Source organism: Bradyrhizobium sp. Bra78 (assembly GCF_024519855.1).
Classification (GTDB): domain Bacteria; phylum Pseudomonadota; class Alphaproteobacteria; order Rhizobiales; family Xanthobacteraceae; genus Bradyrhizobium; species Bradyrhizobium japonicum_G.
In genome coordinates this window covers 110990-336262 of record NZ_JALJRE010000004.1, presented here as the reverse complement: position 1 = coordinate 336262, position 225273 = coordinate 110990, and the positions used below count along the sequence as shown (strand labels likewise).

Annotated in this window: 230 protein-coding genes, 1 tRNA gene, 1 pseudogene and 1 riboswitch (2 of these 233 only partly in view); of the genes and pseudogenes, 123 read left to right on the top strand and 109 right to left on the bottom strand. The window is 64.5% G+C overall.

The features are described from left to right. Positions 1-113, bottom strand: partial view of an Lrp/AsnC family transcriptional regulator gene (locus OC450_RS12280; RefSeq protein ID WP_027547667.1) — the beginning only. The gene continues 367 nt to the left of window position 1, outside the view; the window shows 113 of its 480 coding nt (coding positions 1-113); its start codon is at positions 111-113; the stop codon falls past the left edge of the window. A gap of 266 nt (positions 114-379) precedes the next feature. Between OC450_RS12280 and trxB the strand changes: the two genes are divergently transcribed. From trxB to OC450_RS12255, 5 genes are all read left to right on the top strand, one after another. Continuing rightward, on the top strand, positions 380-1345 hold the full coding sequence (trxB, locus tag OC450_RS12275; RefSeq protein WP_211381572.1) for a thioredoxin-disulfide reductase: 966 nt from the start codon (positions 380-382) through the stop codon (positions 1343-1345). 5 nt (positions 1346-1350) lie between these two features. Continuing rightward, on the top strand, positions 1351-2274 hold the full coding sequence (locus OC450_RS12270) for a LysR family transcriptional regulator (protein ID WP_027534296.1): 924 nt from the start codon (positions 1351-1353) through the stop codon (positions 2272-2274). A 448-nt stretch (positions 2275-2722) separates the two neighbouring features. Further along, complete coding sequence (locus OC450_RS12265; RefSeq protein WP_211381571.1) at positions 2723-3631, top strand: 4-hydroxy-tetrahydrodipicolinate synthase family protein; 909 nt, start codon at positions 2723-2725, stop codon at positions 3629-3631. Between the two features lie 164 nt (positions 3632-3795). Beyond that, positions 3796-3942: a hypothetical protein gene (locus OC450_RS12260; RefSeq protein ID WP_211381570.1), complete on the top strand. Its 147-nt coding sequence runs from the start codon at positions 3796-3798 to the stop codon at positions 3940-3942. A 130-nt stretch (positions 3943-4072) separates the two neighbouring features. Further along, the gene (locus tag OC450_RS12255) at positions 4073-4219 is read left to right on the top strand and encodes a hypothetical protein (RefSeq protein WP_211381569.1); all 147 of its coding nucleotides are present in this window, start codon (positions 4073-4075) and stop codon (positions 4217-4219) included. Between the two features lie 76 nt (positions 4220-4295). Here OC450_RS12255 and OC450_RS12250 read toward each other — a convergent pair whose 3' ends face one another. Together OC450_RS12250 and OC450_RS12245 are read right to left on the bottom strand one after the other, a co-directional pair. Beyond that, the gene (locus OC450_RS12250; protein WP_211381568.1) at positions 4296-4973 is read right to left on the bottom strand and encodes a ParA family protein; all 678 of its coding nucleotides are present in this window, start codon (positions 4971-4973) and stop codon (positions 4296-4298) included. A 441-nt stretch (positions 4974-5414) separates the two neighbouring features. Then, positions 5415-5759 (bottom strand): hypothetical protein, encoded by a 345-nt coding sequence (locus OC450_RS12245; protein WP_211381567.1) that lies wholly within the window; start codon positions 5757-5759, stop codon positions 5415-5417. A gap of 334 nt (positions 5760-6093) precedes the next feature. Between OC450_RS12245 and OC450_RS12240 the strand changes: the two genes are divergently transcribed. The 5 genes from OC450_RS12240 to OC450_RS12220 all read left to right on the top strand — a co-directional run bounded on the left by OC450_RS12240 (position 6094) and on the right by OC450_RS12220 (position 9122). Further along, on the top strand, positions 6094-7038 hold the full coding sequence (locus OC450_RS12240) for an AEC family transporter (protein ID WP_262047955.1): 945 nt from the start codon (positions 6094-6096) through the stop codon (positions 7036-7038). A gap of 591 nt (positions 7039-7629) precedes the next feature. Beyond that, positions 7630-7803 carry a hypothetical protein gene (locus OC450_RS12235; RefSeq protein WP_262047954.1) on the top strand — a complete coding sequence of 58 codons (174 nt, stop codon included), beginning with the start codon at positions 7630-7632 and terminating at the stop codon, positions 7801-7803. A gap of 117 nt (positions 7804-7920) precedes the next feature. Beyond that, positions 7921-8307 carry a nuclear transport factor 2 family protein gene (locus OC450_RS12230; protein WP_262047953.1) on the top strand — a complete coding sequence of 129 codons (387 nt, stop codon included), beginning with the start codon at positions 7921-7923 and terminating at the stop codon, positions 8305-8307. A 57-nt stretch (positions 8308-8364) separates the two neighbouring features. Next, complete coding sequence (locus tag OC450_RS12225; RefSeq protein ID WP_262047952.1) at positions 8365-8661, top strand: hypothetical protein; 297 nt, start codon at positions 8365-8367, stop codon at positions 8659-8661. A 113-nt stretch (positions 8662-8774) separates the two neighbouring features. Continuing rightward, positions 8775-9122, top strand: a complete 348-nt coding sequence (locus tag OC450_RS12220; protein WP_262047951.1) for a hypothetical protein — start codon at positions 8775-8777, stop codon at positions 9120-9122. 21 nt (positions 9123-9143) lie between these two features. Here the strand turns inward: OC450_RS12220 and tenA are convergent, their stop codons facing one another. Beyond that, the gene (tenA, locus tag OC450_RS12215) at positions 9144-9818 is read right to left on the bottom strand and encodes a thiaminase II (RefSeq protein WP_262047950.1); all 675 of its coding nucleotides are present in this window, start codon (positions 9816-9818) and stop codon (positions 9144-9146) included. 639 nt (positions 9819-10457) lie between these two features. Here tenA and OC450_RS12210 point away from each other — a divergent pair. Further along, on the top strand, positions 10458-11312 hold the full coding sequence (locus OC450_RS12210; protein ID WP_262047949.1) for a hypothetical protein: 855 nt from the start codon (positions 10458-10460) through the stop codon (positions 11310-11312). 115 nt (positions 11313-11427) lie between these two features. Further along, positions 11428-11925 carry a DUF6998 domain-containing protein gene (locus tag OC450_RS12205; RefSeq protein WP_262047948.1) on the top strand — a complete coding sequence of 166 codons (498 nt, stop codon included), beginning with the start codon at positions 11428-11430 and terminating at the stop codon, positions 11923-11925. A 210-nt stretch (positions 11926-12135) separates the two neighbouring features. On the opposite strand, the gene OC450_RS12200 is transcribed toward OC450_RS12205, so the two are convergent. Together OC450_RS12200 and OC450_RS12195 are read right to left on the bottom strand one after the other, a co-directional pair. Beyond that, positions 12136-12212: transfer RNA gene (locus OC450_RS12200), tRNA-His, on the bottom strand. A gap of 194 nt (positions 12213-12406) precedes the next feature. Next, entirely contained in the window at positions 12407-12841 is a 435-nt protein-coding gene (locus OC450_RS12195) for a phasin (protein ID WP_211381542.1), read from the bottom strand. A 683-nt stretch (positions 12842-13524) separates the two neighbouring features. On the opposite strand from OC450_RS12195, the gene OC450_RS12190 reads away from it, so the two are divergent. Further along, positions 13525-17019, top strand: a complete 3495-nt coding sequence (locus OC450_RS12190) for a PAS domain-containing sensor histidine kinase (RefSeq protein ID WP_262047947.1) — start codon at positions 13525-13527, stop codon at positions 17017-17019. Between the two features lie 103 nt (positions 17020-17122). Here the strand turns inward: OC450_RS12190 and OC450_RS12185 are convergent, their stop codons facing one another. The 11 genes from OC450_RS12185 to OC450_RS12135 form a co-directional block, all read right to left on the bottom strand. Then, positions 17123-18295 (bottom strand): thiolase family protein, encoded by a 1173-nt coding sequence (locus tag OC450_RS12185; protein ID WP_211381540.1) that lies wholly within the window; start codon positions 18293-18295, stop codon positions 17123-17125. A 153-nt stretch (positions 18296-18448) separates the two neighbouring features. Then, the gene (gene serA / locus OC450_RS12180; protein ID WP_262047946.1) at positions 18449-20038 is read right to left on the bottom strand and encodes a phosphoglycerate dehydrogenase; all 1590 of its coding nucleotides are present in this window, start codon (positions 20036-20038) and stop codon (positions 18449-18451) included. Between the two features lie 168 nt (positions 20039-20206). Continuing rightward, the gene (locus OC450_RS12175; protein WP_262047945.1) at positions 20207-21379 is read right to left on the bottom strand and encodes a phosphoserine transaminase; all 1173 of its coding nucleotides are present in this window, start codon (positions 21377-21379) and stop codon (positions 20207-20209) included. 79 nt (positions 21380-21458) lie between these two features. After that, complete coding sequence (locus tag OC450_RS12170) at positions 21459-21650, bottom strand: hypothetical protein (protein ID WP_249128802.1); 192 nt, start codon at positions 21648-21650, stop codon at positions 21459-21461. A 173-nt stretch (positions 21651-21823) separates the two neighbouring features. Next, positions 21824-22288, bottom strand: a complete 465-nt coding sequence (locus OC450_RS12165) for a GNAT family N-acetyltransferase (protein ID WP_262047944.1) — start codon at positions 22286-22288, stop codon at positions 21824-21826. A 16-nt stretch (positions 22289-22304) separates the two neighbouring features. Beyond that, positions 22305-22895 carry a glutathione S-transferase family protein gene (locus OC450_RS12160; protein WP_256807008.1) on the bottom strand — a complete coding sequence of 197 codons (591 nt, stop codon included), beginning with the start codon at positions 22893-22895 and terminating at the stop codon, positions 22305-22307. A 72-nt stretch (positions 22896-22967) separates the two neighbouring features. Beyond that, entirely contained in the window at positions 22968-23792 is an 825-nt protein-coding gene (locus OC450_RS12155; protein ID WP_211381534.1) for an outer membrane protein, read from the bottom strand. Between the two features lie 167 nt (positions 23793-23959). Beyond that, the gene (locus tag OC450_RS12150; RefSeq protein WP_211381533.1) at positions 23960-24790 is read right to left on the bottom strand and encodes an outer membrane protein; all 831 of its coding nucleotides are present in this window, start codon (positions 24788-24790) and stop codon (positions 23960-23962) included. A 228-nt stretch (positions 24791-25018) separates the two neighbouring features. Then, entirely contained in the window at positions 25019-26266 is a 1248-nt protein-coding gene (locus OC450_RS12145; protein WP_211381532.1) for an MFS transporter, read from the bottom strand. 282 nt (positions 26267-26548) lie between these two features. Next, positions 26549-27892, bottom strand: coding sequence for a phosphoglucosamine mutase (glmM, locus tag OC450_RS12140; RefSeq protein WP_211381531.1), 1344 nt, complete (start codon positions 27890-27892; stop codon positions 26549-26551). A gap of 218 nt (positions 27893-28110) precedes the next feature. Beyond that, positions 28111-28278 (bottom strand): hypothetical protein, encoded by a 168-nt coding sequence (locus OC450_RS12135; RefSeq protein ID WP_199580841.1) that lies wholly within the window; start codon positions 28276-28278, stop codon positions 28111-28113. A 123-nt stretch (positions 28279-28401) separates the two neighbouring features. Between OC450_RS12135 and OC450_RS12130 the strand changes: the two genes are divergently transcribed. Next, complete coding sequence (locus OC450_RS12130; RefSeq protein ID WP_211381530.1) at positions 28402-29538, top strand: alpha-hydroxy acid oxidase; 1137 nt, start codon at positions 28402-28404, stop codon at positions 29536-29538. A 245-nt stretch (positions 29539-29783) separates the two neighbouring features. Here the strand turns inward: OC450_RS12130 and OC450_RS12125 are convergent, their stop codons facing one another. The 3 genes from OC450_RS12125 to OC450_RS12115 form a co-directional block, all read right to left on the bottom strand. Further along, positions 29784-30617, bottom strand: a complete 834-nt coding sequence (locus OC450_RS12125; RefSeq protein WP_211381529.1) for a shikimate dehydrogenase — start codon at positions 30615-30617, stop codon at positions 29784-29786. A 95-nt stretch (positions 30618-30712) separates the two neighbouring features. Continuing rightward, on the bottom strand, positions 30713-32467 hold the full coding sequence (locus tag OC450_RS12120) for a SulP family inorganic anion transporter (protein ID WP_211381528.1): 1755 nt from the start codon (positions 32465-32467) through the stop codon (positions 30713-30715). A gap of 76 nt (positions 32468-32543) precedes the next feature. Further along, complete coding sequence (locus tag OC450_RS12115) at positions 32544-32816, bottom strand: helix-turn-helix domain-containing protein (RefSeq protein ID WP_211381527.1); 273 nt, start codon at positions 32814-32816, stop codon at positions 32544-32546. A 334-nt stretch (positions 32817-33150) separates the two neighbouring features. Between OC450_RS12115 and OC450_RS12110 the strand changes: the two genes are divergently transcribed. After that, complete coding sequence (locus tag OC450_RS12110) at positions 33151-33372, top strand: hypothetical protein (RefSeq protein WP_372703115.1); 222 nt, start codon at positions 33151-33153, stop codon at positions 33370-33372. Between the two features lie 86 nt (positions 33373-33458). Here OC450_RS12110 and OC450_RS12105 read toward each other — a convergent pair whose 3' ends face one another. After that, positions 33459-35387: a diguanylate cyclase gene (locus tag OC450_RS12105; RefSeq protein WP_211381526.1), complete on the bottom strand. Its 1929-nt coding sequence runs from the start codon at positions 35385-35387 to the stop codon at positions 33459-33461. A gap of 712 nt (positions 35388-36099) precedes the next feature. On the opposite strand from OC450_RS12105, the gene OC450_RS12100 reads away from it, so the two are divergent. Next, complete coding sequence (locus tag OC450_RS12100) at positions 36100-37023, top strand: AraC family transcriptional regulator (RefSeq protein ID WP_262047943.1); 924 nt, start codon at positions 36100-36102, stop codon at positions 37021-37023. 79 nt (positions 37024-37102) lie between these two features. Here OC450_RS12100 and OC450_RS12095 read toward each other — a convergent pair whose 3' ends face one another. The 3 genes from OC450_RS12095 to OC450_RS12085 form a co-directional block, all read right to left on the bottom strand. Beyond that, positions 37103-39151 (bottom strand): elongation factor G, encoded by a 2049-nt coding sequence (locus OC450_RS12095; RefSeq protein ID WP_262047942.1) that lies wholly within the window; start codon positions 39149-39151, stop codon positions 37103-37105. Between the two features lie 152 nt (positions 39152-39303). Then, positions 39304-39783 carry a DUF992 domain-containing protein gene (locus OC450_RS12090; RefSeq protein ID WP_211381523.1) on the bottom strand — a complete coding sequence of 160 codons (480 nt, stop codon included), beginning with the start codon at positions 39781-39783 and terminating at the stop codon, positions 39304-39306. A gap of 157 nt (positions 39784-39940) precedes the next feature. Further along, positions 39941-41143 carry a pyridoxal phosphate-dependent aminotransferase gene (locus OC450_RS12085; protein ID WP_211381522.1) on the bottom strand — a complete coding sequence of 401 codons (1203 nt, stop codon included), beginning with the start codon at positions 41141-41143 and terminating at the stop codon, positions 39941-39943. Between the two features lie 559 nt (positions 41144-41702). On the opposite strand from OC450_RS12085, the gene OC450_RS12080 reads away from it, so the two are divergent. The 6 genes from OC450_RS12080 (at position 41703) to OC450_RS12055 (ending at position 45600) form a co-directional block, all read left to right on the top strand. Continuing rightward, entirely contained in the window at positions 41703-42353 is a 651-nt protein-coding gene (locus tag OC450_RS12080) for a glutathione S-transferase family protein (RefSeq protein WP_211381521.1), read from the top strand. A gap of 152 nt (positions 42354-42505) precedes the next feature. After that, positions 42506-42682 (top strand): hypothetical protein, encoded by a 177-nt coding sequence (locus tag OC450_RS12075; protein WP_211381520.1) that lies wholly within the window; start codon positions 42506-42508, stop codon positions 42680-42682. A 37-nt stretch (positions 42683-42719) separates the two neighbouring features. Continuing rightward, on the top strand, positions 42720-42914 hold the full coding sequence (locus OC450_RS12070) for a hypothetical protein (protein ID WP_211382440.1): 195 nt from the start codon (positions 42720-42722) through the stop codon (positions 42912-42914). Positions 42915-43043: 129 nt separating this feature from the next. Further along, complete coding sequence (locus tag OC450_RS12065; protein ID WP_262047941.1) at positions 43044-43856, top strand: PAS-domain containing protein; 813 nt, start codon at positions 43044-43046, stop codon at positions 43854-43856. Between the two features lie 90 nt (positions 43857-43946). Next, the gene (locus tag OC450_RS12060; protein WP_262047940.1) at positions 43947-44402 is read left to right on the top strand and encodes a GNAT family N-acetyltransferase; all 456 of its coding nucleotides are present in this window, start codon (positions 43947-43949) and stop codon (positions 44400-44402) included. 256 nt (positions 44403-44658) lie between these two features. After that, positions 44659-45600 carry an aldo/keto reductase gene (locus tag OC450_RS12055; RefSeq protein ID WP_211381517.1) on the top strand — a complete coding sequence of 314 codons (942 nt, stop codon included), beginning with the start codon at positions 44659-44661 and terminating at the stop codon, positions 45598-45600. A gap of 18 nt (positions 45601-45618) precedes the next feature. Here OC450_RS12055 and OC450_RS12050 read toward each other — a convergent pair whose 3' ends face one another. From OC450_RS12050 to OC450_RS12035, 4 genes are all read right to left on the bottom strand, one after another. Continuing rightward, positions 45619-45942 carry an antibiotic biosynthesis monooxygenase family protein gene (locus OC450_RS12050; RefSeq protein WP_262047939.1) on the bottom strand — a complete coding sequence of 108 codons (324 nt, stop codon included), beginning with the start codon at positions 45940-45942 and terminating at the stop codon, positions 45619-45621. Between the two features lie 12 nt (positions 45943-45954). Continuing rightward, entirely contained in the window at positions 45955-46383 is a 429-nt protein-coding gene (locus OC450_RS12045) for an endonuclease domain-containing protein (RefSeq protein WP_262047938.1), read from the bottom strand. A 63-nt stretch (positions 46384-46446) separates the two neighbouring features. Next, positions 46447-47664 carry a DUF1501 domain-containing protein gene (locus OC450_RS12040; RefSeq protein ID WP_262048008.1) on the bottom strand — a complete coding sequence of 406 codons (1218 nt, stop codon included), beginning with the start codon at positions 47662-47664 and terminating at the stop codon, positions 46447-46449. A gap of 2 nt (positions 47665-47666) precedes the next feature. Further along, positions 47667-49235, bottom strand: coding sequence for a DUF1800 domain-containing protein (locus OC450_RS12035; RefSeq protein ID WP_256807015.1), 1569 nt, complete (start codon positions 49233-49235; stop codon positions 47667-47669). 115 nt (positions 49236-49350) lie between these two features. Here OC450_RS12035 and OC450_RS12030 point away from each other — a divergent pair, with 115 nt between their 5' ends. After that, complete coding sequence (locus OC450_RS12030; protein ID WP_262047937.1) at positions 49351-49557, top strand: cysteine-rich CWC family protein; 207 nt, start codon at positions 49351-49353, stop codon at positions 49555-49557. Between the two features lie 32 nt (positions 49558-49589). Here OC450_RS12030 and OC450_RS12025 read toward each other — a convergent pair whose 3' ends face one another. From OC450_RS12025 to OC450_RS12015, 3 genes are all read right to left on the bottom strand, one after another. Further along, positions 49590-50288: a glutathione S-transferase family protein gene (locus tag OC450_RS12025; RefSeq protein ID WP_262047936.1), complete on the bottom strand. Its 699-nt coding sequence runs from the start codon at positions 50286-50288 to the stop codon at positions 49590-49592. Between the two features lie 175 nt (positions 50289-50463). Continuing rightward, entirely contained in the window at positions 50464-50694 is a 231-nt protein-coding gene (locus OC450_RS12020; RefSeq protein ID WP_211381512.1) for a hypothetical protein, read from the bottom strand. Then, on the bottom strand, positions 50691-51470 hold the full coding sequence (locus OC450_RS12015; protein WP_211381511.1) for a sulfite exporter TauE/SafE family protein: 780 nt from the start codon (positions 51468-51470) through the stop codon (positions 50691-50693). Before OC450_RS12015 ends, OC450_RS12020 begins: the two co-directional genes overlap by 4 nt. A 166-nt stretch (positions 51471-51636) precedes the next feature. Here OC450_RS12015 and OC450_RS12010 point away from each other — a divergent pair, with 166 nt between their 5' ends. The 3 genes from OC450_RS12010 (at position 51637) to OC450_RS12000 (ending at position 53172) form a co-directional block, all read left to right on the top strand. Then, the gene (locus tag OC450_RS12010) at positions 51637-52554 is read left to right on the top strand and encodes a LysR substrate-binding domain-containing protein (RefSeq protein WP_256807017.1); all 918 of its coding nucleotides are present in this window, start codon (positions 51637-51639) and stop codon (positions 52552-52554) included. Positions 52555-52676: 122 nt separating this feature from the next. Continuing rightward, positions 52677-52895 carry a hypothetical protein gene (locus OC450_RS12005; protein WP_211381509.1) on the top strand — a complete coding sequence of 73 codons (219 nt, stop codon included), beginning with the start codon at positions 52677-52679 and terminating at the stop codon, positions 52893-52895. Positions 52896-52941: 46 nt separating this feature from the next. Beyond that, positions 52942-53172, top strand: a complete 231-nt coding sequence (locus OC450_RS12000; protein ID WP_211381508.1) for a hypothetical protein — start codon at positions 52942-52944, stop codon at positions 53170-53172. 33 nt (positions 53173-53205) lie between these two features. Here the strand turns inward: OC450_RS12000 and OC450_RS11995 are convergent, their stop codons facing one another. Beyond that, a complete protein-coding gene (locus tag OC450_RS11995; protein ID WP_262047935.1) occupies positions 53206-54447 on the bottom strand; it encodes an FRG domain-containing protein in 1242 nt (413 codons plus the stop codon). Between the two features lie 343 nt (positions 54448-54790). Here OC450_RS11995 and uvrB point away from each other — a divergent pair, with 343 nt between their 5' ends. Further along, complete coding sequence (gene uvrB / locus OC450_RS11990; protein ID WP_315986387.1) at positions 54791-57757, top strand: excinuclease ABC subunit UvrB; 2967 nt, start codon at positions 54791-54793, stop codon at positions 57755-57757. Here the strand turns inward: uvrB and OC450_RS11985 are convergent. From OC450_RS11985 to OC450_RS11970, 4 genes are all read right to left on the bottom strand, one after another. After that, entirely contained in the window at positions 57671-58141 is a 471-nt protein-coding gene (locus OC450_RS11985; RefSeq protein WP_249128800.1) for a hypothetical protein, read from the bottom strand. The two genes, uvrB and OC450_RS11985, sit on opposite strands and share 87 nt — an antisense overlap. 7 nt (positions 58142-58148) lie before the next feature. Further along, complete coding sequence (locus tag OC450_RS11980; RefSeq protein ID WP_262047934.1) at positions 58149-58535, bottom strand: hypothetical protein; 387 nt, start codon at positions 58533-58535, stop codon at positions 58149-58151. Positions 58536-58741: 206 nt separating this feature from the next. Continuing rightward, the gene (locus OC450_RS11975) at positions 58742-58831 is read right to left on the bottom strand and encodes an SEC-C metal-binding domain-containing protein (RefSeq protein WP_249128872.1); all 90 of its coding nucleotides are present in this window, start codon (positions 58829-58831) and stop codon (positions 58742-58744) included. Between the two features lie 210 nt (positions 58832-59041). Further along, on the bottom strand, positions 59042-59284 hold the full coding sequence (locus OC450_RS11970; protein WP_211381504.1) for a hypothetical protein: 243 nt from the start codon (positions 59282-59284) through the stop codon (positions 59042-59044). A 297-nt stretch (positions 59285-59581) separates the two neighbouring features. Between OC450_RS11970 and OC450_RS11965 the strand changes: the two genes are divergently transcribed. The 5 genes from OC450_RS11965 (at position 59582) to OC450_RS11945 (ending at position 62898) form a co-directional block, all read left to right on the top strand. Next, positions 59582-60034 carry a nuclear transport factor 2 family protein gene (locus tag OC450_RS11965; RefSeq protein ID WP_262047933.1) on the top strand — a complete coding sequence of 151 codons (453 nt, stop codon included), beginning with the start codon at positions 59582-59584 and terminating at the stop codon, positions 60032-60034. A 203-nt stretch (positions 60035-60237) separates the two neighbouring features. Continuing rightward, the gene (locus OC450_RS11960) at positions 60238-60678 is read left to right on the top strand and encodes a nuclear transport factor 2 family protein (RefSeq protein WP_211381502.1); all 441 of its coding nucleotides are present in this window, start codon (positions 60238-60240) and stop codon (positions 60676-60678) included. A 270-nt stretch (positions 60679-60948) separates the two neighbouring features. Then, positions 60949-61863 (top strand): hypothetical protein, encoded by a 915-nt coding sequence (locus OC450_RS11955; protein ID WP_211381501.1) that lies wholly within the window; start codon positions 60949-60951, stop codon positions 61861-61863. 315 nt (positions 61864-62178) lie between these two features. Further along, complete coding sequence (locus tag OC450_RS11950) at positions 62179-62601, top strand: hypothetical protein (protein WP_211381500.1); 423 nt, start codon at positions 62179-62181, stop codon at positions 62599-62601. A 159-nt stretch (positions 62602-62760) separates the two neighbouring features. Beyond that, the gene (locus OC450_RS11945) at positions 62761-62898 is read left to right on the top strand and encodes a hypothetical protein (RefSeq protein ID WP_262047932.1); all 138 of its coding nucleotides are present in this window, start codon (positions 62761-62763) and stop codon (positions 62896-62898) included. Positions 62899-62937: 39 nt separating this feature from the next. Here the strand turns inward: OC450_RS11945 and OC450_RS11940 are convergent, their stop codons facing one another. The 3 genes from OC450_RS11940 to OC450_RS11930 all read right to left on the bottom strand — a co-directional run bounded on the left by OC450_RS11940 (position 62938) and on the right by OC450_RS11930 (position 64219). Then, complete coding sequence (locus OC450_RS11940) at positions 62938-63084, bottom strand: hypothetical protein (protein ID WP_211381498.1); 147 nt, start codon at positions 63082-63084, stop codon at positions 62938-62940. A 200-nt stretch (positions 63085-63284) separates the two neighbouring features. After that, positions 63285-63767, bottom strand: a complete 483-nt coding sequence (locus OC450_RS11935; RefSeq protein WP_211381497.1) for a MaoC family dehydratase — start codon at positions 63765-63767, stop codon at positions 63285-63287. Further along, positions 63767-64219, bottom strand: a complete 453-nt coding sequence (locus OC450_RS11930; RefSeq protein WP_262047931.1) for a MaoC family dehydratase — start codon at positions 64217-64219, stop codon at positions 63767-63769. The genes OC450_RS11935 and OC450_RS11930 overlap by 1 nt, the downstream gene beginning before the upstream one ends. A gap of 181 nt (positions 64220-64400) precedes the next feature. On the opposite strand from OC450_RS11930, the gene OC450_RS11925 reads away from it, so the two are divergent. Next, positions 64401-64697, top strand: coding sequence for a DUF4282 domain-containing protein (locus tag OC450_RS11925; protein ID WP_211381495.1), 297 nt, complete (start codon positions 64401-64403; stop codon positions 64695-64697). A 119-nt stretch (positions 64698-64816) separates the two neighbouring features. Here the strand turns inward: OC450_RS11925 and ychF are convergent, their stop codons facing one another. The 4 genes from ychF to OC450_RS11905 form a co-directional block, all read right to left on the bottom strand. Next, complete coding sequence (ychF, locus tag OC450_RS11920) at positions 64817-65914, bottom strand: redox-regulated ATPase YchF (protein WP_262047930.1); 1098 nt, start codon at positions 65912-65914, stop codon at positions 64817-64819. A gap of 5 nt (positions 65915-65919) precedes the next feature. Next, positions 65920-66525, bottom strand: coding sequence for an aminoacyl-tRNA hydrolase (gene pth, locus OC450_RS11915; RefSeq protein WP_211381493.1), 606 nt, complete (start codon positions 66523-66525; stop codon positions 65920-65922). Between the two features lie 58 nt (positions 66526-66583). Next, positions 66584-67300 (bottom strand): 50S ribosomal protein L25/general stress protein Ctc, encoded by a 717-nt coding sequence (locus tag OC450_RS11910; protein WP_211381492.1) that lies wholly within the window; start codon positions 67298-67300, stop codon positions 66584-66586. A 162-nt stretch (positions 67301-67462) separates the two neighbouring features. Next, a complete protein-coding gene (locus tag OC450_RS11905) occupies positions 67463-68188 on the bottom strand; it encodes a hypothetical protein (protein ID WP_262047929.1) in 726 nt (241 codons plus the stop codon). Positions 68189-68355: 167 nt separating this feature from the next. On the opposite strand from OC450_RS11905, the gene OC450_RS11900 reads away from it, so the two are divergent. After that, entirely contained in the window at positions 68356-68706 is a 351-nt protein-coding gene (locus OC450_RS11900) for a hypothetical protein (RefSeq protein WP_211381490.1), read from the top strand. Positions 68707-68763: 57 nt separating this feature from the next. Here OC450_RS11900 and OC450_RS11895 read toward each other — a convergent pair whose 3' ends face one another. After that, the gene (locus tag OC450_RS11895; protein WP_211381489.1) at positions 68764-69027 is read right to left on the bottom strand and encodes an accessory factor UbiK family protein; all 264 of its coding nucleotides are present in this window, start codon (positions 69025-69027) and stop codon (positions 68764-68766) included. A 157-nt stretch (positions 69028-69184) separates the two neighbouring features. Here OC450_RS11895 and OC450_RS11890 point away from each other — a divergent pair, with 157 nt between their 5' ends. The 8 genes from OC450_RS11890 to OC450_RS11855 all read left to right on the top strand — a co-directional run bounded on the left by OC450_RS11890 (position 69185) and on the right by OC450_RS11855 (position 77045). Continuing rightward, positions 69185-69916 (top strand): dienelactone hydrolase family protein, encoded by a 732-nt coding sequence (locus OC450_RS11890; protein ID WP_211381488.1) that lies wholly within the window; start codon positions 69185-69187, stop codon positions 69914-69916. Between the two features lie 206 nt (positions 69917-70122). Next, positions 70123-70968, top strand: coding sequence for a prolipoprotein diacylglyceryl transferase (lgt, locus tag OC450_RS11885; RefSeq protein ID WP_211381487.1), 846 nt, complete (start codon positions 70123-70125; stop codon positions 70966-70968). Positions 70969-70989: 21 nt separating this feature from the next. Then, positions 70990-72108: a class I SAM-dependent methyltransferase gene (locus OC450_RS11880; RefSeq protein WP_211381486.1), complete on the top strand. Its 1119-nt coding sequence runs from the start codon at positions 70990-70992 to the stop codon at positions 72106-72108. Beyond that, positions 72105-72872 (top strand): peptidoglycan editing factor PgeF, encoded by a 768-nt coding sequence (gene pgeF, locus OC450_RS11875; RefSeq protein WP_211381485.1) that lies wholly within the window; start codon positions 72105-72107, stop codon positions 72870-72872. Before OC450_RS11880 ends, pgeF begins: the two co-directional genes overlap by 4 nt. Positions 72873-72994: 122 nt before the next feature. Then, positions 72995-73609: a hypothetical protein gene (locus OC450_RS11870; RefSeq protein WP_211381484.1), complete on the top strand. Its 615-nt coding sequence runs from the start codon at positions 72995-72997 to the stop codon at positions 73607-73609. Positions 73610-73811: 202 nt separating this feature from the next. Beyond that, positions 73812-74765, top strand: a complete 954-nt coding sequence (locus tag OC450_RS11865) for a ribose-phosphate pyrophosphokinase (RefSeq protein ID WP_211381483.1) — start codon at positions 73812-73814, stop codon at positions 74763-74765. A gap of 220 nt (positions 74766-74985) precedes the next feature. Next, on the top strand, positions 74986-76014 hold the full coding sequence (locus OC450_RS11860) for a putative zinc-binding metallopeptidase (protein WP_211381482.1): 1029 nt from the start codon (positions 74986-74988) through the stop codon (positions 76012-76014). Beyond that, on the top strand, positions 76011-77045 hold the full coding sequence (locus OC450_RS11855) for an ATP-grasp domain-containing protein (RefSeq protein ID WP_211381481.1): 1035 nt from the start codon (positions 76011-76013) through the stop codon (positions 77043-77045). Before OC450_RS11860 ends, OC450_RS11855 begins: the two co-directional genes overlap by 4 nt. 91 nt (positions 77046-77136) lie before the next feature. Here OC450_RS11855 and OC450_RS11850 read toward each other — a convergent pair whose 3' ends face one another. Beyond that, positions 77137-77697 (bottom strand): 6,7-dimethyl-8-ribityllumazine synthase, encoded by a 561-nt coding sequence (locus OC450_RS11850; protein ID WP_262047928.1) that lies wholly within the window; start codon positions 77695-77697, stop codon positions 77137-77139. A 76-nt stretch (positions 77698-77773) separates the two neighbouring features. Next, a riboswitch (FMN riboswitch) is annotated at positions 77774-77932 on the bottom strand. Between the two features lie 411 nt (positions 77933-78343). On the opposite strand from OC450_RS11850, the gene OC450_RS11845 reads away from it, so the two are divergent. After that, complete coding sequence (locus tag OC450_RS11845; RefSeq protein ID WP_211381479.1) at positions 78344-78844, top strand: YbjN domain-containing protein; 501 nt, start codon at positions 78344-78346, stop codon at positions 78842-78844. Positions 78845-79037: 193 nt separating this feature from the next. Next, positions 79038-79862: a pyrroline-5-carboxylate reductase gene (proC, locus tag OC450_RS11840; RefSeq protein ID WP_211381478.1), complete on the top strand. Its 825-nt coding sequence runs from the start codon at positions 79038-79040 to the stop codon at positions 79860-79862. Positions 79863-79992: 130 nt separating this feature from the next. Here the strand turns inward: proC and OC450_RS11835 are convergent, their stop codons facing one another. The 5 genes from OC450_RS11835 to OC450_RS11815 all read right to left on the bottom strand — a co-directional run bounded on the left by OC450_RS11835 (position 79993) and on the right by OC450_RS11815 (position 84077). Beyond that, complete coding sequence (locus OC450_RS11835) at positions 79993-80388, bottom strand: thioesterase family protein (RefSeq protein WP_262047927.1); 396 nt, start codon at positions 80386-80388, stop codon at positions 79993-79995. A gap of 88 nt (positions 80389-80476) precedes the next feature. Continuing rightward, the gene (locus tag OC450_RS11830) at positions 80477-80680 is read right to left on the bottom strand and encodes a tautomerase family protein (protein WP_007596840.1); all 204 of its coding nucleotides are present in this window, start codon (positions 80678-80680) and stop codon (positions 80477-80479) included. 100 nt (positions 80681-80780) lie between these two features. Next, complete coding sequence (gene hisS / locus OC450_RS11825) at positions 80781-82301, bottom strand: histidine--tRNA ligase (RefSeq protein ID WP_262047926.1); 1521 nt, start codon at positions 82299-82301, stop codon at positions 80781-80783. Positions 82302-82351: 50 nt separating this feature from the next. Beyond that, positions 82352-82891: a YegJ family protein gene (locus OC450_RS11820; protein ID WP_262047925.1), complete on the bottom strand. Its 540-nt coding sequence runs from the start codon at positions 82889-82891 to the stop codon at positions 82352-82354. Between the two features lie 103 nt (positions 82892-82994). Continuing rightward, positions 82995-84077, bottom strand: a complete 1083-nt coding sequence (locus tag OC450_RS11815; RefSeq protein ID WP_262047924.1) for a branched-chain amino acid aminotransferase — start codon at positions 84075-84077, stop codon at positions 82995-82997. A gap of 337 nt (positions 84078-84414) precedes the next feature. On the opposite strand from OC450_RS11815, the gene OC450_RS11810 reads away from it, so the two are divergent. Genes OC450_RS11810 through OC450_RS11800 form a run of 3 tightly spaced genes read left to right on the top strand, consistent with a single transcriptional unit; the run spans position 84415 to position 87098 of the window. Beyond that, on the top strand, positions 84415-84957 hold the full coding sequence (locus OC450_RS11810; protein ID WP_211381473.1) for a MarR family winged helix-turn-helix transcriptional regulator: 543 nt from the start codon (positions 84415-84417) through the stop codon (positions 84955-84957). Beyond that, positions 84954-85685: a response regulator gene (locus tag OC450_RS11805; protein ID WP_211381472.1), complete on the top strand. Its 732-nt coding sequence runs from the start codon at positions 84954-84956 to the stop codon at positions 85683-85685. The genes OC450_RS11810 and OC450_RS11805 overlap by 4 nt, the downstream gene beginning before the upstream one ends. Positions 85686-85709: 24 nt before the next feature. Next, positions 85710-87098, top strand: coding sequence for an ATP-binding protein (locus OC450_RS11800; protein WP_211381471.1), 1389 nt, complete (start codon positions 85710-85712; stop codon positions 87096-87098). A gap of 64 nt (positions 87099-87162) precedes the next feature. On the opposite strand, the gene OC450_RS11795 is transcribed toward OC450_RS11800, so the two are convergent. Next, positions 87163-87693: a DUF3617 domain-containing protein gene (locus OC450_RS11795; protein WP_211381470.1), complete on the bottom strand. Its 531-nt coding sequence runs from the start codon at positions 87691-87693 to the stop codon at positions 87163-87165. Between the two features lie 43 nt (positions 87694-87736). Continuing rightward, complete coding sequence (locus OC450_RS11790) at positions 87737-88030, bottom strand: hypothetical protein (RefSeq protein ID WP_211381469.1); 294 nt, start codon at positions 88028-88030, stop codon at positions 87737-87739. Positions 88031-88212: 182 nt separating this feature from the next. Between OC450_RS11790 and OC450_RS11785 the strand changes: the two genes are divergently transcribed. The 4 genes from OC450_RS11785 to OC450_RS11770 all read left to right on the top strand — a co-directional run bounded on the left by OC450_RS11785 (position 88213) and on the right by OC450_RS11770 (position 91000). Continuing rightward, on the top strand, positions 88213-88677 hold the full coding sequence (locus OC450_RS11785; RefSeq protein ID WP_211381468.1) for a hypothetical protein: 465 nt from the start codon (positions 88213-88215) through the stop codon (positions 88675-88677). 133 nt (positions 88678-88810) lie between these two features. Then, on the top strand, positions 88811-89503 hold the full coding sequence (locus tag OC450_RS11780; RefSeq protein ID WP_262047923.1) for a ribonuclease T2: 693 nt from the start codon (positions 88811-88813) through the stop codon (positions 89501-89503). Between the two features lie 171 nt (positions 89504-89674). After that, positions 89675-90535: a 23S rRNA (adenine(2030)-N(6))-methyltransferase RlmJ gene (locus OC450_RS11775; RefSeq protein WP_211381466.1), complete on the top strand. Its 861-nt coding sequence runs from the start codon at positions 89675-89677 to the stop codon at positions 90533-90535. A 249-nt stretch (positions 90536-90784) separates the two neighbouring features. After that, a complete protein-coding gene (locus OC450_RS11770) occupies positions 90785-91000 on the top strand; it encodes a cold-shock protein (RefSeq protein WP_008544396.1) in 216 nt (71 codons plus the stop codon). Positions 91001-91085: 85 nt separating this feature from the next. Here OC450_RS11770 and OC450_RS11765 read toward each other — a convergent pair whose 3' ends face one another. Beyond that, the gene (locus OC450_RS11765) at positions 91086-91709 is read right to left on the bottom strand and encodes an outer membrane protein (RefSeq protein ID WP_211381465.1); all 624 of its coding nucleotides are present in this window, start codon (positions 91707-91709) and stop codon (positions 91086-91088) included. Between the two features lie 249 nt (positions 91710-91958). Between OC450_RS11765 and uvrC the strand changes: the two genes are divergently transcribed. The 7 genes from uvrC (at position 91959) to OC450_RS11730 (ending at position 98274) form a co-directional block, all read left to right on the top strand. After that, the gene (gene uvrC / locus OC450_RS11760; protein WP_262047922.1) at positions 91959-94025 is read left to right on the top strand and encodes an excinuclease ABC subunit UvrC; all 2067 of its coding nucleotides are present in this window, start codon (positions 91959-91961) and stop codon (positions 94023-94025) included. Between the two features lie 96 nt (positions 94026-94121). Further along, a complete protein-coding gene (pgsA, locus tag OC450_RS11755; protein WP_211381463.1) occupies positions 94122-94739 on the top strand; it encodes a CDP-diacylglycerol--glycerol-3-phosphate 3-phosphatidyltransferase in 618 nt (205 codons plus the stop codon). Beyond that, positions 94736-94987 carry a molybdopterin converting factor subunit 1 gene (gene moaD / locus OC450_RS11750; protein WP_211381462.1) on the top strand — a complete coding sequence of 84 codons (252 nt, stop codon included), beginning with the start codon at positions 94736-94738 and terminating at the stop codon, positions 94985-94987. Before pgsA ends, moaD begins: the two co-directional genes overlap by 4 nt. Before the next feature lie 3 nt (positions 94988-94990). Beyond that, positions 94991-95503, top strand: coding sequence for a molybdenum cofactor biosynthesis protein MoaE (locus tag OC450_RS11745; protein WP_211381461.1), 513 nt, complete (start codon positions 94991-94993; stop codon positions 95501-95503). Beyond that, complete coding sequence (prmB, locus tag OC450_RS11740; protein WP_211381460.1) at positions 95503-96462, top strand: 50S ribosomal protein L3 N(5)-glutamine methyltransferase; 960 nt, start codon at positions 95503-95505, stop codon at positions 96460-96462. Before OC450_RS11745 ends, prmB begins: the two co-directional genes overlap by 1 nt. Before the next feature lie 92 nt (positions 96463-96554). After that, entirely contained in the window at positions 96555-97142 is a 588-nt protein-coding gene (locus tag OC450_RS11735) for a phage holin family protein (protein ID WP_211381459.1), read from the top strand. Position 97143: 1 nt separating this feature from the next. After that, positions 97144-98274, top strand: coding sequence for a YihY/virulence factor BrkB family protein (locus tag OC450_RS11730; RefSeq protein ID WP_211381458.1), 1131 nt, complete (start codon positions 97144-97146; stop codon positions 98272-98274). A 45-nt stretch (positions 98275-98319) separates the two neighbouring features. Here OC450_RS11730 and OC450_RS11725 read toward each other — a convergent pair whose 3' ends face one another. Continuing rightward, entirely contained in the window at positions 98320-99159 is an 840-nt protein-coding gene (locus tag OC450_RS11725) for a class I SAM-dependent methyltransferase (protein ID WP_211381457.1), read from the bottom strand. Positions 99160-99279: 120 nt separating this feature from the next. On the opposite strand from OC450_RS11725, the gene OC450_RS11720 reads away from it, so the two are divergent. From OC450_RS11720 to OC450_RS11710, 3 genes are all read left to right on the top strand, one after another. After that, positions 99280-100842 carry a winged helix-turn-helix domain-containing tetratricopeptide repeat protein gene (locus OC450_RS11720; RefSeq protein WP_262047921.1) on the top strand — a complete coding sequence of 521 codons (1563 nt, stop codon included), beginning with the start codon at positions 99280-99282 and terminating at the stop codon, positions 100840-100842. 143 nt (positions 100843-100985) lie between these two features. After that, on the top strand, positions 100986-102461 hold the full coding sequence (locus tag OC450_RS11715; RefSeq protein WP_262047920.1) for an EAL domain-containing protein: 1476 nt from the start codon (positions 100986-100988) through the stop codon (positions 102459-102461). 15 nt (positions 102462-102476) lie between these two features. Further along, a complete protein-coding gene (locus OC450_RS11710; RefSeq protein WP_211381454.1) occupies positions 102477-103331 on the top strand; it encodes a TIGR01459 family HAD-type hydrolase in 855 nt (284 codons plus the stop codon). Positions 103332-103450: 119 nt separating this feature from the next. On the opposite strand, the gene OC450_RS11705 is transcribed toward OC450_RS11710, so the two are convergent. Then, entirely contained in the window at positions 103451-103846 is a 396-nt protein-coding gene (locus OC450_RS11705) for a response regulator (RefSeq protein WP_007596883.1), read from the bottom strand. Between the two features lie 229 nt (positions 103847-104075). Here OC450_RS11705 and OC450_RS11700 point away from each other — a divergent pair, with 229 nt between their 5' ends. The 11 genes from OC450_RS11700 to OC450_RS11650 all read left to right on the top strand — a co-directional run bounded on the left by OC450_RS11700 (position 104076) and on the right by OC450_RS11650 (position 116410). Beyond that, a complete protein-coding gene (locus OC450_RS11700; RefSeq protein WP_262047919.1) occupies positions 104076-105047 on the top strand; it encodes a bifunctional riboflavin kinase/FAD synthetase in 972 nt (323 codons plus the stop codon). A gap of 202 nt (positions 105048-105249) precedes the next feature. Further along, positions 105250-108357, top strand: coding sequence for an isoleucine--tRNA ligase (gene ileS, locus OC450_RS11695; protein ID WP_262047918.1), 3108 nt, complete (start codon positions 105250-105252; stop codon positions 108355-108357). A 7-nt stretch (positions 108358-108364) separates the two neighbouring features. Beyond that, complete coding sequence (gene lspA, locus OC450_RS11690) at positions 108365-108859, top strand: signal peptidase II (RefSeq protein ID WP_211381451.1); 495 nt, start codon at positions 108365-108367, stop codon at positions 108857-108859. 96 nt (positions 108860-108955) lie between these two features. After that, on the top strand, positions 108956-109681 hold the full coding sequence (locus OC450_RS11685) for a hypothetical protein (RefSeq protein ID WP_211381450.1): 726 nt from the start codon (positions 108956-108958) through the stop codon (positions 109679-109681). 173 nt (positions 109682-109854) lie between these two features. Continuing rightward, the gene (locus OC450_RS11680; RefSeq protein WP_372703122.1) at positions 109855-111249 is read left to right on the top strand and encodes a M16 family metallopeptidase; all 1395 of its coding nucleotides are present in this window, start codon (positions 109855-109857) and stop codon (positions 111247-111249) included. Next, positions 111246-112637, top strand: coding sequence for a M16 family metallopeptidase (locus OC450_RS11675; protein WP_372703123.1), 1392 nt, complete (start codon positions 111246-111248; stop codon positions 112635-112637). The genes OC450_RS11680 and OC450_RS11675 overlap by 4 nt, the downstream gene beginning before the upstream one ends. A 114-nt stretch (positions 112638-112751) precedes the next feature. Then, positions 112752-113174: an alternative ribosome rescue aminoacyl-tRNA hydrolase ArfB gene (gene arfB / locus OC450_RS11670; protein ID WP_211381448.1), complete on the top strand. Its 423-nt coding sequence runs from the start codon at positions 112752-112754 to the stop codon at positions 113172-113174. Between the two features lie 262 nt (positions 113175-113436). After that, positions 113437-113823 (top strand): c-type cytochrome, encoded by a 387-nt coding sequence (locus OC450_RS11665; RefSeq protein ID WP_211382394.1) that lies wholly within the window; start codon positions 113437-113439, stop codon positions 113821-113823. Continuing rightward, the gene (locus tag OC450_RS11660) at positions 113824-114219 is read left to right on the top strand and encodes a VOC family protein (RefSeq protein ID WP_211381447.1); all 396 of its coding nucleotides are present in this window, start codon (positions 113824-113826) and stop codon (positions 114217-114219) included. Positions 114220-114262: 43 nt separating this feature from the next. Further along, positions 114263-114811 (top strand): gluconate 2-dehydrogenase subunit 3 family protein, encoded by a 549-nt coding sequence (locus OC450_RS11655; RefSeq protein WP_262047917.1) that lies wholly within the window; start codon positions 114263-114265, stop codon positions 114809-114811. A gap of 30 nt (positions 114812-114841) precedes the next feature. After that, entirely contained in the window at positions 114842-116410 is a 1569-nt protein-coding gene (locus OC450_RS11650) for a GMC family oxidoreductase (RefSeq protein WP_262047916.1), read from the top strand. A gap of 223 nt (positions 116411-116633) precedes the next feature. Here OC450_RS11650 and OC450_RS11645 read toward each other — a convergent pair whose 3' ends face one another. Next, a complete protein-coding gene (locus OC450_RS11645; protein ID WP_211381444.1) occupies positions 116634-116951 on the bottom strand; it encodes a ribbon-helix-helix domain-containing protein in 318 nt (105 codons plus the stop codon). A gap of 230 nt (positions 116952-117181) precedes the next feature. On the opposite strand from OC450_RS11645, the gene mutL reads away from it, so the two are divergent. After that, positions 117182-118993 (top strand): DNA mismatch repair endonuclease MutL, encoded by a 1812-nt coding sequence (mutL, locus tag OC450_RS11640; RefSeq protein ID WP_262047915.1) that lies wholly within the window; start codon positions 117182-117184, stop codon positions 118991-118993. Position 118994: 1 nt separating this feature from the next. Here mutL and rsmD read toward each other — a convergent pair whose 3' ends face one another. Next, a complete protein-coding gene (gene rsmD, locus OC450_RS11635; RefSeq protein WP_211381442.1) occupies positions 118995-119552 on the bottom strand; it encodes a 16S rRNA (guanine(966)-N(2))-methyltransferase RsmD in 558 nt (185 codons plus the stop codon). A gap of 2 nt (positions 119553-119554) precedes the next feature. Further along, positions 119555-121735, bottom strand: coding sequence for a pseudouridine synthase (locus OC450_RS11630; RefSeq protein WP_262047914.1), 2181 nt, complete (start codon positions 121733-121735; stop codon positions 119555-119557). A 119-nt stretch (positions 121736-121854) separates the two neighbouring features. Here OC450_RS11630 and OC450_RS11625 point away from each other — a divergent pair, with 119 nt between their 5' ends. Next, positions 121855-122313: a nucleoside deaminase gene (locus OC450_RS11625; RefSeq protein WP_262048006.1), complete on the top strand. Its 459-nt coding sequence runs from the start codon at positions 121855-121857 to the stop codon at positions 122311-122313. Here OC450_RS11625 and OC450_RS11620 read toward each other — a convergent pair. Both OC450_RS11620 and purD read right to left on the bottom strand, forming a co-directional pair. Then, a complete protein-coding gene (locus OC450_RS11620; protein ID WP_211381440.1) occupies positions 122310-123215 on the bottom strand; it encodes an alpha/beta fold hydrolase in 906 nt (301 codons plus the stop codon). The genes OC450_RS11625 and OC450_RS11620 overlap by 4 nt on opposite strands. A gap of 189 nt (positions 123216-123404) precedes the next feature. Further along, the gene (gene purD, locus OC450_RS11615) at positions 123405-124688 is read right to left on the bottom strand and encodes a phosphoribosylamine--glycine ligase (RefSeq protein ID WP_262047913.1); all 1284 of its coding nucleotides are present in this window, start codon (positions 124686-124688) and stop codon (positions 123405-123407) included. A 333-nt stretch (positions 124689-125021) separates the two neighbouring features. On the opposite strand from purD, the gene OC450_RS11610 reads away from it, so the two are divergent. The 6 genes and pseudogenes from OC450_RS11610 to xseA all read left to right on the top strand — a co-directional run bounded on the left by OC450_RS11610 (position 125022) and on the right by xseA (position 129980). Next, positions 125022-125624 carry a hypothetical protein gene (locus tag OC450_RS11610; protein WP_262047912.1) on the top strand — a complete coding sequence of 201 codons (603 nt, stop codon included), beginning with the start codon at positions 125022-125024 and terminating at the stop codon, positions 125622-125624. Then, a pseudogene (locus tag OC450_RS34425) lies at positions 125522-125770 on the top strand (RNA-directed DNA polymerase); the annotation flags it as partial. The gene OC450_RS11610 and the pseudogene OC450_RS34425, both read left to right, overlap by 103 nt. Before the next feature lie 9 nt (positions 125771-125779). Continuing rightward, entirely contained in the window at positions 125780-126637 is an 858-nt protein-coding gene (locus OC450_RS11605; RefSeq protein WP_262047911.1) for a hypothetical protein, read from the top strand. A gap of 84 nt (positions 126638-126721) precedes the next feature. Beyond that, positions 126722-127258 carry a hypothetical protein gene (locus OC450_RS11600; RefSeq protein WP_262047910.1) on the top strand — a complete coding sequence of 179 codons (537 nt, stop codon included), beginning with the start codon at positions 126722-126724 and terminating at the stop codon, positions 127256-127258. A gap of 195 nt (positions 127259-127453) precedes the next feature. Then, complete coding sequence (locus tag OC450_RS11595) at positions 127454-128218, top strand: serine protease (protein WP_262047909.1); 765 nt, start codon at positions 127454-127456, stop codon at positions 128216-128218. A 139-nt stretch (positions 128219-128357) separates the two neighbouring features. Then, positions 128358-129980 carry an exodeoxyribonuclease VII large subunit gene (gene xseA, locus OC450_RS11590; protein WP_262048005.1) on the top strand — a complete coding sequence of 541 codons (1623 nt, stop codon included), beginning with the start codon at positions 128358-128360 and terminating at the stop codon, positions 129978-129980. Between the two features lie 130 nt (positions 129981-130110). Here the strand turns inward: xseA and OC450_RS11585 are convergent, their stop codons facing one another. Together OC450_RS11585 and OC450_RS11580 are read right to left on the bottom strand one after the other, a co-directional pair. Further along, on the bottom strand, positions 130111-130260 hold the full coding sequence (locus OC450_RS11585) for a hypothetical protein (RefSeq protein ID WP_143273908.1): 150 nt from the start codon (positions 130258-130260) through the stop codon (positions 130111-130113). Between the two features lie 250 nt (positions 130261-130510). Continuing rightward, a complete protein-coding gene (locus tag OC450_RS11580) occupies positions 130511-131335 on the bottom strand; it encodes a dienelactone hydrolase family protein (protein WP_262047908.1) in 825 nt (274 codons plus the stop codon). A 176-nt stretch (positions 131336-131511) separates the two neighbouring features. Between OC450_RS11580 and OC450_RS11575 the strand changes: the two genes are divergently transcribed. Next, the gene (locus tag OC450_RS11575) at positions 131512-131733 is read left to right on the top strand and encodes a DUF2093 domain-containing protein (RefSeq protein WP_211381433.1); all 222 of its coding nucleotides are present in this window, start codon (positions 131512-131514) and stop codon (positions 131731-131733) included. 16 nt (positions 131734-131749) lie between these two features. Here the strand turns inward: OC450_RS11575 and OC450_RS34420 are convergent, their stop codons facing one another. Continuing rightward, positions 131750-132406 (bottom strand): hypothetical protein, encoded by a 657-nt coding sequence (locus OC450_RS34420; protein WP_410050509.1) that lies wholly within the window; start codon positions 132404-132406, stop codon positions 131750-131752. A 120-nt stretch (positions 132407-132526) separates the two neighbouring features. Between OC450_RS34420 and OC450_RS11565 the strand changes: the two genes are divergently transcribed. Next, positions 132527-132778: a hypothetical protein gene (locus tag OC450_RS11565; protein WP_249128798.1), complete on the top strand. Its 252-nt coding sequence runs from the start codon at positions 132527-132529 to the stop codon at positions 132776-132778. A gap of 382 nt (positions 132779-133160) precedes the next feature. On the opposite strand, the gene OC450_RS11560 is transcribed toward OC450_RS11565, so the two are convergent. From OC450_RS11560 to OC450_RS11530, 7 genes are all read right to left on the bottom strand, one after another. Continuing rightward, positions 133161-133496 carry a GYD domain-containing protein gene (locus tag OC450_RS11560; RefSeq protein ID WP_211381432.1) on the bottom strand — a complete coding sequence of 112 codons (336 nt, stop codon included), beginning with the start codon at positions 133494-133496 and terminating at the stop codon, positions 133161-133163. Positions 133497-133754: 258 nt separating this feature from the next. Next, a complete protein-coding gene (gene lpxK, locus OC450_RS11555) occupies positions 133755-134771 on the bottom strand; it encodes a tetraacyldisaccharide 4'-kinase (protein WP_262047907.1) in 1017 nt (338 codons plus the stop codon). Further along, the gene (locus OC450_RS11550) at positions 134764-136110 is read right to left on the bottom strand and encodes a 3-deoxy-D-manno-octulosonic acid transferase (RefSeq protein ID WP_211381430.1); all 1347 of its coding nucleotides are present in this window, start codon (positions 136108-136110) and stop codon (positions 134764-134766) included. The genes lpxK and OC450_RS11550 overlap by 8 nt, the downstream gene beginning before the upstream one ends. Beyond that, positions 136073-136786 (bottom strand): lysophospholipid acyltransferase family protein, encoded by a 714-nt coding sequence (locus tag OC450_RS11545; RefSeq protein WP_211381429.1) that lies wholly within the window; start codon positions 136784-136786, stop codon positions 136073-136075. Before OC450_RS11545 ends, OC450_RS11550 begins: the two co-directional genes overlap by 38 nt. Then, complete coding sequence (locus tag OC450_RS11540) at positions 136783-137025, bottom strand: DUF4170 domain-containing protein (RefSeq protein ID WP_211381428.1); 243 nt, start codon at positions 137023-137025, stop codon at positions 136783-136785. The genes OC450_RS11545 and OC450_RS11540 overlap by 4 nt, the downstream gene beginning before the upstream one ends. Before the next feature lie 60 nt (positions 137026-137085). Continuing rightward, positions 137086-137904, bottom strand: a complete 819-nt coding sequence (locus OC450_RS11535; protein ID WP_262047906.1) for an inositol monophosphatase family protein — start codon at positions 137902-137904, stop codon at positions 137086-137088. Continuing rightward, the gene (locus OC450_RS11530; protein WP_262047905.1) at positions 137891-139306 is read right to left on the bottom strand and encodes a TldD/PmbA family protein; all 1416 of its coding nucleotides are present in this window, start codon (positions 139304-139306) and stop codon (positions 137891-137893) included. The genes OC450_RS11535 and OC450_RS11530 overlap by 14 nt, the downstream gene beginning before the upstream one ends. A gap of 264 nt (positions 139307-139570) precedes the next feature. On the opposite strand from OC450_RS11530, the gene OC450_RS11525 reads away from it, so the two are divergent. Beyond that, a complete protein-coding gene (locus OC450_RS11525) occupies positions 139571-140089 on the top strand; it encodes a DUF6101 family protein (protein ID WP_211381425.1) in 519 nt (172 codons plus the stop codon). Here OC450_RS11525 and ubiA read toward each other — a convergent pair. Both ubiA and OC450_RS11515 read right to left on the bottom strand, forming a co-directional pair. Beyond that, complete coding sequence (gene ubiA / locus OC450_RS11520; RefSeq protein ID WP_262047904.1) at positions 140086-141018, bottom strand: 4-hydroxybenzoate octaprenyltransferase; 933 nt, start codon at positions 141016-141018, stop codon at positions 140086-140088. The genes OC450_RS11525 and ubiA overlap by 4 nt on opposite strands. Continuing rightward, positions 141015-141677: a hypothetical protein gene (locus OC450_RS11515; RefSeq protein ID WP_211381423.1), complete on the bottom strand. Its 663-nt coding sequence runs from the start codon at positions 141675-141677 to the stop codon at positions 141015-141017. Before OC450_RS11515 ends, ubiA begins: the two co-directional genes overlap by 4 nt. Before the next feature lie 209 nt (positions 141678-141886). Here OC450_RS11515 and OC450_RS11510 point away from each other — a divergent pair, with 209 nt between their 5' ends. Continuing rightward, on the top strand, positions 141887-142642 hold the full coding sequence (locus tag OC450_RS11510) for a 16S rRNA (uracil(1498)-N(3))-methyltransferase (protein WP_256807047.1): 756 nt from the start codon (positions 141887-141889) through the stop codon (positions 142640-142642). Here the strand turns inward: OC450_RS11510 and OC450_RS11505 are convergent. Together OC450_RS11505 and OC450_RS11500 are read right to left on the bottom strand one after the other, a co-directional pair. Next, positions 142639-143532 (bottom strand): helix-turn-helix domain-containing protein, encoded by an 894-nt coding sequence (locus OC450_RS11505; RefSeq protein ID WP_262047903.1) that lies wholly within the window; start codon positions 143530-143532, stop codon positions 142639-142641. The two genes, OC450_RS11510 and OC450_RS11505, sit on opposite strands and share 4 nt — an antisense overlap. Positions 143533-143659: 127 nt before the next feature. Further along, entirely contained in the window at positions 143660-144226 is a 567-nt protein-coding gene (locus OC450_RS11500) for a hypothetical protein (RefSeq protein ID WP_256807051.1), read from the bottom strand. 225 nt (positions 144227-144451) lie between these two features. On the opposite strand from OC450_RS11500, the gene OC450_RS11495 reads away from it, so the two are divergent. The 6 genes from OC450_RS11495 (at position 144452) to OC450_RS11470 (ending at position 150058) form a co-directional block, all read left to right on the top strand. Beyond that, positions 144452-144670 (top strand): hypothetical protein, encoded by a 219-nt coding sequence (locus OC450_RS11495; protein ID WP_249128796.1) that lies wholly within the window; start codon positions 144452-144454, stop codon positions 144668-144670. Positions 144671-144994: 324 nt separating this feature from the next. Then, a complete protein-coding gene (locus OC450_RS11490) occupies positions 144995-146146 on the top strand; it encodes an ATP phosphoribosyltransferase regulatory subunit (protein WP_211381419.1) in 1152 nt (383 codons plus the stop codon). Positions 146147-146149: 3 nt separating this feature from the next. After that, the gene (hisG, locus tag OC450_RS11485) at positions 146150-147127 is read left to right on the top strand and encodes an ATP phosphoribosyltransferase (RefSeq protein ID WP_211381418.1); all 978 of its coding nucleotides are present in this window, start codon (positions 146150-146152) and stop codon (positions 147125-147127) included. An 87-nt stretch (positions 147128-147214) separates the two neighbouring features. Beyond that, a complete protein-coding gene (locus tag OC450_RS11480) occupies positions 147215-148261 on the top strand; it encodes a glycosyltransferase family 2 protein (protein WP_211381417.1) in 1047 nt (348 codons plus the stop codon). After that, positions 148258-149103, top strand: a complete 846-nt coding sequence (locus OC450_RS11475; RefSeq protein ID WP_256807055.1) for a ChbG/HpnK family deacetylase — start codon at positions 148258-148260, stop codon at positions 149101-149103. Before OC450_RS11480 ends, OC450_RS11475 begins: the two co-directional genes overlap by 4 nt. Before the next feature lie 127 nt (positions 149104-149230). Next, positions 149231-150058: a DUF2076 domain-containing protein gene (locus OC450_RS11470; protein ID WP_211381415.1), complete on the top strand. Its 828-nt coding sequence runs from the start codon at positions 149231-149233 to the stop codon at positions 150056-150058. 71 nt (positions 150059-150129) lie between these two features. Here OC450_RS11470 and OC450_RS11465 read toward each other — a convergent pair whose 3' ends face one another. Further along, positions 150130-150927: a L,D-transpeptidase gene (locus OC450_RS11465; protein ID WP_262047902.1), complete on the bottom strand. Its 798-nt coding sequence runs from the start codon at positions 150925-150927 to the stop codon at positions 150130-150132. 318 nt (positions 150928-151245) lie between these two features. On the opposite strand from OC450_RS11465, the gene OC450_RS11460 reads away from it, so the two are divergent. Next, on the top strand, positions 151246-152028 hold the full coding sequence (locus OC450_RS11460) for a protein phosphatase CheZ (RefSeq protein ID WP_211381413.1): 783 nt from the start codon (positions 151246-151248) through the stop codon (positions 152026-152028). A 95-nt stretch (positions 152029-152123) separates the two neighbouring features. Here OC450_RS11460 and OC450_RS11455 read toward each other — a convergent pair whose 3' ends face one another. Beyond that, the gene (locus tag OC450_RS11455) at positions 152124-152645 is read right to left on the bottom strand and encodes a hypothetical protein (protein WP_007596953.1); all 522 of its coding nucleotides are present in this window, start codon (positions 152643-152645) and stop codon (positions 152124-152126) included. Between the two features lie 316 nt (positions 152646-152961). Here OC450_RS11455 and groES point away from each other — a divergent pair, with 316 nt between their 5' ends. The 3 genes from groES (at position 152962) to OC450_RS11440 (ending at position 156474) form a co-directional block, all read left to right on the top strand. Beyond that, positions 152962-153258: a co-chaperone GroES gene (groES, locus tag OC450_RS11450; RefSeq protein ID WP_211381412.1), complete on the top strand. Its 297-nt coding sequence runs from the start codon at positions 152962-152964 to the stop codon at positions 153256-153258. Positions 153259-153428: 170 nt separating this feature from the next. Then, positions 153429-155060, top strand: coding sequence for a chaperonin GroEL (gene groL, locus OC450_RS11445; RefSeq protein WP_211381411.1), 1632 nt, complete (start codon positions 153429-153431; stop codon positions 155058-155060). 202 nt (positions 155061-155262) lie between these two features. Next, the gene (locus OC450_RS11440) at positions 155263-156474 is read left to right on the top strand and encodes a hypothetical protein (RefSeq protein WP_262047901.1); all 1212 of its coding nucleotides are present in this window, start codon (positions 155263-155265) and stop codon (positions 156472-156474) included. A gap of 140 nt (positions 156475-156614) precedes the next feature. On the opposite strand, the gene OC450_RS11435 is transcribed toward OC450_RS11440, so the two are convergent. After that, entirely contained in the window at positions 156615-157013 is a 399-nt protein-coding gene (locus tag OC450_RS11435) for an META domain-containing protein (RefSeq protein WP_211381409.1), read from the bottom strand. Between the two features lie 142 nt (positions 157014-157155). After that, positions 157156-158820, bottom strand: coding sequence for an L-lactate permease (locus tag OC450_RS11430; RefSeq protein ID WP_262047900.1), 1665 nt, complete (start codon positions 158818-158820; stop codon positions 157156-157158). Between the two features lie 311 nt (positions 158821-159131). On the opposite strand from OC450_RS11430, the gene OC450_RS11425 reads away from it, so the two are divergent. After that, complete coding sequence (locus OC450_RS11425; RefSeq protein ID WP_262047899.1) at positions 159132-160895, top strand: ABC transporter ATP-binding protein/permease; 1764 nt, start codon at positions 159132-159134, stop codon at positions 160893-160895. A gap of 225 nt (positions 160896-161120) precedes the next feature. Here OC450_RS11425 and OC450_RS11420 read toward each other — a convergent pair whose 3' ends face one another. The 5 genes from OC450_RS11420 to OC450_RS11400 form a co-directional block, all read right to left on the bottom strand. Beyond that, on the bottom strand, positions 161121-162131 hold the full coding sequence (locus OC450_RS11420) for a TorF family putative porin (RefSeq protein ID WP_211381406.1): 1011 nt from the start codon (positions 162129-162131) through the stop codon (positions 161121-161123). 404 nt (positions 162132-162535) lie between these two features. Further along, positions 162536-162898, bottom strand: coding sequence for a histone (locus tag OC450_RS11415; protein WP_262047898.1), 363 nt, complete (start codon positions 162896-162898; stop codon positions 162536-162538). A gap of 91 nt (positions 162899-162989) precedes the next feature. After that, the gene (gene glcF / locus OC450_RS11410) at positions 162990-164306 is read right to left on the bottom strand and encodes a glycolate oxidase subunit GlcF (RefSeq protein ID WP_262047897.1); all 1317 of its coding nucleotides are present in this window, start codon (positions 164304-164306) and stop codon (positions 162990-162992) included. Next, positions 164303-165541 carry an FAD-binding protein gene (locus OC450_RS11405; RefSeq protein ID WP_262047896.1) on the bottom strand — a complete coding sequence of 413 codons (1239 nt, stop codon included), beginning with the start codon at positions 165539-165541 and terminating at the stop codon, positions 164303-164305. The genes glcF and OC450_RS11405 overlap by 4 nt, the downstream gene beginning before the upstream one ends. A gap of 73 nt (positions 165542-165614) precedes the next feature. After that, a complete protein-coding gene (locus OC450_RS11400; protein ID WP_211381403.1) occupies positions 165615-167108 on the bottom strand; it encodes an FAD-linked oxidase C-terminal domain-containing protein in 1494 nt (497 codons plus the stop codon). A 275-nt stretch (positions 167109-167383) separates the two neighbouring features. Between OC450_RS11400 and cycA the strand changes: the two genes are divergently transcribed. Further along, complete coding sequence (gene cycA / locus OC450_RS11395) at positions 167384-167779, top strand: cytochrome c-550 CycA (RefSeq protein WP_094894834.1); 396 nt, start codon at positions 167384-167386, stop codon at positions 167777-167779. Between the two features lie 18 nt (positions 167780-167797). On the opposite strand, the gene OC450_RS11390 is transcribed toward cycA, so the two are convergent. Then, positions 167798-168754, bottom strand: a complete 957-nt coding sequence (locus OC450_RS11390; RefSeq protein ID WP_262047895.1) for an alpha/beta fold hydrolase — start codon at positions 168752-168754, stop codon at positions 167798-167800. A 326-nt stretch (positions 168755-169080) separates the two neighbouring features. Here OC450_RS11390 and OC450_RS11385 point away from each other — a divergent pair, with 326 nt between their 5' ends. Then, entirely contained in the window at positions 169081-169263 is a 183-nt protein-coding gene (locus OC450_RS11385) for a hypothetical protein (protein ID WP_211381401.1), read from the top strand. A 12-nt stretch (positions 169264-169275) separates the two neighbouring features. Here OC450_RS11385 and OC450_RS11380 read toward each other — a convergent pair whose 3' ends face one another. The 4 genes from OC450_RS11380 to OC450_RS11365 all read right to left on the bottom strand — a co-directional run bounded on the left by OC450_RS11380 (position 169276) and on the right by OC450_RS11365 (position 170917). Beyond that, complete coding sequence (locus tag OC450_RS11380; protein WP_211381400.1) at positions 169276-169536, bottom strand: hypothetical protein; 261 nt, start codon at positions 169534-169536, stop codon at positions 169276-169278. A 125-nt stretch (positions 169537-169661) separates the two neighbouring features. Then, positions 169662-170303: a tetratricopeptide repeat protein gene (locus tag OC450_RS11375; RefSeq protein WP_262047894.1), complete on the bottom strand. Its 642-nt coding sequence runs from the start codon at positions 170301-170303 to the stop codon at positions 169662-169664. A 105-nt stretch (positions 170304-170408) separates the two neighbouring features. Beyond that, complete coding sequence (gene ykgO, locus OC450_RS11370; RefSeq protein WP_006611362.1) at positions 170409-170534, bottom strand: type B 50S ribosomal protein L36; 126 nt, start codon at positions 170532-170534, stop codon at positions 170409-170411. After that, positions 170531-170917, bottom strand: a complete 387-nt coding sequence (locus OC450_RS11365) for a hypothetical protein (RefSeq protein WP_211381398.1) — start codon at positions 170915-170917, stop codon at positions 170531-170533. The genes ykgO and OC450_RS11365 overlap by 4 nt, the downstream gene beginning before the upstream one ends. On the opposite strand from OC450_RS11365, the gene OC450_RS11360 reads away from it, so the two are divergent. From OC450_RS11360 to OC450_RS11335, 6 genes are all read left to right on the top strand, one after another. Then, on the top strand, positions 170874-171758 hold the full coding sequence (locus OC450_RS11360; protein ID WP_211381397.1) for an amidohydrolase family protein: 885 nt from the start codon (positions 170874-170876) through the stop codon (positions 171756-171758). The genes OC450_RS11365 and OC450_RS11360 overlap by 44 nt on opposite strands. A 136-nt stretch (positions 171759-171894) precedes the next feature. Beyond that, positions 171895-173406, top strand: coding sequence for a bifunctional class I SAM-dependent methyltransferase/glycosyltransferase family 2 protein (locus tag OC450_RS11355; RefSeq protein WP_211381396.1), 1512 nt, complete (start codon positions 171895-171897; stop codon positions 173404-173406). 43 nt (positions 173407-173449) lie between these two features. Continuing rightward, positions 173450-175075: a hypothetical protein gene (locus OC450_RS11350; RefSeq protein WP_410050510.1), complete on the top strand. Its 1626-nt coding sequence runs from the start codon at positions 173450-173452 to the stop codon at positions 175073-175075. Positions 175076-175170: 95 nt separating this feature from the next. Next, on the top strand, positions 175171-175935 hold the full coding sequence (locus OC450_RS11345) for a haloacid dehalogenase type II (protein ID WP_211381395.1): 765 nt from the start codon (positions 175171-175173) through the stop codon (positions 175933-175935). 7 nt (positions 175936-175942) lie between these two features. Beyond that, positions 175943-176410: a YbaK/EbsC family protein gene (locus OC450_RS11340; RefSeq protein WP_211381394.1), complete on the top strand. Its 468-nt coding sequence runs from the start codon at positions 175943-175945 to the stop codon at positions 176408-176410. Positions 176411-176461: 51 nt separating this feature from the next. Then, on the top strand, positions 176462-177301 hold the full coding sequence (locus OC450_RS11335) for an adenylate/guanylate cyclase domain-containing protein (protein ID WP_211381393.1): 840 nt from the start codon (positions 176462-176464) through the stop codon (positions 177299-177301). Positions 177302-177369: 68 nt separating this feature from the next. Here the strand turns inward: OC450_RS11335 and OC450_RS11330 are convergent, their stop codons facing one another. Both OC450_RS11330 and OC450_RS11325 read right to left on the bottom strand, forming a co-directional pair. After that, positions 177370-177720 (bottom strand): hypothetical protein, encoded by a 351-nt coding sequence (locus OC450_RS11330; protein WP_211381392.1) that lies wholly within the window; start codon positions 177718-177720, stop codon positions 177370-177372. Positions 177721-177815: 95 nt separating this feature from the next. After that, the gene (locus OC450_RS11325; protein ID WP_256807065.1) at positions 177816-178802 is read right to left on the bottom strand and encodes a tripartite tricarboxylate transporter substrate binding protein; all 987 of its coding nucleotides are present in this window, start codon (positions 178800-178802) and stop codon (positions 177816-177818) included. Positions 178803-178948: 146 nt separating this feature from the next. On the opposite strand from OC450_RS11325, the gene OC450_RS11320 reads away from it, so the two are divergent. Beyond that, positions 178949-179206: a hypothetical protein gene (locus OC450_RS11320; protein WP_211381390.1), complete on the top strand. Its 258-nt coding sequence runs from the start codon at positions 178949-178951 to the stop codon at positions 179204-179206. Positions 179207-179260: 54 nt separating this feature from the next. On the opposite strand, the gene OC450_RS11315 is transcribed toward OC450_RS11320, so the two are convergent. Then, positions 179261-180196 (bottom strand): LysR family transcriptional regulator, encoded by a 936-nt coding sequence (locus tag OC450_RS11315; protein WP_211381389.1) that lies wholly within the window; start codon positions 180194-180196, stop codon positions 179261-179263. A 116-nt stretch (positions 180197-180312) separates the two neighbouring features. Between OC450_RS11315 and OC450_RS11310 the strand changes: the two genes are divergently transcribed. The 3 genes from OC450_RS11310 to wrbA all read left to right on the top strand — a co-directional run bounded on the left by OC450_RS11310 (position 180313) and on the right by wrbA (position 182549). Continuing rightward, positions 180313-181065 carry an SDR family NAD(P)-dependent oxidoreductase gene (locus tag OC450_RS11310; RefSeq protein WP_211381388.1) on the top strand — a complete coding sequence of 251 codons (753 nt, stop codon included), beginning with the start codon at positions 180313-180315 and terminating at the stop codon, positions 181063-181065. Between the two features lie 34 nt (positions 181066-181099). After that, positions 181100-181798, top strand: a complete 699-nt coding sequence (locus tag OC450_RS11305) for a pirin family protein (protein ID WP_211381387.1) — start codon at positions 181100-181102, stop codon at positions 181796-181798. A 151-nt stretch (positions 181799-181949) separates the two neighbouring features. Next, positions 181950-182549, top strand: a complete 600-nt coding sequence (gene wrbA, locus OC450_RS11300; RefSeq protein ID WP_211381386.1) for an NAD(P)H:quinone oxidoreductase — start codon at positions 181950-181952, stop codon at positions 182547-182549. Positions 182550-182892: 343 nt separating this feature from the next. Here wrbA and OC450_RS11295 read toward each other — a convergent pair whose 3' ends face one another. Continuing rightward, positions 182893-183369, bottom strand: a complete 477-nt coding sequence (locus OC450_RS11295) for an Lrp/AsnC family transcriptional regulator (RefSeq protein ID WP_256807066.1) — start codon at positions 183367-183369, stop codon at positions 182893-182895. Positions 183370-183491: 122 nt separating this feature from the next. On the opposite strand from OC450_RS11295, the gene OC450_RS11290 reads away from it, so the two are divergent. Further along, positions 183492-184031, top strand: a complete 540-nt coding sequence (locus OC450_RS11290) for an RBBP9/YdeN family alpha/beta hydrolase (protein WP_262047893.1) — start codon at positions 183492-183494, stop codon at positions 184029-184031. Positions 184032-184052: 21 nt separating this feature from the next. Here OC450_RS11290 and OC450_RS11285 read toward each other — a convergent pair whose 3' ends face one another. The 3 genes from OC450_RS11285 to OC450_RS11275 form a co-directional block, all read right to left on the bottom strand. Beyond that, positions 184053-185201, bottom strand: coding sequence for a GNAT family N-acetyltransferase (locus tag OC450_RS11285; RefSeq protein WP_262047892.1), 1149 nt, complete (start codon positions 185199-185201; stop codon positions 184053-184055). Between the two features lie 92 nt (positions 185202-185293). Continuing rightward, complete coding sequence (locus OC450_RS11280; RefSeq protein WP_262047891.1) at positions 185294-186673, bottom strand: O-antigen ligase family protein; 1380 nt, start codon at positions 186671-186673, stop codon at positions 185294-185296. Positions 186674-186712: 39 nt separating this feature from the next. After that, positions 186713-187780 (bottom strand): glycosyltransferase, encoded by a 1068-nt coding sequence (locus OC450_RS11275; RefSeq protein ID WP_256807070.1) that lies wholly within the window; start codon positions 187778-187780, stop codon positions 186713-186715. Between the two features lie 240 nt (positions 187781-188020). On the opposite strand from OC450_RS11275, the gene OC450_RS11270 reads away from it, so the two are divergent. Further along, complete coding sequence (locus OC450_RS11270) at positions 188021-189007, top strand: glycosyltransferase (protein ID WP_262047890.1); 987 nt, start codon at positions 188021-188023, stop codon at positions 189005-189007. Positions 189008-189017: 10 nt separating this feature from the next. Here OC450_RS11270 and OC450_RS11265 read toward each other — a convergent pair whose 3' ends face one another. Continuing rightward, entirely contained in the window at positions 189018-190046 is a 1029-nt protein-coding gene (locus OC450_RS11265) for a glycosyltransferase family 2 protein (protein ID WP_211381379.1), read from the bottom strand. A gap of 390 nt (positions 190047-190436) precedes the next feature. Here OC450_RS11265 and OC450_RS11260 point away from each other — a divergent pair, with 390 nt between their 5' ends. The 5 genes from OC450_RS11260 to OC450_RS11240 all read left to right on the top strand — a co-directional run bounded on the left by OC450_RS11260 (position 190437) and on the right by OC450_RS11240 (position 196251). Then, positions 190437-191237 carry a class I SAM-dependent methyltransferase gene (locus OC450_RS11260; RefSeq protein WP_211381378.1) on the top strand — a complete coding sequence of 267 codons (801 nt, stop codon included), beginning with the start codon at positions 190437-190439 and terminating at the stop codon, positions 191235-191237. A gap of 291 nt (positions 191238-191528) precedes the next feature. After that, positions 191529-193901, top strand: a complete 2373-nt coding sequence (locus tag OC450_RS11255) for an exopolysaccharide transport family protein (RefSeq protein ID WP_262047889.1) — start codon at positions 191529-191531, stop codon at positions 193899-193901. Next, positions 193894-194700, top strand: a complete 807-nt coding sequence (locus tag OC450_RS11250) for a WecB/TagA/CpsF family glycosyltransferase (RefSeq protein ID WP_262047888.1) — start codon at positions 193894-193896, stop codon at positions 194698-194700. Before OC450_RS11255 ends, OC450_RS11250 begins: the two co-directional genes overlap by 8 nt. A gap of 12 nt (positions 194701-194712) precedes the next feature. Then, positions 194713-195705 (top strand): UDP-glucose 4-epimerase GalE, encoded by a 993-nt coding sequence (gene galE, locus OC450_RS11245; RefSeq protein WP_211381375.1) that lies wholly within the window; start codon positions 194713-194715, stop codon positions 195703-195705. A gap of 204 nt (positions 195706-195909) precedes the next feature. After that, positions 195910-196251, top strand: a complete 342-nt coding sequence (locus tag OC450_RS11240; RefSeq protein WP_211381374.1) for a hypothetical protein — start codon at positions 195910-195912, stop codon at positions 196249-196251. On the opposite strand, the gene OC450_RS11235 is transcribed toward OC450_RS11240, so the two are convergent. Then, entirely contained in the window at positions 196225-200340 is a 4116-nt protein-coding gene (locus OC450_RS11235; protein ID WP_262047887.1) for a GAF domain-containing protein, read from the bottom strand. The two genes, OC450_RS11240 and OC450_RS11235, sit on opposite strands and share 27 nt — an antisense overlap. Before the next feature lie 295 nt (positions 200341-200635). On the opposite strand from OC450_RS11235, the gene OC450_RS11230 reads away from it, so the two are divergent. Genes OC450_RS11230 through OC450_RS11220 form a run of 3 tightly spaced genes read left to right on the top strand, consistent with a single transcriptional unit; the run spans position 200636 to position 203878 of the window. Further along, on the top strand, positions 200636-201688 hold the full coding sequence (locus tag OC450_RS11230; RefSeq protein ID WP_262047886.1) for an Ldh family oxidoreductase: 1053 nt from the start codon (positions 200636-200638) through the stop codon (positions 201686-201688). 21 nt (positions 201689-201709) lie between these two features. Next, positions 201710-203077: an LLM class flavin-dependent oxidoreductase gene (locus OC450_RS11225; protein ID WP_262047885.1), complete on the top strand. Its 1368-nt coding sequence runs from the start codon at positions 201710-201712 to the stop codon at positions 203075-203077. Between the two features lie 15 nt (positions 203078-203092). Then, entirely contained in the window at positions 203093-203878 is a 786-nt protein-coding gene (locus OC450_RS11220) for a fumarylacetoacetate hydrolase family protein (protein WP_262047884.1), read from the top strand. A gap of 135 nt (positions 203879-204013) precedes the next feature. Here OC450_RS11220 and OC450_RS11215 read toward each other — a convergent pair whose 3' ends face one another. Next, a complete protein-coding gene (locus OC450_RS11215) occupies positions 204014-204469 on the bottom strand; it encodes an Lrp/AsnC family transcriptional regulator (RefSeq protein WP_211381369.1) in 456 nt (151 codons plus the stop codon). A gap of 153 nt (positions 204470-204622) precedes the next feature. On the opposite strand from OC450_RS11215, the gene OC450_RS11210 reads away from it, so the two are divergent. After that, positions 204623-208072: an indolepyruvate ferredoxin oxidoreductase family protein gene (locus OC450_RS11210; RefSeq protein ID WP_262047883.1), complete on the top strand. Its 3450-nt coding sequence runs from the start codon at positions 204623-204625 to the stop codon at positions 208070-208072. A gap of 75 nt (positions 208073-208147) precedes the next feature. Continuing rightward, positions 208148-209572, top strand: a complete 1425-nt coding sequence (gene iaaH / locus OC450_RS11205) for an indoleacetamide hydrolase (RefSeq protein WP_211381367.1) — start codon at positions 208148-208150, stop codon at positions 209570-209572. Here the strand turns inward: iaaH and OC450_RS11200 are convergent. After that, on the bottom strand, positions 209567-210478 hold the full coding sequence (locus tag OC450_RS11200; protein ID WP_262047882.1) for a LysR family transcriptional regulator: 912 nt from the start codon (positions 210476-210478) through the stop codon (positions 209567-209569). The genes iaaH and OC450_RS11200 overlap by 6 nt on opposite strands. A 279-nt stretch (positions 210479-210757) precedes the next feature. Here OC450_RS11200 and OC450_RS11195 point away from each other — a divergent pair, with 279 nt between their 5' ends. The 3 genes from OC450_RS11195 (at position 210758) to OC450_RS11185 (ending at position 214056) form a co-directional block, all read left to right on the top strand. Continuing rightward, entirely contained in the window at positions 210758-211879 is a 1122-nt protein-coding gene (locus OC450_RS11195; protein WP_262047881.1) for an HlyD family secretion protein, read from the top strand. Positions 211880-211954: 75 nt separating this feature from the next. Next, positions 211955-213565: an MDR family MFS transporter gene (locus OC450_RS11190; protein ID WP_262047880.1), complete on the top strand. Its 1611-nt coding sequence runs from the start codon at positions 211955-211957 to the stop codon at positions 213563-213565. 29 nt (positions 213566-213594) lie between these two features. Beyond that, on the top strand, positions 213595-214056 hold the full coding sequence (locus OC450_RS11185) for a carboxymuconolactone decarboxylase family protein (RefSeq protein ID WP_262047879.1): 462 nt from the start codon (positions 213595-213597) through the stop codon (positions 214054-214056). Positions 214057-214182: 126 nt separating this feature from the next. Here the strand turns inward: OC450_RS11185 and OC450_RS11180 are convergent, their stop codons facing one another. From OC450_RS11180 to OC450_RS11155, 6 genes are all read right to left on the bottom strand, one after another. Beyond that, positions 214183-215043 carry a D-amino-acid transaminase gene (locus OC450_RS11180; protein ID WP_211381362.1) on the bottom strand — a complete coding sequence of 287 codons (861 nt, stop codon included), beginning with the start codon at positions 215041-215043 and terminating at the stop codon, positions 214183-214185. Positions 215044-215165: 122 nt separating this feature from the next. Further along, on the bottom strand, positions 215166-215897 hold the full coding sequence (locus tag OC450_RS11175) for an amino acid ABC transporter ATP-binding protein (RefSeq protein WP_211381361.1): 732 nt from the start codon (positions 215895-215897) through the stop codon (positions 215166-215168). A gap of 12 nt (positions 215898-215909) precedes the next feature. Continuing rightward, a complete protein-coding gene (locus OC450_RS11170) occupies positions 215910-216602 on the bottom strand; it encodes an amino acid ABC transporter permease (protein ID WP_262047878.1) in 693 nt (230 codons plus the stop codon). A gap of 2 nt (positions 216603-216604) precedes the next feature. After that, positions 216605-217336, bottom strand: a complete 732-nt coding sequence (locus tag OC450_RS11165; protein ID WP_211381359.1) for an amino acid ABC transporter permease — start codon at positions 217334-217336, stop codon at positions 216605-216607. Between the two features lie 118 nt (positions 217337-217454). Then, the gene (locus OC450_RS11160) at positions 217455-218366 is read right to left on the bottom strand and encodes an amino acid ABC transporter substrate-binding protein (protein ID WP_211381358.1); all 912 of its coding nucleotides are present in this window, start codon (positions 218364-218366) and stop codon (positions 217455-217457) included. Positions 218367-218468: 102 nt separating this feature from the next. Next, complete coding sequence (locus OC450_RS11155) at positions 218469-219854, bottom strand: M20 family metallopeptidase (RefSeq protein ID WP_262047877.1); 1386 nt, start codon at positions 219852-219854, stop codon at positions 218469-218471. 262 nt (positions 219855-220116) lie between these two features. On the opposite strand from OC450_RS11155, the gene OC450_RS11150 reads away from it, so the two are divergent. After that, the gene (locus OC450_RS11150; protein WP_211381356.1) at positions 220117-221496 is read left to right on the top strand and encodes an LLM class flavin-dependent oxidoreductase; all 1380 of its coding nucleotides are present in this window, start codon (positions 220117-220119) and stop codon (positions 221494-221496) included. A 39-nt stretch (positions 221497-221535) separates the two neighbouring features. Here OC450_RS11150 and OC450_RS11145 read toward each other — a convergent pair whose 3' ends face one another. The 4 genes from OC450_RS11145 to OC450_RS11130 form a co-directional block, all read right to left on the bottom strand. Next, on the bottom strand, positions 221536-223197 hold the full coding sequence (locus OC450_RS11145; protein ID WP_211381355.1) for a thiamine pyrophosphate-binding protein: 1662 nt from the start codon (positions 223195-223197) through the stop codon (positions 221536-221538). Positions 223198-223306: 109 nt separating this feature from the next. Further along, on the bottom strand, positions 223307-223810 hold the full coding sequence (locus tag OC450_RS11140) for a GFA family protein (RefSeq protein ID WP_262047876.1): 504 nt from the start codon (positions 223808-223810) through the stop codon (positions 223307-223309). A gap of 180 nt (positions 223811-223990) precedes the next feature. Beyond that, positions 223991-225118 carry an alkene reductase gene (locus OC450_RS11135; RefSeq protein WP_262047875.1) on the bottom strand — a complete coding sequence of 376 codons (1128 nt, stop codon included), beginning with the start codon at positions 225116-225118 and terminating at the stop codon, positions 223991-223993. 118 nt (positions 225119-225236) lie between these two features. Beyond that, positions 225237-225273: the 3' portion of an aldehyde dehydrogenase family protein gene (locus tag OC450_RS11130; protein WP_211381352.1), read on the bottom strand. 1460 nt of this gene lie beyond the right edge of the window; the window shows 37 of its 1497 coding nt (coding positions 1461-1497); the start codon falls outside the window, past its right edge — the gene reads right to left on this strand; the stop codon is at positions 225237-225239.

The window sequence follows — 225273 nt, the reverse complement described above, 5'->3', positions numbered from 1 at the left end:
CAGGGCGGGGGCGAGATACCGACGCGCTTGGCCAGCTCGACATTGGTGATTCGACCGTCGGCCTGAATCTCGGTGAGAATTTTCAGGTCGATCTCGTCTAGGTTCCGCGACACGTGATTGGAACTCCTGGGCCTTTGCGACGGTATTGGTGGGTTTGTCGCAATCCTCATAGCGCAGACGCACCGCGCAGCGCAATTTTATTGCGCGTGCAGCGCAATCGAGTTTTGTTCCCTGTTGGAAAAATCCGCCGACAGGGAATGCAATTCTTGCATAGCTCACCAGAAGGCTTAGATTAGCTCTGATATTTCAGCGCCTCCGCGAGGCCTCCCGGCATGTTCCGCGCCCGCGCTGCAATCCCCCGTGAAAGGCGTCCGTCGAAATGTCCGCCCCTGTCCATGCAAAGGTCGTCATTATTGGCTCCGGCCCCGCCGGCTACACGGCAGCGATCTACGCCGCGCGCGCGATGCTCGAGCCGATCCTGATCCAAGGCATCCAGCCGGGCGGCCAGCTCACCATCACCACCGACGTCGAGAACTATCCGGGCTTCGCCGACGTGATCCAGGGCCCTTGGCTGATGGAGCAGATGGAGAAGCAGGCGCTGCATGTGGGGACACAGATCAAGACCGATCTGGTGATCAAGCTCGACACCTCGCAGCGGCCGTTCCGCCTCACCTGCGATAGCGGCGACGTCTATCTCGCCGACACCGTCATCCTCGCCACCGGCGCCCAGGCGCGCTGGCTCGGGTTGCCGTCCGAAGGCAAATTCCAGGGCGGCGGCGTGTCGGCCTGCGCCACCTGTGACGGCTTCTTCTACCGCAACAAGGAAGTCGTGGTGGTCGGCGGCGGCAATACCGCGGTCGAGGAAGCCCTGTACCTCACCAACCATGCCTCGCAGGTCACCATCGTGCATCGTCGCGATCATTTCCGCGCCGAACGCATCCTGCAGGAGCGCCTGTTCAAGCACCCGAAGATCAAGGTGGTCTGGGACTCGGCCATCGACGAGATCTGCGGCAGCGAGAACCCGAACAAGGTCACCCATGTGCGATTGAAGAACGTCAAGACCGGCGCGCTTACGGACGTGAAGACCGACGGCGTGTTCATCGCCATCGGACACGCGCCGGCGACCGAGCTCGTGGCCGGACAGGTCAAGCTGAAACCCTCGGGCTATGTCGAGGTCGCCCCGAACTCGACCGCGACCTCGGTGCCCGGCCTGTTCGCCGCCGGCGACGTCGCGGACGAAACCTATCGACAGGCCGTGACGGCCGCCGGCCTCGGCTGCATGGCAGCCCTTGAGGCCGAACGATTCTTGGCCCTGCGCGCCAGCGAGCGCGCGGCAGCGGAATAAAGATCATGCCTCGAACACGCGACGGATTTACGGATATGGATTGGGACAAGCTGAAGGTGTTTCACGCGGCAGCTGAAGCGGGCAGCTTCACGCATGCGGGCGAGCAGCTCGGCCTGTCGCAATCGGCGGTGTCGCGCCAGGTCTCGGCGCTGGAGCAGGAGCTCTCGGTCTCGCTGTTCCACCGCCATGCCCGCGGCCTGATCCTCACCGAACAGGGCGACCTCCTGTTCCGCACCGCGCATGACGTCTTCATGCAGCTGCAGGCCGCGCGCGCCAAATTAACCGACAGCCGCGAGCGGCCGAGCGGCGATCTCAAGATCACCACCACGCCCGGCGTCGGCATCAACTGGCTGATCCCGCGGCTCGGCGAATTCACCGCGCTCTATCCGGAAATCCGGATCTCGCTGATCGTCACCGACGAGGAGCTCGACCTCTCGATGCGCGAGGCCGACGTCGCAATCCGCACCCGCAAGCCGACGCAGCCGGATCTCATCCAGCGCAAGCTTTTCGCGATGGGCTTCCATGCCTATTGCTCGCCGGACTACATCAAGCGCTTCGGCACGCCGCGCACGCTCGAGGAGCTCGACTCCCACCGTATCATCACGCTCTCCGACGGCAACTTCGCGCCGCATCTTCAGAACCGCAACTGGCTGGTCGAAGCGGGGCGCAACGGCTCGGGTCCGCGCGAGGCCTATTTCAGGGTCAACAACATCCTCGGCCTCGTCCGCGCCTGTCAGCAGGGCCTCGGCATCGCCGCGCTGCCGGACTATCTGATCGAAGAACAGAGCCGCCTCGTACAGCTGTTCGGCGAATCGGATTCGATCCAGCTCGATACGTATTTCGTCTATCCGGAAGAGCTGAAGACGGTCGCACGCGTGCAGGTGTTCCGCGACTTCGTGGTGAGCAAGGCGCAGCGCTGGCCGTCCTGATTTCCGCATGACTGACATGCGGCTCCGGCGCTTGCTGCAAGCCGCGGGTCAAGCTCATACTGCTTGCACGCTGAGCCTTCGCGTTGCGCATTTGTCCCCCTCCTCCAGTGGCGCGGGAGTTCAGTAATCCCTCTTGGAAGGTGATTGTGTCGGCCTCACGTGGCCAATACCTTAAGCCGGACCCTCTCGGGTCCGGCTTTTTTTCTGTCCGATCAGGCTCTCGCCTTCCGCGTGTATTGACAGTTCCACGCATACCCCGCATCATTTGCAAATGATCACGAAGTCGTGCGCAATCGTTTCGAAAAAAGGCCCCCACCTGGGGACCTCGGATTTTTGCGCGCGCTAATACTGCCTTCGTCATCGCAGCAAATCTTCGAAAACCCCGCCGCCTGGACGGGGTTTTTTCATGTGCCTCCGTCTCAGGTTTTTCCCGAGAAGGAGATGGAACATGACCGGTCTACAAGATCATTTGCACGGCCTCTGGCTGCCGCTGGTGACGCCGTTTCGCGACGGCGCGCTCGACGAGAGGTCGCTGCGACGGCTGACGCGGCACTATTGCGGACAGGCCGTCGACGGCTTCATCCTGGGCGCGACCTCCGGTGAAGGCATGACGCTGCGCGAGGCCGAACTCGAACGGCTCGCCGCCATCGTGCGCGACGAGATGGCCGGCGATCGCCGCAGCATTCCGATCTGCCTCGGCCTGTCGGGCGCGGACACCTCGCGGCTGAAGGAGCGTCTCGACGAGACCGCGGACTGGCCGATCGACGGATATCTGATCGCGAGCCCCTATTATGTTCGGCCGTCGCAGCGCGGGCTGCTGGCGCATTTCGAAGCCCTTGCCGACCACGCCGCCTGGCCGATCGCGCTCTACAACATTCCCTATCGCACCTCGGTCAACATCACCAACCAGACGCTGCTGCGGCTGGCCGAGCATCGCAACATCGTCGGGCTGAAGGATTGCGGCGCGAGCCGCGAGCAATCCATCGCGCTGCTGCGCGACCGTCCCAAGAGTTTTCGCGTGCTGACCGGCGAGGACGTAAATTATCATGAGGCGCTCAGCGACGGCGCCGACGGCGGCATCGTGCTGTCGGCCCATGTCGAGACCGCGACGTTCGCGGCGGTATATGCCGAGCTCAGGCGCGGCAACCATGACGCGGCACAGGCGCACTGGCACGAGGTTGCCGAGCTGACGCGACTGTTGTTCGCAGAGCCCAGCCCCGCACCGGCGAAGTACTGGCTGTGGCGGGCAGGCCTCATCGACAGCCCCGAAGTGCGCCTGCCGATGGTGGAAGTCGGCAGCGAGCTTGCCGCTACGCTCGATCGCGAGATCGAGCGGCGGATGCAGTTGGCGGCGTAGTTCATCTTACCCTCCCCTGGGCGGCACTCCAGGGGAGGGTAAGTGGATTCCGTGGTTAACCGGGCGCGAACGGCCTTCGCTACTGCCGCATGGCGCGTCCACGGCTCGTTTACGCAATCGCGCCTATCGTTTGCGTTCGACGTCTTTCAAAAGGGGGAATGACCATGGGGCAACGCATCCGCCCGACGGCGGCAGACATGTTCGCGCCCGCCGATCTCTTGCGGGGAATTCTGTTGGTGTCGTCGTTCGGGTTCTGGGCGGTGGTGCTCGGCCTGATGCCGGTGCTGGTGTTTCGGATCTGGCTCAGCTGACGCGCATCCCTTTCGGATGGTTAATCCGTGGTAGCACCTGTGTTCGAAAGCGCGCGAAACTGCGACGCGGAATTTTAAAACATCCTGCCTATCGTTCACGTCCATAAGCGAAGAAATCGCGGGGGCGTTTATGAATAGTCATAACGACATGGCGTCGCATTACGACGCCGGACAGCAGGGCTTCACCACCGAGGACATTCTCTGGGCCGCCGGCATCTGGTCGGTGATCCTCACGCTGTCGCCGGTGATCGTGTTCTACATGCTGATGGTGGCGTAACCACCATAGCTATCTCCGAAAACGTAAAACGCGCGGACGTCCGCGCGTTTTTCGTCCGGGGAATGATTTATGAAAATTATGCCGCCTGCTTGTGCATTGCGCCGGACGCCGACGCCGTGCCGCGAATAGCCTTCACTGAACGCTCGATCGCCGCCCACAGCCTTGCGATCTCCTGAGCCGCACGGCTCTCGGCCTGGTATTCCCGCGCGCCCTCGCCGTGGCTCAGCGCCATCAGCAGATCCGAACGGTTGGTGATCTGGCCGCCCCACACCGGAGCACGGAATTTCGCCAGCGCCTCGCGGGCGATGGTCACGATCGGGCTTTCGGACTCGTCGCGGCGCGCCGGCGCACCGTTGAGCACGACCGCGTAGGGCTTGCGCGCCGCACGGCACATCTGGATCGTCTCCTGCACCGCGTTGACGTCGAACACGCCGGGGCGGGCGGGGATCACGACCATGGTGGCATTGCGGATGGCGTCGTCGACGACGGCCGACAGGTTCGGCGGCGTGTCGATCAACACCCATTCATAACCGTCGCGCTTGGCAGCGGAGACGATGCCGCTGACCGAGTTCACCGCAGCCTTGATCGGCGGTTCGTTGGTGCCACGCAGCTTGTGCCACAGCGTGAGCGAGCCTTGCGGATCCGCATCGACGAGCAGGATGGGCTTGGTCGCCTTGATCTGCGCGGCAAGATGTGCGGCGAGGGTACTCTTGCCCGAGCCGCCTTTACGCGATGCAAAAACAATAACGTTCATACCTTCGGCCTCCAGATTGACCCCAGGCCGTGAAAATGAATCAGCGCGCTGATTCGGGAAAGAAAAATTTACCGACAGTTGCCTCGCCGCCACGAAATAACAAGGCGTGTTGGCTTTTGAGTCACACTGCGTCGTTCGGCGCTCGACACGAACTGCAATGAAACGCCTTCCGCGCCGGCCAATCGTGCGTTTTTTGAGCAGCCGGACCGGACAAGGCGGAATGCAACCTCGCCGCGCAAACCGTCTGGCGACTCTTTTCCATCGCGCGCGGTCGCAATTGTCGCAATCCTTGCGCGCCAGCCGCGCGAACAAAACGAGTCCGGTGGCTGTCGCGGGGCTGAAGCCCGGAAACGCAAATGCCCGGGACCTTGGGCGCGACTACGCGCTTTTGCCCGGGCACGATGAGTTTCAGGCGAGGAACGCTGCGCGCGCGCCCGGCGCTCAGCCTTCGCTTGATTTCTTCTTCTTCGGCGCCGGCTTGGTGGTCTTCTTCGCGGCCTTGGGCGCGATGCTGGTCGGCTTGCCGGCGCGGGCCTCGCCCGGCTCCGGTCCCGGCCGGAAGAAGGCCCGGCACGGCGGCGAGAGCTGCGACTTCTTCTGGATCATGCAGGCGGTGATGGCATCGACGTTCGGTACGAACTCGCCGCACAGCCGCATCGCGTCCGGCGAGCAGGCCTGCTGTTCCTCCGGCGTGTAGGCAAAGCCCGCACCGGGGTGGATCAGGACGGCCAGGGCGATCCCCGCGATCGCAGCAGCCAAGGTTGTCTTAAAGCGGAACGCCGGCATCGATCCCCCCAAATGTCGAGTCGATGCGAATAGTGGGTGAACGGGCGTTGGTTGGCAACGAGGGGCGAGGCGAAAGGTCGGACGTGTGCGGTCTCGGCAACAGCCCCCTCCCCGGCCTCCCCCGCAAGCGGGAGAGGGAGCGCGCCTCCTCCTCCGACAAAAAATGCGAAAACAACCCCATGCACAGTAGCCGGGGCACTGAGCGTCCCTGCGAATTTTCATGCTTGCGGATTTTACGAAATCAATTTGACCCGTCGGGCAAAACAGTGGCATGATGGCATGATCGAGGATGCGTGGGGTGGTCGGCTGTCTCCCCCCTTGAGGTGAGGGTCGCATGGCCACCGTATTGATCGTCGCGCCGGTGTTTGCGCTGATCGCGGCCGGCTATGCCGCGGTGCTGTTTCGCTTCGTCTCCGAGGCCGCGCACAAGGGCATCTCCGAATTCGCCTTCAGCATCGCCATCCCCGCGCTGCTGTTCCGCACCATCGTCGTGTCCGAATTCCCCGATGTCAGCCCCTGGCGGATGTGGGGCGCCTATTACGGCGCGCTCGCCATCATCTGGATCGCGGCGCTGGCGCTCTCGGCCCTGCTGCGGCAACGGCGGGAGGATCGCGAGGACGGCGTCGTGTTCGCGATCGGCGCGGTCTACGGCAACATCGTGATGCTCGGCATCCCCATGACGCTCTCGGCGCTTGGCAACGAGGCCGCAGGCCCGATGTCGCTGATCCTGTCGGTGAACACGCCGCTGCTCTGGCTCTGCGGCATCCTGCAGATGGAGCTCGTCAGCCGCAAGCGGACGGGCTCGGTGCTGTCGGTGATCCGGCCCGTGCTCGCGGATCTCGCGCGCAATCCGCTGATGCTGGGGATCGGCCTTGGCGTGGTCTGGCGCTTCACCGGCCTCGGCCTTCATCCCGTCGTCGACAGGACGATCGAGCTGCTCGCACAAGCGGGATCCCCCGCGGCGCTGATCGCGCTCGGCATCAATCTGTTCCGGTTCGAGGTCAAGGGCGAGACGTTGAGCGTCGTCGTGATGAGCGCGCTCAAACTGCTGGCGATGCCGGCGGTTGCGTTCGTGCTCGCAAAACTGCTCGACCTGCCGCCGGTCGCAGCCGGCGTGAACGTGCTGTTCGCGGCGATGCCGACCGGCGCCAACGCGTACATCTTCGCGGTCCAGTATCAGCGGCTGGTGAACCCGGTGTCCGGCGCGGTGGCGCTGGGCACGCTGCTGGCGGCGGTGACATTGCCGGTGGTGGTCATGGTGGTGGCGGGTGTGAAGTAGCTGCTCGCTGTCCCTGCCTGGCGAGCTACGCCTGAATGCCCGGAAAATGACCGTCTTTTGGGGAAATGAAATTCGTTGGTCCGCGAGATGATCTCTGAAGCGCGATGGCTTGAAATGAGATGGCTTGGGACGAGATGGCTTGGGGACGAAGCGTCATCGCGCTGCGGTTCAATATAAGCAACTGGTGAACGCGGTGTCAGGGGCGGTGGCGCTTGGGACGCTGCTGGCGGGGATGACGTTGCCGGTGGGACGGTGAGTGATCCGCTCAAGCAGCCCAGTCCACAATCGCGTCAATGAAAGTCCGAGCTTGTCGGATCGCATCCAGCCGCGTCGCACAGACACCGACCGACACGGTTCGGCCCTTTCCGACCGTCCACTGCCAACCGGACAAATAGCTCATTTCAACGATCGAAAAGCTGACGCCGCGATGTTCCACGGAGAACCTCCGCTGACATGATGCCGTGTCCAAAAAGCCTACTCCAAATGCTGAATATGGTCCAGCCAGCAGAGCCAACAGAGCTGATGTTGGCTGGCGCTCTCGGAGAGCTCGAAACGACCCGGCGAGACCAGGCATAGACGCTGACTTCGTCGTTGACCGTCGCCGTGGCGTGCGCGCTCAAACTGCTGGCGATGCCGGCAGCCGCGTTCGTGTTCGCGGCAATGCCGACCGGAGCGAACGCGTACATCTTCGCGGTTCAGTATCAGCGGCTGGTGAACCCGGTGGTCTGGAGCAGTTTGCGCTGGGGACGCTGCTGGCGGCGGTGACGCTGCCGGTGGTGATGGCGCGGTAAGCCCGCTGCCACGATTTTGCCATTGCATGCAAAGGTAGCTATTATGGGATGACAGGCATCACAGGAGGCGGATATGGGACATCGCGAGGGAATGCTCGACGTCATCAAACGCGCTTACGCCGCGCGCGATGACGGTGACGTGGAGGGCCTGGTCGCGGCTTTTCATCCCGAGGGCCTGTTCACGTTGATGGGAGACAAGAGCACGCTCGAACTGACGGGAACTATGCAAGGGCACCCGACCCTGCGCGGGGCTTTCGGCCAATTGATTGCCGACTTCAGCTTCGAAAGCCGCGAAATTCTGGCTGAGTTGGTTGACGGGAATCGTGCCGCAATACATTCCCGCGCTCTCGTTCGACACCACCCAACCGGAAAGACTGCCAGCACCGAGATTCTCGACCTGTTCAGATTTGAGGATGGTAAAATCGCCGAGCTGATTGAGTTCGCGGACACGGCACAAATCAAAGCCATGATCTCCTGACGCGCGATGAGACTGGATTGAATCGTCCTCGCGCAGGGAGAGAAGCCCGAGATCCTCGTGCTCGAATTGCCGCCGGTCGCAGCCGGCGTGATCGTGCTGTTCGCGGCGATGCCGACCGGTGCCAACGCGTACATCTTCGCGGTCCAGTATCAGCGGCTGTTGAACCCGGTGTCCGGCGCGGTGGCGCCGGGCACGCTGCTGGCGGCGGTGACGTTACCGGTGGTGGTCATGGTGGTGGCACGTCTGGCCGCCAGGCGCGTTCCGCTTCGGCAGGTCGCAACCCGCCGGATCAACGCAATCCCAGGAATGACAGAATTACGCCAACCACGACGACGAGACCGACGATATAGATAATTCCGTTCATGGCTCAACTCCTCAGCGTTGTTTGTCCCTGCCGTATGCAAACACCCCGGCCGCCGAAAAGGTCCGCCGCACCGATTGCCGATTTTTCCCGAACGAAGGAACGAATGGCCTCCCTGCCGCTTCTGAATGCGGGACTGTCTGGAACAAGAGGGATCGATGGGTGTCTGGCATCAAATCGCGAGTGCGACGACGACGATTGCATTTTCGATTTGCCTGTTCATGGCGTCGCAGACGTACGTGGCGTCCCGCTTGTCCGCTGCAGAACTCTCAACCTCGAACGTCCTGAAGCTGCGAAACGCGGCGTATCGCGTGCCGCACGGTCATTGAGCCGGACCGGCATGCCGCTTGCCATATCGCTGATCGTGGACGGCTATGTGCGACTGGGGGATCGCGAGGCTCTGAAGACGCTGCGCGTCCACCGTACCACGATGCTGATAACCTTCAGGCCATGAGCCTGGCGACGGCCGAAAGGGTTATTGAACCCGCTGGCCCGCGCGCCAGGCCATCTCCCAGAAGTCTGCCTCGAGCCGGGTGGCTTCCTTGAAGATCGCAATCAGTTCTGCCTCGCGGGCCGGCGTGGCGTAGAGATCGGCGAGATGCTCCATGTGCGCCCGCGCCTTGGCAGCGACCTCCTGGTACGGCGCGCCGGCATACTCGGCGATCCAGACGCGATAGGCGTTCGTCGCAGCGTCCGCGAGGGGGAGCGAGGCGAGCCGCGTTGCGATCTCCGCGTACCCGATCACGCAGGGGGCAAGCGCCACCTTGAGTGCCAGCAGGTCGCCGCGCATTCCCGCGTCGAGCACGTAGCGTGTATAGGCCAGCATCTCGGCCGCCGGAGCGGCCTGTTCGAGGTCGGCCGGGGATAGACCCCATTCGGCACAGAGCTTCACATGCAGGTTCATCTCGACATCGAGGATGGCCGAAAGGCCGGCCGCTGCTTCACGCATGTCGGCAAGTCTGGGCGACTTGTAGACCGCGAGAGCGTAGGCGCGAGCAAACTCGATGAGGAACAAATAGTCCTGAACGAGGTAATGACGAAACGCCGCTTCGGGGAGCGAGCCGTCTGCCAATCCGTTCGTGAAGGGATGCTCGGTGTAGGCCCGCCACTCGACGGATGCTGCTGTCTTGAGACGCTCGAAGAAACTCACGATCTTTTTCGCCTGGCTTGCTTGTCGATGAACGTCTTTGGAGCGCTATCGATAGCTCATTGCGGACTGAGGAGCTACGGCGACCGCGGACAAAACTGGCTTTGAGCAGCGTTGCGGATGGGGCACTCCCCGCGTCGAGAGTTTGGTTCACGGCAATTGAGAAGTAGCCTTAGTCAGTCATCCGCGCTCTACGGTAAAGAGCGTGGATGATCCTAACCCATTGACTTATCACATGGTCGAATGCGGCGTGTAGCTGACGTTAGCTACTAAATCGGCTTACGAATGAATCCGCGCGCTAGTTTTGCAGGCTTCTCAAAGCTATGCCGGTATAGCGAACGAACTAAAAGTGCTTCAGCGCTCTCCTGCATAGAGCGCGCAGGCAAGCGGATCGCCATAAACTATTGAATTTGCTGTCATTCGTTTTCGTCGCCAATCTTCGTTGCGTGTCAGCCGAACAATGCGGTCAATCAGGACGTATCGCTCGGCTCCAACACCAAATTGAGGAAACATCATGCGGCATCGACTCGACATAAGGTTTCTTGGCACTCAAATCCGCGCCGAAGGCGTTCTTGGAATTCTTGGCGCGATCGCTATTATTGCAGTTGTTATATCAGTTTATTTCAGAACTTGAGCATCCAGATGACAAACACACTAAGTGAACTGATCGAGTCTTACCGCACTGACCGGCAATCTTCTTTTCTCAAGTTGAGCCACGGCGTGCGCGTAAGGCACGAACGTCTACTGTCGCAGATCACGCGTGAACACGGGGCTTGGTCTCTGAAGAAGATTCGTTCCCGCGACCTGTTAGCGTGGCATGAAGGCTGGCTTGGCAATGGCAAGATCGCCAAAGCTCATTCACTTATCAGTCGGCTACGTGTGATATTTCGCTTCGGCGCAATTATTCTTGAAGACAAAGAATGCCGCCGACTGTCTGATGCACTGAGCGAAATGCAATTCGAGAGATCTACTGCACGCAGCACCGCATTGTCATCTGAGCAGGCGGAACTAGTCCGAACCAGTGCGCGCGAACATTTCGGCTGGTATTCTATCGCCCTAGCGCAAGCCTTCCAATTTGAGTTGCGACTGAACCAGAAGGCCGTCATAGGGGAATGGGTACCGGCTGGCCAAACGGGCGCGGGAAGCGTACGGCGTACAGTCGAAGGGCTCGAACAAAGCTGGGAGGGAGGTCTGCTTTGGTCCGATATAGATGAAGAAATCATCCTGCATTCTGTCGATAGTCGCGGACGGGAGCGCAGATTTGATTTGAAGGGTAACTCGATGATTATGCAAGAACTGGCCGTCTATGCCGACACCTCTGTGGAAAGACTGACTCGCGATAGCCTTCCTGATCGGGGCCCCCTTGTTATTTGCGACATAAATGGGTTGCCGTGGTCCCCGGCCGAATTCCGAAGAAAATGGCGTCTGGTTGCGACGCACGCTGGAATTCCGAAGAACGTTATGAACATGGATAGCGGGAAAGTAGCTCCGAGATGACGGTGACATTGCACCAAATCATGTTGCCGGACGGCAGCGGAGGCACGCCCGACAGATCGAAGGCGGAGTTTCGTGTCGCCGTAACTCCTGTCACCTTTATTCTGGATACGTGACTATGACAAAATTCAAGTTGCCACCTGTGGTCGCTGAACTCATCTTGGCCCGCAATCGTGTTCGTGACCACTACGATGTGCCTGGTCTCGCCTTTACATTGGATGGCAAATTGGTGGGCGACATCGGAGAGGCCGTGGCGGCTGAGATGTATGACATTACACTCACTCCGGGCGGTGGTAGTGGGATCGATGGTCATGCGCCCGACGGGCGCACGGTCCAGGTCAAAGCTACGGGCACGAAACGCGGTCCCGTTTTTCGCCAGGTTGAGACGAGAGCCGACCACCTGATCTTTATTGATTTCGATTTCGCCAACCTGGAAGGTGAAGTCATCTTCAATGGACCAGAACGCATAGCGCTACAAAACATGCCGGCCGCCTGGCAAGGTCAGCGTTCGGTCTCTGCCGTCCAAATCCGGCTCCTGAATCGCCAAGTTACTCCTGAAGACCGGCTGGGCGTTATCGACCCTACGCCGCGAGGTGACGTTTCAGCCGCTCCCTAACCACAAGAGGTCATACGGAGCGGCGCGCTCTCAGAATTACGGTGACCGCGTACTATGTCACCTGATGTCGTGGAGTTTCGTGCACTGTCAACGTAGTCAGTTATACGCAACTAGTTATACGCAACTCGCGAATTGATGATAACGCGGCCGCCCTGGACGAGCGGCCACACATTCGAATCCGTGATGTCAGGGCTAAATCATTGTCACCGCTGGTACAGTTGGGTGGGCTCGAACCACCGACCTCCTGTTCCACAGACAGGCGCTCTAACCAACTGAGCTACAACTGCATCCTTGCGAGCCGCCCGAAGGGCGCCCTTGAAAGGGCCGGTACCGAGGGGGGCTGGACGGGGCGGAAACTAGGTGCAACGGGCGTTTTTGGCAAGGCCGCAAACGGGCGGAATCCACCCTCAAACGACGTTATTTCCAAAGGAAAACCCGGGCCGTGAGGCCCGGGTTTCAATAATTCAAACCAGCGATCCGCTCAGGCGGCGGGCGGGTAGAGCTTGGCGGCAGAGGCCTTGATCGGCTCGGCGGCGGCGGTGGCCGCGCGCTGGGCGATCTCGGCGAGCTCCTTGGCCTGGGCCTGGAAGGTCTCGAGCTGCTTCTTGGAATGGCCGGTCCACAGTGCGAACGCATCCTGCGGCGACTTCACGCTGAACAGCTCCTGGGTGAAGTCCAGATGGGCGGTGGTGTTGGCCTTCATGAACTCCATCACCTTGGCATTGTACTCGCTCGCGCCCTTGTGGGCGGAGGTGAACACGGCCTCGATGGTGCCGTTGTGGGTCTCGGCGGCGTCCTTGAACTTGGCATAGCTCTCGCGGGCCTGCGACACGCCCTTTTCGGCGAACGCACGCATCTGCTCGGGGACCTCGAACGGAATGATCGAGGCAGAAAACGGATCAGTCGCACCTGTCATGGTTGTCCCTCACGCTAATGGAAAAATGGAGTGAGCCTTCTGGCGCGCCCGCCGGCCAACCGGGCTGTGTCTTTGGCTGAAGAGTACTGGCCCAAGACCTGGCGGGTACGAAGACTGGAAACGCGAAACGAATGATGGCTCGCCCAACGCCCAGCACTATCGCTGCCTAACATGTCAACATTGTGCATCGCAACGCAGTTTGGGCGGCGTTGCGAAAATTAATCCCGGAGAGGATGAGGTTCCCGGCGGATGGAACCGGTGGTTGAGGTGGCGGGGTAGGGGTAATTGCTCGGGCGGCGACATCGTAAGTGCCCATCCTCCCCTTGAGGGGGAGGATCGGTCCGCATGGCGCGAAGCGGTATGCGAACCGAGGTGGGGTGACAGTCTTTCCGCAGAAGCGGTGCCCGAGGGGAGAGATTAACCCCGCCCCGCTCGCGCTTCGCGCGATCGACCCTCCCCCTCCAGGGGAGGGTAATGAGCAGCCCCCCGCGAATCCTGCGGATGCAGAGCGCCAGCGGCTTGCGGCGCCGGCCGGATTAAGGTTATCGCGGCTTTAGGGCCTCCCCTGTAGACCGGGGCCGTGGACCTGCCCGCGCCCGCGGGCGATACTAACCCTTTCTTAAGGCTGTCATTCCGGCAGCCTCGTACCCTGATGCGTGACAGCGAGACTTGAAGCCGGTCGGATGACGAGTTCGGATTTCCAGTTGCGAGGCGTGGGTGATCCCCGGCTGGCCGTGCACGCGACCTCTCCGCTGCCCGCCTGGCTTTGGTCGATCGACGGCACGCGCGTGCTGTGGGCCAATCCGGTCGGCGCAAGACTGTTCGGCGCAATCCATGCCGCGGCGCTGGCGGAGCGGAGCTTCGGCCCGGCCGACGGCCATCGCCGCCAGGTCGCCCGGCTCGCCCGCCAGCTGCCCGCGAACGGCGCCATCAGGCTCGAACGGCTGCGCGGCTTCGGCGCCCGGCTCGGCACGCTGATGACCTGCGGCTGCGCGCGGCTCGAGTTTGCCGATGGCAGCTCCGGCGTGCTCGTCACCGCGATGGACCCGAACCTGCGCACCATGCCGCTGGTCGAGCGCCTGCTTCGTCTCGTCGACGGCGCCAGGGTGCCGATGGCGGTGTTCGCGCCCGACGGCCTGTTCGTCGGCGCCAGCGAGGCCGCCCGTCCCCTGCTCGGCTTCCGCGATCTCGGTGAAGCCGGCCTCGAACAGGCGCGCAGCGACGCGCTCAGCTTCGGCCGCGCCGAGACCCCGATCGGCATCGGCCAGATGGTGCTGCAACGGGTCGGCAGCGGTGCCGATATCGGCTTGGTCGCGCTGATCGAGCCGGCCGCGCAAGCTGCGGCGCCTGCGCCTGATGACGTCGAAACTGAAATTGCCGAAGACGTCGCGCGCACGGAAACAACTCAGCCCGAGGCTGCGCCGCCCGCGCCTGCAGCCGCCGTGCCGGAGGATGTGCAGCCTGCGTTGGCGAACGAGCCGTTGCCCGAAATCGCACTGTTCGACGCCTTTGCCGAGCCGGTCGAAGCGCCGGACACAACCGGGACGATCGCGCACGAATCGCCCGCGAGCGAGCCAGCGACGGAGATCGTATCGATCCAGCAAGCGCTCGCCGGGAGCGCCGAGATCACGCCCAAGACTTCAGTTGAAGAGAAGACTCCGGTTGAAAACTCGCCGGAAGCCATTGTGTCGCCGCAGGCCGCGCCGATCATTTCCCGCATGGTCGAGCCGCCGTCGGGCCATGAAGAGCCGCCCGCACCGCGTCAGCATCCGCTGCGCTTCCTCTGGCAGATGGATGCGGAGGGCCGCTTTGCGCTGCTCTCCGAGGAGTTCATCAACCTGATCGGTCCGCGCACGGCCGCCGGATTCGGCCGCCTTTGGCAGGAGATCGCCGCGGAATTCGCGCTCGATCCGGACCGGCGCGTCGCAGAGGCGCTCGCAAGTCACGACACCTGGGCCGGCATTACCGTGAACTGGCCGGCCGACGGCGGCGAGCATCTGCCGATCGAGCTTGCGGGCCTTCCCGTCTACGACAGCGCGCGCAATTTCGCCGGCTTCCGGGGGTTCGGCGTCTGCCGCGATCTCGACGGCCTCAACCGGCTCGAGGCGCTCCGGCGTTTCGAGCAGCGCGCCGAGCCGCCGGCGCCGCAAGGCCTGTCCGGCGACATCGTCGAACCCGAGTCCGAACCGGAGCCTGAGCCCGAACCCAAGCTGGAGGCGCCGCCTCCGCCGATCGAGCCGCCCGAACCCACGCCTGAGCCTGAGCCCATCGCCGAACTGCCCGAACCCGCAACCGATGTGACTTCACACCCAACCGATCCGGAAGCACCCGTGGAAACGCCCCCCAATGTCGTGCCGTTCCGCCCGTCGGGCGATGTCAGATCACCCGGTGATCAGAGATCGCCGACGCTGACGCCGATCGAGAACAGCGCGTTCAACGAGCTCGCCCGGCAATTGTCCGAGCGGCTCGAACGCGATCGCGAGACGATCACAGCAAGCGCGATCGAGCCGCCGGCGGCCGAGATCGCCCCCGAACCGCCGCCGCCGGAGCCCGAGGCCCCGCACGCGCCGGCCGAATGGCTGACCGAGCCCGCGCCGCCCGCTCGCGGCCACAGCACGCGCGACCGCGCGCTGCTCGATTTGCTGCCGACGGGCATCCTGATCTACCGCCTCGACCGGCTGCTCTACGCCAACCCCGCCTTCCTCGCGCGCATGGGCTATGCCAGCATCAGCGCCCTGGAGAACGCCGGCGGGCTCGATGCGCTCTATGTCGAGCCGGGCGTGTCCCCGGCCAGCAGCACGTCGCAGGCCGGCACGCCGGTGACGATCAGCGCGACGGTGGCGAGCGGCGAAGCGCCGCTGCCGACCACCGAAGCGCATCTGCACGCCATCGACTGGGACGGCGAGAGCGCGCACGCGCTGATCTGCGCATTGCCGCAGGCGCTTCCCGTGGTCGCCGCGCCCGTCACCGCCGAGACCGTCGTCGTGCAGTCCGTTGTCGCCCAGTCTGTCGTTGCCGAAACCATCGTCCCGGAATCGTTCCCCTACGCGCTCGAGCCCGAGGCCGGCGATGCCGACGCGGAAGATCTCGCCGCGATCCTCGACACCACGGCCGAGGGCATCGTCATGTTCGATGCCGAAGGCAACATCCACGCCTGCAACCGCAGCGCCGAGGCGCTGTTCGGCCATGACGGCGAAACGCTGATGCAGCAGAACCTGGTGACGCTGTTCGCGCCGGAGAGCCAGCATGTCGTCGCCGACTATCTCGAAAGCGTCAAGAGCCAGGATATCGCCAGCCTGCTCGACCACGGCCGCGAGGTGCTGGGACGCGAGAAGAAAGGCGGCGTCATTCCGCTCGCGATGATCATGGGCCGCACGCGGCCCGACGGCCCGAACTTCTTCGCCGTGTTCCGCGATCTCTCCCAGAGCAAGCAGGGCGAGAGCGAGCTGATGCGGGCCCGCCACCTCGTCGACGGCGCGGCCAATGCCAAGGCCGATATGCTGGCGCGGATCAGCCACGAGATCCGCACGCCGCTCAACGCCATCATCGGCTTTGCCGAGGTGATGATCTCCGAACGCTTCGGCACGCTCGGCAACGAGCGCTACGGCGAATACATGAAGGACATCCGCGCCTCCGGCGAGCGCGTCATCGCCATCATCGACGACCTGCTGGAATTGTCGCGGATCGAGACCGGCAAGCTCGACCTCAACTTCGCCAACCTCAACCTCAACGACCTGGTCGAAGCCTGCGTGGTGGTGATGCAGCCGCAGGCCAACCGCGAGCGCATCATCATCCGCACCTCGCTCGCCCATGCGCTGCCGCAGGTCAGCGTGGATGCGCGCGCGATGCGGCAGATCACGATGAACCTGATCTCGAACTCGATCCGGCTCGCCAGCGCCGGCGGCCAGGTCATCGTCTCGACCGCGCTGTCCGACCGCGGCGAGGTTGCCTTGCGCATCCGCGACACCGGCCACGGCCTCACCGAGCGCGAAGTCGCCGCCGCGATGGAGCCGTTCCGCACTCCGCCGCCAGGCGATGCCGAGGACAATTCGGCGCTGAGCCTGTCGCTGACCAAGGCGCTGGTCGAAGCCAACCGCGCCCGGTTCAACATCAGGAGCACGGCCAACACCGGCACGCTGATCGAAGTGGTGTTCGCACAGGCGCTGGCGAAGGCCTGAGGGCTTCAAATACGAACTGCGGGATAGACGAAGGCTTTCGGCCCCGCGCAATGACGAAGGGCACGGCTTGCGCCGTGCCCTTCGCAATTCAGACCTTGCGATCTCAGCTGTAGATCTCGAACAGCCCGGCGCCGCCCTGGCCGCCGCCGATGCACATCGTCACCACGCCCCATTTGGCCTTGCGGCGGGCGCCTTCCTGCAGCAGGTGGCCGGTGAGACGTGCGCCGGTCATGCCGAAGGGATGGCCGATCGCGATCGAGCCGCCGTTGACGTTGTACTTGGCCGGATCGATGCCGAGCTTGTCGCGCGAGTAGAGGCACTGGCTGGCGAAGGCCTCGTTGAGCTCCCACAGGTCGATGTCGTCGATCTTCAGGCCGGTGCGCTTGAGCAGCTTCGGGATCGCGAACACCGGGCCGATGCCCATCTCGTCCGGCTCACAACCGGCGGTCGCCCAGGCGACGAAGCGGCCGAGCGGCTTCAGCCCGCGCTTCTCGGCGTCCTTGGCTTCCATCAGCACCACGGCGGCGGCGCCGTCGGAGAGCTGGCTGGCGTTGCCGGCGGTGACGAACTTGCCGGGCCCCTTCACCGGCTCGAGCTTGGCAAGGCCCTCCAGCGTGGTCTCGGGCCGGTTGCACTCGTCGCGGTCGACGACGTAGTCGACGATGCTCTCGGCCTTGGTCGCCTTGTCGACGACCTTCATCTTCGTCTTCATCGGGACGATCTCGTCCTTGAACTTGCCGGCCTGCTGAGCCGATGCCATGCGGCGCTGCGATTCCAGCGAGAACTCGTCCTGGTATTCGCGGCTGAGCTTGTAGCGCTCGGCGACGATGTCGGCGGTGTCGATCATCGCCATGAAGATGTCGGGCGCGACCTTGAGCAATTCGGGATCGATCGATTCCTTCGGCGAGCCGCCGCCCGGGATCGAGATGCTCTCGACGCCGCCGGCGACGATGCAATCGGCCCCGTCCGAGCGGATCGAGTTGGCGGCCATCGCGATGGTCTGCAGGCCCGAGGAGCAGAAACGGTTCACCGAAACGCCGGCCGTGGTCGTCGGCAGGCCGGCGAGCAGCGCGGCCTGGCGGCCGATGTTGGGCGCGCCGTGAGCGCAATTGCCGAGATAGCAGTCCTCGACATAGTCCTTCTCGACGCCGGCACGCTTCACCGCGTGCTGGATCGCGTGGGCCGCGAGCGACATCGGCGGCGTGATGTTGAACCCGCCGCGGCCGGATTTGGCGAGGCCCGTGCGCGCATAGGAAACGATGACGGCTTCACGCATTGTCTTCTCCCTTTTCGAACGATCTTGAACCCAGCGTCCTCGCGCCATTGGTACACGAAGCTTGGAGAAAATATAGCGCCGCCTCGCGGCAAACAGAAACGCCGCCCTCGGATCAGGGCGGCGCTGTTCCGCGGGTCGGAATATGTCGGCGCCTCAGAACGTCAGCGCCTTGACCTGCTTGACCTGCGGCAGGGCCTGCACCTTGGCCAGCAGGTCCGCCGGCACCGCGCCGTCGACCTCGATCAGCGCGATGGCATCGCTGCCGGGCGCGACACGGCCGAGATGGAAGGTCGCGATGTTGATCTTGGCGTCGCCCAGGAGGCTTGCGAACTTGCCGATGAAGCCCGGCTTGTCCTCGTTGGTCACGTAGATCATCGACTTGCCGAACTCGGCGTCGACGCGGATGCCCTTGATGTCGACCAGGCGCGGCTTGCCGTCGGCATAGACGGTGCCCGAGACCGACCGCTCCTGCCGCTCGGTGGTGACCGTGACGGTGATCAGGCTTTCATAGTCGCTCTGCGCGGCGCGCACGATCTCGTCGATCTCCATGCCGCGCTCCTTGGCGACGACCGGCGCGGAGACGACATTGATCTCGCCCAGCATCGGCCGCAGCAGGCCCGACAGCACGGCTGACGTGATCGCCTTGATCTTCATCTCGGCGACGTGCCCCTCATAGGTGATCTGCACCTTGAGGATGCCGCTCTCGGTGAGCTGGCCCGCGAACGAGCCGAGCTTCTCGGCGAGCGCGATGAACGGCTTCAGCTTCGGCGCTTCTTCCGCCGTGATCGAGGGGAAGTTGACGGCGTTCGAGATCGCGCCGGTCAGCAGATAATCCGACATCTGCTCGGCGACCTGGAGTGCGACGTTCTCCTGCGCTTCGGTGGTGGAGGCGCCGAGATGCGGCGTGCAGATCACGTTGGGATGGCCGAACAGCACGTTCGCAGTCGCGGGCTCCTCGACGAAGACGTCGAAGGCGGCACCCGCAATGTGCTTGGCGTTGAGCGCATCGACCACGGCCTGCTCGTCGACGAGGCCGCCGCGCGCGCAGTTTATCAGGCGCACGCCCTTCTTCATCTTGGCGATCGCGGCTGCATCGATGATGTTCTTGGTCTTCTCGGTCAGCGGCGTGTGCAGGGTGATGAAGTCGGCGCGCTTGAGCAGGTCGTCGAGCTCGACCTTCTCGACGCCGATGTCCTTGGCGCGTTCCGGCGACAGGAACGGATCGAACGCGACCACCTTCATGCGCAGGCCGAGCGCGCGGTCGGCGACGATCGAGCCGATGTTGCCGCAGCCGACGACGCCGAGCACCTTGCCGGTGATCTCGACGCCCATGAAGCGGTTCTTCTCCCACTTGCCGGCCTGGGTCGAGGCGTCCGCCTGCGGAATCTCGCGGGCCAGCGCCAGCATCAGGGTGATGGCGTGCTCGGCGGTCGTGATCGAATTGCCGAACGGCGTGTTCATCACGATGACGCCCTTTGCCGTGGCAGCGGGAATCTCGACGTTGTCGACGCCGATGCCGGCGCGGCCGATCACCTTCAGGTTGGTGGCCTTGTCGAGAATCTTGGCGGTCGCCTTGGTCGCGGAACGGATCGCAAGACCGTCGTAATTGCCGATGATCTCTGCGAGCTTGTCCTTGTCCTTGCCGAGGTTGGGCTGGAAGTCGACCTCGATGCCGCGGTCCTTGAAGATCTGCACGGCAGCGGGCGAGAGCGCGTCGGAAATGAGAACTTTGGGCTTGGTCATGGGAATGTGTCCTTCACACCCTCCCCTGGAGGGGGAGGGTCGGCGCGAAGCGCCGGGGTGGGGTGAAGCTGCAAAAAGAAAATCGCCGGTGCGCCGTGTGGAGAGATCACCCCACCCCGCCGCACCTGGCGGTGCGTCGACCCTCCCCCTCCAGGGGAGGGTAAGAACTTACGCTGCTTTCGCTAGCGTGGCCTTGGTCTCGGCAAAGGCCCAGTCGATCCACTGGGTCAGGAGTGCGACATCCGAAGCCTCGACGGTGGCGCCGCACCAGATGCGCAGGCCGGCCGGGGCATCGCGGTAGTAGGCGAAGTCGTAGCCGGCGCCTTCCTTCTCGACCAGCGCGACCAGCTTCTTGGAGAACTCGGCCTGCGCGTCCTCGGAGAGCGAGGTGATCGCGGGATCGGTGAACTTCAGGCACACCGAGGTGTTGGAGCGGATCGCGGCGTCCTTGGCCAGGAAGTCGATCCACGGCGTCTTCGCCTTCCAGTCGGCGAGCACCCTGGTGTTGGCGTCGGCGCGCGCGATCAGCGCCTTCAGGCCGCCGATCGACTTGGCCCAGTTCAGCGCGTCGAGATAGTCCTCGACGCAGAGCATCGACGGCGTGTTGATGGTCTCGCCGACGAAGATGCCTTCGTTGATCTTGCCGCCCTTGGTCATGCGGAAGATTTTTGGCAGCGGCCAAGCCGGCTTGTAGGTCTCGAGCCGCTCCACCGCGCGGGGCGACAGGATCAGCATGCCGTGCGCGGCCTCGCCGCCGAGCGCCTTCTGCCAGGAGAAGGTGACGACGTCGAGCTTGGCCCAGTCGAGCGGCTGCGCAAACGCGGCCGAGGTGGCGTCGCAGATGGTCAGGCCTTCGCGGGCAGAACTGATCCAGTCCGCGTTCGGCACGCGCACGCCGGAGGTGGTGCCATTCCAGGTGAAGACGACGTCGCTCTTGGGATCGACCTTCGAAAGGTCGGGGATTTCACCATAGGCCGCATTGAGCTTGGTGACGTCCTTGAGCTTCAATTCCTTGACGATGTCGCTGACCCAGCCCTCGCCGAAGGATTCCCAGGCGAGCGTGGTGACGGGCCGCGCACCAAGCAGCGACCACAGCGCCATCTCGACCGCGCCGGTATCGGACGCCGGCACGATGCCGATGCGATAATCGGCGGGCACTTCAAGCACTTCGCGCGTCAGATCGATCGCGAGCTTGAGCTTGGTCTTGCCGACCTTCGCGCGATGCGAACGGCCGAGCGCTGCGTCCTTGAGATTTTGGGCATTCCAGCCGGGGCGCTTGGCGCAGGGGCCGGAGGAGAAATGCGGCACGTTGGGCCGCGAAGCGGGCTTCGCTACAGTCATGATCTACCCTTCCAGATAGTAAGCCTCCCGTTGGGGGGAGGTGTCCCGCCGCGGCTGATACGGGAAACGGGAAGAGTCGTCAAGGAAGTTCCGGAGCCTCACGCGCGAGTGATGGCGCCTCCGGCGCGATATCAGGGGATTCGACCACGGCAAGCGCGTTCAGCAAGTCCGTGGCATCGCTGATCAATTGCGCGGCACGGCGTCGGCTGCCGACCTTCAAAATGCATTTGTCATTGGCCTGCACAACGTAGTCGTTGCCGACCTTGATCATCGAATAGCTTTTCATCGAAATCCCCGAACCGACCGAGCCCGGTTTCAGACGCAGCGGTAGCACCGTTCGTTCCTGGTTCCACGTGAACGACGGTTGGGTAGTTTACCCACTCTTAATACGAACGCACGCGCGATCCGAATGTGCTGATCGCGCAAGGCTCCCGCAGAGCTGCGTCAAAAGCGGACAGTCATGCCGACGTGACTCGCAGTGAACCCAAGCCGCTTGTAGAAGCGCTGAGCATCGACTCGCGTCTGATGCGTCAACAGTTCGACCAGATTGCAGCCGCGCGCTCGCGCTTCCGCGACTGCCCATTGCACCAGCAATTCACCGATGCCGCGGCTGCGACAATCGGAAGCAACGCGAACGTCCTCGAGCAGACCGCGGATACCGCCTTGCGAACTGATGCCTGGCAGCACCGCGAGTTGCAGGCAGCCGACCACCCTGCCCTCGCTCTCTGCGACTACGAGCGCGAGATTGGGATCGCGCTCGACCCGCTCGAACGCCGCGTAATAGACCGCAGGCAGCGGATCCTCCACGCGCTCGCGGGCGCGCCCGAGATGATCGTCGGCGAGCATTGCGATCATCGCAGGGACGTCCTCGCGACGTGCGGGACGAATGGAAACGGACTTATCGTTCATGCGAAAAGCTCCAGGCTCAACGCGCCGATGGAAGGCCGAGATAGGCCTCGGCTTCGCCGATCCAGCGGCGGACGGCAGCAAAGCGACCGAGATCGAAGCCGCCCTCATGCGCAACGCGGGTATAGGCGAGCAGCGACAAATCGGCGAGCGAAGCTCCCTCGCCCGCGAAGAAGCGGCTGCCGGAGAGATGCTGCTCCATGCGTTCAAGCGCCGCATAGCCGCGCTTGACCTTCTCGGGATCGAGATCCGCCGCGGCCTTGCCGAGATAGACGAGCTGGAAGCGGCATACCGCGATATAGGGCTCGTGGCTGTACTGTTCCCAGAACAGCCATTCGTCCATCTTGGCCGCAGCAAACGCATCGCGCGGAATCAGCGCGCTGTCGCGGGCGAGATAGCGGATGATGGCGTTGGACTGCGCCAGCGTGCGGCCGTCGTCGAGTTCGACGGTCGGCACCTGGCCGGCACCGTTCATCTTGAGGAATTGCGGCGTGCGGGTCTCACCCTTGCCGGTGTCGATCTCGACCCAGTGATAGGGCAGCGCGAGCTTGTCGCAGACCCATTTCACCTTCAGACAATTGCCGGAATTGGTATCGCCGTAGATCTTCATCGCCGTCGCCCCGCTCAGGGCGACAGAGCATCAGGACGGAGGAAACCTGTCAACCGGCGCCATGCGCGCGCGTCAGAACTTGTAGCCGAGGCCCGCGCGGACGGTGTTGATATTCGTGTCGATGCTGCTGGTGAAGCGGATGTATTCCCATTCGGCGCGCGCGAACAGCCCGCCGACGAGGTTGACGTCAACGCCAAGTCCAGCGGTGTAGCCGTAGATCATGTGGTTGTGCACGGTATCGTTGGCGGTCAGCGGCTGGAGGGTCGTATAAGCTCCGTTGATCGTGGCGCTGACCGCGTCCTCGACGAGCACGCTGCGCGAGATATCGGCCTTGCCGAGCGCGAAGCCTCCGAAGATGTATGGCAGGAAGCAGCCCCAGGCATACGCCGCGCGGCCGCGGAACGTCGCCATGTCCGAGATTGAAATTCCGGCCGACGATGTCACCCTGACATCGTGGAAGAAGCCGTCGCTGAGCGCGCTGCCACTGACAAGCTCCTTGGACGCTTGTGACGTGCCACCGAATGAGCCGTGCAGATAGCTCACCTCGAGGCCGAGGACGACATCGTCCCACTGGCCGTTATATCCGAAGAAGGCACCGTAGCCGCTCGACCGGGTCGACTGCCCGCCGAGGCCGAGATTCCAGTTCGCCACGTCCATCTGCTGGATAACGTTGTGGTCCAGCAGCGTGTCCAGCATCGTCTTGTTGCTGCCGCTGAAATGTTCGTCCGACGCGCCGTAGCCGCCCTGGGCGCCGAAATAGCTTCCCTGCCAATTGACGTTGGACTTGCTCAAGCCGTCGGTGAAGCTGCCGCGCAGGATCGGCAGATCCGGCATGTCGGCCGCGTGCGCGGCAGATACCGTCCCCAACATTGCCGCCGCCAACAAAAGCCTACGCATTGCAACGCTCCATCGAACTCGAACTTTCGCCATGATCATGGCTCGTTAACCTTAACCAATGGTTGCGCCGGAGCCCTTCGTCACCGCTCGCCATGAAAAATACGCAACGCAAAACGGCGCGGGATGATCCCGCGCCGTTAAGAGGTCTTAAGCGATGAGGCTGCTGATCAGCCCTTGGTGACGAGCGGCGGCGGCATGTAGGCCGGCGGGCTGCTGAGATCCCAGCGCACGCCGAGCTTGATGTCGTGCGAGGTGATGTCCTTGATCTTGATCGAGCTCGGGCCTGAGCCGCTGTTGTCGAACAAGCGATAGTTGCCGGGCGCCGCGTCGCCGAGATCCATGTAGCTGTAGGCCAGTTCGACGGTGAACCCGGGATTGACCTTGTAGGCGAGACCGGCATGGGCCGCCCAGGCCAGATTCCACTTCCCGTTGTCGGCGAAGTAGGCGACGCTGTTGTTGAGGCCGGGGCTGTACGACACGCCGTCGTCGCGGAAGCCGCTGATCTTGTTGTAGGAGCCGCCGACACCGGCACCAATGAACGGAGTGATGCACCACCAGGTGCCGAGGTCGACGTAGGCGTTGGCCATCACGACCCACTCGGACTTGCTGCCGGTGTAATTGTTGACGCCGACGAAGCCAGGTCCAACGACGTTGTCGCTGCCGTGCAGATTGGCTTTGCCGCGATACTGGCCGATCACGTCGGCGCGGAACCAGTTGTTGAAGCGATAGCCGGCACCGAGGTCGAACAGCGGTGACGAGTCGAAGCCGAGCCCCTCCGTCGTCTTCGTGAACCCAGGCGCTATGGTGCCCTCGATGCTCTTGGCGCGCTGATTGGTCATGCCGACGTCGCCGCGCAGATACCAGCCGCCGAAGTCGGCGGGCGGAGCCGGCGGAGCGTACATCGGAGGGGGCGCCGCGATCGGCATATCGGCGGCGAACGCCATCGACGAGATCAGGGTTGCCGCACCCGCGGCAAGGAGAGACTTCACGCTACGCATTGGCTTCGTCCTTATGGCCGGTGAGGCAAAATGCAGATGCCTCACGTTCTGGAAACTCACAGGACGGACGATGGCAGCAAATGTTTAAGCGCCACTTAACCCTAATTTTTAAGGTTGATTTTTTCTGACCGCACACGCGGATGCGGCCAGAGCATTGCAAAAATGCAACGCATGCACGCCGCAATTGCTAACGATTGATGAAGCCGCAATGCAGCGAAGCAGGATTTGTTAACGCGCGTGCCGCGGCAGCTTGGGCAGGAACACCGCAAGCAGTCCGATCGCCGGCAGATAGGCGCAGACCTGATAGACGAACGCGATCGAGGTGTGATCGGCGAGCTTGCCGAGCACGGCGGCGCCGAGGCCTCCGATGCCGAAGGCGACGCCGAAGAACACGCCGGAGATCATGCCGAAGCGATGCGGCACCAGCTCCTGCGCGAACACGATGATCGACGACGTCGTCGAGGAGATGATCAGGCCGATGATCACCGACAGGACCGCGCTCGCATAGAGGCCGGCATAGGGCAGCGCCAGCGTGAACGGCAGCGCGCCCAGGATCGAGATCCAGATCACGATCTTGCGGCCGAAGCGATCGCCCAGCGGTCCGCCGAGAAACGCGCCGACCGCATTCGCCGCGAGGAAGATGAAGAGGTACATCTGCGCGGCCTGGGTCGACACGCCGAAACGATCGATCAGGTAGAAGATGTAATAGCTCGACAGGCTCGAGACGTAGAGCTGCTTGGAGAACAACAGCGCCACCAGCACGAGAAGCGCAACGACGACGCGGCGCGAGCTCGGCGCATCGGGATGAGCCAGGGCCGCCACCGTCTTCTTCGCCTTGATCTGCGGCGCGTACCAGCGGCCGATGCGCCAGAGGATGAGAATCGCGAGGAACGCGATCGAGGAGAACCAGGCGATGCTGCCCTGCCCGAACGGCACCACGATCAGCGCGGCCAGCACCGGCCCCATCGAGGTGCCGAAACTGCCGCCGAGCTGGAACACCGATTGCGCAAAGCCGTAGCGGCCGCCCGACGCCAGCCGGGCGATGCGCGCGGATTCGGGATGAAACACCGCCGAGCCGAGCCCCACCAGCGCGGCGGCGACGAGGATGACGAGATATTGGTGCGCGGCGCTCAGCAGCAACAGGCCGAAGAAGGTCGAGGCCATGCCGATCGCCAGCGAATAGGGCTGCGCCTTCTTGTCGGTGTAGTGCCCGACCACCGGCTGGAGCAGCGAGGCCGTGAACTGGAAGGCCAGCGTGATCATGCCGATCTGCGCGAAGTCGAGCGCGTAGGTGTCCTTCAGGATCGGGTACACCGAGGCGATCAGCGACTGCATGGTGTCGTTGAGGAAGTGCGAGACGCTGATGCCGGCAAGCACGACATAGGCCGGCCCCGCACCCTTAGCGGCGGGCGCCACGTCGCTGACGACGACGGGCTCGGTCAGCGTTTCCTCGGAGACGACGACAGGCTTGTTCAATGGCGCATCCCGGCAGGCGCGGCGAACCGCCGCACTGCCTAACTACGATGCCAGCTGCGGCCGAACCACCGCCAATCGTCGATGGCTGGGATGCGCGTGTGCTCTCGTCGCTTACCCTCCCCTGGAGGGGGAGGGTCGGCTCACATTGAGCGCAGCGAAAATGTGAGACGGGGTGGGGTGACGATCCCTCCGCACCCCATACTGCCCGAGTGGAGAGATCACCCCACCCCGCTCGCGCTTCGCGCGAACGACCCTGCCCCTCCAGGGGAGGGTAAGAAGACCTCAGGCCGCTGCCTGACCCAACGCCGAGACGATGGTGTCGACGACGTCCTCGACCAGGATGCGGTCCTCGCCCTCGCCCATGACGCGGATCACCGGTTCGGTGCCGGAGGAGCGGATCAACAGGCGGCCGTGGCCGTTGAGCCGCTTCTCGCCGTCGGAGATCGCCGATTTGACGTCGGAATCATCGAGCGGCTTGCCGCCCTTGTGGCGGACGTTCTTGAGGATCTGCGGCAGGGGATCGAAGCGGTGGCAGACTTCCGACACCGGCCGGCGCAGCTTCTGCACCACCGCAAGCACCTGCAAGGCGGCAACGAAGCCGTCGCCGGTGGTGGCGTAGTCGGACAGGATGATGTGGCCGGACTGCTCGCCGCCGAGATTGTAGCCGCCGTTCAGCATCTGCTCGAGCACGTAGCGGTCGCCGACCGGCGTGCGCACGAGATCGAGCCCCTGGCCTTTCAGGAAGCGCTCGAGCCCGAGGTTGGACATCACGGTGGCGACGATGCCGGGCCGCGACAGCCGGCCGTCCTCCTTCCAGCTCTGCGCGATCACCGCCAGCAGCTGGTCGCCGTCGACGACATGGCCGCGCTCGTCGACCAGGATGACGCGATCGGCGTCGCCATCCAGCGCAATGCCGATGTCGGCGCGCATCTCACGCACTTTCTTCGACAGCGCTTCCGGCGAGGTCGAGCCGCAATCCTTGTTGATGTTGAAGCCGTCCGGCTCGACGCCGATCGGCACCACGTCGGCGCCCAGCTCCCACAGCGCTTCCGGCACCACCTTGTAGGCGGCGCCATTGGCGCAATCGACCACGACGCGCAGACCATCGAGCGACAGATCGCGCGGCAGCGTTCGCTTGGCGAATTCGATGTAGCGGTCGTGCACGCCGTCGATGCGGCGGGCACGGCCGAGACTCGCGCTCTGTGCGAGGCGCTTGTCGATGGGCTCGTCGAGCAGCTGCTCGATCTGCTTCTCGACGTCGTCGGAGAGCTTGAAGCCCTGCGGACCGAACAGCTTGATGCCGTTGTCCTCGAACAGATTGTGCGAGGCCGAGATCATCACGCCGAGGTCGGCGCGCATCGACTTGGTCAGCATCGCGACCGCCGGCGTCGGCATCGGGCCGACCAGCAGCACGTCCATGCCGACCGAGGTGAAGCCCGCGACCATGGCGTATTCGATCATGTAGCCGGACAGGCGGGTGTCCTTGCCAATCACGACCCGGTGGCGGTGGTCACCGCGCTGAAACGCGAGGCCCGCGGCCTGGCCGACCTTGAGCGCGAGCTCCGGCGTGATCAGTCCGTTGGCGCGGCCCCGAATCCCGTCTGTCCCGAAATATTTGCGGCTCATATCGTCCCCCACGCAACAACCAGGGTCCCCCAATACAACCGCGGGCTGCCCGAACGGGCCCCGCATCCCTGATTTGCTGAGGTGTTATAGAGCCATCGCGGCTAACTTGGCTTCAAAAAATATGATGAATCATTACGGAACCGGCCCGGCCGCCGGCCCGATAACGTCTTGTTAACATTATATTTCCGGCCGAAATGGCGAAACAGGGCGGAACCTGCCTAGCCGGAGCGCTTCACATGGCCGTCGCCGCGGCTCGGCGCCGGCTGGGTGACGTTGACCGGATCGGAGCCCGGAAAGGTCTCTTCCAGACCTTCCTCCAGCGCTTCCTCGAGATCATGCTTCTCCTTGATCTCTTCCGGCGAAGGTCCGGCGTGCGGCTTGGTCATGGCGCCCTCATCTCAAACGATTTGGCTGTGCATCCAACCATGCTAGATGACCCCTCGATCTTCCGATGCAAGACTCCTGACACCAAGAGACTTTCCGATAGAAGACGGGCCGGGGAAACGTTCATGAAGCACATCACCTGTATCGACGATCTTCGCACGTTGCATCAGCGCCGCGTTCCGAAGGCGTTCTTCGACTATTGCGACCGCGGCTCCTATGCCGAAGAAACGCTGCGCGCCAATCGCGACGACATGCAAAACATCAAGTTCCGCCAGCGCATCCTGGTCGACGTCTCCAAGCGCGACACCTCCACCACGATCCTCGGCGAACCCTCGTCCATGCCGCTGATGCTCGCGCCCGTGGGCCTGCTCGGCATGCAGCATGGCGACGGCGAGATCCATGCCTGCCGCGCCGCGCAGGCCGCCGGCATCCCGTTCACGCAGTCGACGATGTCGATCTGCTCGATCGAGGACATCGCCGCCAATGTCGAGAAGCCGTTCTGGTTCCAGCTCTACGTGATGAAGGACCGCGGCTTCATCAAGGCGCTGATCGAGCGTGCGCTCGCCGCAAAATGCTCGGCGCTGGTGCTGACCGTCGACCTCCAGGTGATCGGACAGCGCCACCAGGACATCAAGAACGGCATGACGGTGCCGCCGGAATGGTCGCTGTCGAAGCTGATCGATTTCGCCACCAAGCCGGCCTGGGTGTCGGGGGTGCTCCAGGGCAAGCGACGCACCTTCGGCAATCTCGCCGGGCATCTGAAGGTCAGCGACGACATCACCTCGCTGTCGACCTGGATCAGCTCGCAGTTCGACACCTCGCTGAACTGGAAGGACATCGACTGGATCCGCTCGATCTGGCCGGGCAAGCTGATCCTGAAGGGCATTCTCGACGTCGAGGACGCCGAGCTCGCCGCCAAGACCGGCGCGCAGGCGATCGTGGTCTCCAACCATGGGGGCCGCCAGCTCGACGGCGCGCCCTCCTCGATCGAGGTGCTGCCCGAGATCGTCGATGCCGTCGGTGACAAGGTGGAGATCATGTTCGACGGCGGCATCCGCTCCGGCCAGGACGTGATGCGCGCGCTCTCGCTCGGCGCAAAGTCCTGCATGATCGGCCGCGCCTACGCCTACGGCCTCGGCGCCGGCGGCCAGGCCGGCGTCGCCAAGGCGATCGACATTATCCAGAAGGAGCTGCTCACCACCATGGGCCTGTGCGGCGTCAACAGGATCGACGAGATCGACGATCACATCATTGCGGTATGAGGCACAGAGGCGCGAAACGCGCGCCTCAAATGTCGTCCCGGATCTGCGCTTCGCTTGTCCGGGACGACCGCGAGGATGTGGCGGCAGCATCCGCCTCACATCGGCGGCGTCAGGCCGTCAACGGCCGACGCTGATGCGATTGGCTTCGAGTGATCCATCCGCCAGCGGCTTGACGAAGGCGATGACCTTGGCGCCGGTCTTCAGTTCGGCTTTCTCGCCGGGCACGGCGATTACGCGCTATTCTCTCAAGTCTTCGTGAGATCGGCCTCGACCAGCGCACGCAGCTCGGCCGTGACCTGCGGCCGCCGGCCGAACCACAGCTCGAAGCCGCGCACCGCCTGATGCAGCAGCATGCCGAGCCCGTCGGCGGTCTTCAGGCCGCGCGCTTTCGCGGCCGCCAGCAGCGGCGTCACCAGCGGGACATAGACGAGATCGGCGACGACGGCGCCATCCGGCAGGCGCGACACGTCGATTTCGAGCGACGGCTGGCCATGCATGCCGAGCGAGGTCGTGTTCACGAGAATTTTTGCGGCCGGCAGCACGTCGCTGATCCTGTCCCACATGACGGGATGCACGTTCTCGCCGAACTGCTTCACCAGCGCCTCGGCCCGCGCGATGGTGCGGTTTGCGAGATGGACGCGCTTGAAGCCGCGTTCGAGCAAGCCGAACACGACGGCGCGGGAGGAACCGCCGGCGCCCAGCACCACCGCCTCGGCAGCGCCGTCCCATCCGGGCGCACTGGCATCGAGATTGCCGAGAAAACCTTCGACGTCGGTGTTGGTCGAGCGCAGCTCGCCGTCCGCAAACCACAGCGTGTTGGCTGCGCCCACGGCCATGGCGCGGGCATCGGGCGTCGACAGCGCCAGCACGCCCTCCTTGTGCGGGATGGTGACGTTGGCGCCGACGAAGCCGCGCAGCGACAGCCGCAGCACGAAATCGCGCAAATCATCGGGCGGTACCGCCTCGATGACGTAGCCGCCCTCGATACCCAGCGTGCGCAGCCAGTAATGATGGATCAGCGGCGAGCGCGAATGCGCGGCCGGCCATCCGATCAGACAGGCTGCGGGAGCCTTGGTCACGGTCGTCCTCCCCTCGGGTCGTTTCGGAGGCGATCCATTTCGCGTCCCGCAGGCTCTGTCAAGCGCGCGGGCGCCGCATCGGGAGAGGCGCGGCGCTAGGTCGTGCCCGCGTCACCTGCCGCGGGCTGCGCCGCGCCGCCCTTGATGTCGGCGACCGCACGCGCGATGGTCTCGCGATAGCGGGCGCGCGGCGGCGTGACGCCATGGGTGAGCAGCGCGCGGCGGACCGTGGGCGATGCCCCGGTGATGAACAGCCGGATCCCCTGGCGGTGGGCCTTGGCGGCGACGCGGCCGAGCACGTTTGCCGCGGTGGAATCCAGGAACGGCACGTCGGCGAAATCGACCACAAAACCCTTGCGCTTGTCGGCGACGCCGTCGAGCACGCTTCCGATCGCCGAGGCCGCGCCGAAGAAGAACGCGCCGGTGATGCGGTAGACCAGCACGTCGCGATCGACCGCGAGCGCGGGATCGTAGGGCACGCGCTTGCCATTGCCGTCATCGGGACGATCGGCGACTACCAGCGGCGAGCGCTCCTCGATGCCGGTCATTTCCGCCATGCGATGGATGAACAGCACCGCGCCGAGCGCGAAGCCGACCAGGATCCCCTCGGTCAGATCGCGGAAGATCGTGAGCAGGAAGGTTGCGAGCAGCACGACGGCATCGCCCCAGGAGGAGCGCAGCAGCGTCGTGAATTCTTGCTTCTCCGCCATGGTCCAGGCCACGACGACGAGCACGGCGGCGAGTGCGGCCAGCGGAATGTAGCTTGCGAGCGGCGCCGCGATCAGCATGAACAGCAGCAGGAAGACCGAATGCAGCATGCCCGCGAGCGGTCCGCGCGCGCCGGCGCGGATATTGGTCGCGGTGCGCGCGATCAGGCCGGTGACGCAGATGCCGCCGAACAGCGCCGAGCCGACATTGGCCGCGCCTTGCGCGACCAGCTCGCAATTGGAGCGGTGACGGCGTCCGGTCATGCCGTCGGCCACCACGGCGGACAGCAGCGATTCGATCGCGGCCAGCAGCGCGAAGGAGATCGCGTCCGGCAGCACCGCTTGCACCTTGGCAAGCGAAAACGCCGGCAGCGCCGGCGACGGCAATTCGCGCGGGATGCCGCCGAATCGCGATCCGATGGTCTCGACCGGCAGCGACAGCACGGCGCTCGCGACCGCCGCAAACACGACCGCGATCAGGATGCCGGGCCAGGACGGCCGCCAGCGGCGCAAGGCGGCGATGATGACGATGCTGCCGATTGCGACGGCAAGCGCTGACGGATTGACGGTAGGCAGGCCTTTGGCGAGCGCTGCGAGTTTCGGAACGAACTCGCTGGGCTCTTTCCCGGCCAGCGTGATCCCCGAGAGATCGCGGAGCTGGCTCGCAAAGATGATCACGGCAATGCCGGCGGTGAAGCCGACCGTGACAGGATATGGAATGAACTTGATGTAGGTGCCGATGCGCAGGAAGCCGGCGGCGATCAGAAAAAGCCCAGCCATCAGCGTGGCGAGGATGACGCCGTCGGCGCCGTGACGGTCGGCCGTCGCCGCAACCAGCACAATGAAGGCGCCGGCCGGTCCACCGATCTGGAACCGGCTGCCGCCGAGCAGCGACGCGATGAACCCGCCGACGACGGCCGTGTAGAGGCCGCGGTCCGGCGTCACACCCGAAGCGATCGCGATTGCCATCGACAGCGGCAGCGCGACGATCGCGACCGTGAGGCCCGCGAACACGTCGGCGCGAAAGTCCGCGACGCCGTAGCCCTCGCGCCAGACCGTGACGAACTTTGGCAGATAGAGTTCTGCAAATGTCGGTCGACGAAGCTGGTGCAGCTTGCCTGCGTGTTCGCCTGTGCTGCTCATGCCCACAATGCTCCGATGCATCGTGCGTGCGACGATGCGCTAGCTCATCCTGATCCCAGGCACGATCATCTTCCGATCAAGCCCCCACACGGCGCGGCGGCCCCGGCTCCTTCAGGCGAACACCACGCCCGCCGCTTTCGCTGCGGGCCTGCTCACCGATCAGCTCGACGCCGGCCCGGTCGAACGCCTCGACCACTTTCATCAAGGTCTCGACCACGCCACGCACATTGCCGGTGCTGGCCTCCATCCGCTGGACGGTCGGCAACGAAACGCCGGCAAGCTCGGCCAGGGTTTTCTGGTCAATGCCGAGCAGCGCGCGGGCTGCCCGCATTTGGAACGACGTGATCACCTTGGCCTCACGTATCAGATCTTATAAGTGATATCTAGTACATGTACAATGATGTAAAATACATCATATGTGGGCAAACGCAAGAGCCAACATCTCCCCGCTTTGCCGGCGGGGGCGGTCGGATCGGTCCGGTGACGGGAGCATCGTCCGGTGCGATCCGGGGGGAGCACTCCTTTGCTACCAGCGAATGTCCGTCCGACTCGTACGACCATCGCGCGCCTTCGGCTTGCAAACCAGATCGCAGTTGCTGAGCCCGCGCGCGCCCCCACTCGCGCTGCAAGCGACCGCGTTTGAGGAACTGTTCTCCCAGCGGAACGTTGGAGCGTTTTTCGGCATGGAGATCACCATGGCGCAGCGGCGTCGGATCAAACAGGTAACGAGTCTGGAATCCAGACTGGCAAGGGAAGCCGCCCGTTTGCGGGAAGAAGCGAAAGTGCTTCCCCCCGGCGTGGAGCGCGAGCACCTGCTGAAAAAGGCTCGCCAATGCGAGACCGGGTCTCACTTGAGCGAATGGCTCCGTGCGCCCGGCATGCAGCCGCAAGATTTTGCGGAGTAACAAAGGCATCTGTCCAACGGTACATCGACGAACGGCGGCCGGTGCCTGAAGAAGACGCGTCACGAGGTCTTGGCTGGGTGACTCCGTCAGGCGTCATTGGAAGTCCTCTGCAAGTCTGACAAGGACGGCACCAGGGAGGGCGTCCGCAAACGAGCGGATACCAGCCTCGAACTTGCCATCGTGCAGTCTCGCCCCTGTTCCTTAGCGTGATACAGGGCTATGTCGGCATCGCGGACGAGAGCCCGTTCATCAATCGTAGCGTCGCTCTTTTGGGCGACCCCTACGCTGATCGTCAAATAGCTTCGCGGCGCCCGCGGATGGTAGACTTGCAGCCGCCTGATCAGCACTCGAAGGGCATCGGCCACTTTGACTGCCCTCTCTTCGTCCACGCCTGGTAGAACCATGGCGAACTCCTCCCCGCCATATCGCGCCGAAAGCCCTCCTGTGTTCGCAGTAGCACTTCCAACGACTTCAGCGACGCGCTGGAGACAGTCATCACCGGCCTGATGACCCAAGGTATCATTGAAGTCTTTGAAGTGGTCGATGTCGATCAACAGCACCGAGAGAACTGGATACTTGACGTAAGCCTCGCGAAGGAAGGCGTCGAAGCTGCGCCGGTTGGCGAGCCGCGTTAGACCGTCTGTCGTGGCGAGCTGCGCCAGCTTCAGGTTGGCGGACGACAACTCGTCCTCAAGGCCCTTCTGCTCCGTGATGTCGCGAAGGACTCCAACGATCTCTAACTCACCGCCAAACGATTGCTCTGCCAGCTTGAAGTGGGCGTCCAGCCAGGCCATGGCTCCATCGCCTCGCAGCACGCGGAACCGAACTGAGCTGTAGGCCCTTGCCTGCTTCAATTCGCGGCTCGCGGCTATTACCTTTTCGCGGTCATCGTCATGCACGACATCGAGGCATGAGCGCCCCAGGAAGACGTTCTCGGTCATCCCGAGCACCGGCACCACGGACGGAGACACGTAACGGAGGACTCCGTTTCGGTCCATCACGATCACGATGTCGGCGATGTTGTCCGCCAACAGCCTGAACCGGGCCTCGCGTTCCCGCAGCGACCGCTCGAGTGCCGTCCTGAACCTCAATTGGCTGCTCAACAGCCCCGCCATCCCGATGATGATTGCCACCAGCACGCCTGCCACAACTGCGTCCGAGATGAGATCGGCACGCCAGTTAGCGAGCACTTCATTCTCCGATCGCGCCACCGTCACGACGATCTGGTATTCGGGGTCCCGCTCGTATGCGATGTATTTGGCGAGACCGTCGAACGGCGAGGTGATCTTGTAGGCTCCCGCGGAGCTTTCACTCAGGCGCTTCTGAAAGAGCGAGGTGTCGGCGAACTTTCGACCTGCTTCCACGATTGGCCAACGAGCGAGCATCGTTCCATCGGTAGACAGGAGACTGATGCCGCCCTGGGTGCCGACGCCGAAGGACGAGTAGAAACTGCTGAAGTAACCGCAGTCGATCGCGGCCACCACGACACCTGCGAACTCGCCGCTTGGCGTGGTGATCCGCTTCGACAAGATGATGGAAGGCTGGCCGCTCATCCTGGAGATGATCGGCCCCGTCACGAGCATCTTCGAGCTGGGATTGTCGCGGTGACGCGCAAAGTACGGGCGATCGGAATTGTTGTGCTCCGGCAGGCGTTCAAATGACGAGTATCGCCAGTTGCCCTCCGCGTTAAGCACGCCGATCTCTCGGATTTGCGACAGGGTTCGAGTGGTGGCGATCAGATGGGCATTGAACCGCTCTGGCAATGGATTTTGATACTTCAGCAGGTCCGCCATTCCCGTCATGGCCACGTCAGAGGCCTTGAAGGTGTTGGTCGCGTGCCGGGCGAGCGAACGAGCCAGATTGTTCAGATCTTCTTCTGCCCGGACCAGGGTTGCGTTGCGAGCGACCGAGGTCTTCCAGGAGACCAGACCAAGGACCGAGGCCAACATCAATGCCAGGAATGCGCCGACCATCAGTTGCGGCTTGCGTTGAATCGACTGATGGATATGAGCCATTGCCGTCTGGTCCGTTCGGATGCACCCGAATGATGATCATCATGCAAGGCTTCAGACCGCCTAACGATAGCCCGCTGCTTCGAGAAAAGTGCGTGCCTTCGCTAACGAGACGTTTGGAGTCCTAACGGAATCCGGCAAGCGTTCAGCTTGATCTGGATCAATGCAGATCCACCGAACGAGAATAAGATTTTACCGCTGCATTTTCCGGCCACGATGGGAGCACGCGCTATTCTCGCCGAAATCCGATAAGCGGGCCAGTTGGGCCATTAATCATTAGATGATATCCATCATAGTGCACCCTCCGTATCGCCAGCGCCCAATCGAAGCGACAAGGAAATGTTGGAATGCCCAACATAATACCCCTTCCTGCAGTCCGGGGGCCGCTTGCGCACCCCGCGGTCAAACGACTTAACGGCATCAGGGAAGCTGTTGCGAGCCTCGACACAGTGCATCTGAGCACTGCGGCTGACCTGTCTCGCGCCCTCGCGGCACTGGACGCGGCAAACAAATGTATCCGAATTGTATTGAGTGATTTTCGAGACGTGCCGACGACGGCGCAGCTGATCGAACAGTCAGCTGCTTTGAATTTGTTGATCGAATCTGCTCGCGAGAAAGTTGCTGATTTGCGACCATGCGCCACCTAAGCGCCCTTGACGGCTCTCAAGATCAAGCCGGGTGCTCCCCGGGTTTTTGCGGACTGAGACGCTCGGCGGTGCTGCGGACCGATCATTTCGCGACTTTTGAACAGTTTCGCCCGAGCGGCATCCTCGGCACTTCAAGAACGGTCGCGCTCGATCCTGCGTCAGCATCCATTCATCGCGCAACGCTGGCTTTGCCGGAGTGCCGCTTGGTGCTGCAACGATCGTTCGCTCGCGAATATGAAGGCGATCTCGGCTCTGATACCTGCGGCTTGGTCGTGCCAATGTCCGACGATCATTGCCACAGCGTAAACGGTCAGCAAGTCAGAGGCGATGGAGTTGTCCTTCTGCGGGGAATTGTGCCCTGCCGTGTGGTCGAACCGTATCCAAATACATACGCGCTGGTCCGCCTCGGGACGGCAATGCGCACGAGAGGGTGGGCGGACGTCGAGCAGGGCTTGGGCCTTTTTGGCGCCACCGCTCAACAGATGCATTATTTGCAGCGGGTCTTGTGGAACATCGCCAAAGCGGCATCCGCTTGCCCGGTAGCAGATGACTTCGCGCAACAAGCGCCTGACATGCAGGAAACACTGTACGCCGCTCTGGACGACATCCTGATCCGCCCAGACGCAATAGAATCGCGTCCGAGGTCCTATGATCGCCATCTCAAATTCGTTAGCCAGCTCGATGCCATGATCCAGGAAGCACCCGGCGTCGCGATGTACAGCGAGAACTTGGCTCTCGCCCTCGGAACTTCCGTGCGAACGTTGCAAGCCGCGATAGTGGCCGTTCACGGCATCTCGCTGCACAGATACATTCGGATAAAAAGGCTTTGGATGGTTCGCCGTGCGTTGGCAAAGGCCCACCCGGGAACCAACATCAAGGCCGCCGCTGCCGCTCATGGCTTCTGGCACATGGGGGAGTTTTCGCACACCTACAGAGTTGAGTTCGGGGAGCCGCCGTCCGAGACGCTCATGCGAGCCCGAGGAAAGGCATAGGCTGCTCACCCCACCTCCCCCTCGAGAACGGGGAGAGGTGGAGTGAGAGAGCGATGCCTCCCTTATCGCGCGAAGCCGATCACGCCGCGTGCTGATGCGCGGCGATGATCTGGTCGGCGGCGCGGCCCGTGACTTCGGCCATGTGGTCGAATGTGCGGGTGAAGCTGCCGGCGCCGGCCGTGGCCGACCGCAGCTCGACGATGAGCTCGCCTATCTCGGCTTCCGGCATCATGGCGCGGACACAGTCCCAGCCGCTCCAGCCGTCGCGGGTGTCGAAGCCTAGGATCTGGCCACGCCGCGCCGACAGGATCGCGTTGATCTTGGCGGTGGCATCGGTCGGGCAGACGATCTCGACCACGTGGATCGGCTCCAGCAACACCGACTGGCATAGCGGCAGGCCTTCGTTCAGCCCGATCCGCGCCGCGGTGCGGAAAGCGAGGTCGGAAGAATCGACGCTGTGATAGGAGCCATCGGTCAGCGTCACCTGCAAATCGGTGACGGGGAAGCCGAGCGGGCCGCGCGTGAGCCCGTCGACGACGCCCTCTTCCACCGCGCCGATGTAGTTGCGCGGCACTGCGCCGCCGACCACCTTCTCGGCGAACTTGAAGCCGTCGCCGCGCGGCAGCGGTCTGATGTCGAGCACGACGTCGCCGAACTGACCGTGGCCGCCGGACTGCTTCTTGTGGCGGCCTCGCTGGATGATCGGCTTGCGGATGGTCTCCTGGTAGCCGATCGCAGGCGGATGCGAGGTGACCTTGACGCCGAAGCGGTCGCGCAACCGCTCGCCGGCGACCCGCAAATGCATCTCGCCCTGCCCCCACAGCACGGTGTCGTGGGTCTGGGCATTCTGCACGACCACCAGCGAGGGGTCCTCCTCGTGCAGCCGCGCCATCGCCTGGCCGAGCTTCACATCGTCCTTGCGATCGGTGGCAGCGATCGAGACCGCGAGCACCGGCGCTGTCGGCTCCGCGGCGACCAGCGCTGCCGGCGGCGACTTGCCGTTCGAGACCGTGTCGCCGGTCTTGATCAGATCGAGCTTGGCGAGCGCCACCGTGTCGCCGGCGTCCGCCGCGGCACGCTTGGTGTCGTAGGCGCCGGTGACGGCGAGGATGCCGGAGATGCGGCTGGTCCCGCCGGAGGAGGATTGCAGCGTGGCACCGTCGTCGAGATGGCCGGCGAGCAGCCGTGTCAGCGAGAGCTTGCCGCCGTGCTGGGAATGCAGCGTCTTGAAGACGAAGCCGAGCGCGTCCTTGCTCTCGGAAACGCCGAGACGTTTTGCGGTTTCCTCAATGCCGGGCGCCTCGTGACGCAGCGCCTTCATCAAGCGCAGCACGCCGTTCTCGCGCGCGGCCGCGCCCAGCAGCACGGGACAGATCAGCCCTTCGCGCAATTCACGGGCGAGATCGTCGAACACGGCATCACGCGGCGGCTGGATGTCCTCGAGCAATTGTTCCATCAGCGCATCGTCGTGATCGGCGAGCTTCTCCAGCATCGAGAAGCGGGCTTCCTTCTCGCGATCGAGATCGCCGCCTTCGAGCCCGATGACCTCGGAAGCCTTGTGCTCGCGATAGATGAACGCACGCTCCAGGGCGAGATCGACGAAGCCCTCGATCAGATCGTCCTTCCAGATCGGGATCTGGCGCAGCACCAGCGGCACGCGCGAGGCGGGCTGGAGCGTTGCGAGCGTCTCGCGGATGCGCTTGTTGGCGCGGTCGATCTTGTTGAGGAACAGGAAACGCGGGATCTTCATCTCCTCCAGCTCGCGCAGGATGATCTGAAGTTGCGGCAGCTTCTTCTCGTCGGCTTCGCAGACCACGATTGCGGCGTCGACCGCGGGCAACGCGGCGCGCATGTCGTGGGCGAACTCGACGGAACCCGGACAATCGAGGAAGGTGTAGCTGTCGCCCATGAAACTCGTGGTGGCGGCAGTCAGCCCGACGGTCATCTTGTGATGGCGGGCCTCGGGCGCGGCGTCGCCGACGGAAGTTCCGGCATCGACGCTGCCGGCGCGCGGGATGGCGCCCGTTCGCGCCAGTATTGCTTCGAGAAGTGTGGTTTTACCGCTTTGGAAAGGGCCCACCAGCGCTATGCACCGTGGACCTCGGGGACTTCTGACGTCTTGTCCCATTTCGCCGCCTCCTTGGTGTGGAGCTCGGCCCATGATTGGGTCGGCAAACGCAGATGCTCTGCCCGTCCCCGAGATTTGGCAAGCGTCAAACGTCGCTGCGGTGCGTCGATGCCGGGATCGTGCCGGCCGGCGCGATTCCCGTCGCGAATTCGTCAACGGCCCGGACGAAGTTCCAGGCTCTCGAGGCCGGCGGCGACGTTGAGGCCGACCTGGCCCTGCACGCTGAGCGGCTGGAGCGCGATCGAATTGTTGGAGCCGCCGACCAGCACGTTGCCGCCGAGGCCGACGCCGACCGACGCGCTGCCCTGCGCGCCCGCATAGGTGCCGGAGAGATCGCCCGGTCCGAGCCGGTCGACCGGTGCGAACACGCCCCAGGCCAGCGCCGTCTCCTGGGTGATGCCGATGTCGAGGCCGACCTTGCGAATGGTCGCGACGTAGCGGTCTTCGGGCAAACCCTCGGCGCGCAGCACGCAGCCGAGATGAGTCACCGATCCCACCACGAAGCCGACGCTGGCACCGCCGCGGCATTCGAGCACGCCGACCCGCACCATCCGCTGTTGCGCGCTCGTGCTCGCGACGGACGCAACGAGGCTGGCGGCAGCGAGCCCCGCGAAGATGAACGAACGACGCATGAAATGTCTCCGGCGATGAATGCGATGCGAGCAGAAAGGGCGCGGTAAAAGCCGCGCGGGAGTTCTATGCCACAAGTGTGATGCCGGTGCCAGATTTCGTGAAGCAATAAAAAAGGCCCGCCGAAGCGGGCCTTGTCGATGTGTTGTCGCGACAGGCTCAGCGAAGATTGCCGCAGAAGCGCTGGATACGCTTGCAGGCATCTTCGAGGTCCGAGGTCGCGGTCGCGTAGGAGATGCGGAACGCGGGTCCAAGGCCGAAGGCCGAGCCCTGCACCACAGCGACGCCTTCGGTCTCCAGCAGCTCGGTGACGAAGGTCTCGTCATTGTCGATCACTTTGCCCGACGGCGCGGTCTTGCCTATCGTCCCGGCGCAGGACGGATAGACGTAGAACGCACCCTCGGGACGCGGGCACTCGATGCCCTTGGCCTGGTTCAGCATGGAGACGACGAGGTCGCGACGCTCCTTGAACACCTTGTTGTTGGCGGGGATGAAGTCCTGCGGACCGTTCAGCGCTTCCACCGCGGCCCATTGCGCAATCGACGACGGGTTCGAGGTCGATTGCGACTGGATGGTCGCCATTGCCTTGATGAGCTGCGCCGGACCGCCGGCATAGCCGATGCGCCAGCCGGTCATGCAATAGGCCTTCGACACGCCGTTCACGGTGAGCGTGCGGTCGTAGAGCTTCGGCTCGACCTGCGCGACCGTGGTGAACTGGAAGTCGTCGTAAACGAGGTGCTCGTACATGTCGTCGGTCATCACCCACACATGCGGATGCCTCACCAGCACGTCGGTGAGCGCCTTCAGCTCGGTCCTGGTGTAGGCAGCTCCCGTCGGGTTCGACGGCGAGCACAGGATCACCCATTTGGTCTTCGGCGTGATCGCGCGCTCGAGCGCCTCGGCCTGAAGCTTGAAGCCGGTCGCGGCGGTGCAGACCACCGACACCGGCTCGCCGCCGGCGAGCGCCACCATCTCGGGATAGCTGACCCAGTACGGCGCGGGGATGATCACCTCGTCGCCCGGATTGATGGTCGCCATCAGCGCATTGTACAGCACCTGCTTGCCGCCGGTGCCGACGATGATCTGGTTCGGCTTGTAGACGACGCCGTTCTCGCGCTGGAATTTCGCGATGATGGCTTCCTTCAACTCGGGGATGCCGTCGACCGCGGTGTACTTGGTCTTGCCGGCTTCGATGGCGTGGATCGCGGCCAGCTTGATGTTGGCGGGCGTATCGAAGTCGGGCTCGCCGGCGCCGAGGCCGATGACGTTGCGGCCCGCCGCTTTCAGCGCACGTGCTTTATCCGTGACCGCGATGGTCGCGGACGGCTTCACACGGTCGAGCGCAGCGGCAAGGAAGGACATCGTCATCTCCTGACAAGCGTCGTGAACCCTTTGGCTTCACGACTCTGATTGTGGGAATGAGTGACCTTAAAACGAGTGCCGCTGCACCGCAAGAAACTTCGGTCCGAACTTCGGTCCGATCTTGCAAAAGTTTGCGGATCCGGAGCGGTTCAATGCGCGATTTCCCGCAATTTCCCGCAATTTTGCCGGGCAAATCGCTCATATCCGGCAAGACCTGTCCTCGGAGCAATTTTGCGCCCATCGCAGGCCTTGAAGTCGACGGCGGTCCGACGCTCGAGAGACGGGCGGAGTGTCGGGCGGATCGACGGCGACCGAGGCGATCACGTCCGTTCAACTCTCTCACGCGAACGCGCCGCGCGATGTGCCCGCGCGTTGACGCAAGCGTGAACCGAATTGCATGCTCGCACGGAAATGATCTTCCGCCGCGTTGCAATGCGGTAGGGTTTTCGAGTTTTTCTACTGGCTGACCCTTGCAGCGGATTCGCATCGGCATCATTGTTTAGCCGCGTCGCGAGGCAACAAGCGCCGCGCCTTCCCGTCTTCCGGAATCATTCTCAGAATGTACAAGCTCTATTCGATGCAGCGCTCGGGCAACAGCTACAAGGTCCGCCTTGCGCTGGCGCTGTTGAACGTGCCTTACGAAGCGGTCGAGGTGGACATTCTGCGCGGCGAGAGCCGCACGCCGGACTTTCTGACCAAGAACCCGTCCGGCCAGGTGCCGCTGCTCGAGGTCGGCGACGACCGCTATCTCGCCGAGTCCAACGCCATCCTCTGGTATGTTGCCGTCGGAACACCGCTCGCGCCGGAGAACCGGATCGACCGCGCCGAAGCGCTGCAATGGATGTTCTTCGAACAGCACGCGCTGGAGCCGAACATCGGCGCCGCCTATTTCTGGCTGTCGCTGGTCAAGGGCGGCCGCGATCTCCAGACCCACTCCCTGGAAGACTGGATGGAACGTGGTTATGGGGCGCTCCAGGTGATGGAGAACCACCTCAAGACCAACGCCTATTTTGCCGCGCGGCAGCTCACGGTCGCCGACATCGCGCTGTACGGCTACACCCACCTCGCCGACCGCTGCGACTTCGATCTTTCGACCTTCCCGGCGATCCGGGACTGGCTGAAACGGGTGGAGGCTGCCCCCGGCTTCGTGGCGATGGACTGGCGACCGGCCGATGTCGAGGCCCCCGCCAGCATCGCTGCGGGCGCCTGACGGGCGCCCGCTCCAACGAATAGCGGGCACAAGCGTGACCTTTGCCGCATTGTCGCCATTTTCGGCAGGATAGCCGCCGCAATATTGCCGGTTGAAACAGGGAAATTGCGCGAGTCGCGGGTGATTCGCTCGTGCGTTGAAGGATTTAGACAATGACTCGGGCGTCCGGCACGGCAGGCTTTCAAGGCCATCCCGCTACCGTTTCGTCTTCCCGGCTGACCAACGCGGTCGCGGCCTCGCTTGCCGTCGCCGCGCTCTCGCTGTGCCTGATCGTCACCCTGACGGTGCTGTCGACCAAGGCGACCATGGCGATGGGCCTGCCGGTCTGATTCCCGTTTCATCCTGGACCCGCCTTCAAGGCGCCGCGTGGCCCGCGCCGACCGGCATCGCGACAGGACGTCGATGAAATCACCTGTGTTAGTCGTTGCAATCACCCTGACTGCGGCCATCCTCGTCGCGGCGTCGCTGTTGATATTCGTCGGCACGCGCAAAGGCCCGGGGATATCGACGCTGAACGCGCCCGCGCTGCAACAGCGCGAGCGGTCCGTGCATTTGGTCTAAAAACAACCGAAAGCTTTGCGCTTGCAGGCAAGCGCACCTTAAGCGCCCCGCACGAAATCGCATTGCGCTCCTGCAACCATGGGTCAGTCTGGCGGCCTTATCTCGTTCAGGGAGGAACGGGCCAGGCTCATGCGGTTCGGATGGCGTGCCATTTCCGGTCCGGCGCTGACGGCAGCGATCACGCTGCTGGCGATCCTGCTCGATCGTTTTGTCCCCGTCCCCTCGCCTGCGCCGCTGTTCGTCTGCGTCGTAGCCTTGGCCGGCGCATTGTCGGGCTTCGCCTCCGCCATGAGCAGCGCGGCGCTCGCGGTGATCGGCGCAGCGCTGCTGTTCCTCGCCCACGGCGCCGGCCCGTTCCATGCGCCGGCAGATCTGCTCCAACTCGGCCTGCTCGCGATCACTGCCGCGGGCACTGCGGGGATTACCGGCGTGATACGCGCGCGGCTGCTCGGCGCGTTCGCCGCCGAGCGCCGCAACCACGCCACCACGGCGCGGCTGTCGGCCGCGCTCGACCGGATCGATATCGGCATCGTGCTGCTCGATGCCGAGACGCGTGCCGAATTCATCAACCGTGCGTTCCGCGATTATTTTGCGGTGCCGGACGACGTCGCCGACGGCAGGCCGCCCTTCATCGCGCTGATGTATCACGGCCGCGACACCGGTGCATTCGAACTGCCCGAGGACGAGCTCGGCACCTTCATCGCCCAGCGCATGGAGACGGTGCGGATCGGCGATGCCACGCCGTTCGACATCGCCTTGCGCAACGGCGAGGTGCTGCGCTTCGTCTGTGCCGCGCTGCCCGATGGCGGCCGCATGCTGAGCTACACTCCCGTGACCGACCTCGTCCGGCACACCGATGCGCCGTCGCGCGCCGACTACTACCGCTCGCTGCGCGATCCCGCCAGCCGCAAGCTGATCCGGTACTTGCGCGTCGCGGAGTGAGGCACAAGCGCGATTGATTGATGCGCCGATCATCACGTATGAAGGACACCTCACCGGCTCTTTGCCTGGCGTCCTCCTGCGGAAGTTCACATGTCGCTCACCATTCGCTCCGTCACCAAGCAGGACTATGATCAATGGCTGCCGCTATGGGACGGCTACAACGCCTTCTACGGCCGCTCCGGCCAGACCGCGCTCGCACCCGAGGTCACGCGCATGACGTGGCAGCGCTTCTTCGACGCCTATGAGCCGGTGCATGCGCTGGTCGCCGAAGGCGACGGCCGTCTGCTCGGGCTGACGCATTACCTGTTTCATCGCAGCACCACCGCGATCGAGCCGTCGTGCTATTTGCAGGACCTGTTCACGACCGAGGCCACACGCGGCAAGGGTGTCGGCTCGGCGCTGATCCATGGCGTCTACGAGCGTGCGAAAGTCGCAGGATCCCCGCGCGTCTATTGGCAGACGCACGAGACCAATGTCACGGCACAGAGCCTGTACGACAAGGTCGCCGAGCGCTCCGGCTTCATCGTCTATCGCAAGATCTTCTGATCCTCGCGGTCGCGGCCTGTGGATAACTTTACCTGTCACCGCCGCGTAACACTCCGGGATTAGGCTGCACCTGCGTCTGATCAGGCCCCCCGTCACCGATCAAGCGCCCCAAAGCGGTCCCCGTCAGTCGCCGCGTCTGACAGGGGCCGCATTTTTTTGTCCGCTCTGCCGGCATGGCAGCAGCGCAGCGGGCCGCTTGCTGCCGCGGCGCGCGGTGGTCACAATGCGCCGCTGACCATCTCCGACAGGATCTTTCATGGAAATTCGTAATCTCGGCGCCTCCGGCCTGCGCGTGTCCGCGGTCGGGCTCGGCTGCAACAATTTCGGCCAGCGCATCGACCTGGAGGCCTCGCGCAAGGTGATCCACCGCGCGCTCGATCTCGGCATCACGCTGTTCGACACCGCCGACATCTATTCCGCAATGGGCGGATCGGAGACGGTGCTCGGCACCGTGCTCGGCGATCGCCGCAAGGACATCGTGCTGGCGACGAAATATTCCAAGCCGATGGCGGAGGACGGAACCAGGCAGGGCGCCTCCCGCCGCTACATCATGAACGCCGTCGAGGCGAGCCTGACGCGGCTGAAGACCGACTACATCGATCTCTACCAGCAGCACGATTATGATCCGCTGACGCCGATCGAGGAGAGCCTGCGCGCGCTCGACGATCTCGTCCGTCAGGGCAAGGTGCGCTACATCGGAAATTCCAACTTTCCGGCCTGGCGCATCGCGGAGGCGGAGTACGTCGCACGCGCGATGAATGTCAGCCGCTTCGTCTCCTGCCAGGACGAATATTCCCTCGTGGTGCGCGACATCGAGAAGGATTTGCTGCCGGCAGCAGCGGAATACAAGCTCGGATTATTGCCGTTCTTCCCGCTCGCAAGCGGGCTTCTGACCGGCAAATACAGGAAGGGCGAGGCCGCGCCCGGCGACACCCGCTTCGGCCAGACGCCGCGGCTGCGCGACCGCTACGTCACGCCGCGCAACGAGGACATCGTGGAGAAGCTCGCGGCCTTCGCGAAGGCGCGCGGGCACAGCATGCTCGAGCTCGCCTTCTCCTGGCTTGCCGCGCGGCCGCAAGTCTCCAGCGTGATCGCCGGCGCCACCCGCGTCGAGCAGGTCGAGGAGAACGTGAAGGCGATCGCGTGGAAGCTCGGCACGGAGGATCTCGCCGAGATCGACAAGATCACCCTGGGCTGATCCTAGCGGCGCGGCGCGTTACTTCGCGCCGCGTCCGACTGTCTGCATCACCTCGAAGCCCTCGAACTGGGGATGACCGAGATAGGTCGGCTTGGTGTCGCCAGCCCGCGCATGCGCCGCGCGAAACGCCTCGGACTTGGTCCACGCCTCGAACGCCGTGTAATTCGCCCACACCGTATGCGAGGCATACAGCGTGTGGTCCTCGAGCTCGGGGCCGCGCAGCAGATGGAATTCGACGAAGCCCGGCACCTTGTCCAGGTGGGTGTCGCGCGAAAGCCAGACCTGCTCGAAGGCGGCCTCGGAGCCCTTGCTGACGCGGAAGCGGTTCAAGGCGATGTACATCGTCGATATCTCCTACCAGGCACATAGTCGTAAGGGAGGCACCGCTCTCTCACTCCCTCGCCCCGTTCTTACGGGGAGAGGGTGGGGTGAGGGGCTCGCCTCCGCGAGTTCGGTTTGAATAATGGTCAAAACGCCCTCGATATTTCCGAGCACGTCGTTGTTCCAGAACCGAAGGATCTTATATCCTTTTTCGCGCAGGCGTTCATCCCGGATCGCATCTGCTGCCGATTCATTGTGCTGCCCGCCGTCGACTTCAATGACGATCCGCTTCTCACGGCACACGAAATCGCAGATGTAGCCGATAATAGGCTCTTGCCGGACGAACTTGTTGCCGTCGATCCGCCGACCGCGAATGCGATTCCAGAGAACCGTCTCCGCATCTGTTTGATCGACGCGCAAGCGTCGCGCGAGTCGGATGGATTTGTCGCTATGGCCGCGCATTGCCTTGCCCCTCACCCGGATCGCTGCGCGATCCGACCTCTCCCCGCAAAGAGCGGGGAGAGGTTAAGTAACCAGCCCCTTCATCGGCCTTGCGCTGGCGCTGTCTGGGAACACGGTCTCGGCCAGCACGCGGTCGGACAGGCCGAACTGGTCCTGCAGCACGCCCTTGATCACGGAGCGCAAATCGGTGGTGGGCTTGAGGTCGCGTGCCTCAAAGAGGTTGGCGGGCTTGAGGCCGGGCCAGTCGGAGATGACGCGGCCGCCCTTCACGGCGCCGCCGGCGAGCAGCGCGACGGTGGCCGTGCCGTGATCGGTGCCGTCGGTGCCGTTGATGCGCGCGGTGCGGCCAAACTCGGTGGCGACGACGACGACGGTATCGCGCCAGCGCTCCCCCAGGCCGCTCTCGAATTCGGCGAGGGCGCCATCGAGCCCACCGAGCAGGAAGGCGAGACGCCCCACAGGGCCGCCTTCATTCGCATGCGTGTCCCAGCCGTCGAAGGCGAGCGCGGCGATGCGCGGGCCGTCATCGGCCGCCATCAATTTGGCCGCGCCGCGCGCGACCTGCCGCATCTGCGCGACCTGGTTGCCGGGCTTCGGCTTCATGTCGTTGCCGCTGGCGGCCCTTTCCAGCTGAAGGCCTTGCGAGAGCACCGATGCCAGCGCGGGATCGCGGTGACGGTAGAGATCGACGAGGCGCATCGCGGTGTCGTCATCGGCCTGTGGCAGCGCCACCGGCGCCCAGCCGACGGTCGGCGCATTGCCGCGCAACACCAGTGGCGTGGTGGGGCCGACCGCAAGACCTGACGAGACGCGCTCGCCGCGCGGCAGCGCTTCGAGCGCGCGGTTGAGCCAGCCGGACTGGACGCGGCCCGGGCCGGCATAGCCGCTTTCGAGCACGTCCTGGCCGTCGAAATGCGAGCGGTCGCGATAGGGCGTCGCCACCGCGTGGATCACAGCGGCGTGCATGTCGCGATACATGCGGGCGAAATCCGGCATCGCCGGATGCAGCGCGAAGAAGCTGTCGAGCATCAGCGCGGGATGCGCGCCATCCGCCGCGAGCGCGATCGATCCGTGCAGGCCGGCATAATCGGGATCGCCGACCGGCGCGACGGTCGCGAGCCCGTCGAGCGCGCCGCGCAGGATCACCACGATCAGGCGCGGATCGCGTCCGCCCGCCGCGCGGGCGAATTTCGGCAAATAGGCCCAGGCCGCGAACGACGCTCCGCCGAGCAGAAGGCCGCGGCGCGAGGTGAGCAGCCGGTTCTCGACGCAATCGATCATCATCATCTCCGCTGCATTTCCGGCGACATCAACAGCAGCGCCAGCGCCTGCTGCCGCGACTCCGCGCGTTCGATGGTCCGCCGCGTCTCGATGGATGCCGCATCCGCCGCGGCGAATTCCAGGAGGTCGAGCGGATCGATGTTGTTACCGAGGCGCGCGCCGAGCTGTGCGGCGATATCGAGCCTGAGCTTGATGCCTTCCGGCGCGGCCCAGGCCGCAGCGGTGTCAGGGAAGCCATTGGGACCGGCCGGCGCCCACATGGGCTGGCCGAGCAGATTGAGACCGTTCAGATAGGCGCCCGGATCCTCCGGCACGCGCGCGAGCAGCCGGCCGCTCGCGACCAGGAAATCGTAAGGGCTGCGCATCTTGGTCAGCGGCGCCTTCCACGCCTCGTCGGAATCGACGAGCGCCGTCGCCATCGCCCTGAGATCGCCGTCGGTCTTGACGAAGACATCGCGCAATCGCGCAACGAGCGCGGGTGGCGGATCGTCGGCGACGAAGTGACGGACGAATTTGACGGCGACGAAATTCGCGGTCGACGGATGTCGCGCGATGTCGGCGAGCGCGGCTTCGCCCTGCGCCAGCCCCGTCGCCTCGTAGGTCTTGCCGAGCAGCGTTTGCGGCCCGGGCTGGTGCGCATTGGTGTTGAACACGAAGGAGCCGGGTGTGCCGAGCTGCCCCTGCCGGCCGGCAAAGGTCCAGCCGGTGATGATGCGCGCGAGCGAGGTGACGTCCTCCTGCGTGTAGCCGCCGCCGACGCCGAGCGTATGCAGCTCCATGATCTCGCGCGCGAGATTTTCGTTGAGCCCGCGCTTGCGATTTTGTCCCGCGCGCGACTCCGGCCCGAGCGATTGCTGGTTGTCGAGAAAGAACAGCATCGCCGGATGCTGCTCGACCGCCTTGAGCATGTCGGCGAAACGCCCGAGCACGTGCGGCCTGATCGCCTCGCGCTCGAAAGCACCGGCCCAGATTCGCGCCAGCTCACCCTTGCTCGCGGAGATGCAGAAATGATTCGACCAGAACACGACGAGACGCTCGGTGAAGCCGCACTCGACCAGCGTCGCGCGCTGCAACCGCGCCAGCGCCTCGGCGCGAAAGGTCTTCTGGATGACGTTGAGCGGCTGCGGGGCCGGCTTTGCGGCGGGCGGCGCGGCGACGTTGGGCTGCATGGCGTCCGGCCTCGCCATATTGTCGGTCGGCTTGTTGTCAATCGGCTTGGCCTCGGCCATCTGGCCGGCGATCTCGGTTGCGACTGCATTGAGCGAGAGATTGCGGCGCAGCCCGGGCTTCTGATCGGCCGGCGTCGCCGCCTCAGCCGGCGCGCCGGCTTTGGCGGCGGCCTCGCGCGCCTGCTTGACCTGATCCTGATAGGCGAACACGGCCTGCCCGAGCTGCGGCGTCGATTGCAGGCCTGGTGCTTCCAGCAGCACACCGTTGGGACGCGCGAGCTCCGCCTTCACGAAGCCGCGCGGATCGGACGCCGCATTGATGAGATCGCCCGAGGCCCCGCCGCGGGCTCCGAAGCCGAAACGATTGAGCGCAACGAGGGCGGCTTGCGAATCGCGGGCCATCGATTTGTCCTTCGCGCCGTCCTGAAGCGCTTTCCGAGCTTGCGCGCAGCGCATAATATACCGCAGCGAGAGATGAACCCGACATGAAAATGATGGCCAAGCCGTTGCGGAAATCATGACAAATCCGAAACAATCTCCAACGCCGGAACCACGCCGCCTCGCCTGCTCCCGCTGCGGCACCGAGTTCGGCTGCGATCTTTCGGGGACCTGCTGGTGCGCGGAGGAAACGGCGCGCCTGCCGATGCCAGTCAAGGGCGAGGATTGTTTGTGCCGGGAATGTCTAAGGAAGGCGGCGCGGAGCCCGGATGGTGCGCAAGCGTAATCCGGGCTGGGGCAGTATCGTAGCAACCGAGCTTACACGGCGTGCCCCGGCGACTTCCGCGCCATGCCATCGAACGCGTCGAGCAGCTTCTCACGCCAGGCATACACCGGATCATCGGCTTCCAGCAGCTTGAACGGGCTCGTCACCCGCGCCCATTGAAAACCGCCGAACACGATGTAGTCGGCATAGTTCGGCGCATCGCCGCCGATGAAGGGCTGCTTCTTCAGCGTCTGCCGCATCACTTCGAGCGACTTGCGGAAGGCGACCACGGCCGCGTCGCGGCTGGCCATGATCTCTTCCAGGGTCTTGCCGCCAAAGCGCGCCTCGCGCGACTTGCGGAAATAGTCCGCGTCGACGTCCGCCAGATTCTTCGGGATGTCGGCGATGATCAGCGGAAAGATGCCGCCGACGATGGCGATGTCGCCCCAGGCGTTGAGCATGCGCGCCATGGCGCGGCCGCCTGTGCCGCCGAACAGCGACGGGCGATCAGGGAAATTGTCTTCGAGATAGTTCGCGATCGCCCAGGAATCGACGACGGGCTTGTCGTGATGCAGGAGCACAGGCACCTTCTCCGAGCCGTGCGGCGCGATCGCGCTCTTCTCGGTGAAGCGCCAGGGCAGGGATTCCGCCGAAAGCCCCTTGTGCGCCAGCGCCATCCGCGTGCGCCAGCAATACGGGCTGAACGGGCGCGAGGCGTCGGTGCCGACGAGTTCGAAGAGCTTGAGTGACATGGAAAGGCAACTCCCGCCGGACCCCATCCTGAGGAGCGCGGAACGCGCGTCTCGAAGGATGAAGGCCCGATCTCGGCCTCGCCCTTCGAGACGCGCGCAAGATGCGCGCTCCTCAGGGTGAGGGTCTCCCATTCTGGATTGCTTCGCTCGCGCTCGCAATGATGATGTGGAGACATCACCGCCCATTCATTCGCAGCAACTTCTCGCCGTCCTGTGTCACTGCGATGATCAGCCCGATGCCGGGCAGCGTCTCGCGCGCGACATAGCCGCGCTCGGCGGCGTCTTCCCAGATGGTGAGGCGCGGGCACGAGGTCTTCCAGGTCGCGATCACCTCGGCATAGGCGCGCGGCTCGCGTGCGACCCATTCGACGAAATCCAGCACCAGCGGATCGGCGGTCTCGCTCATTGCAAACCTCCCTTGTCGAAAGCCGCCAGCACCGGCGTGCGAACCAGCAGCCAGCCGCCATAGGCGATGTAGTAGCAGGCTATGGTGGTGATCAGCTTGTTCGACCAGGCCACGAATTGCTGGTCGGTCATGGCTTCGAGGATGCGCCGCGCCAGCGTCGTGCCGAGCATGGAGGCGAGGACCGCGACGCCGGCGAGCACGGGATCGAGCGTCGCGGCCTGGTCGATGATGCCGCCGAAATAGATCAGCTTGGTGAAATGGCTGACGAGCTGGCACATCGCCTTGGTCGCGACCTTCTCGCGCCGGCCAAAATCGCCGCCGAGGAAGAAAGTGTCGAGCAGCGGCCCCGAGACGCCGGTCATCAGCATGAGGCCCATGCAGATCGTGCCGTAGACCGCGCCCTGCGAGAGACGGTCGGGATCCGGCTTGATGTTCGCGGGCAGCAGCCGCGCCATGAACGGGGTGATGCCGAGCAGCAGCAGCGCCATCGGCTTGTCCGGCACGTAGCGGGTGAGCGACCAGGCCGCGAGCGCGACGGCAGCGCCGACCATATAGTTCGCGACCGGCCGCCAGCGGATATGCGCGCGCCACAGAAACGCGCGCCAGCCGTTCGAGGCCATCTGCGTGATCGCGTGCAGCACCATCGCGGTCGGCAGCGGCATCAGGGCCAGCAGCACCCCGATCAGGATCAGCCCGCCAGCCATGCCGAACAGCCCGGACAGGAAGGCGGTGCCGACCATCAGCAATCCAAGGGCCGCGATCATGATGGGCGTCAAGGGGGCTCTCCCGTGGTTGACCCGTCGGGGACGCAAGCTGCGCGTGCCCCCTCGTCCAGGCCTTCAACACATCGGCTGGAATTACGCCGATATTTCTGCCCCGCTTGCCCTGCCTTCGCAAACTGAGTTATCTTGGCCTGGCATCAGCTTTCCTGAGGGTGGTCATTTGCGGCGGCTGCTGTTTCTCAACGGCATCAAGGCGTTCGAGGCGGCGGCGCGCACCGGCAGCTTTGCCGCGGCCGGGCTCGAGCTCAGCGTATCGGCGGCCGCCGTCAGCCGCATGGTGCATATCCTGGAAGAACGGCTCGGCGTCGCGCTGTTCGAGCGCAAGGCCAACAAGCTGGTGCTGACGCAGGCCGGCCGCGCCTATCAGAGCGGGCTGACGCCAATCTTCGACGCGCTGGCGAGCCTCACCGCGCAGGTGACGGCGCCGTCCGGCGTCCGCGTGCTCACCATCGGCGTCGGCCACACCTTTGCGATGCGCTGGCTGATCCCGCGGCTGTCGGAGTTTCGCAGCGAGGAGCCCGACATCGAGGTGCGCTTCACCACCGGCGGCGCGGCGGTGCCGTTCGGCGAGGACTGGAGCTGCGGCATCAAGCTCGGCACCGGCGACTGGCCGGGGCTGGTCGCCGAGCCCCTGTTTGCCGGCGACCTCACGCCGGTCTGCGTGCCTCGCCTCGCCGCGAGCCTGAAGCGCCCGGCCGACCTCAAGGGCCCCAGCCTGATCCGCGTCGAGCATTCGCCGGAGGACTGGCCGACCTGGCTGAAGGCTTCAGGCCTCACAAGGATCAGCGCGCGCGGCCCGGAGTTCCAGTTCTACGGCCAGGCGCTCCAGGCCGCCGCCGACGGCCTCGGCATCGCCATGGGCATCCGGCCCTATATCGACGACGATCTTGCCGCCGGCCGGCTGGTGGCGCCGTTCGACCTTTCGGTGCCCAAGGGCATGCGCTGGTACCTGCTCTATCGTAGCTTCCAGACTGAGCAGCGCGACTTCGCCGCGTTCCGCCGCTGGATCATGCGCGCGGCGTCGGAACCCGCCGCTCGGCCGGTCAAGCGGATCGGCCGTGGCGCGGCGCGGAACTGAAATTCAGCGGTTCCGCGGGCGAAAAAGCCCGCCGCTTGTGAACGGCTTCACATCCGGAAATCCGCAGATGTGGTCCCTTGACCCTCCAACAAGACACTTACGGGACACTCTGGGGACTACACATGACGACCCTCTACGACGGTTTTGACATCGAATCCTTCGAGGCCGGCAAGGGCCTCTGGCATGCCCGCATCCGCCGCGCGGATCTCAGCCTCGTCGCCATCGACGGCGTGCTGTTTCCGGCTATGGAAGTCGGCTTCGCCTGGCCGGACCCCGACGCCGCGATTGCCGACGCCAAGCACCATATCGATCGCTTCCGCCGCCGTGCCGACGACGCATAAGCGAGCGGACTGCAAGGGACGGGCAGCGTAAAAGGGGGAACCGGTCATGTCAGTCATCGATTTCGAAGACGCGCCGCGGCCGAGGATCTACGACCGCACCGTGCTGTCGAAATGCCCCGAATGCGACGGCGAGCTCTCGGTGCTCCGTGTGATCGGCGGCCGTGCCGGATGCGAGTACTGGACCATGCGCTGCACCGATTGCGGCGGCATCCATCTCGACATCCTCGAGCCGCATCAGGCGGCCGGGAACGACGAGGGGCCGCCGCCGGCGGCCTGAGATTCCAGCCTGCCGCGCACGCGCTTGCGAAGATCAACGCTCGCGAAACACCTTTGGTGCTCCCTTCAGTTCGGCAAGATCGATCTCCAGCATCGTGCCGTCCTGCTTGATCAATATCCCGACAGTGAAGGCGCCGTACGCCCAGAGCTGCAGGACGGCCTTGCCGTTGCGGGCAGGCTCCGTGCGTACCGACTTCGCGAATGAATCGTGAAGATGGAATACGACATCGCCCGAAAGCACCTTGCCTGCGCCACGGGCCGCGGACACAGTGAGGGTGATCCTGAACCAGTCGGTCTCGCTTTCGGCCACCTTCGCCGAAACTCCCCAACCACGATCGGCGCTCTTTCCGCCCCACTGCCCTTTTTGCGGATCTCTTGGATTGATCCGCAGATTCGGCGACGAGGCATCGACCTTCGCATTGCTCGCCGCGAGGGTGCCAGCGCGTGCCGTACCGGCCGAGGAGCTGACGACGACCGCCGTCGGCGACAGCGGCGTCGCGCGATACCCCTGAACCGCAACCAGACGCCTCGACAATCCATCGAGGTCAGCCATGATTGCCGCATGGTGGATGCCGCTGGCGTCCAGCTTTCTGCGGAAATCGGCCTTGCACTCCTTGCCGATCACGATCTGCCGCATTTCCTCGCTTGTATAGGGCTCATCAGGCTTCGGATGAACCGTGAAGAGTCCGCGTTGCGAGACCAGCCGCGGCGTGACGTAACCGGGGTAGAAGAAGGCGACATCTGTCACGCCAAAGGGAGACTGCTCTTCCAACTCCTTGGCCTTAACTTCGTCCGGCCGACGGATGATGTAGAGACCGGCATCCTCCTCGTCATTTCCCCACACTGCGAAGAACAAGGACACGGAGGGCGATTCCGACCAATCCAGCAGACGCGTTGGCACGCCATGATGTTGGGCAAGTGCAAGCCATTCCCAATTGCTGGCGGGCCGGACCGGCAGGAACGGCAACGCTTCGCGCTTGAACTGGTCAAACAAGGCCTGCTCGCGCACTTTGCTGTACTCATAGCCCTCTCGCTGACGGCCGACGGAGGTCACGAGAGGAAACCGCACCGAGGCAACACCTCGAAAGAGATAGTTGCCATCCAGATAATTCTCGATGCGGCTCTGGAACTCGGTCCAGCTCTGAACGCGCTCCCGGTGCCAGGGACGCTTATCGACCTGCTTATCAAGCTGCTCGCTCGTGGGCTTATCGGTCTGCGCGCTCGTTACACGAGCCTTGACGGCAGTCTTGACGGCAGTTTTGGCTCGCCGTGCCATCCGCCTCTCCTGAAAAATTCGATGTCAAAATTACTTTGGTGAAAGCCGTCGACAGTCGCAGGGAGTTCGGGAAAGGTTCCTCGCAATATACAATCATGGGATGTTTTGATTGACAATAGCGCTCTCTAGTGAGGCTCCGCGCGAAGTTTGCGACTTTCGCTGCGTGGGCCCGGCAGCGCACGATGAAACGGAGCTCGAGGCCCCAAATTTCAGACCGGGCGACACGCCGCACTTTGGTTCGCACACCTGCGCTCATCGCTGCTGCCAACCTGCTGTCAGCAGCCTGATCCCGGGACGGGCATTCGCCCTTTATTGCGAGGCGGACTCGCCCCATATTCGCGTCATGGCGAAGAAACCTGCTCCCCCAAAATCCCCGAAATCCAAGGCCCCGAACTCCAAAGCGCATCGGCCTGACGTGCAGCCGATCGGGCCGGCGCTGGCCGAACTGCTCAATCCCGCGATCAATCGCGGCGATGCCGGGCTTGGATCGGGCACCGGCCTGCAGCCGCCGCCGGACAATTCGCGCGACCGCCGCTCCGGCGGCGAGGCCGCCGCGCATCGCGCGCGGGCCTCGACGCCGAAGGAGTTTCCGCAGGATATGGCGACGGGCAGCGCGGCGCGTGGCTTACCCCTCTCCCCGACCCTCCCCCGCAAGGGCGGAGAGGCCGAAGGTCTTGGCGAGGCGCCGCAGGCCAATTACGGCACCGCGGCCACGATCCCGACGCTCGATCCGGAACTGGCGCGGCAGCTCGGTCTTCCCACCGAGGAGGACGACGCCGAGGCGCTCGCCCGCCCACCGCGCAGCAAGCTGGAAGCACTCGGCGTCAAGGCGACCGCGGAGGCGCTGGAATCGCTGATCCGCGAGGGCCGGCCGGAGTTCCGCGGGAACGACGGCTCGATGCAGGTGTGGACCCCGCACCGGCCGCCACGGCCGGAAAAGTCCGAAGGCGGCGTGCGCTTCGAGATCAAATCGTCCTACGAGCCGCGCGGCGACCAGCCGACCGCGATCGCCGAGCTGGTCGAGGGCATCAATCGCAACGACCGTTCGCAGGTGCTGCTCGGCGTCACCGGTTCCGGCAAGACCTACACCATGGCAAAGGTGATCGAGGCGACGCAGCGGCCGGCCATCATCCTGGCGCCGAACAAGACGTTGGCCGCCCAGCTCTATGGCGAGTTCAAGAGCTTTTTTCCGGACAACGCGGTCGAGTATTTCGTCAGCTATTACGACTACTATCAGCCAGAAGCCTACGTGCCGCGCACGGACACCTATATCGAGAAGGACTCGTCCATCAACGAGCAGATCGACCGCATGCGCCACTCGGCGACGCGCGCGCTGCTCGAACGCGACGACGTCATCATCGTCGCCTCGGTCTCCTGCATCTACGGTATCGGCTCGGTCGAGACCTACACCGCGATGACCTTCGCACTGAAGAAGGGCGAGCGCATCGACCAGCGCCAGCTCATCGCCGACCTCGTCGCGCTGCAGTACAGGCGCACCCAGGCCGATTTTACCCGCGGCACCTTCCGGGTCAGGGGCGACGTGATCGACATTTTCCCGGCGCACTATGAAGACCGGGCCTGGCGCGTGAATCTGTTCGGCGACACCATCGAGACCATCGAAGAGTTCGATCCGCTCACCGGCCACAAGCAGGACGAGCTCGAATTCATCAAGATGTACGCCAATTCGCACTATGTGACGCCGCGCCCGACGCTGGTGCAGGCGATCAAGTCGATCAAGTCCGAATTGAAGCAGCGGCTCGACCAGCTCCACGACCAGGGGCGCCTTTTGGAAGCGCAGCGGCTGGAGCAGCGCACCACCTTCGACCTCGAGATGATGGAAGCGACCGGAAGCTGCGCCGGCATCGAGAACTATTCGCGCTACCTCACCGGACGCCTGCCCGGCGAGCCGCCGCCGACGCTGTTCGAATACGTCCCCGACAACGCGCTGGTGTTCGCCGACGAAAGCCACGTCACCGTGCCGCAGATCGGCGCCATGTTCAAAGGCGACTTCCGCCGCAAGGCGACGCTGGCCGAATACGGCTTCCGCCTGCCCTCCTGCATGGACAACCGCCCGCTGCGGTTCGAGGAGTGGGACATGATGCGGCCGCAGACCGTCGCGGTGTCGGCGACGCCGAGCAGCTGGGAGCTCAACGAGAGCGGCGGCGTGTTCGTCGAGCAGGTCATTCGCCCGACCGGACTGATCGATCCGCCCGTCGACATCCGCCCCGCCCGCACGCAAGTGGACGATCTCGTCGGCGAGGTCCGCGCCACCGCGCAGGCCGGCTATCGCTCGCTGATCACCGTACTGACAAAACGCATGGCGGAGGACCTCACCGAATATCTGCACGAGCAGGGCATTCGCGTCCGCTACATGCACAGCGACATCGACACCATCGAGCGCATCGAGATCATCAGGGATCTTCGCCTCGGCGCGTTCGACGCGCTGGTCGGCATCAATCTGCTCCGCGAAGGCCTCGACATTCCCGAATGCGCGCTGGTCGCCATTCTCGATGCCGACAAGGAAGGTTTTCTGCGCAGCGAGACCTCGCTGATCCAGACCATCGGCCGCGCCGCGCGCAACGTCGACGGCAAGGTGATCCTCTATGCCGACCAGATGACGGGCTCGATGGAGCGCGCCATCGCCGAGACCAACCGCCGCCGCGAGAAGCAGGTCGAGTACAACACCGCCAACGGCATCACGCCGGAGAGCGTGAAGAAGCAGATCGGCGACATCCTCAACTCGGTCTACGAGCGCGACCACGTGCTGGTCGAGGTCGGCGGCCACGACATGACCGACGACGTCATCTCGATCGGCCACAATTTCGAGGCCGTGCTCGGCGATCTCGAGACGCGGATGCGCGAGGCCGCCGCCGACCTGAACTTCGAGGAAGCCGCCCGCCTGCGCGACGAAGTCAAGCGCTTGCGCGCCACCGAGCTTGCCGTGGTCGACGACCCCACCGTCAAGCAGCGCACCGTGCAGGGCAAGGCCGGCGCCTATGCCGGAGCGAAGAAGTACGGCGACGCCGCGAATTTGCCGGTCAGCGCGATGAAGAAGAAGACCGTGAGCTCCGCGCTGAAGGCCAGCGGCGGCGGCAGCGGCTCGAAAGTGCACAAGCCGCATCTCGACGAGATGCACGGCCCGGAGTCGCTGCCCTATCGCGAAAACCGCGCATTGCCGTCAAAGCCGTTCGGCGGCGAGAGCCGGATTATCCAGCCGACGGATTCAAGGCAGTCGGGCCCGGAGTTCGGGCCGGCGCCGAAGTCGACGGGCGGCATGCCGGGGCGACGGGGCGGGTGGAAGAAGAGGTAGGGCGGCGGAGCATCGTCCGCACCTCACCCCGCGATCGTCGCCAGCAGCGACAGCAGCCACTGATGCCATGAGCTGCAGCGAGGTTGCGGGCTTTGCGCGCCAGCGGGCGATCTTCTCGGAGGGGGACAGGCTGGCGTCGAAAAACTGCGCTTCGTAGCCGCTCTTGACCTTCGGGAAGGCCGATCCGACCGAGACGACGAAAATGCCGTAGAAGATCGACGCCAATGCAATGGTGAGCACGGGACTGCTGCCGCGGTAGACTCCCAGCAGCTTCACCATCAGGGATGCGGCGGCGAAGATCGGGAAGCCCTGAAGGATTGAGGTTAGCGCAAAACCTTCGAGCCAGTTGAGCGGACCGGGTTTTGGCGCGGTGATGAAGAGCATGGCACCTTCACCCCACGCTCGCCGTCACCACGGCCATCACCGACAGCAGCAGCACGATGGTCACGAGCTGGAGCGAGGCGACGGGCTGGGTGCGCCATGCCGTGATCTTGTCGGCGAGCGACAGATGGGCCTCGAAAAATTTGGGTTCGTAGACGGTCTTGAAGACTGCGGGGAAGCTCGGGCCGAACGTCGCCGCGAGCATCGCATGGGCGAGCGAGGCGATGGCGACGAAGATGGCGACGCCGGGGTCGCCGACGAGGTCGTGGTTGCCGACCAGCTTGAGCAGGAAGGCGGCGGCGGCGAAGGTCGGGAAGCTCTGCAGCGTCGCGGTCAGCGCGAGGCCTTCGAGCGCGTTGTGCAGGCGGGACTTTCTGGCGGTGGCGAGGGCGGCCATGGCACGTCTCCCTGATGACATGGGAATGACGTTAGGCGCGATGGTAGCGGGGCGATGTGAGGTGGGTCACGCCCCTCCTCACTGGCGGAACAAGGGGCGTGATGGATTCCGGGCTCGCGCTTTCGCGCGCCCCGGAACGACGAGTTGAGAGCGATCGCCGCGCTTCCACGGCTACTCCCTAAAAGTAGTATTTGCGGTTGGAGCCGTCATGGGCGCCGGAGGTCATGCAACAGGCCTTGAAACCTGCGTCCGGAACCGCAAGGGCAGAGGTCGTTGCGGCCGAGCTTTTCTGTCAGCTCGACGTCGCCGTGAACGACGCGGCTGCCCCGCTTGACGTGGGTTTCCGAGGGGAATGAATTCCGCCGCTTACGCGTGATGCTGAAAGCTGGGGAGGTTTTCGAGATCGCGAGACTTGCGCATGACGCCCTCCATCGGTTGGAAGCGCGGCCCGTTGCCGCGACGTCTCGCTACCACGACGCGAGCTGCGTGGAAAGGTGGCGACAGCGTTACAGCTTGCCCTGCCCGTTCACCTGGCTCTGCTGTTGCTGTTGCCGCTGCTTCTCCTGCTCATTGGCATGGTGCCGGCCGTAGAGGCAGCCGGCGGCGGCTCCGAGGACGCCGTGATGGCCGGCATAGTGGCCGGCGACGCCGCCGACGATGGCGCCCTTGATGCAGCCCTTGGCGTTGGCAGCGGAGGTTGCGCCGAGCATGAGAAGGGCGGCAGTGACGGCGAGAAGCGGGGATTTCATGGATCGATGTCTCCGGATGCGATGTCCCGCTATCAACGAGCGCAGGCGGGTCCGGGTTCCCTTGCGCAGACCCGGCAAGGCGCGCCCTCCGGTGTGCGCGCAACGTCACTCCCCGACGCGACGTCTGTTCGAACTCTTGCACGCGAACAGGCGCACAACCCGTAATTGCACCCCATGAACGCGGCATTGTGCCCGCGCGTCATAAGCTGCAATGACCCCCTGTGTTTTTGCGGATTGATGGATCGGCATACCCCACGATAGCGTTGGCAATCCGCAGCCGATGAGGGCGGGAGCAGCATGATGGTCGAATCGCTGAACAGGCAACGCGTGCTGCATCTGCTCGACGCCTTTGCGGGCGGCGATATCGAGGCCGCCCTCTCCTGCTGCACCGACGACGTCGACTTCCTCACGCACGCGCCGATCGACGTGCTGCCGCACATGGTGCCGCGCCACGGCAAGGCCGAATTGCGCGCGCTGTGGCAGACGGTCTGGTCGCGCTATTCGGAGGTTCGCTACAAGACGCCGCACATCGTCGCCGAGGGCGACGCGGTCGCGACCTACATGCACACCTATTTCAGGAAGCGCGGCAACGACCGCGTCGTGCAGTTCGACATGGCCGTGTTCTACACGCTGCGCGGCGGGCTGATCTCGCAGATCCGCGAGATCATCGATTCCTACGATCTGGTGCAGCAGGTGCTCGAGCGGGAGATCGGGCCGCTGATCGTGGGCGCGCCGGTGGACGGGGCGTAGGACCGCCGGGACCGGGAAAATACGGGGTTCTATTGTAAATCCCACACACCGCGATCAATTGTGCATTGCAAAAACGTGAATTGCGTTTTGGCCGAAATCTGGTATTTCGTTCGTATACAAATGAGTTGAGGGAGCCCCGCGGCACTTTGCCGTGCGCGGGGTTGTTTTTCGCTTTTCGCAAGCCAGCGTCAGGACTGCCCAAAATGACAGAGCACAGCCTCTGGCGTTTCTCGCGCGCGTTGCACCGCGCGATCAACGACAGGCATTTCGAGGACATCGAGGCCCTGATCGACGAGGACGTCGAGTGGGCGCTGTACGGCCCGATCGACATGTTTCCGTTCCTCGGCGCGCGCCAGGGCAAGGATTCCGTGCTCGACGTCATCCGCCAGCTCGCCGACAATTTCCAGGTCCGCCGCTTCGACCGCGAGAGCATCATGCTCGGCGTCGATTCCGCCGCCTCGATGCTGCGCTATTCGCTGACGGCGCTGGATTCCAACAAGCCGATCAGCTTGCGGGTCGCGCAGTTCGCTCAGTTCAGGGCGGGCAGGCTGATCAGCATGCGCGTGCTGATCGACACGTTCGACCTGGTCGAGCAGGCACTCGGCCGCGCCATTCATCTGCCGAAGATGAGCAGCGTCGGCTGAGGGGGACGCCAACGGGCCCCGCCTTCCGGGACCGATTGACTGATGCTCCCCGCGACGCGTCCTGGCCTCCAGCCCCGCCGGATGCCGTCGTGGAGAAGCTCGTCATCGGGCGCGCGCCCTTCGCGCGGCCCGTTGGTTCGCGTCCGCGGCGCGAGCCGCCACAATTTCGCACCGATGGATCAACATGTTTCGTGCGGAATGGCGCATGGTCATCACCGAAGGCCGATATATAATATCGGAAGGCATGCGCCGGGGTTCGCGGGCAGGACGATGGAATTCTCGACAGGTTTTGGCTGGACCAGGCTGCCGGTGCTGGCGGCCATGTTCATTTTGGGATCGGTGCTGACGGTGTCGGCGCAGATCATTCCGCCCTTCTCCCCCGCCGCGACCGCGCCTGACGAGGACACCGAAGCGGCGGAAGCCCCCGACGTCAGCGATCCCGACGTGATGAAGGGCATCGACGTCGACAAGCTCGACTGGAGCCAGCTCGCGATCGACGCCGGCACGCTCAACGACATCATCGCCGCCAAGAAACGCGCGCAGGCCGCCGCCAATGACGGGCTGAACTGGTCGTCCAACGCCAATGCCAACGGCTCCTCGGCGGTGACGGTGAAGCAGTCGGTCTCCTCGTTCTGGGACGCCCGCATCGGCGCCGACATGACGGTGGCGAGCGAACCGCGGACGATGTCCGAGCTGCTGGCGCAGAAGGCCACCAACGGCGGCAACCTGCCGCAATCCTCCGGCAGCGCCTGGGCAGCCGCGACAGCGCCGGGCGCGGGCGCGATCTGGGACAAGACCGCGGTGGAGGCCCGTGTCGATCCCGGCGCCGAGCAAAGCAAGCTCGGGGCGTCCCTGATCAAATCGGTGCCGCTGTCGGACGACACCTCGCTGACGCTCCAGAACGGCTACAGCGTCAACCAGCAGGGCACCACCGCGGTGCCCGGCGTCGGCGGGCACGTCACGCGCAATTACGAGACCGAGCAGTCCGCCAAGGTCACCCTCACCGACACCGGCACAAGCATCACCGCCGGCCAGACGCTGTCGACCACCGACGACAAATGGCTGCGCAAGGTCGGCGCCGAGCAGAAGCTGTTCGACAACGTCACGGTGTCCGGCTCGGTCGGCGAGACCTCGCAAGGGGCGATCAACAAGAGCCTGACCGCGGGTTTCAAGAAGAGCTGGTAGCCCGCGCACCACTCTCTCCCCTCATCCTGATGAGGAGCGCCTCTCGCGCGCGTCTCGAAGGATCGAGGCCCCGCTCCGGCAGCCGGGCCTGCATGGTTCGAGACGCGCTTCGCGCTCCTCACCATGAGGGGATCGGTTCTTCCCTGCGCCAGGCATTCAGACTCTCGTAACCATACGCCACGGCAAAGCCCCCGAATGGACCGCCCTTGCCGCACCTCGGCCAAGTTGCGGCCAAAATCCGACGCCCTAGTCCCTGACTGACGTCGTCGTGCGGGGGACACTCGCGCTGCGCTCAACGCGAACAGGGGAAAAACGATGAACGCCATGCGTCCGGAAAAGACCGAAACCACCGAGACCGAGACGGTCGACACCAACCTTGCCGCCGTGACCGAAGTCGAAGCCGGCATCCGCGATTTCGTCCGCAACGACATCGCCTATCTGCGCCGCCCGGCCACGACCGCCACGGACGCGCCGCCGCTCGATCCGAGCGCGGAAGCCACCGTCACCAACGTCAATTCGCTGATCCAGCGCGTCGCCGGCACCTCGCTCGCCGAGATCGAGAACTTGATCTCCGAGCTCGAGAGCCTGCGCGACCTGCTCCATGCCGAAGGCCAGCGCGTCCAGCGCGAGATCTCCGGCTATGCCCAGCTCAGCCAGGCCGCAATGAAGTCGACCCGCATGATCGCCGACAACGTCGCGCAGTGGAAGCGAGCCGCGGACGGCCTGCGCAACAGCTAATCACTGGAAGGCATCACCAGCCGCCGCGTTCCGCAAGGAGCGCGGCGGTTTTGATTCTGGAGGGGTCTCGCGCCCGGACGGCCTTGAACTTTCCGCGCCGCCACGGCGACCAATGCCCAGCGCCGGTCCCTGTTGCGATTGGCCTCAGGGGAACATTTCATGGAAAGCATTCGGCCCGACAATACCGACCCCATACCGCTGCAGCCCGCGCCGAACCAGTTCGGCACGATCATGCTGCGTTTTGTCGGATTGTTGGCGGTTGCGATCGCGATCCTGGCGTTCGTCTATAGCCGCTGAAGCGGAGCCCGATCCCGGCCCCGAAGAATTAACGAGATCTTACCGGGCGGCTTCCACGGTCGAGGCTTCCAGGGTGTAGCCGCCATCGGCATAGCCCTTCACCACCATGCCGGCGACCAGCATCACGGCCAGCGTCGCGGTAGCAAAGATGAATCCGACCAGCTTGAGTGCGCCGCGGTCTGCCATGGTCCTCGTTCCCCTGTACTCTGCCCAATTGGTTTCAATTAGACAGCGACAGGTTCATAATTGGTTAGCAACTCGATGGTTCCCCCAATTGCTTCGCGGGTAACCATGTTGCGCAGGCTTATGGCAGCCGTCCGGAATCGCGTCCATAGCGCGCGGGCAACACTCACGCACTCATTTGGACCGTTCATCCTGGAACAGATCTAATCGTCCTTCGGGCGCTTCGGCACGAAGGCGCTGGCGGTGATCGAATAGACCTCCTCGCCGCGCTGGTTGGTGCCGGTGGTGCGGGCGCTCAAAATGCCCCAGCCGGGGCGCGAGGCGGAGCTGCGCTTGTCGATCACGACGTTGACGTAAGCGACGGTGTCGCCGGCAAGCACCGGTCTGATCCAGCGCAGGTCGCGAAAGCCCGGCGACGGGCCCCACACCGCGACCTCCTCGCCGCGCGAAGCGGCCTCCCGCGCCAGACGCTGGCCGTCGGCGACAAGCAGGCTCATGCAGGCCGAGCCGACATGCCAGCCCGAGGCCGCGAGCCCGCCGAACAGCGAGTTCCTGCCCTCCTCCTCGTCGAGGTGAAAACGCTGCGGATCGAACTTTGCGGCGAAACTCTTGATCGACTCCGCCGTGAACGTATAGGCGCCGATCTCGCGGCGGTGCCCGATCTCGATCTCCTCGAAGAACGGCATCAGACCGCCCCCTCGCGCCGCTTGATCAGGATCGGCGAGGTCATCTCGCACAGCGCCTGCCCCGCCGCGTTGCGCGCGGTGCAGTTGAACTTGACGATGCCGAGCTCCGGGCGGCTCTTCGATCCGCGCGCCTCCAGCACATCGACGTCGAGCATGAGGTCGTCACCAGGCCTGAGCGGCGACAACCACCGCACTTCATCGACGCCGGGAGATCCCAGCGAGGCGGCGCGGGTAATGAAGCCGTCAGCCATCATCCGCATCATCAGCGAGCAGAGGTGCCAGCCCGAGCCGGACAGGCCGCGCAACATGCTTTTGCCGGCGGCGTCCTCGTCCAGGTGCATCGGCTGCGGATCGAACTCGGCAGCGAACGCCAGGATCTCGTCGCGAGTGACATGGCGCGGGCCGAATGTTCCGTAACGGCCGGGCGGAAAATCTTCGAAGGTCAGGGTCATCGTGGGAGAGGTTTGAGGGAATGACAGATTGTGGCCGCACTTTGCGGCAATCTCAACCCGCCGGCCCGCATGGCTCGTGCTACATTCGGCGCGCCGGCGTTGGTCTTGAGTCGGATCAACCGAGGGCCAGGATTTTCCTGCAAGGCCCGGTTTGGAGCCTCGATTTGGCTTGGGGAGAGCGATGTTTTCATTCAGCGACCTGTTTCAGTGGGACCGCTTCATCACGCCGACAATCATCAAGACCTTCTACTGGCTGGTGATCGCGCTGATCTGCCTGTTCGGCCTCTCCGGCATCTTCTCCGGCCTCGCGATGATGGCGATCAGCCCGTTCGGCGGCTTCCTGATGCTGCTGTCGTCGATCGCGAGCGTCGTCGTCGGAATCGTGTTCTCGCGCATCGTCGCAGAGCTGATCCTGATCATCTTCCGCATCAACGAGCATCTCGGCGCGATCCGGGACCAGGGCGGCGGATTGCGGTGAGGCGGGTGGCGGCGCTGTAGGGTGGCAAAGGCGCAAAGCGCCGTGCCCACCATCTTTCGCGAGATAAGGGTGACGTGGTGGGCACGCTTCGCCCACCCTACGGCACTGCGGCCAGCGTCTTACGTATTGAACCTGAAATGCATCACGTCGCCGTCGGCGACGACGTATTCCTTGCCTTCGAGGCGCAGCTTGCCGGCGTCGCGGGCACCGGCTTCACCGTTCAGTGCGACGTAGTCCTCATACGCGATGGTCTCGGCACGGATGAACCCCTTCTCGAAGTCGGTGTGGATCACGCCGGCCGCCCCCGGCGCCTTGGTGCCGCGATGGATGGTCCAGGCGCGCGCTTCCTTCGGGCCCACCGTGAAATAGGTGATGAGGTCGAGCAGCGTGTAGCCGGCGCGGATCAGGCGATCGAGGCCGGCCTCCTCGAGGCCCAGCGTCTCCAGGAAGTCGGCGCGTTCTTCACGCGAAATGGTGGCGATCTCGGATTCGATCTTTGCCGAGATGACGACGGCGATGGCGCCTTCCTTGGCGGCCTGGTCCTGCACCGCCCTGGAGAACGAATTGCCCGTGGCGGCCGAGCTTTCCTCGACGTTGCAGACGTAGAGCACGGGCTTGGACGACAGCAGGCCGAGCATCCCGAAGGCACGCTCCTCCTCCGCCTTGCGCTCGACGAGCCGCGCCGGCTTGCCCTCGCGCAGCAGCACCAGCGTGCGGTTGACGAGGTCGAGCTGCTCCTTGGCGTCCTTGTCGTTGCCCTTGGCCTTCTTGGAGAGGTTGTCGACGCGCTTCTCGAGGCTGTCGAGGTCGGCGAGCATCAACTCGGTCTCGATGGTCTCGATGTCGGCGAGCGGGGCGATCTTGCCCTCGACATGGGTGATGTCGGAATCCTCGAAGCAGCGCACGACATGCGCAATGGCGTCGACCTCGCGGATGTTGGCGAGGAACTGGTTGCCGAGGCCTTCGCCCTTGGAAGCGCCGCGCACGAGGCCGGCGATGTCGACGAAGGTCAGCCGGGTCGGGATGATCTGTCCGGACTTGGCGATCGCCGCAAGCTTGTCGAGCCGCGGATCCGGCACGGCGACCTCGCCGACATTCGGCTCGATGGTGCAGAACGGATAGTTGGCGGCTTGCGCCGCGGCCGTCTCGGTCAGCGCATTGAACAAGGTCGACTTGCCGACATTGGGCAACCCGACGATCCCGCATTTAAATCCCACGAGCGTTATTCCTTGCCGTTGTCGTCCTTGGTCAAAAACCCCTTCGCCTGCATGGCGAGATGAACCCTGTTGGCGAAGGTCGCGTCCGTGCCCTTGGCAACCAATGCCGCGTGCTCGGCCACCGCCTCGCAGAGCGTCACCACCCATTCGTTGTCGGCCTTGGCGAAGTCCGACAGAACGTGGCCGTGCACCAGCTCCTTGACGCCGGGATGACCGATGCCGAGCCGCACCCGCCGATAGTCGTTGCCGATATGCGCCGAGATCGAACGCAGGCCGTTGTGGCCGGCGATGCCGCCGCCGATCTTCACCCGCACCTTGCCCGGCGGCAGTTCGAGCTCGTCATGGAACACTGTGACGTCGGCCGGTGCGATCTTGAAGAAGCTTGCCGCCTCCTGCACTGCGCGGCCGGAATCGTTCATGTAGGTCGTCGGCTTGAGCAGGATCACGCGCTCGGTGCCGAGCGTTCCCTCCGAGGTCTCGCCCTGAAACCTGCGGCGCCATGGTGCGAAACCATGATGCCGCGCGATCTCGTCGACGGCCATGAAGCCGATATTGTGCCGGTTACGTGCGTATTTCGCGCCGGGATTGCCGAGCCCAACAAAGAGTCGCATGACGCGGCGCGCCCCTCGCTCGGCGCGCGATCAGAGACCGCGCGCCAGCTTTGGAAGATTACTTCTTCTTGTCGCCGCCGGCGGGAGCCTTGGCAGCCGCAGCAGGCGCAGCAGCACCCGCAGCCGGGGCCGCCGCACCAGCCGCCGGAGCAGCCGCAACAGCGCCCGGAGCAGCAGCCGCAGCCGCGGCCTTCTGCTCTTCGGCGTAACCGGACGGCGGCACGATGGTGACGAGGGTCGCGTCCTCACGCGTCAGCGCCTTCACGCCGGCCGGCAGCTTGATGTCGGCCAGATGCAAGGAGTGACCGATTTCGAGCGAGCCGACATCGGCCTCGATGTACTGCGGGATGCTCTCGACGCCGCACTCGAGCTCGATCACGTGCGCCACAATGTTGACAGCGCCGCCGCGCTTCACGCCGGGCGAACCTTCAGCCTTCACGACATGCAAGGGAACGCTGATGCGGATGGTGGCGCCTTCGCCGAGCCGCATGAAGTCGACATGGATCGGGAAGTCCTTGACCGGATCAAGGTGGTAGTCGCGCGGAATCACGCGGTGCTTCTTGCCCTCGAGGTCGATGTCGACCAGCGTGGTCAGGAACCGGCCGGCGAGGATGCGCTGGCGCAGTTCACGATCTTCAATCGAGATCGTCAGCGGGGGCTGGTTGTTGCCATAGATCACTCCGGGCACTCTCCCGGCGCGACGCTCAGCCCGGGCGGCCCCCTTGCCGCTCTTCGGACGTGCGGTCGCCTTCAATTCCTTGACGGTCGTCGCCATAACGTTAAGTCCTTGTTTTTGCAAAAGTTAATGGGCCGCAACGCGGCCCATGGTGCAGCTCGCAGCAAGCCTCCAGGGGTGCGGGGGCCGCGAACTTGGCGGGCTTTTACCCGGAAGATGCGGAAATGACAAGGAAATGCGGGGATTTTTTAAGGGGTGCCCTCAGAGATGGGCCGGAAGGGGAACGAAGGGATCTTGCCATAAACCACGGCGGTGGGCAGTCACCATCCAGGGGAACTGACGGACCAATCCCTTCAGGTCGTATACGAGCCTGATGCGACGGCTGGCGATCGTATCATCCGGCAGCTTCTGCGACGCATCGCAGATGTGGGTCCCGCCACCAAAGCCAACGAGTGTCAGGATCGAAAGCGCTTTGCCGACGGTCATTGCGGTCGCAGCGAAATGCTTCCATGCGGGCCGGTCGGCCATGCCTATCCAGCTACAAGTATCGTATTCGAACCAATTGGGCAGCGGATTGATCAGCTCAAGGCCGGCAGATCCCAGATTGCCAATGCTGGCGAGGCTTTTCGCACTTGAGATCAAGGTGAGAGGCCCTTCTTCGGTACCGGCGACCTGGATAATGCGCAGCGAGAGTAATATCTGCTGAAGGGGGACTGGTGCCAGGCGGCCGATGGCGTTTCTGACCCTGGTGCCCGCTAATTCATAGATGATCCAGGCATCGATCGACCTCGCGTATTCGAAATAGCCCGCCGCGGCAACGAGGGTGCCGTCGGCGGCCCTTACGGTAATAAGCGACTGATTAGCCAAGGCGTCTCGGAGACTGACGTATGACGGAACGGGAAGCGTGTCCGTCTCGCCGGACTGGTAAAATCCTATCAGGTCGTCAAGCTCATCGCGCTTTGACGCGGCAATCAAAAACGTTTCCATGACTGCATACCCGCAGAAAGAGTCATGCTATCAAGCTTCTACCTCGAAGTGAAATTGCGGTAATGAGGTAGGGTGCCGACCTATTGCAATATGCAACATTATTGCATATTGTGCGTTGAGTTGCTTCGGGATGACTTGATTGCAAAACGCGAAGTTAGGCACCACAAATGGCCCCCGCTGTAAAGAATGCGGAGTCGAACGCCGGGTTTCGACCCCTGTCAATCGACGAGGAACTCGATTCGATCGATCATCAGGTGCTGGATCTGATGCGTCGCGTGGATGAACAGGCTCACTGGAGCAAGTTGATTGCCTGTGCGCTACGAGTCGGATTGACGCTGCGTGACATCGCAGAAGTACTCCCCTGCGCCGTTTCCACTGTTTCGCGCTGGCAATCCGGCCGCACCGCCCCGCCCGTCTTCATGAGGCTGCCGCTGAAGAATTTGCTCGTGAATATGGTCGAAACCCGACTGGTCGCGAGAGAAGCAGCCGAAACCCGCAAACTCCTCAGCGCAGGTTGACGGCGGTACCCGCCATTGCGCCAAGCAGGATCGTGAGAAGGCGGATCGTCACGCAGTTCAGGTTGCCGGAGATCCCCCGAGCTTCGCCTCCAGCGCCGCAATGCGCGCCTTCAGGGCCTCGTTCTCCTCACGCGCCAGACGGGCCATGTCCTTGACCGCCTCGAACTCCTCGCGCTTGACCAGGTCCATGTCGCGCAGGAATTTCTCGGCCTGGGTGCGCAATACCGTGTCGACCTCGCGCTTGACGCCCTGGGCCGCACCGGCGGCGTCGTTCATCAGGCGGCCGATCTCGTCGAAAAACCGGTTGTTGGTCTGGGTCATTGGCGGCCTCCGATAAACTTTGCGCGAACAGCTCGGAAGACAATGGCAATCCGGACAGGGCGGATCAAGGGCCGAGCGGCGGTATCCTTGTCATGCTCCGGTTTCCTTGCAATCGTATTCAACGTCCCTGCATAAGAAGAATCAGAAGGCGCACGAGATGATCGAGCAGCAGATCGCGATCCCCACCAAGGACGGCCACACCGCAACCTTCATCACCCATCCCGAACGTGGCGGGCCGTTTCCGGTCATCCTGTTCTACATGGACGCGCCGGCGATCCGCGAAGAGCTGCGCGACATGGCGCGCCGGCTGGCGACATCGGGCTATTACGTGATGCTGCCGAACCTCTATTACCGCTCCGGCGTTATGGAGCTCGGCGCGCTGCCGGCCGATCCGAACGCGCCGGAGCGCAAGCGGATGTTCGCACTGATGGCTTCGCTCACGATTCCGATGATCATGGACGACACCAGGGCGCTGCTCGCCTATGCCGAGGGTCAGACGGCGGCGAACGTCAAGCTGATCGGCACCGTCGGCTATTGCATGAGCGGCCGCTATGCCGTGAACGCCGCCACGCATTTCCCCGACCGCGTCAAGGCCGCCGCCTCGGTCTACGGCACGCAGCTTGCGACCGACCAGGATGACAGCCCGCATCTCGCAGGAAACAAGACCAAGGCCGAGCTCTATTTCGCCTGCGCCGAGACGGACATCTACGCGCCCGCCGAGATCATCGAGAAGGTCAAGCAGGGCATGAGCGGCGCAAAAGCAGAGGTCGAGATCTATCCCGGCACCCATCATGGCTTCGCCTTTCCCAGGCGGCCGGTCTATGACCGTGACGCCGCCGAGCGGCATTGGGAGCGTCTGCTGGCGCTCTATCGCCGCAATCTCGTGTGAGCAGCATGGATCAGTCTATCCGCGAACTCGGTGCACCTCTCCCGCTTGCGGGAGAGGTCGGCGCAACGCGCCGGGTGAGGGCTCTCTCCTCTGGGGGAGTCTTTCAGTGGAGGCATCCTCTCCCCAGCCCTCCCCCGCAAGCGGGGGAGGGAGCGCAATTCCGTCGGGGCCGCAGCTTGCCCATCAAACTCTAAGAGCAAGGCCCGATGCCCTTTCTGCTCATCGACTTTCCCGCCTTCAAACCGATCGCGATCGAGATCGGACCGTTCGCGATCCGCTGGTATGCGCTGGCCTATATCTGCGGCATCGTGTTCGGGTGGCTCTATGCGCGCTCGCTCCTGAAGAAGGAGCGCCTGTGGGGCGGGCCGGCGCCGATGTCGCTGCTGCAGATCGACGACTTCATCCTGTGGGTCACGCTCGGCATCATCCTCGGCGGCCGCACCGGCTACGTGCTGTTCTACAATCTGCCCTTCTTCATCGACCATCCCGCCGCGATCTTCAAATTGTGGGAAGGCGGCATGTCGTTCCATGGCGGCTTCCTCGGCTGCGTCGTCGCGGTGATGTGGTTTGCCTATCGCAACCGCATCCCGATCCTGTCGCTCGGCGACATCACCACCGCAGTCGCGCCGGTCGGGCTATTGCTCGGGCGCATCGCCAATTTCATCAACGGCGAATTGTGGGGCCGCGCCGCCGACCCGCAGTTGCCCTGGGCGATGATCTTCCCCAACGATCCCACCCAGCTGCCGCGCCATCCGAGCCAGCTCTACGAGGCCGGCATGGAGGGCATCCTGCTGTTCACCGTGCTCGCGGTGATGATCCGGTTCGGCGCCCTGAAGCGGCCGGGCATGATCCTCGGCGCCTTCATCCTGATCTATGGTCTGACCCGCATCGCCGGCGAGCATTTTCGCGAGCCCGACGTCCAGCTCGGCTTCCTCTGGGGCGGATTAACCATGGGCATGCTGTTGTCGATCCCGATGCTTATCATCGGCGGCATACTTATTGTACTGGCAGTGAGGCGCGATGCGCCCAAGCCCGCAGGGGCCATTCGTTAATTCCTTTCGAGAAGATGGACCGTGACCGAGCAGCCGCTACTCAACGAGATCAGGGCGCTGATCAAATCATCGGGCCCCATGCCGGTCTGGCGGTACATGGAACTGTGCCTGATGCACCCGCGCTACGGCTATTACGTCTCGCGCGATCCTTTGGGCCGTGAAGGCGACTTCACCACCGCGCCCGAGGTCAGCCAGATGTTCGGCGAACTCCTGGGCCTGTGGACCGCTTCGGTGTGGAAGCAGATGGGCTCGCCGCAATTCCTGCGGCTGATCGAGCTCGGCCCAGGCCGCGGCACCATGATGGCGGATGCGCTGCGCGCGCTCCGCGTGCTGCCGCCGCTGTACCAGGCGCTTCACATCCACATGGTCGAGGTCAATCCGGTGCTGCGCGAGCGGCAGAACGCGACGCTGTCGGGCGTACGCAACATCGCCTGGCACGACAGCATCGACGATGTGCCGGAGGGGCCGAGCATCATCCTCGCCAACGAATATTTCGACGTGCTGCCGATCCACCAGATGGTGAAGCGCGAGAACGGCTGGCACGAGCGCGTGATCGAGATCGATCCCAACGGCAAGCTTCAATTCGGCGCGGCCTCCGAGCCCACGCCGCGCTTCGACGTGCTGCTGCCGCCTCTGGTGCGCGCGGCGCCCATCGGCGCCGTGTTCGAATGGCGGCCCGATGCGGAGGTCATGAAGCTCGCCACGCGCGTGCGCGACCAGGACGGCGCGGCGCTGATCATCGATTACGGCCATCTGCGCAGCGACGCCGGCGACACGTTCCAGGCGATCGCGCGCCACAGCTTCACCGATCCCTTGAAGGCGCCGGGCCAGGCCGACGTCACCGCCCATGTCGACTTCCAGGCGCTGGCGCGTGCCGCCGAGGATGTCGGCGCCCGCGTGCACGGGCCGGTGACGCAGGGCGATTTCCTCAAGCGCGTCGGCATCGACACCCGCGCGGCCGCCTTGATGCAGAAGGCAACGCCTGAAATCGCCACCGACATTTCGGTGGCGCTGAAGCGCCTGACGGACACCGGGCGCAGCGGCATGGGCTCGATGTTCAAGGTGCTCGGCATCTCCGAGCCGCGGCTAACAGGCCTTGCCGGCCTCAGCGATCTCGAACAGGCCGGAGGGAACGGATGACACTCACTTCGTCGCTGCTCTCGGCGGTGCCAGGCCTGCGCCATGCCTTCTTCACCCGTGAAGGCGGCGTCTCCGGCGGCATCTATTCGGCGCTGAACGGCGGGCTCGGCTCCAATGACGACCAGGCCCTCGTCGCGGAGAACCGCCGCCGCATGGCTGAGCATGTCGGCGTTGCCCCGGAACGCTTTCTCAGCCTGCACCAGATCCATTCGCCCGACGTGCTCGTTGCCGAAACGCCCTGGCCGGGCGGGCCGCGGCCGAAGGGCGACGCGCTGGTCACCAGAACGCCCGGCATCGCGCTTGGCGTCTCCACCGCCGATTGCGGGCCGGTGCTGTTCGTCGACCCCGACGCGCGCGTGATCGGCGGTGCCCATGCCGGCTGGAAGGGCGCGCTGACAGGCGTGCTGGAGGCGACGATCTCGGCCATGGAAAAGCTCGGCGCCACGCGCGGCGGCATCATCGCCGCGATCGGCCCGCTGATCCGGCAGGACAGCTACGAGGTCGGCAACGAGTTCGTGGTGCGCTTCATCGAGGCGGACGCGGACAACGCGATATTCTTCATGCCGTCGGTGCGCGAGGGACACGCGATGTTCGACCTCGCCGGCTTCATCCGTACGAGGCTGGAGGCCGCCGGCATCCTGATGATCGACGATCTTGGTCTGGACACCTACGCCGACGAGCGCTTCTTCAGCTATCGCCGCTCGGTGCATCGCAAGGAGCCGGACTACGGCCGGCACGTTCACGCGATCGCGCTGGAGGGGTGAACACACGGGCAACCTCGTGTCATTGCGGGGCGATGCGGCCCGCATCGAACCCGGAATGACGTGGCCTGTGGCGCCCCCGCCCTAGACGTTAATGCGTTTTAACGATATCGCTGCCCTCCATAATGAGGGACGCGTCATTCATCTTGCGCCGTGCGGGCTCGCGCGTGCTGGCGGTCATGCTGCTGGCGGCTGCGACCGCGCTTGGCGGCTGCGCCGGTGGCGGTGGTGCCGCAAACTCCTATGCGATGGCGCCAAGCTCAGGCTCCGGGGCGACGGTCGCCTTCGAATCGATCGACGGGCCACCGCCGCAGGTATTCGACCGCATGGTTGGCGTGCTCGACAGCGAATCCAAGCTGCGCAGCCTGTCCGTCGTCTCCCGCGAGGGGACGGCTGCCTACCGCGTGCGCAGCTATCTCTCGGCCCAGATCGTGCGCGGCAGGACCGTGATCGCCTGGGTCTGGGACGTTTACGACGCCAACCAGCAGCGGGCGCTGCGGCTTTCCGGCGAGGAACCGACCTCGGCCAGGGGTGGCCGCGATCCCTGGGGCGCCGCCGACGATCTGGTTCTGCGGAAGATCGCCCAGGCCGGATTCAGCGGACTTTCCAACATGATCAACGGCACCCCGGATGCACCGGGCGCTGCGCCGGGCTTGCGGGGACCAGCGGTGGCGAGCGCCATCCCGGAGGCTCCGGCGGCCGGGATGCCGGCCTCGGCGCTCGGCTATGCCGACCGATAACCCCCGCTAAACCACGGCCCCAAGTATTCAGGAAGTTGCGGCCAAACCGTTGGCCCGACTCAGGATTTTCGAAGGGAAAACGTAGCATGCCGGGTTGCCATTGCTGCCCTCGGCCTGATATTTCCTCGCCCGTCGTAACCGTGCTCCGTGGGTATCCGAGATGTTGAACATCGTGTCCAGCAAAGCGCGGGAGGAAGCGTCCATGTCGGCCAAGAACGGCTCCATCAAGCTCGTCGCCGGCAACTCCAATCCGGCTCTCGCGCAGGCCATCGCGCAAGGACTCGACCTGCCGCTGACCAAGGCAGTGGTCCGGCGCTTCGCCGACATGGAAATCTTCGTCGAGATCCAGGAGAACGTCCGCGGCTCGGATGCCTTCATCATCCAGTCGACCTCGTTTCCCGCCAACGACCATCTGATGGAATTGCTGATCATCACCGACGCGCTGCGCCGCTCCTCGGCGCGCCGCATCACCGCGGTGCTGCCCTATTTCGGCTATGCCCGGCAGGATCGCAAATCGGGCTCGCGCACGCCGATCTCGGCCAAGCTCGTCGCCAACCTGATCACGCAGGCCGGCGTCGACCGAGTCATGACGCTCGACCTGCATGCCGGCCAGATCCAGGGCTTCTTCGACATCCCGACCGACAATCTCTACGCGGCGCCGCTGATGGTGCGCGACATCAAGGACAAGTTCGACCTCTCCAAGACGATGGTGATCTCGCCCGACGTCGGCGGCGTGGCGCGCGCACGCGGCCTCGCCAAGCGCATCAACACCCCGCTCGCGATCGTCGACAAGCGCCGCGAAAGGGCGGGCGAATCAGAGGTCATGAACGTCATCGGCGACGTCGCCGGCTACACCTGCATCCTGATCGACGACATCGTCGACTCCGGCGGCACGCTGGTGAACGCGGCCGACGCGCTGATCGCCAAGGGCGCCAAGGACGTCTATGCCTACATCACCCACGGCGTGCTCTCCGGCGGCGCGGCCGCCCGCATCGCCGGCTCGAAGCTGAAGGAGCTTGTGATCACCGACTCGATCCTGCCGACGGATGCGGTGACCAAGGCGCCGAACATCCGCACGCTGCCGATCGCCAGCCTGATCTCGGACGCGATCGCGCGCACCGCGGCGGAAGAGTCGGTGTCGAGCTTATTCGACTAGTTCTTCCGATCCCGGAAGGTCTCATAGGGTGGGCAAATGCGCAAAGCGCCGTGCCCACCTTTTTCTTTTGCGATGAAGGTGGTGGGCACGCTTGCGCTTTGCCGACCCTACCGCCTCTCGCTCTGACGCGCCGCAGCACGCCTCACGGCCCCCGGTTGTTGCCGCCCGCCGCCCATGACATCATCCGTATACCGAGTCATCTCTGCCCTCTGGATTCCTGATGCCAAGCCGGAAATTTGCCTGGGAGAAGCTGTCGGATGACGAGTTGCTCAAGCAGCGCCTCTCCAGCCTGAGAGTGACGGTCGAAGGCACCTGGCTCGAGGACTGCGTCAGCACGCTCCATGAGGAACTCGAAGAGCGGGGCATTCGGCTGCGGCCGCACACATGGATCTCGAGCGAGTGGTTCAGTCCGGGCGATGTGCCGGGCATCGCCATCCCCTTCTATCTCGCCCATCCCCGTCTGATGAAGCTCGAGAAGAAGATGATGTTCGACGTCGAGGGCGGAACCTGGCGCGAGTGCATGGCCATCCTCCGTCACGAGGCCGGCCATGCCATGCAGCACGGCTATCAGCTGCAGCGACGCCGGCGCTGGCAGCAGCTGTTCGGCCCGTCGTCGAAACATTACCCGCGCTATTATCGGCCCAATCCTGCCAGCAGGCGCTACGTCCAGCATCTCCGGCTGTGGTACGCGCAGAGCCATCCGGACGAAGATTTCGCCGAGACCTTTGCGGTGTGGCTGCGGCCGCGTTCGAACTGGCGAACGCGATATGCCGGCTGGCCGGCGCTGAAGAAGCTCGAATATGTCGACGAGCTGATGAGCGAGATTGCGGGAAAGCGGCCGCTGATCACCACGCGAGAGCGCGTCGACCCGCTGGGTCGGCTCGGCCAGACGCTCGAAGACCACTACAAGAAGAAGCAGGCGTTCTACGCCTTCACGCCGCCGAAGACCTACGACCGCGACCTCTCCCGGCTGTTTTCGGCCGATCCGCGCCATCACCGCTCAAAGCCGGCTTCGGCCCTGATCAGGGGCCACCGCGCCCAGATCAGGCAATTGGTCTCGCGATGGACCGGCGAGAACCAGCTCACGCTCGATGCCGTTCTCGACGACATGATCTCCCGCTGCCGCGAGCTCGATCTGCGCGCCGTCGGCCCCGAACAGAAGCTCGTTCTCGATTTCACCGTCCTCGTGACCGCCAAGACGATGCACGCGCTGTTTGGCCCGTCTCGGCGCAAATGGATCGCGCTATGAGGCGACTCCGTATTCTGGTCCTGATGCATCCGGATTTCCTGCCCCCGGACTCCTCCGACGGGTACACCCCGCAGGAGATCAACACGTGGAAAACGGAATACGACGTGGTGAGCACCCTGCGCGCGGCCGGCCACGACGTCCGCCCGCTCGGCGCGCAGGAGGAGATCAAGCCGGTGCGCGAGGCGATCGAGGAGTTCAAGCCGCACGTGGTCTTCACGCTGCTGGAGGAATTCCACAACAACGTCGCCTTCGACCAGCACATCGCCAGCTATCTCGAGCTGATGAAGGTCCCTTATACCGGGTGCAATCCGCGCGGCCTGATCCTGGCGCGCGGCAAGGATTTGTCCAAGACGCTGGTGCATCACCGCCGGATTGCGGCGCCGGCCTTCGCCGTCTTCCCGATGCGCCGCAAGGTGAAGCGCCCGACGCGGCTTGCGCTGCCGCTGATCGTCAAGAGCCTGAACATGGATGGCTCGTTCGGCATCTCGCAGGCCTCGATCGTCGACACCGACGAGAAGCTCGCGGAGCGGGTTGCCTTCATCCACGAGCGGGTCGAATCCGCCGCCATCGCCGAGCAGTTCATCGAGGGGCGAGAACTCTATGTCGGCGTGCTCGGCAACAACCGGCTGCGCGTTCTGCCGGTCTGGGAATTGAAATTCGGCAGCATGGGCGGGCGCAGGTCACGCCACATCGCCACCGAAAAAGCCAAGCACGACACCGACTATCAGGAGAAGGTCGGCATCGTCGACGGGCCGGCGAAAGACCTCGCTCCCGAAGTCACCGCGCGCATCCAGCGCGCGGCGAAGCGGATCTATCGGGCGCTTGGCCTCGACGGCTACGCGCGCATCGATTTTCGTCTCGCCGCCGACGGCACGCCGTATTTCATCGAGGCCAATCCCAACCCCGAGATCGCCAAGAGCCAGGAGTTCGCCACGGCGGCTCAACATGCCGGGCTCAAATATCCGGATCTCCTGCAGCGCATCCTGACGCTCGGGATCAGCCGGGCCAAGGCGGGCGTGTCATTGGGGTGATGCAAGATGGCCGCGGTCGTAGAATGGCCCCTCATCCTTCGAGGCGCGCTATGCGCTCCTCGGGATGAGGGGTGATGGTCGTCGCGCTGCGTTACACGATCCCCGCCGCGACCTGGCCGCGCAGACGCTCGAGCCCGAGCAACGTCTCCGCACAGGCTGCCGCGACCTCGACGCCCTTGATCGCAAAGTGCCTGCGGAAGAAATCGTAGTGCACCTCGGTCTCGTGGAATTGCTGCGGCGTCAGTACGGCCGAGAACACGGGCACCTCGGTGCGCAGCTGCACGTCCATCAGCGCCTTGATCACGGTGTCGGCCACGAACTCGTGGCGATAGATGCCGCCATCGACGACGAGGCCGGCCGCGACGATCGCGGTGTAGCGCCGCGTCTTGGCGAGCACCTGCGCGTGCAGCGGGATCTCGAACGAGCCCGGCACCTCGAACACGTCGACATGGGTGAGGTGCCGCGCCTCGGCCTCCTTGACGAAGGCGATGCGGGCCTCTTCGACGACGTCGCGGTGCCAGCAGGCCTGCACGAAGGCCACCCGCTGCGGTTTTGCGAAGCGCGGGTGCTCGACTGCCGGCGGGCCCACGGGAACCGGCGGCTGGGTTGTCTGGGACGTTTCGGTTTGGGGGTCTTGCAACATCTGATTCATGGCTTTCCTCAGTTAAGGACCAGAATCAGGGCACACGGAACGACAAACAGCCGCATCCTGCGATGCGTCCGCCACCGACCGTTCTCTTTCATCCGGACTTTAACCGTCGGCTTCGGAGTTGCACCGAATCTGCTGACCCTTCCCTTCGGTGGAAACCTCGAGGAAGGCGCTCGCGGGCTTGGGCCTTTCGGCCCTTACCGCCGGTGGGGACTTTCACCCCGCCCTGAGAACATCGGCCGTCCGGAATGAACGGCCTGGCTGGAAATATGACGCCGGTTCGGGGCTGCAGCAAGCGCGTTCCGCATGGGAAAACCGCATGGTCCCATGCCGCTATGGCGGGCGCGGCCCCCGCGGGGCGGAATTAACGATTGGGCGCGCCCCCGGAATCCGACTCCGGTTTGTTCTTTTCGTTAATAATTGTGGCGGAGATGAGCTGTGGACGAACGAGTCCTGACTTGTGGACGGACTCGGCAGCCGGTTGCGCAGATTCCGCAAATCACATCAGTTGATCCGCGACAAGCCCGCGCTGATCCGAGGAGATCGCAACAGCGACTCCGAGGGATCGCCTTAACGACATTGAGGGAGCGCGCGCCGGACCAACCGCGTGCGTATCAAAGACAACAAAAAGGCAAGAGGTCGAGACGGCATGTCCCTGCTCGAAGGCACTATCGATTCCAAAAACCATCCGCTTGCGGTGGTCGAGGATATCGCTGCCAGCAACAACTGGCCGTTTGAACGCTCCGGCGAAGACGAACTCACCATTGTCTCCAAGGGACAATGGACCGACTACCAGATCTCCTTCACCTGGATGGGTGAAATCGAGGCGCTGCATCTGGCCTGCGCGTTCGACATGAAGATTCCGGTCGCGCGGCGGGCCGAGGTCCAGCGGCTCGTCGCCGCGGTCAACGAGCAATTGTGGGTCGGCCACTTCGACCTGTGGACCAACACCGGCATGATCATGCACCGGCAGGCCCTGGTGCTGCCGGGCGGGCTCATCGCCTCCACTGCGCAATGCGAAGCCATGCTCGCCGGCGCCATCCACGCCTGCGAGCGCTATTTTCCGGCGTTCCAGTTCGTGGTCTGGGCGGGCAAATCCACGACCGAAGCGATGGACGCGGCGATGTTCGACACGGTCGGCGAGGCGTAAGTCTCGCCTCTCTCTCCAACGTCGTCCTGGACAAGCGAAGCGCAGATCCGGGACCGATACCGCGTGATTTCTCCGCATCGCGCGATGCTTGTTGCTCTGCCCTTCATCCACTAGAACCCTCGGGGTAATGGATCCTGGCTCCCCGTGCGCAATTGCGCACTAGGCCAGGACGACACCAGGTGTGGCAACAGCGATGGCGAACAGCACTCTTCAAAGCATTACCGGCACCATCCTTCTCGCTGGCGCCGGCAAGATGGGCGGCGCGATGCTGACCGGCTGGCTGGCGGGCGGGCTCGATCCGCGCCGCGTCGCGGTGGTCGATCCGTTCATCTCGCCGGAGATCACTGCGCTGGCCACAAAAGGCGTCGCGCTCAATCCCGACCCGCAGGCGGCAGGTACCGTCGAGACGATGGTCGTCGCGGTGAAGCCGCAGATGTTCCGCGATGCAGGCGCCAAGCTGAAAGCGTTCGTCTCGAACGGCACTTCCGTCGTGTCGATCATGGCGGGAATCACGATCGCATCGCTAGAAGAGGTCTGTGGCGGCGCCGTGGTGCGCGCGATGCCGAACACGCCGGCCGCGATCGGCCGTGGCATCACGGTCGCGGTCGCGGCAAAAAGCGTCAGCACCGGACAGCGCGCAGTGGCCGATGCGCTGTTGCGCGCCACCGGCTCGGTCGAATGGGTCGATGACGAGAGCCTGATGGATGCGGTGACCGCCGTTTCGGGCTCGGGCCCGGCCTATGTGTTCCTGCTCGCCGAAGAGCTCGCACGCGCCGGCGTCGAAGCCGGCCTGCCCGAGGCGCTGGCAACAAAACTCGCGCGCGAGACCGTCGCCGGCTCCGGTGAGCTGCTGCACCAGTCGGAGCTTGCCTCGAGCACGCTGCGCCAGAACGTCACCTCGCCCGGCGGCACCACGGCCGCGGCCCTCGGCGTGCTGATGGGCGAGCCCGGCCTGCGCGACCTGATGATCCGCGCGATCGCGGCGGCGACGAAACGGTCGAAGGAATTGGCGAAATAGATAGGCGCTCATGATGAGGAGGCGCGCCAGCGCCGTCTCGAACCATGCAGGCCCGTCTCTCACCCGCAGCCGTCCTTCGAGACGACCGCTACGCGGTCTCCTCACAGGATGAGGTCGAAGCAAGCGGACGCTAAGTCGCCCCCAGCCGCTTGTTGAACATTTCGACATTGACGAGCCCGCGCGCGTGACGGCCTTCGCCGAGCTTGCGCGTGTCCTCGAAAGCCTCGACCTCGAAGCGGATGACGCGGCGCTCGACCGCGATCACCGTTGCCGTGGTCCGCACCGTCGCACCGACCAAGGCTGCCGCAAGATGGCGGATGTCGACCTCGGTGCCGACGGTGACCCAGCCCGGCTGGAGCGCGGAGCGGATCGCATCGCCCGACGTCATCTCCATCTCCAGGATCATCATCGGCGTCGCATAGACCATCGGCATGCCGGGTACGAAATGCCCGACCGTGCGCTCCACCGGTACCACCAGCGTGCGCTCGGCGCTCATGCCGACCCTGATGACGTCGCGTGCGTCCATGCTTGCCTCAACGGTGTCGTTCCGGACAAGCGCGCCCCAAGCGCGCGCCGATCCGGGACGACAGCGGAAAATGCCGCGCGAGCCGAAGCTACTTCTTCGCCGCCGCCGCGCGCTCCACGAAGGTCTTGCCGCCCTTCATCTTGTGGGCGAGCGGGGCTTCGTTGATCTGGATGACGACGGCGTCGGCATCGACGCCGAGATTCTTCACCAGCGCCTGGGTGATGTCGCGCATCATGCCGGCCTTCTGTTCATCGGTGCGGCCCACGGCCATGCTGACGGTGATCTCAGGCATTGTTCTCTCCCATGCGGCCGAACTCCGGCCATTGACGGTCGCCATCAAACAAGACGCGGATGCCCGGGACAAGCCCGGGCATGACGGCTTGCCGGAATGGCTATCCCCACTTTACGTCATGGCGCGCCAGGACCTCGCGCACTTTTGCGACGAGGTCGGCGTCGCTGCACGAGAACTGCGCCGGGCGGCTCTCGCGCCATTCCTGGTTGGAGGCGATCGCAGCGGCCGCCTTGGCGCCCTCGATCAGATCCTTGATCTGCAGCTCGCCGCGCGCCTTTTCATCCGAGCCCTGGATGATGACGCAAGGGCTGCTGCGGCGGTCGGCGTATTTGAGCTGGTTGCCCATGTTCTTGGGATTGCCGAGATAGAGCTCGGCGCGGATGCCCGCGCTGCGCAAGGCAGCGACCATCTTCTGGTAGTCGGCGACGCGGTCGCGGTCGAACACGGTCACGACGACGGGTCCGAACTCGGGCCGCGTGTCGAGCTTGCCGAGCAACGTCAGCGCGGCTTGCAAGCGAGAGACGCCGATCGAGAAGCCGGTTGCCGGCACCGGCTCCCCGCGGAAACGCGACACGAGGCCGTCATAGCGCCCGCCGCCGCCGACCGAGCCGAACCGCACCGGGCGGCCCTTCTCGTCCTTGGTCTCGAGCAGGAGTTCGACCTCGTAGACGGGGCCGGTGTAATATTCGAGGCCGCGCACCACGGACGGGTCGATCTTGATGCGGTCCGCACCGTAACCCGACGCCGTGACCAGCTTGGCAATCTCTTCCAGCTCGCTCACGCCGGCCTGACCGACTTCGCTCTTGGCGAGGTAGGTTTCTGCCGCGGCAATGGCCTCTTTCCAGTCGTCGCGCGGCTTGGTGATGGCGAGAACGACGTCGGCCTCCGCCGCACTCAGATTGGCGCCTTTGGTGAAGTCGCCCTTGCCTTCTTCGCCACCATCCCATCTGCCGGGACCGAGCAATTTGCGCACTTCGTCGGCAGGAAACTTGTCGAGCTTGTCGATCGCGCGCAGCACGGTCAGTCTGCGCGCGGCGTTCTCTTCGCCGCCGAGCCCAATGGCTTCCAGCACGCCGTCTAGCACCTTGCGATTGTTCACCTTGACGACATAGGAGCCGCGCGCAATCCCGAGCGCTTCCATCGTGTCCGCCGCCATCATGCAGATCTCGGCATCCGCCGCCGGCGTCGCCGAGCCGACCGTATCGGCGTCGAACTGCATGAATTGGCGGAAGCGGCCGGGGCCGGGTTTCTCGTTGCGGAACACGTACCCGACCCGGTAGCTGCGATAGGGCAGGACCAGACCGTCGGTCCCGTATCGTTCTCCGACATAGCGGGCGAGCGGCGCGGTCAGATCATAGCGCAGCGAGATCCACTGCTCGTCGTCGTCCTGGAACGAGAACACGCCTTCGTTCGGACGGTCCTGATCGGGCAGGAACTTGCCGAGCGCATCAGTGTATTCCATCGCCGGCGTTTCCACCGGCTCGAACCCGTAGAGCTCGTAGACGGCGCGGATCTTCTCGACCATCTCGCGCGTCGCCCGGATCGCAGCGGGGTCGCGATCCTCGAGCCCGCGCGGCAGCCGCGCCTTCAATTTCTGGGGTTTTTTGGGTTTCTCGGCCATGCGCGGCGTTTACCAGCCGACGCGCGAAGCGGCAACTGCCGGCTTGTCCCCTACGGCTCCTCCATCCGCGCCCGGAGGGCGTCCGCGTCCGCTTTCGGCAGTGACTTCAGCGTCGGCTTGATGGTTTCTCCGCCGACGATCTTGCCGTTGCGCATGAACATCCAGTCCGAGATGTCGGCCTCGGTGAACTCGACCTTATCGCCGGCCCGCTTGTCCGGCAGATCGCGCGGTTCATTGGCGAAGAGACCGGAATAGGCCCCGCCCGGCAACTTCCTCACCTCGGCGATCCAGATGTGCTCACCGCCTTTGCGGGTCGAAAAGCGCACTTTCAGGGCGTGCCCCGTCTCCGACGGTTTCGGCGCCCCATAGGAGGCCCAGAATGTCGGCAGCGTGCCGCGGGCGCGCGCGATCGCGGTGTTCATCTCCGGATCGGTGGTGCGTACGTCGACGATAGGAGAGTGATCTTGGGGCGAGCGGTCTTCCGCCGAGACTTCGGGCTTGGGGCCGATGGTCAGGATGCCGAAAACGGTGACGCCGGTGACTGCGGCGAGAACGGCCCATTTCACGGGCTGGGAGAGTTTGGGTGCCATGTTCGCGAAGTCCGGATGCGCCAGTATCTCCGGGCTTTGTCGCGGGATCGTGGCAGGGCGTTCATGGTGCCCCTCTCCCCGCAAGCGGGGAGAGGGAGAAGCATCAAAACACCTTGCGGATCCAGTTGTGCGGATCGTTGGTGCGGCCGTACTGGATGTCGACGAGCTGCTTGCGCAGGCCCATGGCGACCGGGCCGGCAACACCGCCGCTGATGTCGAAATCGCCGCTCACCGAGCGCACCTTGCCGATCGGCGAGATCACGGCGGCGGTGCCGCAGGCGAACGCTTCCTTCAGCCTGCCGCTGGCCGCATCCTTGCGCCACTGGTCGAGCGAATACGGCTCATCGCGCACGGTCTTGCCGGCATCTCTTGCCAGCGCGATGATGGAATCGCGGGTGATGCCGGGCAGGATCGTGCCGAGCGGCGGCGTCGAGAGGGAGCCGTCGTCGAACACGAAGAACACGTTCATGCCGCCGAGCTCCTCGACATAGCGGCGCTCGATCGCGTCGAGGAAGACGACCTGATCGCAGCCGTGCTGGATCGCTTCGGCCTGGGCGCGCAGGCTGGCGGCATAATTGCCGCCGCACTTGACCGCGCCGGTGCCCCCGACCGCGGCGCGCGTATAGTTCTCCGACACCCAGATCGACACCGGCGCGGGGCCGCCCTTGAAATAGGAGCCGACCGGCGAGGCGATCACCGCAAAAATGTATTCGGACGACGGCTTGACGCCGAGGAAGGTCTCGCTCGCGATCATGAAGGGGCGCAGGTAAAGGCTGCCCTCACCGCCAGGCATCCAGGCGCGGTCGATGCGCACGACCTGCTCGACCGCCTCGATGAAGACGTCCTCGGGGATTTGCGCCATCGCCATGCGGTCGGCGGAGTCCTTGAAGCGCCGTGCATTGGCATCGGGGCGGAACAGGTTCACGCCGCCGTCGTCGCGCTTGTAGGCCTTGAGGCCTTCAAAAATTTCCTGAGCGTAGTGCAGGACGGCACCAGCCGGATCGAGCTGGAAGTTGGCGCGCGCCTCGATCCGCGCCTCGTACCAGCCACCCTTGGCCTGGTTGTAGCGGACGATCGCCATGTGATCGGTGAAGACCCGCCCGAAGCCGGGGTCCACCAGCTTGGCGACGCGGTCCTTCTCTGGCGTCGGATTGGATGCGGGCTGGATGTCGAATGTCATGCTCATGTCCTTGGCTCCCGCTGCCGTTGGCGGCGCTGTTCTGGCGCCTGCCTGCCCGTTCCGGGCCCGGCTGGCTTGATTAGGTTACTGGCCGGACCACCGCCAGCCTTGTTACGGCCGGTTTCCGTGGCCAGCATGTCGGCGAGGACATGCTTTTGCGGAAGGCAGAAGTCCAGTATGTTTTGCCGAAATGCCGCTCGACAATCGCACGGTAGATCTGATCCGGCCGTTGCCGCCTGTCCGGCTCTCTCCGGCCGCTCTTGAAACTGCCACCCGACGCGAAACGATCTAAAATTTCGTGCGGGCTGATCGTTTTGTAACATTGAACCCAAGATACGTCAATATGCCTGACATAAATTTCGCGACTCCCCCTCAAGACGCTGCCGAGCCTCGGCCGGCCGCAGGCGATGGAGGCAATTTGCGCTGGGATATCATCGAGCTGCTGTTTTTCGCCTATCGCGATTTCGTCGGCGATCCCGACCAGGAGCTGGAGGCGTTCGGCTTCGGCCGGGCCCATCACCGGGTCATGCATTTCGTCTATCGCTATCCCGGCCTCAAGGTCGCCGACCTGCTCGATGTCCTGCGCATCACCAAGCAGTCGCTCGGCCGTGTGCTCAAGCAGCTCCTGGACGAGGGCTATATCGTGCAGAAGACCGGCGACAATGATCGCCGCCAGCGCCTGCTCTACGCGACGCCGAAGGGCGAAGCGCTGGTGCAGAAGCTGGCCGGCCTTCAGACCACGCGGATCACCAAGGCACTCGCCGAGATGGCTCCGCAGGATGCCGAGACCGTCAAGCGCTTCCTGCGCGCTATGATCGACCGCGAGGATCCGGACAAGGTGCTCGAGACGATCTTCGCCTCCGTCAATCAAGACGCAAAGGAGTGACCGTGCCGCTCGCTGCCACGCTCACCCGTCCGCCGGTGCAACCGGCAGACGACGCGCCGCATCTGCTGCTGGTCGACGACGACCGCCGCATCCGCGATCTGTTGTCGCGCTTCCTCGCCAGTGAAGGTTATCGCGTCACCACCGCGGCCAGTGCCGGCGACGCGCGCTCGAAGCTTTTAGGCCTGCATTTCGATCTCCTGATCCTCGACGTGATGATGCCCGGCGAGACCGGCTTCGACCTCGCCCGCTTCATCCGGACCTCCTCCTCGGTGCCGATCGTGATGCTGACGGCACGCCATGAAGCGGAAGCCCGCATCGAGGGCTTGCAGATCGGCGCGGACGACTACGTCGCAAAGCCGTTCGAGCCGCGCGAGCTTGCGCTGCGCATCAACAACATCCTCAAGCGCGCCGCTCCGCCACCGCAGGCCGCGGCGGTCGAGAAGATCGCGTTCGGTCCCTACGTCTACCATCTCGATCGCGGCGAACTGCGCCAGGGCGAAGACGTCATCCACCTCACCGACCGCGAGCGCGAGATGCTGCGAATCCTGTCGGAAACGCCGGGCGAAACCGTGCCGCGCAGCGCGCTGACCGGCAATGGCAGCGTCAACGAGCGCGCCGTCGACGTTCAGATCAACCGCCTGCGGCGCAAGATCGAGACCGACCCCGCCAATCCGCTTTTCCTCCAGGCGGTGCGCGGGATCGGCTACCGCCTGGTGGCATCGCCATAGAGTCAGAGCAGTGAAGCGCGACCGATGAGCACGATCGATACCGGCCTGACGCTGCTCAAAAGCGCCGCCGGCCGCGTCTCCGCCGTCAATGGCTGGATGGGCAACGCGTTCAAGGGCTGGATGCCGACAGGCCTCTATGCCCGCGCGCTCCTCATCATGATCGTGCCGATGGTGATCCTGCAATCGGTAGTCGCCTTCGTGTTCATGGAGCGGCACTGGAACACGGTGACACGCCGCCTGTCGGCCGCGGTGGTGCAGGACATCGCCGCACTGATCGACGTCTACAAGGGCTATCCGCAGGACAAGGATCGCGACCAGATCCGCCGCATCGCCCAGCAGCGCCTCGGCCTCGTCGTCGATTTCCTGCCCGCCGGCGACATGCCGCCGCCCGGGCCAAAACCGTTCTTCTCGCTGCTCGACCAGACGCTCTCGGTGCAGCTCGGCCGCCAGATCGGACGCTCGTTCTGGATCGACACGGTCGGCCGATCCAACCTCGTCGAGATCCGCATCCAGCTCGACGACGCCGTGATGCGCGTGTTCGCGCAACGCAGCGCTGCCTATGCCTCGAACTCGGAGATCTTCCTGTTCTGGATGGTCGGAACGTCGTCGATCCTGCTGATCGTCGCCGTGCTGTTCCTGCGCAATCAGATCAAGCCTATCCTGCGGCTTGCCGATGCCGCGGAAAGTTTCGGCAAGGGCCGCGAGGCGCCGAACTTCCGACCCAGAGGCGCGCGCGAAGTTCGGCGCGCGGCGGTCGCCTTCCTCGAAATGAAATCGCGCATCGAGCGCACGATGGAGCAGCGCACCGCGATGCTCGCCGGCGTCAGCCATGATCTGCGCACCATCCTGACCCGGTTCAAGCTCGAGCTGGCGCTGATCGGCGACAACCCCGAACTCGAAGGCATGCGCAAGGACGTCGACGAGATGTCGATGATGCTGGAGGATTACCTCGCTTTCGCGCGCGGCGATTCCGGCGAGCAGTCGCAGCCGACCGACATGGCGCAGGCGCTCGAGGAGCTTCGCAGCGACGCGGAGCGTCACGGCCACACTGCGACCGTCGCGTTCAACGGATTGCCCGTGGTCACGGTGAAGCCGGCCTCGTTCAAGCGCTGCCTTGCCAACCTCGTCACCAACGCCGCCCGCTACGGCAAGGCCATCGCCATCACCGGCCAGCGCGATCACCGTTATCTGACCGTCACGGTCGACGACGACGGCCCGGGCATTCCCGCCCATTTGCGCGAAGAGGTGTTCAAGCCGTTCCTGCGGCTGGACAACGCCCGTAACCAGGACGAAGGCGGCACCGGCCTCGGCCTTGCCATCGCCCGCGACATCGCCCGCTCGCACGGCGGCGACATCACGCTCGGCGACAGCCCGATGGGGGGATTGCGAGCGAGCGTGCGGATACCGGTGTAGTTACTTCTCACCTCGCCCCGTAGGAACGGGGCGAGGGGGCGCACCGGTTTCGCGGCGCGGCCGCCTATTTCGGCAGCAGCGCTTTCAGCTTGTCGACGTCGCGCACGTTCATCTTGAAGCCGCCGGGCATCACGATGTCGCCGGGCTTCTGGTCCGGCTTGCAGGCTCCCAGCCACTTCGCTTCGAGAGTCATTGTGGTATCGCGCCCCGCGGTACCGGCGGCGCCGCCTTGCGCGTGCGAGGAGGTTTTCACGGTGTAGGCCGAGTTGAAATCGCCCGTGATCTCGGCATGCGAGGTCGTGCTGATGCCGGCGACGTTGCACTCGGAATCGCTGACATAGCCGGTCGCGGTCTTCCTGATGTCCTGCTTGGCGCAGATCTGCTTGGCCATCGGCGAGACGTTGTTGTTCATCTCCTTGTCGACGCTCTCGTCGGTGCAATGCTGCATGGTCATGTCCGGCATCGCCGAGCCGGTCCTGGCCATCTTCAGCTCCCACAGACCGGCCTTACGCACCGGCAGATCGTCGGCGCAGGCCGCACCGGCCGACAGCACCAGGCAAAGAGTCGAGCCGAGCAAAACAAGTTTGCGCGTCATGTGAGAGGCTCCCGGCTGAGAGACGCGGCGTTACGACAACGCCTCAGTAGAGCGTGCGGATCGGCTGGTCGGCGGCACCATAGGGCACCCAGCGGCAGGAGAACGAGATGTAGCCGCCCTCATAGGCCTGCACCGCAAGGAATTTCACGACCTTGCCGTAGCGCGCGCAGTGGTCGACCGCGGCCTGCCGGGCATCGACCTGCGTCGCCATCGAATAGGCGATGATGCCGCCGGTGTCGTTGCCCTTGAACGGAGGCACCGGAAGAAGATCGGCGCGCGCCGACTGGCTCGCCATCATACCCAAGGCAAGAAGGCCCGCGGCCGCAATGATTCGCATTCCCGTTACTCCAATTGGTTGGCGCCAGTTTACGGTGCCTGCGCGGCTGTGAAAAGAACGGAAGGCCTGTCTGACGCAGCATTGCAGTCAACTCTTGGCCGAGTGTTGCCGCGCTGCACTTGACCCCGCCCGGCCTTCGCGGCACCGTCCCACCCTCGCAGATCATGCTGTCTGGATTGCCCATGCGCGCCTCGCCCCCCCTGAAATCACTCCGTTTTGCCGCCGTGCTAGGCCTCCTGTTCGGGGCGCTGTCGCTCGGTGAGGCCAGGGCCGCCAATCCGCTGGAGCTGAATTTCTGGCTGAGCGGGCCGCGCTATGACGGTGCCGTCGCCGATTGCGACAAGGCGCTGCCGACGATCGCCACCCAGTTCTGGGAGAAGGAAAGCTCGTTCTGGAATTCCTCCTTGAAGATCACCGGCTTTACAGCCGTTCACGAGACCGCTTTCCGGCCCTGGCAGTCCGACAATATTCCGCGCCGCTATTGCACCGGCGAAGCCATGCTCACCGACGGCAAGATGCGCAAAGTGCACTTCTCGATCATCGAGGACGGCGGCTTCGCCGGCTACGGCAATGGCGTCGAATGGTGCGTGGTCGGGCTCGACCGCAACTGGGCCTACAACCCGGCCTGCCGCGCCGCCAGGCCCTGATTACAAGCCCTGATCGGAAGAGCGCTGATTCGCACCGATCGGGCGACTAAACGCTCCCGGCTCGAATTTTGTTCTTGAAATGTTCTTATCGCCTGCTAGGCTCGGTTGCACAGTCTAGTTGAGGGGCGTCGCCATGTTTCATTCCAGATTGCATTCGTTCTCCCGCCTGACGATCTCGCTGACCTTGGCCGCGGGACTGGCCACCCTCGCCGGCGGCGCGAAGGCCCAGGACAAGCGGCAGAACGCGCCCGGCGAATTCGACTTCTATGTGCTCTCGCTGTCGTGGTCTCCCTCCTTCTGCGAGGAGGCGGCGGAGCGCGGCGGCCGCTCGCAGATCCAGTGCAGCGGACGGCCCTACGCTTTCGTGGTGCATGGTCTGTGGCCGCAATATGAGAACGGTTTTCCGGAATATTGCCAGCGGCCGGCGCCGCGGCTGAACCGCAGCATCGTCTCCTCGATGCTCGACCTGATGCCCGCGCCGGGGCTGATCTTCAACGAGTGGGACAAGCACGGCACCTGCTCGGGGCTTGCCGACCGCGGCTATTTCGAGACGATCCGAAAGGCGCGCGCCGCGATCAAGATTCCGGCCGAATATCTCGATTTGTCGCAAGCCAAGACCGTGGCGCCGGCGGAGGTCGAGGAGGCTTTCATCAAGGCCAACCCGGGCCTCAGCAATGCCGCCGTCTCAATCACCTGCAACCGGACGCGGCTGTCCGAAGTCCGCATCTGCCTCAGCAAGGACCTGCAATTCCGGGCCTGCGAGGAGACCGACCGCCGCGCCTGCCGCCGCGACCAGGTGACGATGCCGCCGATCAGGGGCGGGTAGCGCGAGCTCTCGGCACGTGATGCCGGGCGCACATGCGCGAAATCCCGGCATCCAGATCGGCGGCGGCGAAATGGATTCTCAGATGCGCAATTGCGCCTCATGGTTCGGTGCGGGTGCACCGCCGTGAATGACAACAGTTACTTTCATCGCCCGATGTCGTAACTCTTCCTCATGAACTACCGCCACGCCTTCCATGCCGGCAGCTTCGCCGATGTCATCAAGCACATCGTGCTGGCACGCATCATCACCTATCTGCAGGACAAGCCCGGGGCGTTCCGCGTCATCGACACCCATGCCGGCGCCGGCCTCTACGATCTCGAAGGCGACGAGGCGCGCCGCGGCGGCGAGTGGCTGACCGGCATCGCGCGGCTGATGCAGGCGCGGCTGTCGAACGAGACCGTAGCCCTGACGAAGCCTTATCTCGACATCGTCCGCGCCTACAATCCGAAGGGCGAACTCAAGGCCTATCCGGGCTCGCCGCTGATCGCGCGCGGCATGCTCAGGCCGCAGGACCGCCTCGTCGCCTGCGAGCTCGAGCCGAAGGCGCGCAAGGCGCTGATCGGCGTGCTGCGCCGCGACGAACAGGCCCGCGTGGTCGATCTCGACGGCTGGGTGGCGCTGCCGGCTTTCGTGCCGCCCAAGGAACGGCGCGGGGTCGTGCTGATCGACCCCCCGTTCGAGGCAAAGGACGAGTTCGAAAAGCTCGGCGAAGCCTTCTCGGCGGCTTTCGCGAAATGGGCGACCGGTATCTATGTAATCTGGTATCCCGCCAAGAGCCGGCGTGCCACCGACGCCCTGGCGCAATCAGTGGCTCGGCTCGCAGCCGCAGCAAAGCCGCCGGCAAATTGCCTGCGCCTCGAGTTCAGCGTTGCGCCGCAAGCCGACGGCTCGGCTCTCACCTCCACCGGCCTCCTGATCGTCAATCCCCCTTACACGCTGCATGGCGAGCTCAAGACGATCCTGCCCGAGCTGGAAATGCCGCTCGGCCAGGGCGGCGCTGCCAGATTCCGATTAGAGGTGCCGAGGCCGTAACACTCCGGCATTCTTGGGAAAAATATGCAGGAGCGGTAGTCAATCCGCAAAGAACCGTATTATGCTGTTTCCGTGACCGGCTTTACGTTCCGCTTCCGCGAATGGTTGCGGCGGAGTGAAGGCCTAAGAAAGATCCGACCGGACCGAAAGGTCCGCCCAAGGATGGCCAGCTCCCGGGCTTCGTAAGGCCCGGTCATGTCGTGACGTGAGTTGCGTCGCGGCGGAGGAGCAATGAGGGGGAGTTTCCCGATGGCCATGACGGGAACGGTGAAGTTTTTCAACGGCGAACGCGGCTACGGCTTTATTAAACCGGACGACGGAGGCCGCGACGTCTTCGTGCATATTACAGCTGTGGAGCGGGCCGGACTGAAGGACCTTGCCGAAGGACAGCGTATTACTTTCGAAGTCGAACCGGACAAGAAGGGGAAGGGGCCGAAAGCGGTCAATTTGGTCATCCTCTCCTAGCGATTCTGACGAAACACCTGGCGTAAAAAAAATCCCGGCCGCGAGCGGCCGGGAGGCTGTGGTCCGGTATTTTCTTCTTTGGCTATCAGAAGTGATAGTTCACGCCTGCGCGCACAACGCTGGCGCTATAGCCGTTTGACACGCCCGTAATTGCGAACTGGCTCGACGACAGATCGATGTAGAGATATTCGAGCTTGGCGCTCCAGTTCGGCGCGAAGCCGACTTCCGCGCCGGCACCGATGGTCCAGCCGGCGCTGGTGTGCGACTCCGTCCAGCCAAAGGTCTGCGCGCGCAGCTCACCGAAAGCGAGACCGGCAGTGCCGTAGAAGAGTATGTTGCTGAAGGCATAGCCGGCGCGGCCACGCAGCGTGCCGAACCACGGATTGGAGAACTTCCACGGCGCAAACGTGTCGTCGGCACCGGCGGCCTGGATGTCGCCTTCGACACCGAACACCCATGGGCCGTTCTGGAAATTGTACCCGGCCTGCACGCCGCCGACGAAGCCGGAGGGCTTGACGGGAGAGTTGCTCACCGAGCCCCATTCATAGCCGACATTGCCGCCGAGATACGGACCGGCCCAGCTATAGGCGTTGAGCGGCTGGTTGACGGTATAGGGCGCTCGCTGCCCGTAACTGAGATCGGCGGCCTCTGCCGAAGCTGTCCAGCCGGCTGCGACCAACGCGGCCGCGCCCACAACGAGCCTCTTCATCACACACTCCAACGCAACTGTCGCAACCTGTGCGATGCCGGCATCGCCGCGCCGGGCCGTGTCGCATGGTTACGAAACCAAGATCTTTTCGCGTAAGATTTATCGAGAGTTTTAAGTTAAAGCGCTGTTAAGCCGGGTTACCGCGCTGTTAACAGGCTTAAGCAAGTGTTACCGGGAACTGCGCCGTCATCTGTGCGTACGGCACGGCCGGAACTTCAAATCGGTCGCCCCAGCACCTAAATTCGTTCCATGGCTCACGATTCCCCTGACAATCCGGACGACGCGCGCGCGCGCAGACCCGTGCGCGGCACCGCGCCGGACGCCCCGTCCCGGGAAACGGACATGGGGCCGCCGGACCTCGATCCCGCGACCGCAAGCGGTGACGACGAGGACGATGCGCGGCTGCCTGATATCCTGGAAGAGAACGGCGCGGTCGGCGAAGAGCCGCTGGCGACCGGCCACGAGGCGATCGAGCGCGCGGTGCGCCTCGCCCCCACCTCGCCCGGCGTCTACCGCATGCTCAATGCGACCGCCGACGTGCTCTATGTCGGCAAGGCCAAGAACGTCAAAAAGCGCCTGTCCAACTATGCCCGCCAAAGCGCGCCGCAGCCGGCGCGCATCCTGCGCATGATCGCCGCCACGGTGACCGTCGAGATCGTCTCGACCAACACCGAGACCGAAGCGCTGCTGTTGGAGGCCAACCTCATCAAGCAGCTGCGGCCGCGCTTCAACGTGCAGCTGCGCGACGACAAGTCGTTTCCCTACATCCTGATCACCGGCGACCATTGGGCGCCGCAGATCCTCAAGCACCGCGGCGCGCAGACCCGGCCCGGGCGCTATTTCGGCCCGTTCGCCTCCGCCGGCGCCGTCAACCGCACCATCACGGCGCTGCAGCGCGCGTTCCTGATCCGCTCCTGCACGGATTCCTTCTTCGAGAGCCGCAGCCGGCCCTGCCTGCTTTACCAGATCCGCCGCTGCGCCGGTCCCTGCACCCGCGAGATCGACTTCCCCGGCTATACGACCCTGGTGCGCGAGGCGAGCGACTTCCTGTCCGGCAAGAGCCAGGCGGTGAAGCAGGAGCTCGCCGGCGAGATGGAGAAGGCCTCCGGCGAGCTCGAATTCGAGACCGCGGCACTCTACCGCGACCGCCTCGCCGCGCTGTCGGCGATCCAGTCGCAGCAGGGCATCAACCCGCGCACGGTGGAGGAAGCCGACGTGTTCGCCATCCACCAGGACGGCGGCTTCTCCTGCGTCGAGGTGTTCTTCTTCCGCACCGGGCAGAACTGGGGCAACCGCGCCTATTTTCCGCGCGCGGAGAAGAGCTATACGCCCGAAGAGGTGCTCGGCTCCTTCCTTGCCCAGTTCTACGACGACAAGCCGCCGCCGCGGAACATCCTGCTCTCGCACGAGATCGAGGAGAGCGAGCTGCTCGCCAATGCGCTGTCGATCAAGGCCGGCCACAAGGTCGAGGTCGCAGCGCCCAAGCGCGGCGAGAAGAAGGAGCTCGTCACCCACGCGCTCACCAATGCGCGCGAAGCGCTGGGCCGCAAGCTCGCGGACACCGCGACGCAAGGCCGCCTGCTGGACGCCATGGCCACGACGCTGAGCCTGCCGCATTCGCCGAAGCGGATCGAGGTCTACGACAACAGCCACATCCAGGGCACCAACGCAGTCGGGGCCATGATCGTCGCCGGCCCGGACGGTTTCGTGAAGAACCAGTACCGCAAGTTCAACATCAAGTCGGAAGGGCTGACGCCCGGCGATGACTACGGCATGATGCGCGAGGTGCTGGAGCGCCGCTTCAAGCGCCTGATCAATCCGCCCGAGGAGGGCGCCAAGGTCAAGGACGACGATTTCCCGCAATGGCCCGATCTCGTGATCATCGACGGCGGCCGTGGCCAGCTCAACGCCGTCCGCGAGATCTTCACAAATCTCGGCTTGACCCAGGTCTCGCTGATGTCGGTGGCCAAGGGGCCCGACCGGGATGCCGGCCGCGAGACCCTGTTCATGCCGGAGCGCGAGGCGATCAAGCTGGAGCCGCGCGATCCCGTGCTCTATTTCATCCAGCGGCTGCGGGACGAGGCACACCGCTTCGTCATCGGCTCGCACCGCAAGCTGCGCAAGAAGGACATCCGCGAGGCCGGTTTGCAGGAGATTCCGGGCATCGGCCCGTCACGCAAACGTGCCTTGCTGCATCATTTCGGAACCTTGAAGGAGATCGAACGGGCCTCGATCGCCGATCTCGGCAAGGTTCCGGGGGTGAGCGCGGAGAGCGCTCGCAGGATTTTCGATTATTTCCATCCCCAGCCGGGGTGAACTAAGGGGGCCGCGGTCATATGGTCGTCGCATCCCGCGGCCCATTTTGGGAGCGGAACGGTTGACCTTCAGGCTGCAGCGGTATTGGTAGGACGAATGAACATCGCCACGACACGAGGGACGACCAGCCGCGCGATGTCCCTCCCGAACATCCTGACCTACGGCCGGATCGCCGCGATCCCGGTCGTGGTCGGGTGCATCTATGCACAGTCGATCATGGACGGCTCGCTGTGGCTGCGCTGGCTCGCGGTCGCCATTTTCATCGCGGCTGCGGTCACCGACTACCTCGACGGCTATTACGCGCGGATCTGGAATCAGCAATCGGCGTTCGGCCGGATGCTCGATCCGATCGCCGACAAGCTGCTGGTCGCCTCCTGCCTGCTGATGCTGGCCGCCGACGGCATCATCCACGGCTGGTCGCTATGGGCCGCGATCGTGATCCTGTGCCGCGAGATCCTGGTCTCGGGCCTGCGCGAATACCTCGCCGCTTTGCGGGTGAGCGTGCCCGTGACCAAGCTTGCGAAGTGGAAGACGACCGTTCAGCTCATCGCCATCGGCTTCCTGCTGGCCGGTCCGGCCGGCGACGAAGTGGTGCCCGTGGTCTCGATGATCGGGCTGGCGCTGCTGTGGGCCTCGGCGATCCTCACCATGTACACCGGCTACGACTATTTCCGTGCCGGCATCCATCACCTCATCAAGGAGGATGAGGGATGAAGGTGAAGTATTTCGCCTGGGTACGCGAGCGCGTCGGCAAGGCCGAGGAGACCATCGAGCCGCCTGCGACCGTGCGCACCGTGGAGGAGCTGATCGCCTGGCTGTCGGGCCAAAGCGAAGCCTACGCCTACGCGTTCGAGAAGCCGAAGGTGATCCGCGCCGCGATCGACCATGCCCACGTCAGGCCGGACGCTGCGATCGCGGGCGCCCGCGAGATCGCGTTCTTCCCGCCGATGACCGGCGGCTAGGCCATGTCTTCTCCCGTGACCACCTCCCCTGTGACCACCTCCCCTGCTACCACCTGCCCCGTCACCATCCGCATTCAGCAAGACGATTTCGACATCGCGCGCGAGATCGCGGCCCTGACCAGGAGCCGCACCGACATCGGCGCGGTCGTGAGCTTCTCCGGCATCTGCCGCGGCGACGAGGACAGTGCGAAGATCGCAGCGCTCACGCTCGAACATTATCCCGGCATGGCGGAGGAAGAGATCAGGCGCCATGCCGACGAGGCGGTATCGCGCTGGCCGCTCAACGGCGTCACTGTGATCCACCGTGTCGGCCGCTTCATGCCCGGCCAGAACATCGTGCTGGTGCTGACCGCCTCGCAGCACCGCCAGGCGGCATTCCAGGCGGCCGAGTTCCTGATGGACTATCTCAAGACCAACGCGCCGTTCTGGAAGAAGGAAGAGAGCGCCACCGGCACCGGCTGGGTCGAGGCCCATGCCCGTGACGACGAGGCGGCCGCACGCTGGACCCGATCCTGATGGCGAGAGCGACGAGAAAGACCCCGCGCGGCCCCGCCGCGCCAAAACTCGCGAAGGTCGGCCCCGGTGAGCTGGTCACGCTGATCGATTTCGTCCGCTATGCGGTCAGCCGCTTCAATGAGGCAAAGCTCGCCTTCGCCCATGGCACGACCGATCCGGTCGCCGAAGCCGCCTTCCTGGTCTGCGAAGCCCTGCATCTGCATCCCGACCAGTTCGAGATTTTTGCCCATGCCCGCCTCACGTCGGCGGAAGGCAAGACCCTGCTCGATCTCATCCATCAGCGCGTCACGACGCGCAAACCGGCCGCCTATCTCGTCAACAAGGTCTACATGCGCGGCCTGCCCTTCTATGTCGACGAGCGCGTCATCGTTCCGCGCTCCTTCATCGGCGAGCTCCTGGATTCGCATTTCGGCGGCGACGGCGATGCCGGCTCGCTGATCGACGATCCCACGGCCGTCGAGCGCGTGCTCGACCTCTGCACGGGATCGGGATGCCTCGCGATCCTCGCCGCACATCATTTCCCGAACGCGACGATCGATGCCGTCGATATCTCGAAGGGCGCGGTCGAAGTCGCCGCGCGAAATGTCCGCGAATACGGGCTCGACGACCGGATCAGTCTGCACCGCGGCGACCTGTTCACCCCGCTCGGTGACAACAAATACGATTTGATCATCACCAACCCGCCTTACGTCGACGCCGAAGGCATGGCGGCGCTGCCGCCGGAGTGCCGCGCCGAGCCGAAGCTCGCCTTCGACGGCGGTGCCGACGGCCTCGATGTGGTCCGCCGGATCCTGCGAGACGCGCCCGATCATCTGACGCCGGACGGCGGGCTGATCTGCGAGATCGGCCGCGGACGCGAACTGGTCGATGAGGCCTTTCCTGAACTGCCGCTGCTCTGGCTGGACACCGAGGAGTCCGAGGGCGAGGTTTTCTGGATCGCGGCGGCCGATCTGGGCTGATCCGTCACGACAGCTGCGACCCCGGCGGAACAAGTCAAATTCCGCCACGTTCATCCCCTGACGAATTTTCTCGCTCTCGGAGGATGTCCCGCATGCTCGCGCCATCGGGCGAATTGCTGCGCGCCGGCGTGGCGCTGAAACTCAACCATCTCAAGCGCGCCGCACAGTCCTATCTGCGTGACCGCACCAATCAGGCCACCGGACGCGCAACCTCCTATGCGGTCGCGGCGGGGCTGTTCGCGGCGGCCGGGCTGTTCCTGATCGCGACCTTCCTTGTCGGTCTGATCGCGCTGTATCGCTGGGTTGCGATCACATACGGACAATTCTGGGGCTTTGGCGCCGTCGCAGCCCTGCTCCTGGTGTTGGCTGCAGCCTGCGCCGGAGTGGCCATGGCCCAAATCAAGCGCCGGACCAGGCCGATCGTGCCGCTCGCCAGCCGCATGCGCGTTGCGATCGCCACACCGCGGATCCCGCGCGGGACGGTCCAGCAGGCGGTGAAGGAGGTCGCAACGACGATCCCGCTGGTTCCCCTCGCGCCCGGCGAACGCCGCCACGGCGGCAACATTTCGCGGGCTGCGACAAACCGGCCCGTACAGCTTGGCCTGATGCTCGCCGCGATCGGATTGGTGGGCTTCACAGCCGCGCGTCGGAGACGTCACGGTCACCGCTTGGACGCCTGACATGCGTGCGCGGCAGTCCGAGCAGTTCGACAGCTGGCTGCTGGTGGCAGCCACGACGGTTTTCGTGCTCACGGCGGAACGATACTTTCAGGACTCCGGCTTGATTCGGCCGGGGCCTCCGCAGGACCACCGCAACAACGAAGCAAGCTCACCGGAAACGAACCCGGCAGGCGCAGCCCTGCAGGCCGGCCATGGCCGCCGCTCGAAAAGCCCGTTCGCGATCCCCTGGAGGGGCTGGAAGGACATTTTCTGGCGGACCTACCAGCGCATCGACGACGACCGCCTGCTCGCGACCGCCGGCGGCGTCGTATTCTTCGGGCTGCTCGCGATCTTCCCCGCCGTCACCGCGCTGGTCTCTTCCTACGGACTGTTCGCCGACCCCTCGACGATCAGCAGCAATCTGCAAACGCTCGCGCTGATGCTGCCCGAGGGCGCGTTCCAGATCGTCGAGGACCAGGTCGCGCGCGTGGTGTCCAATGGCAATACGGCCCTCGGCGTGACTTTCCTGTTCGGCCTCCTGCTTGCGATCTGGAGCGCCAATGCCGGCGTCAAATCCATCTTCGACGCCCTCAACGTCGCCTATGAGGAGCGCGAGAAGCGCAGCTTCATCAAGCTGAACCTGATTTCTCTGAGTTTCACGGTCGGCGGCATCGCCGCACTGCTGTTGATGGTGGGCGCCGTGGTTGCCTTCCCGCTCGCGCTCGACCATCTCGGCATGGCGCCCGAGAGCAAGCTGATCGTCGCGCTGGCGCGCTGGCCGCTGCTGCTCGTCATCCTGCTGGCGGCGCTCGCCATCCTCTACCGCTTCGCGCCCAGTCGCGACGCGCCGCGCTGGCAGTGGCTGAGCATCGGCGCGGTGACGGCCGCGATCCTCTGGATTGCCGGCTCCGCCTTGTTGTCCTGGTATCTGTCCGAATTCGCCAATTACAACGCGACCTACGGCTCGCTCGGCGCGGCGATCGGACTGATGATGTGGATGTGGGTGTCGGCGATCGTCATCATGTTCGGCGCCGAGCTGAATTCGGAGATCGAACGGCAAACCCTGCGCGACACGACCACCGGGCGGCCCAAGCCGCTCGGCAACCGCGAGGCCGTCTCGGCCGATACGGTCGGCGCCGCCGCGCCAACCTGATCACGGCGGTCAGGCCGGAGATTGTCCGGCCTGACCGATTCGCCGTCACCGCTTGGTGATGACGGCTTCCAGATACTCGCTGTGCACCACGACCGTGCCGTCATCGGCATGGTTGAACTCGTCGAGCAGCGTCATGAGATCGCGCCGCAGCGCCGCCTGGCCGCTCTCGTCGAGGGCGGCGAACGCCTTCAGCATCGGCCCGTAAAACGACTTGAACACGTCGAGCCAGTGATCCGGCGAGCGATAGCGGAACACGAACATGCGCGGTTCGGCGGCGATCTCCGAGGCCTGGCCTCCGAACATCTCCTCAAGCCGCGCCGGCGTGCCCCACAGCGCGGGCGACTTCACCCCTGCCGGCGGCGGCAAATGCTTGCCGATAATCTTGAAGAGCTGGCCGATAAAGCCTTGCGGCGTCCAATTGGCGAGGCCGATCTTGCCGCCGGATTTGCAGACCCGCGCGAGCTCGGAAGCCGCCTTGTCCTGGTCCGGCGTGAACATGACGCCGAAGGTCGAAAGCACGACGTCGTAGCTCGCATCCGCAAACGGCAACGCTTCGGCGTCCGCCTCGCGGAACTCGACCATCAGATGCTCCGCCGCGGCCCGCTCGCGGCCGCGCTTGAGCAGCGCCGGCACATAGTCGGTGGATGTGACGTCACACCAGCGCCGCGCCGCTGCCAGCGTCGCATTGCCGTTGCCGGCGGCGACGTCCAGCACCTTGCTGCCGGCGCGCAGGTCGAGCGCCTCGCAGAGCTGCTCGCCGACGATCTGCAAGGTGGTGCCGACGACGGCATAGTCGCCGGACGACCAGGCGCCGTGCTGGCGCTGCTTCACGGCGGCGAGATCGGGTTGGGCTGTGGCCGGCTTGATCGCGGCGGATGTCGACATGGCAATCTCCTGCGGTTGAAAACGCCGGGACGATAGGGCGCATGCGGTTCGCTGGCCTTGAGAGCGGCGTTATTTTAGGCTGAGAGCACCTTGATTTCCGGACAGGAGCCGAGGAGCAGCGTGACATTTCAGTTCGAGGATTTCGTGCTCGATCCCGAACGCCGCGAATTGCGGCGGATGGAGACGCTCGTCGCGATCGAGCCCCAGGTGTTCGATCTGCTGCTCTATCTGGTCCGCAACCGTGAGCGCGTGGTGACACGGGACAATCTGCTCGACGCGATCTGGAACGGCCGCGTCGTCTCGGAATCCACGCTGACCAGCCGAATCAACGCGGCGCGCCGTGCGGTCAACGACAATGGCGACGAGCAGCGGCTGATCCGCACCATCGCCCGCAAGGGCATGCGGTTCGTCGGCGAGGTGACCGAGCACTCCAAAGCAGCAACACCAGCTGCGGCGGCCGGACCGTCCGCCCCGCCACCGGCGGCCTTGCAGCTGCCCGACCGTCCCGCCATCGCGGTCCTGCCCTTCGTCAACATGAGCGGCGAGGCCGAACAGGATTATTTCTCCGACGGCATCAGCGAGGACATCATCACCGCGCTATCGAAGCTGCGCTGGTTCTTCGTCATCGCGCGCAACTCCTCCTTTGTCTACAAGGGCCGCTCGGTTCACCTGCGCCAGATCGCCGAGGAGCTGGGCGTGCGCTATGTCGTCGAGGGCAGCGTCCGCAAGGAAGGCGACCGCGTCCGCATCACCGCGCAGCTCAACGACGTCGCGACCGGCAGCCATCTCTGGGCCGAACGCTACGACCGCGAGCTCGCCGACGTCTTCGCCGTGCAGGACGAGATCACTGAACGCATCGTCGCCGCGATCGAGCCGCAGCTCTATGCCGCGGAGAATTTTCGCGCCGAGCGCAAGCCGCCCGGCAGCATGGATGCCTGGGATCTCGTGATGCGCGCCCTCTCCCACTACTGGCGCGTGACGCGGCACGATCACGTGGTGGCACAGGCCCTGCTCGAAAAGGCCATCGCGCTCGACCCCGACTACGGCAAGGCGCTCGGGCTGCTCGGCACAAGCTACATGTTCACGGCGCATATGGGCTGGATGGAGATGGCCGCCGCCATATCCGCCGCCGAGCGCGCGGCGGGGGCCGCAATCCGCGCCGACAGTGAGGATGCCTGGGCGCACAATGCGCTCGGCCATGTCAATCTGTTCGCACGGCGGTTCGACGACTCGCTGGCCGAATTCGAGACCGCGCTGCGGCTCAATCCGAACTTTGCGCTCGCGCAGGGCTATTATGGGCTGGCGCTCGGCTATTGCGGCCGCTGGCGGGACGCCGACGAGGCGGCGCGGCGAGCGATCCGCCTCAGCCCGCGCGATCCCTACGCGCCGGTCTATTTCGGCATCGCCGCCTTTGCCCGCTTCCTCGGCAGCGACTACGAAGAAGCCATCCGACTGGCGCAGGAATCCCTGCGCCAGCGCAGCGATTTCGTCGGCGGACACCGGGTACTGACCGCGGCCGCCGGCATGGCCGGGAATGCCGAGACCGCCAGCGCGGCCCTGAAGGAACTCCGCCGCGCGCAGCCAAACGTGTCGCTGGCCTGGATCGCCGAGTTCATGCCGATCAGGCTCGCCCCCGACCGCGAGCACTACCTCGAAGGCTTTCGCCGCGCCGGGCTGACCTGACCCGCGAACAGGCCGCTATCCCCTCGAATCAACAATGATGTTAGGCTCGTGCCGCTTGGGGGAGCATGAGGCGTGACGGGGTCGCACAGTGGCCCGTGTTTTCCCGGGGTGAGGCAGCAGCTCTTTGAGGCGTAGCGCGCGGCATGATTCGCATTTCGACGATCTTCATCGCCATTTGCATGGTTCTGGTCGCGGCCTCGCTCGGGCTTGTGCTCTACGCGGTCGCGGGCATCAGCGGAACCGAATCCGCGATCGTGGCGCTGACCGCCCTGACCTTCCTGATCCTCTACAATGCAGTGTCGATGCGGCTGCGCGACCGCAGCGACGTCGGCGGCCAGATCGCCGACCTCTCGCGCGGCACCGCCGACCTCGCCCGCCAGGTGGCCGAGTTCGGCCGCCGGCTTGCGGCCGTCGAGGGGCGCATCGCTTCTTCCAATTCGACCAACTCCGACCGCATCCAGTCGGTGGTGGGCGAGATCAACGAGCTCGGCGGACTGGTCAGGCAGCTCGCCACCACCGTGTCGGCCCATGAGGATCTGATGGCCGGCCACGCGCCGGTGCCGGTCCCCGCCCCGGTGGCGAGGCCGGAGCCGGAGGCACCGCTCGACCTGATGGCTTTCGAGGAGCTGCCGGCTGCCCCTCCCCCAGTGCCCGCACCGCCGGCGCGGCCGGCCCCACCGGCGATCCAGAGCCGGACCGCCAATCCGGTTCAGACGACCAATGGCCGCAACCAGACCCAATTGCTGGCGACGCTGCGCAACGCGATCGACGAGAACCGCATCGACATCTTCCTCCAGCCGATGGTGACGCTGCCGCAGCGCAAGGTCCGGTTCTACGAGGCGGTCACGCGCCTGCGCGACGAGCGCGACCAGCTGATCGCGGCCGAGGAATTCATCAGCATCGCGGAGGCCTCGGGCCTGATCGGGCGCATCGACAACATGGTGATGCTGCGCTGTGTGCAGGTGCTGCGGCGGCTGATGGTGCGCAACAAGGACGTCGGCGTGTTCTGCAACGTCGCGGCCTCCACGCTCGGCAATTCCACCACCTTCGCGCAATATCTCGACTTCCTCGAAGCCAACCGGGCGCTGGCGCCCTCGCTGGTGCTCGAATTCAAGCAATCGACGTTCCGCAATCTCGGCCCGGCCGAGACCGAGAATCTTGCTGCGCTCGCGCAGCGCGGCTTCCGTTTCTCGATCGACCATGTCACGGATTTGCGCATCGAGCCGCGCGAGCTCGCCGACCGCGGCGTGCGCTTCATCAAGGTGCCGGCGACGCTGCTGCTCGACCCGAAACAGGCGTCGGCCTCGGACATCCACCCCTCCGACCTCTCCGACCTGCTCGGTCGCTTCGGCATCGACCTGATCGCCGAGCGGATCGAGGGCGAGCGCGCCGTGATTGACCTGCTCGACTATGACGTTCGGTTCGGCCAGGGGTTCCTGTTCGCGCCGCCCCGGCCATTGCGGCCGGAGGGGGCATCTGCTACCGGCGGGGCCGCGCCGGCCCAGGCGCAGGACACTCAGGGATCCAATGGCTCCGGCACACCCAGCCCAGGCGCGACGTCAGCCGCGCCTCCGGCACAACGCATCACCGGCAACGCCGCGCTCGCGCGCCGCCTCTGATCGGCCCCGCGCATCATGACCACGCTGCATTTCGCCGAAAGCCTGCGCGAGCTCGTGGGCGGCGTGGACGTCGTGCTCAGCGACATATGGGGCGTGGTTCACAACGGCCTCGAATCCTTCCCCGAAGCCTGCGAAGCGCTGCACACCTATCGCAGCCGCGGCGGTACGGTGATCCTGATCACAAACGCGCCGCGCCCGGCCGACTCCGTGCAGCGGCAATTGCGCAAGCTCGGCGTCGCCGACGAAACCTACGACGCGATCGTGTCGTCAGGCGACCTGACTCGGCTCTATGTCGCCGCGCATCCCGGCAGCAAGATGTTCTGGCTCGGTCCCGAGCGCGACAACTCGATCTACCGCGGCCTCGATGCGGTGACCGCGCCGCTGGAAGAGGCCGATTACATCGTCTGCACCGGCCTCTATGACGACGAGACCGAGACGGCGGAAGACTATCGCGGCATGATGCTGAAGGCGCGCGAGCGCAAGCTGACGCTGGTCTGCGCCAACCCCGACATCGTGGTGGAACGCGGTGACCGGCTGATCTATTGCGCCGGCGCGATCGCCGAGCTCTATCGCGAGCTCGGCGGCGAGGTGATCTTCTACGGCAAGCCGCACCGGCCGATCTACGAGCGCGCGATGGCGCTCGCCGGCGAACGCCAGGGCCACCAGATCGACCGCAAAAAGGTGCTGGCGATCGGCGATTCGGTCCGTACCGATCTCACCGGCGCGCGCGAGTTCGGCATCGATTGCCTGTTCGTGACCCGCGGCATCCATGCCGAGGAGTTCGAGGGGCTCGACCAGCTCGACCCGGCCTCCGTGCTGGAATTGTTCGGCCACCCGCCGAAGGCGCTGATGCGCGAACTGAAATGGTAGTGAGCTGATCGACACTCCGCAGTCGCGTGAGCATCGATCCCGGAACGACAAACCCAATAAAGAAAGCCCGGGACAACCGCCCGGGCCTTCCGAATTCACCTGATGGCTTCGATCGCGCCTTACGCGCTCGCCATGTCCGGGAAGACCGCCTCGATCTTGGTCTTCAGCGTCGCCGCGTTGAACGGCTTGACGATGTAGTTGTTCACGCCGGCCTTCTTGGCCGCGATCACGTTCTCGGTCTTCGATTCGGCCGTGATCATGATGAAGGGCGTGGTGGCGAGGTTCGGATCCGCGCGCACTTCGCGCAGCAGGTCGTATCCCGTCATCGGCTCCATGTTCCAGTCGGAAATCACGAGACCGTACTTCTTGCCGCGCATCTTGTTCAGCGCAGCCGAACCGTCGCTGGCATCATCGATATTCTCGAAGCCAAGCTGCTTCAGGAGATTCCTGATGATCCGGATCATGGTGCTGTAGTCGTCCACCACCAGAACCGACATCGACAAATCAACCGCCATCTCGACTCCCCCAACGCAAACCAAGGAATATTACAATCGGACCTGCCAAGCCGGAGCCCGGCGGTTCCACTCGCCAAGGACTAACACCAAGGCGTTAAACAGCCCGTTAATTGGGGGCGCCCCCGCTTGACTGAAATCGCATTCGAGGCGGCCGCCCCCTCCCGCTTGACTTCATCCGGCCGGTCAAGCCACGGTCCCGGCCGGTCCCGCCGGCTCGAGAATTCCCCTGATGGCCCCGCATTTTACCATTATCCGCGACACCACGCCGGACTCCGCGATTGCAAGGGGCGCCGTGGTCGCCATGGGCAATTTCGACGGCGTTCATCTCGGCCACCGCGCCGTGATCGCTGCAGCCCTGGAGATGGGCCGGACACATGGCCGCCCCGCGCTGGCATTGACCTTCGAGCCGCACCCGCGGCGATTCTTCAGCCCTAACACCCCGCAATTCCGCCTGACGGGAGAACGGGCCAAGCTGCGGCTTCTGGCCGGCACCGGGCTTGCCGGCGCCGTGGTCATGACCTTCGACAAGGCCAGGGCCGGGACCAGCGCACAAGATTTCATTCACCATGAGCTGATCGGACGCCTCGGCGTCAGCGGCATCGCGGTCGGTTACGACTTCCATTTCGGCAAGGGCCGCGTCGGCTCGCCGAGCCTCCTGGTCAACGAGGCGCCCCGGCTCGGCATCGAAGTCGACGTGCAGCCGCACGTCGATTTCGACGAGCGGCCGGTCTCCTCCAGCGCGATCCGGATCGCGCTCGCCGAGGGCCAACTCGACGAAGCCACCAACATGCTGGGCGGCCCCTGGTTCATCACCGGCGAGGTCATCCACGGCGAGAAGCGCGGCCGCGATCTCGGCTATCCCACGGCCAACATCCGCCTGGATGCCAATTGCGGCCTCAAGCACGGCATCTATGCGGTGCGGGTCGGCCGCGGCACCGAACGCCTCGACGGTGTCGCCAGCTTCGGCCGCCGCCCGACTTTCGACAATGGCGCCCCGCTGCTGGAAATCTTCCTGTTCGACTTCAAGGGCGACCTTTACGGGCAGGCGCTCGACTGCGCCTTTGTCGGCTTCATCCGCGAGGAGCTGAAATTCGACAGCCTGGATGCCCTGATCCGCCAGATGGACGACGATTCCACCCGCGCCCGCACCATGCTCGCGGCCGCCCCGGACGCGTTTCCGAGGCTTGGCGTGATCGATTGAGGGCTCAAGGCGGGCCTGTCGGCCTTTGCGCTTCCCCCGCCCGGCTGCTATGGAGAGCCCATGTTTGCGCGGCGCATCATAGGGATTAGCGGCCCGGCTTCCGCCTGAGCTTTCGGCTCGGCGCAAGACCGGGATTTTGTCGTTTCACCCCGCGATTCCGCATCGCCATCCGTTCCCGCGCCCTTCCGAGCCAGTCAGCCTCATGTCCGAAAAGCCGCAAAAGTCCGACGCCAAAGACTATTCCAAGACCCTTTATCTGCCGCAGACCGAATTCCCGATGCGGGCCGGCCTGCCGCAGCGCGAGCCGGAGCTGCTGAAATACTGGAACGACATCGGCCTCTACGACAAGCTGCGCCAGGAAGCCCGGGGCCGCGCCAAATTCGTGCTGCATGACGGCCCGCCCTATGCCAACGGCAACATCCATATCGGGCACGCCCTCAACAAGATCCTCAAGGACGTCGTGACCAAGAGCCAGCAGATGCTCGGCTTCGACTCCAATTACGTGCCCGGCTGGGACTGCCACGGCCTGCCGATCGAATGGAAGATCGAGGAGGAGAACTACCGCTCCAAGGGCAAGCAGAAGCCCGATTTCCGCGACTCCACCGCAATGGTGGCGTTCCGCAAGGAATGCCGCGCCTATGCGACCAACTGGATCAACGTGCAGCGCGAGGAGTTCAAGCGGCTCGGCATCATCGGCGACTGGGATCACCCCTATCAGACGATGAGCTATCCGGCCGAAGCGCAGATCGCGCGCGAGCTGATGAAGTTCGCCGCCAACGGCACGCTGTATCGCGGCTCCAAGCCGGTGATGTGGAGCGTGGTCGAGAAGACCGCGCTCGCGGAAGCCGAGGTCGAGTACGAGGACTACACCTCCGACATGGTCTGGGTGAAATTCCCGGTGCGAGACGTGAGGCTCGAGGGTATCCAAGAGCAGGCCACCGAGAAAGATGTAAAGCCGCTGCATGAGCTCATGGAAGACCTCAAAGCAAGTTCGGTGGTCATTTGGACGACGACGCCTTGGACTCTTCCAGGCAACCGGGCGGTTAGCTTTGGTGAACATGTCGAGTATGGTCTTTACGAAGTCGTTGAAGCACCTACAGATAACTGGGCAAAGACCGGCGAACGCTATGTTCTAGCTGACAAGCTGGCCGAAGACGTCTTTCGACAAGCGCGCGTTGTTTCATTCAAGAAACTTCGTGACGTAGCTTTCGATGCTGGTCCCGCCAGCGTGATGGTAACTTGCGATCATCCGCTTCGATCGTTGGGTTACGACTTTCCTGTTCCCTTACTTATGGGCGACCACGTCACCGACGATACCGGCACCGGTTTCGTGCACACTGCACCGAGCCATGGCCGCGAGGACTTCGATGTTTGGATGCTCAACACGCGAAGGCTCGAACGAGAAGGCATCTCTACTGCAATCCCTTACACCGTCGATGAGAATAGCGCGTACACCACGCAGGCACCTGGATTCGTCGGAAAGCGCGTGTTCAACGACAAGGGCGAAAAGGGCGACGCGAACGAGGCTGTCATCAAGACTCTCATCGACGCCGGAAATTTGCTCGCGCGCGGCCGCCTTAAACACCAATATCCCCATTCTTGGCGTTCCAAGAAGCCGATACTCTTCCGAAACACGCCACAGTGGTTCATCGCGATGGATAAGCCTATTACCGACGCGATCCTTCCGGAGCTACCAGCATCGCGGATCGACGGCGTAGACTTCATCGATGAAGAACCAGTTCTTGATACGATCCGAAACCGCGCTTTGCATTCGATCGGCCAGACGAAATGGGTTCCCGAAACCGGTCGTAACCGCATCACCGGAATGATTGAAAACCGGCCGGACTGGGTGATCTCGCGCCAGCGCGCCTGGGGCGTGCCGATCGCCGTGTTCGTTCGCGAGAAGAGCGACGGCTCGGCCGAGATCCTGCAAGACGAGATCGTCAACCAGCGCATCACCGAGGCCTTCATGGAGGAAGGCGCGGACGCCTGGTACATGGACGGCGCCCGCGAGCGCTTTCTCGGGTCCCGCGCAGCCGAGGACTGGAAGAAGGTCGACGACATCTGCGACGTCTGGTTCGATTCCGGCTCCACGCACGCCTTCGTGCTGGAGGATCGGCAGAACTTCCCGCAGCTCGGCAACATCGTCCGCAAGATCGACGGCGGCGACGACACCGTGATGTATCTGGAAGGCAGCGACCAGCATCGCGGCTGGTTTCATTCCTCGCTGCTGGAAAGCGCGGGCACGCGGGGACGCGCGCCCTACGACATCGTGCTCACCCACGGCTTCACGCTCGACGAGAACGGCCGCAAGATGTCGAAGTCGCTCGGCAACACCGTCGAGCCGCAGAAGGTGATCAAGGATTCGGGAGCGGACATCCTGCGCCTGTGGGTCTGCGCCACCGACTATGCCGACGACCAGCGCATCGGCCCCGAGATCCTGAAGAACACCATCGAGACCTATCGCAAGCTGCGCAACTCGATCCGCTGGATGCTTGGAACGTTGCATCATTTCAAGGCGAGCGAGAAGGTCGCCCATGCCGAGATGCCCGAGCTCGAGCGGTTGATGCTGCACGAATTGGCCGGCCATGCCGAAACCGTTCACAAGGCCTATGCTGCCTTCGACTACAAGACCGTCGTCGCAAGCCTCTCGGCCTTCATGAACTCGGAGCTGTCGGCGTTCTACTTCGATATCCGCAAGGACACGCTGTATTGCGATCCGCCGTCCTCGCCGGCGCGCAAGGCGGCGCTCACCGCGATCGAGCTCCTGTGCGATACCCTCCTGAAATGGCTCGCGCCGATCCTGAGCTTCACGACCGAGGAAGCGTGGCGGATGTTCCGGCCGAACGCCGAGCCCTCGGTGCATCTGACGCTGTTCCCGGAGAACCTCGAAAGCTTGCGCGACGACAAGCTCGCCGCAAAGTGGGAAGCGATCCGCAACGTCCGCCGCGTCGTCACCGGCGCACTCGAGCTCGAGCGCGCCGCCAAGAACATCGGCTCCTCGCTCGAGGCCTCGCCGGTGATCTATGTCGCCGACCGCGACATGCTGGCGGCGCTGTTCGACACCGATCTCGCCGAAGTCTGCATCACTTCGAATTACGAGGTGCGTGAGGGCGAGGCGCCGGCCGATGCATTCCGTCTCGATGCCGTGCCCGGCGTCGCGGTCGTGGTGGAAAAGGCGGTCGGCACCAAATGCGCCCGCTCCTGGAAGATTTCGCCGATGGTCGGCGAAGACCCCGAATACCCCGACGTCACCCCGCGCGACGCCAAGGCGCTGCGCGAATGGAAGGCGTTGGGGGTGAGGGTCTGATCCCGGCATGACCCCGCTCCGCGCCGGCATCCTCTCGGCCGTGGTCACGCTCGTGGCTGACCAGGCCTCAAAACTTTGGCTGCTGAACGTTTTCGACCTCGCCCGTCGCGGCGCGGTGAAGGTGATGCCGTTCTTCGACCTGGTGCTGGCCTGGAACATCGGCATCAGTTTCGGCTGGCTCCAGAACGACAGCCAGGCAGCTCAGCTCGCGCTCATGGCGGTCAAGGTCCTCGCCGTGGTCGCGCTGGCGATCTGGATGGCCCGTTCGCACACCCTGCTCGCAACCGTGGCGCTCGGCCTGATCATCGGCGGTGCCATCGGCAATGGCATCGACCGCCTGGCCTATGGCGCGGTGGTCGATTTCGCCTTGTTCCATGTCGAGATCGGCGGAAATACCTATAATTGGTACGTGTTTAACCTCGCGGACGTGGCGATCGTTGCTGGGGTGGCGGCGCTATTGTATGATTCCTTCCTGGGGGTACCCGCCGCAAAAGCGCCCTGATCCCGGCCGATACGGGCTGGCAGGTGGAACCTTGCTTTTTGCGAGGATTGGCGGCGTGTGAGCGGCAATCTGCCACGATATGGAACAGGTACAGTGATGCGCAGCTCGAAGACCAGCGGTTCGATGGTTCGAGGTCCCCGGCGGGAAGGCCGGCGGGCATTGAAACTGTCCGCGGTCGCGCTCGGCATCGGTCTCGTCATGGCCGCTGGCGCCGCCCGCGCCGGTGACGACGACGACGATGACGACATGACCTTCGAAGAGAAGCTCATCGACAATCTGATGTCCGGCCTCGGCGGCAGGAGCATGGAGAAGCCCGGCATCGAGTACCGCGAGCGCTCGCCGCTGGTCGTGCCGCCCAAGCTCGACCTGCCGCCGCCGGCTGCGACCGAGGCCAACGTTGCGCCGAACTGGCCGAAGGATCCCGACGAGAGGCGCCGCAAGGAAGCCATCGCCGCGCGGAAGAAAGCACCCAAGGCGACGGAGAGCTGGCAGGCAGGCCGACCGCTCTCGCCAAGCGAGATGAACGCCGCCAGGACGGCCGGACCGTCCCGCCAAAGCAACGAACCGCTCCAGCCCGGCAACAGCACCAATAACCCGACGCTCAGCCCCGCCCAGCTCGGATACACTGGCGGCCTGTGGAAGCTCTTCAAAGGGAGCGACCCCGAGTCCAAGCAGTTCACGTCGGAGCCGCCGCGCCAATCGCTGGTGGAACCGCCGGCGGGATATCAGACGCCGTCGCCCAACTATGCCTACGGCTCCGGGCCGGATAATTCGAAGCGAACTTACTTCGACGTCCAATCTGGCAAGGAGAAGGAGAAATAGCTCCCGCCGTGCCGCGACATTTCGGCATGAGCGGAGCTGCCGCCGGCTCTCTCATGCGGTCCCTGATTGCGAATTGATGGCGTTCTCTGCTTCGTGACGCGAAGCCTCAGCCGCGCAGTGTACCATAGTGTGGCTCCGGGCCGGACATCCGCGCTCGGTCTTTCAAAAGGATCATGATGTCCTCTCACCGATCGGCGGTCTGCTTCCTTGCCGCGCTGCTTTCGACAAGCGTCCTCTCAGCCGGCGCCGCCCTCGCCCAGACCACGGTGACATCGGCTCCGCCCGCCAGCTTCACGCTCGGCAACGGCCTGCAGGTGGTGGTGATTCCGGATCACCGCACGCCCGTGGTCACGGAGATGATCTGGTACAAGGTCGGCTCGGCAGACGAGACGCCGGGCAAGTCCGGGCTCGCCCACTTCCTCGAGCACCTGATGTTCAAGGGCACCTCGAAGCATCCCGTCGGCGAGTTTTCGCAGACCGTGCTCCGCGTCGGCGGCAACGAGAACGCCTCGACCTCGGTCGACTACACCAACTATTACCAGCGCGTGCCGCGCGAGCAGTTGCCGACCATGATGGAGTTCGAGGCCGATCGCATGACCGGCCTGATCCTCAAGGACGAGAACGTGCTGCCCGAGCGCGACGTCGTGCTTGAAGAATACAACATGCGCGTCGCCAACAATCCGGACGCGCGGCTCAACGAGCAGATCATGGCCGCGCTCTATCTCAATCATCCCTACGGCCGGCCGGTGATCGGCTGGCACCAGGAGATCGAGAAGCTCGATCGCGAGGATGCGCTCGCCTTCTACCGCCGCTTCTACGCGCCGAACAATGCGATCCTGGTGATCGCTGGCGACGTCGAGGCCGCCGACGTCCGCCCGCTGGTCGAGCGCAATTTCGGCGGGATCCCGGCCCAGCCCGCGATCCCGGCGCGGCGTGTTCGGCCACAGGAGCCGGAGCCGGCCGCACCGCGCACCGTCACATTGTCCGATCCGCGCGTCGAGCAGCCAGGCTTGCGCCGCTATTACCTGGTGCCCTCCGCGACGACGGCCGCGGCCGGCGAGAGCGCGGCCCTCGACGTGCTGGCGCAGCTGATGGGCAGCGGCAGCAATTCCTATCTCTACCGCGCGCTCGTGGTCGACAAGCCGCTGGCGGTCTCCGCCAGCGCCAGCTATTCGAGCACATCGCTCGATCCGACCCAGTTCGCGATCTCCGCCTCGCCGAAATCCGGTGTCAGCTTTGCCGAGGTCGAGCAGGTGATCGACGGCGTCATCGCCGACATCGCGCAGAAACCGATCCGCGCCGAGGATCTGGAGCGCGTGAAGACCCAGCTCATCGCGGAGGCGATCTACGCCCAGGACAACCAGGCGGTGCTGGCGCGCTGGTATGGCGGCGCGCTGTCCACGGGACTGTCGATCGAGGACATCAGGAGCTGGCCCGACCGCATCCGCGCCGTCACCGCCGAGCAGGTTCGCACCGTCGCGCAGAAATGGCTCGAGAAGAAGCGCTCGGTGACGGGCTATTTGATCAAGGACACCGCGACCACCAAGCGCGAGGAGAAGCGTTCGTGACCTATTTCTTCCTTCGCGCAAGACACTTCCTATGCACGAGACACTTCGCGCTGTCCTTCGTTACCGGCGCAGTCCTTGCGCTCGCGACCGTCGCGCCGTCGCAGGCGGCTGCAAAGATCCAGCACCTGACCTCGCCGGGCGGCATCGAAGCCTGGTTCGTGCAGGACGCGACCGTGCCCCTGATCGCCATGGAATATTCCTTTGCCGGCGGCTCGGCCCAGGATCCCAAGGACAAGTCGGGCGTCGCCAATCTGGTCGGCGACCTCCTCGACGAAGGCTCCGGCGATCTGGATTCCAAAACCTTTCATGAGCGGCTCGACCGCCGCGCCATTGAGCTGTCCTTCAGCGCCACCCGCGACACGTTCCGCGGCAGTCTGCGCATGCTGCGCGACAACAAGGACGAAGCCTTCGACCTGCTCAGGAGTGCGCTGACCTCGCCGCATTTCGACATTGCCGATGTCGAACGCATCCGCTCTCAAGTCATCTCGAGCCTGCGCCGCGAGACCACCAACCCGACCTCGCTGGCGAGCCGCAAGTTCCTGGAAATCGCCTTCGGCGATCATCCCTACGGCCGGCAGACCAACGGCAACCTCGACAGCGTTCCGACCATCACGGTCGCCGACATGAAGGATTATGTCGGCCGCGTGCTTGCCAAGGACACGCTGAAGATCGCGGTCGTCGGCGACGTCGATCCGGCCACGCTCGGCAAGCTGCTCGACCACACGTTTGGGAGCCTGCCCGCCAAGGCTCGTCTCGCGCCGGTCCCCGACATCGAGGCGGCCAAGCCGCCGCAACGCGCCTTCGTGCCGCTCGACGTGCCGCAGACCGTCATCACCTTCGGCGGCCCTGGCGTGAAGCGCAGCGATCCGACCTTCATGGCGGCCTATGTGGTCAACCACATCCTCGGCGGCGGGGGACTGTCCTCCCGGCTCTATCGCGAGGTCCGCGAGAAGCGCGGCCTGGCCTATTCGGTGTTCGAATCCCTGCTCTGGATGGAGCATTCGGCGCTCTTCATCGGCAATACCGGCACGCGCGCCGACCGCGCCGGCGACACCATCGACGCCATCGAGAAGGAAGTGCGCCGAATTGCCGAGGAGGGACCGACGCAGAAGGAGCTTGACGAGGCCAAGTCCTATCTCAAGGGCTCGCAGATGTTGGCGCTCGATAGCTCCTCCAAGCTCGCGCAGGCGCTGCTGCAGTACCAGCAGGACAAACTGCCGATCGACTATATCGAGAAGCGCAACGGCATCGTCGACGCGGTGACCCTTGATGACGCCAAGGCGGCCGCGAGGCGCCTCTGGGGCCAGGGCCTCCTGACCGTCGTCGTCGGCCGCGCCCCGCAGGCCGCCGCGCAACCGGCCGCGGCGCCGGCCACGAAGTCGAACTGACGTCCTGAAATGTCCTGAAATGGCCGGGCTCGCCCGGCCATTTGCATTTCCACGGTGCACCATTGCCCAATGTAGACGTCCGGGATATGTCCGGGCATCACGAATGGTGCCACCATGCTGCGGATATCCCGCGATCTCGTTATCGACGAGGACGACATCGAGATCGGCTTCGTCCGCGCTTCCGGCCCGGGCGGGCAGAACGTCAACAAGGTCGCGACCTCGGCTCAATTGCGCTTCGACACGCGCAAGTTGACCCTTCCGGAGGACGCCGCGATCCGGCTCGCCCGCATTGCCGGCCAGCGCATGACCAAGGACGGCGTCATCGTGATCCACGCCCAGCGCTTCCGTACCCAGGAGCGCAATCGCCAGGACGCCATTGACCGGCTCGTCGATATCCTGAGCGAGGCGATGATACGCCCGACGCCGCGGCGTGCGACAAAGCCGACGTTTGGCTCCAAGCAGCGCCGCCTCGAGGGCAAGAAGCGCCGCAGCGACATCAAGGCCGGACGCGGCGGCGGCCGCGGTTTCGACGACTGATCGACCGGACGCTGACCACGAAACTTCATCGTGTAGAGCGATCGAACGGCGCGATTGCGATGCAATCCGCCTCGTGTGGTCATCGCTTAGGGATTTCGAGGCGGTTTCGCGGAATTGTGCTCCGCATATGCGGCAGCGCGGAACGTCATTACCCGCGAGTATCTCCGCTTGCAGCAAAATAGCCCGCTACTACCACCGCATGTTTGGCGGCGCCTAGAGTTTGCGCACGCTGAATTTGACGTGGATGGGCGAGCTCTTGGCGATGCGTGCAGTCGTGCTGGGATTGTGCACCGCGATGGTGCTGATTGTGCGGGTTGCCGACGCGCAAATGCCCTTGCCGGCCGCAAAGCCGCCCGATGGCGCGACACTGTTCAAGCAGCAATGCGCGGTGTGCCACACCACGAACCTGTCAGAACCGGTACGGCAGGGCCCGCCGCTGGTGAAGATCGTCGGCCGGCCCGCCGGAAAGGTCGAAGGTTTTCATTATTCAGATGGCCTCGCCAAAGCTGACTTCGCCTGGGACGAGGCGAAGCTCGACGCCTGGCTGGCCAATCCGCAGGCCGTCATTCCCGGCGTGGTCATGGCCTATCGGCAGGCAAAACCGGAGACGCGCTCAGCCATCATCGCCTACCTCAAGGAGCTGAATTGAATGGCCAAGCCCGTCCATTCCATGATCCGCGTGCTGGATGAGGAACGCTCGCTCGATTTCTACAGACGCGCCTTTGGCCTCGAGGTCGCGGACCATCTGAAATTCGCGGACTTTGCCCTGATCTATCTGCGTCATCCCTCCTCACCTTTCGAGGTCGAGCTGACGGTCAATTTCGATCGCAAGGAAGCGTACGCGCTCGGCGACGGCTACGGCCATCTCGCCGTGGTGGTCGAGGACCTCGAGGCCGAGCATGTCCGTTTCGAGCGCGAGAAGCTCGCACCGGGGCCGCTGCGTGACTTCAAGCACGACGGCAAAACGCTGGCGCGCTTCTTCTTCGTCAGTGATCCCGATGGCTACAAGATCGAAGTGATCCAGCGGGGCGGACGCTTCAACTAACCAAATCAAAAAATCCAAATCACAAAAATCCACGGAGGAACCCATGAGAGAAGTCGATCGTCGAAGCAAGCATAGCCGCCGCGTCTTTCTCAAGGGCGCCGCAACCGCCGTGCCGGTCGCGGCCGTTGCGACCAACGTCGCCGTCAGCATCGAGGGTGCCTGGGCCGATGAGGCCAGCACGCTCTCTCCCGCGACGATGAAAACGCTGCTGAAGGTCGCGCGCGACATCTATCCGCACGACGTCCTCGGCGACAGCTACTACATCACCGCGATCAAGCCGTGGGATGGCAAGGCGGCCAAGGATTCCGCCGTCAAGTCGCTGATCAGCGACGGCATCACGCGGCTCGATCAGAACGCGCGGGATCGCCACAAGGTGGCTTACGCCGAGGTGCCCTGGGAAGCCGACCGCGTGGTGCTCCTGAAGGAGATCGAGCAGAGCGACTTCTTCCAGAAGGTGCGAGGCGACCTCATCGTGTCGCTCTACAACCAGAAAGAGGTCTGGCCGCGGTTCGGATACGAAGGCTCCTCCGCCGAGCACGGCGGCTACATCAATCGCGGCTTCGCCGACATCGACTGGCTGCCGAAGGCTTAAAGCCCACCCCAACGGTTCAGGAGAACGCAGATGCCAAAATTCGATCTGAACGATTCCAGCGTTGTGGTGATCGTCGGCTCCGGCGCCGGCGGCGGCACGCTGGGCAACGAGCTCGCGCAGAAGGGCGTCAAGGTCGTCATTCTCGAAGCAGGTCCCCGCATCGAGAACCAGGACTTCGTCAACGACGAGTGGGAGAGCTTCTCGCAACTCGCCTGGACCGACGCGCGCACCACGTCGGGAACATGGCGCGTCGGCAAGGACTTCTCGGGCCTCCCCGCCTGGATCGTCAAGGCGGTTGGCGGCTCAACGACCCATTGGGCCGGAGCCTCGCTGCGCTTCGACGAGCACGAGTTCAGGGTCAAGAGCACCTACGGCAATCTCCCCGGCGCCAACCTCCTGGACTGGCCGGTAACGCTTGCTGAGATCGAGCCGTGGTACGCCAAGGCCGAGAACAAGATGGGCGTGACCCGCACCAACGGCATTCCCGGACTTCCCGGCAACAATAACTTCAAGGTGCTCGAAGCCGGCGCCAAGAAGCTCGGCTACAAGACCGTGCACACCGGCAACATGGCGATCAACAGCCAGCCGCGCGACGGTCGCGGCGCCTGCCAGCAGATCGGCTTCTGCTTCCAGGGCTGCAAATCCGGCGCGAAATGGTCGACGCTCTACACCGAGATCCCCAAGGGGGAGGCGACCGGCAATCTCGAGGTTCGCCCCGGCAGCATGGCGGTCAAGATCGAGCATGATGCGAGCGGCAAGGTCACCGGCGTGGTCTATGCCGACGAGAGCGGCGCGATGCAACGCCAGAAGGCGCGCATCGTCGCGGTGGCTGGCAATTCGATCGAAAGCCCGCGGCTGCTGCTCAACAGTGCCTCGACCATGTTCCCCGACGGCCTTGGCAATTCATCGGGCCAGGTCGGCCGCAACTACATGCGGCACATGACCGGCAGCGTCTATGCCGTATTCGAGAAGTCGGTGCACATGTATCGCGGCACCACCATGGCCGGGATCATCCGCGACGAGGCGGCCAACAACCCGAAGCGCGGCTTCGTTGGCGGCTACGAGATGGAGACGCTCTCGATCGGCCTGCCCTTCATGGCGGCGTTCCTCAATCCCGGCGCCTGGGGACGTCCGTTCACCGCAGCGCTTGATGGTTATCCACGGATGGCCGGCATGTGGCTGGTGGGCGAGGACATGCCGCAGGAGACCAACCGCATCACGCTCGACCCGGTCGTAAAGGACAAGTTCGGCCAGCCGGTGGCAAGCGTGCATTTCGACGACCATCCCAACGACCTCGCGATGCGCGCGCACGCCTACAAGCAGGGCGCCGCCGTCTATGACGCCGTCGGCGCCACCGTGACCTATCCGACGCCGCCCTATCCGAGCACCCACAATCTCGGCACCAACCGGATGAGCGAGAAGCCGCGCGACGGCGTGGTCAACAAGTACGGGCAGAGCCACGACGTCAAGAATTTGTTCGTCTCCGACGGCAGCCAGTTCACCAGCGGCGCGGCCTGCAACCCGACGCTGACGATCGTCGCGCTGGCGATCCGGCAGGCGGATTACATCGCCGGCGCGATGCAGAAGAAGGAGATTTGATCTCTCGCAGTCCTCGCATGGAAGAACTTGGCAGGAAGTTCGCCCGCGGCCATCCATCGAGACGCCCGCTCCGGCGGGCCCTCAGGATGAGGTCTGGTTTTGCGGCGAGATATCAGACCCTCATGGTGAGGAGCCCGCCAAAGCGGGCGTCTCGAACCATGCAGGCCGAGCACGTTCGACAGGACGACGTTGGAATTGCGGGTGCCGGCTCTCGCTGTAGCCGCTATTCGGCCGCGTCGAGCATAGGCGCGACTGTTCCCTTGAACTCCTGCACCGGCGCCACGCTCCGAGATCGATAGATCAGGCAGGAGCATCGCAGCAGCGAGGCGAAATTATTGACCTCGCCGTGATGGTCGAGCACCTCGTTGTAGAGCGTCGTGAGGAATTTCCCGACGCTCATGTTCTCCTTGGCCGCGATCTCCTCCAGCGTATCCCAGAACGCCATTTCCAGCCGGATGGAGGTGCAGTGCCCGCCGATCCGCAAGGAACGGGTCTGGGACTCGTAGTCACGTTGGGGCTGGTGCGCGAAGAGATGGCACATGGCGTCCTCCCGTCCTGTTGCCATTTTTTCACGATGCTACACCGCTGCCCGGCGCCCCACAATCAGGACTGAGGGAGGAGGGCGGCCGGCGCGATTTGCTCGAACGTCCAATGGCTTCAGCGCAATCGTCCACAACACTCCCCAGCGGACCAGGTTGCCTGTTGCTTGGCACATGCTTTTGACGCAACACGGCATAGAATAGCGCGTCCAGCGAATCCAAGAACCAGACCATGCCCGTCCGCCAGCTTCCAGAGCAAGTCGTCAACCGCATCGCCGCCGGCGAGGTGGTCGAGCGTCCGGCGAGTGTGGTCAAGGAACTCGTCGAGAACGCGATCGATGCCGGCGCGAGCCGGATCGACGTCTTCACCGACGGCGGCGGCCGGCGGCGGATCGGCATCACCGATGACGGCGGCGGTATGACCGCAAAGGATCTCGCACTCGCGGTCGAGCGCCATGCGACCTCCAAGCTCGACGACGAGGACCTGCTCCAGATTCGCACGCTCGGATTCCGCGGCGAGGCGCTGCCCTCGATCGGCTCGGTGGCTCGTCTCTCCATCACCACACGGCATGCGAGCGAGCCGCATGCCTGGGCGCTGACCGTCGAGGGCGGCGACAAGTCCGAGATCATGCCGGCTGCGCTGGCGCATGGCACGCGGGTGGAGGTCAGCGACCTCTTCTATGCGACGCCGGCGCGGCTGAAGTTTCTGAAGACCGACCGCACCGAGGCGGAGGCTATCCGCGAGGTGGTGCGGCGGCTGGCGATGGCGCGGCCAGACGTCGCCTTTACGCTTGCCGGCGAAGAGCGAGCGCCGGTGACCTGGGCTGCGGCCCTGCCCGGCGCCGCCGGACGGCTGACGCGGCTCGGCGATATCCTGGGCGCGGAGTTTCGCAGCCACGCCATCGAAGTACACGCCGAGCGCGAGGGCGTGGTGGTCGCCGGCTATGCCGCGGCGCCGGCGCTGACGAAAGCCAACGCACTCGGGCAATACCTCTTCGTCAACGGCCGTCCGGTGCGCGACAAGCTGATCTTAGGGGCGGTACGCGCGGCCTATTCCGACTATCTGCCGCGCGACCGCCATCCGGTGGTGGCGCTGTTCGTCACGCTCGACCCGCGCGAGGTCGACGCCAACGTGCATCCGGCCAAGACCGAGGTGCGCTTCCGCAATGCCGGCCTCGTGCGCGCGCTGATCGTGCACGGATTGAAGGAAGGGCTCGCGCGCGAGGGCCGGCGCACCGCCGCCAATAGCGGCGACAGCGCATTGTCCTCGTTCCGGCCTGCATTCACGCCACGGCCGGCGAGCTGGGACTGGCGGGCCTCGCCATCCGCCCCGGTCGCGCCGACGCCGTCATTCGACCGCTCCGCCGCGCCCGCCTTCGCCGAGCGGTCACAGGCCGCATTCGACGTCGGCGCGCCGAGCGCAGACGTCCGGTTCGAAACGCAGCCCGTCAGCGACCTGGTCGATCGCCCGCTCGGTGCGGCGCGCACCCAGATCCACGAGACCTACATCGTCTCGCAGACCCGCGACGGCCTGATCATCGTCGACCAGCATGCCGCGCATGAGCGCATCGTCTATGAACGGCTGAAGGCGTCGCTCGCCGCCAACGGCGTGCAGCGGCAGATCCTCCTGATCCCCGAGATCGTCGAGATGGACGAGGCCACGGTCGAGCGCCTGCTGGAGCGCAGCGAGGAGCTGGCATCGTTCGGCCTCGCGATCGAATCCTTCGGCCCGGGCGCGGTCGCGGTGCGCGAGACGCCATCGCTGCTCGGCAAGACCAACGCGGGCGGGCTCTTGCGCGATCTTTCCGAACACATGGCCGAGTGGGACGAAGCCCTTCCTCTTGAACGTCGCCTGATGCACGTCGCTGCGACCATGGCCTGCCACGGCTCGGTGCGTGCCGGCCGCCGGCTGCGGCCGGAGGAGATGAACGCCCTGCTCCGCGAGATGGAGGAGACGCCAAACTCCGGCCAGTGCAATCACGGCCGGCCGACTTATGTCGAGCTGAAGCTGTCGGATGTCGAGAAGCTGTTCGGGCGAAGGTGATTTACGCGCTGCGTTTCAAAAACACGAACTCGGTGTCGTCGTACGCCCGCCGCTCCAGCTCCTCAAAACCTTCCGGCGTCACGAACTGCGCGGACTTCGCCTCTTCCACGACCAGCAGCGCACCGGGCGTGAGCCAGCCGCCGTCCCGCAAGCTTGCCAGCGCCTTCTCCGCAAAGCCTTTGCCATAAGGCGGATCGAGGAACACCAGCGAGAACGGCTCGACCGGATGCGCAGGGCCGAGATCGGTGGCATCACGGCGATAGACCTTGGTGACGCCGCCGAGGCCGAGCGTCTCGACATTGTTGCGCAGCAGCGCGCGCGCTTCCGCGCCGTTGTCGACGAACAGCGTGAACTTTGCACCGCGTGACGACGCCTCGATTCCGAGCGCGCCGGTACCGGCGAAGAGATCGAGTACGCGCGCGTCCGAAATCGGATCGTCATAGGCGTGCACGAGGATGTTGAACACGGACTCGCGCAAGCGGTCCGCCGTGGGGCGGATGTCGCGCGAGGACGGTGAGGCCAAATTGCGCCCCTTCAAGCGACCGCCGACGACGCGCAAGCCTAGTCCTCCCGCGGCGTCAGGTCGCGCTTGCCGTGATAGCCGCGCTTGGGACGACGCGGCGGGCCGTAGCCGCTCGCCTCGGCCTCATTGCGCTCGCGCGCCTCCTCGCTGCCGGTGCGCTGCACCAGCACGCGGCGGCCCTTGCGGTCGGCGATCACGTCGCGCTTGCTGGCGGGCTTCTTCTCGCGCGGCATTTCGCCGTCTTGCGAAGATGATTTCTGCGGCACGTCGAACTGCGCGCCGGACTTCTCGATCACCTTGTCGCCGAGCTGGTCGCGCAGCACGCGCGACTTGATCTCCTCGACCTCGCCTTCGGGGACTTCGCCGAGCTGGAACGGGCCGTAGGACACGCGGATCAGCCGGTTCACCTCGAGCCCGAGATGGGCGCAGACGTTACGCACCTCGCGGTTCTTGCCTTCACGGATCGCGAACACCAGCCAGACATTGGCGCCCTGGTCACGCTCCAGCGTGGCGTCGATCGGACCGTATTTGACGCCCTCGACCTCGATGCCGTTCTTGAGCTCGTCGAGCTGGGCCTGGGTGACGTCGCCATGGGCGCGGACGCGGTAGCGCCGCAGCCAGCCGGTGTCCGGCAGCTCCAGCGTGCGCGCGAGCCCGCCATCATTGGTGAGCAGCAGCAGGCCCTCGGTGTTGAAGTCGAGCCGGCCGATCGAGATCAGCCGCGGCAGGCCTTCGGGCAGATTGTCGAACACGGTCGGACGGCCCTCGGGGTCGTCATGTGTCGTCATCAGGCCGCGCGGCTTGTGATACAGGAACAGCCGCGTGCGCTCGCGCTCCGGCAACGGCTTGCCGTCGACGGTGACGACATCGTTCGAGGTGATGTCGAGTGCGGGCGAGTTGATGACGCGGCCGTTGACGCTGACGCGGCCCTGCGTGACCATCTCCTCGGCATCGCGGCGCGAGGCGAGGCCCGCACGCGACAGCACTTTTGCGATGCGTTCGCCGGCTTTCTTCGGCTTCGGCTCTTCTTCCCGACGCGGCCTTCCCTCAAAGTCACGATCGCGGCTGCGATAGGCACCGCGGCCGCCGAAGGCGGGACGCTTCTCGAAGATCCTGCTCTCATCTTCGTTTTCGCGGCGCGGACGATCGCCAAACCCGCCTTCGCTGCGCGGATGCTCGTGCCAGTCGGAGCGGCCTTCCGAGCGCTCGCGCGGGCGATTGAATTTCGGACGGTCGTCGCCACGCCCACCACGGTCGCCGTCGCCGTCACGGCGGGGCCGATCGAATTTGGGGCGGTCGTCGCGCGGGCGATCGAACTTGGGCTGGTCGAACTTGGGCCGGTCGAACTTGGGCCGGTCGAATTTGGGCCGATCGCGGAACGGACGGTCGCCGGACGCACGATCGTCGCGCGACCGCGAGAAGTGCGGACGGTCACCGCCACCACCTTGCCGATCGTCGCGCTTCTGCCAGGGCTTGTCTCCACTGCGATCTGGACCGCCGAAATCCTTGCGCGGGCCCTTGCTGAAATCCTTGCGCGGCGGCCGGTCGCCACGCGGCGCCGCATCGCGCTTCTGCCAAGGTTTTGAATCGCTGCGCTCGCCGCGATCGCGCGGACGGTCACCGAAGTCGCGCGGGCGGTCGCTGCGGTCGGGTGCGCCCCGCGAGAACTTCCGCTCGCCGTCGAACTTGCGTTCCGGGCGGTCGCCACGCGGTGCGTAGGGCCGCTTGTCGCCGAACTTCTTGTCGCCGAACCGGCCCGCGGGACGGGAATCGTCGCGATCCCGGCTGCGCGGCGGACGGTCGTCACGCCCATAGGACGGCCGATCGCCACGTGGCTTGAACGGCCGCTTGTCGCCGCCATCGCGTGAGCTGCGATCGGAAAACGGGCGGTCGCCACGGGGCTTGAAACTGCGCTCGCCACGGTCCTCGCCGCGCGGCCGGTCGTCGCGCTTGAACTTCGGACGCTCGCTGAAGTCGCGGCGCGGGGCATCGCCCTCCTCGCGGCGGCGGACCGGTTGACCCTCGCGGGGCGCGCGGCTGTCGCGGTCGCCACGCGGCGGGCGCGCGTCGCCCCTGCCCTCGGGGCCGCGCTTGGCGAATTTCTTCTCGGGGCCGCGCGGCTTGCCGGACCGGCCCTTGGGCGGGCCTCCGGCCGGGCGACCTTTGGCCGGGCCTCGCCGGCCGCGGGAATCGTTGTCTTTGTCGCTGTCGCGAGGCATGGATAATCTCACTCAGGGGGTGGCCAGAAAGCATTGTGCGCGCTCGTCTCGAGCCGCATGCTCAGGCAATATCGGTAAGCACTTCTGCTGAAGGCGCAGCTACTAGCAGGTTTCTTCGGATGATACGAGGCTTGAAAGCCCCCTCTTTCATGGATTTGGCGCTCAAAACGGCCGAAAATGCCGGAAAGGCGGGCGAAGTTCCGATCGGGTGCGTGGTGGTCCGCAACTACGAGGTGATTGCCACCGCGGCGAACCGGACTCTGACCGATTACGATCCGACCGCCCATGCCGAAATTGTCGCGCTGCGCGAGGCGGCCCAAAAGATCGGCAGCGAGCGCCTGGTGGACTGCGACCTCTACGTGACGCTGGAGCCCTGCACCATGTGTGCGGGCGCGATCTCCTTTGCAAGGGTCAGGCGGCTCTATTACGGCGCGGCCGACCCCAAGGGCGGCGCGGTCGAGTCCGGCGTGCGGTTCTTTGCATCCCCAACCTGCCACCACGCGCCGGACGTCTATTCCGGGGTCGGCGAGAGCGAGGCGGCGCGGCTGCTCAAGGACTTCTTTCGGGAGCGGCGCTAAGTCGCCGCGAAAAACTCGCGGAGCGCCCTTGCGGTGACATCCGGGTTCTCCTCGGTCAGGAAGTGCCCCGAATCCACCGGCATGCCGTCGACGTTCGTGGCCCATTGCTTCCAGATGTCGAGCGGGGTGGCGGCGGCCTGCGCGATGCCGGCATTGCCCCACAGTGCCAGCATCGGAATGGTGATCTTCTTGCCGGCCTCGAAATCGGCCTTGTCGAGGTCGTAGTCGAAATAGGCGCCGGCGCGATAATCCTCGCACATCGCGTGCACGCGGGCGGGATCGCGGAACGGGGCGATGTAATGCTCCAGCGCGCGCTCGTCGATGGCGTCCAGCGTCTTCGATCCGGTCTGGCTCGCCATCTTGAAGCGCAGGAAGAACTCGCCATTGCTCGAGATCAGCGTCTCCGGCAACGGCGCGGGCTGGGCCAGGAAGGTCCAGTGATAGATCTTCAGCGCATAGGCGCGGTTCATCCGCTCCCAGTAATTATAGGTCGGCAGGATATCGAGCACGGCAAGGCGCGACAGCCGGCCGGGATGGTCGAGCGCGAGGCGGTAGGAGACGCGGCCGCCGCGGTCGTGGCCGGCCAGCGCGAAGTGCACATGGCCGAGGCGCTCCATCGCCTCGACCATGGCTTTCGCCATCGCGCGCTTGCTGTAGGGGATATGCAGCGCGTCGCTCTCGGGCATGTCGGACCAGCCATAGCCCGGCAGGTCGGCGATGATCAGCGTGAAGGCGTCGGCGAGCTGCGGCGCCACGCGGTGCCACATCACGTTGGTCTCGGAGAAGCCGTGCAGGAGCAGCAGCGGCGGCCCGCTGCCGCCGACGCGGGCGAAGATGCGGCCGAAGGAGGTGTTGATCCATTCGGAGGCGAAACCCGGATAGAGGTCGGCGAGATCGGACATCTTTTTGCATCCTTGTCGGGTCAGTCCCGGAGCTGCTCACAACAATAATGTTGAAAACAACCCCATGCACAGTAGCACGCGTCCTCGGCGAAGGACGCCAAGCCCAACAGCCGACTACGCATTTTTGCAACGACGATGTGGCGGAGCGATGGCGCAGGGTTCCGTGCGCGCGATCCGGAAAAAAGCCTGTCAGCCCTTGGCCTTCTCGGCTTCCACCGCCTGCCAGCCGATGTCGCGGCGGCAGAAGCCTTCGGGCCAGTTGATGCGGTCGACGGCCTGGTAGGCGCGGCTCTGCGCCTCCGTCACGGTCGCTCCGAGCGCGCAGACATTGAGCACGCGGCCGCCATTGGCGAGGATGGCGCCATCCTTCTCGACCGTGCCGGCGTGGAAGATCTCGGCGGTCGGGACCTTCGCGGCCTCCTCCAGCCCCTCGATGCGCGTGCCCTTCTGGTAGTCGCCGGGATAGCCCTTCGCCGCCATCACCACTGTCAGCGCGGACTCCGGATGCCAGCGCAGGTCGAAATTCTTCAGCTGCCCGTCGCAGGCGGCGAGGAACGCCGGCACGATGTCGCTCATCATGCGCATCATCAGCACCTGGCATTCGGGATCGCCGAAGCGGACGTTGAACTCGAACAGTTTTGGCCCCTGCGTTGTCAGCATGATCCCGGCATAGAGGATGCCGCGGAACGGCGTGCCGCGCTGCTTCATGCCTGATACCGTCGGCAGGATGATCCTGGCCATGATCGCGTCGTGGACCTGTGGCGTCACCAGCGGCGTCGGCGAATAGGCCCCCATGCCGCCGGTGTTCGGGCCGAGATCGTGGTCGAACACGCGCTTGTGGTCCTGCGCGGAGGCCAGCGGAATCGCGGTCTCGCCGTCGCACAGCGCAAAGAAGCTGATCTCGCGGCCGGGCAGAAATTCCTCGATCACGACCTCCGCGCCGGCCTCGCCAAAGGCCCCGTCGAACATCATGGCGATGGCATCCTCGGCCTCGCGCACGGTCTTGGCGACGACAACGCCCTTGCCGGCGGCGAGCCCGTCCGCCTTCACCACGATCGGCGCGCCCTGGCTAACGACGTAGTCGCGCGCATCGTTGGCATTGGTGAAACGCTTGTAGGCGCCGGTGGGAATGCCGAACTCGGTGCACAGCGCCTTGGTGAACCCCTTGGAGCTTTCGAGCTGCGCCGGAATCCTGTCCGGCCCGAACGCCTTGATGCCGGCCGCCCTGAGGTCATCGACAATGCCGGCCGCCAGCGGCGTCTCCGGCCCGACCACCACGAGCGCAACCGCGTTGGTCTTGCAGAACGCGATCACCGCCGCATGATCCGCCACATCCAGCGCCACACACTCCGCCTCCTTCGCGATCCCGGCATTGCCGGGCGCGCACCAGAATTTGGTCACCAGGGGAGAGGCTGCGATTTTCCATGCGAGAGCATGTTCACGGCCGCCGGAACCGAGGAGGAGAATGTGCATGGGGGCTCGGAATGAGGGGTTTGGATGGGGCGGAGGTCGCATGAATCGGGGTGGGGCTCAAGGGGGGCGGGTCCGAACTCACCGTCATTTGGGGGCGCGAGCTCAGAACCTACTACAGGCGTTTACTGCTCCGGCCACGAATTTGCCCGGCCACGTGGGTCTCCCGAACTATTATGCGGCAACGAACATTGGAGCAATTTGAGCCGAGCTCGCAACGATCGTTTTGAATCGCAAAGATTCCGACTTGGATAGGTAAAAGACTGCCTTGCCCTCCCCCTACATTCACGCGCAATGTGTAATCTGATAGCCCAGTGGTTGTTTTGGATTTTCGACATGACGCTGAAGAATGATCTGCTTCGAATGGGCTATTTGCCAGAAAACCTGCCGCCGCCCTTCCACACCGACAACATAGCGAAGTGCTTGGCGGCTAAGCCATCCGGGTATCTTTCAGACGTCAAACAACCGCTACGTTCGGCTGTTTACAATTCCTCGAAGCGTGGAATTTCGAGGCGGACTTTCTCGGCGATACATCCTGTCACCGCACATGATTTGGCAGAATTTTTTCAAACGCGCGCAGTCGAACTCGACAAACTGTTTGAAGGCAACAAAGCGAGCTTTTCGATTCCAAAGCACACTCCTGACGGCGACCGAGCTATAGAAATTTCGTCGCACAATCAAATGGAGATGGAGCGCCTAACAAGCCTGTCGGGATATCGGTTCGTAGCGAAGACAGATATCTCTCGTTTTTACCACTCGATCTACACTCATGCCATCCCATGGGCGTTCCACGGCAAAGCCGCAGCCAAAAAGTCAGGAAGCTTGACGCGACGGATATTTATTTCAATCGTTTGGACTTCATTTTGCGTCAGGGACAAGATGGACAAACGATTGGAATACCCGTTGGACCAGATGCATCGCGTTACGTTGCCGAACTAATTTGTCACGCTATCGATACTGACTTTGCTACCCGATGCGCGTCAGATGATATTACGTATATTCGACACGTTGACGACGTCTGGATCGGAGCACAATCTCATTCGGACGCTGAGCGCGCGTTGTGGGTTTATCGAAGCTGCCTGCGCGAATTCGAATTGGACATCAATGAGAACAAGACACAGATTTATGCATCCAATTTCAGATTTACTGACTCTTGGCCGTCTGACGTAGCTTCGCGCATTGAACTCGCAGTCAACGCGACCGAACATCGTAGGGAAGAACGCTTAAGAGCCGCCCTTGAGTATGCTTTTGATTTGTCACTTTCGGAAAGTGACGACGGCATTCTGAAATATGCTATTCGGCAACTAGATTTGTCGAGCCACCTTTGGGATGAATGGTGTGTACTGCAACCATTTTTGATGCGTTCTGCCATACATTTTGGTCACACCATAGACTACGTGGTGAGGGTTCTAGTCTGGAGGAAACTGACGAGGGATGATCTCGACGATTCAAAGTGGGAAAAAATAGTTAAGACCCTGCTCGATCGTCACGGGCGCCTAGGTAACGACAGCGAAGTTTGCTGGCTTATATTCGCAGCGATTATTCTGAAAATAGCCATTCCGACTGATGTAGCGCTCACTATTGTTCGCAATTGCGGCGCGCTGTCGATTGTCGCGACACTGAACCATTGCTCTGGAGATCGCGCAGTTCTTGATGCTGCGTTCGAGGTTATCAGTGCCGACAGCGCGACTGGTGCAATGTGGCCCGTTTTTCTCGAATGGGCCTCGACCGGCTGGTACAAAAACGAGCAAATAAATGAGCTGGTCAACAACGATGTTATCAAAGAACTGATCGGCCTGCACGCGTATGTCTTTGATGCAGATCGGCTCACGCGTGTGTTTAAGGACGTAGAGCCTTCAAAATTTGGCGACATTACAAACGCGATCGAAACGCGCATCAGCTCGTACGACGATGAAACAAAAGTCGAAGACGACGAAGAGATACCGGAATAGCTCATAAGATGGATTGAACCGCTGCGAAACCCGTCACACGTGTTCTCGAAGCGATAGGCCGATGCGCAATTTTGAGGAGGTCCAGTGAGCAGGCAAAGCTCGAAGGCGTTTATTGAGTTAACGAAGTTCGCGGGCAAGGTTGCCGCCAATATCTTATCGGTCCTCGCTGAAGTTTATATCGAGATTATCAATCGCTTGCTACGCGATCTAGGGGTCAGCACCCTTAAAGTGCGCTCGAGTCGTCGCGGCGTAAGCATTTCAATGGACGATGGTTCGGATCGCTTGGATGAGCGCATAGCCAAGATAGATATAGCGCGACAGAGTTTGACAGAAGCGCTTGCCGCAATGGATGAACTCAAATCGCGCGCGGAAGAAAATAAGATTGAACTCGAATTGTTGGCCCAACAAGTCGAGCGAGCAGAGCTTGATAAGGTCAATCTCAGCGGCGAATTGAAAACTCTGAAGGATATGGCAGCGCTCGATACGGAATCTGTTCGGAAGATTCTGAAGTTACCTACTCAGGTTAGCATCTGGACGGAGCGCGTAATATCATTTCTTCTGGGGGTAGTCGCATCAGTGTTGGCCAGTGCTCTATACGATCTGACGAAAAGAATATTCTAGGAATTTCGGTGACGCCGTTGGACTGCACTTAACTCACTCGCTCTGTTAGGTGACGCCCTGGGATGATGCGGGGAGTCTTGATGCGTTGTCTCTGTAACGCTGTCCATGATGCGTGATTTTGGTGCGCCGTCACTGTAATGCAATGAGGCCGCTGATTTTAACGGCGTCTAAGTAGGAGATTGAGGATCGAACGCAATGACCGAAATAGACGCATTCTCCCTTACGACCGTCCCCGTCGAACAACTCGCCAACGGGACCCCCATGAACAGCGCGACTGCATTTGTATGGAAGCACGGGCCTCAGCACTATCTCATCACCAACTGGCACGTAGTGTCCGGCAAGAACGCCTACACTGGCCAACAGGAGACACCAGCGACACCCGATATGCTACGCTGTCTTTTCAATGTCCGAGTTGGCGACTTTGGGAAACAGCAGTGGGACATCCGCATCAGGGATGACAACCACAAACCGCTCTGGCTAATTCGACCGGGCATGGCACGAAGCGTCGACGTGGTGGCAATACCTATACCCATGATGGGGAACGAGCCCGTCATGGACATGTATCCAATAAACACGCTCCTTTCGAAGCCACTAAAAATCAAGATTGGAATGGATGTTTTCATCCTAGGTTACCCGTTCGGGAACGCACCTCCGGCATTCCCAGTCTGGAAGCGCGGCAGCATTGCCTCCGAGCCGGACATCGTTCGTATGACCACGGGACACTATCTGGTCGACACCGCCTCTCGTCCCGGGATGTCAGGAGCGCCGGTCATCCTGCGGGACTGGACCAATAACTATGTCGACGGGTCCGTACGTGCTTTTAATGACCGGCCCGCTACTAACTTCTTGGGCGTCTATTCGGGACGCATGCGCGCGGCGTCAGACGAGGCGCAGATCGGCGTCGTTTGGCACGCCTCCTTCATCGAAGAAATCATTGCTGGAAATCTGCAAGACGAATGAAGGGCTACTTATACTTGCCCAAGGTGAGCTCGATAGCCCGTAGGATAGGTTGAGCCCTTGACAGCCAGTTTCGCATGGCGCCCCATCGCGAAAATCCTTAACATCGCCCTCGACCCCACCCATGTCGAATCGTTTGCCGATGCCGCCTGCGGAACAACTGAACAACGCCTTCGAATTCACCGTTTCCGAGCTCTCCCAGTCCCTGAAGCGGACGGTGGAGGACACCTTTGGGCATGTCCGGGTGCGCGGGGAGATTTCCGGGTTTCGCGGCGCGCATTCGTCCGGGCATTGCTATTTCGCGCTGAAGGACGAGAGCGCCAAGATCGAGGCGGTGATCTGGAAGGGCGTGCATGGGCGCATGCGCTTCAAGCCGCAGGAGGGGCTGGAGGTCATCGCGACCGGCAAGCTCACGACCTATCCGGGCTCCTCGAAATACCAGATCGTGATCGAGGCGCTGGAGCCGGCCGGCATCGGCGCGCTGATGGCGCTGATGGAGGAGCGCAAGAAGAAGCTCGCCGCCGAAGGCCTGTTCGACGAGGCGCGCAAGCAGCTGCTGCCGTGGCTGCCGGAGGTGATCGGCGTGGTGACCTCGCCGACCGGCGCCGTGATCCGCGACATCCTGCACCGGCTGGAGGATCGTTTTCCCCGCCGCGTGCTGGTGTGGCCGGTGAAGGTGCAGGGCGAAGGCTCGGCCGAGCAGGTCGCGGCCGCGATCCGCGGCTTCAACGCGCTGCCGGAGGGCGGCACAATTCCGCGGCCGGACGTGCTGATCGTGGCGCGCGGCGGCGGCTCGCTGGAGGATCTCTGGTCGTTCAACGAGGAGATCGTGGTGCGGGCGGCCGCCGAGAGCATGATCCCGCTGATCTCGGCGGTGGGGCACGAGACCGACATCACGCTGATCGATTTCGTCGCCGACAAGCGCGCGCCGACACCGACGGCCGCGGCCGAGATGGCGGTGCCGGTGCGCAGCGACCTCTTCGTCGAGGTCGCCGATCTCGGCCGTCGCACCCGCGCCTATTGGCAGCGCAGCCAGGAGAGCCGCCGCAGCGAGTTGCGCGCCGCCGCGCGCGCGCTGCCGGCGGCCGGCGATCTGCTCGCGATCCCGCGGCAGCGGCTGGATTCGGCGGGCGCGTCCCTGCCACGTTGTCTCAAGGCCAACACGCACGCGCATTTCCGCAGGTTTACCGCCGCGAGCTCGAAGCTGACGCTGCGGGTGCTGCACGGCCAGATCTCGCAGGCCGATCATCGCCTCACCGTGTGCGGCGAACGCCTCGGCCTGTCCGCGCGCTCGCTGCTGCGGCGCCGGCGCGACCGCTTTGCCGGGTTAGAGGTTCGCCTGCGCGCCTCGAAGCTGTCCAACGCGCAGGCGCAGCGCAACGCCATTGCCCGCCAGCGCGAGCGGACGCATCGTCTTTCCGAGCGCGCGGGGCGCGCGCTCGTCACGCTGCTGCAGCGGCTCGATGCCCGCGTCGAGAACAGCGGCAAGCTGCTCTCCGCCCTGTCGTATCGCGGCGTGCTCGCGCGCGGCTTCGCGCTGGTGCGGGACGAGGCCGGCCATCCCCTGCACGCGGCAGACAGCGTCGGTCCCGGCGCACGCGTCGAGATCGAGTTCGCGGATGGCCGTGTCGGCGCAACCGCGGATGCGGATCGCCCGCCGCCCGCCGCAAAGCGCGCGCCATCGCAACCGAAGTCCGCGGCGCACGATGCCAAGCCCGCGCCGAAGCGCGTGGGCAAGCCGGTGGATCAGGGCAGTTTGTTCTGAGATGCGGTGGAAGGTGCTTCCACGAACTCGTCATTGCGAGCGCAGCGAAGCAATCCGGAATCTTTCCGCGGAGGGACTCTGGATTGCTTCGCTGCGCTCGCAATGACGGCGTGGAGGCAGCGCGCGCTACCTACCGGCAGGACAATCCCGCGTCGATCGTGGTCCAGAAGCCGCAATGTTCCGGCGCGCGCATCGGCGCGCCGGCGTGGGCTTCGAACAGGAAGACCGCGACGGTGAAGACGATCAGTGCGGAGGAGAACAGAACGAAGCGGTTGCGCATGTGAGATGCGTTTACCCGACATCGTGGTCGAATGATGGCACCGCCACATGCTGAAACCGCAGCCGCGCGCGATCCGTAGATTTACGGTCGGCCATTATCCATGCAGGGCGGTGGTCGATGCGGGGCTGTCCGCCTCACGCTGTTCCTCGGGCAGCCCCGCTTCCGCCTTCGCTCTACCGAGCTACGGCGGGACAAGTCCGGCTGCGAGCTGCGGCGGGAGAAGTCCGCCCATCGGACTACGGCGCCGTCTCTACCGCGCCAGCCATTCCGCGACTTCCTTCTGCGACTCCGCGCGCGCTACCGCATCGGTGCCGAGATGGCCGTGCTCGGGCACCGCAACGTCGGTGCTGCCGGCAGCCGCGTGCAGCGGCGTGTTGGCACGGTCGAAATCGTGATAGGCGCCCGGATAGACCACGATGCGTGCGAGCGCGCTGCGGCCATGCGCGCCCTCGACCATCTGGCGGCAGGCCGGCGGCGAGGAGACATCGTCATTGCCGCCGATCAGCACCAGCGTCGGCACCCGCGCGCTCCAGCCGAGGCCGGCGGAGATCCGGCAGTCCGGATAGAACGCGATCGCGGCGCGGAAATCCGGGGCCGCGTCGCGCGCCGCACCCTGCGGACGCACGGCCCAGAGCAGCGCACTCGCGCCATTGGCCCAGCCGATCAGGCTGACGCGGCCGCGCGCCACCCAGGCCTGCTTCATCAGCCAGGCGCGCGAGGCCGCGATGTCGCCGACGCGTTCGCGCCGCGCCTTGAGGTGCATCTCCTTGACGCGGCATTGCGGCCCGAGCTCGCGCGAGCCGTAGCTGTCGGGCAGCAGCACGGCGTTGCCGGCCCTCACGAGCCGCTCGGCCCAGTCGCGGTAGCGCGGTAGTACGGGATCGGAATGGCCGCCGAGGCCGCCGCAGCCATGCAGCGCGATCACGGTCGGAAACGGTCCCTCGCCCACGGGCTTGTAGAGCTGCGCGTGCAAAATTCCGGACGCCAGCGGAATGTCGACCTGCTGCGGCGCCGGCGACGCGTGCGCGGCCGACATCAGGAGCATCAGGAACAGGGCGGTCAGTCGAAGGCGCATCGGACTCTGCGTCAATATCCTTCGCTCAAGCACTATCATGCGGAAACGGCGGCAAAACATCACAAACCGGTGGGTTTACCGGGCGGACAAGCCACCCTATCTATGCTAGATCCGGTCCAACACATCGTGCCCTCCAGGGTTTTCCAGGAAGCGGCCTTCCACGGAGACTTTCGACCGTGCTGAACAAGTTCGGCCCCTCGGGCCATGGCGAAGCGCAGGTGCAATATCTCGACGGCGACTTCCGCGTGATCTCGCCGGGGACCTTCGTGCGTTGCGCGATCACCGACACGCGCATCCCGCTCGACGAGTTGAAATACTGGAGCGTGGACCTGCAGGAAGCCTACGCCACGCCCGCCGCCGTGCTGCAGCGGCACTACCCCGCCGCGCCGCGGCCGTAAGGCCGCGCCGGCGCTTCTAGTGTTGCCCGGGACCATCGCCGCCCACGCAGGTCTTGATGAAATTCTTGCGGGGCTCACCGACGACCTTCTGATCGATCGCCTGCTTCAGGCAATCGAGCCGCGCCTGCGCCAGGCAGAGCTGCATCTGGTCGCGCTTGTCCTGTCCCTTCAGGCTCGCCGTGGTGGCGAGACATGTCACGCGCCTGGTCGCGGGAACCGGCACTGTGGCGGTGGAAGCCGCCGGCGGCGCCGTTTGCGCAAACACCGGCGCAACAATCAGACACACAAGGCTGGCGGCAACGGCTGCGGACGGCAATTTCATCGCATTCTCCCGATCGTCTGAAATCGATAGGAGCCGTGCGATGAATGTCGCCTGAATGGCGAACTGCGGTAGGGTGGGGAAAGCGCGCTGCTCTGCCAGGGTAGCACGAGCGGTGCAGCCTGTCGCGAGGCACGGGGATGGATGTGTCGGCGTCCCGACGATGTTCGTGCGCACCTGAGCTGCGAGTCTCACAGCCGAAATGATCTCCGTCGTGCCGATCCGCGTTGCATCGCATAGTGCTTGCACTTCGTGGTTAGTCTTTTCGCGCTGTGGTTGGATTCTTTGTCGCGGGTCGGCGCCCTTGAGTTGTTTGACGAAGTCTTGGTGAAACAGAAGGCTGCTATGCTGCATGTTAGGTAATTGGCCCTGCTCTTTTTATCGCACAGACAATCAAGTCAACCAAACGGCCATTGAGCTTTGGAATTGGCGCAGTCTGTGAACGGGCTCATATCGAGAGCCATATGATGGGCTATGATTCACCTCGAAAATTCGCGGTGGAATGTCTGTAAATCGAAAAGTCAAACGATGGGTTTGATCATGCCCACCATACTAGACCTGCTCTATCGTGAATATTGCCGCGCCCGCCTCGCTGAAATGCGGAAACAGCTTCTGATCGCAGCTGAACGCTCTGAAGCTCTCGAAGCGCATTATCATCCTGCGGGTCAGGGTGACGATGAGAGGGCGGACGCACAACACAAGACCGGTCGCGGCGTGCCGAATTGAAGCGGCCCCTGGACCGGCGACCTCTCCCGCGTAGTAGCGACCAAGCAATTGGCAGCAGTTTGGGAGGCAGCAATGAATACACCCGAGTGCTACACTGTCATGGTGACCTGCGTCACGTGCCTGACCATTGTCGGATTGATGGCCGTTGGGGCGTGGTGAGCATGACTGACTGCTGAACCGCGATCGCAGGCGTTAACTGGGCCGCAGGCAGGCACGTTCAGTCGGACCTATGGCGCCGGACGCAGCACGCGCCGTACCGCATCGTCCGTCAACGGACGCCGGAAGGCCTTCGTCTCACCTCGGTTTGCAGAATTGATTCTTGATGTGACGTGGGCGTTGCCGCCGCGACTGCGGCGGCTTCGCTTTAGACTAGATTCGAATGTCAGCTTCCGGGCGGGGTATACGAAGAACGCAGCTTCGCCGCGTTCTGGCGGACCTGCTTGATCTCGTCCTGCGTGAACAACCGAGTCAGTTTCACGTTCTGCAGGGTGCCCGCCGTGACGGTCAGGCCGGAAATTGCCGGAGCCGCCGACGGATCGGGCACATCGAAAATAACCAGAACGCCTGGGCCGTCGGCCGCAACGCTGTACATCGAAAGCAGCTTTCCACCGGCCGCTTCGATGAGTTTTCTGGCCGCCTCCTGGCGATTGGTCGTGGGGTTTTCCAAAATGGCGTTGAGAGCGCGTGGTGTGTATTGTCCGGTGAGGCAAAAATGCATGGCATGTCCTCCTCTGGGCTTTTGGCAATGACTCTCCCTGCCGTTCCGAACTGGTCGTTACGGCCGCTGCATCTGAAATGATCAAGGTACTGCCCGCCGTGGGCATAAACGCCGCCAATGATTTCCGGGAGTTCGGCACGTCCCGGCGACGGCTCTCATGCAAGGCTATATCAACTCCCGAATGCGCGGAAGAGAATTCATCGGCTGCGACACTTCGCTTTTTGGCCGCGGCGGCGTCGCTTTGCCTGCCCTTCGAGATCAACGCGTGCTGAACCGCCGCTCGCGCGCCTTGTAGAGCTGGTCGCTGATCAATTGTCGCAGCGCCGCCGGGTCGTCGAATTCGAGCTGGACGGCGAACGGCACGATGCCGCCGGGCACGCCCTCGCGGCCGCGCAGGCGCGCGAGATCCTTTTCCGTCGTCACCAGGGTGAGCTGCTCGCGCTGCGCTTCCGCTGCGAGCGCGGCGATCTCGTCGTCCGAAAACATGTGGTGATCGGCGAAGGGACGCGTGCGCGCGATCTCGATGCCGCAGGCGCGCAAGCTGCGGAAGAAGCGCTCGGGATCGCCGATGCCGGCGAAGGCGAAAACCCGCTTGCCGAGGAGTTGCGCAACCGAAGCTGCGTCCGGCTTCAGCCGGGCGCGCAGCACCGGCGTGTCGCGACCGGCGAGCTCGGCCGCGACATCATCCGCGGCATGGCCGCCGCCTATCAGCACCAGCGCGTCGGTGCGCGCGAGCTGCGCCTGCAGCGGCGCGCGCAGGGGGCCGGCCGGAAACATCTTGCCGTTGCCGAGGCCGCGCTCGCTGTCGATCACGATCAACGACGCATCCTTGAGCAGACGCGGGTTCTGGAAACCGTCGTCCATCAGGATCACGGTGGCGCCTTGCGACTTCGCCAGCACCGCGCCGTCGAGACGGTCGCGCGCCACCGCAACAGGAACGTCGCGCGCCATCATCAGGGGCTCGTCGCCGACATCGGATGCGGTGTGACGCATCCGGTCGACCATCACAGGACCCTTCAGGCTGCCGCCGTAACCGCGGCTGATCACCACCGGCGTCTCGCCGAGCTCGCGCAACAGCCTGGTCAGCGCCAGCACGGTCGGCGTCTTGCCGGCGCCGCCGACATGGTAGTTGCCGACGCAGATCACGGGGATGCCGGCGTCCACGCCCTCGCGCAGCATGCGCCGTTCGGCGATCGCGCCGTAGAGCGCGCCCAACGGCCATAATGCGTGCGATTCGAGCGAACGTGGCCGGTACCAGAAGGCCGGCTCACGCATTGGCCGCCCCCATCTCGATCCGCAACTGCAACAGATACGGCTCGAGCGCGGTCATGGTGCGCTCGAGCGCGCCGCCGAGCTGCTCCACCACGCCGTGGCCTGCGTGCTGGATCCTGTCGCGCAGGGCGGGATCGGCCAGCAGCTGGCCGAGCAGCTTGACCAGCGTCTCCTGCGTGTCGGCCTGGCGCGCGCCGCCGCTGCCGTCGAGCGCCTCATAGACCTCGGCGAAATTGAAGACGTGCGGACCATGGACGATGGCCGCGCCGAGCTTGATCGCCTCGATCGGATTCTGACCGCCATGGCGGATCAGCGAGCCGCCCATGAACACGATCGGCGAGAGGCGGTAGAACAGGCCGAGCTCGCCCATGGTGTCGGCGACATAGACGTCGGTGGTCGCCGTCGGCAGTTCCTCGCGCGAGCGCAGCGCGGGCTCGAGGCCCGATGCCGTGATCAGGCCCGAGATCGAGGAGCCGCGATCCGGATGGCGCGGCACGATCACGGTGAGGAGCTGCGGGAAGAAACCGGCGAGGCTGCGATGCGCCGCCACCAGCATCTCCTCCTCGCCCGGATGGGTCGAGGCGGCGACGATGATCGGACGCCCGCGCGTCATCGCCATCAGCCGTTCGAGCTTGGCGGGATCGGCGGGCGGCGCGGCAACGTCGAGCTTGAGATTGCCCGTGGTGACGACGTCGCGGCCGCCGAGCGTCGAGAAGCGCTCGGCATCGGTCTTCGACTGCGCAAGGCAAATGTCGAACCGCGACAGCAGCGCCGAGATGGTGCCGTGCATGCGCCGCCAGCGCGGGAACGAGCGCGGCGACATCCGGCCGTTGATCAGCACCATCGGCACGCGGCGCGCCGCGCCGGCCAGGATCAGGTTCGGCCACAGATCGGATTCGATGAACAGCGCCAGCGACGGCTTCCAATGGTCGAGGAAGCGCGCGACGTAGCGCGGGGAATCATACGGGACGTATTGATGGATGACGTCGGGCGGAAAGCGTTTTGCGACGACGGCGGCCGAGGTGACCGTGCCGGAGGTGAGGAGGATGCGCAGATTGAGATCGCGCAGCCGCTCGATCAGCGCCGCCGCGGCCAGCACCTCGCCGACGCTGGCGCCGTGGATCCAGACCAGCGGTCCGTGCGGCCGCACGTCCCGGGACAGGCCCCGCCGTTCGCCGACACGCGCGGGATCTTCCTTGCCCTGCTTCAGCCGCCGCTTGATCAGCGCAGGCGCGAGCGGCACCAGGCCGCGAGCCAGGCGCCGATACATCCGCAGTGTCATCGGCAGCGAGCCGGGCAGCGAGTTAGCCATCTGCGGGTCCCGGGCGGCCGAGTTGCGCATAAGCGCGCCGGGTCGCCTCGTTCAACGTCTCTTCCAGCTCGAGCCGCAGCGCTTCCATGGTGGCGGCGTCGGCATCGGGCGGAACGTGGATTTCCTTGATGCCGACCAATGCGCCCCGCCCGAACGGCAGGTTGATGGTGGTGCGGTCCCAGTTCTGGAGCCGGACGAAGCGGCTGGTCGCCATCGCAAAAGGCATGATCGGCCGCCCCGATTCCCGTGCCAGCATGATGATGCCGAGCCCGGCCACGCGCGAGCGCTTGGGGACATCGGCGGTCAGCGCGACATTACAACCGTCCTGGAGCGTGCGCACCATTTCCTTGAAGGCGCCGACGCCGCCCTTGCGATGGAAGGCGCCGCCATGGTCGCCGGACCCGCGGATGGTGCCGATGCCGAGCCGCTCGGCGGCGATCGCGTTGAACTCGCCGTCGCGGTGGCGGGAGATCAGGACCCTGGCCTTGTACCAGTCCTTGTTCTTGATGAACGGCGTGAGGAAATGCTGGCCGTGCCAGAAGGCGAAGATGGCGGGGATCTGCGGCTCGACGCGGTCATAGACATCAGGCGGATCGAACGTGAACTTGTTGGTCCGCCAGACCAGACGCAGGTATTCGGCCGCCAGGATCCCGACGGCACGCTGAACAAAGCTGCTTCGCAGCGTATTGCGAAGCAGCTTTTTCAACGCGCCGGTTCTTGATTCGGGTCGAGCAGCCGATGAAGATGGACGATGAAATAGCGCATCTGCGCGTTGTCGACCGTGCTCTGCGCCTTGGCCCGCCAGGCGGCGTGCGCGGTCGCGTAGTTCGGATAGAGGCCGACGACCTCGACGTCGTCGAGGTTCTTGAAGGTGTTGTGCTCGAGATTGACGAGCTCGCCGCCGATCACGAGGTGAAGCAGTTGTTGCGGGGCACTATCTGGCATGGATTCTGTTCCTAACGGGCTGCCCGGCAAAGCAGTGTTCGACAAGCAGGACGAAAGCGCTCAGGGCAAGGGGCGGGCTCGAAAATGCGCGACAATGTTCGCATGTCGATCGCGACCCGCTGCCACCAGCACCCCGTGCGCCACTTCCCGGCGGTTATAGAGGATGGGATCTCCGGAGAGGTCGCTCATCCTACCATCCGCTTCCTGCACGATCAAATCGGCCGCCGCAAGGTCCCAATCATGGCTGTTGCCCCCCGCAAAGGCCACATCCAGTGCGCCATGGGCGACCCGGCAGAGCCGCAGCGCGAGCGAACCGATTCGCGGATGCAGCATGATCTCGCCGAGCGACGGCTTGAGGCGCTCGACCAGAGGCTTCGGGCCCGCGACACGCGAGAAGTCCAGCTCGGATCCGGACGCTGCCCGCACCGGCGCGCCGTTGAGGGTGGTGCCCTGACCGCGGGCCGCGAAGAAGAATTCGTCGCTGGTCGGCGCGAACACCGCGGCGAGGACGGGCGTAGCGTCCTCGACCAGCGCGACGCTGACGCACCATTCGTCATGGCCATTGAGGTAATTGCGCGTGCCGTCGATGGGATCGACGATCCAGGTCAGCCGCCGCGACAGCCGCGCGGCATCGTCGGCGCTCTCCTCCGACAGCCAGCCATAGTCGGGCGTCGCAGCGCGCAGGCGCGTTTCCAGCAGCTCGTTGACGGCGATGTCGGCTTCCGACACCGGCGAGGACGCGCCCTTGGTCCACTTTCTCAACTCGGTGCGGAACATCGACCGCGCCAGAGCACCCGCTTCCCGCACCGCGTCTTGCAGCAGCGCCGCGTCGCGCGTCAGGATGGATCGATCTGTCGGGTTCGCGTCAACGTCCGCCAAGCGTCAAACCCTCGATGCGCACCGTCGGCGCATTGATGCCGTAGCGGAACTCGAGATTGTTCGCGGGCTGCATCGACGTGAAGATCTCGAACAGGTGCCCTGCGATCGTCACCTCGCTCACGGCATAGGTGAGCTCGCCGTTCTCGATCCAGAAGCCGGACGCGCCGCGGCTGTAATCGCCGGTGACGCCGTTGACACCGGAGCCGATCAGGTCGGTGACGTAGAAGCCCTGCTTGATGTCGGAGATCAGCTCGGCCGGCGTCGGCGTGCCGGCTTCGAGATGCAGATTGTACGGCCCGGGCGACGGCGAGGACGAGACGCCGCGATGGGCGTGGCCGGTGGTGGTGAGGCCGAGCTCCCGCGCGGTGGCGCAGTCGAGCAGCCAGGTCGTCAGCACGCCCTCGTCGATCAGCGCGATCTTCTTCACAGCCACGCCTTCGGCATCGAACGTCTGCGAGCGCAGGCCACGCTTGCGCAGGGGATCGTCGACGATGCGGATGTTTTTCGCGAACAGCTGCTGGCCGAGCTTGTCCTTCAGGAAGCTGGTCTTGCGCGCGATCGAGGCGCCGTTGATGGCGCCGACGACGTGGCCGACCAGCGAGCCGGCAACGCGCGGATCGAACACGACCGGCACCTTGCAGGTCTCGACCTTGCGCGGATTGAAGCGCGCCACGGTGCGCTCGCCGGCGGAGCGGCCGACGATCTCCGGCGACAAGAGGTCCGCGCCATGCGGCGCCGAAGTGAAGTCGTAATCGCGCTCCATGCCGGTGCCTTCGCCGACAATCGCGGTCGCCGAGATGCCCTGGCTCGAGCGCAGGTAAGAGCCGTGGAAGCCGGTGCTGGTCACGAGCACCATGCCGCCCATGCCGGCGGAGGCCGAGGCGCCGCCGGATTTGGTGACGCCCTTCACCGCGAGCGCGGCAGCCTCGGCCTCGAGCGCGCGGCGCTCGAGCTCCGAGGTTGCGGGCACGTCGGGATCGAGCAGATCGAGATCGGGGAAGTCGCGCGCGAGCAGTGCGGGATCGGCGAGGCCGACATATTTGTCGTCGGGCGCGACGCGCGCCATCGCGACCGCGCGTTCGGCAAGCTTGGTCACCGCATCGCCGCTGGCGTCGTTGGTCGAGACCACCGCCTGGCGCTGGCCGACCAGCACGCGCAGGCCGACGTCGTCGCCCTCGGACCGCTCGGATTCCTCGACGCGCCCGTCGCGCACCTCGACGCCTTGCGAGATGCCGCGCACCGCGACCGCGTCGGCCGCATCCGCGCCGGCGCGCCTGGCAGCCTCGACCAGCCGCTGCGCGAGATCGGAGAGCGCCGACTGGTCGAACAGGTCGCGATTGGCCTTGGACGATTCTTTGGAGGAATCCTTGGGCGAAAGCGTCGAGCTTGGTGAAGGGTTCACAAACGAAATCCTGTTGGGGCGGGGGTTCGGGACCGGAACCCACAGATGTGCCCGATTGGCGCGGACTTCAAGCATTTTCAGGCTTCAGAAAGCTCAGATTCGCGAAGCTTCCGCAACGTCTCGTCAATCATGCGTGCCAAGGTCTTGTCAATCATGACCCGCAGTGACGCTGGATTAACCAGCCTTTTTAAGCGGTTTCGGAGCGGCGCGCGCTAAGGTCCTCGCATCGACCGGGAACATAATCCTGGCGGGGAGAACGAAGCCGTGAGGCGTCAAACAGCAACAAGCGGGATCGCTCCCGCCGGGTCGGGCCGCAGCTTGCGGCTCGACCCTCTTTCCCTTCCGGTCCGCTTCGATGCGCATGATCCGCGCGCCGACGGATACACCAGGCAGATCGAGCTTCATCGCGAACGCGTCGTGCTGCGCCGTGCCGTCCGCGGCATGCAGATGGCGATCAACGTCCGCGTCAGCGACTTCACCGGCGTCGCTCTGCGCGGCAACGACGAGGCGCAGACCCTCGTGCTCGTGCATCGCGACCCCTCGCTCTCCGTTCCGCTGCTGGTCAGCGCCGACGGCGACGATCTCGCCGAGGCCTGGGCCGTGTGGAGCGAGCTGTTCGCACTTCCGCAGCTCGACGAAGGCGCCCGCAAGCCCGCAGCCCGCCGTCGCCGCGCCAACGCGATCCGCGCCCGCCGTCCGAAATTCCTGATGCGCCGCCGCACCGGCATCGCACGCGAACTGCCGGTGCATCAGGGCGAACGCGAGATCATCGCGAGGAATTAGGCCGACCGCATCACCGCGTCGACCAGCAATCCCGCAAACAGCAGCAGCCCGGCATCCCGGTTCGAATAGAACAGCCGCTTGCAGAGCTCGCCGTCGCTGATCTTCAGCCGCACGATCTGCGAGGCCAGATGCACGGCGAAGGCCGCTAGCCCGAGCCAGGCCGGCCAGCGCGCATCGCCGGACGCCAGCGCCACGCCGATCAGCACCACCGACAGGCCGTAGAACAGGATCAGCGCCTGATGGGTGTAGGCGCCGAACAGGCGCGCGGTCGACTTGATGCCGATCAGCGCGTCGTCCTCGGCGTCCTGATGCGCGTAGATCGTGTCGTAGCCGATCACCCAGGAAATCGCGCCGGCATAGAGCACGAGCGCGGTGACGTCGATGCGTCCGAAGGTGACGGCAAATCCCATCAAGGCGCCCCAGGAGAAGGCGAGCCCGAGCACGGTCTGCGGCCACCAGGTGACGCGCTTCATGAAGGGATAGATCGCGACGATCAGCAGCGAGGCAATGCCGGTCAGAATCGCGAAACGGTTGAACTGCAGCAGCACCACGAGCCCGATCAGCGCCTGCGCGATCATGAAGGCCAGCGCCTGCTTCGTGCTCACCTGCCCCGACGGCAGCGGCCGCGAGCGGGTGCGCTCGACCTTGTCGTCGAGGTCGCGGTCGGTGATGTCGTTCCAGGTGCAGCCCGCCCCGCGCATCACGAAGGCGCCGATGAAGAACAGGACGATGATGAGCGGCAGGCCGCGGACGTCATGCGCCATGCCGGCGGCGAGCGCCGCCGACCACCAGCACGGCATCAACAGGAGCCAGGAGCCGATCGGACGATCGAAACGGGACAGGCGCAGATAAGGCCGCGCCCATTGCGGCGCGCGGGTATCGACCCAGTTGCCGGTGGAATCGGCAACGCGGGCGGATGTATCGCTCATCGGGTCAGGACGTTGCCGTTGAGCGTGTCGAAGGTGCTGCCGCCCTTCTTGCCGGCATTGGCCTCGGGCGCCGTGCCCGACCCCAGCACCTCGCTCAGCGACGGGCCGGCCGGACCGCGCGGCTGGTTCTGCATCTGCTGCGCGACATTGCAGACCTTCGTCTGCATGGCCTCGGTGTTCTTGTGGCCGGCCTTCATCTGATCGCCGATCTGGGGCGGGATTCCGCATTTGGCGGCGTGGGACTCGATGTACTTGATCATCTTGGCTTCAGCCTGGCCGAAGCTGCGGATCAGCTTGCAGGCCTCGTCCGGCGCAGCGTGACGGTCGCTCGCGGCCTTGATCAGCTTGCCACGCTTCTCGGCGTCCTCGCGCAGAGGAATGAAGGCCTTCATGCAGTCCTCGCCGGGTCCGCCTTGCGTCGGCGGGGCCGCGCTGAAGGCGCCGGCGCCACCGACGGGCGCGGCACCGTTCACGGGGAAGGACGAGCGCGGCGCGCCGCCGACGGAGGCGACCGGGGCCGAGCCGTTCACAGGCGGAAACGCGGGATCGGGCGCTGCCTGGCCAGGCAGCGGCGCCGGGAAGGCGCTCTGCGCATAGGCGCCGGCGGCGCCCATGGCGACCATGGCGGCAGTGATCGGAACCATCAAATGACGGATCATCAAGGCAGTCTCTCCGGCAGGAGCTTACGGGTTCGGCGCCTTCCCAATTGAAGCGCAACCAGCGTGTTCGCGATTTTACGATTCCCGCCGGCGCTTAACAACCCGTCGAATGGGGCAGGAGCGCGGCGCGCCGACGCACCAGTTTGGCAATATTTGTCCCCGAAATGGCGGGTTTCGGTTAAGAACGGCGGCAAATCGGACCTTGAAAGATGCCTTCCCACGATTTCCGCGCCCCCCGCCTGTTCGTCGATGCCCCCCTTGCCCAGGACGCCAGGGTCGCGCTCGACCGCGACCAGAGCAATTATCTCGGCAATGTGCTGCGGCTGGCCGCCGGCGCCGAGGTTTTGGCATTCAACGGCCGCGACGGCGAGTGGCAGGCTGCCATTGAAGGTCGCAAGCGGCCGGACGGCCTGGTCATCCTCCAGCAGACCCGGCTCCAGGACCGGCTGCCCGACATCGCTTACGTCTTCGCCCCGCTCAAGCACGCCCGGCTCGACTACATGGTGCAGAAGGCCATCGAGATGGGCGCCGCAACGCTGCAGCCGGTCCTGACCCGCTTCACCCAGGCCTCCCGGGTCAACACCGAGCGGATGCGCGCCAATGTGGTCGAAGCCGCCGAGCAATGCGGCATTCTCAGCATCGCCACTGTTGCCGAGCCGGTGCCGCTGGAACGGTATCTCAGTCAGCGCGCCGAGGGCAGGCTGCTCATCTTCTGCGACGAGGCGGCAGAGGTCCAAAACCCCATCCAGAGCCTGCAAGGCCCGCGCGAATCCAGACAAGGTATCGACGTATTGATCGGGCCAGAGGGCGGCTTTGCCGAGGAAGAGCGCGCGCTGCTGCTGCGGCAGCCCAAAATCCTGCGGCTGGCCCTGGGCCCCCGGATCATGCGGGCCGATACGGCCGCGGTAGCCGCGCTGGCCCTTGTGCAGGCGGTGCTGGGCGATTGGGGCGGCGGAAGCGGCTAGACTCTCTCTCGCATCGACCGGTGCAGGGTCTCGGAAGGCAGCTCTCCGAAGGCCGCCCTGTAACTCGCCGCGAACTCGCTGAGATGCCAGAACCCATGCGCAATCGCGCAGGACTTCACACTGCGCCGCCCGGGGCCGATGCGCAGTTGCCGACGCACAGACCAGAGGCGCAAGACCCGGCTATAGCGATGCGGACTCATGCCGCAGATGGCCTGCGCGGCACTCTGGAGCGTCCGGACGGACACGCCCACCTGCCGCGCCAGTTCGGTCGTCTTGTGCCAGATCGTCAGATCGTGCCGGATCAATTTTTCCATATCCGCGACGATCCGCCGATAGCCGTCCGTCGTGGATGGCACGGGTCCGCCGCCCACGCTGGTGCCAATCGCGGCTTCCATCTTGCTGCGCAGGGATTGCTCGACGATGGCGCGCGACGCCGGCTCGTTCAGGAAGCCCGGATCATGTGCTGCGATTTCAAGCGTGTTGGAGATCAAGCCGCGCAGGGAGGCGAGCACGTTCGATGCCGGGTTCAGCAAATGATAGCCCTCACCCAGTTGAGGCCAAGGTTCACGGTGGGGGAGAGCGAAATAGATAACGGCGATCAGACGGCCCTCCGGCTCATACACGAGGCAATCGGAATCGCCTGCCAGAATGAGGACGGAACTACCAATTGTTTGCCCATTGATACGGGCAGAGGTCACATGATCCATCGGCACCACCACGGCGACGGCATGCGTCAGCTGATAGCCGCGAATGATCCGCGGGAAGGTCCTCAGCAGAGACACGGTCAGGGTCGGCAAGCAGAGCCGCGCGCGCATGATTGCGGTCGCCCCGGCAGACAACGGCATGCTGGATGCGCCGGCATATCTCTCGCTTTCATCGAAATGATCCATGTCATACGATCGGAGCTCGAGGGCTGAGGACGGTTTGAGCCCCTGAAACGACAGCAAACCGTCCGTCGCCGATCTTTGCACTCCGTCGCGAGCAATGTTGAGATGGCTTTGATCCATATCCTGCCGCTTACTTCGCTTTCCTTGTAGATGCGGTGCCTTTGGCGGCGAGCAGATCATCCGGCCCGTTGATTCCGGCGCGCCTGAGGTCCCGAAGCAGCTTCGTCAGCAGCAGCATGTTGGTCTTCTGCAGTTCGTGATTGTTTCCGAACCTGAATGCGTTCTGCTCGGTCACGATGAGGCCGGCCTTGGTCTCGGCGAGAATTTTCCGCCTCTTGAGTCCCGTCACGCGACGGCGAACTGTCTCGAGTGGCAGGCTGAGGAAGCGAGAGAGTGCCGCACGAGAAACCCCTTGCTTGATGACATCCGGCTCGACCGCATGAATGCTGGAAAACCTCTCGTCCAACGACGGATCGTTCATCACACCTATGACGTTCGCATTCAGAATCGCATGAACGATCAGAAGGTCCAGCGGATCGAACTCGTCGTAATGCCGGAAAAGCTCGCTGATCGAAAACAGCATATAGGCAAGCGTGTGTCGCGAGACCGTCCGGATAGCATCTGAAGTATTGAGCATGAATCGGAAACCAACATTCATCTTGTAAACGACGGCAGCGGCGAGCGGATCACCCTGCATACCCAAAATGAGTATGCGACGACTTGCCTATCGTCCTCAATTTCTCATTGTGAGGCTGGCCTGCAGTTCCAGGCGCATCGAGGCGCGTTGGCCAGACAATTTCGCGACCGGCCGAGCGACTGACCGTCGCATGCCTGCCTGCCGAAACTCCGACGCGCGACCACCGTATCCAGTTACTTCGATGATGCCGCCATTCGGCTGGCAGTTGCGCAGGACGACATGGCCATGGACGAGGATCTCGTATTCGAGATGCGGCGACGCGAGGAATTGCGATTGATCAGAGCATTTCTCGGCATAACCGACCCGAGCAAGCGGCAGAGAATCCTCAAACTGACAGAGCAGCTCGCGGATGAGGCCATCCCCGACGCGGCAGGACTCGCCTTCGCCTCGCCCGAGACATCGCTTGGCGAAGCGCCCGAAGACATCGCTGGACGGCCTGAATAAGGAGGGTATGTCGCTGGGGTGGCCGATCGACTTCCCTGTCCAAACCAGGAAGGGACCAAGTGACGGCAATATGGTATTTAAATACCTCTAATGGCCGTCACGAAGAGCAAGGCTTTGCGATTTGGTTGCCGAACGGTCCGGAAGCTTGAGGGCCCAAGTCCGCCCGGTCACGTCGAAGCCATCGGCAACGCGATGAAAAATCCGGGAAGCCGACCGTTAAGCGATTGATCCTTTGGAGGTCGAAACCGCTTTCGGGCCATGCTAAGGGCTGCGCCAACTCTCGCCCTTGCCTGCCCGGTTCCACCCGGGACGATGGACCCCGTCATGACCGCGACTGCCACCTCAAATGCTGCCGGCTCCGCCGCCTGGGCGGATACGCTGCTGCTGTCGTTCGCGCAGGCCGGCTATGTCAGGGCCGAGCCCGCGATCCTGCAGCCGGCCGAGCCATTCCTGGATCTCTCCGGCGAGGACATCCGCAAGAGCCTGTACCTGACCACGGACCTCTCCGGCGAGGAGCTCTGCCTGCGCCCGGACCTGACCATTCCGGTTGCGCGCGATTACCTCGCCTCCGGCCGCGCCGGCCAGCCGGCCGGATTCAGCTATTTGGGGCCGGTCTTCCGATACCGCAGCGGACGGACCAGCGAGTTTCTTCAGGCCGGCATCGAATCATTCGGCCGGCAGGACCGCGCAGCGGCCGATGCCGAGATGCTGGCGCTGGCGCTCGAGGCAACCGCCGCCTTCGGCGTCCGTGACGTGGAGATCCGCACCGGCGACGTGGCGCTGTTCAACGCGCTGCTCGACGCGCTCGACCTCTACCCGGTCTGGCGCCGCCGCCTGGTCAAGGATTTCAACCGCAAGATCAGCCTGGAGCAGGACCTGGGGCGGCTGGCGGCCGCAACCACCGCGACCCGCAGCGAGTATGAGGGTGTGCTCGCAGCGCTTGCCGGCTCCGACCGCAAGGCGGCGCTCGCCTTCGTCACCGATCTGATGTCGATCGCCGGCACCACCAATGTCGGCGGCCGCACCACGGCCGAGATCGCCGACCGCTTCCTCGAGCAGTCGACGCTGAAGGGCGGCGCGCTGCCGCGCGAGGCGATCGCGGTGCTCAAGCGCTTCCTGTCGATATCGGGCAATCCCGACGACGCAGTCGCCGAGCTGCGCGCGCTCACCAATGATGCGAAGCTCGACCTCAGTGCCGCCATCGACCAGTTCGAAAGCCGGGTCGGGTTCATGGCCGCGCGCGGCATCGATGTGAAGGGAACCCGCTTCTCGACCGCGTTCGGACGGGGCCTGGACTATTACACCGGCTTCGAATTCGAGCTGCATCACCGCGGCAACGGCGCCGAGCCGCTGGTCGCCGGCGGCCGCTATGACGGGCTGATGACCCAGCTTGGATCGGCCGAACCGATCCCCGCGGTTGGTTTCTCGGTCTGGGTGGATGCGCTGACCCGGATCGGCCGCAAGGTGGGAGCTTAAGTCATGAGCGCGCCATTCGTTCTGGCCGTTCCCTCCAAGGGCCGCCTTCAGGAAAATACCGAGGCCTTCTTCGCCCGTGCGGGCCTCAAGCTGTCGAAGGCCGGTGGCGCCCGCGACTATCGCGGCACCATCGCAGGTCTCGACAATGTCGAAGTCGCCTATCTCTCGGCGAGCGAAATCGCATCGCAGCTGTCCCGCGGTTTCGCGCATCTCGGCGTGACCGGCGAGGATCTGGTGCGCGAGACCATCGCCGATGCCGACCAGCGCGTGTCCCTGATCGAGGGCCTCGGATTCGGCTACGCCGACGTCGTCGTCGCGGTGCCGCAGGCGTGGATCGACGTCCGCACCATGGCCGACCTGGACGACGTCACCACCGGCTTTCGCGAGCAGCATCACATGCGGATGCGGGTCGCAACCAAGTTCATCAACCTCACCCGCTCCTTCTTCCAGAGCCATGGCATCACCGATTACCGCATCGTCGAAAGCACCGGTGCGACCGAAGGCGCGCCGGCGGCCGGTGCCGCCGAGCTGATCGTCGACATCACCACCACGGGCGCGACGCTCGCCGCCAACGGCTTGCGGGTGCTCGACGACGGCGTGATGCTGCGCAGCCAGGCCAATCTGGTCGCTTCGAAAGACGCCGACTGGTCGCCGCAGGCGCGGGAGACCGCGCGTATCATCCTCGATCACATCGCGGCACGGGCGCGGGCCAACAAATATCGCGAGGTCCGGACCCGCTTCAAACAGTGCGACGCCGCCCTGCTTGGCGAAGCCCACAGCCGGTTCGGCGTCGAGACCCCGTTCGGCGGGCCGACCTCGTCGGGCATGCTCACGCTGCACTGCCCGCCCGGGCAGCTCTATGCGCTGGCGAGCTTCCTGCGCGAGCATGGCGCCGAGACCGTCTCGGTGGTTTCGCTCGACTACGTCTTCGACCGGGAGAACCCGCTGTTCGCCAGGCTCGAGGCGTTCCTGCGGCAGTGAGCCCCAGGTTCGTTCAGCGTAGCGACAGCAAACGGCAGCTACCATATGCTGTTGTGAAGACTTTGAACGCCTCTGGGACCTCGATCGATGACGCTGGGCTCTGACGTTTCCGGCATGACGACCACCGCAGCCAGCGCCGCCGCGAAGGGGCTGTCGATTGTCGTCCCCGTCTACAACGAGGCGGCGGGCCTCGCCGGCCTGCACCAGCGGATCTGCGAACTCGCCAGGACCTTGCGGCAGCGCTATCGGCTCGCTTGCGAGATCGTCTATGTCGACGACGGCAGCGCGGATGCGACGCTGTCGATTGCACGCACCCTGCCGGCCGACGCGCTCGACGTCCAGGTCGTCTCGCTGTCGCGCAATTTCGGCAAGGAGGCGGCGCTGATGGCCGGCCTCGACCATGCCCGCCTCGGCGCCGTGATGTTCATGGACGGCGATGGCCAGCATCCGCCTGATCTGGTCGAGCAGCTGGTGCGGCACTGGATCGAGGACGGCTACGACGTCGTTTATACCGCCAAGGCGCATCGCGACAACGAGCCCTTCCTGCGGCGGCTCGCCGGACGGGGTTTCTACGCGCTGATCAATTGGGGCGCGCGCCAGAAGATTCCCGAGGACGCCGGCGACTTCCGCCTGCTGTCGCCGCGCGCCGTCGCAGCCCTCCGGCAGCTGCCGGAACGCAATCGCTTCTTCAAGGGTCTGGCGAGCTGGATCGGCTTCCGCCAGATCCGCGTCGACTACGAGCCCGCGCCACGTACCCATGGGGTGACGACGTTCAGCGCCGCGCGTCTGCTGGGCCTCTCGATCGAAGGCGTGACCTCGTTCTCGGTGGCGCCGCTGCGCTTTGCCAGCCTGCTCGGCGTGATCCTCGCCGGCGGCGCCTTCCTGTTCGGCCTCTCGATCCTCTGGGAGGTCTGGACCACCGGCAAGCAGGTGCCCGGCTATCCCTCCCTCGTGATCGGCCTGATGACCATCGGCGGCGTGCAGCTCATCATGATCGGCATCGTCGGCGAATATATCGGCAAGATCCTTTCCGAGCTGAAGGCACGCCCGATCTACTTCGTCGCCGAGCACAGCGAAAAGCATTTCGAGACCGACAAGGCCGACGACGCCTCGAAGAGGACGGCGGCCGAATGAGTGCGGCCGCGGAGCTGCGGCGGATCTGGCTCTGCGCCGACGATTACGGCATCAGCCCGGGTGTCAATCGCGCCATCCGCGACCTGATCGAACGCGGCCGCCTCAACGCCACCTCGGTCATGATGGTGGGCCCGGCAATCGAGCGCGGCGAGGTCGAGGCGCTTCAGGCTTCAGCGAAGACAAATGCGCGCTGCGCGATCGGACTGCACGTGACGCTGTCGGCGCCGTTCCGGCCGCTCACCATGCATTTCCGTCCACTCGACGGCGACATGTTTCTCCCGTTTCCGAAGTTGCTGCGCGCAGGCCTGACGCGAAGGCTCGACCGCGAATTCTTTCGCAACGAGGTCAAGGTGCAGCTGGCGGCGTTCGCGGAGGCGTTCGGACGCGTGCCCGATTTCATCGACGGCCACCAGCATGTGCAGCTGTTTCCGCAGGTGCGCGACGGCTTTGTCGACGCGGTCAGCGAGATCGCGCCAAAAGCCTGGGTGCGCCAGGGCGGCCGTGACCTGCCGCTGGCGCAGCGACTTGCCTCGCCGAAGGCGCTGGTGCTCGACATTCTCAGCGCGCAGTTTCGCCGGCGCGCCGGCGACGCGGGCCTCGGCTTCAATCCCGGTTTCGCCGGCGCCTATGATTTCACCCGCGCCGCCGATTTCGGCGAGTTGATGCGGCAATTCCTCGAAGGCCTGCCGGATGGCGGCCTCGTGATGTGCCATCCCGGCTTCGTCGACGACGTCCTCACCGGCCTCGACCCGATGACGGATGTCCGCGAACGCGAGCACGCCTATCTCGCCGGCGATGCCTTCGCGCGCCTGCTGACGGACAGCGGCGTCACGCTGGGATGAAACCGGCGGAAAGCAGGCCTTGCGAGGCAGCTTGTCGCATACCGAAATTTAATCCAGCCGGCACTGTTGGGGCCACAATGGAACCCTACATCTGCCTCGCGCTTGTTTTGCGCGATGGAGACAGATCATGACGCCGCAGGAACGCCAGCTCGTCGACGAGCTTTTCGACCGGCTTTCGAAACTGGAAAATGCACCGCGCGATCCCGATGCGATCGCCGCCATCTCCGACGGGCTGCGCAAGGCCCCCGGCGCGATCTACGCGCTGGTGCAGACCGTATTGTTGCAGGATGAAGCGCTGAAGCGCGCCCATGCCCGCATTCAGGAGCTGGAGGCGGGGCACGCGCCCGAGCAGGCGCAGTCCGGCGGCTTCCTGGATACGATGCGCGACACGCTGTTCGGCGGGGGCCCGTCGCGCGGCTCGGTTCCGAACGTGCCGCCGCGCGACGCGCGGCCGGTCTGGAACAGCGGTCAGGCGATGCAGCAGTCCCAGCCCGGTTATGGCCAGCCGCCCTATGGGCAGGCTTACGGTCAAGGTCCAAATCAAGGTCCGGGTCAGGGCTATGGCGCCCCGCCGGTCGGCGGTGGCGGCGGCTCGTTCCTCGGCACGGCGGCGGCAGCCGCGGCCGGCGTCGTCGGCGGCTCGCTGCTGCTCTCCAGCATCCGCGGCATGATGGGCGGATCGCACCAGCAGGCCTTCGGCGACACCAATGCCTTGGGCGATCGCAGCCCCTGGAGCGGCAGCGACCAGTCGGGCGGCTCGCTCGCGCGCGATGCCGGCCTCGACGACATCGGCTCTAGTCGGGACCGCGGGGATGCTTCCCGCCAGGGCTTTGCCGACCAGGCGTCGAACGACGACCGGAATTACAACGATCAGAACGACAACGGCGACGATAACGTCGACCTCGCCGACGACAGTGATTTCGGCAATGACGACGGCGGCAGCGATTACGCCTGACGCTTTTATCTCTGCGCCAAACGAGAACGGCCGCCGATGAGGCGGCCGTTATTGTTTCGAGCGCGATGCGCCTACATCACCACGACCCTGGTGCCGACATTGACGCGGCCGTAGAGATCGATGACGTCCTCGTTGCGCATGCGGATGCAACCGGAAGAAACGTTGGTGCCGATGGTCCAGGGCTCGTTGGAGCCGTGGATGCGGTAAAGCGTGGAGCCGAGATACATCGCGCGGGCACCGAGCGGGTTTTCCGGGCCGCCTTCCATGTGTCTCGGCAAATCGGGACGACGCGCGATCATTTCCGCCGGCGGCGTCCAGTCCGGCCATTCGCGCTTGGCCGTGATCGATTTCACGCCGGACCAGGTGAAGCCGGGACGCCCCACGCCGATGCCGTAGCGCATCGCGCGGCCGTTGCCCTCGACCAGATAGAGGAATTTGTTCGGCGTATCGACCACGATCGTGCCGGCGCTTTCGTTGCCGCTATAGTCAACGGATTGTTTCTCGAATCTCGGATCGAACTGACGCTGGCGCGGGTCGACCGCGTCCTGCTGAATTGCCCCCTGGACTTGCGGCTCGCCCATCGGCGGCAGGCGGCGCTGGTCGTAATAGCCGGGCTGTTGCTGATACACCGGCTGCTGCGGTGAGTAGGCCGGACCGCGGCCCGGACCGTCACCGAACAGGAACTCGATGAAGCCACCGCCCATGTTCGCATTGGAGGCGACGCGCACCGGCGCCGGCGGCACCTGCGGCTGGTAGAGCACCGCGGGCGGATCGTTCGGCACCGTGTTGTCGAAGGCGCTGGCGCGATCGGCGCCGGCAATGAAGGTGCAAGCGCCGCCGAGCAGCGCCACAGACATTTTCTTGAACATCGACGTACTCTGTACTGTTTCGTCTAGATCACACGCGTCGTGGCGAGCTGATGGCTGATCCGCGCGCCCCGCGACGTGGTCAATAAAAAGCAAAAGCCGTTTTGTTTGGTAAACGAAAGCGGCATTTGGATTCACCACGTCGCCAGCAGCGGTGCAATTCGGCGATCAGCGTTTATTTTCGGTGAATGCCGCACGCCCATGGTTAATTGCTTCTTTGCGCGCCGTCGCGCGACGCAGCACAACAGTTCCTGCTGTGAACTTCGTGTTAAATCGCTTCTGCCTACAAAGACGCGTGAATGAGGTGGGGGGAGTATCCTGATGGCTGTTCACCGCAAACGTTTTCGTGTCGAAGATATCGTCGGTGGCGAAATGCCAATCCTTGACGTAACCGAAGAGGCAATGCCGATGCACAGCGAGATCATGGCCGAGCTGCGTGCGATCCGCGCACAGATGGCGAAGGGCACCCCTGTCCCGCTGTCCGGCAGCGCCGCCATGGCCGCGATCGATGCCTCCACTGCCCACGAGCTCTCCGAAGCCCGCACCATGCTCGATACCTACCGGGCGCAGATCGAGCAGTGCGAAAAGCTGAAGGTCGAGCTCGACCTCATCCACGACGCCATCGACCGTACCAAGCGCGAGATCGCGACACTGCACGGCAAGAGCTTCGACGGCGGCGAAATGGCCAAGGTCAATGGCGAGCTCGGCGCGGTCGTCGGCGGCACCGAACAGGCGACCCAGCAGATTCTCGAAGCCGCCGAGTCGATCGACCAGGCGGCCAGCGCGATGTCCAAGGTGCAATCGGCCGACCAGCAGAAGCGGCTCGCCGACGACATCCAGGAACGCGTCATCTCGATCTTCGAGGCCTGCAACTTCCAGGACCTGACCGGCCAGCGCATCAGCAAGGTCATGACCACGATGAAGTTCATCGAGCAGCACATCAACGCCATGATGGAGATCTGGGGCGGCGTCGACGCGATCAAGGCCCACGTGCCGGCCCCGGTCGATTCCCGCAGCGAGGACGAGAAGCTCCTCAACGGCCCCAAGCTCGCCGGCGACGTCGGCCACGCCTCGCAGGACGACATCGACGCGCTGTTCGACTGAGCGGACGCGGCAGAGTGAAAAACAAAACGCCGGCGCGAGCCGGCGTTTTTTTTGGCGTCATTGCGCCATGACGCGTGGTGAGAGCCCAGCCCCGATCACGCCCTCGGCGCGCAGCGGACGTAGACCATGTTGCCGTAGCGGGTGGCGGCGTCCTTGTCGATGAAGCGGGTGATCAGGACGCGGCCGTCGAAGGAGACGATCTCGCGGTCCTGCTCGCCGGGCGTCGGGCCGGCAGGCCCGATATAGTTCTTGCCGCTGGGCGAGCCCTTCAGCCGCAGCTCCTGCGGCGTCGCCTGGTCGGCCAGATGCATGATCACGCCGCCGGAGGAACCGGCGGTGATCACGTAGGGATTTTTGCACTGGGCACGGGCGGCGGCCTCGGTGCGGGCGCGGTCGGCCGGGTTCTGGAACGAGGCGAGACCCCAGCGGCCGACGATCTCGTCGGCGCGGATGCTCGCCGGCATTTCCGGACCGGTGCCGGGCTCGGCTTCGGGCGGCGGCGAGGATGACGAGAAGGACGGCAGGCTCATGCCGCCGCCGCAGGCGCCCAGCAACAGCGCCAGACAAGACGCGGCCGCCAGATTGGCGACCGTGCGCGCGTGAGCCGAACTGATCATGGCATTCCCCCGAACAAGACCATGGCCGCACCCCTTCCGCAGCCAAGCGCAAAACCGCCGCCTGAGCAATGACGTCCTTTGATACGCCGGCGCCCCGAACAAGTTTCCAATACCACCATCCTATATCCGCCTCACCAATCGCTTAACCACCTTTGCTTGACAGGATCGCGGCCAAGCCATATTTCCGAGCCCACTATTAGCACTCGGAAAGCCCGATTGCTAAGCGCGCCGTTTGATCCTCGGGGAGAGGGTGGACGGACAGCGCCGCCCCACCCACTTCCGCTAGTTCCGAAGCGAGCCTCCAAAGGGAAACGTCATGGCTAAATCCAAATTTCGTCCGCTGCATGACCGTGTCGTGGTCAAACGTATCGACGCCGAGGAAAAGACCAAGGGCGGCATTATCATTCCGGACACCGCCAAGGAAAAGCCGTCCCAGGGCGAAGTCGTCGCCGTCGGCCCCGGCGGCCGCGACGAGGCCGGCAAGCTGATTCCGATCGACCTGAAGGCCGGCGACCGCGTGCTGTTCGGCAAGTGGTCGGGCACCGAGGTCAAGATCGACAACGAGGATCTCCTGATCATGAAGGAGTCGGACATCATGGGTGTCCTGGCCTAAGGCCGTCAGCCTGAACCGCCGCTGAATGCGCCGCTGTCGTGCCCGGGCTTGCCCCGGGCATCCATCATTCTTCGCCAGGTGATGGATTGCCGGGACAAGCCCGGCAATGACGAAGAGAGCGCGCCGCAGCACGAACAAGACACATCACGAAACACGAGGGTTTGCAGACCATGGCTTCCAAAGACGTCAAATTTTCCGGAGACGCGCGCGATCGCATGCTGCGCGGCGTCGACATTCTCGCCAACGCCGTCAAGGTGACGCTCGGCCCGAAGGGCCGCAACGTTCTCATCGAGAAGAGCTTCGGCGCGCCCCGCATCACCAAGGACGGCGTCACCGTCGCCAAGGAGATCGAGCTCGAGGACAAGTTCGAGAACATGGGCGCGCAGATGCTGCGCGAGGTCGCTTCCAAGACCAACGACACCGCTGGCGACGGCACCACCACCGCGACCGTGCTGGCCCAGGCCATCGTGCGCGAAGGCGCCAAGGCGGTCGCCGCCGGCATGAACCCGATGGACCTCAAGCGCGGCATCGACATCGCGGTCGCGTCCGTCATCAAGGACATCGAGAAGCGCGCCAAGCCGGTCGCTGCCTCCTCCGAGGTCGCCCAGGTCGGCACCATCTCGGCCAACGGCGATGCCGCCATCGGCAAGATGATCGCCCAGGCGATGCAGAAGGTCGGCAACGAGGGCGTCATCACCGTCGAGGAGAACAAGTCGCTCGTCACCGAGGTCGACATCGTCGAGGGCATGAAGTTCGACCGCGGCTATCTGTCGCCCTACTTCGTCACCAACCCCGAGAAGATGCTCGCCGAGCTCGAGGACGCCTACATCCTCCTGCACGAGAAGAAGCTGTCGGGCCTGCAGGCCATGCTGCCGGTGCTGGAAGCCGTGGTGCAGTCGGGCAAGCCGCTCGTCATCATCGCCGAGGACGTCGAGGGCGAGGCACTGGCCACCCTGGTCGTCAACCGCCTGCGTGGCGGCCTCAAGGTCGCCGCCGTCAAGGCGCCGGGCTTCGGTGATCGCCGCAAGGCCATGCTCGAGGACCTCGCGATCCTCACCGGCGGTCAGCTCATCTCCGAAGAGCTCGGCATCAAGCTCGAGAACGTCACGGTGAAGATGCTGGGCCGGGCCGGCAAGGTGGTGATCGACAAGGAGAACACCACGATCGTCAAGGGCGCCGGCAAGAAGCCGGAGATCGAGGCCCGCGTCGGCCAGATCAAGGCCCAGATCGAGGAGACCACCTCCGACTACGATCGCGAGAAGCTGCAGGAGCGCCTCGCCAAGCTCGCCGGCGGCGTCGCGGTGATCCGCGTCGGCGGCGCCACCGAGATCGAGGTCAAGGAGAAGAAGGACCGCGTCGAGGACGCCCTCAACGCCACCCGCGCCGCGGTGCAGGAAGGCATCGTCCCCGGCGGCGGCGTCGCGCTGCTCCGCGCCAAGAAGGCCGTCGGCCGTCTCACCAACGCCAATGCCGACGTCCAGGCCGGCATCAACATCGTCTTGAAGGCGCTGGAAGCCCCGATCCGCCAGATCTCCGAGAACGCGGGCGTGGAAGGCTCGATCGTCGTCGGCAAGATCCTGGAGAACAAGTCCGAGACCTTCGGCTTCGACGCCCAGACCGAGGACTATGTCGACATGGTCGAGAAGGGCATCATCGATCCCGCCAAGGTGGTCCGCACCGCGCTCCAGGACGCCGCCTCCGTGGCCGGCCTCCTGGTGACCACCGAGGCCATGGTCGCCGAGACGCCGAAGAAGGAAGCTCCGCCCGCCATGCCGGGCGGCGGCGGCATGGGCGGCTTCTAAGGCCCATCCCTTCCATTACAATCATGCGAAGGCCGCCTCCGGGCGGCCTTCTTTTTTACCGATCATGGAAGGAGGTTTCCGATTCAACCGGCGGCCAAAACCCACTACGGTGACGCGCCGATTCTAAATTTTGAGCATGATCGGTTCGGAAAACCGCTTCACACTTTTCCGGATCATGCTCCCTTCCCCGGGGATTTCGTCGATGCGCGCGCTTCTGGTCTGCTCCACCGCCCTTCTGGCGGCCCTGCTTGCGATTTCGCCCGAGGTCGCATCCGCCCAGATGAAGCTGTCGCCGAAGGCCACGGCCCCGGGCGGAACCGAGACGCGCTATTTCACCTCGATCGACGGGCTGATGGACGGCAACGCCGACGTGATCCTGAAGGAGACGCGGCAGGGCAAGACGGTCACCGCAGCCGTGCTCGACGTCTGCTATCCCGTCGCGAAGAATTCCGATCGCAAGGACCGCTTCGTCGTCAATCTCCAGGTCTCGGGCCAGAACCTGACCGGCACGACGCAGAGCCTCGGCGAGAAGGCGCCCGTCACCGTCAAGCTGCTGCGCAAACAGGCCGGGGACTCGTTCGAATTCCGCGGCCAGATCGCGATTGGCCAGGCCGTGACCGAGGTCACCTCGCCCGACAATTCGGACCTCAGTGAAAAAGAGTTTCTGGACAACCAGACCTCCGACGACGGCATCACGCCGCAGCCAAAGGACTTCACCGACGTCTCGCCCGAAGCGATCGCGGTCAAGGTCAAGCTGGAGGCCGCGAACGAGTTCCTGAAGAGCCTGAAGGGCCAGGAGGTCGAGGTGACGCTGGCGAGCCTGACCGTGGGCTGCGATGCGCTGCGCGCCGGCGAGCAGACCATCAACATGTCGGTCGATCCGGAGCGCGCGGCAGCGCTGCTGGCAAAATTCAAGGCGATGCCCGGCGTCACCGCCGCGGGCTGGACCGCGGGCATGACCGAGATGGACCGCACCATCCGCATTCCCGCCGCCGACTGGCGCGACGGCGAAAGGATCAACCGCGACAAGCTCGCATCCGCCGTCGCCGGCGTGCTGAGCAGGACGCTCGCGGCAAAGCCGGTCTCGCAAGGCTTCAACCCGGCCACGGGCAGGCTCAAGCTGGTCTTCAAGCGGCCGAACCAGGATTTCCCGGCACTCGAGCTCACCGACACGATCGAGGTTGCCGGCCTGGTCTCGCCCGACAAGCCCGGCACGACCGACAAGCTCATGCTCTGGATCGGCAGCCCCTCGACCACGACCGCCGACGAGAGCAGCGGCGCCAAGCTCAATCTGTCGGACGATGCGACCGCCGACGAGGAAGCCGATCAGCCCGACGACAACGGCTCGGCCGAAGCGCTCGCCAAGGAGCTGAAGGGCCAGCGCTGGGACGCCGACAAGTCGGTGTGGAAATAGGCTCTCGTGCCCCGGACGAAGCGCTGCGAGCCGGGGCCCAGAAGCCGCACGCGAGATCGAGGATAGACAACCGGGTCCCGGCTCTGCGGCGCATCGCTCTCGCGCTGCGCCTTGTCCGGGACACGAGAGCGAGACCTAGATTAATTTCCGTTGACGCGAAAGCGCAGCGGCTTGGGGCCGAGAAGCGTGAGCACGTCGCCCTGACGCTTCCAGGTCTCGACGCTGCCGAGGGCTGCGACGAGATCGTCGTCGGCCTGCGCCCTTGCCGACGGGCAGGCGCGGTCCTGGATCTGGCCGGGGACGAAGATCACGGTGTTGCCGGCGACCGAGAACTGGCCCTTGCCGCCCTTGCACCAGAGCTCCAGCACGACTTCGCCGTTGTCGCCGATCTCGATGTTCGGAATCCGCTTCGAGCCCGGCTGCGGCAGCGCCTCCAGCGTCATCTCGGTGCCGAACGGAAAACCGTCCTCCGCACGCGCGAGCGTGGACATCGCGAGCATTGCAACCGCTGCACACACCAATCGCTTGAGCGAAACCATGAGACCTCTCGACCGACCCGATTTGCCGCACCTTCTATAAGACGGCGGCGCCGTTGAGAAGGTTCGCCGGCCTCGAACGCAAAAATCCCCGCGAGGACAACCCGCGGGGATTTGATTTGCGTCGAAGCCGGGACGCGGCCTGCTACTTCAGGACCATCGCCGTGAACGGATAGATATAGGCCTGCAACGTCACGAGCACACCGACGAGACAGGCCAGCACGATCGAGTGCCAGAACACGAAGCGCAGGATGGTGCCCTCATGGCCGTACCAGTTGGTGGCCGTGGAGGCGACCACGATCGACTGCGCGTCGATCATCTTGCCCATCACGCCGCCGGACGAGTTCGCCGCGGCCATCAGAATCGGCGACAGGCCGAGTTGCTCGGACGTGATTTTCTGAAGGTTGCCGAACAGGATGTTCGACGACGTATCAGACCCCGTCAGCGCCACGCCAAGCCAGCCGAGCAGTGTGCCGAAGAAGGGATAGAGCACGCCGGTTGCGGCGAAGGCGAGGCCGAGTGTGGCGTCGACACCGGAGAGCCGCGTCAGCGTGCCGATCGCGAGCATCGCCGAGATCGTGATCAGCGAGATCGCGCACAGCCGGATGGTGCGGCCGTACTGGGTCACAAGTTGGCTGGGACCGACGCCCATCAGGAAGCCGGAGATGATCGCGGCGATCAGCATGCCCGTGCCGGTGAAGGACAGGTAGGTGAAGCCGAACACCGCGCTCTCTTTCGTCGGCCCTGGCGCGACCGGCGGCATCTTGTTGATCATCTGATGCAGCTCGGGAACGGGGTAGTTCCAGGTGAAGATCGAATTCGCCCAGGTCTTGAAGCCGCCGTTGCCCCAGATCAGCATCACGATACAGACGATGATCCAAGGCAAAAGCGCGCTGAACAGCTCGCTCTGCGTGAGTGGCGTCTTGTCGAGCGGTTTTGCCCCGGCCATGGTGGAGGTCGATTCATCATTGCCGCGCAACGCAGGCGACAGCCAGAGCTGCTTCGGCTGCCAGACCTTCAGGAAAAGGATCAGCGCACCCATCGATATCAGCGACGCGCCGATATCGACGATCCAGGGATTGATGTAGTTCGAGATCACGAATTGCGGGATCGCGAATGATACGCCGGTGACGAGAATCGCCGGCCAGACGTCCTTCATGCCTCTCCAACCGGCAAAAGCCCATATCACCCAGAACGGCACGATCAGCGAGAAGAACGGCAGCTGCCGTCCGACCATCGCGCCGAGGATGTAGGGATCGAACCCGGTAACCGAGGCAAGACCCTGGATCGGCGTGCCCAGCGCGCCATAGGCGACCGGCGCGGTGTTGGCGATCAGCGACAGGCCGCTTGCCGCAAGCGGCGAGAAGCCGAGGCCGATCAGAACGGCGCCCGTGATTGCCACCGGCGTGCCGAAGCCCGATGCACCCTCGAAGAAGGCACCGAAGGAGAATGCGATCAGCAGCAATTGCAGCCGCCGGTCCTCGGTGACGCCGCCGATCGCGCGCTTGAGGAGTTCGAAGCGCCCGGTCGACACGGTCACCTGGTAGAGGAAGATGACGTTGAGAACGATCCAGCCGATCGGGAAGAAGCCGGTGACGATGCCCAGCACCGATGCGCGGATCGACATGTTGGCCGGCATGGTGAAGACGAAGATCGTGATCAGATTGGCCACGATCACGGCGACGACGGCGGCAATATGGGCCTGGACGCGGCCGCTCGCGATCAGCACAAGCAGTGTGACGACAGGGATGGCCGCCGCGATCGTCGACAGCACAGGGCTGTGCAGCGGATCATAGACTTGATTCCACATGGTCTTCCTCCCCACGCATATGTAAGGCAGGCGGCCCGCGTGGACAGCCGATCCTGCTTGACGCTGAAGGATAACCCCCGAGCCGAACGCGAATTCCTCGCGACTGCAGCGGTTCCCGTCCGCTCACAAGCTCGCGAAATCCCGGAGGCCCCCACCCCGCGCCCTCGAAGCCCATGCTAGGGTTGCAAGCTGCGACAAGCCAACGCAAATTGCAGAATTTGCGACTTTAGTCTAAGCGCGCCGATTTCAGCCATTGCCTCAACCATTTGGCTCCGGGCATTTGTGCACATCCCCGCAGGAGATTCAGCTCTGTGAAGAACATCATCGCCACCCTCGCGATCGTCTGGCGAATCGCCGCTCCCTATTTCCGGTCGGAAGACAAATGGGCCGGGCGCGGCCTGCTCGCCGCCGTCATCGCAATGGAGCTGGCGCTGGTCGCGATCGACGTGCTGGTGAACCAGTGGCAGAACCGGTTCTACACTGCGCTCCAGAGCAGCGACTGGGATGCCTTCGTCACACAGATCTGGATCTTCGTCGGCCTCGCCTTCACCTTTATCGCGCTGGCCGTCTACAAGCTCTACCTGAACCAATGGCTTCAGATCCGCTGGAGGCAGTGGCTGACCCGGCACTATCTGGGCGAATGGCTGCAAGACGCTACGCATTACCGCATGCAGCTCAAGGGCGATGCGGCCGACAACCCCGACCAGCGTATCACCGAGGACGTCAAGAACTTCGTCGAGCAGACCCTGACGATCGGGCTCGGCCTGCTCTCGTCGATCGTGACGCTGTTCTCCTTCGTCATCATCCTCTGGGGCCTGTCCAACGCCGCACCGCTGCACCTGTTCGGCCGCGATCTGATGATTCCCGGCTATCTGTGCTGGGGCGCGCTTATCTACGCAATCTTCGGCACCGCGCTGACGCACTGGATCGGCGCCCCGCTGGTCAACCTCAACTTCGAGCAGCAGCGCTATGAGGCCGACTTCCGCTTCAACCTCGTTCGCGTGCGCGAGAACTCCGAGCAGATCGCGTTGCTCAAGGGCGAAGGCGCCGAACGCTCGCGCCTGCTCGATCGCTTCGGCTTCGTGATCGGCAATTGGTACGCCATCATGAGCCGGACCAAGCGCCTCACAGCGTTCACGGCGAGCTATCAACAGGCCGCCGTGATCTTCCCCTACGTGCTGGTCGCGCCGGCGTTCTTCGCCAAGAAAATCCAGCTCGGCGACATGATGCAGACCGCATCCGCCTTCTCCAGCGTGCAGGGCGCGCTCTCGTTTTTCGTCACGGCCTACCGGTCGCTGGCGGAATGGCGCTCGATCGTCGCGCGTCTCGACGGCTTCGAGATGTCGGTCGATTCGGCCGCGCACCTGCCGGCGCATGAGCCGGCCATCACCCTCGAGGCCGCTGACGGCGGCCGCACTATCGGGCTCGATCAGCTCTGTGTGAACCTGCCCAACGGCACCCCGCTGGTCGCCGCCGACGCATTCACCGTCCAGGCCCCGGAGCGGGTGCTGGTGACCGGGCCGTCGGGCTCCGGCAAGTCGACACTGTTTCGCGCCATCGCCGGCATCTGGCCGTTCGGCACCGGCACCATCGTCATTCCCGAGAAGGCGAAGCTGATGATGCTGCCGCAGCGTCCCTACTTCCCGGTCGGCATATTGCGTGATGCCGTGGTTTATCCCGCCGCTCCTGGCGCATTCGAGGCCGCCAGTATCCGGGATGCGCTGATCGCGGTCGGGCTGCCCGACCTTGCCGAACGACTCGAGGAGGACGGTCACTGGAACCGGATGCTGTCGCTCGGCGAGCAGCAGCGCCTCGGGCTCGCCCGCGCGCTGCTGCATGCGCCCGACTATCTGTTCCTGGACGAGGCCACGGCGTCTCTGGACGAGCCCTCCGAGGCCCGGCTGTACCGACTGCTGGCGGAGAAGCTGCCGCAGGCCACCATCGTCTCGATCGGCCACCGCTCGACGCTCGACGCCTTCCACAGCCGCAAGGTAACGATGGTGAAGAGCGGTGCGATCCACATTCTCGGTGACGGGAGCGCGCCGGCCGAGAAGGAGCCGAGCGTGGCGCGCTGAGGCGCGAGCGGCGGCGCGGAGGTCGCGGCCCATCCTTCGAGACGCCCGCCTTCGGCGGGCTCCTCTGGATGAGATCTGTCCTTGCTGCGAAATCCGAGTCCCTCATGGTGAGGAACCCGCCGAAGGCGGGCGTCTCGAACCATGCAGGCCGAGCACCGCTGCACCCCAAAGCAAAAGGGCGGCAGGTTGACCTGCCGCCCTCATCAAATCGCTTCGGAAAGAAGCTTACTTCAGGTTGCTCATCGCCGTCAGGTCGAACGACAGCTTGGCGATACCGGTGGCACCGCACCAGTTGGAGCCGACGCCGGACGGATTGATCGGCGTCAGGTAGGTGCCGGTCGAAGCGGTCAGGTTGCCGCGAGCCGAGAAGTCGCTGGTGAAGGCGTTGCAATCACCCTTGGAAAGGTCGGTGTCGGAGTAGCGCAGGTCCAGCGTGGCAACCTTGTAGGTGAAGCCGATGCCGATGTTCCAGGTGTTGTAGTCGGCGTACTTGATGCCGTTCGGGAACGCCGGGACGCCGTAGAAGCTGTCGGAGGTGCCGAGCCACTGACGGCCGAACTCACCCGACACATACATGCCGACGCCGCTCGCACCGAAGATCGTGGGGGGCGCGATGTACTTGCCGACGACCGAAGCGTAGTTGCCCCAGGCACCCGAGTTCAGATAGCTCGGGGTGTAGTATTCGGTGAAGCCGAACGACCAGTTGTCGTTCACCGTGTAGGTGCCCTTGCCGTAGACTTCGAAGAAGCTCAGGTCCTTCTTGATCACGTTGGTGTTCAGCAAGGCCTTCTCGGCGCAGTCAGCGCCCTGGAAGTTGCCGGCGTTGTCGATGCCGGTGCCGCCGAAGTAGCAGGTGCCGCCCGGATACAGGTAGCCCCAGACACCGATGTCGAACGCGAAAGCGCCGAAGGTCGGGCGGATACCGCCGTAGATGTCGATTTCGCCGGCGGCGCGGTTCGGGAAGGAGATGCTCTCACCGGACACGCCGATGTAGAGCTGGAGGTCCTTGGTGACGTTATAGCGCGGCTCGAAATAGGCCGCGACCGACGGCTTGTGGTTCGACTGGGTGATACCGCGGAAGACGTAGTCGCTCATGATGGCGCCGCCGAAGGCGACATCCCAGGGGTCGAAGGCGGGCGGCGGCGGAGCCTTCATTGCCTTCACAGGCATGTCTGCCGCGAAAGCCGAACCCGTCACCATTGCCAGCGCCGTTGCCAACAAAGCCACTTTTTTCATTTCGATCCCCATCACCAGTTCTTACCCAGTCGGTATCCCGGAAGCCCCCCGGGGCGTACGACCTGTCTGCAAAATTGCGTTACTGCTACAATCTGTATTGAGGGATGCAAACCGTGAAGCAAAAAACACGGGCATCTGCCGACTTTTTAGGCGTTATGGCGATTTCAAGAAAGGTTGTCAGCCTGTGTGGCTTCTCGATCACATTTTCTGCATCCTGAAGGGCACTCGGAGACCGGGTTAGTACGGTGACAGGCGGTACCGTGTTCCGCGCGCCACGAATCAAGGCTGGCGCCGTGGATGACGGCGTAGCCGCCATGCAAAAGGGCCGCAGCGTCGCCGCCGCGGCCCTTGTGCTGTCGATCATGGCCGTTGAATTCGTGCCGGCCTTTGGCCTGGCTTTGAGCCTAACCTTGCCCCTCGGCCGGCGTCGGTTCCGCAGAAGACGAAGGCATCGCCCAGCTCGTCTCGGCGGCAGGCTCGGGAGCCGGAGCTGCCACCGGCGCTGACGGCTTCGGCGCGGAAGCTGCCTTCGCCTTCTTCGCAGCCGCTTTCTTCGCAGCCTTCTTGGCGGCCTTCTTAGGGGCAGCCTTCTTGGCCGACTTCTTGGCGGCCTTCTTCGGCGCGGCCTTCTTCGCGGATTTCTTTGCAGCTTTCTTGGCAGACTTCTTCGCGGACTTCTTGGCTGCCTTCTTCGCGGTCTTCTTCGCCGCTACAACCTTCTTGGCCTTTTTGGCCTTCTTGCTTTTTTTCTTCTTCGCTTTTGCCATCGTGGTCCTCCTGTTGCCGCCGAACCATGGTCGATTGGGCGTCTTTCCGCCGCCATCTCCGGACGAAAGCTCAGCCTTCAAAAGCTCAGCCTTACGCTTTCAATGCCGGTCGCGACCCGCCCGTAGCCCAATCGAGGAGCTCAATCGTGTGTACGACCGGAACTGACGTGCCACTGGCAATCTGCACCATGCATCCGATATTGCCAGCGGCAATCATGTCCGGCTTGACGCTCGCGATGTTGGCGACCTTGCGATCGCGCAACCGGCCCGCAAGCTCGGGCTGGAGAATGTTGTAGGTCCCCGCCGAACCGCAACACAAATGGCTCTCCGGCACATCTTTCACCACGAATCCATTCTTGGAAAGCAATTCTTTCGGAAGGCCCGTGATTTTCTGGCCATGCTGCAACGAACACGCGGAGTGATAGGCGACGACGATGTTGTCTTGTCGTGCGACCGGCTCCAATCCGAGACCGGCGACGTATTCGGTGATGTCCTTGGCAAGCGCAGACACCTTCGCGGCATCGGCCGCGAAGACTTGATCCTCGCGCAGCAGGTAGCCGTAGTCCTTGATCACGGTGCCGCAGCCGGACGCCGTCACCAGGATGGCGTCGAGCCCCTCGCCTGCCGCTTCCTTCCGCCACGCCGTGACATTGGCGCGAGCCCGCGCCAGCGCATCGTGGTCGTTGCCGAGGTGATGGGTCAGCGCGCCGCAGCACTGCTCGTCCCTGACCAGGACGACTTCGATGCCGTGGCGCGTGAGGAGACTGATGGCGGCCTGGTTGATGCGCGGCGCCAGCACCTGCTGGGCGCAGCCCTGGAGCAGCGCGACCCGGCCGCGCTTCTTGCCGAGTGCTGCGAATACACTGCCGGCGGCGGGGCCCGGCGACGGCAGCCGGTCCGGCGCCAGCGCCAGCATCGCCTTGAGACGCTGGATCAGGCCGGGCGTGGCGGAGGGACGGGGCGTCGGCAGGAACAGGGCGAGCGGGCGGGCCAGCCGCGCCAGCCACATGCTGGCCCGGAAACGCCGCGGATCCGGCAGGACGAAGGCCAGCACCCGGCGCAGCAGCCGCTCGGTCAGCGGCCGCTGATAGCGCTGCTCGATCCTGACCCGGGCCTGGTCGACGAGGTGCATGTAGTTCACCCCGGAGGGGCAGGTCGTCATGCAGGCCAGGCACGACAGGCAGCGGTCGACATGCTTGACCACCTCGGCCGTCGGGGCCTGGTCCTTCTCCAGCATCTCCTTGATCAGATAGATGCGGCCGCGCGGGCTATCGAGCTCGTCGCCAAGCAGCACATAGGTCGGACAGGTAGCCGTGCAGAAGCCGCAATGCACGCAGGCGCGCAGGATCTTGTCGGCCTCCGCAATATCGGGATCGGCGAGCTGAGCGAGAGAGAATTCCGTCTTCATGCCGCAGCGCCCCGCGTCAGCCGTCCCCGGTTCAGGATGGTCTTCGGATCGAAACTGGCGCGCACTCGCTCACTCAGCGCGGCAACGCCAGGCGCCTGTGGATGGAACACATCGACACCGCGCCTGACGTCCTCGGCCGCCCGGATCAACGTGGCGTGCCCGCCAGTCGCATTGGCGCGCTCGCGCACGGCGGAGGCGTGCGCGTCGCCATTCGGCGGCAGCGCCGCCCAGATCAGCCCGCCGCCCCAGTCATAGATCACCTCGCCGCCGGTCTCGCGCGCCAGTTGCGTCCCGAGCGCCGCGCCGGACGCCGGCGGACAGACGATCCGCCAGACCGGCCAGGCGCCAAGCGCACCGCTGGCCGCGAACGGCAGAACGTCGCGGACCGTAGCCCAAGCCGCAGCGGACGCGACGTCCTCGACCAGCGTCGCGGTTCCGAACGGGGCCAGCAATTCGCGCAGCGAGCCGGCACGGTGGGCGGCGGAGGCGGCAATGCCTTCGAGCCGCAGCATGGTCAACGCCTCGCCCTGGCCCGCGATATCGCCGAGGCCGTCGGTCCTGGTTCGGAACGCCGATTTCGGCAGGTGCGCGGCACCGGAGACGTCGAAGGGCGAGCCCAGCGCCGCCGTCATTGCCTTGTTGGCGGTGGCATCGTCGAGCCCGTGCAAGAGCAGCGTCCGCTCGGCCTCCGGCTTCGGCATCACCTTGAGCGTGACCTCGGTCATCACCGACAGCGTGCCCCAGGAACCGGCGAGAAGTTTGCACAGGTCGTAGCCGGTGACGTTCTTCACCACCTTGCCACCGGTCTTGAAGCTGTCGCCAAAACCGGACACGGCATGCGCCCCGAGCAGATGGTCGCGTGCCCCGCCCGCCCTGATGCGCCGCGGGCCGGCGAGGCCCGCCGCGATCATGCCGCCGATGGTGCCGAGCGCGGGCGTGCCGAGCAGCGGCGCGGTGTTCATCGGCTCGAAGGCGAATTGCTGGTTCTTGGCATCGATCAGCGACAGCACGTCGGCCAGCGGCGCACCGGCCTGGAGCGTGACGATGAGCTCGTTGGGCTCGTAGGAGGTGACGGCATTCAGTGCGGAGACGTCGAGCACGGCGTTGGTCGCCATGGCGTGGCCGATGCTGCGCTTGCTGCCATGACCGATGATCTCGAGCGGCTGCTCATTGGCAATCGCCGCGCGCACCACCTCTTCGACGTCTTTGGCGTCTCTGACCTTGAGCGTATCCACGACTGAGCGGGTATCCAAGTTTACAGGGGAAATCAAATTTGGCGTATTGCAGCGAAGGTGCAGCGATCGGCGCCTAGAACCGCGGAATATCAGGGAAAGCCAGCTTGCCGGCATGGACGTGCATGCGGCCGAGCTCGGCGCAGCGGTGCAGGGTCGGAAACACTTTTCCGGGATTGAGCAGGCCCTGCGCATCGAAGGCGCATTTCAGCCGCTGCTGCTGGTTGAGGTCGATCTCGGTGAACATCTCCGGCATCAGATCGCGCTTCTCGATGCCGACGCCGTGCTCGCCGGTGAGGACGCCGCCGAACTCGACGCAGGCGCGCAGGATGTCGGCGCCGAACGCTTCCGCGCGCTCGATCTCGCCTTCCTTGTTGGCATCGTAGAGGATCAGGGGATGCAGATTGCCATCGCCAGCGTGGAACACGTTGGCGCAGCCGAGCTGGTATTTTTCCGAGAGCTCGCGGATGCGCGCCAGCGCCTTGGGCAGCGCGCCGCGCGGGATGGTGCCGTCCATGCAGAGATAGTCTGGCGAGATGCGGCCCACGGCCGGGAACGCCGCCTTGCGGCCGGCCCAGAACAGATTGCGCTCGGCCTCCGAGGTCGATATCTGGCAGGTGGTCGAGCCGCAAGCGTTGGCGATTGTCTCGACGCGCGTGATCAGCTCGTCGACCTCGATCTTGGGACCGTCGAGCTCGATGATGAGGAGCGCCTCGACGTCGAGCGGATAGCCGGCATGGACGAACGCCTCGGCGGCGTGGATCGCCGGCTTGTCCATCATCTCCATGCCGCCGGGAATGATGCCGGCGCCGATGATCCGCGCCACGCATTCGCCGGCCGCCTCGACCTCGGCAAAGCCGACCATCAGCGCGCGCGCGGTCTCCGGCTTTTGCAGGATGCGCACCGTGATCTCGGTGATGACGCCGAGCAGGCCTTCGGAGCCGGTGATGACCCCCATCAGGTCGTAGCCGGAATTTTCGCACCCCTTGCCGCCGATGCGCAGGATCTCCCCGCTCATCAGCACGATCTCGCAACCCAGCACGTTGTTGGTGGTCATGCCGTATTTGAGGCAGTGCACGCCACCGGAATTCTCCGCGACATTGCCGCCGATCGAGCAGGCGATCTGCGAGGACGGATCGGGCGCGTAGTAGAAGCCGGCATGCGCAACCGCCTGGCTGATGGCAAGGTTGGTGACACCGGGCTCGGTGACGACGACCCGGTTGTCGAAATCGATCTCGCGGATGCGCTTGAACTTGCCGAGGCCCAACAGCACGCCGTCCTCGAGCGGCAACGCGCCGCCGGACAGCGAGGTGCCGGAGCCACGCGGCACCACCTTGATGCCCTGCCCGGCACAATATTTCAGGACGAGCGAAACCTGCTCGGTCGTGTCCGGCAGCACCACGACCATCGGCGGCTGCCGATAGGCCGTCAGCCCGTCGGATTCGTAGACCCGCATCTCGGAAGCGCTGTCGATCACGCCCTCGCCAGGCACGATTGCGCGCAACGCAGCCACGATCTCGGCGCGGCGCGCGAGCACGGCCTGGTCGCTGGCAGGCATCATGATGGCCATATCACACCCTTCATGGCATATCCTTCCGGCTGACGCCGGACGATCGAATTGTCGCGGCAAATCAACCACGTCCGGGGGTGTTTGGGTAGGCCATCCGAAAGTCGGAGCGGCGATCTTGCGCGAGTTCGCTCTGGGACAAGTAGGAAATCGTGAAACCTGTCATCGTTTGGCGGCTTGTCCAAGCCGGGCGGGCCTGCCAAAACCGGGAGGTCCGACGATTGCCGATCAGGCAAGCGACTGACCATACCTCCCAGGGAAGAGACGAAGAGCACCCGATGACAAAACTGATTTTCGGCGCACTGACGATCCTCACCGCGATTGCCACCGCACCCGCCGCGATGGCGCAGGATGCCGCGGCCGGCAAGACGTCGTTCAACAAATGCCTGGCCTGCCATGCGATCGGCGAAGGCGCCAAGAACAAGGTCGGCCCCGAGCTCAACGGCCTCAACGGCCGCAAGTCGGGCACCGCTCCGGACTACAACTACTCGGACGCGAACAAGAATTCCGGCATCACCTGGGACGAAGCCACGTTCAAGGAATACATAAAGGACCCCAAGGCCAAGATCCCCGGCACCAAGATGGCGTTCGCCGGCATCAAGAACGAGACCGAGATCAACAATCTCTGGACCTATGTGTCTCAGTTCGACAAGGACGGGAAGATCAAGCAGTAAGCGGGTGAACGGCGGCCGCTAATCGGCGGCCGCCTGCGCCGGGGCGATTTTGCCGATCATCGCCTCGATCTCGGTCTTCACGAGATCCGGCACGGCGTTCTGCACCATGTGACCGAGGTCGGGCAGCACGATCAGCTTCGCATTCTGCACCGCCGCGGCAAACGGGCGCGCGTGAATGTCGGTCCTCACGGTCTTGTCGGGCTCGCCGGCGATGATCGTGACCGGCGCCGATATCTCGCCGTAGCGCGCGACTTGCGCGGCGACCGCTTCCTTCAGCGTCACGAGATCATAGGCGTTGGCGATGAACTCGCGCGGGCGCAGCAGCAGCGGCGTCGCGGAATCCTGCACGAATCCGTCGGGCATCATTTGCGGCAGGAAGACGTTGCGCGCGCCGGGCTCGCTCAGGAAATAGCCGAGCGGCAGGGTGATGGTGTAGGCGAGCAGCGGGCCGATCACCGGCGTCGCGATGATCTCGTTGTAGCGGCCGACGCCGCCGCGCCAGGGATGGGTGACGGGCGCGAGCATCACGAGGCCCGCGACGCGGCCGGGATGATCGAGCGCCAGCCGCGCGCCGAGCGCGCCGCTCCAGGAATGCACGACGAAGACGGCGCGGTCGATCCCGAGCTTGCCAAGCGCATCGTCGATCATCCGCGCTTGGACCTGTGGCGTCGAATCCTGCCGCCGCGCCCGCGTGCTCCAGCCGTGGCCGGGACGATCGATCAGGACGACGCGATGGTTCTTGGCGAGGAGGTCGCCGAGCGGGCGGCGCATCGCTTCGAGGTTGGAGCTCGCACCGTGCAGCATCACGATCGGCAGGCCCGAATCGCGCGGGCCGACATCGACGACGTGAAGCGTGGCGCCATCGACCTCGATCATCCGGCCCTGCGGTGGAAAGGCGCGTTGCACGGCGATGATTCCGGCCTGCGTGACCAGCGCCAGCAGAACCAGCGCCGTCACGACTGACATCACGATCATGGAGAGAATCCGGGCGATCCAGGGCACTTGGCAGTTACGCGGCTTGTGGGCGGCAGTTTCGCTCCATGGCACCAAGCGCTCCACCGAAATGCCGGGGCTGTGGATATGTGCATAATTCCAGCAGGAAAAACACAATAAAATCAATGGCGTCCTGAATCGCACGCCAGCCCCGGAACAGCTTCATGAGGTCGTCATCGCGGCTTCCATATAATCGCCACGGTCGGTTCCGCCATCTAGGCGCGGGTGGGCGCCGATCCTGCTTGCAGACCTCAGGGGATGCGGGAAAGGCCGGCAGGATTTGTCCTGATTTGAACCGGAGAATTTCGATGAGCTTCAGATCCAAAGACACTGCAATCGACGAGATCGTCGCAAGCTGCAACGGCGACCTGCGCGGTGCCGTGCGAGCGCTGCTGCTGATCAATGAGCATCTCGAAACCGAGCTTGCCAAGGCTTACGCCGCCGCCGCCGATCGCGGCCTCACCGAGCGCGGCACCAGCGTTCTGCACTAGGTCGCTGTCGACCTAGTTCGTACCGTCCTCGTCCTTTTCGTCGTCGGCGGTGACGGCGGGACAGGCGCGGATCGTCGAACGGGCAAGCCTGGCGTCGGCCTTCGACTTGTAGGGACCGTCTCCGAACCAGATATCGCCGATGATCACGGGATTGCTGGTCACGATGTCGCATTTGCCGGTGGCGCGGTTGCCGACCACCCAGAACAATCCGTCGGCGAAGCTCACCGAGCCCGACGCCAACAGCAAGCTACCTGCGAGAATCAAACGCTTCATGGCTGTTGCTCCTGCCATGCAGGTAGGCCTGCGGCGCTGCCGACAATAGTGCTTTCCGCGCGGCGCGTGTGATCGTGGTTAATCCGCACAGGCCACACTCGCTCAAGAAATGATCGACTTGTAGGCTAGATGTCGCGGCCTTCGACCTTCTCGGTCAGCGCCTTGACCTGGTCGGGGATCTTCTCGAGGTGCGGATTGACGGCGAGCGCCTTGCGATAGGCCTCGAGCGCGCGCTTCTCGTCGCCGACTTCCTGCATGATCATGCCGAGGCCCGCAAGCGCACCGAAATGGCGGGGCTCGCGGATCAGAACCTCGCGGATGTCGGCGAGCGAGCGGCCATAGTCGTTCTGCATGTAATAGAGCGTGGCACGCCGGTTCCAGGCCTCGATGTAGTCGGGCCTCAGCTTGATGACCGAATCCAGCAGCTTGATCGCGATGTCGATCTTCTTGGCGTCGACCGCGGTCCTGGCCCGCGCCATCAGCAACGACGCGGTGTCGCTCGGGGTGTGAATCCAGATCGCCCAGATCCGCGCCTCGACATGCTTGGCGCTGGCCTCGTCGGGCGCGGCTTTCAGCGCGCCGAACAGGAAATCAAGATTCTTGCTGCGGTCGACCTTGGGCAGCTTGGCCGGCGCCTCCGGGAGCTTCTTCTGCTCCTTGCCGGGAGGGGCCGGCAGTACTTTCTGCGCCAGGGCCGGCGTCAGGCCAGCGGCACCCATAACGAGGGCCAGCCACAGGGTGCGCGCGAACAGGAATCTCACTGCCATGGTCAAAGTCTAAACGCGTAAAGCCGCCCTTGCAAAGCAAAGGCGGCGTCAAACTCGCGTGAGACCGTGGTCTTGCGGGGCGCGCGAGCGTCCGGCAGGGCGATATCAGCCCTGGCGAGCCTTGAAGCGGCGCTGCACCTTGTTGATCACATAGACCCGGCCCTTGCGGCGAACCAGGCGGTTGGCGCGATGGCGACCGCGCAGCGATTTCAGCGAGTTACGGACCTTCATGGCGGAATCCTGAACGTTCGAAAGGCCGTGTTCGGCACTACCGTTTCGGCACGCGCGAATGTGGCAAAATGAGATTTTTCCCGCTGGCGGACGACCGCCCGGGACGGGGCGGTTCTTAAGGCATGGCGGGAGGTGATGTCAATGTTGAGTGCCCGGTTCCGAACCGGCAATTTCGCGAAAACAACCCCATGCACAGTAGAAGCGGCCGGATCGGCCCAATCTGGGCCTTCGCGGCCGAGCACGGCAAATGCTTTTGCTGGCTGCGGTTTTACCGCCAGCGACGCCTTGCCAAATTCGTTATATCCTATAATCAATTCGGCAACCCGTCGGGAGGAAACAATGCCGAAGCTGAAGCTGCCCAATATCGACGACGTCGTCGCCATCGACATCCACACCCATGCCGAGGAGCCTTGCGGCACCCATCCCGACGACGGCTATGACGATTTCCAGGCGCAGATGGCCGACTATTTCAAGTCGCCGCACAAGCATCCGCCGACCGTGCCGGAGACCGCCGCCTACTACCGCTCCAAGAACATCGCCGCGGTGATCTTCCCGGTCGACGCCGAGCGCGAGACCGGCTTCCGCCGCTACAACAATTACGAGATGATCGAGGCCGCATCCGATCATCTCGACGTCCTCATCCCGTTTGTCTCGATCGACCCGCACAAGGGCAAGCTCGGCGCCCGCGAGGCGCGCAAGCTGATCGAGGAATACGGCGTGCGCGGCTTCAAATTCCATCCGACCATGCAGGGCTTCTACGCCAACGACCGCATGGCCTATCCGCTCTACGAAGAGATCAACAATGGCGGCGCGATCGCGCTATTCCACACCGGCCAGACCGGCGTCGGCTCCGGCATGCCGGGCGGCATGGGCATGCGGCTGAAATACTCCAACCCGATGTACATGGACGACGTCGCGGCTGATTTCCCCGACCTCAAGATCATCCTCGCCCACCCCTCCTTCCCCTGGCAGGAGGAGGCGCTGTCGGTCGCGACCCACAAGCCGAACGTCTATATCGACCTGTCCGGCTGGTCGCCGAAATATTTCCCGCCGATCCTGGTGCGCTACATCAACTCGATCCTGCAGGACAAGATGCTGTTCGGCTCGGACTGGCCGGTGATCACGCCGGACCGCTGGCTGTCGGATTTCGCCAAGATCGAGATCCGCGACGAGATCCGGCCGAAGGTGCTCAAGGCCAACGCGCGCAAGCTGCTGGGGATCTAACCCGAGTACCGTCTCGCGCGACGGCGAGAGGCGGTAGGCAGCGACGGAGTGGAGCGTCCAGCAGACCATTTTCGCATAGCCAACAGCAGCACTTTTCTGCCATGCTGCGTTCATCGAAGTCGTCGGGCGGGGGCTCATGACGCAATCGGACCTGGAATTTCCGCACGCGCGGAACGCTGCCTTGCCACGCGCCTGCCGCGATGGCGAGGTGGCGCCGCGCAATTTTTCGTCGCGCAAGGCGGCGCTTCGCGATCATGCTGACCGGTTCGCCGTCTCCCGGGCGCGCTGGCGCGAGAAGGCCGCATTTTTTCACGGCGAGGACGAACGCTACTTGCAATTCCTCATTCCGCCGGGAAGCCGCGTCCTCGATATCGGTTGCGGCCTCGGGGACACGCTCGCCGCGTTGAAGCCATCTCATGGAGTCGGCCTCGACTTCAGCGATGCGCAGATCGAACTCGCGCGGCGGCGCCATCCTGATCTTCAGTTCATCCAGGCGGACGCCGAGGACGCGATCACGCTGTCATCCGTCCACGGCCCGTTCGACTTCATTCTCGTCCTCGACACGATCGGCTCCCTCGACGATTGCCAAAGGTTCATCGAACAACTGCACCCGCTGTGCTCGCGCGAGACGCGGCTGGTGATCGGCCATTTTTCTCACCTCTGGTATCCGGTTCTCAAGCTTGCCGAGATCCTGGGCCTTCGCATGCCCCAGCCAGATCAAAACGTGCTTTCGCCCGACGATCTGCGCAACCTCGCAGCCCTGGCCGACTTCGATCCGATCGAATCCGAGCAACGCATCCTGTCTCCCCTGCGCTTGTTCGGGATCGGACGTTTCGCCAACCGGTTCGTCAGCGTCCTGCCCGGCATTCGCGCGCTGTCGCTGCGCCATTATCTCGTGGCGCGCTCGCTGCGCCATGTCGACGATGACGTATCGTCCGTGAGCGTGATCATTCCCGCCAGAAACGAGCGTGGCAATATCGAGCCTGCGGTGCGACGGGTTGCGCAGTTCTGTCCCGACATCGAGATCATTTTCATCGAGGGCCACAGCAAGGACGGCACGTTCGAGGAGATGACACGGGTCCAACAGGCATTCCCCGACAAGGACGTCAAAGTCATGCGGCAGCCGGGCAAGGGAAAGGCCGACGCCGTCTTCACCGCCTTCGATGCCGCGCGAGGCGACGTGCTGATGATTCTGGACGCCGACCTCACCATGCCGCCCGAGCAGCTCTGTAAGTTCTACGAGGCACTGCGATCGGGTAAGGGCGAGTTCATCAACGGTTCGCGTCTGGTCTACCCGATGGACGCCGGGGCCATGCGCTTCCTGAATCTGATCGCCAACAAGGTCTTCTCATATCTGTTCTCGTGGCTGTTGAACCAGCGCTACACGGATACGCTGTGCGGTACCAAGGTCCTGCGCCGAAGCGATTACCATCGTCTCAAGGCGGGAAAGGCCTATTTCGGAGACTTCGATCCGTTTGGTGACTTCGATCTGATCTTCGGTGCCTCGAAACTCAACCTGAAGAGCATTGATATTCCCATTCGCTACGCAGCGCGCAGCTACGGCGAAACGCAGATCTCGCGCTTCAGCCACGGCTGGATGCTGCTGAAGATGGTCGTGTTCGCATTCTTCAAGATCAAGGCCATTTGACGCCAATGGTAGTGATGTCGGCGAGGATGGTTTGAAAGCTGAGTTGGCGCGCCGGTGTCGGCCTGTTGTCAACGCCGTCCATACATGGCGATCCCATTGCGATCCGCTCGACCGCCTGACGCCGTTCGGATGGCGAGGCGGCCTCATCGTGATACTCGGATTAACGCTGCTGTCGTTCCTGCTGTGCGGCTATTTCATCGTGTATTGGCGCAACGCCGACATGGATTTCATGGTGGTCTACAACGCACTTGCACTCAATGACGGGGGCAAGCGCGCATTCTTCGACCACCCTGCCGATCTGACCATCCTGTCGGTCGAGGCATGGTTCCGTCTGCTCCACCAGCTTCGCCTGCTCGAGGCCTGGACGCTTTCCGCCATTCCCCCTGCATCGAACGGACCATCGTTTGATGCGGCGATGACGAGCGCGGTCCGCGCTGCGAGGGTGGCCGCGCTGCTGACCGCAACTGGCCTCCTTTTCCTGTTTGCCGCGCTGGCCCGTCGGATCGGCGGGGACTTGCGGGTCGCGACTTGCGGCGTTTTTGCATTCGCGTTTTCCGGCGGCTTTCAGATGCACCTGCGCATTCTGCGAAGCGAGATGATCGCCGCCGGCTTTTGCATCGCCGCCCTGATGCTGCTCATCGTCGCTGCGCGCCGGGCCACAATCTATCGGCCGCTGCTTGTCGGCCTGGCTGCATGGCTTTGCGTGCTCGGACTTCAGAATAAGGTGCAGGCGATCTTGCTTATCGCCGCTATACCGGTGCTGGTCATTCCGTTCGGGAACAGCGCGAGCGTCAGCGTCGGGTTCTGGCGGTCGGGCTCGGGCGCGACGCTTGCGGCGACGGCAACCGCCGCGCTCGGAATTTGTGCCGCGCTGCTGGCATGGCCTCTGGCCGCCGCCGGACTCGATCCCGTTGCGGCGAGCGCCGCCGGCCTCAAGCCGCTCCTTCTGGGCAGGTTCGGCACCTATCAGATTGGGCTGGCCGGCTGGTTCGTGGGGTGGACGATCGCTTTTGCCGCGATCTGGCGGGTGAGCCTGCTGGAGACCGTTGCGACGATGTGTGCGCTCGTCATCGGCGCATCGCTCGCCACCCTGACGCTCTATATTCAATACGACGTCACCGCTCTCGTCGTCGTGTTCAATCCGATCGAGAAGATGCTGATGTATGTCGACGCGCCGGACGCATCCACGAGCGTGCAAGGCGCAGCCGGCCTTATTCTGACGGGCGTGCTTGGCGTGCTCAAGCGCTATACTTTCGTGCTGTTCACCTCGCCGCGACCCACTGTGTTTCTGACCTGGCTGATCTTTCCCGGCATCATCCTTGCCTGGCGGCAATGCAAGCATCAGGTCGCCGTTCAAGCCGCTTTCATGATGCTCGCTGCGATAGCGATCGACGCAATCGGCGTGCGGCGGGGTTTGAAGCTTGAATATTTCGTGTTCACCGATCCGCTGATCATCCTCGCCGGAATGGTACTCCTCAACGAGTTGGCGGACATGCGCGTGAGCCGCTGGACCTTCCCGATCGGCGCCGCGCTGATCGGGCTCCATGTGGGCATCAGCCAGGCGGAGCCGCTGAAGATGGCGTTGAAGCGAAGCGGACCGGAAAGCATCTGCGAATGGCGACCAACCTACATGCCGGAGCTTTCCCTCCCGTGGTGTGCATTGCGATGAATAATTTGGCTTGTCGTGCCGATCGACACCGATATCGCGGACACCAAAAATGAGGTATAGGCAACGCCGTAGCCAGTTGAGCGCAGGAAACTCGCGTGCCCCTCAAAGCCGTCGTCTTCGACGCCTACGGAACGCTCTACGACATCCAGTCGGTCGCGGAGATCACCGAGGATGCGTTTCCGGGCTACGGCGAGATCATCACGCAGATCTGGCGCATCAAGCAGCTTGAATACACCTGGTTGCGCTCGCTGATGCGGCGCTACCAGGACTTTGCCGCCGTCACCCGCGACTCGCTCGCCTATACGCTGCGCGTGCTGGGCCTTGCTTATGACAGCGAGGCGTTCGAGCGCGTGATCGAGAAATATCTGCATCTCGATCTCTATCCGGAGGCGACGGCCGCGCTCACGGCCCTGAAGCCGCGAAAGCTCGCCATCCTCTCCAACGGCAGTCCGGACATGCTGAATGCGCTCGTGCGCAACACCGGCCTCGACGCCCTGCTCGATGCCACCATCAGCGTCGACGCGAACAGGATCTTCAAGCCGAGTCCGGAAGCTTACGCGCTGATCGGCGAAATGCTCGGCACCGCGCCGGACGAGGTGCTGTTCGTCTCGTCCAATCCCTGGGACGTCGCCGGCGCGAAGGCATTTGGACTGAACGTCGCCTGGATCGAGCGGGTGACGCCCGAGGCGATGGCGCTGGCTTGCGTCGAGAGCGAACTCGTGGCACCGCTGACCATGTTCAAGGCGATCCGCACCCAGATGGACGAGCTTGGACTTGCGCCGGACCACCGCGTCCGCTCGCTCTCCGAGCTGCCCGGGATCATCTCTAGGGATGACCCGGGGATCGCCGCCCGCCCGTGAGTTGTGAATGAGCCTGGAATCCGTTCGCGCCTTCTTCGCCGAGAAAGCCCCCGACATATCAGTGATTGAATCGCCGATCAGCTCGGCCACGGTGCCGCTGGCCGCCGAGGCCTACGGCGTCGAGCCCGGGATGATCGCCAAGACGCTGTCATTGCGTGTCGGCGAGCGCGTGATCCTGATCGTCGCGGCCGGCACCTCGCGGATGGACAACAAGAAGGTGAAGGCGCAGTTCGGCGGCAAGCCGAAAATGCTGGGGCTGGAAGAGGTCGCCGAGATCACCGGCCACGAGGTCGGCGGCGTCTGCCCGTTCGGGCTGAAGTCGCCGCTGCCGGTCTATTGCGACGTCTCGCTGAAGGCGTTCGACGTCGTGGTGCCGGCCGCGGGCTCGACTCACAGCGCGGTGCGCATCACGCCGGACCGGATGGCCGAGCTGACCGGGGCTGAATGGGTCGATGTCTGCGAGATCAGGCCGTAAGTCAGCGGATGCCTGATGCATTTGCCGGTCAGGAAGGCTAATGTACGGACCATGCCCGACGATAAGGTAAAACGACGGCTAACCACCGTGCTGTGCGCTGATGTGCACGGCTATTCTCGCCTCATGGAAGCAGACGAGGCGGGAACGCTGGAGACACTGCGCCGCTACCGCACGGCCATTGCCGGATTGGTGGAGCGCCATGACGGGCGGATCGTGAATACCTGGGGTGATGCCGTCATCGCCGAATTCGCCAGCGTCGTCGAGGCCGTGCAATGTGCGGTCGAGATTCAGCAGGAAATTTCCAACCAGGATTTGGACCGACCTCCGCCGATGCGTTTTCGCATCGGCATCAATCTCGGCGACGTGATGGTGGATGGTTCGGATCTTTATGGAGACGGGGTCAATATCGCCGCGCGCCTGCAAGAACTTGCCGACCCCGGTGGCATCGTGATCTCCAGCTCCGCCTATGATCAGGTGCACAACAAATTATCTGTTGGCTTCGACTGTCTCGGCCAGCGTCCAATGAAGAACATCGCTCCCGTGACCAGTTATCGCGTGACCATGAGCGGCCAAACCGCTCAAGCACGGGGCTTTCCGCCTGGCGAACGCCTGGCTTCCCAGGGCGCAGTCGCGGGCTCGCAAACTGACGCCGTACACCGCGACAAGTACGAATCATCCACATGGATGCGCTTGGCTTCAGATGGGCTGGCGAAGCTGCCCCGCCCGGTCGCAGCGGCCCTCACGGTGTCGGCCTTTCTGATTCTGATCAATATTTTCACTGGCATGCACAGGATCTGGTTCCATTGGCCAGTCGCAGCTTTGCTCTTCGGTGCCATCATGCGGACGGCCCTCCGGCATCGACCTGAGTCGGACGGCAAAGGAGAGCGCTGAATGAGCCGGCCCGACCGCATCCTGGCGCTTGTCGCTGCGCACGCTCCCGGATCCTGCTCCAGGCAGCGCTAATCATCCTCGTCGTAAGGCCGGGGCTGTTCCGGCGGAGGCGGCGGCGCGGCGTTGTAACGCGGTGGCGGCGCAGCGCGATTGCGCGGAACCGGCTGCTGCGGCTGCATCTGGTTATTGGATTGGAACACCGCGCGGCAGCCGCTGGAGAGTTGCGGCGTATTCTGCTGCAAGCAAGCCGTGATGCGGCTGACGTCAGGGATCTGATCGCTGCACAGCCGCCACACATCCGGCGTGCAGGCCATCTGCTGCTCCATGGTTCCGCGATACTCTTCAGCGGATGCAGCGCTATGCGCGACGATGCCGCCGACCGCAAGCGCCACACCCAGCGCAATCCGCTCTGTTCGCATGTCCGATTCCTTCGCGAGTCTCTCGAATTCTCTTCAATCAATGAGACGCGGAGAGGTTCTGGACCAACAAAAAAATGTGAAAACGGACTGGGAACCTATTCGACCTTGCCGATCTTCTTGACCGCCGTAATCAGCCGCGCGCTGTCGGTCGCCACGAACTCGGAGAAGGCCGGCGCGTCCTGATAGGCGACGAGACTGCCCGACGTCTCGAAGGCCTTGAGCACGTCCGGACTCGTCATCACCTGCGCCATCGCCTCGCGCAGGCGGGTCGCGATCGACGCCGGCAACGTGCTCTGCGCGAACAGGCCGGCCCAAATGTACATCTCGACGTCCTTGTAGCCGAGCTCCTGGAAGGTCGGGACATCCGGGAAGCTCGCGATGCGCCGCGCGCCGCAATTGCCGAGCACGCGCAGCTTGCCGTCGTCGACCTGCGGCTTCAGCGTGCCGGGTGCGGCGGCGATCGCCTGCACGGTCCCGCTGAGGATCGCGGTCAGCGCGGGACCCGCGCCACGGAACGGCACGTGCAGCAGCTTGATGCCGGCGCTGTTTGCGAACATCTCCATCGCCACGTGCAGCGTGCCGTAGGGGCCCGACGAGCCATAGGTGATCTGGCCCGGGCGTTTCTTCGCATCCTCGACAAAATCCTGCGCCGTCCTCCACGGTGCCGAGGCCGGCACGGCGAGCAGCGTGGGATCGGCCAGCACGCGCGCGATCGGCATGAACTGCGAGACCTCGTAGGCGACGGGACGGTCGAACAGCCGGTCGGCCTCGGGCAGCACCGCAAGCGAAGACAGCGCCATCAGCAGCGTGTAGCCGTCAGGCTCGGCGCGCGCCGCCGCGGCGTTGCCGACCGATCCGCCGCCGCCGCCGGCGCGGTTGTCGACGATGACCGGCTTGCCGAGGATCCGCTCCAGAGCCTGTGCGACGGGACGCGCCGCGAGATCGGCCTGCCCGCCGGCCGGAAACGGCACGATCATCGTGATGTTGCGGGCGGGATAGGCTTGCGCAAAAGCAGGGTCCGGCAGCGCAGCGCGCAACAGCGGCAATGCAGCAGCGGCGCGCAGGATGTCGCGACGATCCATGGAAGCCCCCTCCTCAATTGTTCTTGTTTCGCTCCCAGCCTAACGTGGCGATCGGCAAGAACAAGCCGTTTACGAAGCATTAACCATGTTGGGCCGGACCCGGAACGCATCCCCCGAGCCATCGTTGCCCTCCCAGGAAGTGTGTCATGGGAAAACTCGCAACCATCGACGTCGCCCTGGACGAGATGCTGGTGAATCTCGCCGCGATCGTCCTGCGGCTTTCAAAGCCCGACGTGACGCGTACGCCGGAAGCGCGGCGCGCCCTGGCGAAATCGGTGCATCAATACGCGGTCTGCGCGAAGCGCTCGAGCGACCCGCGTGTGCACGAATTGAAGTCGCAGCTCGAAGAGACGCTGAAGCCGGGCCTGCGCATTGTCGCGCGCGACGGCGTAAAGGTGTCGTAGCCGAATTCCATCATTACTTCGCTGCTCTCTCAATGACTGATGGTCCCGCCCGCTCTATGACGGCTTTGCCTTTCCGCGCACCCGCCGCTTGCACGTGCCCGGCAGCTTCGCCGCGAGAAAATCGCCGAGCGCCTCGACGCGTGCGGGGCGCGGGCCGCCGGGCGGCGTCACCAGATGCACGGCGCCTTCGGCCTGCTTCCAGTCCTTCAGGATCACTTCGACCTCACCCGAGGAGATGGCTTCACCGACAATGAATTCGGGAAGCTCGGCAATGCCGAGACCGGCGATCAGCGCCGGCATCACCGCTTCACCATTGTTGACGCGAAGCTGTCCGCCCGGGCGCACGCTGGCCTGCTCGCCGGCCGAATTGGTGTAGTGCCAGACATTCGGCGTCGAGAGGTAGGCGTAGCTGAAGCATTTGTGCTCGGCCAGATGCATCGGATGCGTCGGCCGGCCGTGGCGCTTGAGGTAGGACGGCGCCGCCACCGTGAAACGCGGCATGGTGAAGAGCCGCCGCGCGATCAGCGAGGAATCCGGCAGCCGCGCAATCCGCACCGCCATGTCGAAGCCCTCGCCGATCAGATCGACGGTCGCATCGCTCAGATGCAGATCGACCGAGACTTCCGGATAGGTCTCAAAAAACTCCGGCAGCAGCGGCGCCACCGCCTTGATCCCGAACGTCATGGGCACTGCGAGCCGCACCAGGCCTCGCGGCGCCACCGATTGCGCCAGCGCCTCGTTCTCCGCCGCCTCACCGTCGGCGAGCAGACGGGTCGCCCGTTCGGCGAGCTTGTGCCCGGCATCGGTCAGCGCCAGCCGGCGCGAAGTGCGGTTGAACAGCCGGGCACCGAGCCGCTCCTCCAGCCGGGTCACCGCCTTGGACACCGTCGCCTTGGACGTCGCAAGCTCACTCGCGGCCCCCGCAAACGACCGCAATTCCACGACTTTTGCGAAAATCGCGAGGGCCTCGAAATCCGGGAGTTTTGCCATGGGAGCGGTCCAATCGCGACGATATAGGAAACAATGCGTTTCAACAGTTTCTATTTCTATACCACAGAGGGAGGCTTATCCAAGGGTCATCAGACATACAGGAATGGAGAAATCCAATGACCAAGAAGCTCTCAGGCAAGGTTGCACTCGTCACCGGCGGCTCCCGCGGCATCGGCGCGGCATCGGCCCGCGCTCTTGCCGACGAAGGTGCCGATGTCGCCATCAGCTATGTTGCCTCGCCCGAAAAGGCTGAAGCGGTCGTCAGCGAGCTGAAGGCCCGCGGCGTCAAGGCGCGCGCTTTCAAGGCCGATCAGGCTTCGGCCAAGGACGTCACCCAGCTCGTCAAGGACGTCGCGAAGGAGTTCGGTCATCTCGACATCCTCGTCAACAATGCCGGCGTCGCCGCCGGCGGCGCGATCGATGATTTGAACGCGGATACCGACGCGCTGGCGCGCCAGGACTCGATCAACGTGCATGGTGTGATCGCCGCGATCCGCACAGCGTCACAGTTGATGGGAGAAGGCGGCCGCATCGTCACCGTCGGCTCGATGCTGGCCGATCGCGCCTCGTTCCCGGGCCTTGCCGATTACGTCGCGACCAAGGCGGCCGTGGTCGGCTACACCAAGGGCGCGGCACGCGACCTCGGCCCGCGCGGCATCACCGTGAACGTGGTGCAGCCCGGCTCGATCGACACCGACATGAACCCGAAGGACGGCGGCGAGTTCGCTGAGACCCAGCGCAAGCAGCACGCACTGCAGCGCTTCGGCCGCCCCGAGGAAGTCGCCGCCGGCGTCGTCTTCCTCGCCAGCCCCGAAGCCTCCTTCGTCACCGGCACCGTGCTCAACGTCGACGGCGGGTTCGGCGCCTGATCAAGGCGCCCCCTCACCAAAAGGAATTACGCAGATGATCGAACTCAGACCTTTCGACAGGCTCGGCGGCGCCGACCACGGCTGGCTCAAGGCCAAGCATCACTTCTCCTTCGCCAGCCACTATGACCCGAACAACATGGGTCACGGCGCCTTGCGGGTATGGAACGACGACGAGATCGCGCCGAACACCGGCTTTCCCGCCCATCCCCACGCCAACATGGAAATCATCACCTATGTGCGCGAGGGTGCGATCACTCACCAGGACAGCCTCGGCAACGAGGGCCGCACCGAGGCGGGCGACGTGCAGGTGATGAGCGCGGGCAGCGGCATCCGCCACTCCGAGTACAATCTCGAGCCGACCAGGACGCGGATCTTCCAGATCTGGATCGAGCCGACCGCGCGCGGGGGACAGCCGACCTGGGGCTCGAAACCGTTTCCGAAGGCGGACCGTTCCGGCAAGCTCGTCACCATCGCGAGCGGCTTCCAGGACGATGCGGACGCGCTACCGATCCGCGCCGATGCACGGGTGCTGGCGACCACGCTGAAAGCCGGCGAGAGCGCCGAGTACGATCCGCAGAAGTCGCGGCACCTTTATCTCGTGCCCGCGGCGGGGTCGGTCGAGATCAACGGCGTGCGCGTCAACGCCCGCGACGGCGCCGCGATCCGCGACGAGGACAGGCTGAAGATCACGGCACTGGAAGATTCCGAGATCGTGCTCGTCGACGCGGCGTAACGACGCAACAACCCGTCATGCCCGGCCTTGAGCCGGGCATCCATCACCTTCGTAGGGCGCCTTTCGAAGCGCGCTGGATTGCCGGGTCAGGCCCGGCAATGACAACGAACAGCACAACTCGGCGCATCGAACCCACACAACGGAGACCATCATGACCAAAGTTCTCGTCCTTTATTATTCCGCCTATGGCCACATCGAAGCGATGGCCAATGCCGTCGCCGAAGGCGCGCGCGAAGCCGGTGCCACCGTCGACATCAAGCGCGTACCCGAACTGGTGCCGGCCGAAGTCGCCAAGGCCTCGTACTACAAGGTCGACCAGGCCGCGCCGATCGCCAAGATCGAGGACCTCGCCAATTACGATGCGATCATCGTCGGCACCGGCACCCGTTTCGGGCGGATGGCCTCGCAGATGGCCAACTTCCTCGACCAGGCCGGCGGGCTCTGGGCCAAGGGTGCCCTGCACGGCAAGGTCGGCGGCGCCTTCACGGCGACTGCGACCCAGCACGGCGGCCAGGAGACGACGCTGTTCTCGATCATCACCAACCTCCTGCATTTCGGCATGGTCGTGGTCGGCCTGAACTACGGTTTTGCCGGCCAGATGAAGCTCGACGAGGTCACCGGCGGCGCACCCTACGGCGCCACCACGATCACCGGCGGCGACGGCAGCCGCCAGCCCAGCGTCAACGAACTCGCGGGCGCGCGCTATCAGGGCCGCCAGATCGCGGAGACCGCCAGGAAACTCCATGGCTGAGCTGCACGGCAAAGCTCCACGACCGACTGCATGGCTGATGCGACGCGGGCGGCATTCTCTCTCGGGAATGCCGCCCCATCTTTGTGGACAGAATATCTCACCAACCAAATGCGTTACGAATGGCTTTCGAACTCTTGTTGATCGCGCAGATGATCCGCAGGCCCGCCCAGGCACTGGCACGGCGCTGGTATTGCCGCAGCCTTTTCAGGGCCTCACGCGGCCGCTTTCACTGCGCAGGCTGCACGAAGGCGTGATCCGCCGGCGATAACACGACACACGCGACAACCGGAAGCTCGGCGCAATCGTGACGGCGCGGTGACCTGTCGATCGCGCGGGACACGCCTCAACCGCGTTCGGCTTGCTTCCTGATGAGGTCTTTGCCGATCGGCCGCACCGGTTCGCTACGCAGCACGAGCGAGGTGGTGACGGCGCCAAAGCCGGCAATACGATCCACGATCGTCTCCAGATCCTCGGGCGCCGGAACGAGCACCTTGAGCACGAAGCAGTCATCGCCGGTGACGCGATGGACCTCGATGATGTGGGGGATCTCAGCGAACCGTTTGAGGCAGGTCTTGATGTGCTCATGCGTGGTGCGCAGGCGCACCAGCGCCATCAGGCCGAGGCCAAGCGCGCGCGAATTGATCCGGGCGCCATAGCCCTCGATGATGCCGGCTTCCTCGAGCCGCTTGACGCGCTCGAAGACGGCCGGCTGGGACAATCCGACGGAACGCCCAAGCTCGGACAGCGGCACCCGCGCATTGGCCTGCAGCGCCTCCAGGATCTTCAAGTCCTTGGCGTCGATCCTCCCGAAGCGATCCAACAAAATTCTCCATTCCGCCTTGAGATCATCGGCAGATGATCGATTCCGCCGATGACTTGCCATGTGATGCAGGACCGTGACCGGCCACACTGCGCCTCCATCTCAGATATCACGGAACGATCATGCACGACATCATCACCTTGCCTGGCCTCGGCGGCTCCGGAGAGACCCATTGGCAGACGATCTGGGAGCGCACCGACGCGCGCTTCACGCGATTTCAGCCGGCGAGCTGGGACCAGCCCGACCTCGACGACTGGGAACAATCCCTTGAGCGGACAGTCAGGCGCTGCGCGAAGCCGCCGGTGCTGGTCGCACATAGCCTCGCCTGCCTGCTGGTCGCGCACTGGGCCGCGCGCCTCCCCCCCGCGATCGCAGGCGCCTTTCTGGTCGCTGTCCCCGATCCGGATGGCGCCAATTTTCCCGTCCAGGCCGTTTCGTTCAGGCCGCTGCCGAACAGCCCGCTGCGCTTTCCCTCGCTCATCATCGCGAGCACGAATGATCCCTATGGCGGACTCGAGAAAAGTGAGAAATTTGCGCGCGCCTGGCAATCCGCTCTGATCGTGCCGGGTGAACTCGGTCATATCAATGCGTCGAGCGGGCTCGGCGCCTGGCCGCAGGGCCGCGCATTGCTGGACGCCTTTCGTGCGGGCCTTCGTGGATGACGGACAAAACGACGGCGCCTGTCAGCGTGCCCCCTTGCCCATCGCCCGTGCCGCGAGGGCGGCGAGCCTGGGGTGGCGACCGCGCAGGCCCTGCGCGGCATGGTCGCGCCATGCGTAAGGCATCCCGCGCCAGGACAGCGCAACGCTGACATCGGTCAGCGGCACGGGCTCGGCGCCGAAACGGCGCTTGTAGCCCTGGTTGCCGATGCTGAGGTCGAAGCGGCGCACGCCCTCCGCATGCAGCGTCGCCATGGTGCGCTCCGTGACCAGCAGCCCCGGCGAGCAGCTCGACCAGGAATCGCCGGCGTGGCTGATGCGCAGCAGGAAATAGGTCGCACCAGACCTGACGCCGAGGGTGGTGGCGACGACGGTCTCGTCGCACACCAGCGCCGAAATGACGGCATAGCCGTCCGCGACGCCCTGGCGGGCGACCTCGCGATAGAACCTGGCATGGGCTTCGTCGTTGAGGACGAAGCGCGAGCCGAGCTTGCGCATGCGCGCCTGCTGCTGGACATCCATCACGTCCAGCAGCTCGCGCGCACGCGTGACATCAGTGGCGATCTCGAATCGCGCGCCGGCATGACGGCTGAAGACGCGCCAGCAGCGCGGCATCTGCATGCGCTTGATCGAGGCCTGGTAGTCCTCGTAGTCGTCGCCCGTCAGCACGAGATTGCCGTTGAGCGAGCAGGATCCGACCCGGCCGAGCGACACCAGCGGGTTCGGCTTGCCGCCGATTTGGGCCGGCATCTTCTTCAGACGCAGCAGGTCGAAGCGGTCGGGCAGCGCGCGCAACGCGTCGATCAGCGCCTTGCCGATCGCATCCGTGGCAACCGCGTCCAACGCGGCATCGAGCGCCAGGATCGGCGCGTTGTTGTCGGAAACGCCGAGGTCGGCGAATTCGACGATGCGGATGCCGCGCCTGACGTGGCTGATCATCGGCACCATTGCGATATCCTTGCCGGTCGCAACATCGGAGACGACTGCGATCAGCGGCGCGAGATCGTGGAACGCCTCGTACCACGCGCCGAGCCAGTGGCCATGCTGGAAAGCCGTGCGGTGCCCGGCGCTCGGGCGCAGCGCGGCGTGCCGCCAGTCGCGAAGGAAATCGACCGCGATCCCCGACGTGCTGGACACAAGACCATCTGGCTTCTCGACGCTGAGGAACGTCATCCGCGCAACATACGATTACCGAATGTTTCCAGATAGATTATGTTTGCCGCAGACCACAAGTGACGCCGCTGCATATCGTTAAGCCGATGCCACTACGGCCGTCCCGGCTGCGACAAGCTGTCAGCGCGCTGTTCCGTTTGCTCGACGCATTGGAACCTCGCCAGGAAGTGCAGGCCGGCCACGGCCATCGCGAACATGAACCAGATCGGATTCTGCCGTTCGAGCAGGAAGGTTTCGGTGGCCCCGTAATACAGCCCGAACAGCCACACGGTCAGGAACAGCTTCGCCAGCGCGCCACTCCGATTATGGGCCTGCGCCGACTGGAAATTGGCGAGCGGCGCAAGCACGAAGATGAGGATCACGAGCAACAGCCCCGGCAGACCGATGGTGACCGCAAGATCGAGATAGCTGTTGTGGCTGTGCGCCGCGGACGTCGCCCATTCGGCGCCCTGGGTGGTCTGCCTTGCGGTCACGTCGTCCCAGAAAGCCGCATAGCCGTGGCCGATGATCGGCTTCTCGGCAACGGCCGCGAGCGCGAACTCCCAGATCGCGGAACGGCCGGTGAAGGTCGGATCGAGCGGAAGCAGCCGCGTCATGGCGCCGAGCGCCGGGCTCATGACACTGCCGACCGTCAGCAGGTTCATCACGACCAGCGGCACGAAGCAGATGATCCGCTTCAGCCACAGGCTCGGCGTGACATAGACCAGCGAGGCGAGCGCGTAGATCGCAAGACACAGCACCGACGACGTCTTGCCGCCGGTGAAGATCAAGAAGATGCCGGCCAGCGCGGCGATCGTCGGTCCCATCACGAACGACCCGACGCCGCACAGGTAAATGCCGACATAGACCAGGATGGTCATCACCGGCGAGGCGATGTTCTTGTGGCCAAAGCTGCCGCGCCAGTCGCCGGCCAGCTGCGGCTCGGTGACATCGAGCGCCGTGTGGATCGAGTATTGCGGGGCGAGGAAGACGCCGAGATAGCAGAGGACGAGCAGCACGAGCGCCGCGCCGCCGAGACAAAGGTTGAATCCGCGCTGCGTCGGCGGCAGCAACGGCAAAAGGACCGCGAGCGACATCACGCTGGCCGCGAGCACAAAGCGCTGCATCGAAACGCCGCGGCTCTCGGAGAGGGCGATGTTGATCAACAGCCAGCCGACCAGGCAAAGATGCAGCGGCGTCATCAAGCTCTTCAGCGCGGGCGCATCCGTGGCGGCGACGAACAGCACCGCGACCGCGGCCAGCAGCCCCCAGGAGACATAGGTGAGCGCCATGCGTCCGCCGACGACGGTGGTGACGTCCGCGTTGCGCAGGTCGGGAAACGGATCGAGCGTCACCAGCACGAGAAGCAGCGCCGCGACCGCGACGAGACAACGCGCGGCCCGCACGGCATTCAGCTCCGCAAGGCCATCGCGCAGGACGTGACCGAACGATCGGGTCTCGACGTCAGTGATCTCGGCGGCGCTGCGGTCCATGGCTCAAGGCAGGTAATGAGGCCGGGGAAACTTCAGGTCTTAGCCCATCCCTGTTAAGCATTCGTCAACCACTCTACCCGGTGTCTGCGATACCGCCGGCTTCCGCACGATGCTCCGCGCGATCTCGTAATATTGCAGCGCGCGCTGCTCCAGCGTGAGATTGTCGAGGACATACCCCCGCGGATCGAACTTGTCGGCGGCGCACCCGGCCCAGAAATCGTCCCAGCCCGCCTCGAACCCGTCGGTGTCCGCGAATCTGGCACCGCAACGATCATCCCAGTACGGCACCGACGACACCGGCGCGAACTGGACGCGATGCGGATAATAATCGGGGTCGCGCCAGGGCCCGCCCGGATCCCAGGCGAGCACCGGCACACCGCAGGACAGGGCCTGCTGATAGGCGATGCCCTGGCTCTCGTTCTGGCACAGGAAGATCATCGCACGCGATTGCGCGAGAGCTGTCTGATAGTCTTCTTCCTTGTAGCTGCCGTAACGCAGCTCGATGAACGAGCGGCCTTCCCTGGCGAGCCGGGCGCGGACGGGCTCGATCAGCTCCGGCGCATAGCGCTCGCGGTCCCAGTGCACCTTGTCGTAGATCAGGACGTCGACGCTCTTTTGCGACGTCGGCGACGGTGCCCACAGATCCGTGTCGATGCCGACCGGCCAGGCCTCCGTGTCGGGCCAATGCGGCCGGTACATGTCGACGTACCACGGGCCGGGCACCACGACCTTCTTGACCGGCAGGCGCTTGAACAGGTCGGGATCGTCGAGCGGATGATTGTGCGCGGCGACACCGAGCAGGATCGGATTCTTCCACGCGAACTTGTCGAGCAGGAAGGTGCGGCCGATGATGCAGGCGAGCTCGTCGGGATGCCGCGCGATGTAGCCGTAGTCGTTGACGCGGTAGCGGATGCCGAGCCGATCGAGGCCCGCACAGAGATTAAGGAACACCCGCAGCTGGCCGCTCATCCTCGGCTCACCGAGCAGCATGCGGCGCGCCATGCGCCGCAGATGCCGGTCGCCGGGAAACCAGCGATCGTCCTTGTCCTCGTAGAAGAGGTTGAGGATCATGTCGTCGGGATCGTGGTCGAATGTGTTTGCGGGCACTGGGTCCATCCGCGGCAGCCAGGTGCGCATTCTCGCATGGGACCGGCTGTCGCACTCTTCCAAATTTGCCACAGGCTTAATGCCGGCGGCTTAACGCTAATCTACGAAACCGCCGCGGCGCCGGCGTTCGCGACAGCGATTTTGTCCGCAATGCGAGTATCATTCGCCGCGGCCTCGGTTGCGATCGATCGCATCGCCAATGCGCCCTGGTTAACAGATCCTTAAAAGACGAGCCCCAGCTTGATCACCGCCGAAGACGTTCTCGAATTGCCGGCCTCGTCACGGATCGATCCGGCGGCGCGCCAACCGCTGCAGGTCGGCTCGACCATCTCGGTGTCCGTCGTGATTCCGGCCAAGAACGTCGCGGCCTATGTCGCGGAAACCCTCGCCAGCGCACTGGCGCAAGGCGAGGTCGACGAAGTGATCGTCGTGGACGACGGCTCGACCGACGACACCACCGCCATCGTCCGCGCCATTCGTGACCCGCGGCTGCGCCTGATCAGCAACGACTCCGCCGGCGTCTCGGCCGCGCGCAATCTCGGCGCGCGACATGCGAGCGGTCAGTGGCTGCTCTTCCTCGATGCCGACGACCGCCTGCGCCCAGGCGCGGTCGGGGCGCTGCTTGCGGCTGCGCGCGGTGCTCCCCGCGCGGTTCTCGTCTACGGCGACTACAACACGATCGACAGCGAGGGACGGCAGATCGGCCGGCGGGATATGTTGAAAGGACGCCGCAAACCGTCCGGCGACGTGCTGGCGCGGCTCGCGGCCGGCAACTTCATCGTCAATGGCGGCCTTGCGCTCGCACGTGCGGAGGCTTTCCGCGCCATCGGCGGCTTCGACGTCTCGCTCAGATATTGCGAGGACTGGCACTGCTGGTGCCGGCTCGCCGCGATCGGCGAGTTCGAATTCGCGCCAAAGCTTTTGCTCGACTACCGCCTGCATACCGCCAACACCATGAATGCCGCCGTGCGGACGCCGCAGGACTTCTTCCCGGCGATCGCGCGGGTGTTCGACGACGGACTGATCATGGCAAGACTGCCCGTCGGCACGGCAGCCGGGCTGCGCCGGGCCGCCGAGGTCCATCTCGTCACTTATTCGGCGATGCAGGCGGTCCGCTTCGGTCGATATCGCGATGCCTTCGCCTATCTCGGGATGGTCGGCCGCCGTTCGCTCAAATCGCTGCCGCGCGCCGCGGCCAGGATCGCCCTCGCCTGCTTCGGCATCTAATCCTGCGGCATCAGGACACGATCTTCGAGGCTTCGTAGGGCTTCGGCTCGATGCCGAACGCCGCGAGCACGGAGCCGAGCGCGACCATCACGGGATGCATCGCCACGACGGCCTTCGACGATGGCAGCAGGCCGGCCGTGCGCACCAGCGACAACGGCAACCTTGCGAGCATCTGCACAAACACCCGCACCCGCGCCGCCGCGCCCTGCGCGGCCTTGGACTGCACGCGATAGTTGATCGCGCCGATGCGCAGGCCTCGCTTTGCGATCCAGCCGAGGCTGGTCCGGCTTTGCGGCACCGTCTCCGTGATGACCGCCTCCGCCGTCCAGTGGAATGTCATGCCGGCATCACGGCATCGCACGAAGAAGTCGCAGTCGCCGCCGCCGAGGAAGTTGAAGCGCAGGTCGAAGGCGGGGCGGTCGAACCGCTCGAACGCCGCCCGCGTGATCAGGCAGTTGCCGCAGCCATAGATCAGCGGCACCGCGCCGCTGTAGTCATAGGCGGGACGGAAGGCGGGATGGCGCGCAAGCCAGGGCCTGCTGTCGTCGTCGAAGACCGGGAGCACCGGCCCGCCGACCACGTCGGCTCCGGTGGCCTCCGCAGTGCGAACCATCAGCTCGAGCCAGTCGGGCGAGGCGATCTCGTCGTCGTCGATCATCAGGAAGCGGGTCGCGGCGGGAAACAGCGCCTGCGCCGTCTCGAACGCGGCGTTGATCGCCTGGCAGTTTCCCTGCCGCCTCTCGACCAGGCAGACGCCCTGGAGCCTGCCGGCGGCGAGATACTCCGCGGCGACCGGCGCGCTTTCCCGTCCCGCCGCGTCGTTCTCGACCATGACGACGGCGAAGGAGCGCGGGGTGCGCTGGCTGGCGAGCGAGTCCAGCGTCAGCCGCAGGTGCTGCGGGCGGCGAAAGCAGGGAATGCAGACGACGATGCCGACCGACAGGTCGATGACCCGGGAGCTCGCCGCGATCTCCCGATTGGGATCGCGCACGGCATCCGAGATGCGCGCGGCGGACAGGTCTGTCGGGATCAATGTCATGACGCTCTAGATGTCCGAGATGTGTTGAAAAAGCCCTGCTTCGATCCCGCGGATCGGTGCCGTCCCACGACGGCACATCGCCGCGGGACAAATGCGTCCCGAAACGAACGGCCGTCGCGAGGCTCGTCACGGCACCAGGCCGATCTCCCGCCGTCCATACGCTTAACCGCTTTCGCGTGTTTCTCCTGCGAAACCCTGCGCGCGTGATACTGCAATTCGCGGTCCACCGTGCCAATGGCGGCCGGCGCGGACGATACGGTAGTTAACGCCTGTGCGCATTAACCCGACCGTAAGCACCGCGACGGGTGAAGCGTCGCGGCATCGGATTTGCTCTACGGGCATGCGGGATTTTTCCTGTAAATTTGAGTCGAACAAGCGCGGTCAGAAAATATGAACAAGCCAGCCACGATTGATTTCGCGACAGCCACGACGATCCCGATGGCCGCGGCCGCTGCGCCCGCTCAGGCGCTGCACGATCTCGTCCCCGGTGAAGCCCGCGACAGCCTGCTCGCCGTCCACGATTTGCTGCGCCGCGAACTGCCGCAGGGCCAGCTCGCCACCTATGAGGCCGGCGGCGGCTCGTGCAGCGTTCTGCCGCCGGAATTGCTGAGCCGCAGCAAGGTCACGGTCGTCGACATCGACGAGGAGCAGGTGCGCAACAACAGCTATGCGGACGAAGCGATCCTCGGCGACGTTCAGACCTACCGCTTCGGCCGCGAAAGCTTCGATCTGGTGATCTGCTACAACGTGATCGAGCATCTGCCCCAGGTCGATGCCGCGCTGCTGAACTTCCGCGACGCGCTCAAGCCGGGCGGGATGATCCTGATCGGCGCACCCAATCCGCACTCGCTGTCCGGCGTCGTCACCAAATACTCGCCGCACTGGTTCCACGTCTGGTTCTACCGGAATATCCGCGGCATCAAGGATGCCGGCCTGCCGGGCGAGCCGCCGTTCCCGACCTTCTTCCATCCCCTGGTGACGCTGCCGAGGCTCGAAGCGTTCGCTGCCGCCAACGGTCTGGAGATGATCTACCGCCGTGAGGTCGAAAGCCCACGCTATCCCGAGATGCGCCGGCGCAAGCCGCTGTTCGCAGCCCTGGTCGACGCCGGCGCCTCTGTCATGAACGCCGTGCTTCCGCGCGGGACCGATGTCCGCCGCGGCGACTATCACGTCATCCTGCGGAAGAGCTGACAGCCATGACACGCGCGCGCCCGGTCGCAAGGAGAGCGAAGCTCCGCGGCCACGCAGCGCGCGGTAACGAACCGTTAATCTCCGAGGGACCCCGCGATCCCGCATGTCACGGCGATGCGTCGAAGAGTGGCCTGCGCTTAAACGCTTTGTTTGCCATTTCGGTGAATAGTCCCTCAATGAGTATGGTTAATTTTCCCTGTTGCGTTGATTGGGCACCTATATCCCTGGTGCGTGGCAAGAAACGAAGACTAACCCCTCAGCACGCGATAGTTGGAATGAAAGCTGGGGCTCATGCTTGACTATAACCAGCCGATAGATCTGGCCCGACCGGAGGCCCCGCAGCAGCGGCCCCAGACCGGCTTCAACGTGCTGGAGCTCGTCAACCTGCTCTGGCGACGGAAGATCGCGATTGCCGCTGCGGCGCTCCTCGGTGCGACGCTTGCCGTCACCGCTGGCAAGAGCCTGACACCCCGCTATACCGCCACTGCCCAGCTCTACGTCGATCCGCGCGAGCTTCAACTCGTTGATCGCGAGCTCACGCCGCGCGCGCAGGATGTCTCCGGCATGTCGATGGTGGTCGAGAGCCAGGCGCGCCTGATCACCTCGAACAGCGTCTTGCTGCAGGTGATCCAGCAGGCCAATCTGGACAAGGATCCCGAATTCGGCGGCGGCGGTGACGGCAACAGCCTGATGTCGTCGCTGCTCGGCCTGATCGGCCTTCAGCCCCGCGCGCCCTCCGCCGCGGAGAAGAAGGAAGTGCAGCTGGCGGCCCTCGAGGCGCTGAACCGGCACATCACGATCCGCAAGACCGAGAAGAGCTTCATCGTCGACATCGAGGTCTGGTCGACCGATCCGGCGAAGGCGGCGATGCTCGCCAACACGCTGACCAGCGCCTACCTGATGGAATCCCGCAACTCGCAGGCTTCGGCCGCGCGGCGCGCCACCAACGATCTCTCCGGCCGCCTGAAGGAGCTGCGCGAGCGGCTGCGCAACGCCGAGACCGTGCTCGCGACCTACAAGGCCCAGAACAATTTCGTCGGCACCCAGGACGCGCTGATCAGCGACCAGCAGCTTTCCGCCAGCAACCAGCGGCTTTCAGCCGCCCGCGCGGCGACGATGGATGCGCAGGCGCGCCTGGACCAGATCGAGGCGAGCCGCCGCACCACAGCAGATGCCGGCGCGAACACCGAGACACTGCAATCGCCGACCATCGCGAACCTGCGAGCGCAATACGCCGACGCGCGCAAGAAATATGCGGAGCAGGCCGGCGAGCTCGGCCCGCGCCACCCGGCGCTGCGCCAGACCGAGAAGCAGGTCGAGGATCTCAAGCGCACCATCAACGAAGAGATCGACCGCTTCGCCCAGTCCGCCAAGAACGATCTGACGCGAGCCCGCGACTTTGAAGCCTCGCTCAACCGGGCGTTGGAGGCGCAGAAGCGACAAAGCGTCCAGCTCAGCCAGGCCGCCGTGCGTCTGCGCGAACTGGAGCGCGAGGCCGATGCCAGCCGCGACGTCTATCAGTCCTTCCTCAAGCGCTCGCGCGAGACCGAGGAGCAGGAGACGCTGAACACCTCGGCGGCCCGAATCATCGGCGAAGCGACGGTGCCGCAGCGGCGCTCGTTCCCGCCGGCGATGAGCATGTTCGCCATGATCGGATTCACCGTCGGCGCAATCGCTGCTGCGAGCTGGTTCGTCGCAGCCGAGCTGCTGCTCGCCGGCGCACCCGCGTCCGCGCCCGCCCGTCCCAATCGCACTCCGGCGCCGCAAGCTCCCCGGACTCCGGAGACGTCGCGGGCTCCGGAGACTGCGCGGGCCGAGCAGGATTCACGAATCCCGGAAGTCGTGTCCGCTCTGCCGGAACTCGCCGCGCCACCGCTGCAACCTTCGATCGCCGAAAAGCCCCTGATCGAAAAGCCGCTGATCGCGCGGCTCCAGGAAGCCGACGTCATCCACACGCTCGGTGCCATTCTCGCCACCGGTGGCGACGGCGTCGATCTTACCCGGCTGGGCTGGCCGACGCTGCGCCCCGGCTTTCCGCTGACGACGCTGCTCAACGCCTGGCGCGACATGCGCACCGCGGTAACCCGGCGCGCCGGCGGCAAGGCGATGCCGGTCATCGCGCTCGTCGGTGCCGGTGAGACCACCGGGCGCAGCGTGACCGCGCTGAATTTCGCACTCGCAGCCGCGCGCGACGGCGCTCGCGTTTTGATGATCGATGCCGACCATCAGGCACACTCGCTCTCGAACAAGGTCAACCGTTCCGGCAAGGTCGAGCCGAGCAAGCTCGGCTGGCTCTCGATCGGCAGCAAGGCCGCGCGCGAGATCAAGACGGTCAACGGCATCTCGGTATTGCCGGCCGGCGAGAACGACGCCGGCAAGGCCACCGAGGCCATCCGCAAGGCGATCACGCAGGCCCGCTCCGCCGGCGGCTACGACCTCGTCATCCTCGACGGTCCCGCGGCGCCACTCACGGCCGGCAGCCGCAAGCTGCTCGACGACGTCGACGCGGTGGTGGCGGTGCTACCGACCAGCCTCGACATCAACGACGGCCTGGAAGAGATATTGAACACGCTCGGCCGCGCCGAGCGCAAGCTCGTCGGCGTCGTGCTCGACGAGCTCACCCCTATGGCCCAAGCGCGCCAGCGAGGCAGACAATATGCTTGAGCGCCGCATCAATCAGGATGGCCGTGCCGCAACCGCCGAGGTGCCGCGGATCACCATCGGCGGCCTTCGCATGGCCGCGCTCGACCTGGAAGCGACCGCCGATTTCATGATCGAAGCGACCGATCCGCGCCATCGCATCGGACGTCCGCTGCACCTGACCTCGGCCAATGGCGAGGTGCTGGCGCGGTGCTCGACCGAACCGGAGACCGAACGCCTGTTCCGCGGCGCAGACCTCATCAACGCCGACGGTCAGCCGCTGGTGGCGGCCTCCAGACTGCAATCCTGGTTTCCGCTGCCCGAGCGCGTCGCCACGACGGACCTGTTTCACGTCGTCGCGCGCAAGGCTGAAGCGGTCGGCCGCACCTTCTACATGTTCGGCGCCAGCGAGGCCGAGAATGCCGCTGCGGTCGAGAACGTCCAGAAGATGTATCCCAATCTCAAAATCGTCGGCTACAGCCACGGTTATCTGCGCGGCGATGCGCTACGTGCGAAGGTCGAGGAGATCAACGCGCTCGCACCCGACTATCTGTGGGTTGCGCTGGGCGTTCCAAACGAGCAGGCATTCGTCGAGGAATACACGCCGTTACTCACCAATGTCGGCGTCATCAAGACATCCGGCGGCCTGTTCAATTTCTTGTCGGGCAGCCGCCCGCGCGCGCCGCAATGGATGCAGAAGGTCGGGCTGGAATGGGCCTGGCGCACCGTGCTCGAGCCTCGCCGCCTCTTCTGGCGCTATTTGACCACCAACCCCCGCGCGCTCTATCTTCTCTTCAGCCGCAACCGGCCCTTCAATCGCTGAGTAGACGACGACATGACCGACCGACCGATCGTCCTCGTCACAGGAGGCGCGGGCTACATTGGCTCGCATGCCTGCCGCGCCCTGACTGCCGCCGGTTATCAACCCGTCGTTTATGACAATCTTTCGACGGGCCATCGCAACTTCGTCGCCGGCCCGCTGATCGCCGGCGATCTGCTCGACGGCGCGGCGCTGGCGCGCGCCTTCGCCGAGCACAAGGTCACGGCGGTGATGCATTTCGCGGCGGCAAGCCTCGTCGGCGAGTCCATGACCGACCCGCAGAAATACTACGTCAACAACGTCCAGGGCACGCTGTCGCTGCTGCAGGCGATGCGGAGTGCTGGCTGCCGGCGCATCGTGTTCTCCTCGACCGGCGCCGTCTACGGTAACGCCGATTCCAAGGCACTGCCGGAAGACTTCCCCTGCGCGCCGATCAATCCCTACGGCGCGTCGAAATGGATGATCGAGCGCATGCTCGCCGATTATCGCGCGGCCTATGGCTTCGGCGCGTTCTGCCTGCGCTATTTCAATGCCAGCGGCGCCGATCCGGCCGGCGGCATCGGCGAGCTGCGTGACAACGAAACCCACCTCATTCCGCGCGCCATGATGGCACTCCAGGGACATGTCGATTTCGCATTGTTCGGCGACGACTACGCCACGCCCGACGGCACCGCGATCCGTGACTACGTCCACGTGACCGACCTGGCGGCCGCGCACCTTGCGGCGTTGAAGCTGCTGGAGGAAGGACATTCCGGCGGCAGTTTCAATCTCGGAACCGGTGCGGGCTTCTCCGTGCGGGAGATCCTTGACGCGATCCGGCGGGAAACCGGGCGCGAGGTGCCGCACACCGTCAAGCCGCGCCGCGCCGGCGATCCCACTTATCTGGTCGCCGACCCCTCCGCCGCGCGAAAAGTGCTGAACTTCGCGCCGCGCCACTCCGACCTCTCCACCGTGATCCGGACCGCCTGGGCCTGGCACCAGAAAGCGCATCCACTCAAATCGCGCTAGGCGCCGTATTATCCTTGCTGGTCGGGACCCTTAGCGGCTAAAGAGATTGTCACAGTCAGCGGCGGCGACCATGCCGGCCGCCCTTGGCCGCCAATGGAAGCGGCACACGTGGCTCGACCAACAGCGCGAGCCGATTTTTCACAGCGAAGGCCACAATCGAGTCCGCGCATCGGCCTGCTTTCAGGCGCGGCCCAAGGAGCACGAATGCATCAGGCCGCAAGCCTGCAATTCGAGCGCGTGATGGGCGAGCTCGTCCTCTGGCATGCCGTGCCCGAGGACAAACGCTCGCCGGCACCGGCCTGGTGGTGGGGACCGGCGATGGCGGTGTTCGACGCGCGCGAACCGATGCGGCAGGCCTGGTGTCGTGAACTCGGCCTGGGCGACGGCTCGAGCTTTGCCGAAGGCGCGCATACCCTTCTCACGCTGTTCGCCGAACAAACCTCGCTTGCCTGGCCGGATGATTTTCCGTGCAAGGCGGCAATCAGGGAAGAGGACCTCCGCGAACTGCATCCGCAGCCGTCAGACGGCAGCGCGTTTCAGCCGTGACGCGGCGGCTTCGGCCGCGCCCAGATCGGGCTCCGGCTGGAGCGGCGGCGCAACAGGCAGGACCATCGGCCGCAGCAGTTCGGCCATCTCCCGCGCCGGCAGCGGCTTCGAGATCAGGAAGCCCTGCATCTCGTCGCAGCCGTGGGTGCGCAGGAACGCCTCCTGTTCGGCGTTCTCGACGCCTTCAGCGACGACCGTCATGCCGAGCGCCTTGCCCATGCTGATGATCGCCTGTGCGATAGCCTGGTCTTCCGAATCCTGCGGCAAGTCGCGCACGAAGGAGCGGTCGATCTTGATGGTGTCGATCGGGAAATGCTTCATCAGGGACATCGACGAATAGCCGGTGCCGAAATCGTCGATGGCGAGGCGGATGCCACGGCTCTGGATGGCGTCGAGCACCTTCAGCGCGCGCCCGACGTTGCGCATCATCATGCTCTCGGTAACTTCCAGCTGGAGCAGCACCGGAGACATGCCGCTTGCGGCCAGTGCCTCGTCGACGTCCTGCAACAGATGCTCGTCGGCGAACTGCCGCGGCGACAGGTTGACCGCCATCGACACCGGCAGCAGGCCGCGGCGCTGCCAGGCCATGGCCTGCGCGCAGGCCTCCTTCACCACCCAGCGGCCGATCGGCACGATCAGCCCGGTTTCTTCCGCAAGTGGAATGAACTGCGCCGGCGAAATGCTGCCGAGATCGGGGTGGGTCCAGCGCAGCAGCGCTTCCACGCCGGTGATCTGGCCGGTCTCCATGTCCACCTTGGGCTGGTAGTTCAGCGAGAACTGGTCGCGCTCCAGCGCCCGGCGCAGCGCGCTCTCCAGCGACAGCCGCTCGATCGACTGCGTCTTCACTTCCTTGGAGAAGAAGCGACAGCCGTTCTTGCCGTCCTCCTTGGCGAGATACATCGCCATGTCGGCGTTCTTGGTCAGCGTCTGCGCGTCGGAGCCGTTGGCCGGGTACATCGCGATGCCGATCGAAGCCGTGGTGTGGCACTCGTGGCCGGCCAGCTCCATGGGCTCGGCGAGCGCCGCCAGCAGCCCGGACGCGATGCGCTGGACGTCGTCGATCTCGCCGCATTGGTCGAGGATCACCACGAATTCGTCGCCGCCGAGCCGCGCCACCACGTCGCTTGCCCGCAGCGCACCGCGCAACCGGTTCGCCACTTCGAGCAGGAGCAGGTCGCCGGCCTCGTGGCCCAGCGAATCGTTGATCACCTTGAAACGGTCGAGGTCGATGAACAGTACCGCAAAGCGGTGATCGTGGCGCTGAGCTTCGTCGATCGCCTCGCGCAGCAGCCCGTTGAACGTCTCGCGGTTCGGCAGGTCGGTCAGGCTATCGTGCGAGGCGAGATATTCGATCCGCTCGTCAGCTTCGTTCTTCTCGTCTGCCCGATCGAAATTCTCCATCGCGAAGGAGACGTTGTGGGCGAGACGCTGCAGCAGCTCGACGAACTCGGTCGTGAAAGTGCCCGGTTCGGTCGACATGTAGATCATGACGCCAACGGCCTGATCATGCGCGACCAGCGGGAACGCCGCACCCGACCGTGCGCCATCGGCGCGGACGATGGGGTGGAATACGCGAACGCGATCGTCGTTGAGATAGTCGTTGCTGATGCAGGGCTGGCGGGTGCGGAACGCCGTGCCGCTCATGCCGCGGCCTTCCGGCCGGTCGGGGTCGACGGAGAGACGGACGCTGCGCGTGGTGTCGGCGGACGGCCCAGCGCTCGCGACGATCTCGAGTTGGTCGCTGTCGGCCCTGGCCAGTGCAATCGTGGTCGAGGTGAACTTGGCGCCGTCCGACGCCGCAAGGCACACGAGGTCGAACAGCTCGGCGCGCGACTTCGCCCGCATGATCGCCTCGTTGGTGGCGCTCAGCGCCGCAAACATGCGCGTCAGGCGCTCCTTCTGCGCCTCGGTGCGGGCCTTTTCCTCGGCGCGATCGAAATTATCCAGTGCGAACGACACGTTTTCGGCCAGGCGCCCGAGCAGCTCGACCATATCTGGCGTGAATGTGTTCTCTTCCGGCGCGAGGAAAAGCAGGATGCCGATCGGCTCCTGGCCCGCCCGCAGCAGCGGGAAGCTGGCAGCGGCCCGGGTTCCGTCTTCAGCCGCCTTGGAATGCCAATGCGCCGATCGCGGGTCGTTGAGATAGTCGTTGATCACACTGGGCCGGCGCGTGCGCAATGACGTGCCGATGATTCCCCGACCCTCGGGATGATCGGGAGAGACGTCGCAAGTACGTCCAACCATTCGCTCCTGGAGGCGTCCCTTGACCGCGACGACGCGAACCAGCTCGCGTTTTTCGTCCGTGATTCCGATGGTCGCCGACGCGAAGACGCCACCGAGCACGGCCGCCTGGCACGCAACCTCGAACAGCTCCTCGCGGGTCTTGGCGCGCATGATGGCCTCGTTCGTGGCGCTCAGCGCCTCGAACATGCCGCTCGACCTGCTGCGCTGCTTGTCTGCCTTCGCCTTCTCGTCGGCACGGTCGAAATTCTCCAGCGCGAAGGCGACATTGGCCTGCAGCTTGCGCAGCAACTCGACGAATTCACCCGTGAAGGTGTCGCGCTCCGGAGAGTTGAACAGGAACACGCCCTCGACGCGATCGCCGTTGAAGAGCGGCAGCGCCGCGGAGGACGCAATCCCGTTGCGACGGGCGCTCGGCTGCCAGGGCTTGATGCGGTCATCGGACAGCACGTCGTTGCTGACCGCGGGCTGGCAGGTGCGGAACGCAGTGCCGGTCAGCCCCCGGCCCTCGGGCACCTGGTCGGAGGTCGAGAATTTGAAGCTGCGGACCTGGTCCGCATTCGGTCCATAGCAGGCGACGACGCGCAGCAGCTCGGCGCGACGATCGGCGAGCGCAATGGTGACCGAGGTGAACTTGGCACCCTTGGCCGTCGCCTCGCAGACGAGGTCGAACAGCTCGGAGCGCGACCGCGCGCGCAAGATCGCCTCGTTGGTGGCGCTGAGCGCCGCATACATCCGGGCCAGGCGTTCTTCTTCCACGGCGATCCTGGCTTTGTCAGCCTCGCGTCCGAAATTGTCCAGCGCGAACGAGACGTTCTCCGCCATCCGCAGCAGCAGCGCGACGATCTCCTCGTCCTTGGCCCAGGACCGGCTGATGAAGAACAACAGGACGCCGACGCTTTCGCCGCGCCTGATCAGCGGCGCGATCACGCAGGCGGCAACGCCGGTGTTGATGTTGGCCTGCTCCCACGGCGAGCCCCTGGTGCGGCTGGCGAGATCCTCCTCGACGATGGCTTTTTGCGTCCGGAACACCTCGCCGGATATGCCCCTTCCATAGGGATTGTCCGGATCGGTCGAGTAGCGGGCCTGGGTGACCAGTTCGAGGTTCTGTCCGGTGGACGCGACCGGAATCATCCAGTGCGAATCCGGTTCGCGGAGCAGAACGATGGTCGCCAGCGACTTGCCGCCATGGACGGAGGCGTCGCACACGAGCTGGTACAGCTCCTGCTCGGTCTTGGCGCGCAGGATGGCTTCATTGGTTGCGCTGAGCGCGCCGAACATGCGGTTGAGCCGGCGGGTCGCCCGCTCACCGGTCTGCCGCGCGGTCTCGCGCGCGTAATTGTCCAGCGCATAGGAAATGTTGGCCGACATGCGCTCGAACAGCGACACCATCTGCTCGTTCAGCGAGCCTGCCTCGCGGCGGGTCACGTACAGCACGCCGACGCTCTTGCCGTTGCAGAGCAGCGGCAATGCTGCCGCCGCGCCGATCCGGGCCTCGGCCGCGCCCGCGCGCCACGCCAGCGATCGCGGATCGTTCAGATAGTCATTGCTGACGCACAGTTTCTGATCGCGAAAAGCTTCGCCGCCAACGCCCAACCCTTCGGGTGTGCCGGCGTCCGTCGTGATCGTGATGGAGCTCAGCCGCGGAATGTCATCGCCGCAGCCGGCCGCAAACTGCAGCCGCCGGCCATCCGCTCCGACCAGGAACACGGCAACGGCCAAAAAATCCCCGCTCGAAAACCCGGCGTCGCAGACCTTCTGGTACAGCTCGTCCGGCGATTTCGCGTAGAGGATCGCTTCGTTTATGGCGCTCAACGCCGCAAAGGTGCGCGCGAGTGTCGTCGGCACGATCTCAGCTCCCGGGCATTTCTGCCTATTTATCCCGGGCACTTTATGAACGGCCATCGCCTAAACGGACGTTATTGCGCGCCGCAAACCATCGATCAAAGTGAACGAGCTGCGAACGCCCTTCGCCAAACCGTCGAAAATACCGCCGCGCGGGACGTATCCTCGACCGAGTGCGCGGTCTCTTTACGAATTTGCAGCCCTGTGTTGGTTTACGGGAGATTGATATCGCAGCCGCGCTTTGAGACGATGGCTGCCAACGAGCCGCCCGTTAAGGGCACCAAGCCGGGGAAACGCCATGCCGATCGTCAAGGCCGACCGCCTCACGCGCATCAGCGCTGTGCTGCTCCGTGCCGCCGGGGCTTCCGAGGAAGAGGCCGACGCGGTCGCCATCGGCTGCGTCAACGCCAATCTCGCCGGCCATGATTCCCACGGCGTGATCGCCGTTCCCACCTATATCGACCGCATCAAGGCGGGCCACATCGTGCCCGGCGCCAAATGGTCCATCGTCCAGGAATCGCCGACCACGACCGTGATCGACGGCCATTGGGGGTTCGGCTTCCACGTCAACGCCAGGGCGATGGCGCTGACGATCGAGAAGGCGAAGACCGCAAACGTCGCCGCCTGCACCGTGTTCCGGCAGAGCCATGTCGGCCGCCTCGCCGCCTATCCGCTGATGGCGATGCGCGAAGGCATGATCGGGATCGCAACCGCCGATTCCGGCCGCTCGCCGAAGCACGTGGCGCCGTTCGGCGGCAGGGAAGCGCGGCTCGGCACCAACCCGATTTCGATCGCCGTGCCGTCGGATCTCGACGCGCCGTTCTACCTGGACATGGCGACCTCGGCGGTCGCGGCCGGCAAGATCCAGCTCGCGGTCGCCCGCGGCGAGGAGATCCCGACGGGCTGGATCATCGATGCCGAGGGACGGCATACCACCGACCCCACTCAGTATCGCAAGGGCGGCGCGCTGCTGCCGCTCGGCGGCACCGAGGGCTACAAGGGCAGCGGCCTCGCCGCCATGGTGGAGGTGCTGTGCGGCCTGCTCACCGGTCTCGGCTTCGGTGTCGAGCCCACGGGGCGGCACAATGACGGATGCTTCATGGCGGTGTTCAATGTCGCCGCGTTCCGCCCGCTGCAGGAGTTCAAGCGCGAGGTCGGCGAGTTCGCACGCTATCTGAAATCGACGCCGCCATCCGCGGGCAGCACGGGGGTCTACTATCCCGGCGAGCTCGAGGGCCTGCGCGAGCAGCAGCGCCTGCGCGACGGCATCGAGATCGAGGATGCGACCTGGGACAAGCTGCGCTCACTGGCGCAGGACTACCGGCTCGACACCATCCTCGATCTGGCCTGACCGAATTTTGGAGAAAGCAGCATGACGCGGCAAATGGTACTGGTCGGCTTCCTCCAGGCGCAGAACTGCACGAACTTGCCGAGCTCATGGCGGCATCCAGACTCACGCAATGATTCGATGTCGGCGGACTATTATCAGGAGATCGCCAGGATTCTGGAAGCCGGCAAGTTCCACATGGCCTTCTTCGATGATCGCCTGGCGATGCCGGACCGCTACGGCAATGACCACGCCCACACCGTCGAATACGGCATCCGCTGCGTGAAGATGGACCCGCTCATCGTGCTGACCACGATGGGCCTCGTCACCGAAAATCTCGGTTTAGGGGCGACCTGCTCGACCACGTACTACGAGCCATTCGACGTCGCGCGCCGCTTTGCAACGCTCGATCTGATGTCCGGCGGGCGCGCGGGCTGGAACGTCGTCACGTCGCTCAATGACGGCGAAGCGCTCAACATGGGGCGCGACTCCCATCCCGAACATGATTCCCGTTACGACAAGGCCGACGAGTTCATGGAGGTCGTGCTCGGCCATTGGGACACCTGGGAAGACGGCGCGCTGATCATGGATAAAAAGAGCGGCCGCTTTGCCGATCCGAGCAAAGTGAAGCGGCTCGATCACAAGGGACCGGCGTTCAAATCGCGCGGTCCCTTCACGGTGCCGCGCTCGGACCAGGGCCATCCCGTCATCATCCAGGCCGGCGCGTCCGGCCGCGGCCAGCGCTTTGCAGGCCGATGGGGCGAGGTGATCTTCACCGCCGCGCGCAACCTCCAGGGCGCCAAGGACGGTTATGCCGCCGTGCGCAACGAGGCAGCCAAGGCAGGCCGCGATCCCGACCAGATGTTCCTCTGCAACCTGACGACGCCGGTCTGCGCCGCGACCAAGAGCGAAGCCGAAGACAAGATGGTGCTGATCAACAAGCTGCCGCTCCAGATCGACGCGCTGTCGCTGCTGGCCGAAGCGCTCAACTACGATTTCGCTTCCAAGGACCTCGACGAGCCGCTGACGACGGACGAGCTCAAGAGCATGCAGGGCATTCTGGGCATCCGCGACGGCGTGCTGAAAAATTCCGGCAAGAGCAATCCGAGCGCGCGCGACTTCGTCACCTTCTCCGGCCGCGGCCAAGTCCAGGATGCGATGGTCGGCGGCCCCAAGGAGATCGCGGACAAGCTCGAAGAAATGTTCGTCGAGCGCGGCTGCGACGGTTTCGTCATCGCCGCGACCTACGTGCCCGGCTCCTACGCCGACTTCGTGCACCACGTGGTGCCGGAATTGCAGCGGCGTGGCTTGTTCCAGAAGGAGTATCGCGGCAAGACGCTGCGGGAAAATCTCGGCTTGAGGCGGCCGGCCGCCGGCGCCTGGAAAGTGCGACCGCGCGATGCAGCGGAGTAACAACGAGGACACGACATGCGCTGGCTGAAATTCACCGCCTCGAACGAGACCTCCTGGGGCATCGTCGAGGGCGATCAGGTGGTTGCGGTCGACGGCGAACCGTTCGGCGAATGGCAGCGCACCTCGCGCACGCATCCGCTGTCGCAAGTCAAGATCGAGTTGCCGCTGATCCCGCGGACGTTCTATTGCGTCGGCCTGAACTATCTGAAGCACCTGAAGGAAGCCGCCGACAAGCGCGGCGAGGTGCCGGCCGTGCCCGACCGTCCCGAGATCGGCTATCGCGCCCAGAACGCGCTGATCGCGCATGACGAGGAGGTCGTGATCCCCTCCTTTGCGACGGACAAGATCCACTACGAGGGCGAACTGGTAGTCGTCATCGGCAAGAAGGTGAAGCATCTCACCAAACAGAACGCGATGGATTGCGTATTCGGCTACACCATCGGCAACGACGTCAGCGAACGAAGCTGGCAGAAGGCCGACCGCAGCCTGTGGCGCTCGAAGAACGCCGACACCTTCAAGCCGATGGGCCCATGGATCGAGACCGAAGCCGATCTCGCCAAAATGCAGACGATCGTCAGGGTCAACGGCAAGGAGACCAACCGCTTCCACACCAACGACATGATCTTCGGCGTGGTCCCGTTCCTGGTCGAGCTGACGAAATACTTTACGCTATGGCCCGGCGACGTGATCTGGATGGGCACTGACGGCGCCTCGCCGGACATCAAGCATGGCGACGTCGTGGAGATCGACATCACCGGCATCGGGACATTGCGGAACAGATTTGTGCGGGAGCATCGGTAGCTGTTGATCCTCATCCTGAGGAGCTTGCGAAGCAAGCGTCTCGAAGGATGAAGGCCCGGCTGCAGCCTCGCCCTTCGAGACGGCCGCTGCGCGGCCTCCTCAGGGTGAGGAGACAGATTTGAATACGCCGCAAACTCAAAACGGCAGCGCCACGCTGGTCTTGATCTCCTTCAGCACCACGTTGCTGCGGACGTAGCGAATGCCGGGGATGCGGAACATGAACTCGTCGAGGAATCTGTTGTAGGCGGCCATGTCCTGCACGACGACGCGCAAATGGTAATCGGCATCGCCCGTGGTCGCAAAGCACTCCAGCACCTCACGCCGCGTGGTCACGCGCGCGACGAACTCGTCGACGAATTTTGCGTCGTGCCGCTCCAGCGAGACGTGGAGGATGGCCGACATCGCAAAGCCCGCCTGCTCGCGCGCGACGAGGGCTGCATAGCCCCGGATGACGCCGCTCTCCTCCAGCGCGCGCACACGGCGCCAGCAGGCCGAGGTCGACATGCCGACCTCATCCGCGAGCTGCTGGTTGGTGGCGCGGCCGTCATTCTGGAGGTGGGCCAGAATCCGCGCGTCCTGGTCTTCGATCATGGGAGCCTCTCGATCCGATCGATCCTACCAGTATCTGCCACCTGGTGCAAAAATCTACCGAATTGTCGACCTGATACGGGACAAATAGGTAAGACCTACCGCCATCCCGGGCATAACCTTCCGGTATTCGGCAAATGCCGCGCGAGGCCCGCCATGGACGCCATTCCATCACTCGACAGCTACGAACTGCCTGACCGCTACGATCGCGACGAGGGCCGCGTCTTCCTCACGGGCACGCAGGCCATCGTCCGCATCGCGCTCGATCAGGTCAGGCGCGATCGTGCGGCAGGGCTGAACACCGCGGGCTTCATCTCAGGTTATCGCGGCTCGCCGCTCGGCGGCATCGATCTGGAGCTGTGGCGCATACAGGAGCGGCTGAAGCGCGACCGCATCGAGTTCCTCCCCGCGGTGAACGAGGATCTCGCCGCAACCGCCGTGCTCGGCTCGCAGCAGGTCGAGACGCAAGCCGACCGCGAGGTCGAGGGCGTGTTCGGGCTCTGGTATGGCAAGGGCCCCGGCGTCGACCGCTCCGGCGATGCGCTCAAGCACGGCAACGCCTACGGCTCCTCGCCGCATGGCGGCGTGCTGGTGGTCGCCGGCGACGACCATGGCTGTGTCTCCTCCTCGATGCCGCATCAATCCGATGTCGCCTTCATGAGCTGGTTCATGCCGACGCTGCACCCCGCGAACGTCGGCGAATATCTCGAATTCGGTGAATATGGCTACGCGCTGAGCCGATTCTCCGGCATGTGGGTCGGCTTCAAGGCGATCTCGGAGATCGTGGAATCCGGCGCCTCCGTCGCGCTGCGCCCGCCGCACGCCTTCCGCACGCCCGACTTCACGCCGCCGCCGGACGGCCTGCATTATCGCTGGCCCGACCTGCCGGGCCCCCAGATCGAGGAGCGGCTGGAGGCGAAGAAGCATGCGGTCTACGCCTTTGCCAAAGCCAATCCGATCGATCGCCACATCTACGACATTCCCGGCGCTACTTACGGCATCGTCACGACGGGCAAGGCGCATCTCGACCTGATGGAAGCGTTGCGGCTGATAGGCCTCAATGAGGCGGCCTGCCGCAGCATCGGCATCGACGTCTACAAGGTCGGCATGGTCTGGCCGCTGGCGCTGCACGACGCCATGGACTTCGTGAAGGGCAAGCGCGAGATTCTCGTGGTCGAGGAGAAGCGCGGCATCATCGAGAGCCAGTTCAAGGAATATTTCTACGACTATCCCGGCTCAAAACCCGAGCGCATGGTCGGCAAGCACGACGAGCGAGGGGCTCGGCTGATCTCCTGGATCGGCGAATTGTCGCCGCGCGTGCTCGCCGGCGTGCTGGCGCGGCGGCTCGATCCGATGTTTCCGGGGCTCGATCTCACCGCGCGTGCAGCCGCGCTGCTGCCGGAGGCGGCGCGCACGATCAACGTCTCGGGCGCAACGCGCACGCCGTATTTCTGCTCGGGATGCCCGCACAACATTTCGACGAAGGTGCCGGAAGGCTCGAAAGCGCTGGCCGGCATCGGCTGCCACTTCATGGCGAGCTGGATGGACCGCGAGACCTCCTCGCTGATCCAGATGGGCGGCGAAGGCGTGAACTGGGCGGCCTCGTCACGGTTCACCGGCCACAAGCACGTCTTCCAGAACCTCGGCGAAGGCACCTATTATCATTCCGGCTCGATGGCGATCCGGCAGGCGATCGCCGCCAAGGCCAACATCACCTACAAGATCCTGTTCAACGACGCCGTCGCCATGACCGGCGGCCAGCCGGTCGACGGCCCCATCAGCGTGCATGCGATCGCGCACAGCGTCCGCGCCGAGGGCGTTGAGCGCATCGCGCTGGTGTCGGACGATCCCGCGCAATTTTCCCCGGCGGACTTGCCGATCGGCGTCGGCCTCCATCCGCGCGAGGAGATGGACAGCGTGCAGCGCGAGCTGCGTGACGTCTCCGGCGTCTCGGTGCTGATCTACCAGCAGACCTGCGCCACCGAGAAACGGCGCCGGCGCAAGCGCGGCGAGATGGCCGACCCGAAACGCTTTGCCTACATCAACGATCTCGTCTGCGAGGGCTGCGGGGACTGCTCGGTCGAATCCAACTGTCTCAGCGTCGAACCCAGGGAGACGCCGTTCGGACGCAAGCGCCGGATCAACCTCTCAACCTGCAACAAGGATTTTTCCTGCCTCAATGGATTCTGCCCGAGCTTCGTCACCGTTGAGGGCGCGACGCGCCGGAAGAAGAGCGCGAGCCTGATCGACGCGGTCAGCCACGCGGGCACGCTTGCCCTGCCCAACCCCGCAACGCTCGATCGTCCCTACGATTTGCTCGTCACCGGCGTCGGCGGCACGGGCGTGATCACGGTCGGCGCGCTGATCGGCATGGCGGCGCATCTCGAACGACGCGGCGTCTCGGTGCTTGATTTTACCGGCTTTGCGCAGAAGTTCGGGCCTGTGCTGAGCTTTATCCGGATTGCTGCAAGTCCCGAGGCGCTGCATCAGGTGCGCATCGACCAGGGTGCGGCCGATGCGCTGATCGGCTGCGACATGGTCGTCAGCTCTTCGCCGAAGGCGTCCGGCACCTATCGGAAAGGCACACGCGCCGTGGTCAACACCGCGGAGATGCCGACCGGAGACGTCGTCCGCTTCCGCGACGCCGACCTCGCCTCCCCCGCCCGCCTGCGTGCGATCGGTCGGGTGATCGGTGAGGATAAGCTCGACACGATCAATGCCAACGCGCTCGCCGAGCGTCTGCTCGGCGATGCCGTCTATGCCAACATCATCATGCTCGGCTTTTCCTGGCAACGCGGCCTGGTGCCGGTCTCGCTGCACGCGCTGCTGCGCGCGATCGAGCTAAACGGCGTCGCGATCGAACGCAACAGGCAGGCTTTCGCCTGGGGCCGGATCGCGGCTGCAGATCCGGACCTCTTGCCCAAAGTGGATGAAGCGCTCAAGGCCGAGACGCTCGACCAGCTCATCGACCGTCGCGCGGATTTTCTCACCGCCTATCAGGACCGCGCCTATGCGACCCGTTATCGGGCGATCCTCGCAAAGGTCCGCGACGCCGAATCTTCCGTGGACGGCACGGCGCTGACCGAGGCGGTCGCGCGCGCCCTGTTCAAGCTGATGGCCTACAAGGACGAGTACGAGGTGGCGCGCCTGCACATGCAGAGCGGGTTCCTGGACGAACTGAAGCGCGAATTCGAGGATGGCTTCAGCATCAAATATCATCTCGCGCCACCCTTCCTGCCGTCAGGGATCGACGGCCGCGGCCGGCCGCGCAAGCGCGCCTTCGGCCAGTGGATCCAGTTGCCGTTCGCCATGCTGGCGCGGTTGAAGGGATTGCGCGGCACGCCATTCGATCCGTTCGGCTACACGGCGGACCGGCGCGCCGAGCGGGAGCTGATCAGCTGGTACGATGACGTGGTCGAGCGGATGCTCGACGGCCTCGATGCGGCGCATCTGCCAAATCTCGTCGCCATTGCAAAAGCCCCGATGGATATCCGCGGTTACGGGCCGGTCAAAGACGCCGCGATCGTGAAGGTCAAGGCCGAGGTCGAGCGGCTGTTCTCCGAGCTCGACGCGCCATCGCCCGCAAAGATGCGCGCTTACGGTTGACGGGGCGACGACGAGGCTTCAGCCTCTGAACCCGAGGGGTGCCCTGATGGCACCCCTGCAATCGGGTGACGCATCATGGATTTCGATCAGTTGACCTTGACCCAGGCCGCAGCCGACCTTCGCGCCGGAAAAGTCACGAGCACCGCGCTCACGACGGAAGCTCTTGCCCGTGCCAAGGCCAATGCCGATCTCAACGCCTTCGTCACTGTGGATGAGGCCGGCGCCCTGAGGGCCGCGGCTGCATTCGATGCGGAGGGGGACAGGGGCAAGCCGCTCGGCGGCGTTCCCATCGTGATCAAGGACAACATCGAGGTGGCCGGGCTACCCTGTAGCGCCGGCACGCCCGCGCTGAAGGATTATGTCCCAAAGGCCGACGCGCCGGTCGTGGCGAAGCTACGGGCCGCGGGCGCGGTCATCATCGGCAAGACCAGCATGCATGAGCTGGCCTTCGGCATCTCCGGCTACAACACCGCCTTCAAGACCGGCAAGGAGTTCGGTGTCCGCAATGCCTATGACCGCACGCTGATCGCCGGCGGCTCATCATCCGGCACGGGCGCCGCGCTCGGGGCGCGGATCGTCGCGGGTGGGCTTGGGACCGACACGGGCGGATCGGTCCGGGTGCCGGCCGCGCTGAACGGATGCGCCTCGCTGCGACCGACCGTCGGACGCTATCCGCAACAGGGCATCGCGCCGATATCCCACACCCGCGACACCGCGGGCCCGATGGCCGCCACCATGGCCGACGTCGAGTTGCTGGACCGTGTCATTGCAGGCGGCGATGCCACGCAGCCGGCCGACCTGAAGCAGGTCCGCATCGGCATCGTGAAGACCATGCTCGCCAATCTCGATGCGGACACGGAAGCCGCCTTCCACGCGGCCGTCGCGACAATCAAGGCGCAGGGTGTCACGATCGTCGAGATCGAGATGCCGCAACTGGCTGAGCTCAACGGGCAAGCCAGCTTTCCCGTCGCGCTGTACGAGGCCTATGACGATCTGGTCGCCTATCTCGCGCATACCGGCACCGGCATCACCATCGAGGCGCTGGCCAGGGAGATCGCCAGCCCCGACGTGAAGGGTACCTATGATGGCCTCGTCATCCCGCGCAAACTGCCCGGCCCCGACGACACGCTGGTCGACGCCAGGCCGATCTACGACCACGCAATCAAGACCGCGCGTCCCGCGCTGCAGGCGCTCTACGGCAGGACCTTTGCCGATAATCGGCTCGACGCCATCGCCTTCCCGACCACGCCGCGCGTGGCGATCGCGTCCAATCCCGACTCCAGCAGCCTCGAGAATTTCGGTCTTTTCATCCAGAACACCGATCCTGGCAGCAATGCCGGCATTCCCGGCATCCAGATTCCCATTGCGCTGGGCGCCACCTGCAGATTGCCGATAGGTCTCGAGCTGGACGGCCCGGCAGGCAGCGATCGGCGGCTGCTCGCGGTCGGCATGGCGCTGGAAAGGCTGTTCGGGCGACTCCCGGCGCCGCGCCGGTCATGAATACGGATTGATCAGCTTCTGCTGCTCGGCGCTGTGGTGCACGAGCATGTCGATGAAGGTCCTGACCTTCGCCGACAGATGATGACGGTGCGGATAGACCGCGTTCATCGACATCTCGACGGGACGATATTCCGGCAGGAGGCGAACGAGGTGACCGGCCTCGAGATCGTCCTGGATGAGAAATCCGGCCATCAGGCAGACGGCAGCGCCTTCCAGGGCCACCTTGCGCAGGGCCTCACCGCTATTGGTGATGAAGCTGCCGGAGATCCGCACCGATGCCGGCGTGCCCTTGCGATCGAAGAAGCGCCAATCGTCACCGAAGGGATAATTCAAATGACGGCCGCAATTGTGCGCGGCGAGCTCGTCGAGTTTCTGCACGCGGCCATGCCTTTCGAGATAGTCGTGCGAGCAGCACAGCACGTGGCGCCAGGTGGCGAGGCTGCGGACGATCAGGCTCGAATCCGGCGGCGAGGTCATCCGCAGGGCGACGTCATAGCCTTCCTCGATGAGGTCGATTTCGGCCTCGCCCATGCGCAGATCGATCTTGAGCTCCGGATAGGTCGACAGGAGTTTCGCCACCACGGGCGCGACGAACGGCACCATGTGTGTGGCGACGTGGACCCGTAGCGTGCCGCGGGGCACCGACTGCAATTCGCTCGCGATGTCGTCGGCCTGTCCGATATCGGCGAGGATCTGGACGCAGCGGTCGTAGTAGGCCTTGCCGATCTCGGTGAGGCTGACCCTGCGTGTGGTGCGCTGAAGCAGCCTCACCCCAAGCCGGTCTTCCAGCGCCTGAATGTGATTGCTCACCATGGTGGTCGACATGTTGAGCTTGCGAGCTGCTGCAGAGAACCCACCGGTCTCGACCACGCGGCTGAAGACTTCGAGGCTGGTCAATCGGTCCATGCCGCCTGATTATCCGCTCTCGGTCGACAATCGCAAGGTATTCCCCCGGATTATCCATCCGATCATCTCGTGCAGCAGGGGCGCAGACGTTAGCAGCAATCGCTCGACAGACGCGGCAATCGCTCTGGGGCAGCCGCACCTCTGGTTCGCTAAACCCCCTGCAGACCAGGGCCGGGAGCTGGGACTATCCGCTCTTACTGGATAATCCTTCCGGCATTTCACCGATTATCGCTCGACCTGGAAAGACCGATAGTCCCTGCGAGCCGATAGGAGACCGCGATGTCCGAGATGCCCCGCAGCGAGAATTTCCAGCAAGCAACTGAAATCACTGATGATTACGTCAAGCCGTCGGTGCGTATGCCGACCCGGAAGATGGTCCAGCGCGCGGCGCTGGTGCTCGCTCTCCTCGCCGGCACGGCAGCGATTGCCTATTGCGGTCACGACTACTGGATCAACGGCCGCTTTCTCGAGACGACCGACGACGCCTATGTCAAGGCGGACTCCACGATCGTCGCGCCGAAGGTTTCCGGCTACATCGCGAAGGTCCTGGTCGGCGACAACGAAAAGGTCAAAGCCGGACAGGTGCTGGCGAAGATCGACGACCGTGACTTCAAGGCGGCGCTCGGTCAGGCCCGCGCGGATGTCGCCGCCGGCGAAGCCTCGGTGCGCAACATCGACGCGCAACTCGCGCTTCAGCAGCCGATCATCGAACAGAGCACGGCCGATGTCGCCGCCGCGGACGCCAATCTGAAGTTCGCGCAGGAGGAGCGCGCTCGTTACGACGACCTGATGAAGTCGGGTTCCGGCACGATTCAGCGCGCGCAGCAAACCGATGCGGCGCTGCGCGCCAGCAACGCGCAATTGCAGCATGCCAAGTCAGGCCTCGTGGCCGCACAGCGCAAGGTCGACGTGCTCACCACCCAGCGCGCCCAGGCCACAGCCCAGCTCGAACGCGCTCGTGCAGTCGCAGACCAGGCAGAGCTGAACCTGTCCTATACGGAGATCACCGCGCCGGTCGACGGCACGGTCGGTGCGCGCTCATTGCGCGTCGGCCAGTTCGTGCAGGCCGGCACGCAGTTGATGGCCGTGGTGCCGCTCGATGCAGTCTATGTGGTCGCGAATTTCAAGGAGACCCAGCTTACCCATGTGCGTCCGGGCCAGCCGGTCGAACTGCATGTCGACAGCTTTCGCGATCGCACGCTTCGCGGTCACGTCGACAGCCTTTCGCCGGCGAGCGGACTCGAGTTCGCGCTGCTGCCCCCCGATAACGCCACCGGCAATTTCACCAAGATCGTGCAACGCGTGCCGGTGAAGATCGTGTTGGACGACCACAGCCTGACCGGCCTGCTACGCCCCGGCATGTCCGCGGTGCCGACCGTAGACACCAAACCCGCCGGATGACCGTTCCAGGACTTCGTCGATGATCGAAACCGTCCGCCGAATGCATCCTGTCTCCGTCACCGGGACGAGGCTTCCATGAGCACGCTTCAACCGACCGTCAACGCCGCTGCCGACGTTCCCGCCGCCACGGCGCCCGCCGCGCCGGCGGTGTCCGCAAAAACCTGGATCGCCGTGATCGGCGCGACGCTCGGCGCCTTCATGGCAGTGCTGAACATCCAGATCGTCAATGCCTCGCTCGCCGACATCCAGGGCGCGATCGGCGCCGGCATCGACGACGGCGGCTGGATCTCGACCTCCTATCTGATCGCGGAGATCGTGGTGATCCCGCTTTCAGGGTGGCTCGCCCAGGTGTTCTCGATCCGGATCTACCTCCTCACCAACGCGATCCTGTTCCTGCTTTTGTCCGCGGCGTGCGCGCTTGCGCAGGACCTGCCGCAGATGATCGTGCTGCGCGCTGTCCAAGGCTTCTCCGGCGGCGTGCTGATCCCGATGGCCTTCACGCTGATCATCACGCTGCTGCCGCGGGCCAAGCAGCCGATCGGCCTTGCGCTGTTCGCGCTGTCGGCGACGTTCGCGCCCGCAATCGGCCCGACCATCGGCGGCTATCTCACCGAGAATTTCGGCTGGCAGTACATCTTCTACGTCAACCTCGTCCCCGGCGCGATCATGGTCGGCATGCTCTGGTACGCGCTCGACCCCAAGCCCATGAAGCTGACGCTGCTCCGCGATGGCGACTGGGCCGGCATCATCACCATGGCGATCGGCCTGTCGGCGCTTCAGACCGTGCTGGAAGAAGGCAACAAGGACGACTGGCTCGGCTCGCCCTTCATCGTCAAGCTCTCCGTCATCGCGGCCGTCGCGCTGACCGCCTTCCTGATCATCGAGCTCACGGTGAAGAAGCCGCTGTTGAACCTGCGCCTGCTGGTCCGCCGCAACTTCGGCTTCGGCATGCTCGCGAACTTCCTGCTTGGAATCGCGCTGTACGGCTCGGTCTTCATCCTGCCGCAATATCTCGCCCGCATCCAGGGCTACAACGCCGAGCAGATCGGCATGGTACTGGCATGGACCGGTCTGCCGCAGCTCCTGCTGATCCCGCTGGTGCCGCGCCTGATGCAGAAATTCGATGCGCGCATCATCATCGGCGTCGGCTTCGTGCTGTTCGCGGCCTCCAATTTCATGAACATCACCATGACCAATGACTATGCCGCCGACCAGCTGCTGTGGCCGAACGTCGTCCGCGCCATCGGCCAGGCACTGGTGATGGCGCCGCTGTCGGCGGTGGCCACGGCTGGCATCGAGGCGGAGAATGCTGGCTCGGCTTCCGGCCTGTTCAACATGATGCGCAATCTCGGCGGCGCCGTCGGCATCGCGCTACTCCAGACCGCGCTGACCAAGCGCGAGCAGTATCACTCCAACGTGCTGACGCAGTCGGTTTCGCTGTTCGAGCAGGCCACCCGCACGCGGCTGGAGCAGCTCACGCGGTATTTCATCAATCACGGCATTCTCGACCGCGCCGATGCGTCGCATCGCGCCTATGTCGCGATCGGCCATGTCGTGCAGAAGCAGGCCTACATCTTCGCATTCAGCGACACCTTCTATCTGCTCGGCATGGCGCTGATCGTCGCGCTCGCCGCAGTCCTCTTCCTGAAGAAGGCCGGCCCGACTTCGGCCGGCGGCGCCCACTGAAATCAACCTAGCAAGCAAGGAGATCGACCATGAAACCCCGCATGAACTTCTACCAGGCAGCCCCGGACACGATGAAGGCGCTGATGGCGCTGGAAGAGCAGATCCAGTCGACGGGCCTCGAGAAATCGCTGATCGAGCTCGTCAAGATCCGGGCCTCGCAGATCAACGGATGCGCCTTCTGCATCAACATGCACACCGAGGACGCCCGCAAGCGCGGCGAGACCGAGCAGCGCATCTATCTGCTCAACGCCTGGCGCGAATCCCCGCTCTATACCGATCGCGAGCGCGCCGCGCTGGCCTGGACCGAGTCGGTGACGCTGATCTCGGAGACGCACGCACCTGACGACGTCTACGAACATGTCCGCACGCAATTCTCCGATGCGGAGACGGTGAACCTGACCATGCTGATCGGCGCCATCAATGCCTGGAACAGGATCGCAATCGCGTTCCGTGCGGTGCATCCGGTGAAGGTGAAGGCCTCGGCGGCGTAGGCCGCAGCCAAATCTCGTAGGGCGGGTAAAGCGAAGCGTGCCCACCTCTTTTGGGCAACCGCGAAGAAGACGTGGGCACGGCGCAAGCGCGCCTTTGCCCACCCTTACGATAGCTGAGTATGTGGCTTAGACCGCCGTCGCCTTGGCGAACTCCACGTAGATCTCGCGAAGCCGCGCCGCCATCGGGCCGGGTTTGCCGTCGCCGACCTTCTTGCCGTCGATCGCAACCACCGGCTGGACGAACAGCGAGGCCGAGGTGGCGAAGGCTTCCTTGGCTGCAAGCGCTTCGGCGACCGTGAACGAACGCTCCTCGACACGGAGCTGGCGCTCCTCGGCGAGCGCGACCACCGCCTTGCGGGTGCAGCCCGGCAGGATCGCGTTGGAGTTCTTGCGAGTCACGATGACGTCGTCCTTGGTGAGGATGAACGCCGAGGACGAACCGCCTTCGGTGACATAACCGTCTTCGAGCATCCACGCTTCGCCGGCGCCGGCTTCGGCTGCGGCCTGCTTCGCCAGCACCTGGGCCAGCAGCGCCACGCTCTTGATGTCGCGCCGCTCCCAGCGGATGTCGGGCACGGTGATCACGTTGATGCCGGTCTTGGCTGCGGCCGAACCGATGATGTCTTTCTCCGAGGTGAACATCACCAGGCTCGACTTGACGTCGCCCTTGGGGAAGGCGAAGTCGCGGCCCTTGTCGGCGCCGCGCGTGACCTGGAGGTAGACGAGGCCGTTCTCGACCTTGTTGCGCGCAATCAGCTCCTTCTGGAGCTCGGTGATGCGCTCGAGCGTCTCCGGAAGCTTCAGCTTGATCTCGCCGACCGACCGCTCCAGCCGCGTCAAATGCGAAGCGTTGTCGATCAGCTTGCCGTCGAGCACGGCCGAAACCTCGTAGATGCCGTCCGCAAACAGGAAGCCGCGATCCAGGACCGAGATCTTGGCGTCCGAGAGCGGGACGAATGAGCCGTTAACGTAGGCGATCGAGTCCAAGGCAGGTCTCCTGGCGGGAATAGGGATTACCCGCCGGTATACGGGATTTGTTGCTGCCACGAAACCCTCAACCCGTCATTCCGGGCCCGCGCCGGGCGGCACGTCCCGGAATGACGGCGGGATCAGTGGGACAAGATCTTCGACAAGAACTTCTGCGCGCGGTCGCTGCGCGGCTTGCCGAAAAAGTCTTCCTTCGCCGCGTCCTCGACGATCTCGCCGCGGTCCATGAAGATCACGCGGTTGGCGACCTTGCGGGCAAAGCCCATCTCGTGGGTGACAACCATCATGGTCATGCCTTCATGAGCGAGATCCACCATGACGTCGAGCACCTCGCTGACCATTTCCGGGTCGAGCGCCGAGGTCGGCTCGTCGAACAGCATCACGATCGGGTCCATCGCAAGCGCACGCGCGATCGCGACGCGCTGCTGCTGGCCGCCAGACAGGTTCGCGGGAAACTTTTGCGCCTGCTCCTTGAGGCCGACGCGCTCCAGCAGCTGCATGCCTTTCGCCATCGCCTTGTCGCGCGACCGGTCGAGCACCTTCTGCTGCGCAAGGCAGAGATTGTCGATGATCTTCAGATGCGGGAACAGCTCGAAGTGCTGGAACACCATGCCGACGCGCGAGCGCAGCTTGGGCAAATTGGTCTTGGGGTCGTTGACCTTGGTGCCGTCGACGCTGATGTCGCCGCTCTGGAACGGCTCCAGCGCATTGACGCACTTGATCAGGGTCGACTTGCCCGAGCCCGAGGGGCCGCAGACCACCACGACCTCGCCCTTGGTGACGCTGGTTGTGCAATCGGTCAGCACCTGGAAGCTCGGGCTGTACCATTTGTTGACGTGGCTGATTTCGATCATGAGCGGCTAGCCCTAGCGAATGATGGCGATGCGCGCCTGCAGTCGGCGGACGCCGAAGGACGCGATACAGGAAATGGTGAAGTAGACGACGGCCGCGAACAGATACATTTCGACGAGGCGCCCGTCGCGCTGCGCGACCTTGCTCGCCGCGCCCAGGAAGTCCGTGATCGAGAGGACGTAGACCAGCGAAGTATCCTGAAACAGCACGATGGTCTGCGTGATCAGCACCGGCAGCATGTTGCGGAAGGCTTGCGGCAACACGACGTAGCGCATGGTCTGGGCGTAGGTCAGCCCCAGCGCGCTGGCCGCGGCCGGCTGGCCGCGCGAGATCGACTGGATGCCGGCGCGCATGATCTCGGAGAAGTATGCCGCCTCGAACATGATGAAGGTGATGAGCGAGGATGCGAAGGCGCCGACACTGATCGGACGCGAGGCGCCGGTCACCCATTGCCCGATATAGGGCACCAGGAAGTAGAACCAGAAGATCACCAGCACCAGCGGAAGCGAGCGCATGAAGTCGACATAGATGCCGGCGATGCGCCCGAGGATCTTGTGGCCGGACAGCCGCATCAGCGCGAGCGCCGTGCCGAAGACCAGGCCGCCGAGGGCTGCAAGCGCCGTCAGCGTCAGCGTAAACCTCATCCCCTCAAAGAACAGATAGGGCAGCGCTCGGCGAATGACGTCGAAATCGAGATTGGCAAACATCGCTATTTCCCCGTGATGTAGCCGGGGATCGCGACCCAGCGTTCGAGGAAGCGCATCGCGGTCACGACAACGGCGTTGACGAGGAGATAGAGCAGGGTCGCGGCGGTGAAGGCTTCGAACACCTGGAACGAGAATTCCTGCATCGAGCGCGCCTGCCCGGTCAGCTCGAGCAGACCGATCGTGATCGCGACCGCCGTATTCTTGATGGTGTTGAGGAATTCGGAGGTCAGCGGCGGCAGGATGATGCGGAACGCCATCGGCAGCAGCACGTAGCGATAGGCCTGCAAGGTGGTGAGGCCCAGCGCAGTGGCCGCCATCTTCTGCCCTCGCGGCAGCGAGCCGATACCGGCCTGCAGCTGAACGGCCACGCGCGCCGACATGAAGAAGCCGATGCCGATCGCCGCCGTCCAGAACGGCGCGTTCGGCAGTTGCTTCAGCCAGGTACCGGCAGCCTTGGGCAGCAGCTCCGGCAGCACGAAGAACCACAGGAAGAGCTGCACGAGCAGCGGCATATTGCGGAAGAATTCGACCCAGCAGAAGCCGAACCAGTCCGCGCCCCGGGAGGGAAGCGTGCGCATGACGCCGACGAGCGAGCCGAAGATCAGCGCGATGATCCAGGCGAGCGCGGCCGTCTTCAGGGTCAGCACCAGTCCCGACAGCAGCATGTCGAGATAGGTGCCTGTCCCCATCGGGTTCGGCTCGAAGAAAATTCCCCAGTTCCAGTGGTAGTTCACGTGTCCCCCGCGCGAACGCGCCAATCATAGATATCCCGGGCGCCTATGCAAATGTCCGGCCACTCTGGTGTCAAGAGTGGCCGGACACGATCTCGATCTCTGGGACCGAGGTTCTATCTTACTTGTAGTCGTCCGGGTTCGGCGAATCCGTGGGCTTCGCGAACTCGTTCTTCAGCTCGGGCGAGATCGGTGCGTTAAGGTTCAAGCCCTTCGGCGGGATCTTCTGGGTGAACCACTTGTCGTAGATCTTCTGGCCTTCGCCCGAGGTGTAAAGCGCGGCGGTCGCCGCATCGACCACCTTCTTGAACGGCGCGTCGTCCTTGCGCAGCATGATGCCGTAGGGCTCAGGCTTGGAGAACGCGTCCTTGGAGATGACGTAGTCGCCCGGCGACTTGGAGCCGGCGACGAGGCTGGCGAGCAGGATATCATCCATCACGAAGGCGACCGCGCGGTCGGTCTCGACCATCAGGAAGGCTTCGGCGTGGTCCTTGGCCGGGATGATGTTGGCGCCGAGCTTTTTCTCGACGTTGGCCTCGGTGAGCTGCTTGATGTTGGTGGTGCCGGCGGTCGAGACCACCGTCTTGCCCTTGAGGTCGTCGATCGACTTCAGGCCGCTCGACTTCTTGAAGACGTAGCGGCTGGCGGTCAGGAAGTGGGTGTTGGTGAAGGCGACCTGCTTCTGGCGCTCGGCATTGTTGGTGGTCGAGCCGCATTCGAGATCGATGGTGCCGTTGGCCATCAGCGGGATACGGGTCGCCGAGGTCACCGGATTGAGCTTGACCTCGAGCTTGTCGAGCTTGAGCTCCTTCTTCACGGCGTCGACGATCTTGTAGCAAATGTCCATCGCGAACCCGACGGGCTTCTGGTTGTCGTCGAGATAGGAGAACGGGATCGAGGAGTCGCGGAAGCCCAGCGTGATGGCGCCGGTGTCCTTGATGTTCTTCAACGTGCCGGTCAGCTCCTGGGCCCCGGCCTGGCTGACGGCGAAGGTCGCGGCGAGCGCGAGGCCGATGCTACGGAAATGTTTCACTTTTTTGGTCCCCTTTCAGGATGATGCGGCCCGGATGCAAGCACAGATTGGGCCGGATTAGAATGTGACTTTCGGCTGGCTTGTGGCTCAGGTTAATGGGCTCTAGGTCAGCGGCTTGGGTAATTCCCCGAGATCCCAGAACAGCCCGGCCATCACCGTCAAGGCCTCTTCGGTCAGTGGCAGCAGGATGTGCTCATTGGGCGCATGCTGGGAGCAGCCGGGATAGGAGTGCGGGACCCAGATCGTCGGCAGGCCCAAAATCTCGGAAAACACGTCGTTCGGCAGCGAGCCGCCGAAGTTCGGCAGCACCGCCGGCGCCTTGCCAGTTGTGTCCTTCACCGAACCCGCCGCCCATTTGATCCAGGGGCTGTCGAAATCCGTGCGCGAGGCGGCAAAGCTCTGCGCCGCCCGCACCTCGACCATCGGAAAACCCTTTGCGACCAGATGCGCGCGGACGGCATCGATCAGGCCGTCGACCTTGGTGCCGACCACGAAACGCAGTTGCAGCACGGCATTGGCATGGCCAGGAATGGCGTTGGCGGGCTTCTCGATATTGCCGGACGACATCGCCAGCACTTCCAGCGTGTTCCAGGCATACAACCGCTCGGCTGCCGACAGACCTTCTTCGCCCCAATTCTCCGCAAGCGCGGGCTCGTCCTCGGTCGGCACCACCTGCACATCGGCAAGATAGCTGCGGATCTGGTTGGTGAGCCGGGGCGGCTTCAGCGCGTCGAGCTGGAGGCGGCCGTGGCCGTCAACCAGCGTCGAAATGGCGTTGACCAGAATGGTCGCGGGGTTGGCGAGCACGCCTCCCCAATTGCCGGAATGATGCCCGCCGTCGCGCAAATTAACGTCGAGATGAATGCGGATGCCGCCACGGCAGCCAAGAAACAGCGTCGGACGGTCGGCGGACAGGCGCGGCCCGTCGGACGCCATGAACAGATCGGCCTTGAGGCCGTCGCGGTTGAGATCGCAGACCTTGCCGAGATCGGGCGAGCCGATCTCCTCGCCCATCTCGACGATAAATTTGGCATTGAAGCCGAGCTTGCCGCCACGGGCGTCGCGCACCGCACGAAGCGCGGCCATGTTGATGCTGTGCTGGCCCTTGTTGTCGGCGGTGCCGCGGCCGTAGAGGCGCGCGCCCGCAACGGTCGTGCGCCAGGGATCGCGGCCGTCGCGCCACTCGCCCTCCATGCCGTCGACGACGTCGCCATGACCGTAGATCAGCACGGTCGGCGCCGTCTCACTCTCGATATGTTCGGCGAACAGGAAAGGCGCCTTGCCGCTCGGGGATTCGACGATGCGGCTGGTGAAATCGAGCGCGGCAAAGGAGGGCATCATCTCCTGTTCCAGATAGCCGCGCAGCTCCGCGCCACGCGACGGATTCTGGCTTTCGGTCCGATAGGCGACGCGGCGGTCGAGCTCGGTGAGGAACGTGCCGGATGTGAAATCCTCACGGGCACGGGCGATGGCGTCGGCTCTGGTCATGACTTGCTTTTCGGGCTTCGAGGCGAAGGAGCCTACCCGAGACAGGGTGCCCTTCGAAAGTGGCGGGGACGTGGGTAGTCTTGTAGTTCGCTTGTAGTTCTCTTGTGATTTCGTTCTTGCTCTCTTGAGATTGGCTTGCCAAGAGCGGACGCGCCGCCGATTTTGGCCTTGCCAAGGTCGCGTTATATGCAAGAACTTCGCCAAGTTGGGGCGCACGTCTATCATTCGAAGAGCGCCCGGTACAGGGCGCCGGGGGATCAGCATGGCCAAGCAAATCAGGCTCAACGCTTTTGCGATGAATTGCGTCGCACACCAATCACCGGGCCTGTGGACCCACCCGCGCGACCGCACCGCCGAATATAACCGCCTGCCCTACTGGATCGATCTCGCCAAGACGCTGGAGCGCGGGCGCTTCGACGGCTTGTTCCTGGCCGATGTGCTCGGGGTCTACGACGTCTATGGCAACAGCCCTGACGCAGCCTTGCGCAACGCAGCGCAGACGCCGTCGAACGAGCCGCTACTGCTGCTTTCGGCGATGGCGGCTGTGACGCAGAACCTCGGCTTCGGGGTCACCAGCAATCTCTCTTTCGAGCCGCCCTACCCGTTCGCGCGGCGGATGTCGACGCTCGATCACCTGACCGAGGGGCGCATCGGCTGGAACGTCGTCACCGGGTATCTCGACAGCGCAGCGCGCGGCGCCGGCAAGGACAGGCAGACCGGACATGACGACCGATACGACATCGCCGACGAATATATGGAAGTCGTCTACAAGCTCTGGGAAGGGAGCTGGGAGGACGACGCGGTGTTGCGCGACAGGGCGCGCGGCATCTTCACCGATCCCGGCAAAGTTCATCGCGTCAATCACGAGGGCGCAAATTACCGCATCAACAACACCATTCACCTCAGCGAGCCGTCGCCGCAGCGGACACCGGTGCTGTACCAGGCCGGTACCTCGCCGCGTGGTCGGCAGTTCGCGGCACAGCACGCCGAATGCGTGTTCATGTCGGGGCCGTCGGCCAAGGTGATCGCGCCGCGCGTCGCCGCAATCCGCCAGGAGGCGGCTGCGCTCGGCCGCAACCCGGCAGAGATCCTGATGTTCTCGATGATGACGATCATCCTCGGGCGGACCGAGGCCGAGGCAAAGGAAAAGTATGCCGACTATCGCCGCCACATCAGCCCGGAGGGCGCGCTGGCGCTGATGTCGGGATGGACCGGCGTCGACTTCTCCGGCTACGACCTCGACCAGCAGGTGCGCCACGTCCAGAACGATGCCGGCCGCAGCGCGATGGACAACGTCACCCGCGCCGATCCCGACCGGGTCTGGACCGTGCGCGACGTGATCGAGCATGTCGGCGTCGGCGGTGCCGGCCCCGTGGTGGTCGGCACCCCGGAGATGGTCGCGGACAAGATCGAGGCATGGTTCGAAGCGACCGATGTCGACGGCCTCAACGTCGCGTTTGCGATTTCGCCGGGCGATTTCGAGGACATCGCCGACATGCTGGTGCCGGAGTTGACGCGGCGTGGCCGATACAAGCCGGAGTATGCGAAAGGCACGCTGCGGGAGAAGCTGTTCGGTGCCGGGCGTGCGCGGCTAGGTGCGCCGCATCCGGCGGCGGGGTATCGCGTGGGGAAGAAGGGGTAGGCTGCGACACATCTCGGGCGTTGTCCCGGCGAAGGCAGCCTACACCTTCCCGTCCACCATCACCTCGATCAGCTTCGTCCCCGGCCGGCCGAACGCCGACGACAGCGTCGGCTTCAGCTCGCGGGGATCGCTGATTTTGATCGCCTCGCAGCCCAGCGCCTTCGCGACTCCCGCAAAGTCCACCGGCGGATCGACGAAATCCATGCCGACGTAATTGTCGTCGCCATGAAAGGCGAGCAGGCGCTGCTTGATGATGCGGTAGCCGCCGTTGTTGGCGATGACGACGTTGAGCGGCAGCTTGTGATGCGCCGCGGTCCACAGCGACTGGATCGAATACATCGCGCTGCCGTCGCCGGAGAAGCACACGACGGGGCGATCCGGATTAGCGATGCTGGCGCCGACCGACGCCGGCAGGCCCCAGCCGATGCCGCCGGAGGCAAGGCCGTGGTAGCCATAGCGATCGCGATGCGGACGCAGCGCCGTGATCTGGCGGCTTGACGTGAGGCCTTCGTCGACGAGGATCGCGTGATCAGGCATCGCCTCGACCATTTGCAGGACCAGAAAGTCCGGATCGATCGGGTTGCGGCCGGCGCTGTTGCCGATCTGCTCGACCAGCGCGGCACGCCGCGCAGTCCAGTTCTTCGGCGCAAGCTCGGCGAGACGTTGCCTGGCGCGGCTCGCCAGTGCAGCGCCACCCATCTCCTTCAGCACCGGTATCAGCGCGCGCAGCGTTTCCTTCAAATCCGCCTTCAGCGCGATCTCGGCGCCGTAATTCTTGGCGATCTCCCAATCGACGAGGCCGATCTGCACGACGCCGAGGCCCTCCGGCAGCGCATCGACCTCGCTGTAGACCGACATCCGCAGCGGATCGCCGCCGAGCGCGATCAGGAGGTCGTACGGCGCAAGCGTGTCGCGCGCCACCTTCTGCACCCGCGCCAGCGTGCCGACGAAGCTCGGGCTCTCCGAGAGGAAGTGCGCGCCATAGGGCGTCGATGATTGGTAAGCGGCCGCGCCGAGCAGTTCGGCGAGTTCGGCCGCTTCCTTCAGCGCATCGCTCTTGACCACCTCGTCCATGGTGACGATGACGGGACGCTCGGCCTTCAGCAGCCGCGCGGCAAAGGCCTTCAGCGCCTCGTCAGACGGCTTGGTGCGCGTGTCGATGCGGGTGGAGCGGCCGAGATCGATGCCGGCTTCGCTGTTGAGGATATCGCCGGGCAGCGAGATGAAGACCGGCCCGGTCGGCGGCGTCGTCGCGACCTTGGCGGCGCGGCGCACGATGCGCGGCAAATCCTCCAGCCGCGTCACCTCGACCGCCCATTTCACCAGCGGTTCGGCCATCCGCACCAGCGGACCGTACAGGACGGGCTCCATCAGGCCGTGGCCCTGCTCCTGCTGACCCGCGGTGAGGATCATCGGCGTGCCCGTGAACTGGGCGTTGTAGAGCGAGCCCATCGCGTTCCCAAGGCCGGGCGCGACGTGGACGTTGCAGGCGACCAGCTTGCCGGAGGCGCGGCTGTAGCCGTCCGCAATCGCGACCACCAGGCTCTCCTGCATCGCCATCACATAGGTGAGGTCGGGATGGTCCTTCAGCGCATGCATGATCGGCAGCTCGGTGGTGCCCGGGTTGCCGAACAGATGCGTGATGCCCTCGTCCTTGAGCAGCGCGAGAAAGGCGGAGCGGCCGGTGATCTTATTCTTCATGTTTCCTCCAGGAGCGGACGTTGCCGCAAGGACTGAAAGCATGATGGCCGAAGTTTCGGGATGCGCGCAAGGAAGCGTGGTCATGGCTGCGTTGCGCCGGAGAGGGACGCTACATCTCCTCCCGCCCCAACTCGAACGGATCCTCGCCGCCCGCGCGCTTCTTTTTTTTCGAGCGCTGCCATACCACGCCCGGGAAACCCTTCAGCGGCACCAGCGGCTCGCCGGTATAGGCCCATTCCTGCAACTCCTCGATGGCGATGTGATAGAGCGGCTGGCGGCCGGTGCGCTCCCTGAACAGGGCGCGGGGAATGTTGACCATGTGCGGGCCGCGCGGCCGCTCATAGGCAATGGGCGTGCCGCAATGTGCGCAGAAGCTGCGCGCGGTCTTGGTCGCCTTGTCCTCGTAGCGGGTGAGCGCGGACTTGCCTGAAATGATGCGAAAGCGCTTCTTCCAGCTTCCGACATAGGTGGCATAAGCGGCGCCGTGCGCGCGGCGGCTACTGGCCGAATGATCGTGCCAGGCCCAGCGCGCGGGAACGTCGATCTCGAAGGTAACCTTGCCGCAGAGACATTGACCGGTGGCGATTCCTGCGGCGGCTGCGGCTTTGGCCATGGAGCTTTCTCCGTCGTCATTGCGCGTGGCGAAGCAATCCAGACTGCCTCTGCGGAAAGACTCTGGATCGCTTCGCTGCGCTCGCAATGACGGAGTTTGTGGTGGCGATCGCGCGACAAATCAAACTCGCTATTCCGGAGGCGATGCGAAGCATCAAACCCGGAATGACTTGAGGAGAGATTACGCCGGCGTCAGTTCGTCATGCACCGGATAATCGGTATACCCTTTCTCCTCGCCGCCGTAGAACGTCGCACGATTATACGGCGTGATCGGGTAGTCGTGCTGGAGGCGCCGGGGCAGGTCGGGGTTGGAGATGAAGATGCGGCCGAAGGCAATGATATCGGCATGCCCCTCCGCGATGGCGGCGTTCGCCGTCTCGCCGGTAAATCCGCCTGCGGTCATCAGCACGCCGCTGTAAAGCGGGCGGAACAGCAGCATCGCCGACGGCACGTTCTGCCAGTTGACTTCGGCTCGCCCCGAGCCGCTGGAGCGTGGCTCGATGAAATGCAGATAGGCGAGGCCGAGCTTGTCGAGCGCCTTCACGACGTGAGTATAGAGCGGCATCGGATCGGGCTCGCCGGAATCATTGGCGATGCCATGGGGCGACAACCGCACGCCGACGCGGTTCGCGCCCCAGACGTCGATCGCGGCCTGCGTTACTTCGAGCAGAACCCGAGCGCGGTTCTCGATCGAGCCGCCATATTGATCGGTGCGCTGGTTGCTGCGCGATTGCAGGAATTGCTCGAGCAGATAGCCGTTGGCGCCGTGGATCTCGACGCCGTCGAAACCGGCGGCCAGCGCGTTCTTCGCGCCCTGCCGGAACGCCTCGACGATGCCCTTGACCTCGTCCGTCTCAAGCGCGCGCGGCGTCTCGTAGTCGGAAACCTTGCCGTCGGCGGTCATCGCCTTCATGCCCTCGGCCTGGATCGGGATCGCCGAGGCCGAGACCGGCAGCGCGCCGCCGTGAAAGGAGGAATGCGAGACGCGGCCGACATGCCAGAGCTGGAGAAAGATGATGCCGCCCTTGGCGTGCACGGCATCCGTCACCTTGCGCCAGCCGGCGATCTGCGCGTCCGAATAGATGCCGGGCGTCGCCGGATTACCGCGACCATGCGAGAGCACGGGCGAGGCTTCCGCGATGATCAGGCCGCCCTGGGTGGCGCGCTGGCCGTAATACTCGGCGTTGAGCGGCCGCGGCGAAAAGCTGTCGCGCTCGGCGCGCATGCGCGTCAGCGGCGCCATCGCGACGCGATGCGCGAGCTTGTACGGACCGACCTGCAACGGTTTGAACAACGCCTCGAATTTCATGGGGGCCCCGAATGAATATGGAAGGATGCGGATCATATCGCGAGGGGCGGCCACCCGAAAAGGCGCCGCCCCGATAAAAACAAATATTCCCTTCCGCGGAACGCGGGGAGAACAGGCGTTAGGCCGTCTTGATCCAGACTGCCTTCACGTTGAGA

Coding starts and splice junctions, on each gene's coding strand:
- trxB (WP_211381572.1), top strand. CDS start 380: ATGTCCGCCCCTGTCCATGCAAAGGTCGTCATTATTGGCTCCGGCCCC.
- OC450_RS12270 (WP_027534296.1), top strand. CDS start 1,351: ATGCCTCGAACACGCGACGGATTTACGGATATGGATTGGGACAAGCTG.
- OC450_RS12265 (WP_211381571.1), top strand. CDS start 2,723: ATGACCGGTCTACAAGATCATTTGCACGGCCTCTGGCTGCCGCTGGTG.
- OC450_RS12260 (WP_211381570.1), top strand. CDS start 3,796: ATGGGGCAACGCATCCGCCCGACGGCGGCAGACATGTTCGCGCCCGCC.
- OC450_RS12255 (WP_211381569.1), top strand. CDS start 4,073: ATGAATAGTCATAACGACATGGCGTCGCATTACGACGCCGGACAGCAG.
- OC450_RS12250 (WP_211381568.1), bottom strand. CDS start 4,973: ATGAACGTTATTGTTTTTGCATCGCGTAAAGGCGGCTCGGGCAAGAGT.
- OC450_RS12245 (WP_211381567.1), bottom strand. CDS start 5,759: ATGCCGGCGTTCCGCTTTAAGACAACCTTGGCTGCTGCGATCGCGGGG.
- OC450_RS12240 (WP_262047955.1), top strand. CDS start 6,094: ATGGCCACCGTATTGATCGTCGCGCCGGTGTTTGCGCTGATCGCGGCC.
- OC450_RS12230 (WP_262047953.1), top strand. CDS start 7,921: ATGCTCGACGTCATCAAACGCGCTTACGCCGCGCGCGATGACGGTGAC.
- OC450_RS12220 (WP_262047951.1), top strand. CDS start 8,775: ATGGCCTCCCTGCCGCTTCTGAATGCGGGACTGTCTGGAACAAGAGGG.
- OC450_RS12210 (WP_262047949.1), top strand. CDS start 10,458: ATGACAAACACACTAAGTGAACTGATCGAGTCTTACCGCACTGACCGG.
- OC450_RS12205 (WP_262047948.1), top strand. CDS start 11,428: ATGACAAAATTCAAGTTGCCACCTGTGGTCGCTGAACTCATCTTGGCC.
- OC450_RS12195 (WP_211381542.1), bottom strand. CDS start 12,841: ATGACAGGTGCGACTGATCCGTTTTCTGCCTCGATCATTCCGTTCGAG.
- OC450_RS12190 (WP_262047947.1), top strand. CDS start 13,525: ATGACGAGTTCGGATTTCCAGTTGCGAGGCGTGGGTGATCCCCGGCTG.
- OC450_RS12185 (WP_211381540.1), bottom strand. CDS start 18,295: ATGCGTGAAGCCGTCATCGTTTCCTATGCGCGCACGGGCCTCGCCAAA.
- serA (WP_262047946.1), bottom strand. CDS start 20,038: ATGACCAAGCCCAAAGTTCTCATTTCCGACGCGCTCTCGCCCGCTGCC.
- OC450_RS12175 (WP_262047945.1), bottom strand. CDS start 21,379: ATGACTGTAGCGAAGCCCGCTTCGCGGCCCAACGTGCCGCATTTCTCC.
- OC450_RS12170 (WP_249128802.1), bottom strand. CDS start 21,650: ATGATCAAGGTCGGCAACGACTACGTTGTGCAGGCCAATGACAAATGC.
- OC450_RS12165 (WP_262047944.1), bottom strand. CDS start 22,288: ATGAACGATAAGTCCGTTTCCATTCGTCCCGCACGTCGCGAGGACGTC.
- OC450_RS12160 (WP_256807008.1), bottom strand. CDS start 22,895: ATGAAGATCTACGGCGATACCAATTCCGGCAATTGTCTGAAGGTGAAA.
- OC450_RS12155 (WP_211381534.1), bottom strand. CDS start 23,792: ATGCGTAGGCTTTTGTTGGCGGCGGCAATGTTGGGGACGGTATCTGCC.
- OC450_RS12150 (WP_211381533.1), bottom strand. CDS start 24,790: ATGCGTAGCGTGAAGTCTCTCCTTGCCGCGGGTGCGGCAACCCTGATC.
- glmM (WP_211381531.1), bottom strand. CDS start 27,892: ATGAGCCGCAAATATTTCGGGACAGACGGGATTCGGGGCCGCGCCAAC.
- OC450_RS12135 (WP_199580841.1), bottom strand. CDS start 28,278: ATGACCAAGCCGCACGCCGGACCTTCGCCGGAAGAGATCAAGGAGAAG.
- OC450_RS12130 (WP_211381530.1), top strand. CDS start 28,402: ATGAAGCACATCACCTGTATCGACGATCTTCGCACGTTGCATCAGCGC.
- OC450_RS12120 (WP_211381528.1), bottom strand. CDS start 32,467: ATGAGCAGCACAGGCGAACACGCAGGCAAGCTGCACCAGCTTCGTCGA.
- OC450_RS12110 (WP_372703115.1), top strand. CDS start 33,151: ATGGAGATCACCATGGCGCAGCGGCGTCGGATCAAACAGGTAACGAGT.
- OC450_RS12105 (WP_211381526.1), bottom strand. CDS start 35,387: ATGGCTCATATCCATCAGTCGATTCAACGCAAGCCGCAACTGATGGTC.
- OC450_RS12095 (WP_262047942.1), bottom strand. CDS start 39,151: ATGGGACAAGACGTCAGAAGTCCCCGAGGTCCACGGTGCATAGCGCTG.
- OC450_RS12090 (WP_211381523.1), bottom strand. CDS start 39,783: ATGCGTCGTTCGTTCATCTTCGCGGGGCTCGCTGCCGCCAGCCTCGTT.
- OC450_RS12085 (WP_211381522.1), bottom strand. CDS start 41,143: ATGTCCTTCCTTGCCGCTGCGCTCGACCGTGTGAAGCCGTCCGCGACC.
- OC450_RS12080 (WP_211381521.1), top strand. CDS start 41,703: ATGTACAAGCTCTATTCGATGCAGCGCTCGGGCAACAGCTACAAGGTC.
- OC450_RS12075 (WP_211381520.1), top strand. CDS start 42,506: ATGACTCGGGCGTCCGGCACGGCAGGCTTTCAAGGCCATCCCGCTACC.
- OC450_RS12065 (WP_262047941.1), top strand. CDS start 43,044: ATGCGGTTCGGATGGCGTGCCATTTCCGGTCCGGCGCTGACGGCAGCG.
- OC450_RS12060 (WP_262047940.1), top strand. CDS start 43,947: ATGTCGCTCACCATTCGCTCCGTCACCAAGCAGGACTATGATCAATGG.
- OC450_RS12055 (WP_211381517.1), top strand. CDS start 44,659: ATGGAAATTCGTAATCTCGGCGCCTCCGGCCTGCGCGTGTCCGCGGTC.
- OC450_RS12050 (WP_262047939.1), bottom strand. CDS start 45,942: ATGTACATCGCCTTGAACCGCTTCCGCGTCAGCAAGGGCTCCGAGGCC.
- OC450_RS12045 (WP_262047938.1), bottom strand. CDS start 46,383: ATGCGCGGCCATAGCGACAAATCCATCCGACTCGCGCGACGCTTGCGC.
- OC450_RS12040 (WP_262048008.1), bottom strand. CDS start 47,664: ATGATCGATTGCGTCGAGAACCGGCTGCTCACCTCGCGCCGCGGCCTT.
- OC450_RS12035 (WP_256807015.1), bottom strand. CDS start 49,235: ATGGCCCGCGATTCGCAAGCCGCCCTCGTTGCGCTCAATCGTTTCGGC.
- OC450_RS12030 (WP_262047937.1), top strand. CDS start 49,351: ATGACAAATCCGAAACAATCTCCAACGCCGGAACCACGCCGCCTCGCC.
- OC450_RS12025 (WP_262047936.1), bottom strand. CDS start 50,288: ATGTCACTCAAGCTCTTCGAACTCGTCGGCACCGACGCCTCGCGCCCG.
- OC450_RS12020 (WP_211381512.1), bottom strand. CDS start 50,694: ATGAGCGAGACCGCCGATCCGCTGGTGCTGGATTTCGTCGAATGGGTC.
- OC450_RS12005 (WP_211381509.1), top strand. CDS start 52,677: ATGACGACCCTCTACGACGGTTTTGACATCGAATCCTTCGAGGCCGGC.
- OC450_RS12000 (WP_211381508.1), top strand. CDS start 52,942: ATGTCAGTCATCGATTTCGAAGACGCGCCGCGGCCGAGGATCTACGAC.
- OC450_RS11995 (WP_262047935.1), bottom strand. CDS start 54,447: ATGGCACGGCGAGCCAAAACTGCCGTCAAGACTGCCGTCAAGGCTCGT.
- uvrB (WP_315986387.1), top strand. CDS start 54,791: ATGGCGAAGAAACCTGCTCCCCCAAAATCCCCGAAATCCAAGGCCCCG.
- OC450_RS11985 (WP_249128800.1), bottom strand. CDS start 58,141: ATGCTCTTCATCACCGCGCCAAAACCCGGTCCGCTCAACTGGCTCGAA.
- OC450_RS11980 (WP_262047934.1), bottom strand. CDS start 58,535: ATGGCCGCCCTCGCCACCGCCAGAAAGTCCCGCCTGCACAACGCGCTC.
- OC450_RS11970 (WP_211381504.1), bottom strand. CDS start 59,284: ATGAAATCCCCGCTTCTCGCCGTCACTGCCGCCCTTCTCATGCTCGGC.
- OC450_RS11965 (WP_262047933.1), top strand. CDS start 59,582: ATGATGGTCGAATCGCTGAACAGGCAACGCGTGCTGCATCTGCTCGAC.
- OC450_RS11960 (WP_211381502.1), top strand. CDS start 60,238: ATGACAGAGCACAGCCTCTGGCGTTTCTCGCGCGCGTTGCACCGCGCG.
- OC450_RS11955 (WP_211381501.1), top strand. CDS start 60,949: ATGGAATTCTCGACAGGTTTTGGCTGGACCAGGCTGCCGGTGCTGGCG.
- OC450_RS11950 (WP_211381500.1), top strand. CDS start 62,179: ATGAACGCCATGCGTCCGGAAAAGACCGAAACCACCGAGACCGAGACG.
- OC450_RS11945 (WP_262047932.1), top strand. CDS start 62,761: ATGGAAAGCATTCGGCCCGACAATACCGACCCCATACCGCTGCAGCCC.
- OC450_RS11940 (WP_211381498.1), bottom strand. CDS start 63,084: ATGGCAGACCGCGGCGCACTCAAGCTGGTCGGATTCATCTTTGCTACC.
- OC450_RS11935 (WP_211381497.1), bottom strand. CDS start 63,767: ATGCCGTTCTTCGAGGAGATCGAGATCGGGCACCGCCGCGAGATCGGC.
- OC450_RS11930 (WP_262047931.1), bottom strand. CDS start 64,219: ATGACCCTGACCTTCGAAGATTTTCCGCCCGGCCGTTACGGAACATTC.
- OC450_RS11925 (WP_211381495.1), top strand. CDS start 64,401: ATGTTTTCATTCAGCGACCTGTTTCAGTGGGACCGCTTCATCACGCCG.
- pth (WP_211381493.1), bottom strand. CDS start 66,525: ATGCGACTCTTTGTTGGGCTCGGCAATCCCGGCGCGAAATACGCACGT.
- OC450_RS11910 (WP_211381492.1), bottom strand. CDS start 67,300: ATGGCGACGACCGTCAAGGAATTGAAGGCGACCGCACGTCCGAAGAGC.
- OC450_RS11905 (WP_262047929.1), bottom strand. CDS start 68,188: ATGGAAACGTTTTTGATTGCCGCGTCAAAGCGCGATGAGCTTGACGAC.
- OC450_RS11900 (WP_211381490.1), top strand. CDS start 68,356: ATGGCCCCCGCTGTAAAGAATGCGGAGTCGAACGCCGGGTTTCGACCC.
- OC450_RS11895 (WP_211381489.1), bottom strand. CDS start 69,027: ATGACCCAGACCAACAACCGGTTTTTCGACGAGATCGGCCGCCTGATG.
- OC450_RS11890 (WP_211381488.1), top strand. CDS start 69,185: ATGATCGAGCAGCAGATCGCGATCCCCACCAAGGACGGCCACACCGCA.
- lgt (WP_211381487.1), top strand. CDS start 70,123: ATGCCCTTTCTGCTCATCGACTTTCCCGCCTTCAAACCGATCGCGATC.
- pgeF (WP_211381485.1), top strand. CDS start 72,105: ATGACACTCACTTCGTCGCTGCTCTCGGCGGTGCCAGGCCTGCGCCAT.
- OC450_RS11870 (WP_211381484.1), top strand. CDS start 72,995: ATGAGGGACGCGTCATTCATCTTGCGCCGTGCGGGCTCGCGCGTGCTG.
- OC450_RS11865 (WP_211381483.1), top strand. CDS start 73,812: ATGTCGGCCAAGAACGGCTCCATCAAGCTCGTCGCCGGCAACTCCAAT.
- OC450_RS11860 (WP_211381482.1), top strand. CDS start 74,986: ATGCCAAGCCGGAAATTTGCCTGGGAGAAGCTGTCGGATGACGAGTTG.
- OC450_RS11855 (WP_211381481.1), top strand. CDS start 76,011: ATGAGGCGACTCCGTATTCTGGTCCTGATGCATCCGGATTTCCTGCCC.
- OC450_RS11850 (WP_262047928.1), bottom strand. CDS start 77,697: ATGAATCAGATGTTGCAAGACCCCCAAACCGAAACGTCCCAGACAACC.
- OC450_RS11845 (WP_211381479.1), top strand. CDS start 78,344: ATGTCCCTGCTCGAAGGCACTATCGATTCCAAAAACCATCCGCTTGCG.
- proC (WP_211381478.1), top strand. CDS start 79,038: ATGGCGAACAGCACTCTTCAAAGCATTACCGGCACCATCCTTCTCGCT.
- OC450_RS11835 (WP_262047927.1), bottom strand. CDS start 80,388: ATGGACGCACGCGACGTCATCAGGGTCGGCATGAGCGCCGAGCGCACG.
- OC450_RS11830 (WP_007596840.1), bottom strand. CDS start 80,680: ATGCCTGAGATCACCGTCAGCATGGCCGTGGGCCGCACCGATGAACAG.
- hisS (WP_262047926.1), bottom strand. CDS start 82,301: ATGGCCGAGAAACCCAAAAAACCCCAGAAATTGAAGGCGCGGCTGCCG.
- OC450_RS11820 (WP_262047925.1), bottom strand. CDS start 82,891: ATGGCACCCAAACTCTCCCAGCCCGTGAAATGGGCCGTTCTCGCCGCA.
- OC450_RS11815 (WP_262047924.1), bottom strand. CDS start 84,077: ATGAGCATGACATTCGACATCCAGCCCGCATCCAATCCGACGCCAGAG.
- OC450_RS11810 (WP_211381473.1), top strand. CDS start 84,415: ATGCCTGACATAAATTTCGCGACTCCCCCTCAAGACGCTGCCGAGCCT.
- OC450_RS11800 (WP_211381471.1), top strand. CDS start 85,710: ATGAGCACGATCGATACCGGCCTGACGCTGCTCAAAAGCGCCGCCGGC.
- OC450_RS11795 (WP_211381470.1), bottom strand. CDS start 87,693: ATGACGCGCAAACTTGTTTTGCTCGGCTCGACTCTTTGCCTGGTGCTG.
- OC450_RS11790 (WP_211381469.1), bottom strand. CDS start 88,030: ATGCGAATCATTGCGGCCGCGGGCCTTCTTGCCTTGGGTATGATGGCG.
- OC450_RS11785 (WP_211381468.1), top strand. CDS start 88,213: ATGCGCGCCTCGCCCCCCCTGAAATCACTCCGTTTTGCCGCCGTGCTA.
- OC450_RS11780 (WP_262047923.1), top strand. CDS start 88,811: ATGTTTCATTCCAGATTGCATTCGTTCTCCCGCCTGACGATCTCGCTG.
- OC450_RS11775 (WP_211381466.1), top strand. CDS start 89,675: ATGAACTACCGCCACGCCTTCCATGCCGGCAGCTTCGCCGATGTCATC.
- OC450_RS11770 (WP_008544396.1), top strand. CDS start 90,785: ATGGCCATGACGGGAACGGTGAAGTTTTTCAACGGCGAACGCGGCTAC.
- OC450_RS11765 (WP_211381465.1), bottom strand. CDS start 91,709: ATGAAGAGGCTCGTTGTGGGCGCGGCCGCGTTGGTCGCAGCCGGCTGG.
- uvrC (WP_262047922.1), top strand. CDS start 91,959: ATGGCTCACGATTCCCCTGACAATCCGGACGACGCGCGCGCGCGCAGA.
- pgsA (WP_211381463.1), top strand. CDS start 94,122: ATGAACATCGCCACGACACGAGGGACGACCAGCCGCGCGATGTCCCTC.
- moaD (WP_211381462.1), top strand. CDS start 94,736: ATGAAGGTGAAGTATTTCGCCTGGGTACGCGAGCGCGTCGGCAAGGCC.
- OC450_RS11745 (WP_211381461.1), top strand. CDS start 94,991: ATGTCTTCTCCCGTGACCACCTCCCCTGTGACCACCTCCCCTGCTACC.
- prmB (WP_211381460.1), top strand. CDS start 95,503: ATGGCGAGAGCGACGAGAAAGACCCCGCGCGGCCCCGCCGCGCCAAAA.
- OC450_RS11735 (WP_211381459.1), top strand. CDS start 96,555: ATGCTCGCGCCATCGGGCGAATTGCTGCGCGCCGGCGTGGCGCTGAAA.
- OC450_RS11730 (WP_211381458.1), top strand. CDS start 97,144: ATGCGTGCGCGGCAGTCCGAGCAGTTCGACAGCTGGCTGCTGGTGGCA.
- OC450_RS11725 (WP_211381457.1), bottom strand. CDS start 99,159: ATGTCGACATCCGCCGCGATCAAGCCGGCCACAGCCCAACCCGATCTC.
- OC450_RS11715 (WP_262047920.1), top strand. CDS start 100,986: ATGATTCGCATTTCGACGATCTTCATCGCCATTTGCATGGTTCTGGTC.
- OC450_RS11710 (WP_211381454.1), top strand. CDS start 102,477: ATGACCACGCTGCATTTCGCCGAAAGCCTGCGCGAGCTCGTGGGCGGC.
- OC450_RS11705 (WP_007596883.1), bottom strand. CDS start 103,846: ATGGCGGTTGATTTGTCGATGTCGGTTCTGGTGGTGGACGACTACAGC.
- OC450_RS11700 (WP_262047919.1), top strand. CDS start 104,076: ATGGCCCCGCATTTTACCATTATCCGCGACACCACGCCGGACTCCGCG.
- ileS (WP_262047918.1), top strand. CDS start 105,250: ATGTCCGAAAAGCCGCAAAAGTCCGACGCCAAAGACTATTCCAAGACC.
- lspA (WP_211381451.1), top strand. CDS start 108,365: ATGACCCCGCTCCGCGCCGGCATCCTCTCGGCCGTGGTCACGCTCGTG.
- OC450_RS11685 (WP_211381450.1), top strand. CDS start 108,956: ATGCGCAGCTCGAAGACCAGCGGTTCGATGGTTCGAGGTCCCCGGCGG.
- OC450_RS11680 (WP_372703122.1), top strand. CDS start 109,855: ATGATGTCCTCTCACCGATCGGCGGTCTGCTTCCTTGCCGCGCTGCTT.
- arfB (WP_211381448.1), top strand. CDS start 112,752: ATGCTGCGGATATCCCGCGATCTCGTTATCGACGAGGACGACATCGAG.
- OC450_RS11665 (WP_211382394.1), top strand. CDS start 113,437: ATGCGTGCAGTCGTGCTGGGATTGTGCACCGCGATGGTGCTGATTGTG.
- OC450_RS11660 (WP_211381447.1), top strand. CDS start 113,824: ATGGCCAAGCCCGTCCATTCCATGATCCGCGTGCTGGATGAGGAACGC.
- OC450_RS11655 (WP_262047917.1), top strand. CDS start 114,263: ATGAGAGAAGTCGATCGTCGAAGCAAGCATAGCCGCCGCGTCTTTCTC.
- OC450_RS11650 (WP_262047916.1), top strand. CDS start 114,842: ATGCCAAAATTCGATCTGAACGATTCCAGCGTTGTGGTGATCGTCGGC.
- OC450_RS11645 (WP_211381444.1), bottom strand. CDS start 116,951: ATGTGCCATCTCTTCGCGCACCAGCCCCAACGTGACTACGAGTCCCAG.
- mutL (WP_262047915.1), top strand. CDS start 117,182: ATGCCCGTCCGCCAGCTTCCAGAGCAAGTCGTCAACCGCATCGCCGCC.
- OC450_RS11630 (WP_262047914.1), bottom strand. CDS start 121,735: ATGCCTCGCGACAGCGACAAAGACAACGATTCCCGCGGCCGGCGAGGC.
- OC450_RS11625 (WP_262048006.1), top strand. CDS start 121,855: ATGATACGAGGCTTGAAAGCCCCCTCTTTCATGGATTTGGCGCTCAAA.
- OC450_RS11620 (WP_211381440.1), bottom strand. CDS start 123,215: ATGTCCGATCTCGCCGACCTCTATCCGGGTTTCGCCTCCGAATGGATC.
- purD (WP_262047913.1), bottom strand. CDS start 124,688: ATGCACATTCTCCTCCTCGGTTCCGGCGGCCGTGAACATGCTCTCGCA.
- OC450_RS11610 (WP_262047912.1), top strand. CDS start 125,022: ATGACGCTGAAGAATGATCTGCTTCGAATGGGCTATTTGCCAGAAAAC.
- OC450_RS11595 (WP_262047909.1), top strand. CDS start 127,454: ATGACCGAAATAGACGCATTCTCCCTTACGACCGTCCCCGTCGAACAA.
- xseA (WP_262048005.1), top strand. CDS start 128,358: ATGCCGCCTGCGGAACAACTGAACAACGCCTTCGAATTCACCGTTTCC.
- OC450_RS11585 (WP_143273908.1), bottom strand. CDS start 130,260: ATGCGCAACCGCTTCGTTCTGTTCTCCTCCGCACTGATCGTCTTCACC.
- OC450_RS11580 (WP_262047908.1), bottom strand. CDS start 131,335: ATGCGCCTTCGACTGACCGCCCTGTTCCTGATGCTCCTGATGTCGGCC.
- OC450_RS34420 (WP_410050509.1), bottom strand. CDS start 132,406: ATGCAGCATAGCAGCCTTCTGTTTCACCAAGACTTCGTCAAACAACTC.
- OC450_RS11565 (WP_249128798.1), top strand. CDS start 132,527: ATGATTCACCTCGAAAATTCGCGGTGGAATGTCTGTAAATCGAAAAGT.
- OC450_RS11560 (WP_211381432.1), bottom strand. CDS start 133,496: ATGCATTTTTGCCTCACCGGACAATACACACCACGCGCTCTCAACGCC.
- lpxK (WP_262047907.1), bottom strand. CDS start 134,771: ATGCGTGAGCCGGCCTTCTGGTACCGGCCACGTTCGCTCGAATCGCAC.
- OC450_RS11550 (WP_211381430.1), bottom strand. CDS start 136,110: ATGCGCAACTCGGCCGCCCGGGACCCGCAGATGGCTAACTCGCTGCCC.
- OC450_RS11540 (WP_211381428.1), bottom strand. CDS start 137,025: ATGCCAGATAGTGCCCCGCAACAACTGCTTCACCTCGTGATCGGCGGC.
- ubiA (WP_262047904.1), bottom strand. CDS start 141,018: ATGAGCGATACATCCGCCCGCGTTGCCGATTCCACCGGCAACTGGGTC.
- OC450_RS11515 (WP_211381423.1), bottom strand. CDS start 141,677: ATGATCCGTCATTTGATGGTTCCGATCACTGCCGCCATGGTCGCCATG.
- OC450_RS11510 (WP_256807047.1), top strand. CDS start 141,887: ATGCCTTCCCACGATTTCCGCGCCCCCCGCCTGTTCGTCGATGCCCCC.
- OC450_RS11505 (WP_262047903.1), bottom strand. CDS start 143,532: ATGGATCATTTCGATGAAAGCGAGAGATATGCCGGCGCATCCAGCATG.
- OC450_RS11500 (WP_256807051.1), bottom strand. CDS start 144,226: ATGCAGGGTGATCCGCTCGCCGCTGCCGTCGTTTACAAGATGAATGTT.
- OC450_RS11495 (WP_249128796.1), top strand. CDS start 144,452: ATGGACGAGGATCTCGTATTCGAGATGCGGCGACGCGAGGAATTGCGA.
- OC450_RS11490 (WP_211381419.1), top strand. CDS start 144,995: ATGACCGCGACTGCCACCTCAAATGCTGCCGGCTCCGCCGCCTGGGCG.
- hisG (WP_211381418.1), top strand. CDS start 146,150: ATGAGCGCGCCATTCGTTCTGGCCGTTCCCTCCAAGGGCCGCCTTCAG.
- OC450_RS11480 (WP_211381417.1), top strand. CDS start 147,215: ATGACGCTGGGCTCTGACGTTTCCGGCATGACGACCACCGCAGCCAGC.
- OC450_RS11475 (WP_256807055.1), top strand. CDS start 148,258: ATGAGTGCGGCCGCGGAGCTGCGGCGGATCTGGCTCTGCGCCGACGAT.
- OC450_RS11470 (WP_211381415.1), top strand. CDS start 149,231: ATGACGCCGCAGGAACGCCAGCTCGTCGACGAGCTTTTCGACCGGCTT.
- OC450_RS11465 (WP_262047902.1), bottom strand. CDS start 150,927: ATGTTCAAGAAAATGTCTGTGGCGCTGCTCGGCGGCGCTTGCACCTTC.
- OC450_RS11460 (WP_211381413.1), top strand. CDS start 151,246: ATGGCTGTTCACCGCAAACGTTTTCGTGTCGAAGATATCGTCGGTGGC.
- OC450_RS11455 (WP_007596953.1), bottom strand. CDS start 152,645: ATGATCAGTTCGGCTCACGCGCGCACGGTCGCCAATCTGGCGGCCGCG.
- groES (WP_211381412.1), top strand. CDS start 152,962: ATGGCTAAATCCAAATTTCGTCCGCTGCATGACCGTGTCGTGGTCAAA.
- groL (WP_211381411.1), top strand. CDS start 153,429: ATGGCTTCCAAAGACGTCAAATTTTCCGGAGACGCGCGCGATCGCATG.
- OC450_RS11440 (WP_262047901.1), top strand. CDS start 155,263: ATGCGCGCGCTTCTGGTCTGCTCCACCGCCCTTCTGGCGGCCCTGCTT.
- OC450_RS11435 (WP_211381409.1), bottom strand. CDS start 157,013: ATGGTTTCGCTCAAGCGATTGGTGTGTGCAGCGGTTGCAATGCTCGCG.
- OC450_RS11430 (WP_262047900.1), bottom strand. CDS start 158,820: ATGTGGAATCAAGTCTATGATCCGCTGCACAGCCCTGTGCTGTCGACG.
- OC450_RS11420 (WP_211381406.1), bottom strand. CDS start 162,131: ATGAAAAAAGTGGCTTTGTTGGCAACGGCGCTGGCAATGGTGACGGGT.
- OC450_RS11415 (WP_262047898.1), bottom strand. CDS start 162,898: ATGGCAAAAGCGAAGAAGAAAAAAAGCAAGAAGGCCAAAAAGGCCAAG.
- glcF (WP_262047897.1), bottom strand. CDS start 164,306: ATGAAGACGGAATTCTCTCTCGCTCAGCTCGCCGATCCCGATATTGCG.
- OC450_RS11400 (WP_211381403.1), bottom strand. CDS start 167,108: ATGGCCATCATGATGCCTGCCAGCGACCAGGCCGTGCTCGCGCGCCGC.
- cycA (WP_094894834.1), top strand. CDS start 167,384: ATGACAAAACTGATTTTCGGCGCACTGACGATCCTCACCGCGATTGCC.
- OC450_RS11390 (WP_262047895.1), bottom strand. CDS start 168,754: ATGATCGTGATGTCAGTCGTGACGGCGCTGGTTCTGCTGGCGCTGGTC.
- OC450_RS11385 (WP_211381401.1), top strand. CDS start 169,081: ATGAGCTTCAGATCCAAAGACACTGCAATCGACGAGATCGTCGCAAGC.
- OC450_RS11380 (WP_211381400.1), bottom strand. CDS start 169,536: ATGAAGCGTTTGATTCTCGCAGGTAGCTTGCTGTTGGCGTCGGGCTCG.
- OC450_RS11375 (WP_262047894.1), bottom strand. CDS start 170,303: ATGGCAGTGAGATTCCTGTTCGCGCGCACCCTGTGGCTGGCCCTCGTT.
- ykgO (WP_006611362.1), bottom strand. CDS start 170,534: ATGAAGGTCCGTAACTCGCTGAAATCGCTGCGCGGTCGCCATCGCGCC.
- OC450_RS11360 (WP_211381397.1), top strand. CDS start 170,874: ATGCCGAAGCTGAAGCTGCCCAATATCGACGACGTCGTCGCCATCGAC.
- OC450_RS11365 (WP_211381398.1), bottom strand. CDS start 170,917: ATGGCGACGACGTCGTCGATATTGGGCAGCTTCAGCTTCGGCATTGTT.
- OC450_RS11355 (WP_211381396.1), top strand. CDS start 171,895: ATGACGCAATCGGACCTGGAATTTCCGCACGCGCGGAACGCTGCCTTG.
- OC450_RS11340 (WP_211381394.1), top strand. CDS start 175,943: ATGAGCCTGGAATCCGTTCGCGCCTTCTTCGCCGAGAAAGCCCCCGAC.
- OC450_RS11335 (WP_211381393.1), top strand. CDS start 176,462: ATGCCCGACGATAAGGTAAAACGACGGCTAACCACCGTGCTGTGCGCT.
- OC450_RS11330 (WP_211381392.1), bottom strand. CDS start 177,720: ATGCGAACAGAGCGGATTGCGCTGGGTGTGGCGCTTGCGGTCGGCGGC.
- OC450_RS11325 (WP_256807065.1), bottom strand. CDS start 178,802: ATGGATCGTCGCGACATCCTGCGCGCCGCTGCTGCATTGCCGCTGTTG.
- OC450_RS11320 (WP_211381390.1), top strand. CDS start 178,949: ATGGGAAAACTCGCAACCATCGACGTCGCCCTGGACGAGATGCTGGTG.
- OC450_RS11315 (WP_211381389.1), bottom strand. CDS start 180,196: ATGGCAAAACTCCCGGATTTCGAGGCCCTCGCGATTTTCGCAAAAGTC.
- OC450_RS11310 (WP_211381388.1), top strand. CDS start 180,313: ATGACCAAGAAGCTCTCAGGCAAGGTTGCACTCGTCACCGGCGGCTCC.
- OC450_RS11305 (WP_211381387.1), top strand. CDS start 181,100: ATGATCGAACTCAGACCTTTCGACAGGCTCGGCGGCGCCGACCACGGC.
- wrbA (WP_211381386.1), top strand. CDS start 181,950: ATGACCAAAGTTCTCGTCCTTTATTATTCCGCCTATGGCCACATCGAA.
- OC450_RS11290 (WP_262047893.1), top strand. CDS start 183,492: ATGCACGACATCATCACCTTGCCTGGCCTCGGCGGCTCCGGAGAGACC.
- OC450_RS11285 (WP_262047892.1), bottom strand. CDS start 185,201: ATGACGTTCCTCAGCGTCGAGAAGCCAGATGGTCTTGTGTCCAGCACG.
- OC450_RS11280 (WP_262047891.1), bottom strand. CDS start 186,673: ATGGACCGCAGCGCCGCCGAGATCACTGACGTCGAGACCCGATCGTTC.
- OC450_RS11265 (WP_211381379.1), bottom strand. CDS start 190,046: ATGACATTGATCCCGACAGACCTGTCCGCCGCGCGCATCTCGGATGCC.
- OC450_RS11260 (WP_211381378.1), top strand. CDS start 190,437: ATGAACAAGCCAGCCACGATTGATTTCGCGACAGCCACGACGATCCCG.
- OC450_RS11255 (WP_262047889.1), top strand. CDS start 191,529: ATGCTTGACTATAACCAGCCGATAGATCTGGCCCGACCGGAGGCCCCG.
- OC450_RS11250 (WP_262047888.1), top strand. CDS start 193,894: ATGCTTGAGCGCCGCATCAATCAGGATGGCCGTGCCGCAACCGCCGAG.
- galE (WP_211381375.1), top strand. CDS start 194,713: ATGACCGACCGACCGATCGTCCTCGTCACAGGAGGCGCGGGCTACATT.
- OC450_RS11240 (WP_211381374.1), top strand. CDS start 195,910: ATGCATCAGGCCGCAAGCCTGCAATTCGAGCGCGTGATGGGCGAGCTC.
- OC450_RS11230 (WP_262047886.1), top strand. CDS start 200,636: ATGCCGATCGTCAAGGCCGACCGCCTCACGCGCATCAGCGCTGTGCTG.
- OC450_RS11225 (WP_262047885.1), top strand. CDS start 201,710: ATGACGCGGCAAATGGTACTGGTCGGCTTCCTCCAGGCGCAGAACTGC.
- OC450_RS11220 (WP_262047884.1), top strand. CDS start 203,093: ATGCGCTGGCTGAAATTCACCGCCTCGAACGAGACCTCCTGGGGCATC.
- OC450_RS11215 (WP_211381369.1), bottom strand. CDS start 204,469: ATGATCGAAGACCAGGACGCGCGGATTCTGGCCCACCTCCAGAATGAC.
- OC450_RS11210 (WP_262047883.1), top strand. CDS start 204,623: ATGGACGCCATTCCATCACTCGACAGCTACGAACTGCCTGACCGCTAC.
- iaaH (WP_211381367.1), top strand. CDS start 208,148: ATGGATTTCGATCAGTTGACCTTGACCCAGGCCGCAGCCGACCTTCGC.
- OC450_RS11200 (WP_262047882.1), bottom strand. CDS start 210,478: ATGGACCGATTGACCAGCCTCGAAGTCTTCAGCCGCGTGGTCGAGACC.
- OC450_RS11195 (WP_262047881.1), top strand. CDS start 210,758: ATGTCCGAGATGCCCCGCAGCGAGAATTTCCAGCAAGCAACTGAAATC.
- OC450_RS11190 (WP_262047880.1), top strand. CDS start 211,955: ATGAGCACGCTTCAACCGACCGTCAACGCCGCTGCCGACGTTCCCGCC.
- OC450_RS11185 (WP_262047879.1), top strand. CDS start 213,595: ATGAAACCCCGCATGAACTTCTACCAGGCAGCCCCGGACACGATGAAG.
- OC450_RS11175 (WP_211381361.1), bottom strand. CDS start 215,897: ATGATCGAAATCAGCCACGTCAACAAATGGTACAGCCCGAGCTTCCAG.
- OC450_RS11170 (WP_262047878.1), bottom strand. CDS start 216,602: ATGTTTGCCAATCTCGATTTCGACGTCATTCGCCGAGCGCTGCCCTAT.
- OC450_RS11155 (WP_262047877.1), bottom strand. CDS start 219,854: ATGACCAGAGCCGACGCCATCGCCCGTGCCCGTGAGGATTTCACATCC.
- OC450_RS11150 (WP_211381356.1), top strand. CDS start 220,117: ATGGCCAAGCAAATCAGGCTCAACGCTTTTGCGATGAATTGCGTCGCA.
- OC450_RS11145 (WP_211381355.1), bottom strand. CDS start 223,197: ATGAAGAATAAGATCACCGGCCGCTCCGCCTTTCTCGCGCTGCTCAAG.
- OC450_RS11140 (WP_262047876.1), bottom strand. CDS start 223,810: ATGGCCAAAGCCGCAGCCGCCGCAGGAATCGCCACCGGTCAATGTCTC.
- OC450_RS11135 (WP_262047875.1), bottom strand. CDS start 225,118: ATGAAATTCGAGGCGTTGTTCAAACCGTTGCAGGTCGGTCCGTACAAG.